Below are 162,320 nucleotides of genomic sequence, written 5' to 3' on the forward strand. Positions count from 1 at the left end.
TGTAAACGTTTGGAAGATGTCGGAACTTCTGCTGTAATGCCTTTGGGCTCGCCAATTGGGAGTAATAAAGGATTAAAAACCATTGACTTTTTAGAGATTATTATTGACCAAAGTAGAGTTCCCGTAATTATTGATGCAGGAATTGGCGCACCATCTGATGCTGCAAAAGCGATGGAACTTGGCGCTGATGCTGTTTTGGTAAACACGGCCATTGCCGTAGCCGGAAATCCCAAACTGATGGCAGAAGCCTTTAGAGAAGCCGTTATTGCAGGCCGAAAAGCATTCGAAGCAAAAATCGCTCAGCAACATAATCGAGCAATAGCTTCAAGTCCGCTGACGGCGTTTTTGTATGAATGATCCTCTCCTCTCCCGAAGCCTCGGGACTCTCCAAAGGAGAGGGAGCCATAGCCGTATAAAAATATGGAGCAAAGTAAAACTAACTCATTATCTAATAAATGAAAACATTTAAATCGGTTTTTGACAATTACGATTGGGATACCATCAAAACCAAAATATACCAAACTACGGCAAAAGATGTAGAACAGGCATTGGCTAAAAACAAACGGAATCTAGACGATTTTTTGGCGTTGATTTCGCCTATTGCACAAGATTATTTGGAAGAAATGGCACAGGAATGTCACGAATTAACCAAAAAACGTTTTGGCAAAACGATTCAGATGTATGCCCCTTTGTACCTGAGTAACGAGTGCCAGAACATTTGCACCTATTGTGGTTTTAGTTTAGATAACAAAATAAAACGAAAAACCCTCACTGGAAACGAAATCACATTAGAAGTTGAAGCCTTAAAAAGTGCTGGTTTCGATCATGTCCTGTTGGTAACGGGTGAGGCAAATTACACCGTAAACATTCATTATTTTCTGAAAGCAATTGATCAAATAAAAAATGATTTTTCTACCATTTCAGTCGAAGTGCAACCGCTTTCTACCGAAGAATATGTCCAATTGCATGAAGCTGGTGTCTATTCGGTTTTGGTATACCAAGAAACCTATCATCAGGAGGTTTATAAACAATATCATACCAAAGGTAAAAAATCAAATTTTGATTTCCGTATGGAAACACCGGACCGAATAGGAACTGCGGGCATTCACAAAATTGGCATGGGCGTTTTATTGGGATTGGAGGATTGGCGCACGGACAGTTTTTTCAATGCGTTACACTTGGATTATTTACAAAAAACCTATTGGCAAACTAAATATGCAGTTTCTTTTCCTCGGTTGCGTCCAGCGGAAGGAGTCATTCAGCCCAACTTCATCATGGATGATAAAGATTTAACGCAACTCATTTGCGCGTATCGATTGTGGAATGAAGATTTAGAGATCTCAATTTCTACGCGGGAGAATGAAAAATTCAGAAACAGTATCATTCCTATTGGCGTCACAAGCATGAGTGCCGGTTCAAAAACCAATCCCGGCGGTTATGTTGTTGATCCGCAATCCTTGGAACAATTTGAAATCAGCGATGAACGTTCGGCTGCCGAGATTGCAAAAATTATTTCGAGTATGGGCTACGAACCCGTTTGGAAGGACTGGGATAAAATATACAGTCAAATGTCATAAAGTCTTAATGTCGAAAGAACTCAACTTACTTTTTTTATCTTCTTTTGACTTTTAACTTTATGACTTTCAACTTTAAGACTAAAAAAAATGAGTATTATTCAAGATTTTTTACGCTACAACCGACAAATGATGTTACCGGAAATTGGTGATTCGGGACAAGAAAAACTCAAAAAAGCTAAAGTTTTAGTGATTGGCGCAGGCGGACTCGGCTGTCCCATTTTACAATATATAGCAACGGCTGGAGTAGGAACTATTGGAATTGTAGATTTTGATACAATAGAATTACACAACCTGCACCGCCAAATTTTATATATGGAGGAACACATTGGTCAATCAAAAGCAATTACGGCAAAATCGGTTTTAGAAACTTTAAATCCGTTGATTCAGATTATTGCTTTGGAAGAAAAATTAACTGTTGAAAATGCCGCACAAATCATCATGGATTTTGATGTGATTGTTGACGGTTGCGATAATTTTGAGACCCGTTATCTGGTAAATGATACTTGTGTAGCGTTAGGAAAATCATTGATTTATGGCAGTATCTTGAAATTTGAAGGGCAAATGGCAGTTTTCAATCATAATGGAAGCAAAAATCTTCGTGACTTGTTCCCAGAACCACCGAATCCAAAAGATGTCCCCAATTGCAATTTGAACGGAGTATTAGGTACGCTTCCGGGAATTATCGGAACGATGATGGCACATGAAACGTTGAAACTGATTATGGATTTACCAACTTTAGAAAATGAATTGGTACTTTTTAATACTTTAGATTGGAGTTTTACAAAATTGAAATTTTAAAACTATTTGCTTTTCAAAATTTCCATAAATTCTTCTCTATTAATTTCCATACAGCCTAAACTTTCAAGATGTGGATTATAAACTTGGCAATCCAACAGTCTGTAGTTGGCTGCCGTTAATTGGCTTACCAAAGCAATAAAAGCCACTTTGGAAGCATTAGAAACTGTAGAAAACATACTTTCACCACAAAAAACATGTCCCAAATCAATTCCGTATAAACCACCAACCAAAACCTCATCCTGCCAGACTTCAACCGATTTGGCGATTCCCAATTCATAGAGTTTACAGTAAGCTTCAATCATGTCATTGGTAATCCAAGTCCCGTTTTGACCGTCTCGTTTTATATTTTGGCAATTCGAAATTACATCCTTAAAATTCTGATTAAAGGTAACTTTGAAAATATTTCGGTTCAGAATGTTTCGCATACTCTTTGAAACAATCAATTCATCCAAAAACAAAACCATTCTGGGATTTGGTGACCACCAAGTTATCGGTTCACCATCTTCAAACCACGGAAAAATTCCGCTTTTATAAGCCAGTTGCAAACGCTCTGGCGATAAGTCTCCACCAATGGCAAGAATTCCATCGCGATTGGCTTGAGAAACGGGCGGAAAAAATAAGGCGGAAGATAAATAATACATTTTTCAATTTCAAAAATCAATGGCAATGACAACGGCAATTTCAAAAAATAAAAAAGTCAGAAATTCAAGTAAAACTCAAACTTCTGACTTCTGACTTCTAACTTTTTTATCTCTTAGAATGGTAAATCGTCAGCTTCTTCTTCGTTTAAATTTGTAGCTGGAGCAAATGCTTCAGCAGCTGGCATTGGAGGCATTTGCGCAGAAGTTGCTTCAGCAGCTACTCTTTCCACTCTCCATCCTTGGATTGCGTTAAAATATTTAGTCACTCCTTGTGGATCAACCCATTCGCGTCCTCTTAAATTGATAGAAACTTTTACTGCTTCACCCACTTTAAAACTATTCAATAAATCACATTTATCTTGTACAAATTCCACTAAAATATGTTGTGGATATTGCTCCTCTGTCGTTACAACTAGTTCTCTCTTTAAGAAACTTCCATTTCCTACATTTTTAGCTTCTCCAAGCATTTTAATTTTTCCTGTAACTTCCATCTTCGTTATTTTTAATGTTATTTATGTTATTTTTTTGCCAAAAGCACTTTCCAAGCAGACAAAACATCATTATTATCCAGATATTTTTTAGCCTCCAAGTGTACTTTTTCCTGATCATCAGCACTTAAAACGCCTTTTACGGCAAAATTCTGTTTTACAAATATACTAACTTCTTCCATTGTAGGCAAGGCTTCTATATTTCCCAACATCCCTAAATCATTTCCATCAAAAACTGGGCTTTCTTTTATAAAATTTGGAATCGCATCTACTCCAATTCCTAATGTGGATAATGGTTTTGGCACTTCAAAAAGACCTTGATTCGATCTGGAATACCAATTGCCTCCTAATCTGGAAACCAAGTCTATTTTATGTTGGTCAATAGCTCCATTTTCGTCTAAAACAGATTCGTCAATATGAATGCGCAACACTTCGCAAAGCACTAAATTTCCGGCTCCTCCTTCTGTTCCCAAAGGAATGATCTGCGTGACTTTACATTCAAATTGAACCGGTGATTCTTTTACTCTAAAAGGTTTCACCACCTCAGAAGGGATTGGTGTCAAGCCTGATTTTATAAACTCATCTACACCATCGGCATACTCTGTACTTGCCAGAGACGTTTGCTGTACAATATTATAATTAACCACATTAATCACTACTTCCCGAGTCGCTTCGGCATTAATTAAAGTGTGTTTTATCGAATTATCGCGAACGCGTCTTGCAGGTGAAAATATCAGAATTGGAGGATTTGCACTGAACACATTAAAGAAACTAAAAGGCGATAAATTCGGATTTCCTTTAGCATCCATAGTACTGGCAAATGCAATGGGTCTTGGCCCAACGGAACTTTGTAAATACCCTTGTAATTTTGCTGTTTCAATACTTTTAGGATCAATAGTAATCATACGTTTTTAATTTATTGCTGAAAGATACAAAAGTAGACAAATGAATTAAGTTTAAGAAGTAGTAACGAAGAATTAGAATGAAATTCAGAGTTGATTTATTCTAAAAAAAAATCTTTGGTAAAAACTAAAATAGTACAGCATTTATTTCGTTATATTTATAATTCAAAATTTAATTTATGCAGTTTTCTGAAAGAAGAAATACAACTCGTTGGGTTATTATTTTTGCCTCCTTTTTAATCATCTCATTAATTCTATGGAACACTTATACGTTTTTTCAAATCTTCAAAAATGAAGAACGATTAAAAATGAACCTTTGGGCAAATGCACAAAAAACCCTCATAAACGCAGGTGAGAATACCGATGTAGAGCTTCCATCCCAAATTTTCAGCAACAATAAAACGATTCCTTTAATTCTTACCGAAAACAATAAGATCATAAATAGCACCAATATTGATGATAATATTGTTAAAGACAAAACCAGATTAGATGCTTTTTTAAGAAGGTTAAAAACGGAAAACGACCCGATAGTTATAGAGTATGTTCCAGGAAAATTTCAATATTTATATTACGGAAATTCTTCATTGCTTAACAAGCTTAAATATTACCCTATAGCTTTATTGCTTATCATAGTATTATTTGGCGCCTTAGTTTACAATTTTTACAGAAGCACCAAAATGGCGACGCAAAACAAGCTTTGGGCAGGAATGGCAAAAGAAACCGCACACCAGATAGGAACACCGCTTTCTTCATTGATTGGCTGGGTCGAACTCTTGAAATCTGAAAATGTGGACGAAAGCACGACTTTCGAAATTGAAAAAGACATTGAGCGTTTGCAAACCATAACCGATCGTTTTTCGAAAATAGGATCTGAACCAAAATTAGAAAACAAAGACATCATAGCAGAAACTTTTCAATCCTACGACTATTTACAATCCCGATTTTCGAAACAAATTGAGTTTTCGTTTAAAGCGCCAAAATCACCTATAATTGTTTCTTTGAATCCTACTTTACACAGTTGGACCATTGAAAATTTAGTGAAAAATGCCATTGATGCCATGAAAGGAAGAGGCAAATTAGCGCTGGAGATTGAACAAGAAGGCGATTATGTAAAAATAAACGTTTCCGATTCCGGAGGCGGGATCCAAAAAAAACAATTCAAAACCATCTTTGAACCCGGATTTACTACTAAAAAACGGGGTTGGGGATTGGGTCTTTCGTTGACCAAAAGAATCGTGGAAGAATACCATAAAGGAACCATCAAAGTACTGGGTTCCGAAATTGGAAAAGGAACAACAATGCAAGTGATTTTAAAAAAAAGCAATTTAGTTTAACGGAACACCAAACCAAGATACTTTAGAAAACATCGTTTTTCTGACTATTTTAGACTTACCCAAATAATTTTTCACAAACAAAGCGTGTTCTTCGGCTTGCGCCAAAGCTGCCCCAATTGATTTTTTAATCGACGCTACATTAGATGCATTTCCACTACCAACAGAACCAACGCTGTAAATATCATTCTGACATTTGGCCAGTTGCTCTCTTGGCGTTTCAATCATACGGCTAATTTCATCATCCGATAAAGTAGGCTTGAACTTATTGTTCCTGTAGTAAATAAAATCATTCAACAGGACGACTGCCTGATTCATTTCATTCACAATAGCATTCAATTTTTCAATATTTGTGTTTTGTCGCAAATAGGTCAACCGTTTCTTTTTCCCTTCGTAACGCTCCAGAATCATAGCGTTTTTCAACCCATTTTTCTCTATCCTTTCTGCCGAAGCAAACAATTGATCGACTTCAGACAAGGCATTGAATTTGGTAATTTCTTTCTCAAAATCGAAGTATTTCTTGGCTTTATTGATTTGAATTTTTCCTTCATAAAACTCACCATTGGTAATAGGATAATTTAAAAATTGCCATAAATAATCAAATGGAATGTGGGAAGCGATTATTTTAGCAGGATCAGCCTTAAAATAATAGTTATTTATCTTTTTAGAAAATCTCCCATTATTGACATAACCAGAACCCCAAGTGGGATCAAATACATACCACTTTTTGTCAATTTTCGCAGCACACCAGGCATGAGACAAGTTTGCCACTTTTCCATATTGCTTTGTATAGCCTTCTATTATGTAAGATTGAATTCCAATTTTATTCGAAATATCATTAAAAACCTCCGCATAATGAATACAAACGCCTTTCTTCGTTTTTAAGGTTCTCGTTATTTGCTCTTGTGGAGTTTCATTGAAGTTAACAGTAAACATGTTGGCAACATCGTAGCTAATATTTGTTGCTGTCCAATAAAAAACAGCACGGATTTTCTCGGTATCTGTTTTAAAATTAGCATTTATATAATTGGCAATGGCCTCAGTAGAATTGCTGGAATTACGCGGTATTATAGAAATTTGTTTATCAATTAATGTATTTGCGTTTTGGGCATGACCAAAATTTATAACCAGAAAAAGTGAAATAAAAAATAAAAAGGGGATTCTCATGTTCTTTAATTTGTTTTATAATCACTTATCTTCTATCTAATTTCGGTTTGCTTAAATATTTCTCCATGTACACTTCTTGCTCTTCGGCAAGCTTTATCATTTCTAGTAAGCCTTTTCGAATAGAATTAATACTTGGCAAACTATTTTCAGGTATTGTCACTAAATCGCTTAATAGTTTTTGCGTTTTAAGTAATTTATTCTTGGGCTCAACAATCATTTTTTTCAATTCTTCGTCTGGAACATTAGGCTTAAATCTATCATATCTAAAATTGACAAATCCATTTAATTCATAAATACCCTCATTATATAAGTTTACGATATAATTGAAGTCGTCATTCATTTTATTCTGTTTATAAAACTCTATTTCTCTTTTTTTATCAAACAATTCACTAAAAATCAAAGCGTTTTTTACCCCGTTTTTTTCAATTCTCACAGATGAACTGATCAGTTTTTCAATAACCAAAAGGGTTCTGTATTTTGAAATTTCACTCTCGTAATCAAAATAGATTTTTGATTTATTCACCCGTGTTTTACTTTCGTAAAACTCTTGATTCGTGATTGGATAATTTAGAAATTGCCACAAATAATCAAAAGGCATATGTGAGGAGATTATTTTTACCGGATCAACTTTAAAATAATCGTCATTTATTTTTTTTACAAATACGCCGTCGCTGATACCTCCTGAACCCCAAGTAGGATCGAAAACACACCATTTTCCATCAATTATTGCACCACACCAAGCATGCGGAATATAATCTACACATCCGCTTTGTCTCGTGTAACCTTCAATGACTACCGATTTTATTCCGACTTTATTTGCAATATCATTAAAAATCTCAGCATAATTTATACAAACACCCTTTTTTGTTTCAAGTCCTTTTTTGATCTTGTTTTCGGAAGTTTCATTGAAAATTATGGCAAACTTATTTTCAATATCATAGCTAATGTTTGAAGCCGTCCAGTAAAAAACAGCCCTGATTTTATCTGTTTCTGTTTTGAAATTAGCATTGATATATGCAGCAATTGCTTCGGTAGAAGTAGCCGAATTAGCTGGAATAGCAGCCATTTTAGCATCAACCAAAGGATATCCGGTATTGACCTGTCCAAAACTCAGAAGTGAGAAAAAGAAAAAAAGTACTAAACAAATGTTTTTCATAGTATATAATGTAGGCTCAAAAAATTAAAAGGGGATAGGTTTTCGCCTATCCCCTTTCTAAACTAAAATCATACCAATTTATTTTATTTGTGCAACTATTATAAATTGGTCTTAATGCTTTCTGCCAAAGCTTCAAATTCATCTTTGGACAATGATACTTTATTTTGAAAACGCATTTCATCCATTTCATTCAAGGGAATCAAATGAACGTGTGCATGGGGAACTTCAAGTCCTACAACAGCCATCCCGATTCTTTTACACGGAACAGTTTTTTCAAGAGCAACCGCTATTTTTTTAGAAAACTGCATCAGTCCGATATACAAATCGTCTTCCATCTCAAAAATCTTATTTATTTCTTGTTTCGGAATACAAAGTGTGTGTCCTTTTGCATTTGGATTTACATCCAAAAAGGCCAGGAAATTTTCATCTTCAGCGATTTTGTAACACGGAATTTCTCCGTTTATGATTTTTATAAATATGCTGCTCATAAGAAATACTTTAAGAAAATAGATTAAAGAAAATAGATTGACATTTTTTTTATAAGTGTCTAAAAAACTGAATTACAACGTGTGATTGCTTCGTTCCTCGCAATGACTTTAATCACGAGATATTTCTAAAATTTCAAATTTCAACACACCATTAGGCACCGTAATTTCAGCAACTTCACCAACAGACTTACCTAATAAACCTTTCCCAATTGGTGAGGTTACAGAGATTTTTCCTGTTTTCAAGTCGGCTTCACTTTCAGCTACCAGCGTGTATTTCATCTCCATTCCATTGGCTTGATTCTTGATTTTCACATTCGACAAAACCAATACTTTAGAAAGATCTAAATGGGATTCATCAATTAATCTGGCGTTAGAATGTACTTCTTCCATTTTAGCAATACGCATTTCCAGCATTCCTTGCGCTTCCTTAGCAGCATCGTATTCGGCATTCTCAGAAAGGTCGCCTTTATCTCTCGCTTCGGCTATATCTGCAGATGCTTTTGGACGCATTACGCTTTTTAAATAATCTAATTCTTCTCTTAATTTCTTTAACCCTTCTGCGGTGTAATACGATACTGTACTCATAACTTCATCATTTATATAAATAGAAAAAATCCCATCAGGACGGGATTTCTTTCCACAAAGATACTATTATTATTTTTTCGTCTATAAATATATGTTAATCATATATAATTCAAAGTTAAATAAATTAAATTTGTTTCACTAATACTTTGACACTATTTTAAAATGAAAAAATACCTGCTGCTTTCCGTTATAATTCCTTTCCTTTTTTCGTGTAGTGATTCAGGTTTTGATAATACAAATCCATTTGTCCCTAATTATACTTTTACGGTAGATATTAATATGAATTTGCCTGCGTATTCAGACCTTAAATATACCAGTAATGCCATTTATTATCCCGGAGTAGGCGCACGTGGTATTATTGTTTTTAATACTGGCAGCGGTTACAATGCTTTTGATGCCGCTTGTCCCAATCAAGCTATAAGTTCCTGTTCTACCATGACTATAAATGGCATCAATGCCGTTTGCGGATGTGACAGTAAAGAATACAGTTTATTTACCGGACAGAGTAGCTTACAATATCCTATGAAGCAATATCGGGTTCAAGTCAACGGAACGTCACTTCGGGTTTATAATTAATTACAACTTATAACTCACCGAAAACAAGAATACTCTTGGTAATACAAAGGTGGTACGCTCGCTAATCAAATAATCTGAAAAAGAATAATCGTTTTTAACTTTATTGTCGAATAGATTATTGATCGACAGTTCGAAACCAAAAGGACTATTTTTCTTTTGATAACGCAACGAAGTATTAGCAATATCATAAAAATTACTTTGATTGTTGTTGTTCGTATTTTTCAAATTCTCATATTCGAATTTATACGTCCAAAACTTTAAAAAAGTCACATCAGCATCAGCCGTTAAAGCATCCGTATGAAAGTTTGATTTTGTCAAACCTGAAAACTGACTGAATCCTTTGGTGTACCCAATACTGAAACTCGGCCATTTTTTATGCGCTGTTTTCAATAAAACTCCAATTTTTTGATTGTTTCTATCATTCGAAGTTGTGGTATTATTCAATGTTTGAAAATAATTAAACCAACCCAAACTCGAATTGATTCGTAAACTAAAACGGTATATTTTCTTGGTTACAGAACCATTCACATTGTAATTCGTCTCTGGATTATCACTCAGAATGGGCGTATTGAATTGATTAATACCATCTAATTGGATTTCGTTCCGAATCGTTTTTACTTTTCTAGTAAAACTAGCCATAGCATTCCATGTAATTCCGCGGTACATATTCATTTTTGAATAACGCAGGTTTGCCGAATGGTACCGCTCGTTTTGCAATAATGCGTTTCCTTTGTAAACCAAATTATAATTTTGCAAGGTAAATTGATCTGCCAATTGACTTACTTGCGGAAAACCATTTTCTAATTTATAGGTAAAATTTAATGTTTCTGATTTATTAAATTCATAATCGCTGTTCCATTGCGGTTGGAAAAGTGTTTTAGACAGTGCCTGCTCACCCGATTTTTGTTCTGTAATTAAATGATACCAATGCAGATACAATCCGGGCTTATTAGTCCATTTTCCTATTCTGAATTTGTATTCGAGACCAATGTAAGTATCGTTTAATTGGTATTTTACATTATTCCCAAAACCCGCAGAAGCAAAATCATTGACTGTTCCATTGGTCAGTATTTGTTTCTCCGAAGTTTCAAAACGGGAAGTGCCATAATTATTCCCCACATTTGTATACAAATGATTGAAATTATCCAATATCCAATAATGCTTGAACAACGCATCCACACTATTGTTCTTTACTTTCTTTATTTGTTCAATGGTATAGGAATCATCGTCCTGCAACGGAATCAATCCTGCCAAAAAAGACTGATCCGTAAACCACTGCGTTTGTGGCGTGTTCTTTTCATAGGCCTGATTGACTACAAATGTGGTGGTGTGATTCAAATTATAATTTTTGTGCCACTCTATATATTGCTTTATCGCTGTATTATCTGCTTTGTTAATGGCTTCGAAAATACTGGAATTAAGATTGGTAATCGAGTTGATGGTATTTGAAATATCATTGGTACTCGATTGATATTGTCCGTTATAATACCATTTTTCTTTAGCGCTGGGCGAATAATCCAGTTTTACGTTCCCAATTCCCAGAACCGAGCGGTTGTCGCCATTTTGTACTTTATTCTCAAAGGCAATGGAACTGTTTTGCAAATATTCATTCGAGCTTTCTGTTTGTGAAGCGGTCAGCACTTTCGAAAAAATAGAAAAACCGGAAATAGAAAGCTTTGAAGAAGCATCATGACTAAAATTGAAAGCGCCAAACTGTGATTTGTTCTGAACCACATCCGTATTGTCATTAGCAAACGCATACAAATTAGTCAATGATTTCCTGCTCGAAAGAAAAGTACTCATTCCGCCGCCAAAACGCATTAAATCATCAAATGTGAAGGTTCTTTTCCCAATGTTGTTCAGGTCACCAATAAAACTGACGTTAGATTTTGGACTGTAATAAAACAAAGCAGCATGAGCGAGATAAAAACCATTATCTTCATTTCCTACTTCGGCACCCGCTTCTACATCTCCAAAAACAAATTTTTTCTTGTCGGCTTTTAGTTTTACATTCATTGCCAGATCATCGCTATCCGAAACTTGTTTCATGAATCCCACTTCGTTGAAGTTGTCAATGACTTCAATTTTGTCCAGCGCATCCGCGGGAATATTCTCGACGGCTAACTTCGAGCCGCCGCCAAAAAACGATTTGCCTTCTACCAACATTTTGGTCACTTTTTTCCCTTGTACCGTTACCCCTCCATTTTTATCGACCTCAACACCTGGCAGTTTTTCGAGGATTTCTTTCATTTTGCGTTCGTTTCCGTTTGCAAAACTTTTTACATCAAATATCAGCGTGTCTTTCTTGATGATAATAGGCTTGAACTCATGTTTGATAACAATTTCCTTGAGTTCTTCGCCAGTAGGTTTGAGTTTAAAATCATACGTTGCAAGAGCCGAATTGGGCTCCAAAAAAAGCATTTCCTCCACAAAACCAATGTAAGAAACCGTGATTTCGTATTTTACTTCTTTATCGAGTTCTAGACGGTAACGTCCTTTATTATCCGCAATAGCAAATTTAAGGCTTGCTTTTTCTTGCAATGGTTTGGCAATAACATTGGCTGATTCCAGCGGTTTATTTATATCATCAGAAACCACACCGGTTATCGTGTGGGTCTGGGAGAAACAAATATTGGTGAAAAATAAAAATAGTAGGATTCTGAGCATTTATTTTAATTTGACATTACTTTTTTTGTATAGTCTTCTTGGGTTATTGTTTTCCCTTTTGGGAAATCTATTTTTACTTCTTTGTCTTTTGAAATAGTTATTGATGTAGCATAAAAGGTAGTGTCACGATCGACCAATTCTAAAATAAGACCAGGTAAACCATTAAAATATTTCGGACCGTACGCGTAAGGCAAACTGGGCGCAAACCATGCAACAATTGGAATACTTGTATTTATCCCTCTCCTATTAACAAATTTCATTAAATATATAGCCTTATAACACAAATAACCATCTATTAATTTACTTTCGGTAGTTATTTCCCATTCTAATTTTTGATGAATTTTCTGAATTAGATTTCCATTATCTTCACGTTTTATTGCAATATTGGTGCGTTTATCAAAAAAATAATCACTTTCGTTGGTTACAATAAAGGCCATCGTTCTGGCCATTCTTCTTAATCCATTATTTTCAGCATCGGAAATTAAATATCTATCCAAAACAGAACTCGATTGCATACTATTAAAATCTAAAGTACAAGTTTGTTTGTTTGCAATCTCAACTGTTGCCTCGTTTAGTTCTTTATATTCTGGGTTTTTGCTATCTGCCCCAAAACCAACTAATTGAATTTTATAAATCACTTTACCAGAAACAGTTTGTCCAAAACAATTAGGCATTATTGAAACGGTTAAGCAAATCAATATAATTTTAAATTTTTTCATAATTTTAATTTTAAAAAGACAAACAAAACTGTAAATAGTTCTATTTGTCTTTTTTTTTAAATTAATTAATTTGCAGAAATAGATTTGGTTTTCGCATCCTCACAACCTTGGTAATAACCTTGATAAGCAGCGTGATTTTGCTCAGGAGTGCGAGTTCCATTAGGGTCATATACGTTATCTATATAATTCATTGCCTTTGTGGTACAATCTTCAGCTACTACTTCCACTTCTTTAACTTCTTTAACTTCATGAGTTCCTGCCATTGCAACTCCGCTAAACGCCACCACTGCCAGAGCGGTAAATAATAATTTTTTCATTTTTAATACTGGTTTAAATTTATAAATAGTTTTTTGGTTAACCATTGTAAATGTCAAAAAAAAATCTAATTTAAAGAATTATCTTATTTAATTAACAAAAATTTAACAAGTTTAATTTTATATATTAATACGTAACTAATTTTTATCATAGCATTTAATTAAAAAATTCCATTTCATTATTACCGTGAATCATAATCCCATCAAAATGAATTCTCTTTTCTGACGAATCTAAAATGCGACTATTTTTCTTATAAAAAACAATTTTAAAATAGATTTGCATCAAAATTCTTGGCAAATAGTACTAATCAAAAAATCCTGACAGTTAAACTATCAGGATTTTTCTCATTATAACTAAAACAATATTCTAAAACTTCAGTGTCAAGCCGGCAAGGAAATTAATTCCCGCTTGCGGGTAATAATACGGATAAACATCATACATGTATCCATTAGAAACATATTTTTTATCTAAAACATTGTTCACCAAACCAGTGATTACAATCGATTTAATCCCGATAGCCATAGGGACCGATTTAGGCTTAATTTCATACGCAACATTCAAATCATTCACAAAATAATCCGCCAACTTTGCTGCCGGCAATTCGATGTTATTCATGTATTGTTCCCCGACAAACTTTTGCAACCATGAAATATGAAGATTCTCTACTGGTGTATAGACCAGAATATTTCCTGCAATAATTGATGGTGAATACGCGATATCAGTAGTGCCGTAATCCTGACCTTCTACCGCTAAATCTATATTTTTATTAGCACTCAAAGTAAAATTAGGACGGATAATCAATTGACTTGTCAACGCTATTGTAGCATCTACTTCCAGTCCTAAACGGTAGCTTTTCTCGCTATTGGAACGTATTGGGGCGCCTACATCATCCAGATTTCCTGTCAAAATCAATTGATCTTTATAAGCCATATAATACACATTCGAATTGAATTGTACTTTCTCCGCAACATATCTCCAACCCAATTCAAAGTCATTTAACTTTTCTGGCTTTACATTTCCACCTTCATAATCAGTTCTGTTTGGTTCTCTGTTTGCTCTTGCATAGGAAAAATATAAGGCATTATTAGCATTGATGTCATAGGTCAATCCTGTCTTTGGATTAAAGAAATCAAACGTGTCATCTACTACATTGGCCTGAACGCCATTGGCTTTATAATTAACCGTACGGTATTGTAAATCTCCAAATAAACTTAATTGCTCTGTGATTTGATAATTGACTTTGGCAAAAACAGTTCCATCGGTTTTAGTGGCAAAATCATCATAATAGCGATCTCCTAATTCGCTCTGTGAAGCAAATCGCGCCCAAATCACTTTCCCGAAGTGGCTGCCTTCGTACTTGTTCCATCCGCCACCAAAAATCACATCCAACTTATCTTTCTTGTAATTCGCAGAAAATGTCGTTCCGTAAAAATCATTATCCAACCATTTTTGCCGAATCAAATCAGTCGTTGTTACTGCACCAACTGGCTGCAATCCATAATCAGAAAAATCCGCATCTTCTTTGTAATTTTCATAGAATCCTTTTCCTTTCGTGTAATGCAAGGCTAAATTGGTGCTCCAGTTTGCTGCTATTTTTTCGTTCCAATGCAATTGAGAGTGATCTTGTTGGTAATTATCGGTTTCATTGTCATAAAAACGATCATTTCCTTGTTCATCCGTAAAAGCTCCCGCTGAATTAAACGTTCTATCTCTGATTAGCGTTTCGCCATCAATTCCGTTCCAAGACTGGTACGTTTTCTCTTTTCCGCCAAAAACCAAGGCTTTGATTAACGTTGTTTTCCCTACATACGTCCCTTGAAGAAAATATGATTTCAAATCAGATGCACCGCGGTCCACATACCCATCCGAATTTAAAGCAGACAAACGTCCCGCGATTTCGAAATGATCGTTCATCAAACCTGTACTGAATTTTACCGTGTGTTTTCTAGTATTGAAACTTCCAAAAGAGTTCGATATTTCCCCCGTGCTTTCTTTGGCAAAATTATCGGTAAGCATATTTAAACTGGCACCGAAAGCCCCTGCTCCATTAGTAGAAGTTCCTACACCGCGCTGCAATTGCAAACTCTCCAGCGATGAGGCAAAATCAGGCATATTTACCCAATACGTTCCATGACTTTCAGAATCATTGTAAGGAATCCCGTTGATGGTTACATTTACACGGGTTGCATCGCTGCCGCGAACCCGAATTCCAGTGTAACCCACTCCATTTCCGGCATCGGAAGTCGTGACAACTGAAGGCAAATAATTCATCAAAATAGGAATATCTTGTCCTAAATTTCGGAATTTGATTTCCTTTTTGTCCAAATTGCTAAAACTGACCGGTGTTTTTGTAGTCACACGTACTGCCGAAACCAAGACTTCATCTAGTTGGTTGACTTTGGTCGTGTCTTTGACTTGCGAAAAGGAATAAAAAGATAATAGAGAAAAGACAATAGACATACAAGGAGTTAGCACCTTGCTTTTAAAAACTTTGCAACTTTGCGACTTTGCAACTTTGCAACTAATAATAGTATTCATCCGTAAAAAGATTACGAATAAAAGGGGGAATTATTCTTTTGTTAAATTAAAATGATTGTTTCCTATGACAAATAGATCGTTTGCACGCTATTTTGTCATTTTTTCCCTTGACAACATTACTTGTCCAGGTTCTTTGGGTATAATCTCAGCTCGTTATTTAGAGCACCCCTTTGAGACAAGGCAAAGGTAAAAAAGTATTAAGATAATAGTATTAAGTATTAAGATTTTTTTTATAGGTTTTTAAGTCTTGACGTTTAGTCTTGATACATAATACTATTATCTTAATACTATAATTCTGGTCTTCTGCGATTTTTTTTAACTTCAGAAACATTCTTTTTGTCCTTTATTCGCTTTCTAATAACCGACTTAGGAATTTTGGTCGCTTTTCGTTCTTTAGGAATTAGCAACGCATTTTTGATGAGTTCCAAAAATCGTTTGGTTACAATTTCTTTATTTCTAAACTGGCTTCGATCTTCATCACAATTTAAGATTAAAACAGCATCAGTGGTCAATCTGGAAGACAATTTGGTTTCAATAAGGAGTTTTTCTTCCTCAGTTAAAGCTTGAGAATGTTGCACATCAAATGTAAGTACCACTTTCGAAGAAACTTTATTTACGTTCTGACCACCGGCTCCACTACTGCGGACGGCTTTAAAACTTAATTCGGATATAATTTTTTCATTTTCCAAAGTTAGGCCGATTGATGTGCAGGTTTTAATAAATCATTTACGGTTTTTACAGGATTGAATGTTATTAAAGGCACTTGAACAAATATGGTAATCCAGTTTGCCATAGCGCCATTCCATAAGCCCGGCAATTCGTATCCTTTCAATTCTTTACCGTTTTTATTTTTCTCCACTATAAAACCACTATTGTAATCTATAAATTGAGTCAAATCAAATTTTTCTTTTTTATAATTTTTAATGCCGCAAACTAAATCCACAGGATTGAAATGAGTAGCTCTAGTAAGTATTTCAGACTGGTTTTTATTCGAAAAATCTACTTGATAACTTTCCACAATTTGCAACGAAACTGCCCCTTTTTCATTTTTTATCCAAAAAGGGCCTCCACCAGGTTCTCCTTCATTTTTTACCATTCCGCATACACGCATTGGTCTGTTTAAATACCCTTTAATTTGTGTGATCTTACTTTCTAAACTACAAGTATAAAAATCATCCTGAATTTTAATATTTAATCTTTCTTCTAAAAAAAGGATTATTTCATCGATATACTTTTGCTCCACTTCATACCTATCGATAGTGTGCAAATATTTAAAAACTTCTCCCTGTACTTCCATTAAAATTCCTGCCAATGCTTTTTTGTACAGGGCAATTTTTTCAATATTGTTTTGAATTACATTGTCAATATTTTTGATAAATATAATATCGGAATCCAGATTATTTAAATTATCAATCAAAGCACCGTGTCCACCCGGTCTGAAAACCAACTCCCCATTTTCATCTCTAAATGGCTTATTTTCCAAATCTACAGCAATAGTGTCTGTACTCTTATTTTGATACGAATAATTAACATGTATTGAAGTGCCGGATTCCTTTTCAATTTTATTTTTAATGCTATCAATAACCCTTTCAAATTGCTCCTGATGCGATTCAGAAACCGTAAAATGCAGATACGAATTGTTATTGGAACTCGCATAATGGGTACATTCATTCAAATGTTCTTCAACAGGAGTTGCAATGTGTGTTTTGTATTTATGAAAAGGCAGAATTGCTTTTGGTTTATTGGCAAAATCAAAATAATCAGAAGCCAAAAGCAATTTTATAAAGTAATAATTTTTATAACTGCTGTCTAAAGAATCGAAATCTGCAAACTCCTCTTTAAGTTGCTTGTCAATTGCCTCAAAAAAAGGAAATTTTTCCATGCCAACTATAAAAATAGATAATTCCGTATCTTTTTTTCTATTAATGTAAGCGTTGATACTTTCGTTTTCAACATCAAACTCATTCAAAAAAGCAATTAAAAACTTAAACATTCTGCTTGCGGCTCCTGAAGCAGGAACAAATTTCTCTAACTTCAGATTTGATTTATTGGCATCAAAAAAAGCTGCCTTTTGCTTAAAATCTGTTTCTGATAATTTTAAAATTCCATTAAACAATGTTGCCGGATCTACCAAATCAATTTTAGAAATTCCGTTTTGAAGAAACTTTAATTGTTTTTGAATATTTTTAATTGGAATTCCGTGTTCCTGAATTTGAATAAAATCAACCGAAGAAAAACCCATTTCATTGGCTTCTGCCAAATCATTGATCATGGCAATTGCCTTTTTAAGTCGTAATTTTTTATCTCCTGAAAGAATTACAAATGGTTTTTTATTATCAATTAAAGACTGTTTGAAAATTGCAAATACGGATTCTCTTTCTTCAGGGCTATCTCTTAAATCATCTTTTTCCCAAGGGACATCAATATCCGTAAGGAAAAACAAATCGTATTCATGTTCTCGAGCCGCTTGATCTAATAATGGATCACAATAATCATAATACACTTCCGAAAAAACTTTGGTCACCAGCAAATTAGTATCGCAAAAAAGATACTTATTGGCAATTAAAGCGCTTTCATTTTCTAATTTGGTTTGACCCAAAGCAATCGGTAACATATCGTCAATAGTGCAAATTTGCTGATGTACATCCCATTTTTCTTGAAGATATTCTCGTGCATATTCAGGAACCCATTCTGTTTTATAGTAATCAGCTAGTTGTTTTGCTAATGTGGTTTTTCCGGTACTTTCGGGACCAAATAAAGCTATTTTAATTATTTTTGTAGCTCCGATTGAGAGTTGTCTGAGATTTTCTTCCATTCTAAATAGCCAAAAATGGCAACAATTGTAAATACTGTGTACTGAAAACTTGTAAAAGTAAACCCTTTTGAAAAATATAGTGGAATTGAAATTACATCTCCAATAATCCAAAATATCCAATTTTCTACTTTCCTTTTGGCCATGAGCCACATTCCCACAAAGAAAATCCCCGTAATGAATGTGTCTACATAAGCATACCAAGTGGTAAATTTATCAAAATACTGATAAACCAAAACCACAAATACAACCGTAAATATAAAAAGAATTATGGCAATTCGTTTTTCAGAGCTTGAAATTTTTGAAATTGGAAATTCAACAGTGTCTCCTTTTTTTCTGGTCCAATGATACCATCCGTAAATACTCATCACAAAATAATACCCATTAATCATCATCTCCCCCCATAAAGTCCATTTCCAAAGCAAATAAACGAATATTAATGTACTTACAATCCCTGTTGGAAATACTAAAATGTTATCTTTTTTAGCATACCAAACACTTGATAAACCAAAAACGACCGCTACAATTTCCAAAATTATATCTAATGTTGGGTAATCTGCATATTGAGAAAAAAAGTATTCTATCATTGAAGTATTTTAGGTTTGTGAATTTACCCCTCGTCCCTCGACTGCGCTCGGGATGACAAATAAAACTAATATCTGTTATTAAAAAAATTCAAATCTTTTTCAAAAGCAGTTCCTATTACAACTAAATCGGCTCCAGCTTGGTAAGCATTTTGAATTCCTTGCAAATCTACAATTCCGCCGCCAACAAGTAATGGAATTTCAATATTCTGAGAAACTAATTCAATCATTTCTAACGGAACAGCTTGTTCTGCGCCACTTCCCGCTTCAAGATAAATCAACTTATTGCCTAACATTTCGCCGGCTTGAGCTGTTGCCAATGCCAAATCCAGATTATTCCTGTCCAAAGGTTTGGTTTTACTAACGCGTTCTACCGCAGTTTCTTTACCGCTTTCTATCAAAATATATCCAGTGGAGATAATTTCGAGTTGGGTTTTCTTTAAAATGGGTGCCGCTTTTACTTGGTGCTCGATTAAATAATCGGGATTTCTTCCTGAGATTAAAGACAGAAACAAAATCGCATCGGCCTTGTTTGATATTTGGGATGGATTTCCCGGGAATAAAACGATAGGTAATGTGCTGTTTTTTTTTATTTCTATAATTAATCTGTCTAGGATGTTATTTTCTACCAGACTTCCGCCAATGAAAATATGTGTTGCTGGCGATTGATTTATTTTTGAGATTAAATTACCAAGATTTTTCCAGACAATTTTATCGGGATCAAGAAGAATAGCGAGTAACTTTTGTCCCGACGCTTCGGGATCTTTTTTCGCTTTTAAAATGTTGTTATAAATATTTGTCATTTTTGGCACGCGGATGACACGGATTTTACAGATTTACACGGATTATTTAACTGATTACTGTAGCTGAACACTAAAAACTGAGCACTGAACACTATTTTTCAAGGGCATAAACTAAAGTGAATTCCTCTATTTCTTCAAAATGAATAGTGAAACCCTTCACTAAACTATCAAAGTGAAGTTCGGCGATAGTTTGGTTATTTTCTAATTCGAAAGCATTTACTTTGATATGGTCTTTGAAACTGATTCCTTTTTCGTTTCTAATTTTGAAAATCGCTTCTTTGGCGCCCCAAATTACGGTCAATTTCCGAATGTATTCTTGTGTTTTTTCAGTTGCGAAGCTTGGCGATAAAAATTGAAACTCCGAGTCACAGAATTTATCGGCGATTCGGATGATTTTGTCTCTTTGTAATTCAATGTCGATTCCCACGGTTTCGTCACTAATGATAATTGCCGAAAAATTATGGGAATGGGTTATAGAAATATGCTTCTCTCCATTAAGATGCGGTTTCCCGAATTCATCATAATACAAATCCAAATCGGTGTGTCCTGTTTCCTGTAATAATTTGCGAACACTCAGGAAGGCACGTTGATGCATCTCGGATTTCATTCCGTCAAGTCGGATACGATTGGTATCGTTTAAAACCACTTGTTCTAATAATTCTTGAAAAGATTCGGTTACTTTCCAAACGAGGATTTGGGTAGCGGAATTGACATGTATCGTTTTATAAAGTGGCATCGTGTTATCTTGATTTTTAGCCCCGGTAGCAGCGGCATCCTTTTTTCACGCTTTTTTGCGTGTAAAAAGATATAGCGAATAACGGGAAATAGCTCCTGAAAAAAAATTATTTAGTTAATGTTCAAAAGATTAGCGAATTAAACAATTCATAAATCTTTTAGAAAACAGTAAAATTCTAAAGTTATTACGTAAATTTGCAAAAAATTTTACACTTACAAATATACTATAAATGAGTACTACAACTATGCCTTTTGTGGCTTTCAAAGTTAAAGACATTTCTCTAGCGGCTTGGGGAAGAAAAGAAATTGAACTAGCAGAAGCTGAAATGCCAGGTTTAATGGCGCTTCGTGCGGAATACAAAAACGAACAACCACTTGCTGGTTCTCGTATTGCAGGATGTTTGCACATGACAATCCAGACTGCGGTTTTGATTGAAACTTTAATCGCTCTTGGTGCTGAAGTGACTTGGAGTTCTTGTAACATTTTCTCTACTCAAGATCAAGCTGCTGCTGCAATTGCTGCTGCAGGGATTCAAGTTTATGCTTGGAAAGGCTTGAACGAAGTAGATTTTGACTGGTGTATTGAGCAAACATTATTCTTTGGTGAAGACAGAAAACCATTGAATATGATTCTTGATGACGGTGGAGATTTGACCAACATGGTTATTGACCGTTACCCAGAATTAGTTGCTGGAATCAAAGGATTATCTGAAGAAACTACAACTGGTGTTCACAGATTGTACGAAAGAGTAAAAGCTGGAACGTTACCAATGCCTGCAATCAATGTTAATGACTCGGTTACTAAATCGAAATTTGACAACAAATACGGTTGTAAAGAATCTGCAGTTGATGCAGTTCGTCGTGCAACTGACTTGATGCTAGCCGGAAAAAGAGTAATCGTTTGTGGTTATGGTGATGTTGGAAAAGGAACTGCAGCTTCTTTTAGAGGTGCTGGTTCTATCGTGACGGTTACCGAAATTGACCCAATTTGTGCGTTGCAAGCTGCAATGGACGGTTTTGAAGTTAAAAAATTAAACACTGTTGTTGGAAATGCGGATATCATTATCACGACAACTGGAAATAAAGACATCGTTTTGGGTTCTCATTTCGAACAAATGAAAGACAAAACGGTTGTTTGTAACATTGGACATTTTGACAACGAAATTGACATGGCTTGGTTGAACACGAACCACGGTGCATCAAAAATTGAAATCAAACCACAAGTTGACAAATATACTATCGCTGGAAAAGACGTTCTTATCTTGGCAGAAGGTCGTTTGGTAAACCTTGGTTGTGCGACAGGTCACCCAAGTTTTGTAATGAGTAACTCATTCACCAACCAAACTTTGGCTCAAATCGAATTGTGGAAAAACAGCGCGGCTTACAACAATGATGTGTATATGTTACCAAAACATTTGGATGAAAAAGTGGCAATGTTGCACTTGGCTAAATTAGGTGTTGAATTAGAAACGTTACGTGTTGATCAAGCTGATTATATTGGTGTTCCAGTTGAAGGTCCGTTCAAACCAGAATATTACAGATACTAAATGATTTAAGATTGTAGATTCTTGATTTACGATTTCAGATTTAGAACCTTTGCAGAAATGCGAGGGTTTTTTGTTTTTGGGCGTGACCTCGTTGCAGGACTTTCATTTATTAGCAGAAATCTAGGTTTGCAACAAGGTCGGGCTATACGTTTCAATCTCCCGAAAAAAACGGGAGGATTTACACTTCCATCCCTCACGCAGAAATATTAGGTTAATCTTATAAGAAATAGTTGCTTTTACAACTTAGTCAATCGTAATTCGATAATTTAGCAAAGTAAAATTTTCTCAATAGAGCAGTAAAAGCTAAATACATAAACGAATTAACTAACATTTTAAAAAATTCAATAAAAATGACAAAAATTCTAATTGATACTTGTGTTTGGTTGGACATTGCTAAGACAGATAAAGGAGAAAAAATTCTAAATCTTTTAGAAGAGTTTATTAAACAAGAAGAAATTACAATTTTATTACCAGACATTGTTATATCTGAATTTAATCGTAATAAAGATAGAATTACTTCCGAAGCCAAAAAAAGCGTTTCAAATCATTTCAAAAAAGTTAGAGAAATGGTTTTCACTCACGGAAATAAAGAAACCAGAAACAATATTCTCACAGAACTCAATAATATCGATCACAAAATTCCAGTTTTAGGAGATATGGCAAGTTATTCCATCGAAAGAATAGAAGAATTATTTTATCAATCAGAAATAATAAATATTACGGACGAGATTAAATTAAGAGCAACACAAAGAGCAATTGATAAAAAAGCTCCTTTCCATCTATCAAAGAATAGTATTGGAGACGCTTTAATTATCGAATCATATTTGGATTATAAAATGAAAAACGAAACACAAGAATTTGGATTAATGTTTATTACACATAACAAGAATGATTTTAGTCTAAAAAATGGAAATCAGAAAGAACCTCACGAAGATTTTAGTCAAATTTTCGACTCTAACAAATCACAATATTTTATAAATTTAACCGAAGCACTGAAAAGTGTTAATTCAGAATTGATTAATGAAATTGAATTTGAAAATGATTGGGAATTAGAACCAAGAGGCATAACTGAAATATGGAAAGCAGAAAAAGAATTTGAAGAAAAAATTTGGTATAATAGACACCAAAATCTAGCATACAAAATATCAATTGAAGAAATAAAAATAATTGAACAGGAAGAATTCAGTACAGAGAATACAAATTCAACCATAATATTACAAATTTGGGAAGGAGCTGAAAAATCAGCTAAAAAACTAGAAGAAAAATATGGTAAAGAAAACCTGATTTGGGATGATTTTGAATGGGGAATGATTAATGGTAAACTATCGGCGCTTAGATGGACAACTGGTGAAGAATGGGATAATTTGGACACATAAAAAATTGACCAATGGCCACTTGTAGAAACTGTTTGGCACGAATTCCTCCCGCTCTTTGAAGTCTCCTGACTTCGTAAGCAATATATGATCTCAATTTCATCACAACTTATTGTTTCAAATTAGTTAAATGAAATATGCGACTGTATCGTGCAATAATTATATAAATTTATTTTAAAATAATATAAAAAGAATACCAAAATTTCTGATTAACTTTATAAGTACTTAAAAATTAAATAATTATGAAAAATTATCTATTTATATTTTTACTCATATTGCCATTCTTTTGTATCGCACAAAGCACGATTAAAATCGATTCACTTGGTGCTCCTACCAAATCATACGGCAATTTTTCTAAAGTAATTGGATGGAAAGACGGTGAAACACCGATAGCACCTCCGGAATTTACGGTGACAAAATATGCGGATGGTTTTAAAAACCCGCGTTGGATGTATGTAACCCCAAACGGGGATGTGCTGGTGGCTCAAAGTAATTCCAATTACAGCCTACTCAAACAAATTGGAGCCACACTGAAAGGCGTATGGAGGTCTAATAATTTAAAACACAGCGCTAATATTATTACCTTACTTCGAGACAGCAATAAAGATGGCATTCCCGATTTAAGGGAAACTTTTCTTACCGAGGGACTCAATCAACCTTTCGGTATGTTAGTGATAGACAATTGGTTTTATGTAGCTAATACCAATGCAATATTGCGCTATCCCTATAAGGCAGGGCAAACAAGAATATCGGGCAAGGGAGAAAAGATTGTCGACCTTCCGGCAGGAAAGCACAACAGACACTGGTCCAGAAATATTATTGCCAATAGTGATAACTCAAAAATTTATATCGCAGTGGGTTCTGGGTCAAATATAGCCGAAGAAGGAATGGCAAACGAGTTACTCCGCGCCAACATATTAGAAGTAAATCCCGACGGTTCTGAATTGCGAGTCTTTGCGGCAGGGCTCCGTAATCCTGTAGGAATGGGTTGGGCGCCAGGAACCAAAACACTCTGGACAGTGGTAAACGAACGCGATGGATTGGGAGACGACCTCGTTCCTGACTACCTGACTTCCGTTAAAGAAAACGGTTTTTATGGCTGGCCATACGCCTATTTTGGACAACATGTAGATGTAAGAGTAAAAGAAATGAAACCCGAATTAGTAAAAAAAACCTTGGTACCCGATTTCCCTTTAGGTGCACATACAGCATCCCTTGGACTTGCATTTTATACTGGAACTTCTTTTCCTGAAAAGTACAGAAATGGTGCCTTTATAGCACAGCATGGCTCTTGGAATCGGAAAATAATATCAGGTTACCGAATGATTTTCGTCCCTTTTAAAGACGGGAAACCATCGGGCAAATCAGAAGACTTCCTTACTGGCTTCATTGTAAATCCGGAAAAGGATATCGTTCGTGGGAGACCAGTTGGTGTAATTGTCATACCCAATGGTGATTTACTACTTACGGACGACAAAACCAACACCATTTGGCGGGTAACCGCCATAAAATAAAAGAATTTAAAAAACAATTTTTCATTATAAATCTCTCCAGTTGTGCAAAGCCTCCGACTTTGACCCGACTGCGCAGAAATGTCTCCAGTTCGATAGCGCGGATTTGCAATCTGTACCCATAAAACAAAAACTACTACAATAGTTGCAGTTTTTTTTTACTTTTGAAAAAAAATTAAAAATGCCAAAGAAACTTCTTGCCCTATGTTTAGTATTTATTTTTACTATAACACTACACAGCCAAAATAAAGAAAAAAAAACAGATAGCCAATGGCTGATAAAAAACACGAACGTTGTTGATGTCCTTTCCGGTAAAATATTAAAAAACAGAAACATTTTAATAGAGAACAACAAAATAATTGCCATAAGTAAGAAAAATAAAAATTATGACAATGTACCCGCTTCTAATCAAATAGACGCTAGTAATAAATACGTAATTCCCGGTCTATGGGACAATCACATCCACATTGAAGGTGAAAATCTTGTGGAAGATAATTTGGCTTTATTTCCGGTATATTTAGCGTATGGCATTACTACTGTTCGAGACTGCGCAAGCGATTTGGGCGAAAAAGTATTGTCTTGGCGTGATGAAATAAATAGCGGCAGCTTACTTGGACCAACCATTTTTACTGCTGGAAGAAAATTAGAAGGGTTAAATTCAATATGGAAAGGTGATTTAGAAATCAGCAATGAATCAGAACTCCATTTAATGCTTGATAAATTAGATAATTACAAGGTAGATTTTGTTAAAATTACCGAGAGCACACTAGAAGCTCCTTTATTCACAAAAAGTGTACTTGCTGCCCACAATAGAGGCTATCTTGTTTCTGGCCATATTCCGTCAAATGTTAGTATTGAAACCGTAATTGACAACGGACTTTCCAGCATCGAACATGCGAGCTATGTTTTACGATTAGGAAGTGATGAAAACGAAATGATTTCAAAACTCAATTCCAAAGAAATCACAAGAGGTCAGGCTGAACAATTGTACAATAAAAATTTCAACCAAGAAAAAGCCATTTCAAATTATAAAAAACTGGCTAAAAAAGGGATGACAGTAACCCCCACATTAATAGGAGGCAAACAATTAGCCTATTTAGACGAAAATAATCATCAAAACGATGCCTATCTTCAATATCTAACCAAGCGCTTTACAGATAATTACCAATGGCGAATTGGCCGAATGGCAGGTGAAACGGCTGAACAAAAGCAACAGAAAAAAGACAAATATAAACGTATAGCACAACAAGTTCCATTGATGCAAAAGGCAGGTGTCACTATATTGGCAGGAAGTGATTCGGCAGCATTAAATACATTTGTTTATCCGGCAGCAGCGTTAACAGAAGAACTTGAATTGTTTCAAAATGCAGGTATGCAACCTAAAGACATTTTGAAAACCGCCACTATTAACGGAGCAAAATTCTTGAAAAAGTCAGATACTATGGGCTCTATAAACGAAGGTAAAATAGCAGATTTGGTAATCCTGGATGAAAACCCTTTGATTGACATCAGAGCTGTAAACCGAATTTATAGTGTTTTTACAAAAGGCCAATATTTTGACAGAGAAAAATTAAACAACATGTTAGAAACGGCGAAAAACAAAAAAATAGAATTGGACGAAAAAAGGAAATAATCATTCCCAACCTATTGAATACAATTCTTTTTCGAAGCGCAATTAGACCAAAAACCCAAGCTCGCGAAAATACCCAGTTTGACGGATTTGCATTTTTTCGGGTAGAGACGCACTGCAGTGCGTCTCTACGGTGACGAACAATCAATAATTGAATCTCTTCACCGATTAAATCATGCAACCCATTCATTTTCCTTTTCGACTCCCTCTCATTTGCTTCGCCAGTTCACTTTCGCTCATGGGGAGAGTCCTGAGGCTTCGGGATGGGGAGAGGAAAAATAAAAAACCCGTTTCTTTCGAAACGGGTTTTTTTAATAATTGAGGAAATCAATTATGCTTCAACTTCAAATGGAAGGATAGAAACATAAGATTTGTTATCTCTTTTCTTTTGGAACTTAACAACTCCATCTACTCTTGCGTGTAGTGTGTGATCTTTACTAATGTAAACGTTTTCACCTGGATTATGTTTTGAACCTCTTTGTCTTACGATGATGTTCCCAGCAATAGCAGCTTGACCACCAAAAATCTTAACACCTAAACGTTTTGATTCTGATTCTCTACCATTCTTAGAACTACCGACACCTTTCTTGTGAGCCATGACGTATTAGTTTTATTTTGTTATTATTCTTGTGTATCTTCTTTTTTAGCTTTAGCTACTTTTTTCTTAGGAACTTCAACTTCTTCTGTAGTTGCTTCAACTGCTGCTTTTTTAGGAGCTGCTTTCTTTGCACCAACACCAGTAATACCTTCAATTACAATTTGAGTAAGATATTGTCTGTGACCGTTTCTCTTTTTGTATCCTTTTCTTCTTTTCTTTTTGAAAACGATAACTTTATCTCCTTTTAAGTGTTGTAACACTTTAGCTTCTACTGAAGCACCTTCTATAGCTGGGGCGCCTAAAGTGATTGTTCCGTTATCATCTAATAAAAGAACTTTGTCAAAAGAAACTTTTGAACCTTCTTCATTAGTCAAACGGTGAACATAAACCTTTAAGTCTTTGCTTACTTTGAACTGTTGCCCTGCTATCTCTACGATTGCATACATACTGAATTGTTTTAATAATTTTTAAGGTTGCAAATATACAATTAAATATTTAACCTGCAATTAGTAAAACAAAAAATATTTACCAACGCTAACTCCCTGATTTATCATACTTTTGAAGCCGATTGAGAAAAAACACAAATGAACAGTTATTAAAGTTTTATTCTGTAGTATTTTTGACGTAACAATACCCTCTTTTTCGTTACTTATAGAAAATAAAAATTTATTAATCCATATGAAAAAATCAATAATGGCCTTAAGTACAGCGCTCATGCTTGGTGGAGTTGCCTCGGCTCAAAAAGTAGTTTTCGAAGAATACAATTTAGACAATGGCATGCATGTCATTTTGCATAACGATCCTTCTGCGCCTGTAGTTGTTACCTCTGTGATGTATCATGTGGGCTCCAAAGACGAGAATCCGGAACGAACTGGTTTTGCCCATTTTTTCGAACATTTGTTATTTGAAGGAACTGAAAACATCAAACGTGGTGAATGGATGAAAATTGTAAGTTCAAATGGAGGAACGAACAATGCAAACACTTCTGATGACAGAACGTATTATTACGAAGTATTTCCTTCTAATAATTTAGAATTAGCACTTTGGATGGAATCCGAAAGATTAATGCACCCTGTAATTAATCAAATTGGTGTTGACACCCAAAATGAAGTCGTAAAAGAAGAGAAAAGAACCAGTTTTGACAATCGCCCCTATGGAAACATTCTTACGGTTGTAAAAGAAAACATGTTCAAGAATCATCCGTATCGCTGGACTACTATTGGTTCAATGAAAGATTTGGATGCTGCAACTTTAGAAGAATTTCAAGCATTTAATAAAAAATTCTATATTCCAAACAACGCTGTTTTAGTTGTTGCCGGTGATTTCGAAAAAAATCAAGCCAAAGAATGGATTCAGAAATATTTTGGGCCAATAAAAAAAGGAACTGCTGTAACGAAACAAACTTTTATTGAAGAACCAATCACTCAAACTATAAAAGCAACGTATCAGGATGCTAACATACAGATCCCAATGTTAGTTGCTTCGTACAGAACACCCTCAATGAAAACAAGAGATGCCAGAGTTTTGGATTTCATTTCTTCTTATTTAAGTGATGGTAAAAGTTCTAAATTATATAAAAAAATTGTTGATGAGAAAAAAATGGCATTACAAATAGGCGCCGTTGGTTTTAGTCAAGAAGATTATGGAATGTATATTTTGTATGGCTTGCCAATGGGAACTAACACTGCTGCTGATGTCCTGAAAGAAATTGATGAAGAAATTGTGAAAATTCAAACCGAATTGATTTCTGAAAAAGACTATCAAAAATTACAAAATAAGTTTGACAATAATTTTGTGAATGCCAATTCAAATGTAGAAGGAATTGCCGAAAACTTAGCAACCTATTATATGCTTTATGGTGATATCAATTTAATCAACACTGAGATAGAACTTTTACATTCTATCACTCGTGAAGAAATTAGAGACGTAGCAAAAAAATATTTGAATCCAAACCAAAGATTGCTTTTGGATTATATCCCTTCCACAGAACAGGCTAAAAACTAAGACATTCTAAATCATGAAAAAAACAAATATATTATTATTCATTTTGTTGGTAACAGGAATTATGCAGGCACAAGATCGTACACAACCTAAACCTGGAGCTTCACCAGTAGTAAACATCAAAAAACCACAAACTTTTGTTATGTCAAATGGTTTGAAGGTAATGATTGTTGAAAATCATAAACTACCAAAAGTTAGCTTCAGTCTTTCGCTGGACAACGCTCCTTATGCCGAAGGCAATAAAAAAGGAGTTGATGACCTGACGAGCAGCATGATAGGAAACGGGAGTAAAAAATTAGCAAAAGATGCTTTCAACGAAGAGATTGATTTTCTAGGAGCTGATCTTAATTTTAATTCGCAAGGAGCTTATGCAAGCACCCTTTCTAAATATTCTAAACGAATACTGGAATTGATGTCTTACGGAGCTTTGCACCCAAATTTTACTCAAGAAGAATTCGAGAAAGAGAAAGCAAAATTACTGGAAGGACTTAAATCTCAAGAAAAGAGTGTTCCTGCTATTGCAAACAGAGTTGTTGACGCACTTGCTTTTGGAAAAAACCACCCTTCTGGAGAATACATGACCGAAGAAACGATTAAAAACGTAACTCTTGCGGATATTCAAGCTAATTATGCCAATTATTTTGTTCCCGAAAACGCTTATCTGGTGATTATTGGTGACATCAAATACAAAGAAGCAAAACCAATTGTAGAGCAACTATTTGGATCTTGGCAAAAAAGAAGCACGCCAAAACTGACCTACGCAGCACCGGAAAATGTACCGTTTACTCAAATCAATTTTGTTGATGTGCCTAATGCAGTACAATCGGAGATTTCACTAGTGAATACTTTGAATTTAAAGATGAGTGATCCTGATTTCTTCCCTGCTGTAATCGCAACGTATATTCTTGGCGGTGATTTCAATAGTTATCTTAATATGAATTTAAGAGAAAAACACGCATGGACTTACGGTGCCAGTTCTATAATAGGAAGCGGAAAATACGTGACTAAACTAAGATCGACTTCGGCGGTAAGAAACGTAGTTACAGATAGCGCAGTCGTTGAATTTATCAAGGAAATAAAAAAAATACGTACTGAGAAAGTAAGCGAGGAATTGCTGAATAACACTAAAGCCGGTTATATTGGACGATTTGTTATGCAGGTAGAAAAACCGCAATCAATTGCCCGATATGCCTTGAATATAGAGACAGAAGATCTTCCAAAAGATTTTTATGAAAATTATATCAAAACTATCAATGCGGTAACTGCCGATGATGTACTTCGTGCAGCTAACAAATATTTTCTTTTAGATAATAAACGAATCATTATTGCCGGAAAAGGATCCGAAGTGATTCCAGCTTTGGAAAAACTAAAAATCCCAATGTTTTATTTTGACAAATACGGTAATCCATTGGAAAAACCAGTTTTCAAAAAAGACATTCCTGCAGGCGTAACTGCCAAAAGCGTTATTGATAATTACATCAAAGCTATTGGTGGAGAAAAAGCAGCTTCTGCCGTAAAAACAATCGCCATGAATGGAACTACAACTATTCCTCAAGCGCCTTCTCCTTTAAGTTTTACTTCTAAAATAGATGCTAAAGGAAAATTAATGGTTGAATTAGCGATGGGAACCATGAGCTTGATGAAGCAAGTTATCAATGAAAAAGGAGCTTACATCATGCAACAAGGGCAACGCAAAAACATTGAAGGCAATGATCTTACTGAAATGAAAGCAAGTGCAACAACTTTCGAAGAGTTATTGCTTTCTAAAAAAGAAGGATTAGTATTGAGCGGTATCGAAACAATCAGTGGAAAAGATGCGTATGCTGTAAAAAATGGAAAAACAACATTCTATTACGATGTAACTTCCGGACTGAAAGTATCCGAATCAAAAACAATGGAACAAGGTGGTCAAACCATCACTCAAACTACAAATTACGGAGATTATAAAGAAGTAAAAGGGGTTAAGATTCCTTTTAACATCATCCAAAATGTAGGATTTGAATTGGATATAAAAATGTCTGATGTAAAAATCAACGAAGGTGTTTCGGATGCTGATTTTCAATAATCAAATCTTGAATTAATAAACAAAGGCTGTCTAAAAAGACAGCCTTTGTTGTTTTATAAAGTTTCTCAATCTATTTTTTAGCCGATAAATACACTCCGATTAAAACGATAAAAGCACCAAAAAACTGAACCGTCGTAAGCATTTCATTGTCTAATAATCCCCAGCAAAATGCAACCACAGGAATCAAATATGTTACCGAGGTAGCAAAAACCGGCGAGGACATTTGGATGAGTTTAAAGAACAGAATATTCGCAATTCCCGTTCCTACAACCCCAAGAACCATAATAAATAAAACCGATTCCTGCACTTTCACATCGTGCATTACTTCGAAGAAACCGGAAAAAAACAAGATGATGAATGCCGGAAAAAACAACATCATAAAATTACCTGTAGTAATACTCAACGGACTCAAATCATGTAAATATTTTTTGATTAAATTTACATTGACTGCATAGCATATTGAAGCTATTAAAACCAAAATAGCATAATAATAATTCTGTTCCGGATGATGGATAGCGCCATTCAAAATCAATAAGGCGCTTCCTATTAAACCGATTAGAATTCCAAAAATCTGATTTCTTTTGAATTGCAACCCAAAAACCAAAGCTCCTAGAATCAATGTATTCAAAGGGGTCAGAGAATTCAAAATAGAACTCACGGAACTGTCAATTTCGGTCTGGGCAATCGCAAAAAGGTAAGCTGGTATAAATGTCCCGAACATAGAAGTTAAGGCAATGTATTTCCATTTATGTGCCGGAATTTTGGATAAACTTTTAAATCCTATCAGCAATAAAAAAACAGCTGCAAAAATAATTCGCAACGATCCCAATTGTAAAGCTGTCAAACCAATTAGTCCTTTTTTTATTAATATAAATGAACTTCCCCAAACCAAGGCAAGAACCATCAAGTACACCCATTTTAACTGCTTCGATTCCATAAAGATAATTTTGCCCCAAAATTGTAATTATTTTATGAATTAGTCCTCCTTTTTTTAATTAATTTTGCAGTTCAGAAACACGCTTTTAATCTTTAAAATTTACATCATAATGAATTTCAAAAAATCAATCGTAACGCTAGTACTTACAAGTGTTTTATTTGTAGGCTGTAAAGAAAAATCAACAGATATAGTTTCAAAAGAAACTGCAACAACAGAAGCTCCAAAAGTTAAAAAAGAAATTGCAGCTGCCAATCTTCAAACAGCGAGTTTCTCAGTAGAAGGAATGACTTGCGCTATAGGTTGTGCCAAAACGATTCAAGAAGATTTGACCGGATTGGACGGCGTTCAAAAAGCAACGGTAGATTTTGACACAAAATTAGCCACCGTAACTTTTGACAAAACGGTTCAAACTCCAGAAAAATTGACTAAAGTTGTCGAAGCCGCAGCAGATGGTAAAATATACAAAGTTTCGAATATGAAGTCGTAATCCAGACTTTCAAATTGTATAAAAAAAAGCATTCTCTTAACGGGAATGCTTTTTTTTGAACCATACAAGAAATTGAAGACCATTCAAGAAAGCTCTGAATCCAATATTTACGGACTTATTTGTACTTAAATGCCTTATATGGCTATAAAAGGATATTGATTGTTTTTTAAAATTTCAGTAAATTTCTATTATTGTTATTTCCACTTCAGGGTTTCCAACAGTCGCTGCATGTCATTTTTGATATAACTCGCCGCTGGCATAATGGAATCATAATTGGGTTTTGCATAAAAATAAACAGAGCCTGTAACAAAATGTTTAGTACTATCTGTAGCGTAAAACTGTGAATTTGTAGCTGCATTTCCTTCTACCTGATAAAACATCCCATAAACTTTTTTGTCTGAATTCAAATACGGTTGCTCCAGAATATCATCCGCTTTTATCACGTGTTCATAAGTCAATTTTTGCGCATCTCGCAACAGTTCATTAATATTTTTCGTGACTGGTTTATAGGTGAGATAAATAGTCGCTTTCATTTTTGGATACGTAATCGTAAAACCACAATCCGTCTCTTTTTTGATAATGGCATCTGAATTCATTTCGAAAGCAAAAGGACATTCATTTTCAAAATTTACATACTTGGCTTCCGGATAATCCAATCGCAAATAACTGGAAGGTTTAGGCAAGACATCATCTTTGCAACTAAAACTCAACAATGATATTATTACTATTGCCGAAAAAGTGATTATTTTTTTAAACATTTGTATTCTAAATTTATTTAATCTTTTATTTTTCAAAAGAAACACATTTCCCAATGACTCCCCTTCCTTCAGAGGGGTTAGGGGGAGGATTTATTCAATCGTTACTTTTATTTGCTTCACCCTTTTTTGATCCACTGCTTCTACTGTAAACAGACAGTTTTCGAATGAAATTTTTTGATTTTTTTTGGGAAAATTTCCCAAAATTTCAAGAATAAAACCAGCCAGCGTTTCGGCTTCTCCTTTTTTGATTTCGAATAATTCTTCATCGACATCAATTATCCTGTAAAAATCCTTGAGGTTTATTTTTCCTTCAAAAAGGTAATTTCTATCGTCAATTTGGGAAAAATTAATATTCTCGTCGTCAAATTCATCGCTGATATCCCCTACAATTTCTTCAATAACATCCTCAAGTGATACCAAACCGGAAGTTCCTCCATATTCATCAACTACAATCGCCAAATGACTTTTCATACTCTGAAAGTCTTTCAGCAAATTATCCAGTTTTTTATTTTCAGGAACAAAGAAAGGCTCTCGCAACAATGATTTCCAGTCAAACTCATTAGTATTAATATGCGGAAGCAAATCTTTGACATACAAAACGCCTTCTATCTGGTCTATATTGTCTCTATAAACCGGAATTCTGGAATATCCTTTTTCTATGATTTTGGGACAAATAACGGAAAAAGATTCGTCTATTTCTAAAGCAAAAATATCGATTCGGGGACTCATCACTTGTCTCGTATCGGTATTTCCAAAACTTACAATTCCTTCTAAAATTTTTTGCTCTTCCGTAGAAGTTTCATCTGAAGCTGTTAATTCTAAAGCTTGAGACAATTGATCGACAGAGAAATTTGTTTTTTGCTTTCCTAATTTATTGTGCAAATAAATCGTTGCAGCACGCATCGGTAAACTTATTGGCGAAAGCAATTTATCCAAAAAAGCAATTGGATATACAATCAGTTTGGCAAACTTTGTATTGTTTCTGCTGGCGTATACTTTTGGTAAGACCTGACCGAATAATAAAATTAAAAAAGTAGCGGTCAGTACTTCCAGAATAAATTTTAAAAGTGGTGTTGTTACTCCCGAAAAGATTGTTTTTCCAACAAACGAAAATAATAATACTATGGAAATATTGATAAAATTATTGGCAACAAGAAGTGTCGCTACCAGTTTTTTTGGTTTTTCTAAAAGTTTAGCAATAATTTTCCCTTTGGAGTTATTTTCCTGTACTGTTTTATCAATATCCTTTTGTGACAACGAAAACAAGGCAACTTCAGCACCTGAAATTAATGCAGAACAAAATAACAAAACAACTATTCCTGTAAAGCCAAACACTACATTAGTATCAATAGCGTAAGCAAAAAATAAACTGGGCTCTGGGTCCAAATTAGTTAAGATTAATTAAACAATCAAAATGGCAAGTCATTAATAGGCAAGACATTATTTTCCGGGTCAAAATTAGTGTTTTTCGCAACATCAGCTGCAGGAATTTGTTTGTTGTTTTCACTGTCTTTTTTTGTTGTAAGAAAAGTGAATTCGGTTACCTGAATTTCAGTAGTGTGTTTCGTGCTTCCATCCTCTGACTGCCATTGACGGGACTTAATGCGTCCTTCCACGTATATTTTATCTCCTTTAGAAAGGTATTTTTCACAAAGTTCAGCCGCTTTATTTCGTACTACCAAATTATGCCACTCCGTAGAAGTGATTTTTTCGTTGGTGGTTTTGTTGATATAGACTTCGTTTGTTGCCAACTGAAATCTTCCAATACAATTGCCTCCGTCGAAATAATGCATTTTGACATCATCACCAAGAAAACCGATAAGCATAACTTTATTTAATGTTCCGTTCATTGTAGGATTTGGTATTTCTATCAAAGATACATTTTTTTAGAAACTCTATAAATCCTTTTCAATAAAATTATGAATCACAATTGGAAAAGGAAAAGTTCTCAAAGTTTCCCCATCAATTCCGTTTTCAATTGTTCCTTTTACAGATACTTTCCAAAACTTGATATGCAAATGCTGGTGTGACAATTTATGAATGATGCTTTTTTCATTGCATTCGGAAACACTCAAAATACTATTGTCTTTGAAAAAATCATTTTGAATTTGCTCCGAAATACAATCAAAATCTTCTTCCTTATCTGTTTCTATCAAAGGGAATTCATATAAATTATGCCAAATTCCTTTGTCCGTTCGTTTCTGAATAATTGTATTTCCCATTTCATCGGCAACAACCAAATAATTAAAGTATCGGTTCCTAACTTTTAGTTTTTTGGACTTTACAGGCAATTGATCGACTTTATTTTTTTGCAAAGCGGCGCAACTTTCGTTGAAAACACAAATGCCGCAATTCGGACTTTTAGGAACGCATTGCAAAGCACCAAACTCCATAATGGCTTGATTGAAAGTTGCCGGATTGTCTTTTGGCATGAGTTCGAAAGCCAGTGCAGCGAATTCTTTTTTGGCGGAAGCCTGAGCAATATCCGTATCCATATCGAAATAACGTGATAAAACCCGAAACACATTTCCATCAACAACGGGAACGGCTTCATTATAGGAGAAAGAAGCAATGGCAGCTGCGGTATATTCCCCTACTCCTTTTAATTTCAATAAGTCATTATAATTCCCCGGAAAGATTCCGGATAAATCAAAAGCGATATGCTGTGCAGTTTTATGTAAGTTTCGAGCTCTGGAATAATATCCTAATCCCTGCCAAAGTTTCAAAACTTGTTCTTCATTGGCTTTCGCCAAATCAAAAACAGTAGGGAAAGCGGTTGTAAAAGATAAAAAATAAGGCATTCCTTGCGCAACACGCGTCTGTTGTAACATGATTTCAGAGAGCCAAATAGGGTACGGATCAGCGGTATTTCTCCAAGGTAAATCGCGTTTATTTTGTAAATACCATTGTACTAGCGAGTTAGAAAAAATCATGTTTTAATTATTTGTTAGCAAAAGTAAAAGTTTATGTGATTAAAATTTAATCAATTAGCTTGAATAATTGTTTTTTAAATTCCTATATTTGCAAACTCAAAAAAATAGTACAACATTATAAATAGGAAAGAAAATGACGAAAGCAGATATCGTAGCAAAAATTTCAGAAAAATTAGGTCTTGAAAAAGGAGATGTACAGGCAACTGTAGAGACTTTTATGAATGAAGTAAAAAATTCATTAGAAACTGGAGACAATGTTTATTTAAGAGGTTTTGGAAGTTTTATAGTGAAAACTAGAGCTGAGAAAACAGGAAGAAATATTTCTAAGAATACAACAATAAAAATTCCTGCACACAATATTCCTGCATTCAAACCTGCAAAAGTTTTTGTAGAAGGAGTGAAAACAAATAACGAAGCAAAATAACAATATTAATTAATCATAAAATCGATAAGATATGCCAAGTGGTAAAAAAAGAAAGAGACATAAGGTAGCGACGCACAAACGTAAAAAAAGAGCGAGAGCTAACCGTCACAAGAAGAAAAAGTAGTTTTAAACTACTTTTTTCTTTTTAAACGTTCATTGAAATTGAGATTTAAGATTGTAGATTACCGATTTAAGATTGCAGATTTTAAAAATCTAAAATCAAGAATCAAAACTCATAAATCTAAAATCTCCCCGGGTTCAATACCTGTTAAAATATTGTTTAATCCATTTGTTCGCCATGGCGAATAGATAAAAAATTTACAGTGTGAATAAAGAATTAATCATTAGATCTAGTTCTGAAGCCGTAGATTTTGCCTTATTAAAAGATGGAAAACTAATTGAATTACACAAAGAAGAAGAAAAAAGCAACTTCCAGGTTGGTGATATTTTTATTGCCAAAATCAGGAAACCAGTTGCCGGATTGAACGCTGCTTTTGTAAATGTTGGCTTCGAAAAAGATGCTTTTTTACATTATCACGATTTAGGTCCTAACTTATCTTCCCAACTGAAATTCATAAAACTTGTAAGCGCAGGTAAATTAAAAGATTTCTCCCTAAAAACCTTTCAGTTTGAAAAAGAAATAGATAAAGATGGTACTATTACTGATGTATTAAGTGCCAATCAATCTGTTTTAGTACAAGTCGTCAAAGAACCTATATCTACAAAAGGACCAAGAATTAGCGCTGAGCTTTCTCTTGCCGGAAGATTTATAGTTTTGGTTCCGTTTTCTGACCGCGTTTCTATTTCACAAAAAATAGAAGACAAAAAAGAAAAAGAACGCTTGAAACGATTAGTACAATCCATCAAACCAAAAGGATTTGGTGTTATTGTTCGCACAGTAGCCGAAGGCAAAAATACAGCCGAATTAGAAAAAGATTTGCAGAACCTGCTTAGCAGATGGACTGCAATGTGTAAAAAATTACCAACTGCTCATCATCCGTCCAAAGTATTAGGAGAACTCAACAGAGCCTCTTCGATATTAAGAGACGTATTTAATGATACCTTTAGTGGTATTCAAATTGATGATGAAGAGTTGTACAACCAAACAAAGGATTATTTGCAAGAAATTGCACCATCCAAACAATCAATTGTTAAGTTTTATCAATCAAAAGACACACCTATTTTTGAGAAATACAACATAGAGAGACAAATCAAAACTTCTTTTGGAAAAACAGTATCCATGAGTAAAGGGGCTTATCTTATTATCGAACACACTGAAGCTTTGCACGTTATAGACGTAAACAGCGGAAACCGTTCTAATAAGGCCACCAACCAGGAAGATACAGCCATGGAAGTGAATATGATTGCAGCTGCCGAAATTGCAAGACAATTACGTCTTCGTGATATGGGTGGTATCATCGTAGTCGATTTTATCGATATGTCAAATCCTGAAAATCGTAAAGTGTTGTTCGATTTCTTGAAAGAAGAAATGAGCGACGATAAAGCTAAACACAAGATCTTACCTCCAAGCAAATTTGGATTAGTCCAGATTACAAGACAAAGAGTAAGACCAGAAGTAAATATTAAAACTAGAGAAGAAGATCCAAACAATGAAAGTGGCGAAATTGAAGCGCCAATTCAAATCATTGACAAAATCGCTTTTGATCTAGAAAGAGTATTAAAAAACCACAAAGATGTTGTACTTAATGTACATCCTTTTGTGGCCGCATACCTTACCAAAGGTTTTCCATCATTACGTTCAAAATGGTTTCTTGAACATAAAAAATGGGTGAAAATTATACCTCGTGATGCTTACACGTACTTAGAATATCATTTCTACGACAAAAAAGAAAATGCTGTCATAGAATAAATTAATAACTCCTCAAGAAATTGGGGAGTTTTTTTTTGCCCTTTTTTTAGGAGCTAATCCAGCTATCCGTTGCAATCTTTTTCAACGCTATCAGGGTTCAAAACCCTGACAGCGTTTAGAAAAAGGATTTTTACTTCTATCTGGGCTAGGGCATTCGAGTATTCAAAAACAAATCTATTCCTTTACAATCTCAATTTTTCTTCGGATTTCATTTCCAAATTCATCGACCACTGTGATGTAATGAAATCCTGTGGTGGCTGAAATAGGCATTTCATGAAAGGTTTTGGTCACGCCTTTGTACACATTATCAACATACCAAAACAGTTTACTTTCTCGTTGGGAATGAGCCACTTTCAGAATCACAGGCTGTACTTCACTATTAAAATTTTTGGTCAGATAGATTTTGCTATTGGTTTTGGGATAAATAAAATCCATTGTTGCAGTTTGCGTTCCCATACAATCGTTTCTAAACGGAGGCAACGGCAAATACTCTATATGTTGACTTTTGTAATACCAAGCCATTACGGGCGGTAATACAAACCAATTTTTAGTCACTATATTTTCTAAATTTTCACAACTGCTATCCACTTGAAATTGCTGTGATCTGTCTAAATGTATGGTTTTGTGATACGGACAAATAGAAGTGTTCTTTCCTTTCTTCGGAACAAGTTGCATAATTTTTGGACAGCCATCTTTGGCCAAATGTCCACTTAAACTACAAACCTCAACTTCCTCTAAATCCTTATACGGAGTATCAAACCATCGTTGTCTTGGCAACAAATTAAAAATATCAAATAAAATGGGTGCAGCGCTGGTAACTCCTGTCAATGTAGGCCTGCCCTCACCTGTAGCATTCCCCACCCACACGCCTACAACATATCTGGCATTGGTTCCTATAGCCCACGCATCGCGGTTTCCAAAACTTGTCCCTGTTTTCCATGCAATTTTGAGCGAACTGTCATAGAACTTCCAAGCCTCATCTCCTTCGGGACGATTAACTTGTTCCATTGCATTATAAGTCTGCCAAATCGAGCCTGCTCCCAAGATGTTCTTTTGCTTTGTATCGTCACCAAAATCAACTTGAAAATCATCATCATAATTTAATTCGGCAAATTCATTGGTTCTGTATTGCCCTTGATTTTTATTGAAATAGTTCAAAGTTGAAGACAAACCTGCATAGGATCTACACAAATCCCATAGATTACTTTCGGCTCCACCCAAAATGAGCGATAAACCATAATGATCCGGTGGTTTAGAAATATCCCGCAATTTGAATCGCTGCAATTCTTCATGAAATTTATTCACTCCAAAATCCTGCAACATCAATACAGCTGGAATATTCAAAGAACGCGATAATGCTTGATGCGCCGGAACTGCCCCGTCAAATGTCAAGTTGAAATTTTGGGGCGTATAACCCGAAATCTGCGTCGGGATATCTGCCACCAGCGTATTAGGCAACAACTCGCCATCGTCGAGCATAGCAGCATATAAAAGCGGTTTAAGAATACTTCCTGTGCTTCTTGGCGCATCAATAATATCCACATCTTTTTGATGGTTGCCATCCGTCGGCGAATTCCCCACATAACTCATTACCTTTCTATTGGACACATCTATAACCAAAATAGCCAAATTATGAACTTCGTTTTGCCTGTATTGATTGTAATAATACTTTGCAATTTGATTGACCCTGTTTTGCAAGCCAATTTCCACCGTCGTTTTTACACGGGTTCCTTCTTGGCTCTTGGCAACTCGTTGCAATAAATGAGGTGCAATTTGTGGCAAATCATACGGCTTTTGTGGCAACGGTTCATCTATGGAAAGTTCATATGTCTGTTGATCAATTACTCCTTCATGATTTAACTTTAACAGAAGTCGGTTGCGTTTATTCAATAATTTAATTTGGTTTTTACCCGGATAAATCAAACTGGGTGCATTTGGTAAAACGGCCAATGTAGCACTCTCCGCCCAAGACAATTGATGGGATTGCACTCCAAAATACCGCCAAGAAGCCATTTCGAGACCCACCACATTCCCCCCAAAAGGGGCATGAGCAGCATATAATCTCAAAATTTCGTTTTTGGAATATCCCAGTTCTAATCGGGTGGCAAGAATGAGTTCGATTATTTTCTCGAAATAAGTTCTTCCTTTCCCATTTCTGGACAACCGAATGACTTGTTGCGTTAACGTACTTCCTCCACGAACGACTTTGCCTGCTTTCCTGTTTTGCCGAAAAGCATTAACCATCGCCACAGGATTAAATCCCGGATGTCTATAGAAATATTCGTCTTCAAAATAGACAATGCATTTTTTGAACTTATCTGGAACGCTGTCTTGCGCCGGAAATCGCCATTGTCCATCAAGAGCAATTTTTGCGCCAAGCAATTCTCCTTCTTTGCTTTCAATCACTGTAGAATAAGGCTCTTGAAATAAAGTTCTCGGCAATGAAAAACAATAAACCATCAATAGTAAAAAGGCTATTGATAATTTAATTTTATTCAGTTTTATCCAATTGATAATGCGTTGTAGGAACGCTATTAGTTTATTTTTCAAAGTTTTTTTGTTTTTCTTCCTAACAGGTTTTTTTCCTAACAGGTTTTTTTTAACCTGTTAGGTATTCTTCCACAATCCTAAAATAAAAATTAGATTAATATTCCCTAAATAAATACCTAATAGGTTTTGGAAACCTGTTAGGATAAGCGAACTTAAATCTTGTAAAATGTAATTCAATCATCCATTTTATCAATAAGATCAATTACACCTTCATAAACTAATTTTCTTTCGTCGTGATAAAACTTAAAATTCTCTAAACCTCCAAATAGTCCTAAAATAAAATCTCTATCAATACTTGTTTCTTTATTTGACATAAAAGAACGATAGGAAGAATGCAGATACGTCTCGGATGATTTCGTAAATTTATGTTTTACAGGATTTAAATGAACATATACTATCAATTGCTTCAAATACTCTTCATTTTCAATTCTGTTCCTTTGTAAATGTTCTTGAAATAAACTTCCTGTTCTGTTATAGGCGGTATTTATGCTTTTGGCATATGAATTAAATAAATTAGAAAAAGGCAAATGAACTTTGTCTTTAAATTTTTCCGGCAACTCCACTTTGTCTTTAATTCTTAAGACAATATGAAAATGATTCTTGAGCAAACAGTAGGCATAAACATCTGCAACTGGCAAAAGATATTTCTTCATTTTCCCTAAAAAATAATTGTAGTTCTTCTCTTCAAGAAAAACATTTTCTTTATTGTTGCCTCTATTGTATATGTGATAATATTGACCTGATTCGAAAATATCTTTTTCCATATTTTTTACTCCTTTTTATTATCCTAACAGGTTTCCAAAACCTGTTAGTATTCTTTCCCATTCCAAAAAAATAATTTAATTCATCCAATTATACCTAACAGGTTTTGAAAACCTGTTAGGACACGCAATCCAATAGAAATCCTACTTCACCACTTGAACCCAGAACCCTTTTGTTCTTGCCAAAAATGTATTATCATACATCGCTTCGCATTGCAGTCCTGGTAAATAATACATTCCTAAATAAGAAGCGTTCAGTAATATTCTAAAAGTTTTGATTTCTCCAGCTTTCAATCCAAAATAGAAATTAGTTCTGTCATCACGAATATCAATATAATCCGCAATATTGTTGGTTGCGTCTCCATAATCAGTGAAACGGGTATTTACAATTTCGAATCCAGAAGGCAAAATTTGTGACAACGCCACATTTTCTACATGCTCATTTTTCTGATTCCTAACGGTTACCTCAGCAACAAACTCCGTTCCTTGATTAATTTTAGATACATTGATAACGCCACCTTTTCTGTTTTTGAAAACAATGGCTGCCGAGACATTATTCTGAACTGCATTTTCTTGCCCAATAGGAAGAATCCCAGTATTCAACACCCTAACAAACAGCCTGTTCTTTCTATTGTTTTTTAAAGTCACACTATTCGAACCCATTTTGACTACCAAACTTCTATCGGCGATTGTTTTCATCGTTTTAATAGTTTGTGCTCTTCCGTCTTTACTAAACTGAACATCGATTCCTTTAGCACCATTACTTACTGAAAACTTAGTCATTGCATACAAACAATAGGCTGTAGTTTGCGTGCTCATCCATTGGTCGCTTGACATATCTTTTGCCAATTTTGTCGCCATTGTAAATGCTTTTTGCTTTTGTCCAAGTAACAACATCGTTTCCAAAGCCATTGCTCGATTCCTGTCGTTAGAGCCATAATAGTAATAGCTGTAATTGGAATCGTCTTCAATTTTACTATTAAGCAATAAAGTCAGACCTGCCGATTTTTGTCCAGCTAATACATAAGCCGCAGCCAAACGCAATTTAGTTTCATTTGAAATACCTTTGGTCTCACGTAATCTATTCATCGAAGATAAATCTGGAGCTCCCGCCAAAGCCAAAGTGTACAAACGATACGATTGCGCCAAATCATTTCCGTAGCTCGGCTCAAATCGCCATTGCTTGGCTTCTTTTTGTTGGTACGAAATCCATTTTGATTTGAAATTAATTGGCAAAAAGTATCCTTTTTTCTCTGCTTCAATCATAAAATGCCCCGCATAGGATGTACCCCAATCATCGGCTGTTGTTCCACCTTGCCAATACGTTATTCCGCCGTTCGATAATTGAAAACCTCCAAGTCGGGTGATTCCAGCGGTAACATTTTTCTGAATTAAATCTTTACGAGTGGCATCCAAATCGGCAATATCATTCAAATACAATTGCGGAAAAACAGACGAAGTCGTTTGCTCTACACAACCGTGAGGATATTGAATTAAATACTGCAATCGTCCATTCAAATTAATCGTTGGCATCGATGAAACCTCCAATTTCGCCTTATTACTTCCTGAAACACCAAATGTTTTCCACGAAATAGTCTTAGAACTGTTGGGTTCCAAAATCACATCGGTAAACGTATTGGTAACTGGATTAGGATTGGTCATATCGATCTCCACATCATATACCGATTTCTCTTTGCCCGAAGTTGCCACAATTTGCACTTTTCCAATTCCTGTAACAGAACCAACGGCTAAATTAAAATAAGCCATTTTTTCATCTGGTTGTGCGAATGATACTTTTTGAGTGGCACTACCAAGGACTCTTAATCCGTTATTCGTTTTAATTTGAACTGTAACGTTTTTGATGTTTTTTTCCATTGCAAAAACAGTAACTGGAATCGTCACTTTCTCAGATGGAGAAATTTTTCTAGGCAATGAAGCCAAGACCATCAAAGGACTGCGAACAGGAGTTGCTTTTTCGACGCTTCCATAAGCACTTGTAGTTGCATCGCCAGCCACAATCATTGTTTTTACGGACCCAATGTATTTCGGTAATTTTATTTGATGCGTTTTTGTTTCTCCTTTTTCCAATTTAAAAGGCCCCATATAAATCACAACCGGTTTAAAACGGTTCGCTTTTTTGGCTTTTCCACCACCCAAATCTTGGTCACCTCCAATACTAAAAATCTGATTCACTTTTCCGCCATATGCCCCAATCACATCATCATAAATATCCCAGGTTTTTACACCCAAAGCTTCACGAACATAAAAACTGTCCCAGGCATTTGGCGCTTTGAAACGGGTTAAATCCAACAATCCTTCATCAACAATAGCGATAGTGTACGTCATTGCTTTTCCAGATTGTTCACTCACTTTTACGGCGAATGACTGTTCAGGTCGCAATACGTCTGGCATCACTAATTTAGGTGTAAGAATCGTGTTTTTATCAATCACTTCTATTGGCACAATTCCATACATTCTTATTGGCAAATCGTTCTTAGTCGAAGCGTGTGGTTGCAACAGCGTAATATTGAAATACACATTCGGCGCCATAGAAGCTGTAATCGGGATAGTCACTTTGGTTTCTCCTTTTTGGGTCTTCGCCCAAAGCGTTTGTACTACTTTCGAGCCATTTTCGACAGAAATAAAAGCTCTGCCTCCTTCACTTGACGGGAAAGAAATCTGAGCATTTTCACCTACAGCATAATTTTCTTTGTCGGTAGAAAAAACCAGCATATTTGCCGTTGAAGCATCCGTATTTTTAGTTTTTCCAGACCACATTGGCCAATCGATATTTACCGTTAAAGCTGTAGCATGTCCGTCTTCTTCATCCGAAACCCGAATCATATAACGTCCCCATTCTTCATCAGTCACCGCAAATCGCACGTTTCCTTTTCCATTCGCATCAGTGTTTATCGTAAAACTTTTATACGAAGTCGTTGCATCATCAGAATTATAATTGGATAAATTGTCACTTGAAGCGTCCCACCACCAACGCCATTCTACTTTATAAACTTTTACTTCCAGATTTCTAACTGACTTTGGTCTGCCGTTTTCATCAACTGTAACAATATCAAACTGGTTCACTTTTCGAGTTTCCAGCATTCCGTATTTGTTAGGTTCTGGCGATTTCACCCCAACATAAGTGTTATAAGGAGAATAGGTAGTTGCCATAACATCGGTGCTAAAATCTCCTCCTTCTTCATATACTTTGGTAATGAACGAAGCCTTCAACATTCCTGGTGCTTCTCCTTGTATTTTTGGATCTATCGTTGTGTTCGCTTTTCCATTAGCATCTAATTTTCCTGAGAAAACAGTAACTTCTTCCGTGCTGAATTTTCGAACCAAATCATCAAAAACATACTTCTCATACTTCTTGAAAGTTGTTGTTTGTTGCGAAAATTTAGCCTGCATTTCTACATTCAAATTTTTAGCCACAGCTCCGTGAAGCCAAGTCACTTCAAGATTACTCGTATTTGGATAAGAAGAGGAAAGTACTGCTCGTTTGAAGCTGTTTTTTATTTTTAAACGATTCGGTTTAATGGTTTCTATTTTTATACTTTTATAAAACTTCGCGCCACCAACACTAACCATTGCTTCCCAATTTCCAGTTGGAGCATCCATTTCTGTAGGTACAGTAAAAGCATAATGATTCCAAACATTCGATTTTTGAACGGTTTGATACGTCACTTTCCCATTAGGATTACTCAATCTGAATTTTATTGGATGTCCCAATGGTATTTTATTCGAAGCATCATTCAAAATAAAGGACAAATACAGATTATCGCCCGGTCGCCAAACGCCACGTTCTCCATATATAAACCCTTTGAGTCCTTTCTGCAAGGTTTCGCCCGACACATTAAAATTACTTACCGATAACGAATTTCCGTCATCGAGCTTTACATAAGTCGATTGCGTTCCGTAAGTCACAATTGCAAAATAAGCAAAAGTGTCCAACTGAAAACTGGCAATTCCTTCACTGCTTGTCGCTCCTGTAGCTAATTTTTGTTGTTGAAAACTGTATAGATCTACTCTGGCATTAGCAATAGGATCAGTAGTAATTATATTGTTTACGGCAAATAAATAAGATTTATTTTCTCCTCTTTTGGCAATTACGCCAACATCTGATGCCAAAATATTAGTTCCAATCTTAGCATTGTAATAATACGAACTGGAACAAGGGTCTTGACTTTCTCTCCATTCATAATCGTCATAATAGTAATCATCATATGCGTTTTCACTATAATTCACATCATTTTCTTCGACTTCATCCTCCTTATTTTCACTATCATCCGTTTCTGAATTTTCGCATTTATACAAAGAATAGGCTTTTTTATACGAGAACTCCACTCTGTAAATAGCTCCCGGTTCGGGCGTTATGATTTTGGATAAATCCAATGCAAAAGTGTTCCATTTGCTAGGATTGACTAAGTTATTTTCATTTAACCTAAGTGTTGATTTCGCAACGGGCTGTCCTACTCTTTTCAGGTTTCGGGTGCCATTCAACTCATTATCTTGTAAAAACTGAAGGATATTATTTTTGTATATTTTATACACTTTTACATCAACGGCACTTAGATTTACGGCTTCAAAATTGAGTTTTAAATTACTGGAACTTGGCAAAATTGTTCCGTTTTTAACGAAACGAACATTAGGTTTTATTTCATCAAACGAAATTTTTTCGGAATAATTCTCATTTAACTTTTTACCATATTCACTTTCTATCCCTTGAAAAACTTCCAACAGTAATTCCCCAGTAAGCTTTTGTGAAGCAACAACAGGTTCGGGTTCAACTACTTCCACAACTTCTTCTGGTTCTTCAGCCGCGGCACTGTCTACAACAACTGCTGTAGAATCAGAAACTACAATTTCAGGAACTGCTTCTGGCACCACTTCAACTGGTTTTTCAACAGCTTTATCACTATTAAAATAAACCCTCAGCACATTTCCTTGAGTTGAAAACTTTAAATTACTGGTGTTTTGAATCGCCACCAAACCTTTAAAATCCTGTCCTTTTTCTAGTGGCTCCGAGAAATTAATAGATAACGATTGATTGTTCCCTTCCTCCATTTCGGTTTTAATGACTTTGAATTCATTCAATGCCGTAATTGGAAAATCAATAGTCCCTTTTTGATCCATATTATAATCGGTTCCATCGTAAGCAATCTCAAGATTACTCTTAGAATCCATCCGTTGAATGCTGTCAATTCTGAATCTAAACTCTTTTCCAACTGCTGTCGATTTCTCGAAAACTAGATGCAAATCATTCCCATTATGCTCGGCTTCCACCAATTTCTTAGCAGTCTCAAAATCGATATTATCTGCTGTTTTCAACACACAATTCAAATATTGATATTCTTTGCTGTAGGATTGAACATCTAGTGTATTTACAACAAAATCCTGTTTGATAGTTTTTACTGTAAAATTAAAATTGGAAAGTTCCTTATTCTTTTCGGATACCTTTGGATTTAACTTATCCAAATGCAAGGTCACTTGATATTCAGTACCCGATTCCAGCTTTTTTTCGGGAATAAAAGCGATAGTATTACTGGAAAGTGCAATCACTTTTCCATCGACATTTGGAGAAATATCGAATAAATCATTATCCAAAACCTGATTGACTTTCCAATTATTAGTATCGAAAGCCAAAACCACACGAATGTCGGATTGTGCTGAGACAATCCCCCCCGTAAAACTGACTATATACTCTTTGAATAATGAAAAATCAGAATTAAAATCGGCGCCTGATTTTCTACCACACGCTTGAAACAAAAAAAACACACAAACCACGTAAATTAATCCTTTTGTTTTCACTTTTATCTAGAGTTAATGGGTTATAAATTAAAATTATAATAACATTTTACAGTCAAAGCCTTAACTGCAAAAGCACTCATTATATTGTAGTAAAAGTATGGTATTTATTTTATTATTTTAAGAAGAAAATTCGTTGACTGAAGATTTTTTTTGAAGGCTTTTTTTAGGAGCTATTTACTTCGTCAGTTCGTTTCACTCGTGTCCAGCTATCCGTTACCGTTACAAACGAAGTTCACTGAACTCCTATAAAAATAAACATTTAAGTGAAGTAATCTTTTATCTTTTTTTAATAAAAAAACAAAAGGATTTTTACTTCTATCTGGGCTAGGGCATTCGAGTATTATATTACTTCCTTCTTTCTACAAAAAATCGCTTCATCAACTCCGAAGCTTCATTCGCCAGAACTCCAGAAACAACAGTAGTTTTAGGATGCAATTGTGTTCCCATTTTTACAAAACCACGATTTTCATCGGTAGCTCCATACACAATTTTCGAAATCTGACTCCAGTACAAAGCGCCGGCACACATCTGGCAAGGTTCCAGCGTGACGTAAAGCGTACAACCAATTAAATATTTCCCGCCAAGATAATTCGCAGCGGCAGTAATAGTTTGCATTTCGGCGTGGGCCGTAACGTCATGGAGTAATTCGGTTAAGTTATGACTTCTGGCAATTACTTTATTATCAATGACAATTAGGGCCCCAACAGGAATTTCGCCTTTTTCAAAAGCCATTTCGGCTTCCTGTAAAGCCTTTTTCATAAAATATTCGTCAGTGAAAGGATTTATCATATAACAAAAATACATTTTTAACGCATTTTTATCTACATTTATCCATAGAATTACACAGTAAACTATGACACGGAATTACAAAATATCACTACCTGAACCTTGTACAGAAGACTGGAACAAGATGGCGCCTAATGAAAGAGGTAGATTTTGTAGTAATTGCTCTAAAACAGTAGTTGATTTCACAGTAATGTCACCAATTGAAATACAAAAGTACTTTCAAGAGAACTCCAACATATGCGGAAGGATAAAAAAATCACAATTAAATACCATTACGATACAATTACCCTATTCAATTTTATATACTCAAACCGATCATCGAACTATTTTTTTATTGGCATTATTTGTTGTAATGGGCACAACCTTATTTAGCTGTTCGGACAAAAATGGTAGCAAACAAACTATTGACAGAATAGAAGTAATTGAAGATTCTAAAACAACAACCAAAATAGAACCTAAAAAAAATCAAGATTCAAAAAATGATACTATCAATAATTTAGCTTCTTTCTCTTCTCCAAAAGCACATAATCATTCTAAATGCAGTATTCTGCAAAAAAAGAATAAAGAAACAAATGTAAAATCAGATTTTACAGAAGAAGACCAAGTCATTTATGAAGACAATGCAGTATACGGTGGAATGGGAATTAGTGTATATCCTGAATTTATTGGAGGAATTGTACCTTTTCAACAATACATCAAACAAAATTTCAAATTTTTAAAAAAAACAAAACAACTAAACGGCACATTATTTGCCACATTTGTAATTGAAAAAGATGGTAAATTAGATTCAATAAATGTATCTAAAGATCTAGGATTCGGCACAAAAGAAGAGTTTATCAGGATCTTAAGCAATTCTAAAAAATGGACTCCTGGTGAAGAGAATGGAAAAAAAAGAAATTGTAAATTTCAATTATCTCTTACGATCAAACCAGAAATTATAAAAAAATCATTCTTTAGAACCAAAACTATACAGAAGATTGACACCATTGAAATTAAACGAATTACCAAGTATGAAAGCGACAAATTTTAACATTAAAACTGTAAATTTGTTTTTTTACATCTAAATGAGAAACAATTTACTTTCAAACCTAAACAATCCAACCGATTTGCGCCTGCTTGACGAAGTCCAACTTCCTCAAGTTGCCCAAGAGTTACGTGATTTTATTATCGATATTGTGGCTGTAAAAGAAGGGCATCTTGGCGCCAGTTTGGGAGTTGTAGAACTCACAATAGCTTTGCATTATGTTTTTGACACACCGAACGATTTGTTAATTTGGGACGTAGGTCATCAAGCCTACGGACATAAAATACTGACCGGAAGAAGAGAAAATTTTCATACCAATCGTCAAATTGGCGGTATTTCCGGTTTTCCAAAAAGAAGTGAGAGTATTTATGATGCTTTTGGCGTAGGCCACTCCTCTACTTCTATTTCGGCAGCTTTAGGAATGGCAATTGCTTCCAATTTGAAAGGCGATTTCAACAAACAGCACATTGCAGTAATTGGAGACGCTTCAATCGCATCAGGAATGGCTTTTGAAGGCTTAAATCACGCCGGAGTTACCGATGCTAATTTATTGGTGATTCTCAACGATAACGCCATCGGGATTGATCCAAGTGTAGGCGCTTTGAAACAATACCTTACTGCCGTAAAAGAAGGGAAAAATCCGAGGCAAAATAATATGATTAAATCTTTGAATTTTAATTATTCAGGCCCCATTGACGGTCACGATATTTTTGCCGTCATCAAAGAACTGAAGCGTTTGCAAAAAATCAAAGGACCTAAATTCCTTCATATCATTACCACCAAAGGAAAAGGACTGCAACAAGCCGAAGAAAATCAGGTAAAATATCATGCACCCGGAAAATTTGATGCTGCAACAGGAGAAATCCACATCAAATCCGAAGAAAATTTACCTCCAAAATATCAGGATGTTTTTGGCTTGACCGTATTGGATTTGGCCAGAAAAAACGAAAAAATCATAGGAATTACACCGGCAATGCCATCCGGAAGTTCCTTAAAGTTTATGATGGAGGCTTTTCCAAAACGTGCTTTTGATGTAGGAATCGCCGAGCAACATGCCGTGACTTTAGCGGCTGGAATGGCAACTCAAGGGATGGTAGTTTTTTGTAATATTTACTCCACTTTTTTACAAAGAGGATACGATCAGGTAATTCATGATGTCGCTTTACAAAATCTTCCGGTGATTTTTTGTTTAGACAGAGCCGGTTTAGTAGGCGAAGACGGCGCAACGCATCACGGTGTTTTCGATTTGGCTTATCTGCGCTGCATTCCCAACATGATTGTATATGCTCCAATGAATGAAATAGCGTTGCAAAATATTCTATATACGGCACAATTGGGATTAGATCACCCCATAGCCATTCGCTATCCGCGTGGTCGTGGTGTTATTGCAGATTGGCAAACTCAACATTTGGGAAACTATCAAAAAATAACAATTGGAAAAAGTATTTGTATTAAAGAAGGTTCGAAAATAGCCGTTTTATCCAATGGAACTATTGGTAATAATGTCACTTTGGCACTAGCCAAAATAAACCATCCAGAAATTATTGCGCATTACGATTTTTCTTTTGTTAAACCATTAGACAAAAACGCATTACATTCCATTTTCATTAAATTTTCTACTATAATTACTATAGAAGACGGTGTTGTAAAAGGCGGTTTCGGAAGTGCAATTCTTGAGTTTGCTTCTGAGAATAATTATATGTCAAAAATAACGGCTCTTGGCATTCCTGATGAGTTCATTGAACATGGAACTGTAGCTGAATTACAACAATATTGCAAAATTGACGTTAAAAGTCTTGAAATACTTTTTTCGAGTTATTAAAAGAATTATTTTGCAACCTCAAACACAACTAATACAAAATGAAATTATTAACCTACACATTCCTTTTACTTACCTTTACAATATCTTTTACTTGTTTCTCTCAAGAAGTAAGAATCACACCGTTATCAGACACACTTAGACCTGAAACAACGCTATCAATAGCAAATAAACCATTGACAGTAGCATTAAAAATACAAACTAAAACACACTACCTTCCATTATCCTATTGGAGTAAAAAAAATAGTTTAGGCTTTGATATCTCTGAAGTAGCCTTTGTCAACTGGAGTGCAGGAGGAACAAGTTCGATTTCAGGATTATTTAAAGGAAAATTTCATAGAAATTATACCGGAAGCAATTACAACTGGTCAAATGAGTTAATCGTTAAATACGGTTTAAACAAACAAGACGGCATTGATATACGAAAAACAGAAGATGCCATACAATTTAACTCCACATTTGGCTACAGAAAAAACCCTCTTTCTAACTGGTTTCATTCCGCTAAATTCAATTTTAATACGCAATTTGCCAATGGTTATGCGTATCCAAATACTGAAAATGCAATCTCAAAACCTTTTGCTCCCGCTTATATTTTTATGGGTGTAGGCGCTGAAAATATCGATAAAGAAAAGAAAAGAACATTTTACATCTCCCCATTTACACTTAAAACAACCCTGGTTTTAGACCAAAGACTGGCGAATCAAGGTGCTTTTGGTGTTGTTAAAGCGACATACGATCTGGACGGGAATTTGCTCACCGAAGGAGAAAAATCAAAAATGGAACTTGGCTTTTTAATAACCAATAAATACAAAAAAGAAGTATTCAAAAATGTCAATCTAGAAAATCGTCTGAGCTTATATTCTGATTACGTGAATCGTTTTGGAAATATAGACGTAGATTGCGACTTACAAGTAGAACTTGTGGTAAATCAATACGTTAAAGCCAATATTGGAGCACACGTTATATATGACGACGATATCAAATCAAAAAGAGAAATCGCCGGAATACAAGTAACCGAAGGTCCAAAAACACAAATAAGACAAGCTATTGGTGTTGGAATCGAATATGTTTTCTAAAAATTAATTCTTCTTTCCACCATTAATAGTTTCGAACAATTCAAGTGCATTTCCATCAGTCAAAAGTGACACATAATGGCAGATATGAAGTAATCTTCCATAAAGGTTTTCTTTTTCCAAATGGTGCTTTTCTGGTAACATTTTCATGATTAAAGCATCATAATTAGAAGCTTCTCCGTTGAATTTATTATTGAAAGCAGTTATGAATTTATCCAACAAGGTTTGTATAATTTGATAACCCACAATTTCTTTCTCGATAACTTCACGGCTTTGGTAAATATTTTTGACACTTATTTTAATAATGTCATCCATTTGGGCTTTGTACTTGCTTTTATCCATGATGGCAAACGGGAATTTACCTTGCATAATTAATGCTTCATTTTCTACAAAAACTTTTACGGCATCGTTTATTAAACTCCCAATGGCCAAAGCGCGCAAATAACTGATTCTGTCTTCTTTGGTTTCTAAAGTCTTATATTTTGACGTATCGATACTGTCTTTTACCAGTTTTATTAAATATTCCAAGGCGAAATCTTCGGACACTAAACCAAGATTTATTCCGTCTTCAAAATCAATAATGGTATAACAAATATCATCTGCCGCTTCGACTAAATACGCCAAAGGATGTCTTTCGAAACCTATATTATCTCCTGATTTATTTGGAATCAAACCCATATCAGAAGCCACATCTTGAAAAAAGGCTTTATCGGTTTGAAAGAAGCCGTATTTTTTATCGGCAATGTCTTTGGTTGGTTTTTTAGGCAAGCTTTCTTTTGGGTATTTCATAAAAGCACCAAGAGTCGCATACGAAATTCGAAGTCCGCCTTCAATTCCGGGACGACTTGCTGTTAACACTGAAAAACCATTGGCATTTCCTTCAAAATCAATTAAATCCTGCCATTCTTTTGCAGTAAGCTGGTCTTTATATTGCTGTCCTTTCCCAATCGAAAAATACTCTCCAATCGCTTTCTCGCCGGAATGTCCAAAAGGTGGATTCCCAATATCATGCGCCAAAGATGCCGCGGCAACAATAGCCCCAAAATCATTCATATGATACCCATGAACTTCTTTCAGATGCGGATATTTTTCGATAATTTTCTTACCAACCAATCGTCCTAAAGAACGTCCCACAACTGAAACTTCTAAACTGTGTGTCAATCTGGTGTGCACAAAATCAGTTTTCGACAATGGAATCACTTGTGTTTTATCCTGCAAACTTCTGAAAGCGGCCGAGAAGATAATACGGTCGTAATCAACTTCAAAACCCAAACGGGTATCGTCTTGTTCTACACGCAATCTTTTGCCTTTGTCGCCTTGTCGTCTTAGTGATAAAAGTTGTTCCCAGTTCATGATTTCTTTTTAAAATTTCTTTCCAAAGATAGCAGAAATAGACACATTATCAAGTGAAACAAAGTCAGGTATGACTTAATTTATATGAAAAACCTAAAGTATCGGCTCCTATTAATACAATATCCTAAAAATAACAAATTTATAAACCTATCGAAAAAAACTTTAAATGATTAGTGCTACTTTTGTACCGAATTTAAGTTCTTAATTTATTTCTTCATCAACCGATAAGGGTTTTACTTAACTGTAGATTAATAGGGAATCGTGTGTAAATCACGAACTGTCGCGCAACTGTAAGTAACACAAAAAGTTTTTATCTGAAATAAGATCCACTGTTAGTCTATGACGAATGGGAAGGATGATAAAAATGTTACAAGTCAGGAGACCTGCCTTTTATCGAATTGACAATGCTTTCGCGATTTGAAGCAATAGTCAGGTATGGTGCGTTCTGAACACAATAAGCGTAACTATTTATGCCTTGTTGTGCGGTTCTCTTTGGTAACGCATTTCCCCTTTCTACTATTTATTTCTAACGAGCATTTGAAATGCATCAAGAGCTTTTAACTGATTTATTCATCATTTAAAAAGCAAAAAAATGCTAACAAACAATCTTGGCTACCCGCGAATTGGTAGCAACAGAGAATTAAAAAAAGCCTGCGAATCGTACTGGGCAGGAAAAATTTCCGCAGACGAACTTTTGGCTACAGGCGCAACTATCCGCAAGCAAAACTGGCAGTTACAAGCCGAAACCGGAATCGATTTAATCCCTTCAAACGATTTTTCGTTTTACGATCAAGTACTGGATTTATCACTTACATTAGGAGTTATCCCAAAACGTTATCAAGAATTAGCCAAAACAAACTCCACTATCGATTTGTATTTTGCCATGGCTAGAGGTTCACAAAAAGAAGGACAAGATGTAGTTGCGATGGAAATGACAAAATGGTTTGACACCAATTACCATTACATCGTACCGGAATTTACCAAAGACCAAGAATTCAAATTATTCTCCGAAAAAATAATCGACGAATTCAAAGAAGCCAATGCTTTAGGAATCGTTACAAAGCCTGTACTTATAGGGCCTGTAACGTATTTACTTCTTGGAAAAGAAAAGGAAGAAGGTTTCCATAGAATTGATCTTATCGATAAGTTACTTCCGGTATATTTTGAAATACTTCAAAAACTGGAAAATGAAAATGTAGAATGGATTCAATTTGACGAACCATTTCTGGCTTTGAATCTAACGGATAAAGAAAGAAGTGCCATCACTTATACATATAACGAAATCAACAAACGTTTCCCTAAAATCAAATTAATTCTTGCTAATTATTTTGATTGTTTTGGAGAAAATCTTGACACCGTTCTTGCCTTACCCGTTCATACGTTGCATCTGGATTTGGTTCGTTGTCATTCGCAATTGGATGATATTTTGGAATCAGGACAATTATCAAGCAATGTGAGTCTTTCGCTAGGTGTTGTTGATGGAAGGAATATTTGGAAAAATGATTTCAAAAATTCATTGGCTATTATTATGAAAGCGACAGATGCACTCGGTGAAAACAGAATATTAATTGCGCCATCGTGTTCGCTGATTCACTCGCCATGTGATTTGGAATTAGAAACGAATAATGCAACGCTAACTCCAGAAATCAAACAATGGCTGGCTTTCGCCAAACAAAAAACAGAAGAAATAGTGCTGCTTAAGTATTTTGCTTCGAATGAAATAGATGTCAGTAATTCTATTCGTTTTCAAGAAAATACTGTTGCCAATGAAAACAGAAAAACATCAACTTTAATACATAATGATGCGGTAAAAAATCGTGTCGCCAGTATTACAACTGGTGATGACCAAAGAGAAAGTCCATTTTCAATTCGTAGAAAAAAGCAAATAGACGTATTAAATCTTCCATTATTCCCGACTACAACTATTGGTTCTTTCCCGCAAACAACGGAAGTACGAAGCTGGAGAGCCAAGTTCAAAAAAGGAGAATTAAGCCAACAACAATACGATGATTTACTTCAAAAGGAAACCGAAGAAACCATCCGCTTTCAAGAAGAAACCGGCATTGACGTTTTGGTTCACGGAGAATTTGAACGCAACGATATGGTGGAATACTTTGGCGAACAATTGGACGGATTTACGTTTACCAAAAATGGTTGGGTGCAAAGTTATGGCAGCCGTTGTGTGAAACCTCCCGTTATTTATGGCGACGTTTCCCGCCCAAATCCTATGACGGTAAAATGGTCAGCTTTTGCACAATCCCTTACTCCAAAATGGGTAAAAGGAATGTTAACCGGTCCCGTGACTATTTTGCAATGGTCGTTCGTGCGTAACGATCAACCGCGCTCAGAAACCTGCACTCAAATTGCATTAGCGATTAGAGATGAAGTAGTCGATTTAGAAAATGCAGGAATTAAGATTATTCAAATTGATGAACCAGCTATTCGAGAAGGATTGCCTTTGCGAAAAGAAGAATGGGCAACCTATTTGGATTGGGCGGTAAAAGCCTTTAGAATTTCGGCAAGTGGCGTAAAAGATGACACCCAGATTCATACGCACATGTGCTACAGCGAATTCAACGATATCATCCAAAATATTGCCGACATGGATGCCGATGTAATCACCATAGAATGTTCCCGTTCTCAAATGGAATTGTTAGATGCTTTCGCCGATTTCAATTATCCAAACGAAATAGGTCCAGGAGTCTATGACATTCACTCACCTCGTGTACCTTCAAGTACTGAAATGGTACGATTATTAGAAAAAGCTTCGGCAGTGATTCCTGTAGATCAACTTTGGGTAAATCCGGATTGTGGTTTAAAAACACGTCATTGGGATGAAACCAAAAAGGCTTTAATCGAAATGGTGGCCGCAGCTCAACAAATGAGAATTGCTGTAGAAAACATTGCAACGGTATAATTCAATTCAAAAAAACCCAGTAGATTTAAAAATTTACTGGGTTTTCTTTTTAAGGGAAACTGTTATTAAACTACAATTTCATCGGATGGATCAAGCAATTTCTTTTTTGCTATAAACTCATGCTTTTTCACCACATACGTAACGGATAATGTATCATGCCATCCACGCGCAGCAATTAAAAAAGAAAAAGGCTCCAAAGGAATTAATCTGGAAACCGTTCGTATAATAATGCTTTTCATATTGGGTTTTGAACCGTCATGCTTTACAACTAGTGTTTTAGTAAAATATTTAGCGAAGGTTCTGGAGAAATACATTTCAGTAAGTCCATAATAAAAAAACAGGATAATAAGTCCAAAAAAGAAGCTTTCAATTGGGCTCAATGTTTTAATCCAATTCGAAGCGGCATAACTGTTGGTCAAGTCTCCAATTATATTTACAGTGGTGCCAATAGTGATTTCAATAACATAAACTATCAATATATCGATAATAAAATTCAGGAGACGCTGACTTTTGGAAGCTAATAAATCATCTGTAACAGTAAATTTTTTATTTTCCATTTTTAACATTTTTGATTCTTACAAAAAGGGCTTTAAGGCTAATAAGTATCTCAAATATAGTGAATTATTTACAAAATTAAACTGTTCGTTCTTTGTATTTTAGCCCTGTTTACTTCACAACACTTTTATTTTAATTGGAGTTCAGTGAATTTCATTTGCAACGGAAAACGAGACACGAGCGAAGCGAACTGACGAAGTAAATCGTTCCAGAAAAACCAAAGCTCCTCAATTACTTTTGTGTTTTTAAAGAAATTTAAATATTTAACACATCGTTACAAACTGCAACTTTTTATCACATCTTGATTTTTTATTACAAATTTGTAATATCTTTGCATAAGAATTATACATCAATAGATGTTTATATATTTGGATTGGGGTGTCCCCGGTCGACAACAAAGACTGATTTTATCAGTCTTTTTGTTTTTTACGGAAATACCTTTAGCCCGTAAAGTTTTCCGTTTTTAGTATAAAATTTATCTTTAATTAACTCGTAAGAAATATTTACCCCTTCTGGAAAAATAATTTTTTTAGCAATTGGATAAGCCAATAAATCTGAAATTTGCAGTCCGTTACTATTTTGTCTTTTATCAAGAAAAGTATGTTTTAGCGCATATTTTTTCATTCGTTCCACATCAACATAAAAGGTACCAACTTGATTTAGTTTGTTTAAATGATTTGCGAGTTTAGCGTCTTCTTTTTTACCGCGTTTTTCAATTATTATTTCTAAGTTTTCACAATCATTATGTTCATCAAGACAAAAAATAGTTCTTTCTAAAATAAACGAAAGAGCAATTTCGTAGACATCATCTTCTAGTTTCCCATACTTTCTGATAAATGAAGTTTTATCAATTGCCGAACTAATTATTTTGTAATTGCTCGAAGTAAGAACGCTATTTATGTCGTTATAAAACTGCTCTTTTATTTTTAAATCGAATAAAATCTTGAATTCATTATTGCATTTTCTAATATCCCGAGAATGCAAAATCACATTTGGATTATCCCAGTATTTTAATTTTGTATTATTTACAATCGAATTAATTTTAGAATACTCATCTTCTGAAATCAAGACACCACATAACAAAAATACCGGAAAACTTGTATCAATATTTTTCAACCCGTGATCTCCACTTTCATCAATAAATAAATAATATTTCAAATTATTAAAGAATTAAGACCCGCACATTTCACATTCGTCCGGACCGGCATTTTTAGACAATTCAATCATTGCTCTGTATTCATCGGCAGTCATCTCAACTGCTTCCGTTACTACAGGAATGGCAACTGGTTGTTCTTGAATTTCAATTGGCTCTGCTTTTTTATCATTGTTTAATGTAAATTTAATCGCATCCACCGCAGCTTTTGTTCTTAAATAGTACATTCCTGTTTTCAATCCGGATTGCCAAGCGTAGAAATGCATCGATGTCAATTTAGAATAATTGGCATTTTGCATGAATAAATTCAACGACTGTGATTGATCGACAAAATAACCCCGTTGGCGTGACATATCGATAATGTCTTTCATTGACATTTCCCAAACGGTTTTGTACAATTCTTTCAAGTCTTGCGGAATGTTTAGGTCTTGAACAGAACCGTTATTACGCATTAATTCTTGTTTCAAGGTTTCGTTCCACAAACCGCGTTCCACTAAATCGTGTAATAAGTGTTTGTTTACCACAATAAATTCTCCCGAAAGTACTCTTCTCGTGTAAATATTAGAAGTATATGGCTCGAATGCTTCGTTGTTACCCAAAATTTGAGAAGTCGAAGCAGTTGGCATTGGAGCAACTAACAATGAGTTTCTCACACCGTGTTCCATCACTTCTTTTCTCAATGAAGCCCAGTCCCAACGACCTGACAATTCTTCATCTTTCAATCCCCAAAGGTTGTATTGGAATTCTCCCTGTGAAATTGGAGAACCTTTAAAAGTGGAATAAGGCCCTTCTTCTTTGGCCATTTCCATCGATGCGGTTACGGCAGCAAAATATAAGGTTTCAAAAATTTCCTGATTCAGTTTTTTAGCTTCATCACTGGTAAAAGGCAAACGCAACATGATGAAAGCATCAGCTAATCCTTGTACTCCAAGACCGATTGGTCTGTGGCGTTTATTAGAATTTTCTCCTTCTATTACCGGATAATAATTCCTGTCGATAACTTTATTCAAGTTTCTCGTCACACGTTTCGTAACGGTAAACAACAAGTCATGATTGAATTTTTTGTTTTCCACAAACATTGGCAATGAAAGTGACGCCAGATTACAAACCGCGATTTCATCTTTCGAAGTATATTCCATAATCTCAGTACATAAATTCGATGAACGAATCGTACCCAGATTTTTTTGGTTTGATTTTCTGTTGGCTGCATCTTTATACAACATGTATGGCGTTCCGGTCTCGATTTGCGATTCCAGAATTTTCTCCCACAACTCATGTGCTTTGATGGTTTTTCTACCTTTTCCGCGTTTCTCGTAATCGATATACATCGCTTCAAACTCTTCGCCATACACATCATACAATCCCGGACATTCGTTAGGACACATCAAGGTCCAATAACTGTCTTCTTGTACTCTTTTCATGAATAAATCAGAAGTCCACATCGCAAAGAATAAATCTCTTGCACGCATTTCTTCTTTACCGGTATTCTTTTTCAAGTCCAGGAATTCAAAGATATCCGCATGCCAGGTTTCGATATAAATCGCAAAACTACCTTTACGTTTTCCACCACCTTGATCTACATAACGCGCCGTGTCATTGAAAACTCTTAACATCGGAACAATTCCGTTTGACGTTCCGTTTGTTCCGCGAATATAAGAACCTGTCGCACGAACATTGTGGATAGAAAGCCCAATTCCACCGGCTGATTGCGAGATTTTTGCCGTTTGTTTCAACGTGTCATAAATCCCGTCAATACTATCGTCTTGCATCGCTAGAAGAAAACAAGAAGACATTTGAGGTTTTGGCGTTCCAGCGTTGAACAATGTTGGAGTCGCATGCGTAAAGAATTTTTTCGACATTAAGTCGTAGGTTTCTATTACTGATGTCAAATCATCTAAGTGAATCCCAACAGACACACGCATCAACATGTGTTGCGGACGCTCTACGATTTTACCGTTTAATTTTAACAAATACGATCTTTCCAAGGTTTTAAAACCAAAATAATCGTAGTTGAAATCTCTATTATAAATGATATGTGAATCTAAAAATTCTGAATTTTCCTGAATCACCTTGAATACTTCATCCGAAAGCAATGGCGCATCCTGTCCATTTCTTGGATTGACGTACAAATACATATCTTTCATCGTTTCTGAGAACGATTTTTTAGTATTCGAATGTAAATTGGAGATTGCGATACGAGCAGCTAATTGAGCGTAATCCGGATGTGCAATAGTCATTGAAGCAGCAGTTTCGGCAGCAAGATTGTCCAATTCTGATGTAGAAACACCATCATACAACCCTTCAATAACACGCATCGCCACTTTTACAGGATCAACTAATTCGTTCAACCCGTAACATAATTTTTTTATTCTATCCGTAATCTTATCAAACATTACCGGCTCCTTGTGGCCATCTCTTTTTATTACATACATACTTTTAGAATTATAAGTTATGAGTTATGAGTTTCAATTCAGAACTCTTTAATCTGTTTTATTTTTTTGGAGCCAATCCCGCTATCCGTTGCAATCTTGTCATTGCGAGCTTGCGAAGCAATCTCTCAATCACAAGGATTTCCACTACTATCGGGGCTAACCTAACTTGGGCATTCTGTTTTTTAATCTAAATTATTTGACTTTGTGCTGAAATCTAAAAATCAGCGTCAAATGATATTTTTTGAGCATCACCATCCGTGTTCATCACTCCTGCTTTTTGATATTCGGCTACTTTCTTTTCAAAGAAGTTTGTTTTTCCTTGTAATGAAATCATATCCATAAAATCAAAAGGATTTGAGGTATTGTATTCTCTGTCGCAACCTAATTCAACCAACAATCTATCGGCAACAAATTCTAAATATTGCGTCATCAACACTGCATTCATCCCGATCAAACTTACCGGAAGCGATTCGGTGATAAACTCTCTTTCAATATTCAAAGCATCTACAATAATGCTTCTAATTCTTTCTTTTGGCACTTTATTCACCAAGTGATGGTTATGCAAATGCACCGCGAAATCACAGTGAACTCCTTCATCACGAGAAATCAATTCGTTAGAAAATGTCAATCCTGGCATTAATCCACGCTTTTTCAACCAATAAATAGAACAAAATGCTCCCGAAAAGAAAATCCCTTCCACAGCTGCAAAAGCGATTAATCGCTCCGCAAACGAATCTGATTCAATCCATTTCAAAGCCCAGTCCGCTTTTTTCTTAATCGCCGGAAAAACTTCCAAAGCATTGAATAAGTCATCTTTCTCCGCTTCATCTTTCACATAGGTATCAATCAATAACGAATAGGTTTCGCTGTGAATGTTTTCCATCATGATTTGAAAACCATAGAAGAATTTTGCTTCCGCATATTGCACTTCATTTACAAAGTTTTCAGCTAGATTTTCATTTACAATTCCATCTGAAGCCGCAAAAAACGCAAGAATATGTTTTACAAAATAACGCTCATCATCAGAAAGCTTATTATTCCAGTCATTTAAATCTTGTGACAAATCTATTTCTTCAGCAGTCCAAAAACTAGCTTCCATCTTTTTATACCATTCCCAAATATCATGATGTTTGATAGGAAAAATTACGAAACGATTTTTATTTTCTTGTAAAATTGGTTCAACTTGCGTCATTATAATTGTTTATTTTTTTGAGATTTTAAAGAAATTTTATGCATTCTGCGGATTACAAAGATTGTGAAATATTGCGGAAATTAAAAGCCAAACTTATTCACAATCGCCCCTAGTTTTTAACAAATGGAAAAAATCAGGATACTTTTCATAAAAATCATAAAAAACTGTACGTCAGTATTTTAAAATTTAAAAAAAAGAGATGAAGTACCGTAAAATATAGGATTTTAAAAACAGGAAACAAGAAAAATTTATTTTTTTTTGGATTTATTTTTTGAGCTCTTGAGCGACTATTTCAAGCTCTGCATACCAGTCCTCTCCGAACTTTCTAACCAAAGCCTCTTTGACAAATTTATACACTGGCACTTCAAGTTCCTGACCTAAAGAACAGGCAGGATCACAAATGTCCCATTTGTCATAATTAACGGCAGCAAACTCCGTAAAATCATTCACACGAATAGGATATAAATGACAAGAAACAGGTTTTTTCCAATCAATTATTCCTTGATTATACGCTTGCTCGATACCGCATAAAGCAGTTTTACCGTCAAAAATCACATAGGCGCAATCTTTATTGTCAATCAACGGTGTTTCAAGATCACCGTCAGTTCCTTTTGTCCAAGTTCCTTGCGCTTCGATAGCAGCAATTCCTTGTTTGCGTAAAAATGGTTTTACTTTAGGATAAATTTCTTCTAATATCTTAGTTTCCTCAACGCTCAAAGGAGCTCCCGCATCACCATCAACACAACAAGCCCCTTTACAGGCGGATAAATTGCAAACAAAATCTTTTTCGAGTATGTCTTCTGAGACGATCGTTTTTCCTAATTGAAACATTATTTTGGGGTACTGAGATTATAAAGTGCAAAGGTAGTTAAAGTAAATTATAATTTTTTAGATAAAAACCAACTTTAACTTTTTTAAAAACCAATGAAATAATTGACTTTTCAAACTAACTAACGAACTAATAGTAAAGAACATACAACCATAAATAACAAAAAATCAATTGAAAATGGGTCTATAAAAAAATGAATCAGAATTGTTGTAATAAAATTTAATTTTAATCAAAAATCTACCTAAAAGTTTAACTTTGCAAACAAAAAAATTATGTTTGAAATCGATTTTAGAGAAATAATTACGGTTGGAATGGTACTTTTTGCTGTAATTGATATCGTGGGAACCATTCCTATTATTGTTGATTTAAGATCAAAACATGGACACATAGAATCCGAAAAAGCTTCAATAGTAGCCGGTATAATCATGATTGTTTTCCTTTTTGTGGGAGAAGAATTACTGAATTTAATAGGAATTGATGTGAACTCATTTGCCGTTGCCGGTTCGTTTGTATTATTCTTTCTGGCATTAGAGATGATTTTAGGCATTCGCATTTATCGTGATGAAGAAGCGAGTTCCGCATCTATAGTCCCTTTGGCGTTTCCCTTGATAGCCGGAGCCGGCACAATGACAACTTTACTCTCTTTACGTTCCCAGTTTTTTACCATAAATATTGTTATCGCAATACTATTGAATATTATTCTGGTATATATCGTTTTGAAATCATCGTCTAAAATCGAAAAAATATTAGGAGAAAATGGACTTGGCGTGATTCGAAAGACTTTTGGCGTAGTACTTCTTGCAATTGCTGTTAAATTATTCGCTGCGAATGTTAAAGGTTTGTTCGTCTAAAATAAATTTTCATAAATTTACCCCCTAAGATAATTTTAAAAGACAATCTGATTTTTGGACAGACCTGTTTCTAAAACAAAAAAATCTATTTCTTTTACATCAAAAACAAAAACGTATTATGAAAATTTTTACTAACATATTGGTGTTTTTAGCATTAGCGCTAATCATATTTAATGTTACTTTGTTGGATTTTAGAAATCCATTTCAAGGAGATAGCGTAATTGCTTTTATTGGAATTGCCGCTTCTTTTTGTGCCGTTTTGATACTTCTAATTTTTAGGATGGCTAAAAAAATAGAAGAAAAATCAAACGACCAACTATAACAATGTTTGATGTTCTCGTAGTTGGTGGTGGCGTTTCCGGAATGTCATGCGCACTCGTTTTGGGTTCTGCAAAAAACAAATCCTTTGCTGCTGACAAAAAAATAGGAATTTTTACCCATCAAAAAACATCTTCTCTTCAAGATGCGCTGTTTAATAATGCATACGGAATAGCTCCAGGGAAATTAGGTACTAAATTATTGGAGGAAAGCACGGAACATCTTTCGAAAGCCTATCCTCATATCACTCAAATTCCAGATGAAAAAGTACTGAAAATTGAAGGACAATTTCCTGAATTTACAGTCCTTACAAACAAGAACTCTTACCAAACTAAAATAATTGTCATAGGCATTGGATCCGCAAATACTTTTGCAATTGAAGGATTGATGCATTATGTAGAATCCCATCAAAAATCCCTTCCCGAAAAACAACGAATCCAACTAAAAAACAGCGATCATAAAGTTGCCGATGGAATTTATGTCATAGGAACTTTAGCTGGATGGAGAAGTCAACTGACCATTGCTGCCGGAAGCGGTGCCGCCGTTGCAACAGACATTCTTACGGTATGGAATGACGGCTTGCAGACTCATGCACACGACAGTATCAGGTAAATAGAATTTCATTCTGAAAAATCTCTAGAAAAATAGTGGTAGGTTTGCATTTTTTATAAATTATTTTTATGTTATCACTATTATTAAGCTTCACAAGACTCATTGCTTTTGTAGTATATGTTTCTTTTTTTTCGATTATTTTTTATGTTGTAAGTTTTTTTTGGGGCAAAGAAACTACTTTACGTAGAGGTATCTTGTTACGCAATTTTTTGATAAGAGGACTGAATGTTATTTTAGGTATACGTACAACCGTTTACGGTGAAGAGCCCGCAGTACAAGGATTAATCGTAGCCAATCACCGTTCTTATTTTGACCCACTTATTATGCTAAGTCAAACACTTGCCTTCCCTGTTGGTAAGAAAGAGGTAGCTTCATGGCCTATCATTGGGTACATATGCAGAATATCAGGTGTACTATTTGTAGACAGAAAAGATCCGAAAAGCAGACAAAAAACAGCCGAAAACATTAGAGAGGCTCTTAGCAAGGGGTATTCTGTTATTAATTTTCCAGAAGGAACAACGCATATTTCGCCAACGACCGTAGATTTTAATTATGGTTCATTTGCAATGGCCACAAAGATCAAAGCAGCTGTTATTCCTGTAGCTATCGATTACAAAGAAAAAACAGATGCCTTTATCGGAGATGATACTTTCATTCCGCATTTTTTAAAATGTTTTGGAAAATGGACTACTGAGATAAAAATAACTTATTTCTCGCCGGTATATTCTGAAGATACAGAATTTTTATTAAACACGTCTAAAAACATGATAGACAAAGAACTCATTCGCTATAGAGAAGATTGGGATAGTGAAAATTAATTGTTTTTAAAACGAATATTTTTCTTCACAATTACTTCTTAGATACCGCCTTAATCATCGCATCTTCTTTCAATACAATCTCATAATAATAGTTTTCCCCATACAATTGTCGGGCAAATTCAGCGGTCAAGTGTCTTTTTACCAATGACTTGCTTTTTCCAAAATTCAGATCCAATCCGTTTCCGAAAATAAATTTTTGAAATAAATTGAAATACAAATCCGTTTGATCCATTTTAATTTTGAATTGTTCGAAAGTAAGTCCTTTAAAAGCGCTTCTGTTTTTATCTAATTGTTCGAAAACAAAATTACCTACGATTCCTGATTGCAATAAATAAGCCGTACTTTCATTTCCATGTTCCACTTCAAGCGGTACAAAAACATCAGGAACAATTCCGCCGCCGCCGTATACAATTTTACCTTTTTTAGTTTTGAATTTTAAAGTATCCGAAACTTTTATACTGTCTTTTTCATACAATTCTCCATTTCCAAAACGAGCTTCCGATTCTTTAAAATACGCTTCATTTCCTTTCGAATAAGGTTTTTGAATCGAGCGACCGGTTGGTGTATAATACCTGGCAATAGTCAATCGAACAGCTGAACCATCTGCAAAATCCATTTCTCTCTGCACCAATCCTTTTCCAAAAGAACGGCGCCCCACAATAGTTCCTCTGTCATTATCCTGAATGGCGCCCGCTAGAATTTCACTGGCTGAAGCACTGTTTTCATTGATTAAAACAAATACGTTTCCGTTTTCAAAACTGCCTTTCTTGGTTGCAAATGTTTTGTCTATATTCCCGTTTTTATTTTTGGTGAAAACGATCAGTTGTTTATCCTGTAATAATTCATCGGCAATAGCAATCGCTTCTTCCATATAACCGCCACCATTATCACGAACATCAATTACGAGTGATTTCGCACCTTGTTGTTTGAGTTTAACTAAACCCGCCATAAACTCTCTATAGGTAGTTTCGGCAAATCTGTTTATTTTAATATAGCCCGTTTTATTACTCAAAAGCAACGCCGCATCGACACTTTTTAGAGGAATTACATCCCGTTTTATTTTTACTTTTAGTTTTTTGCCTTCCGATTTTCTGTAGATAGTCAATTCAATATCAGAACCCACCGTTCCTTTCAATTTAGAATACAAACTGTCACTTGGCAATTTTCGCCCAAATAATTTCGTTTTATCGGCATACAAAATTCGGTCGCCTGCCTTTATTCCAGCTTTTGCCGAAGGGCCATTTTCAACTGGCTTTATAACCGCAACTGAATCGTTGTACATATAAAAATTCACGCCTATTCCCACAAAATTTCCTTTCATGCTTTCTACCACTTCCAGCTGATCGCTTGGCGGAATATATACGGAATGCGGGTCGAGTTGCGCCAGAATATTATCTACGGTAAGGTTTACAATAGAATCCGTATTAATATCATCGACGTATTCATTGTCAATAAAATCAATCAGTTTATTGAGCTTGCTTCTAGAATTGTTCTTGGCAGAAAAATCAGCTGCGTTAGGAAAATTCAACATTCCGCCCAGCACAACACCCAAAGCGAGTGTTGAGAAGATAATAATAGGCAAATATTTTACGTTATATTTCATACGAAGACAATATTTATTCTTCTAATATTGGGATATGTTCTACCTCTACTCCAGCTTTTATAAGGAACTGAATTCCTGAATCGTCACGGTATCCATTCTGATACACCACTCTTTTTATTCCGGATTGATGAATCAATTTGCTGCATTCTTTACAAGGCGAAAGCGTAATATACAAAGTAGCTCCTTCACAGGATTGTGTGGATCGTGCCACTTTCAGAATCGCATTTGCCTCAGCATGTAAAACATCCCAACGCGTCAATCCTTCTTCATCTTCACAACAATTTTCAAAACCAGATGGCGTTCCGTTGTAACCATCAGAGATTATCATTCTATCTCGCACAATAATCGCACCAACTTGTTTGCGTTTACAATATGACAGAAGCCCCCATTCTTTGGCAATTCTAAGATACGCTTTATCGTATTTATTTAATTTTTTTTCGTTCATTTTTATCTAATCCAGATTTCACTTTCAACAATCATTGGTATCACTACTCCTATTATAAATGCCGACATCACTAAAGTCCAATCGCGTTTCGAGAATCTAAAAACGGTTTGAACAATATACGACAAAATCAAAACCACAAAAACTACTACAATCTGGGCCGCTTCAATTCCTAATGCAAATTCTGACAATGGTACTATTTTAGCGATAGCATCACCCCCAAGAATTGATTTGAAATAATTTGAAAAACCCAATCCATGAATAATTCCAAAGAAAAGTGTGATGAAAAACACCAAATTTATACTTTCTTTCTTGCTAGATTTTCCCGCCGTAAAAAGATTAAACAACGCCGTTATCAATATCGTTATTGGAATTAACAATTCGACAACATTCCCTTTAATCGCAACTATACCAAAAACAGAAAGCATTAAAGCCATCGTATGTCCAATGGTAAAAAGCGTCACCAGAAGCACAATTCGCTTCCAATCCTTAAAAGAGAAAGGAATCGCCAATGCTATTAAAAATAAAACATGGTCATACGCATGAATATCTAAAACGTGTTTTAATCCTATTTGAAAGTAAATCCAAAATTCTGACATAGGTAATTTATTAGGTTGATAAAGGGGTTGTAAACTTACGATTAATTTTGAAAATGATTGATTTGATTATTTAAATAAATGCAATTCAAAAGAGATCAGATTCAAAGAAAAAATATAAAAAAATTAAAATCATTAATTTAAAAATAGATTTATCTTTGTAAGATAAAAAAACAATAATTATGTCATTTTCAGATTTATTTGATAGCGAATTCAAACAAAGAAATAAAGGTCATTTTTCAGCTATTGTTCGTGTAGCACTGGCTGACGATAAGTTTGCTCCAGAAGAGAAACTATTTTTAGACAAACTGGCTGTTCGATTAGAAATTTCTCAAGCAGAATATGAAGAAATTTTAGAAAACCCATTAAAATATCCCATAAACCCTCCTTATTTACATGAGCAAAGACTGGAGCGTTTGTTTGATTTATCGAGAATGGTTCATGTGGATCATCAGTTAGGCGACACACAAGAATTATTATTAAGAAAAATTGGAGTAGCACTAGGCTTTAATGCTGAAAATGTAGATTACATTATACATAAAGCACTTAAATTAGTAGATAGAAAAGTCGATATAGATACTTTCCTTTTCGAAATGCAAAACATGAACAAGTAATTGCAAAGTATAAAAAAAGCTCCCAGAAATCTGGGAGCTTTTTTATTAAACTTGAATTTTAGTATTTGCTTAATTTAGCTTTATGCATAAATTCTTCCGCTTTTTCCACCATGTTGTAGCTTCCGCAAAAGAACGGCACCCTTTGATGTAATTCCGTCGGTTCAATTTCCATGATTCTATTAAAACCATCTGAGGCTTTTCCTCCCGCTTGTTCAGCAATAAAAGCTAACGGATTGCATTCATATAACAATCTTAATTTTCCTTTTGGTGCTTTAGAACTCGTAGGATATAAATAAATCCCGCCTTTAATCATATTTCTATGAATATCCGAGACTAAACTCCCTATATATCTTGAAGTATAAGGCCTGTCACCTTCTTCTAACTGACAATATTTTATATAATCTTTTACTCCTTGCGGAAAATGAACATAGTTCCCTTCGTTAATGGAATAAATATGGCCGTCAGTTGGAAATTGCATTTTTGGATGCGATAAATAAAAGGTTCCAATCGCTGGATTCAACGTAAATCCGTTCACTCCGTGTCCTGTTGTATAAACCAACATCGTCGAGGTTCCGTAAATAACATATCCCGCCGCAACCTGATTGATTCCCGGCTGTAAAAAATCTTCAATGGTAACTGGAGTTCCTATTGGAGTAACTCTTCTATAAACCGAAAATATAGTTCCAACCGAAACATTTACATCAATATTTGATGAACCGTCAAGCGGATCCATTAAAACCACATATTTGTTATTATGACTGTTGTCACTTCCTTCTACAGTGATAAAATCATCATTCTCTTCGGAAGCAATACCACATACAATTTCACGATTGATTAAAGTTTGAATAAAAACTTCATTCGCATAAACATCGAGTTTTTGCTGGTCTTCTCCTTGTATGTTTTGTTCTCCGGCAGCACCCACAATATCAACTAATCCAGCTTTGTTTACTTTATAATTGACCACTTTGGCAGCCAGTCGGATGGAGTTAATGATTCGGGATAATTCGCCTGACGAATATTGAAAAGCGTTTTGGTTTTCAATGATAAATTCTCCTAGTGTTTTGTTGCGTTCTTCCATTAAGAAATCGATGTAGTTGTTTTGAAGTCACAAATATCGTTTTTTTTGTGAAAATGATTTGAATAATATTTACTTAGTTTATCAGTATTGTATATTTGCTCATTAAAACACAAAATTAATACGTAAAAATGCAGTTTTATTGCATTTTTGAAGCATTAAAATAAAAATTTATGAAATGAGCAGTATGGGAGTCTGATAAAAACGCCGATACAGTAATGCGAATTCCATATTCAAAATAAATATAAATATAAACTACGTATGAATATTAGAAGAGGAGAACCCCAAGATATGCACGCTGTTTTAGGTCTTATCCAAGAATTAGCCGAATTTGAAAACGAGCCAGATGCTGTTCTTGTAACTGTTGACGATTTAATTCGGGATGGTTTTGGCCCTGTTCCTCTCTTTCATGTTTTTGTAGCTGAAGCTGATGACGAAATCGTTGGTATCGCATTGTACTATTACCGTTATTCGACCTGGAAAGGAAAAACAATTCATTTAGAAGATTTAGTGGTAAAAGACAAAATGCGTGGAACCGGACTTGGATATGCTTTATATTCTGAAATTATAAAACAGGGTAAAAAAGATCAGGTTCGAAGAGTGGAATGGAATGTATTGGACTGGAATACTCCGGCAATAGAATTCTATGAAAAATCAGGTGCAAAAGTGCTACGGGACTGGGATGTTGTACAAATGGATGAAGCAGGGATTGATGCTTTTTTAGAAAAAAATATCAATGGCAATAACAAAAATCAATGTCAAAAAAAATAAACAACAAATTCTAATTATTAAAATTTCAAACTCTAGCTATCAAATTTCACATTGATATTGAAATTGAAATTGAAATTTATTTTTTGAAATTTAAATTAAAAACATGAGAGTATTCAAATTTGGAGGAGCTTCTGTAAAAGATGCCGCAGGAATTAAAAACGTATATGACGTTTTACAAAAAGTGGGTTACGAAGATGTATTGTTGGTGGTTTCTGCAATGGGAAAAACGACGAATGCACTGGAAATTGTCATAAAAAACTATTTCGACAAATCGGCTGAGTTAAATTCATCAGTCCAAGAAGTAAAAAAATACCACAATCAAATTTTGATGGATTTATTTGAAGATGACAAAAACGAAGTTTTTGCCGCTGTAAATACTCAATTTGCTGATTTAGAATATTTCCTGACACATAATAAATCTCCCAACTATAATTTTGTTTACGACCAGATTGTAAGTTATGGTGAATTAATTTCGACAACTATTCTTAGTCATTTCATGAATTTCATGGGAATAAAAACGCAATGGCTGGATGTGCGTAATTTCATAAAAACAGACGCAAATTATAGAGATGCGGAAGTAGACTGGGAATTGACACAGAAAAACATTTCTAAAAACGTAAAACGAAAAATATTAAATATCACACAAGGTTTCTTGGGTTCAGATGAGAATAATTTCACCACCACTTTAGGTCGTGAAGGCTCCGATTATACGGCTGCAATTTTTGCGTATTGCTTAAATGCCGAAAGCGTAACCATCTGGAAAGATGTCCCCGGAGTAATGAATGCAGACCCGAGATATTTTGAAAACGCGAGTTTATTAAATCAGATTTCGTATCGCGAGGCCATTGAATTAGCTTTTTACGGCGCAACGGTTATCCACCCAAAAACGCTGCAACCTTTACAGAAAAAGGAAATTCCTTTGTATGTAAAATCATTTATAAACCCATTATTAAAAGGGACAAGTGTTTCTAAAGGTGTCGATTTAGAACCGTATTTACCTTGTTTTATTGTCAAAAGAAACCAACTTTTGATTTCGCTTTCTTCTATAGATTTCTCTTTCATTATGGAAGAAAACATCAGCGAGATTTTTTCTTTGTTTCACCAATTTAAAATAAAAGTAAACTTAATCCAGAATTCTGCGATTAGTTTTTCTGTATGTGTGGAGGATAAATTTGACAATTTTAAAGCGCTGAACGCCATTTTATCTAAAAAATTTAAAGTGGATTACGACGAGAATGTAACCTTATATACTATCCGACATTTCAACGACAAAGCAGCTCAAACTGTTGAGGAAAACAAAGTAGTTTTATTGAAACAAGTCAGTCGTGAAACCATGCAAGTAATCACTAAAGAAGTTTAAAAACTGTTTCAACAATATTAAAAATGGGAATCGAAATTTAATTTTGATTCCCATTTTTTATTGTTCCAAAGCATATAAATAAAGGCACTAAACCAAAATACATCTATTTATCTATTCCCTGATTTTCTGATTGCCGCATTTTCTAATTATCGGATTATAAGTACTACTTTTGATACTTTCGAGTTATAGTATTTATGTTGAAAAAATTACTTTTTTGGATTGTAATAGGCTGTTTTTCTGGGCTCCATGCTCAGGAAATTAATTCGCTGTACAAAACCAAAAAAATCCTTCCTTCCCGCGACACGATTTACATCGAAAAAGAAAGCATTAATTCCAGTTTTTTCAAATTGCTTGACGCCAATGGAAAACCCATCGACAGCACTTTATTTAAAATAAATTTCAAAAAAGGAACTCTGATTTTAAAGGAAAACAGCGCTTTTAACTCCGATTCGCTTACGATACACTATCTTAAATTTCCTGAAATACTAACCAAAGAATACCGCATTTACGATCCCAGCAGAGTCGTCAGTAATGAAGCTGGGACTGGGAATCTGTATAAAATTGAAGAGAAAAATCTAAAGAAAAATGTTCCTTTTGACGGTTTGAATACTTCCGGAAGCATTACCCGTGGCATTACCATAGGAAACAATCAAAATGCCGTTTTGAACTCTAATTTAGATCTACAAATTACAGGAAAAATTTCCGAAAAAGTAAGTTTAAGAGCCTCCATTCAAGACAGTAATATTCCCTTGCAGGATGGCGGCTATTCTCAAAAACTGGATCAGTTTGACAATGTTTTCATGGAGTTATTCAGTGACCAATGGAACATTCGAGCTGGAGATATTTTTCTGGAAAACAAGAAAACCCAATTCCTCAATTTCAATAAAAAAGTACAGGGACTGGCGACTAATTTCAACTTTGGAACCGAAGAAAACAAAACGAATGTATTTGCATCAGCAGCATTAGTTCGGGGACAATATGCCAAAAGTAATTTTGTGGGACAAGAAGGCAATCAAGGTCCTTACAAATTAAAAGGACAAAATGGAGAATTATATGTACTGGTTGTTTCGGGTTCAGAGCGGGTTTATGTAAATGGTATTTTACTGAAACGAGGCGAAAACAATGATTATACGATAGATTACAATGCCGGTGAAATTGTATTTACGCCACTTTTCACCATAACTTCTGAAATGCGGATTGCCATAGAATATCAATATTCTGATAGGAATTACACCCGTTTTGTAACCTATGCAGGCGCCACACATGAAAATGAAAAATGGAGTTTTGGAGGGTATTTATATTCGGAAAACGACTTGAAAAACCAACCGCTACAACAAAATTTATCGAAAGAACAAGCTCAGATTTTAGTCAATTCAGGAGATAATCCTGATTTAATGACAGCGCCTTCTGTCTATGCTGATTCCTACTCCGAAAACAAAGTGTTGTATCGTAAAACGATAGTTAATGCCGTTGAAATTTTCGAATACTCAAATGATGCCCAACAGGAATTATTCAATGTCCGATTCACTTTGGCAGGAACCAATAATGGGAATTATATCGTAACAAATTCAACTACCATTACCCGAGTTTATGAATATATAGAACCTATAAATGGGATTCCTCAAGGAAATTATGAACCAATAATTCAGCTCATTGCGCCAACAAAAATTCAAGTTGCCACCTTTTTGGGAAAATACAAACCCAATGAAAAAACGGCTGTCGATTTTGAAATTGGCCTTAGCAACAATGATAAAAATTTATTTTCATCCATTGATGACGCCAACAATCAAGGCTTAGCAGGAAAAATCAATGCAAAACAACGGCTTTTTTCAAAAAAATGGCAGGTTGATGCTTTTGCCAATTATCAATTTATACAAAAAGATTTCAGATCCGTGGAACGACTGTACAATATAGAATTCGATAGGGATTGGAATTTAGGAACCGCCGCTATTGGAAATCAAAGTTTATTAGTTTCCGGTTTGCAATTGGACTTAAATCCAGAACCAAAATCTATTACTAAAGGACTACTGTTGTATCAGTTTGAAAAACTGGATTTCTCTGAAAATTTTTCAGGCAGCAGACATCTTTTAAATGGTTTGTTTCGAATAAAAAAATGGACCTTTCAAAACCAAGGCAGTTTTCTAAAAAGCGATGGCAGTGTTTTATCGTCGAAATTTTTAAGAAACCAATCCCAAATGCGTTTTCATTTCGATAAAAATTGGGTTGGTTCCAGCTTGCGTTTAGAGGATAATCAAGAAAAAGATAAAGCAACAAATCAATTTTCGACGTTAAGCCAGAAATTTACGGAATATGGTTTTTTTACCGGTCGTGGCGACAGCACTAAAGTTTTTGTAGAATTGGGATATTTAAGAAGGACTAATGACAGCCTTCAAAATGGCTTGATTCAGCGGGTAAATTCTTCCCAGACTTTTATGCTGAAATCTAAATTAATTCAAACCAATAAAAGTGACTTGTCCCTTTATGTCAATTACAGAATCTTGGATTTTGTAGATGCCGCAAGAAAAAAAGAACCTTCATTAAATTCTAGAATAGTGTACACGGATCGTTTCTTCAATCAATTAATCCAAAGCACAACGGTTTATGAAACGAATTCAGGAACCATTCCGCAACAGGAATTTACCTATCTCGAAGTCTCCGCAGGTCAGGGCGTTTATACTTGGAATGATTATAACGGCAATGGAATTCAGGAATTACAGGAGTTTGAAGTTGCTCCATTTATCGATCAGGCAAAATTTATCAGAGTATTTTTACCCAATCGGATTTATATAAAAACACATCAAAATAAATTCTCACAATCCGTGACATTAAACCCAAATCAATGGCAAAATGAAAAAGGAATAAAAAAATTACTCTCTTATTTCTATAATCAAACCGCATTTATAATTGACAGAAAAACGAGAAGTGACGGAGATAATTTTGAATTAAACCCGTTTGGCGGTTCCAATGAAAATGTACTGGGATTAAATTCCAGCTTGAGGAATAGCTTGTTTTACAATAGAGGAAAGCAAAACCATTCGATTACCTATTCTTATCTTCAAAATAAAACGAAAAACTTGTTGTCGATAGGTTCGCAAGAAGCCACAAACAGTTCGCATCAATTGCAGTATGGACATTTGCACCAAAAAAGTTGGCTGTTTGGTTTTTTTGCTAAAACAATCCAAACAACCATTCAATCAGAGAATTTTCCAGAAAAAAATTATGATATAAACGGATACCAATTGGCTCCAAAAATCAGTTATTTATTCTCTAAAAACACCAGTTGGGATCTCTTTTATGAATTGCAAAGTAAAGAGAATCAAATTGGAATTTTCGAAACACTACTACAATCCCGCTTTGGAACTTCCTTTTCCTATGCCAGTGATAAAAAAATAACGCTGAATGGAGAAGTTTCTTTTTACCAAAATAAATTTGAAGGAAATGAATTTTCTTCGGTTGGATTTCAAATGCTCGAAGGTTTACAAACCGGGCAGAACTTGACTTGGAGATTGCTTTTGCAAAAAAACATCACACAATTTTTAGACATTAATTTCAATTATCAAGGACGAAAAAGTGAAACAAGCCAAGCCATTCATACCGGAAATGTTCAATTGAGAGCTTATTTTTAATGTTGAAATTTGAAACAATTTCATCTAATGACTTTACAAATATGATTATATTTTATTATTTTTATTGTATAAAATTTAAAATCAAACTATTATGAAAAAATTACTGTTGTTATGTTTTGTAATTATTTTGTCAGTAAACTTACAAGCACAAGAAACTGCAGCTGAAAAGAAAGCAGCAAAAGCTAAAACTGAAAAATTGGCTAAAGCCAAAAAAGAAAAAGCCGAAGCAGCGAAAGATAAGGCGGCTATAGCCAAAGAAAAAGCGGAAACTGCAAAAGATAAAGCAGCTACTTCTAAAAAAACAGCTAAAAAGAAATTAGAAACTGCAAAAGAAAAAGCAACTTTAGCTAAAGAAAAAGTGGAAACTGCAAAAGATGAAGCAGCTAAAAAAATAGCGAAAGATAAGGCGGCTATAGCCAAAGAAAAAGCGGAAACTGCAAAAGATAAAGCAGCTACTTCTAAAAAAACAGCTAAAAATAAATCAGAAACTGCAAAAGAAAAAGCAACTTTAGCTAAAGAAAAAGTAGAAACTGCAAAAGAAAAAGTAGCTAAAAAAACAGTTAAAGAGAAAGCCGAAACTATAAAAGATAAAGCAGCTACAACTAAAGAGAAAGCAACTGCGTCTAAGAAAACAGCAAAAGATAAAACAGAAACTGCAAAAGATAAAGCAGCGGCGGCTAAAACAACAGTAAAAGAAAAAGCTGTCAGTACAAAATCAGTAAAAAAAATTAGGGAAACCAATGAAAAAGCACCTAAAGTAGCCGACAAAATAACAGGTGAATACAATGGCAAAAAAGTATATACTGGTCCTCGAGGAGGAAAATATTACATTAACTCAAACGGAAATAAAACCTATATACAAGAATAATTTTTTACAGAAAGTATCTTGAAAGAGGCTGTCTGCAAAAAGGCAGCCTTTCTTTATTTTAGTCCATAAAAAAAGAGAAAAAACAATCTGAAATAGTATTTAATAACTTAATAGTTTAGTAATATTTTGCAAATACAAAAAAGGGCTTAACTTATGTATCTTTCACCTATAAAAAACATTTGATACACTTAGAAATGGATATAAAAACCGCCCCTAAAACTATTTTGATTGCACCTTTAAACTGGGGTTTAGGCCATGCCACCCGTTGCATTCCAATCATTAGAGCTTTACAAGATAACAACTACATCCCAATAATTGCTTCTGATGGCATTGCTCTTGAGTTACTGCGAAAAGAATTTCCCAACATCCAAACACTGGAACTGCCATCCTATCAAATTGAATATGCTAAAAATGGTGCCAATTTTAAATGGAAATTAATAAAAAATGGTCCAAAAATGGTTAGAGCCATTTTGGAAGAAAAAAAAATAATTCAAAATTGGATTGAAAAATATGCAATAGACGGAATTATTTCGGATAATAGATTGGGGGTTTTCAGCAAGAATGTGCCCTCCGTATTTATCACCCATCAATTGAATGTGATGACAGGAAATACCACTTGGATAACCAGTAAAATACATCAATATATTATAAAAAAATACACCGAATGTTGGGTTCCTGATCTTGCGGGAACTCCAAATTTGACAGGCAAACTAGGCCATATTGACAATCCAAATCTCAAGGCAAAATACATTGGCCCTTTAAGCAGGCTCCAAAAGAAATTGCTACCAAAAAAATATGATTTACTGGTGATTCTCTCTGGTCCCGAACCTCAACGTGGCATGTTAGAAAAACATTTAAAAAAAGAAATCCTTAAATACAACGGCAATGTAATTTTCATTGAAGGAAATATAGAAAAGGAACAAAAAACAACTGTAGTTGGTACTATTACTTATTACAACTTCATGAATTCAACCGAACTGGAACAGGCTTTTAATGAAAGTGAAATGGTCCTTTGCCGCTCCGGATATACTACAATCATGGATTTGGTACAACTGCGAAAAAAATCTTTTTTTATTCCAACACCAGGACAATATGAACAAGAATATTTAGCCAAAAAACTGAAGAAAGAAGGCCTGGTTCCTTATGCTACGCAAGATGATTTTAGAATGGAAAATATCCAAGAGATTGAAGAATATAAAGGATTGCCTCGATTAGACACTACATTAGACTGGAAAACAGTATTCCAAGTTTTTGAAAAAAATTAATCGTTATTACAACTGTAATTTGTAAAACACTTCAAATACACAAGCCCTAATTTAGGTTCCTTCCATAATCAAAAAGCACACTAATTACCATACTTTCAAAGTATATAATTAGTGTGTTTTTATAAAAAATCTGAAAAATTAATCCAGATTATCGGAGTCAAATTTTTTGTCACCAAATTTTTCGTGTTTGATAATTTTGGCATTAATCATAAAATAAACACACTCTGCAATATTTGTACAATGCTCCGAAATACGTTCCAAATGTTTTAAAACAATCACAAGATTTGTTCCTGAAACTACCGTTTTAGAATTGATCTTCATTTCATTTATAATATTGTGAATGGCTTCATCACTTTCATTTTTTATGGTATTATTCAATATGAAAATCTCACCAATCGTACTTTCATTACGAGTTAAAAAACATTCATTTGTTTTTATTGTAATAGTCTCCACTTGTCTGGCAATATCAGCAATACTAAACTTAACAATTAAGTCATGTTTATCTTTAATATTTTTAGATTTCTTTATGATGCTTATGGCCAAATCACCTATTCTTTCTATCTCATTGCTAATCTGCATGGCTGACATAATAAAACGTAAATCAGAAGCGACTGGCTGATGCAAGGCAAAAATACTTTGACAAACCTCATCAATCTTAACATCCAGTCTATCAATCTTGTTTTCTGTTTTTTTCACTTCTTTACCTTCTGTGACAGGTTCTGAAAGTAATGCTTTGACAGCCTCAGTCACCTGACTTTCCGCTAAATTTCCTATTTTTATTATTATGCCCTTAAGCTTTCCCAGTTCTGTTTCTATGTGTGACCCCATTTTTTAGAGATTTAAAAGATTTAAAATTAAACGATTCTGAATACAAATCAAAATCAATCTTATCCAAATCTTCCTGTTATATAATCTTCCGTTTGTTTTTGTGACGGTTTTGTAAATATAGTTTTTGTTTTATCATATTCAATCAATTCGCCCATGTAGAAAAAAGCAGTAGTATCACTCACACGTCCTGCTTGCTGCATATTGTGTGTTACGATAACGATTGTATATTTATTTTTTAATTCGTAAATAAGTTCTTCAATTTTGGAGGTAGAAATTGGATCCAAAGCCGAAGTAGGCTCGTCCATTAACAGTATTGAAGGCTGAATTGCTAATGCGCGTGCAATGCACAAACGTTGTTGTTGTCCTCCTGAAAGTTCAAAAGCCGACTTCTTCAATTTGTCTTTCACTTCTCCCCAAAGCGCCACTTGTTCAATAGAGGTAATCACGCGCTCTTCAATTATTTTTTTATCGGTAATTCCGTTTACTTTTAAACCATACGCCACATTTTCAAAAATGGATTTGGGAAACGGATTTGGTTTTTGAAATACCATCCCGACATTTTTACGCAAATCATCTACATTGGTGTTTTTTGCATAAATATCTTGCCCATCGATCAAAATCGTACCCGTTAGATTCGTATTATCAATCAAATCATTCATCCGATTCAGTAAACGCAGATACGTCGATTTCCCACAACCGGAAGGTCCAATTAATGCGGTAACGGTATTTTCTTTCATTGACAGCGAAACGTCATGCAAAGCTTGGGTTTCTCCGTAATAAAAATTGATGTTTTTTGATTCTATTTTGTGCATATTAATTCATTTTTACTTTTTTTCCAAAATATTTACGAAGCGCATTCGCCAATAAATTAGAAATTAATACGATTATAATTAAAATAAGTGCCGTCCCATAAGCCATTGCCCGAGATGCTTCTATATTTGTTCCACTGGTTGAAATCACGTATAAATGATACGGCAACGCCATGGCCTGGTCGAAAATTGAAGTGGGTAATTTTGGCAAAAAATAAGCCGCAACGGTAAATAAAATTGGTGCCGTTTCCCCGGAAACCCTACCTATGGAAAGAATTAGCCCCGTAATGATATTTGGAAACGCAATAGGAAAAACCACTTCACTGGTCGTTTGCCATTTACTGGCTCCCAAACCCAAACTGGCTTGTCTAAAAGTATCATCCACCGACTTTAATGATTCTTCGGTAGTCCTGATTACCACCGGTAAAACCAACAATCCTAAGGTTAAAGACCCCGCCAAAAGGGAATCTCCAAATTCCAGTTTATTAACAAACAACGCCATCCCGAAAAGTCCAAAAACTATCGATGGAACTCCGGCCAGGTTATTGGTCATTTGCTTGATAATTTTTTTTATCCAACCATCTTTTACATATTCATTCATATAAATAGCGGCCAAAACACCCACAGGAAAGGCAAAAATCATACTTCCAAAAACCAAACAAAGTGTTCCTACTATCGCAGGAAAAATCCCTCCCTGAGTCATCCCTTCTTTAGGCATTTCCGTAATAAACTCCCAACTGATAACGCCAATTCCTTTTATTACTATGAAAGCCAATATTACAAATAAAAGACCCACAACGGCATAGCTGGTGAATTGAAATAGTCCAAAAGCAATTTTTTGGTTTCTTCTTTTTTGTTTTGCTAAACGAATTTCTTTATTCATCTTTTAATGTTTTTTATGGGATCCTCTATTGGTAACCAACTCTACCAACATATTTATGCAGAAAGTAATCAGGAATAGAATACATCCTAAGGCAAACAACGATTGATAATGCAATCCGCCATTTGCAGCTTCACCCAATTCGGCCGCAATGGTAGCCGGAATGGTTCTTAACGGAGCTAAAAGTGTATGCGGAATTATGGCCGCATTACCCGTTACCATTAAAACTGCCATGGTTTCACCAATAGCACGTCCAATTCCTAAAATGGCTCCAGCAGTAATCCCAGAAGCCGAATAAGGAATTACTACTTTATATATTGTTTGCCAATGACTCGCTCCCAATGCCAAGCTGGCTTCTTTCATAGCACGCGGAGTCGTACGCATTGCATCTTCCGAAATGGTGATAATCGTTGGCAATGCCATAATAGCCAAAACAATACTTCCCGCCAATCCTGTTTCTCCGACGGGTAATCCGAAAACACTTTGAATTAAGGGCACAATGACCACTAATCCGAAAAAGCCATACACCACCGATGGAATTCCTGCCAATAATTCGATGAGCGGTTTTAAAACATTTCGCGTTCTTTTTCTGGCTATTTCACTCAAATAGATAGCCGCTGCCAAGCCAATTGGCAATGCCAATAGTATTGCTCCAAAACTGACCCATAGCGTACCATAAATCAATGCCTTAACTCCCATTTGCGCAATGGGTTGTGCGGTTGGAAACCATTCTTCTCCGGAAAGAAATTCAAAAATTTTAATTTTGTTGATTTCTAATTCTTTTCCATGAAAATTTTTCGCTTTGTATTTATCCGAAAAAAACGCAATTACGCCAGGCGTTTTTGAAACATACTCATCTATTTTTGTAGGAAAATGTTCGAAGTTTTCGCCCAATTCGGCTTCAGAATAAAATTCCGTAATATCTTCGGTTCTAAACAAAACGATAGGTTCGTTTTTTCCGCCTAACTGTTTCCAATTGGTGATTTTTTGATCAAAAATATCTTTTACCTGCGAAGGCTCTAATTTTTGTATTGGATTAGTCGAATGTACTGCCAACAAAAAACCTTCCTCAATAGGTTTTTTGGTAAAAACTCCCGCGCCTTCAATAAATAGAAAAAAAACAATCAAAACAACAGTAATACTAGTAGCAGCACTACTTAGCATTAATATGGTCTCTATTATTTTCTCTTTTATTTTTTTAAAATCTGTTTTCAAATCTATAGTTTATTTTAACGGCAAAAGTACATGAGCCTTATATTTCGAATGTGTTTTATATATTAACCTTGTGTTAATTTAAAGTTAAGTATAAAAGTACGCAAATCGTTTCCGCTTTCCATAAAAAAAATCCTCGAAAATGAAGTAACAAAAAAGGCTGCCCAAAACGGACAGCCTTTTATAACTTAAAAACAAACCTTATTAATTTAACGGCACATAACCTACTTCAGAAACAATTTTTTGTCCCTCTGGTGACAAAGCAAAATCCACGACCGCTTTTACTTTTGCAGCATTTACTTTATCAAAAATATAGAATAATGGTCTTGAAATTGGGTAGCTTTTGTCTTTTGCAGAAGCTACACTTGGAGCAACAAAGGTCTTCCCTTGGTCATAAGAAACAGAAAGTTGTTTTACTTCTTTAGTCTCATACGCTAATCCAACATACCCGATAGCTCCTTTTGTTTGACTTACTGCCTGAACAATCGCTCCTGTTGCAGGCATACTCAAGATATCAGAAGCGTAATTTTTTTTATCCATTACTTCTTCTTTAAAGAACTCATACGTTCCTGAAGAAGATTCTCTTGAATACGCTACAATTTTTGCGTCTTCACCACCTACTTCTTTCCAGTTTTTGATTTCTCCTGTATAGATTTTTTCCAATTGCTCACGTGTTAACTGACCTACTTTATTAGCCGGATTAACAATAACCGCTAAAGCATCAAAGGCAACAGTCACTTTTTCGATTTCTTTTTTGGCTTCAGAAAATTTTAATTTTTCTTCTGTTTTTAAATCTCTGGAAGCCATTGCGATATCCGTGGTTCCGTCTAAAAGAGCGGTAACACCAACTCCGGTTCCTCCTCCTACTATAGTAACACTAACTTCGGGATTTGTTTTCATCATTTCCTCAGCCTCTTTCTGTGCCAATGGCAAAACGGTATCACTTCCTTTGATTGTAACTGATGTCGTAGCCGTTGCTTTACCTTCAGTTCCTTTATCTTCATTTTTTGCTTTACCGCAACTTAACATTCCAATTAAAGGTAACATTAAGAATAATTTCGTTTTGATAGTCATCTTATGGTTATTTATAAATTTGTACAAAAGTACGTGCACTACATTAACAATATGTTAAGCCAGTATTATACTATCTTTATTATTTAGCTTATTTTAATAATTATTTAATCCATCCAAAATAAATGATAACAATATATTAAAAGTTGAACTGAGCCTGTAATCGCAATAAATTACCTCGTTGTCTGTTATTTGGAAGCGCACTGTCTTCAAACGTTCTATCAGCAATCACCCATTCTGCTACTAGTTCAAATGCTTTAATAGGCTGCCATTCAATTCCAAGTTCATAATCTCTTACAACATAACTTCTGGCGTCTTTCTCAAATTTCTTTCCGCCATCATAATATTGGAATTTGGCAAAAGGATAAATATATTGGTTTTTAGGTAAATCCCATTTGTAATTTAAGGTTACATAACCGCCTTCTAAATCAGAAGCTTCTACCCTATTAGTCACTTTATCATAACGTGGTCCTTTCCCAATATTATATTCTGCCTGTAACCCAAACGGTTTAGGGTAAAGAATAAAAGAAGCCGCAACCCTTTGATCTATTGTATTTTGCCTGTTTGGTGTAGTCACTCCTGTAGAAAGTTCATTATTAGAAAAAGCCCATTTCCCAGTGTAAGCTTGTATGCCCGGCTCTATAATTTGACTCCCAATTTCAAAAGGATAACTTACTCTTGTCACTACGTGCAAGTTTCTATTTCCTTCTGACCTGTTGGCTGTTTGTCCGTTATAGGCACCAAACGCGAATACTCCATAATCTCCGGAACCTTTATATCCATCTTTTACCAGCATCGCAAAACGATCTCTGATTTTACTTGGAGCCCAGTAAAAAAACACCCCTAGATCTCTTTCGTTTGCCACTGCACTATTCAAAGCATCATTACGATCTAAAGTCAATCGGTTTTGGCTTGACTGCAAATTTTCAAATCCAAAAGGCACTTTACTTTGTCCTATTCTGACTCTGTACTCTCTCTTGGCGTCAAATGATAAATCAAAATACGCATCTCTGAGTTGGACAAAATTATTATTATTCACACTAGATGAAGGCGAACTTGCAAAGTCCGGTTGAATATAAAAATATACATTAGGATGAATTTGCCCTGAAAATACGACACGAGCTCTTCTTATAAAAAGACCGTTATTCGATTTTGCATCAATGGCTGTTGATGTTGTTCCCCAAGATCTATCACATTGATCACAGGAAACTTTGTCATTAGAAGAAAACAATCCATTGTATCTTACCTGCACATAACCCCTTATGCTGATTTTATCATACCATTGTTCTTTTTTCTCCTTACTTATTTCTTGGGCATCCTTTACTTTTTTGATGGAGTCCAAAACATGAACTATGGATTTAGTAAGCTCCTCTTTACTTAAAGGAACTGTTTGTGGAGGAATTTCCGTTTTTTTAGAACTTTCCACAACAGGAGTAACTTGTGCAGCTGCTAGATTTACTACAAATATATTTGCAATAATTAATACTATTTTTTTCACGATTAAATGTTGTTTGTTTAGTACCCCAAAGGTGATTGCGTAATGTTAATTAAACATTACGCAATTGTTAATTTAATTAAAAACTAATGTTACTAAATTGTTACGAATAAATATTAATCTATTGCTTATTAACTAGTTACAAATATACCTCTTTTACACCAAACAAAAACCTTCATGTTATATTAAAAATTACCTAACTTTAAAATGACATTTGACTCTACTATTATTTACCGCGTTTATTTGATTTTTCAAGTGTAAAAGAAAATTCGGATCCAATTCCAAATTTACTATTTACATAAATTTTCTCATTGTGCGCTTCGATAATATGCTTTACAATGGATAATCCCAAACCGGAACCACCTTCGGTTCTTGCACCACTTTTGTCTACTCTATAAAAACGTTCGAAAATTCTCGAAATATTTTTTTTATCAATTCCTTCGCCATTATCGGTTATTCGAACGATGACTTTTTCATCAGTCAAATCCTCAATACTTACTTCGGTAGAACCCTTTAGCTTTCCGTATTTGATTGAATTTACAACAAGATTCATGACTACTTGTTGGATTTTTTCCTGATCACCAAGCACCATAACGGGCTTGTTGTATCGCATATCAAACATCAATAGAATATCTTTCTTGGAAGCTTTCATTTCGAGCAAATCAAAGACATTTTGAACTAATTTAACAATGTCAAATTCGGCAATTTCCAAGTTCAAATCTCCAATTTCAAGTTTAGAAATCATGTCTAAATCTTGTACGATATAAATCAGCCTTTCGACCCCTTTTTCGGCACGCTCTAAATATTTTTTTCGAATTGTTTTATCGCTCATGGCTCCGTCGAGCAGGGTTGACAAATACCCCTGAACCATAAAAAGGGGTGTTTTGAGCTCGTGGGAAACATTCCCAAGAAACTCTCTTCTATATTCTTCACGAACTTTTAAAGTTTCTATTTCTAACTTTTTATCGGTAGCAAACTTCTTCACTTCGCGTGTTAGCGTTGCCATATCTGTTGTAATGGGCTGATTCCTGAAAGTGCTTGATTCTAACAAAGAGACATCATCGTATATTTTTTTTACCTTTTTATAGATAAAGCGCTCCACCCGATATTGTATGACAATAAATGAAAAAGTAGCAATCGCAATTGCAAAAATCAAACAAAAACGATACGAAAAGGTGAAAAATAAATAGGTCAGAAAACCAACTAATCCGGTAGAAAAAAGAGTAATGTAAAGCGCTGACTTTACGGCAAAACGATATGTTTTTTTAAAATTTATTGTCATTTATACTTCAAACTTATAGCCAACTCCTTTTATTGTTTTAAACAATTCTTCTCCAATTTTTTCTCGTAATTTTCTGATATGAACATCAATCGTTCTTCCACCAACAACTACTTCATTACCCCAAACTTTGTCCAGGATCTCATCTCGTTTGAATACTTTCCCCGGTTTTGAAGCAAGCAGATAGAACAATTCAAATTCTTTTCGAGGCAATGCGATTTCAATATTATCTTTAACGATTTTGTATTCTTCGCGATTTATTTCGATTCCGCCTACATTAAGTGTTTCGCTGTTCTGCTCCTGTTCTTTTAATCGGCGTAATAATGCTTTTACTTTACTGACTAATAATTTAGGTTTAATTGGCTTTGTGATGTAATCATCCGCACCAGCGTCAAAGCCTGCAACTTGAGAGTAATCTTCGCTTCTGGCCGTCAAAAAAGTAATGATTACATTACTGAGCTCAGGAATCTTCCGGATATTCTCACAAGCCTCCATTCCGTCCATTTCCGGCATCATTACATCCATTATAATAAGGTCTGGCATTTCTTTTTTAGCTTTTGCTATTGCCTCTCTCCCATTTGCTGCAGTAAAGATTTGATATCCCTCTTGAGCCAAGTTATACCCTACAATTTCTAGAATATCTGGTTCGTCGTCTACTAGTAGAATCTTCGTGTTTTTTTTCTTCATAAAGCGCCAAAAATTATTTTTGAATTGTAAATGTAATCATAAATGGGGTATTCAAATGGTGTTAACCATAATTTAATATTGGGGTGATCTTGACACCCAAAACAAAACATAACCATAACAAGTCAGTAACTTACATTTTACATTTCAGGCGTTACTTTGCAAAAAAATTAAAACCAAATGAAATTCAAGTTACTATTTTTCACGTTATTAATAACAGCTATTTCTTTTTCACAGAATAAAGGAACAATTTCTGGGATCTTAACAGACAAAGATGCTAATAATCAGTCATTACCTTTTGCTAACGTTCTTATTAAAGGAACAAATATAGGAACAAATACTGATATTGATGGTAAATACACCATCACAATACTACCTGGAAGCTATACATTACAACTTAGTTTTGTTGGTTATGAATCTGTAGAGATTCCTGTAACAGTAATTGCCAATGAAACCGTAACCGCAAATAAAGCGTTAGGTTCCGGGAGCTACAAACTAGAAGATGTTATCGTAAAAGGTAAAGCTAGTAGAGAAAAAGCAACAGTTTTACTGTTAGAGCAAAAAAATGCTGTTGTAATAAAACAATCGATAGGAGCCCAAGAACTTTCTGCAAAAGGAGTAAGCGATGTAGAAGAAGGTCTAACAAAAGTAACCGGAATCACTAAAGTAGACGGTAGAGGACTGTTTGTTAGAGGTTTAGAAGATCGATATAACAACCTACTTATCAACGACTTAGCTGTACCGTCTAACAATCCTTTTAAAAAAATAATCCCATTAGACTTATTTCCAACAGACATCGTTGGAGTTATTGAAACATATAAAACGTTCAATACCAATTTATATGGAGATTTTGCTGGAGGAACTTTTAACATAGCTACTTCTAAAGGATCAAAGAATTTAACCAAAATTAATTTTGGTGCCGGATATACCACTAACAACAATTTACGCAAATTCTTAACCTCTAAGGACGGGACTTCAACGGGAGATTTCTTTGGATTCTCAGGAAACGAGAGAGATTTTCCAAGTGTATTGGGAAGCGTTCCTAGCAACCGTGTTTTAACAGTAGATGAATCGTTGAAACAATTTGGTTCAGGATATGATGTAGAACAAAGTAAATCACCGTTAAACACAAGTTTTGGAATTTTAAATTCAGAAAAATTCACCTTTGGAAAAAACAATAATTCTTTACAATATTTGATGTCATTTAATTTTGATAATAAATTTCAATACAGAGAAGGAGTAGATCGTTTTTTCAATATTGGTCAAGGAATATATGACAACAATTTGTATAATAAACAATATAAATATATTACAAACTCATCCGCTTTAATTGCATTAAATTATAAAACAGAAAGATTAGACTTAACTTCCAATACATTTTATTTAAAGTCAACTGAAAACATGATCCAAGACCAATTGGGTTATACTAATGCGGCTCCAGTAAATAATAACGCATTTATACGTTTAAATCAACTTACACAGACAGACTTTTTAAACTCACAATTACTAGGAAACTATAAACTTTCTACTGACGATAGAAAAAACATTAAGGCGGGCATTTCGTTCACAAAGACGAGTTTTCAATTACCAGATAGAAAATCATACAAAGGGGTTTTGTTAGATGAAAATACGACCGCAATTAGTTACACTGGAAATAGTTTATACAGACAAACTTTTGATGTAGATGGGAAATTCCACGTTTCAGGTATGCTAGAGTACAACTGGAAGTTTGGTAAATCAGAATCAAAAGACAATCACAAACTTACTGTAGGATATAACTCTTATGTAAATAGCATGGAATCAACTTTCAGATTTTTAGTTTCTGAAAGATTAAATTCTAATGCTGCAACATTTAATACAAATACTCCTGATGGCACCTTAGCAACGGCTTTGTCAAATGGTGATTTTACATACCGCGAAGGAACAAACTCCACTTACAAAGCTAAGTTATTCGAATTTGTAAATGCAGGTTATTCAGACTTGGCATTGAAATTAAGCGAAGCATATGAATTAAATGTAGGAGTTAGAGTAGAACAAAGCAGCAGAGAAACAAAATTTAGAAATCCAGGATCTTTTGACGACCCATTTCAAAAAAAGACAGTTACTGGTCTTGATATACTACCATCTTTAAACATGAAGTACAAATTTAACGATACTTCAAATTTAAGATTTGCTGCTGCAAAAACCATTACTAGACCAGTAATCATGGAAGCGTATCCATTAGAGTTTGTAAACTTAGATGGAACTATTGAAAATGGAAATACCAATATTATAAATAGTGATAATTATAATTTCGATTTGAAATATGAATTGTTTCCTACTGCTAAGGAACTGATTGCTTTTACTACATTTTCAAAATTAATTCAAAACCCAATTGAGAGATTGTTTACACAATCAGCTGGTAGCGGTGGGCAAATTATAACATACGACAACTCTGATAAAGCTGTGCTTTTTGGAGCTGAATTAGAATTTTTGGTTCAACTTGATCGAGTTTCTGAAAAATTCAAAAATTTATCGATGGGCTTTAATACTTCTTTGATGTACTCAAAGGTTACTATAAGCAAAAGAAATTCAGCTGAAACTAATCCAGACAGACAATTGCAAGGTGCCTCACCATGGTTAATTAACGCTGATTTAAAATACGACTTTGAATTTTCAAAGAATTGGAGTAACACAGTGTCTTTAGTTTATAATGTTTACGGAAAAAGAATATTTGCAGTAGGAACTAACGGATTAGATCACTATTATGAACAACCTTTTAGTAAACTAGATTTAGTGTGGAGCAATAAAATAGGAAAGAACTGGGATGCTAAATTTTCTATTGATAACATTCTAAATCCTAAGTACAGTATCAAATTAGGAGAGGACAGTAAAATTCCAATTATTGAACAAGACTTAACTGTAAAAGATTTTAAAAGAGGAACAGGGTTTTCTATGAATGTATCTTATACATTTTAACCTGTAATTCTTAACATTACATTAATGTTTAAATAGCTATTTGATTACTATTTGGTAACAATTTACATAGGTTGCTCTGAGACATATAAAGTATTTTTACAAAACGAAATTAAAATTAGAAAATTAGAAAATTAAAAAAAATTATTATGAAAAAGTTCGCATTAAGCCTAGCTTTTATTGCTTTAATCTTTACTTCTTGTTCAAGTGATGATGATACTGGAGAAACTGTAAAGACTCCAGTAACAGGAGAAATAACAGGTGATTTAACAGTGTCTAAAACGTATGCGTTTGGTAATTATACCCTTAAAGGTTTCGCAAAGGTTGCTTCAGGAGTGACAATTACATTTGAAGCTGGTTCTACGATAACAGCTGATCCAAGTAATGGAGAAGATGCATTCGTAATTTTAAATGGTGGAAAATTAATTGCAATAGGAACGGCTGCAGAGCCAATTGTATTTACAGCAACAACAAAAGCCCCTGGATCATGGGGTGGAATTATTATGTACGGAGATGCTCCAATAGTAAACTCTGCTACAGCTGCTGCGCCTCAAACTGCTACCTCTGAAGATGGTTTAGTTTTACCTTATGGTGGTTCTAATGCAACTCACAACGGTGGGACATTAAAATTCGTAAGAGTAGAATACGCAGGTCAAGTAATCACTCAAAACAATAAAGAACAAAATGGATTCTCTTTTTATTCAGTAGGATCAGGAACTATACTAGAAAATCTAGTTTCGTATAAAGGTAATGATGATGGATTTGAGTTTTACGGTGGAACTGTAAGTTTAAAGAATGCAATATCTTACGGGAATTCTGATGATTCTTTTGACTGGCAAGATGGATGGAGAGGTCAAGAAAGCACTAACTGGTATGCTTACCAAGAAGGCGCGGCAAACTACGGTATGGAAATTGAAGCAAAAGGCGTGAACAACGCATTTTTTCCAAAAGTAACTAATATCACTCTAAAAAGAGCTGCAGGTACTGTAACAGAAGCACAAACTGAAATCCAGTTAGATGCGATACAGTTCAAAGCTGAAGGAAATGGTGACTACAGTAATATCCTTATTGACGGTTACAAAAATCAAACTACCCCTACAGCTAAAAATGGTGGTGTATTGCAAATTAGAGATATAACTACATACAACAATCAAGTAGTTGGTGGTAAAATAAAATTGACAAACGTAACTATCAATAACTCTGATAACACATTTATATCTGGAGCTTCAACATTTACAGTTACTACAGCTAGCTTTTCTCCTGCAGCAAACTGGGGTGTAACAACTACAGCTACAGGTGCAAGCTTAACTGCTGGAAACTGGTCATCTGTAAATGGAGCAACATTAATCAAATAATTTTCTCCCAAAATAAATACTAAATGCCTTTCATTATGAAAGGCATTTTTTTTGGTACGCTTTTTGAATTATTTTTTGTATATTTACTATTCAAACTAATCCAATGGCAAAAAACTACTTTTATATCACCATCTTATTGGTTTTTTTATTCTCTATGAGCGCTAGTGCTCAGGAAACTAAGCAACAACCAAAAACACAAGAAACCGCCGTAATTGAAGGTTTAAGCTTGTACCCGAACCCTGTGAGTAATGGCAAAGTCTACATTACTTCAAAAAATGACTTGGATAAAGAAATCATTATCTTTGATGTTTTAGGAAAAAAAGTGCTCCAAACAATGCTTAGTTCTAGGGAACTTAATGTCTCTAATCTAACTTCAGGTGTCTACATTATAAAGATTAATGAAAAAGAGGCATCTGCCACCAGAAAATTAATTATACGATAATACGTCAACATTTAAATACAAAAGCTCCAATTCCTATTGGGGCTTTTTTTATGCAGAATTCTAATGCAATGGATTCCAAAAAACAGACTATTGCTATTTTGTTAATGGGCTTCCCTTAAAAATTTTGATTACTTTTACAAAAAAATTCTTGATTACATCCTCCGATATATTTGCCATTTCCAGTCAAAAACAGTTTGAGAAAATCGCCTTGAAAGTGTTTCGTTTCCAATACGAAAACAACTTGGTCTATCAAGAATTTTGCAATTTTTTGAAAACAGATCCTCATAAAGTAAAATCATTACAGCAGATTCCATTTTTACCGATTCAGTTCTTTAAGAGTCATGAAGTGGTTTCTAATACCAATCCAATTCAGGAAACCTTTACCAGCAGCGGAACAACCGGAATGATTACCAGCAAACATTTGGTTACTGATGTTACCTTGTATGAAGAAAGTTACCGCAAAGGATTTTCTCAATTTTATGGAAACATTGAAGATTATGTTGTTTTAGCCTTGCTCCCATCCTATCTGGAAAGAGAGGGTTCTTCCTTAATTTACATGGTCAAGGATTTAATTGAATTATCCAATCATCCCGAAAGCGGTTTTTACCTGCACAATCATGACGAACTGATTGCTAAACTCATAGCTTTAGACCAAGCCGGTCAAAATGTCATTCTGATTGGTGTTACTTTTGCTTTATTGGATTTAATCGAGAAACATGAGTTTCAACTGCAACATACCATTATCATGGAAACGGGTGGTATGAAAGGCAAACGTAAAGAAATGATTCGGGAAGAATTACACGAACAATTGTGTAAAGGATTTGGAGTTACAGCCATTCATTCAGAATATGGAATGACCGAATTGCTTTCGCAAGCCTATTCTTTAGGAAACGGTGTATTTGAATGCCCTTCTTGGATACAAATCCTCGTTCGTGACACTGAAGATGCTTTGACTTATATTCAAGACGGAAAAACGGGCGGAATCAACGTCATTGATTTGGCTAACATTAATTCTTGTTCGTTTATTGCTACGCAGGATTTGGGCAAAAAAAATCCCAACAACTCTTTCGAGGTATTGGGACGTTTTGATAATTCTGATATTCGAGGTTGTAACTTGATGGTGATTTGAAAAAGATTATCGGTTAATTGTTTAATCGGTTAACCAAATAAACAGTTAAACAATTCTCACCACAAAATAATTTTTCTTTCCACTTTGCAACAATACAAACTGATTGTTGATTAAATCTTTGGTTAAAAGCACAAAATCTTCGGCAACTTTCTCTTTATTTACTGAAATAGAATTAGCCGTCAAAGCGCGTCTTGCTTCACCATTGGATTTCATAAAACCTGTTTTTTCATTCAAAACAGCAACAATATCAAGTCCGGCTTCGATTTCGTTTCTGCTGATTTCCGCTTGAGGAACACCATCAAAAACATCTAAGAAAGTGGCTTCGTCTAATTGTTTCAAATCATCTGAAGTAGAATTCCCGAACAAAATATTCGACGCTTTTATCGCATTTTCTAAATCGGCTGCAGAATGTACAAAAACAGTTAATTCTTCGGCTAATTTGCGTTGTAACATTCTTAAATGTGGTGCTGTTTTATGCTCTTCAATAAGTTTATCTATTGTTTCTTTGTCTAAAAAAGTAAAAATCTTAATGTATTTTTCCGCATCAACATCGGTAGTATTCAACCAAAACTGGTAAAATTTATATACAGAAGTTTTATCTGCTGTCAACCAAATATTTCCACCTTCGGATTTTCCGAATTTTGAACCGTCTGCTTTTGTAATTAACGGACAAGTCATCGCGTATGCTTTGGCTCCTTCTGAATTCATTCGTCTCACTAATTCCGTTCCGGTTGTAATATTTCCCCATTGGTCAGAACCTCCCATTTGCAATAAACAATTGTATTCTTTATGCAAATGGTAAAAATCATAACCTTGAATTAATTGGTACGTAAACTCGGTAAAAGACATTCCTTCGCCTTCACCAGCCAATCTTTTCTTTACAGAATCTTTGGCCATCATATAATTCACCGTGATTCGTTTACCCACATCACGAGCGAAATTAATGAATGACAAATTCTTCATCCAATCGTAATTATTTACCAGAACTGGCGCATTTATTTCCTTAGAATTAAAATCCAAAAATCGAGATAAAATACTTTTTATTCCCTCTACATTATGATTCAAAGTCGCTTCATCCAAGAGATTTCTCTCATCCGATTTTCCAGATGGATCTCCAATCATTCCTGTTGCTCCACCAACCAATGCAATAGGTTTATGTCCAAAATTTTTCAAATGAACTAAAAGTATTATAGGCACTAAACTCCCAATATGCAAGGAATCTGATGTTGGATCAAATCCTATATAAGTAGTTGTCATTTCTTTTAAAAGTTGCTCTTCAGTTCCAGGCATGATGTCGTGAACTAAGCCACGCCATTGTAATTCGGAAATAATATTTTTCATTTTATAAAAATCAATTTTCACAAAGATAGCTTTAATTGCATAATTTGAAAATCTATCTGTCTAAAAATCCAACAATCTAATTATCTTTACCAAATGATTTTAGTCACAGGAGGAACTGGTTTAGTAGGCGCACATTTATTGCTTCATTTAATTGATAATGAAGAAAAAGTACGTGCTATTTATCGAAGTGTCGCTTCGATTGAAAAGACCAAATCCCTATTCGCTATCTATAAAAAAGAATCCTTGCTCGAGCAAATAGAATGGATTCAAGCAGATATTACTGAAGTTCCCTCTTTGGAAATTGCCTTCCAAAATATTGACACCGTTTACCATTGTGCCGCTTTGATTTCTTTTGATCCAAAAGATGAAGATGCATTGCGAAAAACCAATATTGAAGGCACCGCGAATATTGTGAATTTTTGCATTGCTTATGAAATAAAAAAACTGTGTTTTGTAAGTTCCATTGCCACTTTGGGTGATTTACTGCCTCATGAAAAATTCATCACGGAAGAAACCGAATGGAATCCGGAGAAGCCACATAATGATTATGCCATTTCTAAATATGGAGCCGAAATGGAAATCTGGCGCGGACAACAAGAAGGATTAGATGTAATAATTGTAAATCCAGGCGTTATTCTTGGTCCCGGTTTTAGAGAACAAGGAAGTGGACAACTTTTTACGAAAGTAAAAAACGGATTGAAATTTTACACGCTGGGTTCAACGGGATTTGTTGCCGTTACTGATGTTGTTCGAATTGCACATCAATTAATGCAAAGCGAAATTAAGAATGAACGCTTTACCTTGATTGCAGAAAATAGTGTTTTCCGTGATATTCTGAATACTATGGCCGATTCATTGGGTGTGCAACGACCTGAAATTCATGCAAAACCTTTTTTTATGGAAATGCTTTGGAGATTGGATTGGTTTGTTTCGAATGTTTTTCAACAGAAGAGAAAATTGACTCGAACAACTGCAAAAGCTTCGTATTCGACAACTATATATTCAAACCAAAAGATTAAAGACACCTTGAAAACTGATTTTATAAATATTAACCAGTACATCAAAGAAATCTCTAATCTCTAAGTTCTTTACTTATTCTAATTTTATAGTATCCCTGCCAATTTTAGCTTGCTTGGCTCTTTTTTTAATAATGGGATTCTTTTTCTTTTTTTTCAATTTGACCAAAGAATCTATACTGTTTTTATTAACTTCCAATCGCTTGCTGATTTGTTCAAACATGCTCTTATATTCATTATAATCAGATGCATAATATACATTGCTTTTAGCAAATTGAACACTGTCAATTTTATATTTTTTAAAAATATAATCTCTCGAATTTATTTTAAAGGTATCCAAGGAAGCCGGATTTTGATTTCTTATAGCTTCCAAAATAGATAAATCATACATAATATCAACCATAACATCCTTCTCTATAAGTCGTTCCGGCTTATTCACCACTTCGTCTTTACAGCTTACAAATAGTGTTACAATCGTTAAAAGTGCTATGATTTTTCTCATTTATGAAATTTTATCTTTCGAATAATAAACGTTTTCCTGCACGAATATCTTTTACTTTAAAAGCGGTATAAACCAATTGCCCGTTTACAAAAGTATGGGTAATTCTGGATTTAAAAGTAAAACCTTCAAATGGAGACCAACCACATTTAGCCAAAATATTTTCTTTTTTTACGCTCCAAGGCAAACCTGAATTTACAATTACCAAATCCGCATAATAGCCTTCTTTGATAAAACCACGTTTTTCTATTTTGAAAATTTTAGCTGGGTTGTGACACATCTTCTCCACGATTTTTTCAATGCTTATTTTTCCTTGGTGGTGCGCTTCAAACATAGCCACAACAGCATGTTGCACTAATGGTCCGCCAGAAGGAGCATTCAAATAAGATTGTTTTTTTTCTTCTAATGTATGTGGCGCGTGATCCGTTGCAATCACATCAATTCTGTCATCCAGCAATGCTTCCCAAAGCACTTTTCTGTCATTAGCCGTTTTTACAGCTGGATTCCATTTTATAAGATTGCCTTTAGTAGCATAATCATCATTGGTAAACCATAAATGATGCACACAAACTTCGGCAGTAATTTTCTTGTCTTCCAAAGGAATTTTGTTTGTAAACAAATCCATTTCTTTGGCAGTCGAAAGATGAAAAATATGCAAGCGAGCGCCTGTTTTCTTAGCCAGTGCAACCGCTTTGGAAGACGAAATATAACACGCTTCCTCGCTTCGGATAAGGTGATGAACCGTAACGGGAACATCTTCTCCATACTCTGCTTTGTATTTCTCTAAATTATTTTTGATAGTCGCTTCATCTTCACAATGCACCGCAATAAGCATGGGTGTACTGGAAAATATTTTCTCTAAAGTGGCTTCATTATCCACCAACATATTCCCTGTTGAGGAGCCTAAAAATATTTTTATTCCGGCAACATTTTTTGGATTTGTTTTTAAAACTTCTTCCAAATTATCGTTGGTTGCGCCCATCATAAAAGAATAATTCGCATACGATTTTTGGGCGGCCAACTCGTATTTTTGCTCTAATATTTCTTGGGTAACCGCATTCGGAATCGTGTTGGGCTGTTCGATATAGGAAGTAATTCCACCGGCAACCGCCGCTTTAGATTCTGATTCTATGTCTCCTTTGTGTGTCAGCCCTGGTTCTCTAAAATGCACTTGATCATCAATTGCACCCGGAATCAAATAATTCCCTTCGGCATCAATGATTTTACATTGAGAGGATTTGGCACTAATACTTTCTGAAATCTCAACAATTAAGTCATTTTCAATTAATACATCGCCCTCAAAAATCACTCCTTCATTTACTATTTTGGCATTCTTAATTAAAACCCTGTTCATCCTGTCTTTTTCTTATAATGTGTTGACTAATCTTTTTAATCTCAGTGCAATAACTCCAAAAACGGCTTCAACAATTATTGAGTTACTCATTTTGGATTGCCCTTTTGTTCTATCGGTAAAAATGATGGGAACCTCAGCAATTTGAAATTTTTTACAATAGGTTCTGTATTTCATTTCAATTTGAAAAGCGTATCCAACAAATTTTATTTTATCTAAATTGATATCCTCTAATACGTTTCTTTTGTAACAAACGAAACCTGCTGTGGCATCATGAATCTTCATCCCGGTAATCATTCGTACATAAACCGATGCAAAATAGGACATCAATACACGGCTCAACGGCCAGTTTACAACATTTACTCCGGTAACGTATCGGGATCCAATCGCTAAATCGGCATCGCCAAAATGACATGCATTGTATAATTTCTCTAAATCATTTGGATTATGGGAAAAATCAGCATCCATTTCAAAAATGAAATCATATTTATGCTCTAATGCCCATCTGAATCCATGAACATAAGCCGTTCCCAGACCCGATTTCTTTTCTCTTTTTTCCAAAAATAATCTGCCCTCAAATTCTGACTGAAGTAAAACGACCTTATCAGCTGTGTGATCCGGCGAATTATCATCAATAATAAGAACATGAAAAGATTTATGTTGCGAAAACACCGATCGAATAATGCTTTCTATATTTTCAATTTCGTTATAGGTAGGAATTATAACAATACAATCATTCATATTTTGACTAATTTCACCGCAAAAGTAAACTTTTTATGCCATTTCATCCTTAATAAAATTATAATAAAAAGAATGATATAAAAATTAGTAATTTTGCAGCGTTATGATCGAAAATATACTTCATCCAAGAATAACTGAGAGCAAAGACTGGGCAACCGTGCTTTTTGTTCTGTCATTTGCTATTATTGCTGTTACAAAATCTGTTTTCGAAAACAGATTCGGTGATTTTGCCAATTTAATTTTTTCCAACAAATACAACAAAGTATACAGAGACAGCAGCCACCTCAAAAGCGGTTTCACCATCTCCTTGTTTTTTGTCCAAGTCATTTCGCTTGCTTTCTTCATTCAAATTGCGCTAAGCTATTTTGGTCACGCCTCAAAGACAGATTGGATCCTTTATATTCAAATATTTACTTTCCTAGCGTTCTTTATTTTATCTAAATATTTGATAGAGAAAATAATAGCTACTTCATTCAATATTGAAGAATTTATGGACCAGTTTAACCTCCAAAAGGTGACTTACAGAACCTATATCGGACTATTCATACTGCCGTTCAATATTATTTTGTTTTATTACGACTCTTTTTCAAGAAATATTCTATTGCTAATTATAGTCATAGTATTGATAGTCAACATCTTAACTTATTTGATTTCAATAAAAAATTATCAAAATATAATATTCGGTAAGTTGTTTTATTTTATTTTATATCTTTGCGCTCTTGAAATAGCACCCTATTATTTTATGTATTATTGGTTTACAAAAGGGAGTGCTTAGAAACCGTTAAATATGAAAGTGAAAACAATTTTGGTGTCACAGCCCGAGCCTAAAGTGGAGAATTCCCCTTACTTTGAACTTCAACAAAAGCATAAAGTAAAAATTGATTTCAGACCTTTTATTCATGTAGAAGGAGTTAATGCAAAAGAGATTAGACTTCAAAAAATTGATCTTAATCATTACACCGCTATTATTTTAACGAGTAAAAATGCTGTAGATCACTTTTTCAGAGTGGCTGACGAAATGCGTTATAAAGTTCCGGAAGGATTAAAATATTTCTGCCAATCCGAAGCTATTGCTTTTTACCTGCAAAAATACGTAGTGTATAGAAAGCGTAAAATCTACGTTGGACCAAAAGATTTTGCTGATTTATCTCCGCTGATAAAAAAATACAAAGACGAAAAATTCTTATTACCTGCTTCAGACCAATTGAATGCCGATGCGCCAATAACGCTGAACGCATTAAAAGTAGACTGGACACCAGCGGTTTTTTACCGTACCGTAATGAGTGATTTATCCGATTTAGCCGATGTATATTATGATGTTTTGGCTTTCTTTAGCCCAACTGGAATAAAATCATTGTTTATGAACTTCCCAGATTTCGAGCAAAACAATACTCGAATTGCAGTTTTTGGAAGCACTACTCAAAAAGAAGCGTTGGATCACGGTTTAAGAGTGGATATTCTTGCTCCAACACCAGCAACGCCTTCAATGACAATGGCTTTGGAAAAATACATTATTGAAGCTAATAAAGGGAAATAAAAAATTACTTTTCAGATACAATTACAAAAGCCATTCGCAATCCGAATGGCTTTTTTTATGACGTAAATCACAAAAATGGCATCCTATTCTTTTTACTAATCGTTTTTATCTTAAATTTGATTTCCAATTCAAACTAAATTTTATCTTTTAGTTTAAAATAACAACTCATGAAAATCAATTCCCTAATAGTAGAAATTGACGGTATCGACAAGGAAATTTTACGCGACCTTATGGAAGATGCCCGAAAACCAATTCTTCAAATCGCCAATAAAATAGGAATTTCAGGAGCGGCAATTCATCAACGTTTGCGGAAACTGGAACAATCGGGCGTTATTTCGGGATCAAAATTCACGGTAAACAATAAAATCCTGGGGTATAATACGATGGCTTTTGTTGGAATTTATCTGGACAAAGCCGCCAGAAATCCAGAAGCAGTGCGTGATTTAAAGAAAATTCCTGAAGTATTGGAATGCCATTACACCACAGGAAACTGGTCGATACTGATAAAAATTATTTGTCGCGATAACGAACATTTAATGCAATTGCTCAACACCAAAATCCAAGCGATAGAAGGTGTTTCCAGAACAGAAACCTTCATTTCCTTAGACCAACAAATCGACAGACAGATTCAGCTTTAGCTTTAGTCAGATTTTTAGATAATTGGATTGTTAGATTTCTAAAACAAGGAAACCGTCTCGTTAAGATAACAAGACGGTTTTTTCTATAATTCTCTAAAGATCTAATTTTCTAACAATCTAAAAATCTAGTTCCTTCTTCCTCCCATATAAATCGAAACGTAATACAACAGTGTTGCAATGGATCCCAAAGCAGCCACGACATACGTTCTGGCAGCCCATTTAAGCGAATCTTTTGCTCCCGCTTGTTCTTGTTGTGTCAGCATTCTTTTGTTTTCTAACCAAGCTAATGCACGATGACTCGCGTCATATTCTACTGGCAAAGTAACAATGGAGAACAATGTGGTTGCCGCAAAAATAATAATTCCTACCAATAATAATTGTGGAAAAGTCTTCATCATCAAGATTCCCGCAAGCAAAATCCACTGCATATACGTTGATGCCACATTCACCACTGGTACTAATTTAGAACGCATCGTCAACCATTGGTATCCCACAGCATGTTGCACGGCGTGACCACATTCGTGCGCCGCAACAGCAGCCGCAGCCGCATTTCGTTGGTTGTAAACCGCCTCACTTAGATTCACGGTTTTATCTACTGGATTGTAATGATCCGTCAAACGTCCCGGTGTAGAGATCACTCTTACATCGCGAATTCCGTTATCGGCAAGCATTTTTTCGGCGATTTCAGCGCCAGACATTCCGTTTTGTAATTGTAATTTAGAATAATGTTCAAATTTGCTTTTTAGTCTTGAACTAACTAACCAGCTGAAAAGCATAATTGCTCCGGCAAGAATCAAATAACCCATTCCCATATTTTTGTTTTTTAATTGTATTGTTTAAAGTTATAAAAGAATCATCAAAATCTGAACCAATTTTTTACAATGTCAATTTGGCATTCATAAAATGGAACGCGGATAACGCAGATGAAACGAATTTGCGCGGATTTCATGAATGGGAATAAAAAAATCCAAATTCTAATAAATAGAATTTGGATTCATATATCTGTTGTTGTAGAGAGGCACCCGACGCACCGTAGAGACGCACTGCAGTGCGTCTCTACAACGTTACGTTATTAAAATTTACCCCACCAAATTGATAATTTTTCCCGGAACAATAATCACCTTGTTTGGCGTTCTTCCTTCTAATTGTTTGATGGTTCTTTCGTCTTTCATTACGATTTCCTCGATTTGTTCCTTGGTTAAATCCAAAGGTAAAACCATCGTAAAACGCATTTTTCCATTGAAAGAAACCGGATATTCTTTGCTGCTTTCTACCAAATGTGCTGGCTCGAATATTGGAAAAGCAACTGTTGCAATCGAACCTGTATGTCCTAACAACGACCATAATTCTTCGGCGATGTGTGGCGCATAAGGCGAAATCACAATTGCTAATGGTTCTAAGATTGCACGAGAATGACAGTTTTGAGTTGACAATTCATTCACACAAATCATAAACTGAGAAACCGATGTATTGAAAGAGAAACCTTCAATATCTTCTGCTACTTTTTTGATGGTTTTGTGCAATGATTTTAAGTTGTCTTTGGTTGGTTCGTCATTGGTAACAATCAAACCATTATCATCAAAATACAAACGACACAGTTTTTTCAGGAATCCAAAAACTCCCGAAATACCTGCCGTGTTCCAAGGTTTTGCTTGTTCCAAAGGCCCTAAGAACATTTCATACAAACGCAATGTATCCGCACCGTATTCGTTACAAATATCATCTGGACTAACAACATTTAACCAACTTTTAGACATTTTCCCAATTTCAGTTGTTGCTAATAGTTTCTCATCTGAAATTTTAATTGCGAATGGAAACATCGCATCTTCTCTTACCTTTTCAATATAAACTTCTAAAGAATTAGGATCAATACTTTTATAAGGAATTCTTTTAGGCGTACAATCTGCTGAACGGTTTACTATCTCAAATTTTATATTTTCATCAGGAATTTTTTCATAATTAAATTTTTTCTTAAACAATTTAAGAAATTCTGTTTTAAATAACTCCTTATCAATTATGCTATGAGTTTCAAACTTAAAATTATCGCTCTGATTATTCTCTTCAACTTTAAAAATATTTGAAACAATTTGAAAGCCGTTCACTGGATGAATATTGAAATCAAAATCTTTTATTTTATCAGTATTTATAGAAACATCTACGGTATAATCAAAGTATGGATAATATGCTCCTGTCCCCAAAATCATTCCCTGATTAATCAGTTTTTTGAATGGTTCTTCGGTAGGTGCGAAACCTTTGTCTTTTAAGAATTTGTTCCAAAAACGGGAATACAATAAATGCCCGGTTGCGTGTTCGCTTCCGCCAATGTATAAATCTACGCTTTCCCAGTATGTCAATGCGTCTTTGCTCGCAAATTCGTTTTCGTTGTGCGCATCCATATAACGCATCCAATACCATGAACTTCCCGCCCAACCTGGCATCGTGTTCAATTCAAGTGGATGAATTGTTTTATTGTCGACTAAATCAGTATTAACTACTCCATTGGTTTCCGTATTCCAAGCCCAAACCAAAGCGTTTCCTAACGGTGGTAAACCTTCTTCAGTTGGTAAATATTTCTCTACTTCTGGTAAAATGATTGGCAAATGTTTCGCATCAATCATTTGCGGCAATCCATTCACATAATATACGGGAAACGGTTCTCCCCAATAACGCTGGCGAGAGAAAACGGCATCACGCAAACGGTAATTCGTTTTTCCTTTTCCTTGATTTAATTTTTCTAATTCCTCAATTACTTTTTGAGTTCCTTTTTTATAATCTAATCCATTTAGGAAATCAGAATCTACTAATTGAAAACCTTCTTTAGCTCCAAAAGCAGCTTCAGATATATCTTTATCAAAAATATTTTTGATTTCAGCCATTCCGTTTTGACCTTTGAAGAAATTTGCAAAAGCATAATCTCTTTCGTCGCCACAAGGAACCGCCATAACCGCACCTGTTCCGTAGCCAGCCAAAACATAATCCCCAATCCAAACAGGAATTGGTTCTTTCGTGAAAGGATGTTCCGCATACGCTCCGGTGAATACTCCCGAAATGGTTTTCACATCGGCCATACGCTCTCTTTCGGAACGTTTTGACGTTTTTTCTATGTAGGTTTCCACTTCTGCTTTTTGTTCCGGAGTGGTTATTTGTGAAACCAATTCGTGTTCTGGCGCCAATGTCATAAACGTAACTCCAAAAATAGTATCAGGTCTTGTAGTAAACACATCGATATATTGCTGCTCACTTTCGACGTTAGACTTTTGACTTTCGACTTTAAAAGAAACTGTCGCTCCAACGGATTTTCCAATCCAGTTTCTTTGACTTTCCTTGATGCTTTCGCTCCAATCAATATCGTTCAAGCCTTGCAATAAACGTTCTGCATAAGCCGAAATTCGCATGCTCCATTGGGTCATTTTCTTGCGCACTACTGTAAAACCGCCACGCTCTGAAACACCATTTACAATTTCGTCATTCGCCAAAACCGTCCCTAATCCCGGACACCAATTCACTTCGGTCTCGGCTAAATAGGTCAATCTATATTGCAACAAAATTTTCTCCTGCTGTTCTTTTGCGAAAGCGTTCCATTCATTTGCTGAAAACGCTTCAATATTTTCATCGCAAACCCCATTAACATTTGTATTTCCTTCTGTTGAAAAAACGGAAACCAAAGTCGAAATATCTTCTGCTTTATCGCTGTTTTTATTGTACCAAGAATTGAATAATTGGATAAAAATCCATTGCGTATGCTTGTAATAATCTGGATTTGAAGTGCGGACTTCTCTACTCCAATCGAAAGAGAATCCAATTTTATCCAATTGCTTTCTGTATCCGGCAATTTTATTTCCTTCTTTATCCGTTCCTCCGTCAATATTTACCGAAGTCGTATCTTCAGGACGTTGCCCCGTTTGAATAGCATATTGTTCCGCAGGCAATCCAAAACTATCGTATCCCATTGGATGCAAAACGTTAAAACCTTGGTGTCTTTTGTATCTGGAATACACATCAGAAGCGATATATCCCAGCGGATGTCCTACGTGCAATCCCGCTCCAGATGGATAAGGAAACATGTCAAGTACGTAATATTTAGGTTTTTCTGAGTTGTTTTTGGCTTTAAACGTTTCGTTTTCTAACCAATATTTCTGCCATTTGGCCTCTATTTCGTTCGGATTGTATTTCATTCTACTTTCTTAATTGTTCTTTTAATGGAGTCATGCTTTCGCACACTCAAGTCATTTAGCTATTTATTTTAACCCATTCAGGGTTTTGAACCCTGAATGGGTTGCGAAATTTCAGCTCGCAAATTTACGTTTATTGTACGAAAGTTAAAACTTTGAGCGTTATTAACTTTAAATAAAGAAATTCTTTATTATTTTTACCCAATAATTTCAATAAACTATGAGCTCTTCCTTTGATAAATTTCAAAAACGCAGATTAATTTCCTCTTATTTTTCAGTAGTGCTAAGTGTATTCTTGGTTTTATTTCTATTGGGTGTGTTGGGTCTTTTTATTATAAATTCTAAAAAATTAGCTGACGATTTCAAGGAAAATATTGCCATGACCGTTTTTTTCAAAAAAGAAGCGAATGACAGTATTCTGAAGGCTTTTGGAACTGAATTAAAATCGAGTCGTTTTGCAAAATCATACGACTATGTCACTAAAGAAGCTGCCGCAAAACAACATACGGATATTATTGGAGAAGATTTTATGGAATTTCTTGGTGAAAACCCTTTGCAAAACTCCTACGATATTCACCTAAAAGCCGATTATGTAATCAAAGACAGTATTGCAAAAATAGAAACCCGCTTACGCAAAAACGCCATGGTTTCGGATATTGTGTATGACAAACAATTAGTGAATCTAGTCAATGACAACATCAAAAAAGTAAGTATGTGGATTCTGGTAATCAGTGGATTCTTAGCCATGATCGCCGTATTACTGATTAATAGTTCGTTACGTTTATCAATACACTCCAACCGATTTATCATTAAAACCATGCAAATGGTAGGTGCAACCAAGGCCTTTATCAGAAAACCATTTGTGGTAAGAAGTATAAAACTGGGAATGATTGGCGCAGGACTTGCCATTATTGCATTAATTGGCGTCTTGATTTACGTTCAAACTAATTTTCCAAATCTTGGCATACTTGACGACAAAGCTTTAATTGGACTGGTATTATTGACCGTTTTAGGAATTGGAATATTGATTACCTGGTTAAGCACGTATTTTGCAACACAACGTTTCTTGAATTTAAGAACGGACGACCTTTATTAATTTTAGTCCCGAAGTTTCGGGAGCAGATTAACGATTTTTGACCCGAGCGATAGCGAACGGGCGAAGCATTTCAGAATTTAAAAAAACAGTATGAAAGATAACGAACAGAAACCAGAATTTCTTTTTGACAAAATAAATTATAAAATTCTATTAATTGGGATTGGAGTAATTGCCTTAGGATTTATTTTAATGGCTGGCGGAGGAAGTGATGACCCAAATGTTTTCAATGAAGATATCTTTAATTTCAGAAGAATTCGATTGGCACCAACTACCGTTTTAATCGGCTTTGGAATTACCATTTATGCCATTCTTAAGAATCCCAAAAAAGCATAAATGAATACATTGCAAGCATTTTTAATTGCTGTTATCGAAGGATTAACAGAATATCTCCCTGTTTCTTCAACAGCTCACATGGTTTTTCTAAGTTCTTATTTCGGAATTCAAGAGGATGATTTTGTAAAACTATTTCAGGTTTCCATTCAATTTGGAGCCATTCTCGCTGTTGTCGCTTTGTATTGGAAGAAATTTTTCGATTTCTCTTCAAAAAGTGTCGCAATCAACTTTTACATTAAACTTATTTGCGCCGTAATTCCAGCTTTGGTTTTAGGGAAATTATTCGATGATAAGATTGAAGCAGTTCTTGGAGATCCTATTCCCATTGCGATTGTATTAATTTTAGGCGGAATCATTTTATTATTTATTGACAGTCGTTTTCAAAGTCCAACGATTATTCAAGAAGAAGACATCACCATTAAAAAAGCAGTAACCATCGGTTTTTGGCAATGTTTAGCGATGATGCCCGGAACAAGTCGTTCTGCCGCTTCGATAATTGGGGGCATGCAACAAGGATTAACGCGTCACGCTGCAGCGGAATTCTCTTTCTTTTTAGCGGTTCCAACGATGATGGCAGTAACGTGCTACTCCGTATTCTTGAAAACCTACGAAACGTCACAGATGAAAGGCTACGAATTGATTTTAAAATCAACCGAAAACATACAATTGTTCTTGATAGGAAATGTTGTTGCTTTTATCGTTGCCATTATCGCTATTAAATTCTTCATTGAAATCATCAAAAAATACGGTTTCAAACCTTGGGGTTGGTACCGAATAATAGTAGGCGTGTTTTTATTGATCTACTTTTCATTCTTAAAATAATTCCCATTGAAAACAGCCGAAGATTACCAAAACGGACAAATTTTACTCATTGACAAACCCTTGAATTGGACTTCTTTTCAAGCGGTAAATAAAATGAAATGGGCTTTAATCAGCAAAATTAATCTTCCAAAAAAATTTAAGATTGGTCATGCCGGAACTTTAGATCCTTTGGCAACCGGATTATTATTAGTTTGTACCGGAAAATTTACCAAAAGAATTACCGAACTTCAAGGTCAAGCCAAAGAATATACCGGAACTTTCTATATTGGAGCCACAACGCCTTCGTATGATTTAGAAACTGAAATCGACCAAACTTTCCCGACGGAACATATTGACGAAGCTTTAATTCAGGAAACTGTCAAACAGTTTTTAGGGGAAATAGACCAAAAACCTCCCATTTTTTCGGCCATAAAAAAAGATGGTGTTCGCTTGTACGAACATGCACGCGCTGGAGAAACAATCGAAATCGCGAGTAGAAAAACAACCATTCATGAATTTGAAATTACCCGAATCGCGCTTCCGGAAATAGATTTCAGAGTCGTTTGCAGCAAAGGAACTTACATTCGCTCCCTGGCTTTTGATTTTGGGAAAGCGATGAATTCCGGTTCCCATTTAACCGTTTTACGCAGAACAAAAATTGGAGATTATGATGTGACTGATGCAATGGATGTGACTTTATTCGAACAAAGTCTTACCACCGTATTGTAATCAAAAAGCAAAAACACATGACAAATCCAAAATTAAAATTGAATTTGCGATGTGTCTTTTCAAAAGTTAAAGTAGTTTTAATCCATACTCTTTTTGTCTACTTGGCTTCGCCGTTGGTTTAATAATGAGTTGCGTTTTTACCTCCAAATAGTAAATTCGACAAATAATCATAAAACCTTTCAAATAGCTTTTTCATGACGATGTTTTTTTTGATTGTGAAACAATATTTAAACACCAATAAAAAAAGTAAATCAAACAATAGACCTGGTTGGCAGTCACCAATTTACGATTTTTTTTTCGATACACAAAAAAAAATGATAAAAAAAATAAACCTAATTATTTGATATAAACAAACTTACAACCTCATATACTTTTTACATTATAGATTTTACATTTAGGTACTAATTTCTTGTTCTGTACTAAAGCTTTTTGGGCATTTATGAGACACAAAAGTTATGAATGTTTGTGATTTTTAAAATTCTATTGTTCCAAATCAAGAATAATTTACATAAATCACACTCATTTTCAATACTTTTCACTAATTTTACTATTATGAAAACGAAAAAAGATAACTCTAACAATCTTGCTATTCCGGGCAAACCAATGTCCCAAAAGAAATTTGCTTCTCTAATTAAAGAAGCGGAGGAGGGAACTTTCTATACTCTAGAGGAATCGAAAAAACATTTTGAAGAATGGAGAAAGAAAATCTCAAAGTAGTAACATCTAAACTTTTTGATTTTGTTGACATCCCTTCTATCCACGAATACGGTAAGGAAACTTTCGGTCTAAAACTAGCCGATTATTTCATTGAAGAAATTTACGCATGTTTAGATGAATTATCAAAAAGCTATTTCCTTCATCCCGAATGTCGTCATCTTGAAACCAAAACTAAAAAATACCGTAACATTATTCTTGGCTCTTACCTTATCATTTACAGAATTACACCAAACAGAATAGAGGTCTTAAGAGCACTTCATGGGAGCCGCTCCCCAAAAACCATTAAGAGGACAAGAACTATTACAATCGGTTAACTTTCCAAATCAAGCATCAAGTTAATCAATTCATTTTGGGTGCTTATTCCTTTATCATGCAAATACCACAATTGCAAGTTGGTTTTTGCTGTTTCGTCAATAACTCCAAACTCCTTTTTATAATCCGTAATTAAATCGGTTGCACCTTTGGGTCTTGGACCCCATTTTCCAAGAACACTTCCTGTTTCTTTATCTACTATAATCACTATTGGAATTGATTTATTTTTATTGGTCAAAAACAACTTCATCAATTCGTCATTTTCATCACGCAGAACAATTTTCAATTCTATTTTACCGGAATCAATCGCCATTTTATTAATAACTGGCAAGAGTTGGGCTGCATCACCGCACCATCCTTCGGAAATAACTAACCAAATGTATTCACTATTTAAGTTCTTTAATTTCAGACTATTTTCCTCGGTAATTTTCATCGTTTTATCCAAACGATTCATTCGGGTTTCATTTAACTCACTGTACTGTTTTAAATCTTCAGATTGTTCATTACCGGTTGACTTTCCTTCCAGTAATAAATCTGAAACTAGTTTTCTATACTCCGGATAAGAATGACTATTAAACAATGCTTTAGCTACTGGAATTTTCATAATGAATTATTTGTTTTCACAAAGTTACCATAAAATTGGAGCATAAATATGATATATGTCACTTTCAATTCCACAAAAAGAGTAATTTTATCACAAATAAAAAAGATGGATTTAAAAACAAAATCGATAGGATTGGTACTTTCCGGCGGAGGTTCTAAGGGTATAGCGCATGCTGGTGTGATTAAATTTTTAGAAGAAAAAAACATCCGTCCGTCTCAAATAGCAGGAACAAGCGCAGGTTCAATTGTTGGTGCAATGTATGCTTGGGGAAAAACTCCCGAAGAAATTCTGGAATTTTTCAAATCGATATACCTTTTTCACTGGAAGCATTTAACGTTCAAAAAAGCAGGTTTAATTGATTCTGAATCCTTCAAAACTTATTTTCACACTATTTTTAAAGATGCTACATTAGGTGATTTAAAAATTCCGATTCAAATTACGGCAACCGATATGGTTCGCGGAAAATTAAAAATATTTGACCAGGAAACAAAAATCATCGATGCTATTTTAGCTTCCTCAGCATTTCCAGGAATCTTGTCTCCGTATGAAATTAAAGGAAAAATATACAGTGACGGCGGTATATTGAATCATTTTCCCACTGATATTTTACAAGGACAATGTGACACACTAATAGGTGTTTATGTGAGTCCGATTCAAAAAATAGAAGCTAAAGATTTAAATTCCATCAAAGCGGTGACCACTCGGGCTTTTGATATTCTTTCGGCAAATTCAAACATGCATAAATTCAATATTTGTGACTGGGTTATTGAACCAAAGGATTTATGCCTTTACAGCACCTTTGAAACCAACAAAGTGAAGATGGATGCCGTTTTCAACATTGGCTATGAAGCCGCAAAAAAATCGTACGAAAAACTTAATTTATAAAATTTAAGCAACATTATTTTAAAAAAAAAGAATATTCTATATTTGCACCAATCAACTCAACACACACATGAAATACAAAAGAATTCTTCTAAAACTAAGTGGAGAAGCTTTAATGGGCGACTTGCAATACGGAATTGACCCAAAAAGATTAGCTGAATATGCTGATGAGATCAAGCAAATTCATGAAAAAGGAGTAGAAATAGCCATTGTAATAGGTGGTGGAAATATTTTTAGAGGAGTTGCCGGAGCAAGCGCAGGGATGGACAGAGTGCAAGGCGATTATATGGGAATGCTGGCTACAATTATCAACGGAATGGCTTTACAAGGCGCACTGGAAGATAAAGGAATGCTTACCCGTTTACAAACTGCGTTGAAAATTGAAGCGATTGCTGAGCCATATATTAAGAGAAGAGCGGTGCGTCACCTTGAAAAAGGAAGAATTGTGATTTTTGGTGCAGGAACCGGAAACCCGTATTTTACAACAGATACTGCAGCCGTTTTACGTGGTGTGGAAATCAATGCCGATGTAATCCTGAAAGGAACCCGTGTTGATGGCATCTATGATTGTGATCCGGAGAAAAATGCTTCTGCCGTGAAATTTGACCATATCTCTTTTGAAGATGTCCTTAAAAAAGGATTGAATGTAATGGACACCACTGCATTTACATTAAGCCAAGAAAATAAATTACCAATCGTAGTTTTCGACATGAACAAAGTAGGAAACCTATTGAAAATCTGCGATGGAGAAAATATAGGAACCGTAGTAAATTTATAAATAGACAAATTAGATTGTTAGACTTTTAGATTGTCAGACAGTCTAAAGATCTAAAAATCTAATAATCCAAAGATCTAAATTATGACTGAAGAAATTGAATTTATATTAGATAGTACTAAAGAATCTATGACAGGTTCTATTGCGCATTTAGAAAAAGAATTTTTGAATATTCGTGCCGGAAAAGCATCTCCAGCAATGCTTGGAAGCGTTTTTGTAGATTATTACGGATCTGCGACACCACTTTCTCAAGTATCAAAAATTAGTGTTCCTGATGCCAGAACAATTACGTTACAACCTTTTGAAAAAAATATGCTACAAGTAATTGAAAAAGCAATTATGGTGGCAAACATTGGTTTTAACCCAATGAATAACGGTGATGTAATTATCATAAGCGTTCCCGCATTAACTGAGGAAAGAAGACGCGATCTTGCCAAACAAGCCAAAGTAGAAGCAGAAGATGCTAAAGTGGGTATCCGAAATGCCAGAAAAGATGCTAATACTGAAATCAAGAAATTAGAAAAAGAAGGAACATCAGAAGACATTTGTAAAAGTGCCGAAGAAGAAGTTCAAAACTTAACGAATAGTTATATCAGGAAAATAGATGAACTTTTAGCTGTGAAAGAAGCTGAAATCATGAAGGTGTAATTCCCTTTCAAACTATATTAAAAATCCGTTCGTTTAGGGGAACGGATTTTTTTATTGTTATTTTTGTGATACCAAAATGAGATTATACCCGTTTTGCACTAAACCCTATTTATGAAGCAATTGTGTTTGTTATTCTTTTTTTTAACGCTTTCGCTGCAGGCGCAATTCCAGGTAAATGGAATTGTAAAAGAATCCACAACCAACAAACCGTTGCCGTTTGCCACGATTACCACAAACAATGGCCTAAATACCATCTCTGATGTCGATGGAAAGTTTAGTATTGTAACTGCAACTCCCATTACAGCTTTTGATATTTCTTATATTGGTTTCACCAAAGTTAGGATTGCCATCGAAAAAAATAAAAATTATTATGTTGTCGTTCTTTCCCAAAAAACGGATGATTTGAATGAAGTGAGGATTTCAAATGAAAACCCGGCTTTGGCAATTATCAGAAAGGCAATCGAAAACAAAGACAATAATAATCCCCAGAAAAAACTCCGCAGTTTTGAGTTTAAATCCTATAACAAACTCATTGTAACTGCAAATCCTGACTCCATTGACGGAAGAATCGATTCTGTTTTTGTCCAAAAATATATTGGGAAACGATTCTCAAAAATTGACTCCTCCGATTATAAATTCAAAGAAGTCATCAGTAAACAGCATCTTTTTCAAACCGAAAAAGTGTCACAATATCAATTTGCAAATGCCAGATTAAAAGAAACAATATTAGGCACCAAAATGGCTGGTTTCAAGCAACCTGTTTATGAAATCATTGCTTTTAATTTGCAATCTTTCTCTATTTACGATTCCAGTTACGAGCTTTTTGAAACCAAATACAACAGCCCCATTGCCAATGATGCGCTAAACGATTACAACTATAAGCTCTTGGATTCACTCATCATTGATGGCCGAAATACCTTCATGATTTACTTTAAAAACAAGAAAAAAAGAAGAGCATCAGGACTGGAAGGTGTACTTTATATTGACCAAAATAATTTTGCTGTCGCCAAAGCGGTAATGCGTATAAAAGGCGTTCTTGACATTAGCGGAATTCATGATTTTAAGTACATTCCCAATGAAAAATTATGGTTTCCAACGAAGAAAACCTTTAAAATTGTAAAGGGCAAAAATGATGACGATATAAAAATCCTTGGCGGAACCATTCAATTTGATGGCGATGTAGAACGAGATTTTAAAGAAAGAAAAAAAGTTGCCTCGGATTTCACCTATTTGCTTTCGCACACAAACAATTTTGAAATTCAGTATAACATTCCGATACAAATTAAAAAATCGGCTATTTATATCGAAATCAAAGACGATGCGATTAACAAACCGGAACGTTTTTGGAACGCCTACCGAAAAGACAGTTTAGACAGCCGAAGCCAAAAAACGTATTTGGCACTGGACAGTATTTCAGTTAAAAAACGAATTGAAAGCCGCATCCGTTTTGGACGAAAAATCATCAATGGATATTTACCCATTGGAAAATTCGATTTAGACTTACGCAAATTATTCAGCTATAATAATTACGAAGGATTTAGATTGGGAATTGGCGGAGTCACCAATGAACAGTTTTCAAGAAAATACAGAATCGAAGGCTACACCGCTTATGGAACAAAGGATGGCAATTTCAAATATAATTTAGGAATGGCGGCTCGGGTAGGCAAATTTTCTAATTCCTGGATTGGAGTTTCCTATACTGATGACATTCGAGAAATTGCAAGTACCGTGTTTACAATTGACAAAAGAGCGTTTAAAATCTATAACCCAAGACCAATAAACATCAGTACATTTTACAATTATGTGAGCTGGAAAACATTTATAGAAACGAAAATTATCCCAAAAACAGAAAGCTTATGGGAACTTTCCCGTGCCACAATAGAACCTAAATTCAATTATATATACAACCTAAACGAGAAATTATATACAAGTTACATAATGACAACCGCAATGGTTTCTTTGCGCTGGAATCCGTTTAGCGATTACATGCAAACGCCTACGGGACGAATTGAAGTAGAAAAACGTTTCCCGAAATTTACTTTTCAATACACACAATCCTTACCTAATGTTTTGCAAAATGATTTTGAATTCAGCAAATTAGATTTCAAAACAGAATATGAAAAAAAATATTTAAACGGTCAAAAAACAAATTTACTTTTCGAAGCCGGTTATGCTTTTGGCGACGTGCCGCTGACGCATTTGTACAATACCTCTCCCAATAATATTACCAAGGAAACCATCCTGCAGAGAATGACTTTTGCAGGAAAAAACAGTTTTGAAACCATGTTTTTCAATGAGTTTTTCTCCAGTGAATACGCCTATTTTCAATTCAAACATGGCTTTAGCCGCATAACATTATTCAAAAAAGTAAAACCTTCTTTAGTTCTCGTTTCAAGAATGGCTTGGGGAAATTTACAAAAACCGAAACAACATGTTGGATTGGATTATAAAACCCTCAACAAAGGTTATTTCGAATCTGGAATAGAACTCAACCAAATTTACAACGGCTTGGGATTAGGCGGATTTTACCGCTATGGCCCGAATCAGCTGAGTAAATTTCAAGATAATATAGCTGTCAAAATAAGTTTCGTTCTTAATCTGGGGCTTTAATGACTCGAAACGAATTTCAACCCAATAATAGAACTGATTAAAGTGGTGATGAAGAAAATTCGCCAGAAATCAGCAGGTTCTTTAAACACAAAAATCCCAACCAGAACCGTTCCCACCGCTCCAATTCCTGTCCAAACGGCATAAGCTGTTCCAATAGGCAGGGTTTGTGTGGCTTTGTAAAGCAATACCATACTTATTGCCAAGCAAATTAAGAATCCGCCCAACCATAATGTTGCTGTCATTCCGGAACTTTCTTTGGCTTTGCCCAAACAAGTTGCAAAACCTACTTCAAAAATCCCACCTATAATTAATAAAATCCAGTTCATATTATTGTTTTAAAATTAATACCGAAGGAACGCCGCTCAACCAGTCACTTCTGGAGTCTACTAATTCTTTCCAACTTTCAAGACTAATTAACATTAAATCCTGTTGGTCTAAAAATTCTTTTTTAATTATTTTATCCGTTATCAAACCAATATTCTTCGGATATTTTTGTTCCAAAGAATCAATAGCGCTCTTGATTACAAAATTAGTATTGACATGCCCATTGACATCCAAAATAACAATTTTAGAATTGTTGTTGTAAATTAATTTTTGGATATAATCAATCACAAATGAATCTTCGGGGCTAAAAATTGGAATAAAAACATGATTTACGTGCTGTAAATCTTTATCGATCAAAATCCCTATTGGCATTTTGGTTTTAGAAATAATCTGTCTGGTTCTTTCGTCAAAAGGGGAGTTTTCGAACAAACCTTCTTTCCCGATAAACTTATCGATTAAACGGTCTGGGTTGATTATTCTTGTTGTAAAACCGATTACTTTTCCAAGAATTGTCCCTTCAAATATTGATTTTCCCAAACCTACCAACAACAAATCATAATCCCCTTGATTGGCAACATCAGCGATTTCGGTTTCAATATCCATGGTTGCTTTAAAAATAGTGGTAATGTCCTGATTTAACAGTTGGGATTCTTCAACAATAGGATAAAAACTATTTTTCTCTTTGTCATCCATATTAAAAGTATGCATCTCATCGCTTAAGGACAAATGCATCACCGTAATACTGGCAGAATCTTTTTGTTTTTTTATCAAGCTATTCCCCAATCGCAACAAGGATTTGCCTTTTTCATTGTTCCCAAACGAAATTAAAATTCGGTATTTATTATGGTTTGTTTGCTCTAAAATTTCAACACCATCTTTAGTTTTAAAGATATAATTGATTATATCCAAGGCTGGTCCAGTCATAAAAGTGGTCACTAATGCCATGATTACCATCATCGTAAACACTTCGGGAGTCAAAACTTTAAGCTCTAATCCAATATTTAAAACGATCAATTCCATTAAACCACGCGTATTCATCAAGGCACCAATGGTCAAACTGTCTCGCCAACTCTGCCCTACAAATTTCGCTGCCAAAGCACTTCCTAAAAATTTCCCCACTACGGCCACCAAAATAATAAAACCGGTCACTTTCCATAAATAAGGATCATTGATAAGGCCAATTTCGGTTTTCAAACCTGTGAACACAAAGAACAAAGGCAGTAAAAGTATCAACGCAACATCCTCAACTTTCTCTATGAATATGGTTCTGAATTTTGGGACATCCGGCATAATAGCTCCCGCCATAAACGCTCCAAATAATGCATGAATCCCAATCACTTCAGTAGCATACGATGAAAGAATCAATACCAGAAAAAAGATAGCCACAACCGGTTTGATTATAGTGTCTTTTGAACCATACAAATCCCCAATTCTTTTCAAAAATGGCTTTACAATAAAAATCATGGCAACAACATAAAGTACTGCCAGCATAATAATGTATAATGAACTGACGAAAGTTCCCGCTTTTACAATTGCAATTACCACAGCCAGAATACACCAAGCGGTAATATCATCGGCAGCAGCGCACGTAATAACAATTGCCCCTAATTTCGTTTTATGAATTCCTCTTTCCTGAACGATTCTTGCCAGAACTGGAAAAGCAGTAATACTCAGGGCAATTCCCATAAACAAACTGAAAGCAAGGAATTTCACGCCTTCGGGAGCAAATCGATTGTAAACAAAATAAGCTAGCCCAATCCCGAGAGCAAATGGAATAACGATACTGGCGTGACTGATCACCACCGCTTCATTGGCTTTGTTTTTCAGCACTTTCAAATCGAGTTCCATTCCTATGACAAACATAAAAAGTATCAATCCTATCTGGCTCAAAAATTTTAAATTCCCTAAGGATTCAACAGGAAATAAAGCACTTGAAAATTCCGGGAAATACAATCCCAATAAGGACGGTCCAAGAACAATCCCCGCTATAATCTCCCCTATTACTGATGGTTGACCAATTTTCTTGAAAATCCAACCAAAAACGCGGGCCACAAGTATTATCGTTATAATTTGTGCCAAAAGGATGGCCAAAGGATCCTGAAAATTGTGTTGCATAGAAGCTAGGAAATCATTCCAAGAACCATTGCCACTTTCTGGTGACACTATAGTTTCAGTTGCTTCTAAGTTTTTTCCTTTGCTTATAATCCAATACATTAATGCAATAAAACCGCCAGTAACACTCAAATAAAATATTGTGTTTTTATAATTCTTCATATTTGTTTTTATATTGACTTTCCCAACTTTAAAGAAACAAAGATGAGAAATTCAAATGTATAATTTATATCCCACAAAATTATTTAATTGTAAAATAAAAAACTGGCATAATTAGTCATAAAGTTTTAGTTAAAATAAATGATTTATAGCGGTTTTGACTACCTTTACCGCCGTTAAATATGAATTATGATTAAGTGGTTTAGTTTAGGATTTTGGGAATTAATAGCCCGAATTGTCCTTAGAAATAGAATTTTGATGTTATCCATTATTGTAGCGATAACAGCTCTTTTAGCAATGCAATGGAAGAATATCCACTTCACTTTTACCGAAGCCAATTTATTACCGGATGACAATATTGTAAATATTCAGTACAATGCCTTTTTGGATAAATTTGGCGAAGAAGGAAATCTAGTCATCATAGGTGTAAAAGACAACGCCATATTTACCCCGAAAGCCTATGCTTCCTGGAGTAAACTGATGAACACTCTTAAAGAAGACAAAGCGGTAGATTTAGTAATTTCGTTAAATGACTTAAAGAAATTACAAAAAAATGATTCGCTGGCAACCTTCGAATTGGTGCCTTTTGTTGACCAAAGCAAAACGGTTAACAAAGCCTATCTTCAAAAAATAAAAAAGGAACTTTTCAATGATTTACCTTTTTACGAAGGATTACTTTTCAACAAAAGATCGGGAAGCATTCGCTCTGCCGTTTACATGGATAAAAAAATTGTAAACACGGCGGCCCGAAAAGATTTTATCCTTGAAAAACTCGTTCCCGCAGTAGAAATATTTGAAAAAGAAACTGGAATCGATCTGCGTGTTTCGGGAATGCCTTACATCCGAACGCTGAATGCAAAAACCATTACAGACGAAATAAGTATCTTCATCGGCGCCTCATTATTAGTCACCTCATTGCTTTTCTTCTTCTTTTTCAGAAGCTTTAGAGCCACCCTAATATCAATGATTATTGTAATTATTGGCGTGATGTGGTCTTTTGGGTTTTTAGGATTATTGAATTACGAAATCACGGTTTTAACGGCTTTAGTTCCTTCTTTAATCATCGTTATCGGGATTCCGAATTGTATTTTCCTGACCAATAAATACCATCAGGAATACAAAGTCCATCGAAATAAAGCCAAAGCATTACAGCGTGTCACCACCAAAGTGGGAATGGCAACGCTAATGACGAACCTTACCACAGCGATTGGTTTTGCTACGTTTGTTGCTTCTAACAATCAATTATTATTGGAATTTGGGGTGGTGACTTCTATCAATATCATGGCACTTTTCTTTTTGTGTATAATTGTCATCCCCATTTTTCACAGTTATATTCCACCACCAAAAGACCGTCACATCGAGCATTTAGACCGAAATTATGTTACCGTTTTTATGGATTGGATCCTGAGAAACGTAAAATCCAATCGATTTTCGATTTACGTTGTTGCCATTCTTCTTTTGGTTGTTAGTATCGTAGGTATTTACAAAATGCGTATTTCGGGCAGCTTGATTGAAGACATGCCTAAAAAAGAAGCCTTTTTTGAAGATATTGTTTTCTTCGAAAAAGAATTTGATGGCGTTATGCCGCTGGAAATCATGATTGACACCAAGCGTAAAAAAGGAGTCATGAGATTATCTACGCTGAGGCGAATGGAAGAACTCGAGGAAACTATTGACGAAATCCCGGAATTGTCAAAACCCATTTCTATTGTCAATTTGGTTAAATATTCTAAGCAGGCCTATTACAACGGAAACCCGGAATATTACGAATTACCAACATCACAGGAACAGTCGTTTATTTTGTCGTATGCTAAAAATGCCACGAAAAACTCGAAAGACAATCTGATGAAAAGTTATGTAGATTCGACAGGACAATTTGCCCGAATCACGACTTTTATGCGCGATGAAAATGGCGATAATATTGCCAAAATTGAAGCCGAAATTCGTAAAAAAGCCGATAAACTTTTCCCGCCAAATCAATACAATGTCAGCATTACCGGAAAAGCATTGGTTTTCCAAAAAGGAACCGGTTACCTGCTGGACAATTTGCTTTCTTCTTTGGTTTTTGCCTTTTTCCTGACCTCACTTTTGGTGGCTTTTATGTTCCGTTCGTTCAAAATGGTACTGGTTTCCATTATCCCAAATCTATTGCCGTTGTTGCTAACTGCAGGAATTATGGGTTATTTGGATATTCCGTTGAAACCATCGACGATTTTGGTTTTCGGAATCGCGTTTGGACTTTCGGTAGATGATACCATTCGATTTTTAGCGCAATACCGCGAGGAATTAAAGAAAAATAACTGGAAAATACGCAAGTCGGTTTACGCTACATTTACAGATGCCGGTTTGAGCATGTTTTATACTTCTATCGTGTTATTCTTTGGATTTTCGGTGTTTATGTTGTCCAGTTTTGGAGGAACAATCGCTCTTGGCGGATTGATTTCGTTGACATTATTGTTCGGAATGCTGTCGAATTTAATGTTATTGCCGGCTTTGGTATTGACGTTGAATAAAACATTAGCCAACGAACAGGAATTCATCGAACCAAAAATTGACATCATCGAGCATAGCGATGAAGAAATTGATGCTTTGGAGAAAGAGTAAGTTGTTTAATCTAATTTAGGGTACATTCTTTATACTAAAATTCAAAATCCCGTCTAGTGAGACGGGATTTTTTATGTTTAAAAACAAAATATTACAAATTCCTTCAAAATGTTCTATCTGCTAAATCTTCTATTAATTACGATTACTACATCATTCAACCAATTACTTTTATTATGTTTTATTTCATCCTCTTCTATTAAAAATTCTGAAAGATTATTTTTTCTATATTGTAGAATAGAATTGAGTTCCAAAGAAGTAATATGAGGCGATATATATTTCAAAGAAACAATAAAAATATAAAAACCTAAAACACGAAAAAAAATTGACACTTTTGAAAAGATTCTAATTGTTTGATGTTTTTTGTTTTCTTTAATTGCTTTTCGGACAAAATAAAACAGTTGAATTATAAACAACATTATAAGAACATTAGATGCGAATTTTGTATTGTGGCTTTCTTCAGAGCTTAACGAAAAGAAAACTACAGCTAATAAAGCTACTACAATTGAAACTATTACATTAACTATAACAAAATAGCTCGCCCATTTTAAATCTATTTCAAATTTTTCCAAAGTCAGTTTTATTTTAAATATTAGCAAATATAGCTAAAAACTCACATGAATAATATTGGGGAATATCTTCAATATTATCTATTTAATTTTTGTACCTAATAGGTAAAAAAACGGTGCAGGATATTCCGAAAAAATATTCATAAAACTCCAAATATCTCCATTCGTTTAGCCCAGATAGCAGCGGCATCCTTTTACTTTTTCCTTTAAAAAGTAAAAGATATAGCGAATAGCGGGTCCCGATAGCTATCGGGATAGCTCCAAACTAAGTTTATCATTCAATTACATTCTTATTACCCTATTTCTCACAATGACAATTAGAAACAAATGATTTATATTTGCAGTTCGATAAAAACACAATTTTTCAATATCAATTATATTTAAAATGAGACATACAAAAGTTAAAGACTTACTAAACAGCACCACAACGCTTCATGAGGTAAATGCAAAAGGATGGGTGAGAACTTTTAGAAACAATCAATTTATCGCGTTGAATGATGGTTCGACCATTGATAATATACAATGTGTTGTCGATTTTGAGAACACGCCAGACGAAACTTTGAAGAGAATCACCACTGGAGCAGCAATATCTGTGACAGGAACTTTGGTGGAAAGTAAAGGGGCAGGACAGAAATTTGAAATTCAGGTGGCTAAACTGGAAATCCTTGGAGATTCAGATGCGGAGAAATTCCCGATACAACCTAAAAACAAACCGAGCTTGGATTTCTTGCGTGAAAATGCGCATTTAAGAGTTCGTACCAATATGTTTGGGGCGATAATGAGAGTGCGCTCAGTATTATCGTATGCGGTTCACAGTTATTTTCAGGAGAAAGGTTTTGTATATGTGAATACGCCAATCATCACGGGATCGGATGCGGAAGGTGCCGGTGAAATGTTCAAAGTTACCGCTTTGCCTTTTGACGGAACGCCAAGAACCGAAGACGGGAAAGTGAATTACAAAGAAGATTTCTTCGGGAAAGAAACGAACCTAACGGTTTCGGGACAACTGGAAGGAGAAACTTTTGCGATGGCTTTGGGTCAGATTTATACTTTTGGACCAACCTTTAGAGCGGAAAACTCAAATACTTCGCGTCACCTTGCGGAATTTTGGATGATTGAGCCGGAAGTGGCGTTCAATGATTTGAATGACAATATGGATTTAGCCGAAGATTTTATTCAATACGTAATCAAATATACCATGGACAAATGTCCGGAGGATTTGAAATTCCTTGAAGGACGTTTATTGGATGAAGAGAAATCAAAACCGGTTGCAGAGAGAAGTGAAATGGCTTTACTTGACAAATTAAACTTTGTTTTGGAAAACAATTTCAAACGTGTTTCCTACACCGAAGCAATTGATATTTTAAGAGATTGTACGCCAAATAAAAAGAAAAAATTCAATTACATCATCAACGAATGGGGTGCTGATTTACAATCGGAACACGAGCGTTACTTGGTAGAGAAACACTTTAAATGTCCGGTAATCTTGTTTGATTACCCGGCAAATATCAAGGCATTTTACATGCGTTTGAACGAAGACGGAAAAACTGTTCGTGCGATGGATATCCTTTTCCCAGGAATTGGAGAAATCGTGGGAGGTTCTCAAAGAGAAGAGCGTTTTGATGTTTTGGTTGAAAAAATGAAAGCCTTAGGAATTGACGAAGAAGAATTGTGGTGGTATCTTGATACACGAAGATTCGGTTCAGCAGTTCACTCTGGTTTCGGACTTGGATTCGAAAGATTGGTATTGTTTGTAACGGGAATGACAAACATTCGTGACGTAATTCCTTTTCCAAGAACGCCAATGAATGCAGAATTTTAAAAAACCGTTATGAGCTAGGAGTTATGAGTTAGGCGTCAGAATCTAACTTATAACGAATAACACTTAACGTATAACCTACAATAAAAAAATGCTAAAGCAATTCTTAAATTTAAAATTATCACAGAAATTATCTCCTCAACAAATCCAGTTGATGAAGTTAATTCAATTGCCTACGCAAGCTTTCGAACAACGTTTATTGGAAGAAATGAACGAAAATCCAGCTTTGGAAGCCGGAAAAGAAGAAGATGAGTATGAAAAGGACGAGTTCGAAAACGAAGATTATGACGATTATGATGATTCGGAATCGGATAGAATTGAAGCCGAAGACATCAACATTGACGAGTATTTAAGCAACGACGAAACTCCGGATTATAAAACACAGGCGAACAATTACAGTGACGACGATGAAGATCGCGAAACGCCTTTTGCAGCGCCGGTGAGTTTTCATCAGGATTTAATCAATCAGTTGAATACGTTCATCCTGAATGATGAAGAGCGTGAAATTGCTGAATTTCTGGTGGGAAGTATTGATGACATGGGTTATATCCGTCGCAGCGTTCCTGATATGGTGGATGATATGGCGTTTACACAAGGTATTTACACCGATGAAAAAATGGTGGAAAAAATGTTGCAGGTCATTCATGAACTAGAACCATCCGGTGTAGGAGCACGTGATTTACAGGAATGTTTACTGTTGCAATTGAAGCACAAAACACCAACGGAATCCGTGGAATTAGCCACTGATATTATCGAAAATCAGTTTGATGCGTTTACCAAAAAACATTACGATAAATTAATTCAAAAATACAATGTTTCGAATGAGCAACTTAAAAAAGCCATTCATGAAATAGAAAAACTCAATCCAAAACCAGGCGGATCTTTTACCGGAAACAACAAAGTAACGGAAAATGTAGTTCCTGATTTTGCCATCAGAATTGTGGACGGCGAACTGGAATTGACCTTAAACGGACGAAATGCTCCTTCGTTGCACGTTTCCAAAGATTATCAAGAAATGATGCAAACGTATAAGGATTCCCGTGATAAATCAGCGCAGCAAAAAGATGCGGTGCAGTTTATCAAACAAAAATTGGATTCGGCTAAATGGTTTATCGATGCGATCCGTCAACGTCAGGAAACGCTTTTTGTAACCATGAATGCGATTATGCATTATCAGGAAGAATATTTTTTGGATGGTGATGAAACCAAGTTGAAACCGATGATTCTGAAAGACATTGCTGATATGGTTGGTCTTGATATTTCGACGATTTCACGTGTGGCAAACAGCAAATATGTGGAAACGCCTTACGGTACCAAACTGATTAAAGAATTCTTCTCGGAAGCGATGAAAAATGACCAAGGGGAAGACGTTTCGACATTGGAAATCAAGAAAATCCTTCAAAACACGATTGAGGAAGAAGACAAGAAAAAACCACTTCCGGACGATCAACTGGCCGAAATTCTTAAAGAAAAAGGCTATCCAATCGCGAGAAGAACCATTGCAAAATACAGAGAACAACTCGATATTCCGGTAGCGAGAATGAGGAAGAAAATGTAAACTGGAATTAAAATACTAAAAAGGGGAAACTTGTCTTTAAACAAGTTTCCCCTTTTTTATAAAAATATAATTTTCTTTATTTTTTCTCTTGATCTTTCCGCATCGCGTGATAATAAGCGGCACGGCTCAACGGTTCGTATTCTTCGGTTTCGCCCAGCATGACGAGTTTGTCATTGTCGGTTTTTCGGAAACTGTAATTCGCCAGATTTCCGGTGCGGGTACAAACTGCGTGAACTTTGGTCACATATTCGGCTGTGGCCATTAATGCGGGCATAGGACCAAAAGGATTTCCCTTAAAATCCATATCCAATCCGGCTACAATTACCCGGATTCCCTGATTGGCCAAATCGTTACAAATTTTGACAATTTCGTCATCAAAAAACTGCGCTTCGTCAATACCCACTACATCACAACCTTGCGCCAAAATTGCAATATTTGCGGCAGCAGGAACGGGCGTAGAACGGATTTCGTTGGCATCATGTGACACCACCATATCATCATGATAGCGCGTATCAATTTCAGGTTTGAAAATTTCTACTTTTTGCTTGGCAAACTGCGCTCTTTTCAAACGACGGATCAATTCCTCGGTTTTACCCGAAAACATGGAGCCACAAATGACTTCGATCCAACCAAATTGTTCTTTATGATTTACTGTATTTTCGAGAAACATTTTGTATTTTTCTGACTTAAAAAATGAATAGTTTTTATTACTTTGTAATGAATAAAACCGACTTAAAAATTTTATACTTTTACGTCGTTTCAAAAGTATAACATTTTTATTAAATCGGAGATTCGCGAGCTCTTATTTAAAAAATAAAATCACGCGAGCAAAGGTTCCTTCTTCCTTATGCTAAATAAAAATCAGGAAGATATTTATTAAAAAGACCCGCCTAACACACTATAATTTCAAAAGTTATGAAAAAAAAATTGGAAGCCGATTTAATCAGCATTGCACACAGAGTATTACAACTAAAAAATAAATCTGATATCAATCAATTATATCTGGAAACGCAGAAATTATATGAAAAACTTTCTGTCTTACGATTTGTAGAGGAACACTTTAGTGAGGCAAAACCAACTATTGGCGCTGCTGAAGTAGAGCAAAAAATTGAATCTATTTTTGACAAAACGGATTCGATTCAACCTGAAACTAAAGCAGTAATCGAAGAAACTGTTGCCGAAGAAATCGCTGAAACGCCTTTGGAAGAAACAATAGAAACTGCTGATACAACTGAGTCAGAAACGAGTATTGTGGAAGAAGAAACTGTTGAAGTTCCATTGGAAGAAACAATTGAAACTGCTGATACAACTGAGTCAGAAACGAGTATTGTGGAAGACGAATCTGTTGAAACTCCTTTGGAAGAAACAATTTCTAATGAAGAAATAACCGCGGAAGAAGAAAAAGAAGAAGAACCTATTGAAGAACCTATTATTGAGGAAGAAATAGTTGCTGAGGAAAAAGAAACTTCAGAACCTGAAACCGCTGCATTCACACCGGCTTTTGAATTGTCTCAAGAAGAGGAAGTAGAAACGGAACTGGAAGTGCCAAAGAAAATGGAACCGGTACAAATTTCTTTCGAAGATTTATTGGGCGGAAATTACCATGACACCCAGTTTGTAAAAGTGCAACAGATTGAAAATATTCCCACTGCAGTAGTAATCGAAACTCCAAAAGAAATAGTTACTGAGGAAGAAAAAGTGTTACCTGTGAAAGAAGCTGTTGAACCTAAAACAGTTTCGCTGAACGAAAAATTAGCCAAAGGAATCAATATCGATTTGAATGACCGCATTGCTTTTATAAAACATCTTTTTGGCAACAGCAGCGAAGATTACAACCGCGTTTTAAATCAATTAATCACGTTTGATACGTTCTACGAAACCAGAGATTTTGTTCAGGAAATGGTAAAACCGGACTACAATAACTGGGAAGGAAAACAAGAGTATGAGGAACGTTTTATGGATGTTATAGAGAAAAAATTCTTGTAAACTTCCCTGAATTTTTCTAAATATACATTTGAACAAATACAGATTTTCTATAAAGTTTGTATTTAATTATTTTATCTATGTCAAAATTATACATCGTTCCTACGCCTATTGGCAATCTCGAAGACATGACTTTTCGAGCGATTCGGATTCTTAAGGAAGTCGATTTGATTCTCGCCGAAGATACGCGTACGAGCGGAAAATTGTTAAAGCACTTCGAAATTGGCACACACATGTACAGCCATCACATGCACAACGAACACAAAACCATCGAGAATTTAATTTCGAGGTTGAAAGCCGGAGAAAATATCGCTTTGATATCAGATGCGGGAACGCCCGCAATCTCGGATCCCGGTTTTTTATTGACCCGCGCTTGTGTTGAAAATGGTGTTGAAGTAGAGTGTTTACCCGGCGCAACGGCTTTCGTTCCGGCATTAGTCAACAGCGGTTTGCCCAATGACAAGTTTGTTTTCGAAGGATTTTTGCCTGACAAAAAAGGACGTCAAACCCGATATTTAGCATTGGCGGAAGAAACAAGAACGATGATTTTATATGTTTCTCCCCATAAATTAGTGAAGACTTTAGCAGAATTCATCACCTATTTTGGCGAAGACCGTCAAATATCGGTTTCCAGGGAATTATCCAAACTGCACGAAGAAAATGTTCGCGGAACCGTAAAAGAAGTAGTCGCTCATTTTGATAAAATAGCGCCAAGAGGAGAAATTGTCGTCGTGGTCAGTGGAAAAGCAATCACCAAAGAACCTAAAAAAAGTAAATTTTCGGAAGAAGAATAACCTACAAAAACACCATGAATTTAGAATCCTTTTTAGAAAAATTAAAGCGGACACCAGAATCTATCGCTTTTGCAGAAACCATTGCTACAGTTGAAGAAAACTACGACTTTACTCCAACGGCATTTGAGAACGGTTTGCAACACAATGCCGCAGGAGAAAATTCAGGATCTTGCAAGTTATTTGCTTTCGCCGAAATTCATAACTTATCAGAAGCAGCTACATTAGCCTGTTTTGGAGCATATTATTACGAAGATGTTTTAAAAAATCCAAACGGGACTGATCATCAAAACATTCGCAATTTCATGAAAACCGGTTGGGATGGTATTGCATTTTACGGAAGTGCTTTAGTATTGAAATAAAACAGTTAAAACGCTAATTCGTAAATTAAATCGACAGACATAATTAGCGAATTAGCGGTTATTCCTTTTTCGAATTCCTAAAATCCTAATTTCTAAATTTTATAATCCCAAATCACTATGCGTTGGACACTAAAACCAAAACCTTCCAAAGATACCGTTCAACATTTGGCGAAAGCTTTGAATGTGGAAGATTTTGTGGCCACTTTATTAGTACAACGCGGCATTGAAACTTTTGAGGATGCCAAACGGTTTTTTCGTCCGAGTTTAGATGATTTGCATGATCCGTACTTGATGAAAGATATGGAAAAAGCAGTCGCTCGAATTGAAAAAGCGATTGAAAATGAGGAAAATATTCTTGTTTTTGGCGATTATGATGTCGATGGCACCACCGCAGTTTCACTCGTTTCTTCCTATTTGAAAACCTATTATCCAAACGTAGCGACCTATATTCCGGATCGTTATGACGAAGGTTACGGAATTTCATTTAAAGGAATTGACTTTGCTGATGACAATGGATTTTCGCTAATCATCGCTTTGGATTGTGGTATAAAATCCATCGATCATGTGGCTTACGCCAAAGTACGAAACATCGATTTCATCATTTGTGACCACCACAGACCGGGTGAATTTTTACCCGAAGCCATTGCCGTTCTCGACCCAAAACGAGACGATTGTAATTATCCTTATGATGAATTGTGTGGTTGCGGAATAGGTTTCAAATTAATTCAGGCCTTAGGTTTCAACCGAAACCAGACAATCGATGATTTGATTCCGTATCTGGATTTAGTTTCGAGTGCTATTGCTGCTGATATCGTCCCGATGACCGGAGAAAATCGAGTGTTGGCTTATTTTGGACTCCAAGTCATCAACACCGACCCAAGACCGGGAATCAAAGCCATTATTCACCAAATAAAAAAACAAACTTTAGATATTACCGATGTTGTTTTCATCATCGCACCCAGAATAAACGCTGCCGGACGCATCAAACACGGGAATCATGCGGTGGAATTATTAACCGAATTTGATTTTGAGCAAGCCCAACAATTTGCTTCCGAAATTGAAGCATATAATTCGGAACGAAAGGATTTAGATAAATTAATTACGAAAGAAGCGTTACAACAAATTGAGGAAAACAATGAAAAAGAACGTTTTACTTCCGTAGTTTTTCAACAAGATTGGCACAAAGGTGTCATTGGAATTGTCGCTTCCCGATTGATCGAAACCTATTATCGTCCGACACTTGTTTTTACCAAAAGCGGTGATAAATATGCCGCTTCGGCACGTTCCGTAAAAGGATTTGATGTCTATAATGCACTCGAAGCGTGTACCGAACATTTGGAACAATTTGGCGGTCACATGTATGCTGCGGGAATGACTTTAGCGGCAGAAAAGTATCAAATCTTCAAAGATGCTTTCGAAAAAGAAGTCGAAAAAACCATTCATCCGGATATGTTGACACCAGAAATTGCAGTTGATGCCGAGATTGATTTTGCGGATATTACGCCAAAATTAATCCGGATTCTGAAACAATTTGAACCGTACGGACCACAAAATATGACTCCAATTTTCCTGACCAAAAACATCAAAGACACCGGTTATGGAAAACCTCTAGGACAAGAAGACGAACATTTAAAACTTTTTGTCAAACAAAATAACTCCGAAGGCCTTGCTGCAATTGGTTTTAATTTGGGAAACAAAATCGAATTGACTACCCATCAAAAACCTTTTCAAGCCGTGTATTGCATCGATGAAAACGAATGGAAAGGCAAATTAAGTTTGCAATTGCGATTGCGAGATATCAAACAATGATTTGGATGCTATGAAAAAAAAAGACCCTTACTCTGCGCTGCGTTATAAAGAATTCAATATTTTTTTGTTATTGCGTTTTGCCATGGTTTTTGGCTGGTCGATGCAGTTTATCGTCATTGAATGGGAAGTCTATAGTCTGACCAAAAATCCGTTGTCGTTAGGAATCATCGGATTAATGGAAGTCATTCCGGCAATTTCGATGGCTTTATTTGCCGGACACATCGTTGATCAAAAGGAGAAAAAAGGATTGCTTTTCAAATGTATTTTAGGGTTTTCAATCATCAGTTTGGGTTTGTTTTTATTTACGTGGCCTCCTTTTATAAAAGATTTTTCTACCCAAACTATTTTATATTCCATTTACTTTTTCGTGTTTTTAGGAGGATTGGTTCGTGCTTTTCTTGGCCCGACGATATTTTCTCTTTTGGCATTGATTGTTCCTAAAAAAATATATCCAAATGCTGCCACCTGGAGCAGTTCGGTTTGGCAAATAAGTTCCGTTTTAGGTCCTGCGGTAGCTGGTTTTTCAATCAATTGGATTGGGGTTCACTGGTCAATGTCCATTGTTTTGGGCTGTTCGCTTTTGGCGCTAATCGCTTTAACCCAAATAGCAACGAAGCCTATTTTGAATCCAAAAATTGGCGAACCCATTATGGAAAGTTTGAAAGAAGGCGTGAAATTTGTTTTCAATAATAAGACTATTTTAGGCGCTTTATCACTGGATATGATTGCCGTTCTTTTTGGTGGAGCCGTTGCGCTATTACCCATTTTTGCACAGGATATTTTGAAAGTGGGACCGCAGGGATTTGGTGTTTTGAGAGCCGCTCCGGCTGTTGGCGCTTTTTTAATGCTGATTATTTCCGCGTATATTCCTTTTACTAAAAATGCGGGCATGAAACTGTTGTTGGCAATTTTTGCGTTTGGGATTTGTATTATCATTTTCGGACTTTCGTCTATTTTTTGGCTGTCTGTTGCCGCTTTATTTTTAAGCGGTGTTTTCGACGGGATTTCGGTGGTGATACGCCAGACTATTTTGCAATTGAAAACACCGGATCACATGCGAGGCCGAGTTGCAGCCGTGAATTCTATTTTTGTAGGTTCCTCTAATGAATTGGGGGCTTTTGAAAGCGGATTAACCGCAAAACTGATGGGAACTGTTAGCGCAGTCGTCTTTGGCGGAAGCATGACGCTGATTACCGTATTTCTTACCGGAGCCGTATCACCTACCTTTAGAAAACTGGACTTGCAAAAAGATATTGAGGAACATGAAAAGAGCGAATAATAAATAGATTTTTAAAAAAAATACTTCCTATAACCATCCGGTAAAATAATCTCAAGATTCCTTACCGACTTTTTTATGCCTTTTTTATGTTTTATTATTTAGAACAAATATAAATAATACTTATATTTGTTTCAAACTGATGACACATGCAAGAAATAAAACAAATATATCATAACAATTTAGGCACGGCTTTCTACTGGAGAAAGGATAATGGCATTGTACTGGACAAAGTCCAACTGGTTTTTAGAGAAATGGGTTTTTATTTTACCCAACAGGAACTACAGCTATTTAAGCGCTGTATTGAGGACAGCTACATCCAAAATAAATGCTGCGACGATTGTGAACTAAAAAACAAATGCCACAAATTTTTACTAAAAACGCCTTGTTCCCAAATTGATTTGGCTGTTTCGATGGAAGAATTAGATGCCGTAAAAGACTTAGTAGAAGGCACTTTGTTTAAAATAAATTTGGATGATTATTTGTATGGTGTTGGGATGAATTAGGGTTGTTGTTGTTGTTTTGACTGTTTATAAACTTGAGCGAGAACTTTTTCTTTTACCATAGTTGTAAATATTCATCATTATGGACACGGAAAAAAAATTTGTGCTATCGAATCGCTAATCAAGTCCTAGCTATATGGCTATTATTTTCCTTTTAAAAAGTCAATTGATATTTGGCTAATTATTTCAGGTTTGTCTCCAAACACTTCGTGCGAACAATTTGGAATTACACAAAATTGACTGTCTTTTATAGCATTATGAATCTCAATACCGTGTTCTAAAGTATACATATCATTGTCACCATAAACAACTAAAGTTGGTATTTTTATTGCTTCCAAATCAGTTTTTGGAAAATATTGTTCTTGAAACCACATTTGTCTAGCCTCTGTGACATATCTTTTCCAATCTTTTGATGATAATTTTTCATAATGTTTTATCCAATGTGGCCAATTTTTTTCAATCCAATTTGTATCTGTCCAGTTTTTAGCTTCTTCTACATTTTTAAATCCCTCCATTTTATAATTCGCTCCTGAAATTATTAACTTTTTCACTTTATCAGGTCTGTTTTTTGCGAGAATCAAACCAGTAATAGCACCATCACTCCAGCCAATGACATAAAGACTATCTAGTTTTAATTTATCAATGATTTCCGAGTTGTACTCTGCCAATAATTTATAACTTAACGGAGTGTCTGAATATTCTGAGCGACCGAGTCCAGGTGCATCAGAAATAATAACTTTATATTTTTTTGAAAGAATTGGAATAACATTTTCAAAGTCGATAATACTTCCAAATCCTCCGTGTATTAACAATAGAGGAATTCCTTCTCCGTACTCTTCATAATAAATTTTTGTTCCTTTAATTGTTAAATATTTTCCATTATTTGAGCCGTATTTTATTTGGGCAATTCCACTTAAAGAGAAAACTAATGTAAAAAGTAATATTTTAAATCTCATATTTTATACGTTTCATTTTAAAAAAAAACTGGGACACCAACTCATTTATAACTCTAACACATAGCTTTGATATAAATATATACAAAAAGAAGACACCAAAGAAGAACAATTAGCATATTTGTAAGTTTTTCACGCAACCTAAAAAGTATAAAGTCAAGTAGAAAAACCTTGAAAAATTTATTAATACTTTTTGATTTCGAAATTCTCGCCATCAAAAACACCATAGGTAAAATACGTTATCCAGTCACCCAGATTCACATATTCGGCATTTTCACCCACCGTTACTTTCATAGGCAAATGACGGTGTCCAAAAACGAGATAATTGTAATGTTTGGTTTCCAGTTTTCTTTTGGAATAGAGAATCAGCCATTCGTTGTCTTCGCCAAGAAAGGTCACATCTTCATCGCCAGAAATCAGTTTGTTTTTTACCGAAAGGTATTGCGCCAGTTTCACCCCAACATCCGGATGAAGCCATCTAAAAAGCCATTTGAAAAACGGATTTGTAAATATCTTTTTCATGCGTTTGTATCCTAAATCGCCAGGACCTTTTCCGTCACCGTGGCCAATAAGGAATGTTTTGTCTCCAAAAGTGTATTCTTGATTGTCATGAAACACGGGAATATTCAGTTCTTTCTGGAAATAATCTTCCATCCATAAATCATGGTTTCCCACGAAGAAATAAATAGGGATTCCGCTGTCACGGATTTCGGCGAGTTTGCCTAAAACACGAATAAACCCTTTTGGGACTACGGTTTTGTATTCGAACCAAAAATCAAATAAATCGCCCAATAGAAAAATAGCTTCGGCATCGCCTTTTACTTCGTCGAGCCAAGCCACAAATTTTTGTTCTCTCGGAAAACTCAATTCGGGTGTTGGTGCTCCAAAATGCTGATCGGAGGCGAAATATATTTTTTTGTTATTGGGTAATTGCATGAAGTTACAGTATGGATTTCACATTATCACTGGCAAACCATTCTGCAAAAGAAGATTCGGTTTCTTGTAGTTTTAAGGAAAAAAGAGTGATTCCTTCTGGTAATCGGCTGATGATTCTTTGAGAAAAATCTACTACCATGTTTTCGCTTGTTGGTTGGTAATCTACCAAAATAACATGGTGTCCGCGGCTCATTAATTCGTTTGCCAATTCGATATGCGGCGTTGTTCCGTTAAAAACAGTCGCATGGTCAAACTGATCTACAATTTCTTCTTTTACAATTTTCTTTAAATCCGTAAAGTCAATCACCATTCCAAATTTCACATTGGAACGATCTGTAATTGGAGTTCCAATTACCGTTACTGACAATTTATAACTATGTCCGTGGACATTTTTACATTTCCCGTCATAGCCATATAAGGCGTGTCCGGTTTCGAAACTAAATTGTTTTGTAATTCTGATATTGCTCATCGGAGTTTAATTTTGATGCAAATTTAGCAAATTGATATGAGAAATGAGATGTAAATCTTGGTATTTGGATTCCACTGAGACCTAGCCCTGATAGGAGTGAAAATCCTTTTATTACCCTGTCAGGTTTCGAACCCTGACAGGGTATAAAAGATTGTAACGGATAGCAGGAAATAGCTCCTGAAAAAATTACTTTTTGAACTGAGACAACGCTTTTCTGGTAAAATCAGACAACACCAATTTACCCGAAATCGCGGCGCGCTCCAACAACAATGTATCCCAATGTTGCGTTCCTTCCCACAAAACCTTTTTCATTTCCAGTAAAGCTTCGGGATTATAACTGGATAATTTAGCGCTGAAATCAGCTATTGCGGCATCGAGCGCTTCGATGGTTTCAAAAGTATTGGCGTACAATCCTTTGGCTGCGGCCCAATCAGCGGTTTTCCATTCGTGGGCTGCGAGCGTCATTTCGGCCATTGCCGTCTTACCGATTTTCTTAGAAACTACGGGTTCTATCACAAAGGGACCTATTCCAATTGCCAATTCCGATAGTTTTATTGATGCGTTTTTTGTCGCCAATGTATAATCACAAGCGGAAGCAATTCCTACGCCGCCGCCAACTGCTTTTCCGTGAACGCGACCAACAATAAGCTTGGAACACGAACGCATCGCATTGATTAAATGCGCAAATCCGGAGAAAAATTGGGTTCCTGCTGCTTCATCAGAAACAGCCAAAAGTTCATCAAAAGAAGCGCCTGCACAAAAAGCTCCCGAGCCTTCGCTTTGAATAACAATCACCGAAACGGCTGGATTCGTACTCAAAATGTTGAACTCATTCGTTAAACGATCCAACAATTCTCTTGGAAAAGAATTGCTCGAAGGATGACCAAATGCAACGGTTGCGATTCTATTTTCGATTGTTGTGAAGAGCGAACCTGTTGGGTTTTCTGATACCATAGTGGGGATTTTGATGTAAAGTTAAAAAAAGTAAAGGAGGATTTGACTTTTTTTCAAATAGAATAGATTTGTATTCTGAAATTTGCTTTTTGGGAAATTTATATGTTATATTTGCGATCTAGTTTGGGGGATTAGCTCATTTGGCTAGAGCGCTTGCCTGGCAGGCAAGAGGTGATCGGTTCGAATCCGATATTCTCCACAACATAAAACCGTAAAATCTTTTAATTAAGAGTTTACGGTTTTTTATTTTTAGAAATTGTTCGATTGTGTTTTAAGACTATAGAAAACTATTTTTTAATATTCAATTTTTCCCACTTGTCGCATCACGCGAACAATTTTAGCTTTTCGTCTGTTGATATATGAGGAAGAACTGGTCGCCGAATATTTTCTTGGATTGGGTAATATTGCGGCTATTCCTGCTGCCTGCATCGGCGTGAGACTGGAAGCTCCTTTTCGATACCAATGTTCTGCGGCTGCTTGCGCTCCATACACACCATTTCCCATTTCGATACTGTTCAAATACACTTCCATGATGCGTTCTTTACCCCAAATGATTTCGATTAAAACCGTAAAATACGCTTCGAGTCCTTTTCTCAAATAACTTCGGCCTTGCCAAAGAAATACATTCTTGGCCGTTTGTTGCGATATGGTGCTTCCACCTTTTATTCTTCGGCCTCTTTCATTGCTTTTATACGCTTTTTGCATTGCGACAAAATCAAAACCATTGTGTTTCAGAAACGTTCCATCTTCACTGGCGATTACCGCTTTTTGAAGATTCATCGAGATGTTTTCAATAGGTTCCCAGTCGTGGCTGAAAAAAACTTCTTTTCCCGCTGTTTTGTTTTCAATCCCCCGAATGACCATTAAAGGCGTAAACGGAACCGGGACAAATTTAAAAAGTACCACAAAAAACAAAGAGAGTCCGAGGAACCATAAAAATACTTTGAATAAAAAACGAGTTAGTTTGCTCATAAAAGAGGCCGGTTCTTTTTTAACGGGTTGTCTTGATTTTCTTGGTGTTATTTTCGTTGCCATTATACTAAATCTGCTAATTCTGTTCCAATTAAACTTCCTATTGCCACTCCCATTCCGCCCAATCGTACGCCACAATAGACATTATCGGACAGTTGTGAAACGATTGGATTCTTGCTGTTGCCAATACCCATGATCCCGCTCCAACGGTGTGCAATTTGGAAATCCTGATGAGGCAAAATTACTTCTTTTAATAATTGTTCCAATTTTTTTTGGACGATTTCTGTTTGTCCAAATTCTATTGTGTTCTCTGTCTCAAAATCCAGGTTTCTCCCTCCTCCTAATAATATTCTGTCGCCAATATTCCTGAAATAATAATACCCTCTATCCAAGTGAAAAGTTCCTTTTATATCTAAGTTTTTAATAGGCTCCGTAATTAAAACCTGAGCTCTGGCTGGCTTAACGGCTCCACTTGTCAATGCATTGGCAAAACCGTTCGTCGCAAACAGTATTTTTTGGGTACTGAAACTGAAATCACCAAGTGCTACTTCCACTCCATTTCCTTTGTCGAAATAGGAAGTAACGGTTTGTTGGTTTAGAATTAAAATATTTTTAGAAACTGCTTCTTTCAACAACGCCTGCATCATATTTCCGGTATCAATCTGTGCTTCAAACGGATTGAAAACCAAATATTCCTGTATGCCGCTGAATCCAAAACGGTCTACTTCCTTGGCAAAAACATCTGCTTTAAATAGTGGTCTTAAAATTTCATTGATGAAGGGCAATTTTCCAACACACTCACTGTAACAACTTTCATCGTCCTTTAAAAACAACTCATATCCGCCGTAAGGTTTAAAGTCTATCGTGTCGTCACCGAGTCTTTTTCGCAGCAACTGCAAGCCTTTCCATCGTTTTTGAACAAGATGTATCACTTCTTCTTCCGAGTGGGATTTTAAATCATCTATGATTTCTGAAAGGCTTCCAAAACAGGCAAAACCGGCATTTTTAGTACTCGCGCCTTGCGGTAACATTCCTTTTTCCAATACTAGAATTTTGCTTTCAGGGAATCTTTCGCGCAAGCGTAATGCAGCATGCAAGCCCACAATACCGCTTCCTACGATGGTATAATCGACATCTGTAAACCAGTTTTTTAATTCCCAATAGCTCAAATCCATGTCCAAATTTTTTCATAAAAATAATAATTTTTTGGATTTATTCTGAATTTATTTCAGAAGCTAATCCCGCTATCCGTTCTAAATAAATTCACTGAACTCCAATTAAAATAAAAGTAGTGTGAAGTAATCTTTTATTTTTTTAAAGAAAAAAATAAAAGGATTTCCACTGCTATCGGGGCTAAAAAGCAATCGTGAAAGCTACAAACATCGAAGTAAATTGGCTATTTTTATAATCCGAAAAAAATCAATAATTAAAATGAAAAAAGTACTGCTTATACCCTTATTAATGATGAGTTTAAATGCTATGGCACAAAATGTAATGACTCCAGAACTGCTTTGGAAATTAGGAAGAGTAACTCCTTTAGGCATTTCCAAAGATGGAAAAAATATAGTCTATAAAGTAACCACTCCTTCTGTTCAAGAAAATAAATCGGACACAAAATTCTACACTTTGCCCGTAAATGGTGGGAATCCAACCGAAGTAAAAGATACCAAAGACCTGTTAAAAGATAAAAACGTTTCTCACGACGGGAAATATATTGTTTACAATGAAGAAGTAAAAATTGAAAAAGTGCACGGTAAAGATTTTTATCCGGAACTGGAAAAATCGGACGTTCAAATCTACGATGGATTGAATTATCGCCATTGGGACACTTGGAACGAAGGCAAATACAACCATGTTTTTTACAAAGAAAACAAAGAAGGTGCAGTTGGAATTGACATTCTGAAGGGAGAAAATTTCGATAGCCCGCAAAAACCTTTTGGTGGTGATGAAGATTACATTTGGTCGCCAGACAGCAAAAGCATTCTTTACGTAAGCAAGAAAAAAGCAGGAACCGAATATGCTGTTTCTACCAACACCAATATCTTCGAATACAATCTGGAAACTGGAAAAACCATCAATAGAACCGAAGAAAATCTAGGATATGACACTGCTCCACAATTTTCTCCAACAGGAAATTTGACTTGGTTACAAATGAAACGAGACGGTTATGAAGCCGATAAAAACGACCTGATTGTTAGTTTCAAAGGAATGAAAATGAACCTGACGGCGAATTGGGATGGAACCGTGGATCATTTTATCTGGAGTACTGACGGAAAAAAAATCTATTTTGTGGCACCAATAGACGGAACTAAACAGTTATTTGAAGTTAATTTTCCGGGGCTGACCAATCCCGAAGCTTCGGGAGCAATCAACGTGCACCAAATCACTACTGGAGAATTTGACGTCAATGATTTAGTTGGTTTTTACGGTGATAACATCATCGTAACGAGAACTGATATGAATCATGCGGCGGAAATTTTTTCTTATAATTTAAAGAAAAACACTTGGAAACAAGTATCGAATGTCAATACAGCAACCTATAAATCTTTGGCGTTAAGCAAAACCGAAAGAAGATATGTAACGACTACGGATGGCAAAAAAATGTTAGTTTGGGTGGTTCTTCCGCCTAATTTTGATGCCTCAAAAAAATATCCAACCCTTTTGTATTGTCAAGGTGGGCCACAATCTCCATTGACACAATTTTATTCTTACCGATGGAATTTACAATTGATGGCGGCTAATGGTTATATTGTTGTTGCACCAAACCGTCGCGGCATGCAAGGTCATGGTGTAGCATGGAATGAACAAATCAGCAAAGACTGGGGCGGACAAGTAATTGATGATTACCTATCGGCGATTGATGATGTGGCGAAGGAAAAATATGTTGATGCGACTCGTTTAGGGTGTGTTGGCGCCAGTTATGGCGGGTATTCTGTTTTCTATTTAGCCGGAATTCACAACAACCGATTCAAAACGTTTATTGCCCATGACGGTATTTTTAATACCCAAAGTATGTTTGGGACTACCGAAGAAGTTTTCTTTACCAACTGGGATTTTGGTGGTGCTTATTGGGAAAAAGACAATGCCGTTGCGCAAAAATCCTATACCATTTTCAATCCTATGACCATGGTAGAAAAATGGAACAAACCAATTTTAATTATTCAAGGCGGAAAAGATTTTCGTGTACCGCAAGGACAAGGTCAAGAAGCTTTCCAAGCGGCGCAATTACGCGGGATAAAAAGTAGATTCTTGTATTTCCCGGAAGAAAACCATTGGGTATTAAAACCGCAGAATGCTCAAATTTGGCAAGGTGAATTTTTCAAATGGTTGAAAGAAACCTTGTAAATTAAATAATAAACAAAAAAACCTTGCATCGCTGCAAGGTTTTTTACTTAAATAAAGTATTTTTTATTCCGGATCGTTCATTTTGAAGGTATCCATAAATGCGGTAGTGTACTCTCCGGCAATATAACGAGGATCGTCCATTAATTGTCTATGAAACGGAATGGTAGTTTTTATTCCTTCGATTACAAATTCATCCAAGGCTCTTCTCATTTTACTAATCGCTTCCTCACGAGATTGGGCTGTAGTAATAAGTTTTGCAATCATTGAATCGTAATTTGGAGGAATAGTATACCCTGAATATACGTGAGTATCTAAACGAACTCCATGTCCACCCGGCATATGTAATGTTGTTATTTTTCCTGGAGACGGACGGAAATCATTATAAGGATCTTCTGCATTAATTCTGCATTCGATCGCATGTAATTGTGGTAAGTAATTTTTACCCGAAATAGGTATTCCAGCGGCAACCATAATTTGCTCACGTATTAAGTCATAATCAATAACCTGCTCCGTAATTGGGTGTTCTACTTGAATACGGGTATTCATTTCCATAAAGTAGAAATTACGGTGCTTATCAACCAGAAATTCTACCGTTCCAGCACCTTCATATTTAATGTATTCGGCTGCTTTTACAGCTGCTTCACCCATTTTTGCACGTAACTCATCTGTCATAAATGGAGACGGAGTCTCTTCAGTTAATTTTTGATGACGTCTTTGAACTGAACAATCTCTTTCTGAAAGGTGACAGGCTTTTCCGTAAGAATCTCCTACTACTTGAATCTCAATATGGCGTGGCTCTTCGATTAATTTCTCCAGATACATTCCATCATTTCCAAAAGCTGCTGCAGATTCCTGACGCGCATCTTCCCAAGCTTTCAGTAATTCATCTTCTTTCCAAACGGCTCTCATTCCTTTTCCACCACCACCAGCAGTTGCTTTAAGCATTACTGGATAACCAAAATCTCTTGATAACTGCAAGGCTTGCTCATACGATTCTAAAATTCCCACTGAACCTGGAACACAAGGAACACCCGCTTCAATCATAGTCGCTTTTGCGGAAGCTTTATCCCCCATTCTATCAATCATCTCTGGAGAAGCTCCAATGAATTTGATACCATGTTCTTGACAAATTTTAGAAAATTTAGAATTTTCAGAAAGGAATCCGTATCCCGGATGTATTGCATCTGCATTTGTAATTTCGGCAGCGGCAATAATATTTGACATTTTTAAATAGGACAAGTTGCTTGGAGGTGGCCCAATACAAACCGCTTCGTCAGCAAACTTTACATGCAGACTTTCGGCATCAGCAGTAGAATAAACAGCTACCGTTTTTATACCCATTTCCTTGCATGTTCTAATTACGCGTAACGCAATTTCCCCTCTATTGGCAATCAATATTTTTTTAAACATCTTATTTTATGTTTTAAATTCAAAATTCCAATAGTCAAATCCAAATTGGAATTTGTATTTAAACTATTGGAATTTCAAAAATATTATGATGGATCTACTAAGAATAACGGTTGGTCAAATTCTACTGGCGACATATCGTCAACCAATATTTTTACAATTTTACCAGAAACTTCAGATTCAATTTCATTAAATAATTTCATGGCTTCAATCACACAAAGTACGTCTCCTTTAGAAATTGTTTTACCTACTTCAACAAACATTGGTTTGTCTGGAGATGGTTTTCTATAAAAAGTTCCAATGATTGGAGATTTTATGGTGATATAGTGCGCATTTTCTACTACTGGAACTTCTGGAGCCGCTGCAACCGGAGCAATTTGTTGCGGAGCTACTGCTTGTTGAAGTGCAGCTTGAGCAGGCATTTGTTGAACATACGTGGTTTCTGTTACATTTCCTTCTAAAGTTGTTCTGATGGTAATTTTCACATCATCCATCTCTAACTTAACTTCTGCAACTCCTGAATTTGCTACAAACTTGATTAGATTTTGAATTTCTTTTAAATCCATAATTATTTGTTTTTAGTTTAAATTTATTTTTTATCGTATGCCCATTTTAGATATATAGATCCCCAAGTGAATCCACCTCCAAAAGCGGCCAAAATTATCGTGTCTCCTTTTTTGAATAAATGTTCAAAATCATTAAGAACTAATGGTAAAGTCGCAGAAGTTGTGTTTCCGTATTTTTCAATATTCATCAGCACTTTAGAATCTTCTAAATTCATTCTATTTGCCGTTGCATCGATAATACGTTTGTTGGCTTGATGAGGAACTAACCAATCTACATCTTCATTTGTCAAATTATTTCTTTTCAGAATTAATTCACTTGAATCAGCCATGTTGGTTACAGCATATTTAAATACCGTTTTCCCGTCTTGAATAATATTGTGTTTGTTATCTCTTACCGTTTCGTAAGAGGTAGGAAGTAGAGAACCACCAGCATCAATTTTTAAAAAATCTCTTCCGATTCCGTCACTGCGCAAATATTCGTCTTGCAATCCTAATCCTTCATAATTAGGTTCAAACAATACTGCTCCAGCTCCATCTCCAAAAATGATACAGGTTGATCTGTCTTTATAATCTACGATAGAAGACATTTTATCAGCACCAATTAAGAGTACTTTCTTGTATCTTCCGGACTCTATGTAAGCTGCTGCCGTTGACATCCCAAATAAGAAACTGGAACATGCTGCTTGCAAATCATATGCAAAAGCATTTAAGGCTCCTATTTCGGTTGCTACATATACACCTGTTGAAGCAACTGGCATATCTGGCGTTGCAGTTGCCATTATCAACAAGTCTATTTCTAGAGGATCAATATTGGCTTTAGCTAATAAATCTTGTGCAGCTTTTATGGCTAGAAAAGAAGTTCCTTTACCCTCTTCTTTGAGGATTCTTCTTTCTTTTATTCCTGTACGAGAGGTTATCCACTCGTCATTGGTGTCGACCATGGCCTCAAGAGCTTTGTTAGTTAAAACAAAGTCTGGAACATAGGCTCCAACAGCGGTTATTGCGGCTGTAATTGTATTCATTGTATGCGATTATTTTTTGTCAAATGTTGCCATTTGAAAAATTTTTAAAAGACTTGAAAATTACAAAAAAAATTCCATTTTCATTGATTTGGAACTTCTTATTTAATGAAAATTATAAACAACAAAAAAACTCTCACGATGTGAGAGTTCGAATATCATTTACCAAAACGTATTAAGCAACAGCTACAGATTTATCTATAACAACTTGCCCTCTGTAATACATTTTACCTTCATGCCAGTAAGCTCTATGGTATAAATGCGCTTCTCCTGTGATAGGACAAGTAGCAATCTGTGCTACAGTAGCTTTGTAATGTGTTCTTCTTTTATCTCTTCTTGTTTTGGAGATTTTTCTCTTAGGATGCGCCATTTTACTATATTATTTATCCGTTAATAGTTGCTTTAATTTGTCCCAACGCGGGTCAATATTTTCTTCTTGTTTATTCTCTTTTTTTTCTTCTTTTACTATCAGTTCATTAAGTTTAGTCAAAGCTTCGGTTTTTAAACTTCCATCTTTAACTCCTGGATGAACTCGTCTTAGAGGCACTGACAACACTATCATTTCATAGATATATTGTGCAATATCAATTTCAAACTCCCCATGGGGTAAAATCAACAATTCTTCATTGTCATTATTATATTCCTCGCCAAAACGAACAATTAAGTTCATTTTGCCTTTAACTGGCAAGTCAAAATCTTCGCTTGTCAAATCACAAGGTACATTTACCGTCCCTTTATGCTTAAAACTCAACTCTAACAGCGTACTTTTTTTCTCTAAAACTACATTTACTTTGATATTTGAATCTTGATATTCATTATAATCAAAGATTTCAAAGAACGAATTATTTATTTGATACTCAAAATGATGTTTTCCTAGCTTTAATCCTATAAAAGGTATTAAAAATTCTTTTGTCTTCTTCATTTCAACAACAATTTGACCCTAAACTTCGGGAGTGCAAAGATATAAAATTATTGCAAATCTAATAATGTTATTCACTTTTTTTTGTTTACAACTGTTTTTCTTTTGTTTTCAAAGGTTTTACACTGATTTCAGCATATTGATTTCTTGAATGATAAATATCAATTGCAAGATAGACAGCCTCTTTGAAGGAATTAAAATCAGCCACTCCTTTTCCTGCTATATCATAAGCCGTACCATGATCCGGCGACGTTCTTATTTTATTCAAACCTGCAGTATAATTCACTCCATTACCAAAAGACAATGTTTTAAAAGGAATCAACCCCTGATCGTGATACGCCGCAATAATAGCATCATACTTCTCATATTGACTACTTCCAAAAAAACCATCAGCTGCAAAAGGACCAAAGACCAAGGTTCCTTTATCAAATATTTTTTTCAATGTTGGCTTTATGATTAAATCATCTTCGGTACCGATAACTCCACCATCTCCACAATGAGGATTTAACCCCAAAACAGCTATTTTAGGCTTATTAATACTAAAATCCTGTATCAATGATTGCTTAACCGTTTCAATTTTTCTTTTAATCAATTCCTCCGTAAGATGAGAAGCCACTTCACTTAACGGAATATGATCCGTCAAGAGCCCTACTCTTAAATTATCCTGAACCATCAGCATAAGTGCATTTCCCTCAAGTTCCTGATCTAAATAATCCGTATGTCCCGGAAATTTAAAATCCTCTGATTGAACATTATACTTATTTATAGGCGCTGTAACCAATACATCCACAAGACCATCTTTCAAAGCTTTGGTAGCCGCAACAAATGATTTTATAGCATATTCACCTGCCTTAGGATCATTTACTCCAAGATTCAAATCAACCCCTTCTCTCCAAACATTTAAAACATTAATCTTTCCCGGTATAATTTGATCCAGTTTATCAATTCCGTGCAACAAAGAAGCAGATTGAAAACTTTTCTTTACAAAAGACAACAACTTAACATTAGCAAAGATAACAGGAGTACACAACTCCAACATACGAGAATCCTCGAATGTTTTTAAAACAACTTCGCTTCCAATACCGTTTAAATCTCCTATAGAAATTCCGACGATTATATTTTCTGCTTTTTTCATCATGACCTAACGTTATTTATTGCTAATTTTGAAGTGCAAATTTAGTAAAATAAAACAAGAAATGTTTACAGGAATCATAGAAACCCTTGGCACCATCCAAGAAATAAAAAAAGAGAACAGCAATGTCCACATAACGATGAGTTCATCGATTACCGGCGAACTACAAATTGACCAAAGTGTCGCTCATAACGGAATTTGCCTTACTGTTGTTGCAATCAATGATACTTTTTACACTGTAACCGCGATAGACGAAACGATAAAAAAAACAAATTTAGCCGGTTGGAAAGTTGGAGACAGCGTTAACTTAGAAAGAGCAATGAAACTTGGAGACAGACTTGACGGACACATCGTACAAGGACACATAGACCAAACCGGAACCTGCATCGCTGCCGAACAAACCGACGGAAGCTGGTTTTACACCTTTGAATATGATGAAAAACTAAACAATTTAACCATCGAAAAAGGTTCAATTACCGTAAATGGCGTAAGTTTGACTGTGGTGAATTCTAAAAAAAATGAATTTAGCGTAGCCATAATCCCTTATACACATGAGCACACTAATTTCAAAACCATTGAAGTTGGCACAAAAATAAATCTTGAATTTGATGTAATTGGCAAATACGTTTCCAGATTATACGCTAACAAATAACCCCCTTTTAACCCTATAAAAACAAAAACCACAATTTAAATTGTGGTTTTTGTTTTTATATAATGACGGTAAATGATATAAATTCCAAATAGCAATGCAATTATCAACAATACAAAAATATTTTCATCAATAGGCAGTCCAGGCGGCGGCGGCGGCTTCCTCCTTCCAAAAGGATTTGGAACTGGAGGCCCAGCAAAAACATTCATAATCCCAAAAAGGAAAATGATTAAAACATAAAATTTGTTTGATTCAATTTTCATGGGCCTCTAAAATAGTAAATTTAATGAAATAAAAAAATCTATTAAACCATAAATAAAGCATACTCACCCTTAACACAACAAAGATACGTTTTTTAGATTGGATTGGTTTTTAAATACAACAAACAAAACCCCTCAAAATAGATAATTTTGAGGGGTTTTTCGTGGTCCCACCTGGGCTCGAACCAGGGACCACCTGATTATGAGTCAGGTGCTCTAACCAGCTGAGCTATAGGACCGGTTAAGAGTTTGCAATATTACCACTATTTTTCATTTGCTCCAAATATTTTTGACTTAGATTTTCAAATAGTTCAATTATTGACTCCTTTCAAATAGAAACCAACTGAATATTAGAACGCTACCGTTCCCTCCTAAAATTAAATTATTTTATTTCCTGACACAATTCAATCAGAACACCATTCGTGCTTTTTGGATGCAGAAATGCAACTAGCTTGTTATCAGCTCCTTTTTTCGGAATTTCATTCAAGACTACAAACCCTTCGTTTTTCAAACGCACTATTTCCGATACAATATCTTCAACATCAAAAGCGATGTGATGAATCCCTTCTCCCTTTTTTTCTATAAACTTGGCAATAGGACTTTCCGGGTTGGTTGCCGCCAAAAGCTCAATTTTATTGGGTCCATTCATAAAAAAAGAAGTAGTTACTCCTTCCGTTTCTACATCTTCAAATTTGTAAGCAGGAGCGCCAAAGAGTTTCTCGAAAATTAAATTTGACGCTTCTAAATCTTTGACCGCAATTCCTATATGTTCTATTTTTCTCATTATCTATAATATCAATTCAACGTTAGTTTTAAATTCAAACAATAAGCTAACCATAAATACATCCCGTAGCGCAACTTATTTGATGTAAAATTAAACATTAAAAACAAAAAAAGAGAAGCATTCTAAAAGTAAGCTGAATTATATCGCTCATAATAATTCTATAAAAAATTTCGATTGCATGAATTATAATTGTTATTTTGTAGATTCTAATTATGATTTGATATGTTGAAAAACAATTTAAAATACACCTTCTTTCTATTGCTTTTAATTATAGTTGGATGCGCCAAAAGAGGCTCTATCACTGGCGGTTTAAAAGACACCATTGCACCTGTTTTAAAAGTAAGCTTCCCTGAAAATTTTAGCACAAACTTTAAAGGAAACGAGATTAAGTTAGTATTTGACGAAAACATCAAGCTAAAAAACCTGAACAAGCAATTGATTATTTCACCACCAATGAAATACGAACCATCAGTTCTACCTACTACTCCAAGTAAAACGATTTCAATAAAAATCAAAGACACACTGCAACCTAACACCACCTACAGCTTTAATTTTGGACAAAGCATCGCTGACAATAACGAAGGAAATCCTTTTAATCAATTCAAATATGTATTTTCTACTGGTGACTATATTGACTCTTTAAGCCTTGGCGGAACTGTAAAAAACGCTTATGACAAAGAAGTAGAATCATTCGTTTCAGTCATGCTTTATGAAGTCAATGACGCCTTTAAAGATTCAGTCGTATTCAATGAAACCCCTAGATATGTAACAAATACACTGGACAGTCTGAAAACGTTTCGTTTAGAGAATTTAAAAGCCGGAAAATATCTTCTTGTAGCGATGAAAGACTACAACAGCAACAACAAATACAATCCAAAAACGGATAAAATTGGATTTAGCAAAGACTTTATCACTATTCCAAACGACACCGTTTATGAATTAGAATTATTCAAGGAAAAACTCCCTTTCAAGACTTTCAAACCAAGCCAAGCATCCGGAAACAGATTAATCCTAGGATATGAAGGGAAAGTAAATGCTGCTAAGGACAGCCCTAAAATAATCTTGAAAAATAATAATGAGGTTCTATCCAATATCATTACTAAATTCCCGAAAAAAGATTCTCTTCAAATCTGGTACAAACCCATCAAGACAGATTCGTTAAATTTGGCTGTAGCCAAAGACAAATACGAAGCGAACTTCAGGTTTAAAATAAAAGACCAGAAAAAAGATACCTTATCCATTACACCTGTACAAAGTGGCTCTTTAAATTTTAGAGATAAATTTACTTTAGAATCTTCGACTCCTTTGACACATTTTGATAATTCCAAAATAAAATTAATCAACAAAGACTCTGTTTCTGTAGCTTTTACCACTGAATACGACGAATTTAATCAAAAATTATTTTTTGACTTTAAAAAAGAACCTTCCGAAAAATACACTTTTACAATTTTACCAGGGTCATTGACTGACTTCTTCGAAAAATCGAATGATACGCTGACCTATAAATTAAATACCAGAAGCTATTCTGAAATGGCAAATCTAAGGGTGTTATTACAAAACGTAAAACAATTTCCCATCATCGTGGAACTCACTAACTCCAAAGGCGATATTTTAGCCTCTGAATATTCGGAAAACGGCACTACAGTCGATTTCAACTTACTGGAACCTTCTGTATTTTCGCTTCGGGTAATTTATGACACCAATAAAAACAAGGAATGGGATTCCGGTAATTATTTAGAAAAGCGTCAGGCTGAGGAAGTAATCTATTCTTCTAAAGAAATATCTCTTCATGCTAATTTTGACTGGGAAGAGATATTTGACTTGAGCTTACCCTATAGCCCGGAACCTAAAAAGAAAACAGACAAGAAGAATTAGAATTTACACCCTCTTAGTATAAAATTTACTGGATTAAGTTGTTGTGATTTTTATTTCAGTAAAAAGAAAGATGAAATGATATTATATATTTTTTATTTCAAAAGAATCTCTGTCGTTCAAAAAACCTAATTTTTGTCTGGTTTCTAACATTTTTTCTTTGTCTAATACTACTGTAAAAATGCCTTCAGATTCTTCCGGTTCCAAGACATAATTTCCAAGAAAATCGACCGCTTGCGAATGACCAATGTATTCGTAACCATTCGCATCGATTCCTGTTCTATTGACACCAATCGCATAACTCATGTTTTCAATTGCCCTTGCTTTCAATAAAGTATCCCAAGCATTGGTTCTGATTTTTGGCCAACTAGCCACATAAATCAACAAGTCATAATCCTCTGAATTTCTGGAAAAAGCAGGAAATCGTAAATCATAACAAATCAACGGACAAATTTTCCATCCTAAATAATCCACAACTATTTTTTGACCTCCACTTGTATAGACTTTGTCTTCTCCGGCAAGAGTAAACAAATGCCTTTTATCATAAAACTGAATTGCTCCGGAAGGAAATACAAATACTAATCTATTATAGAAATTACCATTTTCCTCTATAACTAAACTTCCCGTAATGGCACAGTTTCTGGCTTTCGCCAACACTTTAAGCCAAGTTACCGTTTCGCCTTGCATTGTTTCAGCGACATTCTCAGGACTCATTGTAAAACCGCTCGTAAACATTTCCGGCAATACAATTAAATCAACCGCCGAAGCAATTTCATTTATTCTGGCCTCGAAATAATCACGATTTAACTTTGGATTCTCCCAAATTAAAGGAGCTTGGATCAGGATGACTTGCATTGTTTTATTTTTCATAAAAATAAGAAATATCACAACACCATAAGTTCATTATATTAGCAAAAAAACAACTTTATGAAAAAGATGCTAGTCGTAAGTATGATGCTATTCTCCGTTTTGATTTTTGGACAAGAAAAATCAGGGGCTAAACAATTTTGGGAAAATTTACAAAAACAATGTGGTAAATCATTTGAAGGAGAAGTAAAAGAAGGTGCTGCCAATGATACTTTTCGAGATAAAAATTAGTGATGCACGTTCGCAATTGCGATGAAAAAACGATTCGAATTCCTTTTTTTGTAGGAGATGACAAATCGAGAACTTGGGTATTAACATCCAAAAATGACCGCATCCAATTGAAACACGACCACCGTCACGAAGATGGCTCTGAAGACAAGGTTACACAATATGGCGGAACAACGTCTAATTCTGGTTCATCGACGCTTCAGTTTTTTCCGGCAGATCAAGAAACATGTAACTTGATTCCAAATGCTTCCGCAAATGTCTGGTGGATTACTTTAGACGAAACTTCTTTTACGTACAATTTAAGACGCATCGGTTCAGACCGGTTGTTTACCGTGAAATTTGACATTACAAAAGTAGTCCCGACACCTTCCGCACCTTGGGGATGGAAAGACTAAACAAATGCTGAAATCTAAAGTTTTATTTATAAAAAAACGCATTCAACTCTGACATTGAATGCGTTTATTAATTTAACTTATTAGGTTTTTATCCTTTCAAACTTGCAGATAAATATTCTCTATTCATTCTAGCAATGTTTTCAAGAGAAATTCCTTTTGGACATTCTACTTCACAAGCTCCAGTATTGGTACAGTTACCAAAACCTTCATCATCCATTTGGCTAACCATATTTAAAACTCTATCAGTAGCTTCAATTCTTCCTTGCGGCAATAAAGCATATTGAGATACTTTTGCAGCGACAAATAACATTGCCGATGAGTTTTTACAACTCGCAACGCAAGCACCACAACCAATACAAGCAGCAGCATCAAATGCATCATCAGCATCTTTCTTGTTAATTGGAATTGTATTTGCATCAATAGTATTTCCTGATGTATTTACAGATATAAATCCTCCAGCATGTTGAATTCTGTCAAAAGAACTTCTGTCAACAACTAAATCTTTAATTACGGGAAACGCTTTTGCTCTAAATGGCTCAATAAAAATCGTGTCGCCATCCTTGAACATTCTCATGTGTAATTGACATGTCGTAATGCCTTTGTCTGGCCCGTGAGCTTCTCCATTGATATACAAGGAACACATTCCACAAATTCCTTCGCGACAATCGTGATCAAATGCAACTGGCTCATCCCCTTTCATGATTAATTCGTCATTCAAAATGTCAAGCATTTCAAGGAATGACATATCTGGTTCAATATGATCTATGGGATATTCAACTATTTTTCCTTCTGTAGCGGCATTTTTCTGACGCCATATTTTTAATGTAAGTTTCATACTTTTTAATGTTATGGGTTATCCGTTATGGGTTAAGTGTTCTTGGCTTTAGTCAAATAATTAATATATCCGTTTAATATTGATTTCGTTCTTTCAAACCTTTCTCTGAATTCTTTCACAAGTTCACTATCAATATAATTTTCGTCATTTGCAGTTATAACCTGATTTAGTGATTCACATAATGAACCTCTTCCGATTCTACAAAACTGAATATTTTCCTGAAAATGAAATCTTCCGTATCCTTCAGCAATATTATCCCCTATTGATCGAGAGGAACGTCTTAATTGACTAGTTAAAGCATATTTTTCTTCAATTGGAAATTTCGGAATAATACTTTGAGCCACAAACAATCTTAATTCTCTAGCCGCTTTCCAGCATTCTAAATCTTCAAAAGATTGGATTGAACTCATAACACTTAACTTTTAACTTTTTATTTATAACTTCTTTGAACTAGTTTCACGTTATCAAAAACCAATGCTTCTTTATGTAAAACAGCTTCACTTGGCTTTCCTGTGTATTCCCAAGCAGCTACGTAAGCGAAATTCTCATCATCACGTTCTGCTTCACCTTCTTCTGTTTGGTATTCTTCACGGAAATGTCCTCCACAAGATTCATTACGATGTAAAGCATCTTTGGCAAACAATTCTCCCAATTCAAGGAAATCGGCAACACGAGTCGCTTTTTCCAATTCTTGGTTGAAACCATTAGCATCACCAGGAACTTTTACATCTTTGTAGAACTCTTCGCGTAAAGCGGCAATCTCAACAATTGCTTCATTTAATCCTTTAGCATTACGAGCCATACCAACTTTATCCCACATGATTTTTCCTAATTTCTTATGAAAATAGTCAACAGAATGTGATCCGTTATTGTTGATGAATTTTTCGATTTGATCTTTAACCGCTTTTTCGGCAGCAATAAATTCAGGCAAATCCGTAGGTATGGTACCCATTTTAATATCTGGTGATAAATAATCTCCGATAGTATATGGCAATACAAAATATCCGTCTGCTAAACCTTGCATCAATGCAGAAGCTCCAAGCCTGTTCGCTCCGTGATCCGAAAAGTTAGATTCTCCAATAGAGAAACAACCTGGAATTGTAGTTTGTAAGTTATAATCAACCCAAGTTCCGCCCATCGTATAATGCACCGCAGGGTAAATCATCATTGGAGTCGAATATGGATTCTCATCTACGATTTTTTCATACATCTGGAATAAGTTACCATATTTATTAGCAACAACTTCTGTCCCTAATTTGATGATTAACTGAGTATCATTTACATCTAAACCTTTAATATATACTTGTTCTTTTCCGTAACGTTGTATTGCTGCAGCAAAATCAAGGTATACGGCTTCACCCGTTTTATTGATACCAAAACCAGCATCACAACGCTCTTTAGCAGCACGTGAAGCAACATCACGAGGAACAAGATTTCCAAAAGCCGGGTATCTTCTTTCCAAATAATAATCTCTTTCTGCTTCAGACAAATCCGTTGGTTTCTTTTTACCTTCACGAATCGCTTTGGCATCCTCTAATTTTGCAGGAACCCAAATACGTCCGTCATTACGCAATGATTCTGACATCAATGTCAATTTCGATTGGTGATCTCCTGAAACTGGAATACAGGTTGGGTGAATTTGAGTGTAACAAGGATTTGCGAAAAACGCTCCTTTTTTGTGGATTTTCCAAGCTGCGGTAGCGTTACTTCCCATTGCATTTGTGGAAAGGAAAAATACATTTCCGTAACCTCCGGAAGCAATAACTACTGCATGTGCTGAATGTCTTTCGATTTCTCCTGTAACCAGGTTACGGGCGATAATCCCTCTTGCCTTTCCGTTTACGATTACCAAATCCAGCATTTCGTGACGGTTGTGCATTTTTATTTTTCCACGACCTATTTGACGGTTCATGGCCGAATATGCTCCTAATAATAATTGTTGGCCTGTTTGTCCTTTTGCATAAAAAGTTCTGGAAACTAATGTTCCTCCAAAAGAACGATTATCCAATAATCCTCCATATTCACGAGCCAATGGAACACCTTGTGCCACACATTGGTCAATAATATTTCCTGAAACTTCTGCTAAACGGTGTACGTTTGCTTCACGAGCACGATAATCGCCCCCTTTTACAGTATCATAAAACAAACGGAAAGTGGAATCTCCATCTCCTTGATAATTTTTTGCAGCGTTAATTCCTCCTTGTGCGGCAATTGAGTGCGCGCGACGTGGTGAATCTTGGAAACAAAATGCCTTTACGTTATACCCTAATTCTGCTAATGTTGCAGCAGCAGAACCTCCAGCAAGACCTGTACCAACTATAATTACATCTAAATTACGTTTGTTAGCAGGGTTTACTAAATTAATATGATCTTTATAATTTGTCCATTTGTCCGAAATCGAACCTTCTGGTATTTTTGAGTCTAATGCCATTATAATTGAATATTAATGATTGAAATGATGAAATAATGCAATGAAAATAAATCCAAAAGGAACTATAATTGCAAAAGCGTAACCGAGTTTTTGAGTTCCCAAAGAAACTCTTCTTGCTCCAACAGATTGAAAAGAAGAACTGAATCCGTGCCACAAGTGCAATGCCAATAATACAAATGACAAACAGTATAAACCGGTACGAACCGGGCTTTCAAATTTAGCTGTCATTTCATGAAAATATCTGGTTTCGTCCAGAGCACTTACATCAACATATTTATAAATCATTTCCGGAAACCAAAAATCGTAAAAATGCAATCCAAGGAATGCAAAAATAACTGCCCCAGTAACAATCATGTTTCTTGAAGCCCAAGAAGAATTTGCAGCTCCATTGTTTTTTGCATAAGCAATTGGTCTTGCTGCACGGTTTTTAAAATCCAAAACAATACCCATGATGAAGTGAAAAACTACCCCAGCAATTAAAACGGGTTGAATTACGAACTGAACTAATGGATTATTTCCCATAAAATGAGAAATCGAGTTGAAAGTGTTTTCACTAAACACCGATGTCATATTGATAAAAAAATGCTGTGCTAGAAACAACATCAAAAAAAGTCCTGAAAGTGCCATAGCTACTTTTTTTGCTATTGACGATTTCAATAATGCAGATTTTGCCATAAGATTTATATAATTTGTTTTAAAAAATTCTACAAAAATAAGGCAATTAGTAACGAACTACAACCTTTTCGCCCTTATTTATAATGAATTTAAAGTGCCGTCCTTAAAAGGGTTTACCCCTAGTTAAATCAAGGGTTTATTCAAAAATAATTACCGTAATAAACTATGATTTAAATCATGATTTAAACTATTTTTTGACTTTTATTTGAACCACAAAGAATTTAGAAAAGAAAAACAAATCTGCTTTTATTTACGCCAAAAACCGGACTTAATCCTCAAAGCCTACAACAGATAAATTCAGAACGCTCCCTGCTATCGTCAATTAAACAGAACTCCTTTAGCCTATTTCTCACTGTCTATTCAAAAAATAACACCCGAAAAACGGTCATGAAAATTAATTACAACATCAAATAAAATCAACTAAATTTTGTCATGTATTGCTGTACGATCAAATCCGTGTTTTCGTTGCGCATTTTTTGCTCTAATTGTATTGGAGGCGAAGCTCTTTCCAAACAATTTTTAACCGCACAGGTTTCGCAGGTAACCCCGACAATCTGCTTTTTAACCGAATTATTTTCGATAAACTTGAACTTTTTCTTAACCGCCGGAGTGATTAAAATCCCAACCGAAATACTGCGGATACAACCTACTCTAAACGGATCCGGTGTTGCCGATGAAAAAACAAGATACTCGTTTTTACTGTTATCATAGCTGGAAATTTGCGCATCAAAAAAGTGGCTTTTCTTTTGCTTCAAAGACTCCTCAATCGTGCGTATAGAAACCCATCTCCGGCAGTAATGCTCATTCATCTCATTCGCGTGTGGCTCTTGCTGATTGGTAATGTGCAATTCTTTTTTTATCTGATAGGTGTCCGCTCCTATTTGATGAGACAATCGAAGAAAAAAGAGATTTTTCAACTGAAAATCTTTTGGCAAAATGTTAGTCAGCCTTTGGTAGAACGATTCCGGAGAAACATTAAATCCGCTCATCAAAGCAATCATTTCCTGAGGTTTTGGGTCTGTTTTTGACAAAAACAAATTCAGTTCGTCAATCAGTTGTTGTCTTGGAATAAGCAAGGCTCCCGCAAAATAAGACGCATAAAAATTATTTAGAACCTGATCAAAATTATCAAATTTAATCCAACTAAAAGTGTACAACCTTTCGGTGATTTCAAGGTAATTATAGGCGATTTCTTTGGCCAGAATAAACGCTTTTTGAGGCTCGTCAATATCTAACGAAAGGAGTAACGTTTTGCTTTTTGGCACAAATATCGATCTCAAATCCCCCAATTGTTCTTGTTCAGAAAAAACGAGTTCTTTGATCGTATAACCATATTCTTCAATTAATATTGCCGTTAGCTCTTCAATTGAAATGTTGGTGTCAATATTCACATGAAACGCTTTGGAGAACTGTAGCACTTTAAGTTCTAAATCTTCAAAATAGTTATTATGCGCTTCTTGATACGAACGCAAAGCCGCCAAGAAAAAACTTTCTCTTGTCAAATTATAATGTTGCGCAATCTCAATAATCGTACTTATAAACGCATTGACTTTTGCAGGGGCATTGGCAATAATATCGATAAGGTCATTTTCCTGGATCCCAAAAATCTCCAGAGGAATTTCTTTTAAAATCCCCGATTTAAGAATTTCTCCAATAGGCGCCAGATTATTATCGAGCTTCAAAGAAACCATATTGTCATAGGAAACATCTAATTTTTCAGACAGCAGAATAATTTTATCCGTTTTAGGATACTTTTTCCCTTTTTCAATTTCGTTCAAATACGATTTCGAAAGATCCGTGATTTTAGCTAAACCAAATAAAGACAAATTCTTATTAGTGCGAGCCTGCTTCAGTTTTAATCCAAAAATTAACTTGATATAATCCTTTTCTATGTTCATATTTCAAAGATACGCTAAAAAATATTTGTGCCAAAAAAAATATTTTTCATTTTTAGCGTACGTTCGCTTGTTTTGTAAAAAACTTTTCGTAACATTGTCATGTAAAACATTTTAACCATGAAAGATAATATTGAAACAACCGAAAAATTGTTACAGTTTTCAACTGAAACGAAAGGGCATTATCCAGAAATATTGACGGATGAAGCGATTGATTTAGTAACAGAATTACACCAAAGATTCAATGACAAAAGACTTTTGTTATTAGAGGAAAGAAAAAAACAACAGCATTTATTTGATGCAGGCGCCTTACCAACTTTTCCTTCTGAAACAAAAAGCATCAGAGAAAGTAATTGGGAAGCTTCTAAAACACCAGAGGATTTATTAGACCGAAGAGTCGAAATAACAGGTCCGGTCGATCGAAAAATGGTCATCAATGCATTGAATTCGGGGGCAAAAACTTTCATGGCTGATTTTGAAGACAGCACTTCTCCTACTTGGAGCAACTTAATGACGGGCCAACAAAACCTGAAAGATGCGGTAAATAAAACCATCACTCTTGAAGATACTAAAAAAAATAAAAAATACAGTCTGAACGACAAAACTTCCGTACTGATTGTTCGACCAAGAGGATTGCATTTGCCGGAGAAAAATATTCTGATTGACGGAGAACAAACTTCGGGATCACTAATTGATTTTGGATTGTATGCTTTTCACAATCACAAACAACTTATTGAGAATGGAACGGCACCGTATTTTTACATTCCAAAACTGGAACATTACTTGGAAGCGAGATGGTGGAATGAAGTTTTCGAATTCACACAGGAATATTTAGGCGTGAAAAACGGAACATTCAAAGCCACGGTTTTAATCGAAACGATAACTGCCAGTTTTCAATTGGACGAAATCATTTTTGAATTGAAAGATCATATCGTAGGTCTTAACTGCGGACGATGGGATTACATTTTTTCGTACATCAAAAAACTAAGAAAAAATCCAACTTTCCTAGTTCCAAACAGAGATCAGGTGACTATGACTGCGCCATTTATGAGTGCGTATTCACAATTGGTTATTCAAAGATGTCACAAACGAAATATTCACGCAATTGGCGGAATGGCAGCACAGATTCCGATAAAAAATAACGAAGAAGCCAATACAATAGCTTTCGACAAAGTAATTGCCGATAAAGAACGTGAAGTAAAAAATGGTCATGACGGCACTTGGGTCGCACATCCGGATTTGGTTTCGCTTGCCATGACGGTATTCGACAAATACATGCCAACTAAAAACCAAATTCATGTAAAAAGAGAAGACGTACACGTTACTGAAAGTGATTTGCTGGAAACTCCAAAAGGAACCATTACCGAAGAAGGCGTTAGAAAAAACATCAGTATTTCGGTTTTATATATCGCTTCATGGCTCAACGGACAAGGCGCCGCAGCCTTACATAATTTAATGGAAGATGCCGCTACTGCTGAGATTTCGAGATCACAATTGTGGCAATGGCTACAAAACGGAGTGGTTTTGGACAATCAAAAAGTCCTGACTGAAAAATACTATCACCGATTGGCCATGGAAGAATTTGAAAAAATCAGAGAACTCGTTGGAAATGAAAATCATGAAAAACAAAAATACAGACTGGCGGAACAATTACTAGACATTCTGGTCGTGAACGACAGTTTTATCGAATTTTTGACCATTCCAGGATACAAATACATCTAAAATCCCAACATCAATTGCAATAAAATCAATAGCAATAAAAAAACTATTAAACACCATTAAACCTTTATAGACACTATGAAAACAACCGAAACAAGAATTCAAGAATTAGTTACCGACTGGATTACGAACCCAAGATGGAATGGCATCGAGCGACCTTACACCGCTGAGGAAGTGGTGAAATTGCAAGGTTCTTACCAAATAGAGCATAGTGTTGCCAGAATTGGAGCGAATACTTTATGGAATAAACTAAATTCTCAGGATTTTGTAGCCGGACTTGGCGCACTTACCGGAAATCAAGCCATTCAAGAAGTTGAAGCGGGTTTAGACGCTATTTATTTGAGCGGATGGCAAGTTGCTGCTGATGCAAATGTAGCCGGTGAAATGTACCCTGACCAATCTTTATATCCTGCCAACAGCGTACCGTTGGTAGTAAAACGAATCAATAATGCCCTTTTGAGAGCAGATCAAATACAAGTCGTTAACGGAACTGCAGACAAAAAAGAATATCTTGTTCCTATCGTTGCTGATGCTGAAGCTGGTTTTGGTGGAAATCTTAATGCTTTTGAATTAATGAAATCGATGATTGAAGCAGGAGCTGCCGGAGTTCACTTTGAAGACCAATTGAGTTCTGCAAAAAAATGTGGACACTTAGGCGGAAAAGTATTGGTTCCAACACAAGAAGCCATAAACAAATTGATTGCAGCAAGACTAGCAGCTGATGTTATGGGGACGCCAACAATTGTTGTTGCCCGTACAGATGCTGATGCAGCCAACTTATTAACTAGCGATATTGACCCTAGAGACGCTAAATTTATCACGGGTGAAAAAACCGGAGAAGGTTTTTTCTATGTAAATTGTGGTGTGGAGCAAGGAATTGACAGAGGGTTGAGTTACGCGCCTTATGCTGATTTAATTTGGATGGAAACCAGCAATCCGGATCTTGATTACGCAAGACAATTTGCTGAAGGAATTCACGCAAAATTCCCAGGAAAAATGTTAGCTTACAACTGCTCACCATCTTTCAACTGGGCTGCTAAATTATCAGTTGCTGAAATGGAAACATTCAGAGAAGATCTTGCGGCAATGGGATACAAATTCCAGTTCATCACATTAGCCGGATTTCACGCACTAAACACCAGCATGTTCGAATTGTCTAAAGCCTACAAAGAAAGAGGAATGGCCGGCTATTCTGAATTGCAAGAAAGAGAATTTGCTTTGCAAAAGCATGGTTTCAAAGCGGTAAAACACCAAGGTTTCGTAGGGACTTCTTATTTTGATGCGGTGCAAAATACCGTGACAATTGGAAAATCTTCTACAACTGCAATGAAAGATTCTACAGAAGTAGCACAGTTTTAGAAAAGTAGCAACCATAAAAAAACACGATTTCATCTGAAATCGTGTTTTTTGTTTTAAAAGCAGAATGACTGTTTATTTTGATTCGATAATCTCAAGATCAGTAACGACTTTCTCGCTTCCTTTTTGAATGCTAATTTTATTCACTGAAATTGGAAGGTAATATGTGCCGTTTTTAGCTTGTTCCAATTTTAGTTTTTTGTCTTTATTTTTCAATCTATCCGAAGCTTCTTTGGTCAAAGAAAGATCATAAACGTGTTTGTTCAGTCCTTTTATAGCTTTTACCTTTTGAGAAAAAACAACTTCTTTTAAGCTGTTTTCAATCTGCAGCAGCACTTCTGCAGCAGCATTTGAATAAAACCAAATCTCCGCTTCTGGCTCTGGAGCCTTAGCCCAAGAACTCCAACTGTTACCCCAATTTTTGGATTTTTCTATTTTTTTAAGTTCAAAAACATGAAGATTTTCCGCTACAACTTTATCATTCAATTCTTGCACTTGCTCCAAATTGACTTTATACACCGAACGACCGTGGGTTCCTACCACTAAATCTTTTGCTTTCTTTTGAATCACTACATCGTGAACGGCTACATTAGGAATCCCATTAGAAAAATCATCCCAGCTCATTCCTTTATTTAACGAAACATACAATCCGTTGTCCGTTCCCAAATACAAAATATTTTCATTGATATCATCCTCCACAATTACGTTGACTGGACTTGCAGGTAAATTATTCGCTATATTTTTCCAGGTTTGTCCAAAATCATCTGACACATACACATAACCGGTAAAATCATCATTACGGTATCCGTTTAAAGTCGCATACACTCTTTCTTTCTTGTGTGCCGAAGCCACTACTCTTGAAATCCATCGGTTTTGAGGTAAATTTTCTGAAATTTTGTTCCAAGTCGCACCGCCATCTTTCGATACATTCAGCAATCCGTCATCGCTACCCGTGTAGAGTAAACCAAACTGTAATGGGCTTTCGCTGATAGCCGCGATTGTTCCAAAAGCGACATTTCCTTCTTTCACTCCTTGCGTCAAATCAGGCGAAATAGCCGTCCAAGTTTCCCCTTGGTTCATAGAACGGTGCAAGAAATTAGACCCCATGTACAAGATATCCTGATTGTGCGAAGACAACAAAATAGGCGTTTGCCAATTGAATCGGAAAGGTTTCTCGTCTTTTTTTGGTTTTGGAGAAATATAATCACGCTTGTTATTCGCACGATCAATTCTGTAATAATTCCCAAATTGAAACCCTGTAAAAACAATATTTGGATTCCTTTTGTCGATTTGAGTTTGCATACCGTCGCCACCTATCAAATTTTCGTACGGATATTTTCCGGTTTGGTACCATTCTGATGAATATTTGTACGTACTTGACCCGACCCAAACACCGTTATCCTGCATTCCGCCATAAATATTATACGGTTCTTGCTCATCTACATTCACTGAATAAAACTGGCTCACACTGTGTGAATTGCTTTTCACCCAATGCGCTCCATCATCATACGAAATATTCAAACCACCATCATTTCCATTAATTAAATGTCCTGATTTATTTGGGTTCACCCAAACTACGTGATGATCCGAGTGAACATTATCTTCGCTTATCGATGTAAATGTTTTCCCGCCATCATTTGATTTTATAATGGGTACGCCCGATAAATAAATTTTATTTACATCATTCGGATCAACAGAAATAGCACTGAAATAATACCCGTACGAATAAAAGAAATCATCAATAAAATCTTGATGGGTTTTAGTCCAATTTTTTCCTCCGTTATCTGATTTGTATACTTCGGCACCTATAACTTCTGTCTCGGCCAAACTGTTTATCGCATCCAGAACTACTTTGGCGGCTTCATCAGGTTGCAAATACCCGTTTTGAACCCAGTGTTTGATGTTTTCAGCTCTATATTTTTCGGTTAATCCATAATTCTTTAAAATAGAATTCAAACTTTTATTCGGCAATTTCAAGAATTCGTCTCCCGGCATAGAAAATGCAATCGGTAACGAATTGCTTTTTTTGGACTGCAACGGTCTTTTGAATTGGTTATCCAAAATGGCATAAACGTTATCATCATCATAGACCGCTAAACCGATTCGACCAACACCTTCCCCTACAGGAAATCCGCTTTCACCAGTTGTGAAAAGCTTCCATGTCAATCCCGCATCTTCACTTTTATAAATTCCCGAAGTGGCTCCGCTTCCTATAAAATCCCATGCTTTTCTGTCTTTACTCCAAGAAGCCGCAAATTGAACCTTGAAATTTTTTGGCGAAACAGCCACATCTATAATCCCGGTTTCATCGTCTATATAAAGGGTTTTACTCCACGTTTTCCCGCCATTAGTCGTTTTATAAATCCCTCGTTCTTCATTTTTCGAATACAAATGACCCGCTGCACCCACAACAACTTCATCGGGATTTGATGGATTAATCAGGATTCTGCTGATATGATGACTGTCGTGCAATCCCATGTTTTGCCAAGTCTTTCCTTTATCTTCAGATTTCAAAATTCCAATTCCGGCATAAGACGATCGGGACGAATTTACTTCGCCAGTTCCTACCCAGATGGTCCCTCGTTTCCAATCTATCGCAATATCACCCACATTTTGCGTAGGCGCCGCATCCATAACAGGCGAAAAACTCATTCCATTATTATTCGTGTACCAGAGTCCGCCTGAAGCATATCCTACATAAAACTCGGTTGGATTTTCCGGATTTACATCCACATCCACCACTCTGCCGCTCATCACCGTTGGACCCACATTTTCGAAAGTAACATTTTGAAAAAGCGATTGATTTTCCATTTGTTTTTTGGCTTCCAATGATTGCTGAATCGCTGCGGTGGAAACTTGTCCCCAAGACACACTTTGTACAATGAGAGCAGAAAAGAGTACTATTTTTTTCATGTAAAACTGATTTGAAGTGGAAAATTAATCATAAAAATAGTTATCTGAAAATTTTATAGTGTAATTAACATCCGTTTCTCTCAAAGTTAGTATTTTTGAATATTCAATGTATAAAAACGAATTGTTATGAAATGAGCATGGAGAGAAATGGCATAATTACCAATACTAGCGCTATGCGAATTACATTTGACACATAAAAAACAATAAAAATTAACAAATGAAATATCATCAAATTGACCGAGATTTATTTATAAAAAATAGAGGGAAATTCATGGCTCAAATGAAGCCAAAAAGCGTTGCCATTTTCAATTCTAATGACATTTATCCTGTTTCAGCCGATAGTACTTTGCCATTTGCACAACACCGCGACATCTTTTATTTAAGCGGAGTCGATCAGGAAGAAAGTATTTTATTGCTTTTCCCGGATGCGCCTTACGAGCATCAAAGAGAAATGGTATTCTTGAAAGAAACCAGCGAACACATTGCGATTTGGGAAGGCGAAAAACTGACTAAAGAGCGTGCTTTTGAAGTAACAGGAATTAGAACCGTGTATTGGTTGCAGGAATTTGAGAAAGTCTTATTCGAAATGATGACGCACGCTGACACGATTTACATCAATACAAACGAGCATTACCGTGCCACCGTAGAAACAGAAACGCGTGAAGCCCGTTTTGTAAAATGGTGGAAAGAAAAATATCCGGCACATGCTGTCGCAAAAAGCAACCCGATACTGCAACGCCTTCGTTCTGTAAAAGAAACCGAAGAATTGGATTTAATCCAAAAAGCCTGTAATATTACCGAACTCGGTTTTAGAAGATTATTGCCTTTCGTGAAACCAAACGTGACTGAATACGAAATCGAGGCCGAGTTGATTCACGAATTCATTCGCAACCGTTCCCGTGGTTTCGCTTACACGCCAATTATCGCTTCCGGAAATAATGCCAATGTGTTGCACTACATTGAAAATAACCAACAATGCAAAGCCGGTGATTTGATTTTACTGGATGTTGCAGCTGAATATGCGAATTATTCCAGTGACATGACGCGTACCATTCCGGTTTCAGGAAAGTACACCAAAAGACAAAAAGAAGTGTACAACGCTGTTTTACGTGTAAAAAACGAAGCGACCAAAATGCTGACAACAGGAACACTTTGGAAACAATACCATATCGAAGTTGGGAAATTAATGACTTCAGAATTGCTAGGTTTAGGTCTTATTGACAAAGCCGACGTACAAAATGAAAAACCGGAATGGCCCGCTTACAAAAAATATTTCATGCACGGAACATCACACCACATGGGATTGGACACGCACGATTACGGAATCCTGACAGAGCCCATGCAAGCCAATATGGTGTTCACCGTAGAGCCGGGAATTTACATTCCTGCCGAAGGTTTCGGAATCCGTCTGGAGGACAACATCATCGTTCAGGAAAGCGGCGAACCATTCAACATGATGCGCAACATCCCAATTGAAGTAGACGAAATCGAAGAATTAATGAACCGTTAATTCCATAAATACAGACAACCAAATCGGTTTACAGCAATGTGAACCGATTTTTTTTTTGGGCGCAACCCAGAAAATCTATAATTCCATCTTAAATCTGTAACTTTATAATCGAGCTTCCGACTTATTTAAAAAACTTAAAGAACAGAAATCATGCAAGCACACGAAATAGACTACCACATATATGGCGAGGAAATGCAATATGTGGAAATAGAATTAGACCCACAGGAAATTGTAATTGCCGAAGCGGGAAGTTTTATGATGATGGACAATAATATCCAAATGGAAACTATTTTTGGAGATGGTTCCGGACAAGAAAGCGGATTGTTTGGCAAGCTTTTAAGTGCCGGAAAAAGAGTCCTGACCGGTGAAAGTCTTTTTATGACGGCGTTTATCAATCAAAATAATACCAAAAGCAAAGTTTCATTCGCCTCACCGTATCCCGGAAAAATTATCCCGATTGACTTAACGCAATTTGGAGGCAAATTCATTTGCCAGAAAGATTCTTTTCTCTGCGCTGCCAAAGGCGTTTCTGTTGGAATCGAATTCTCTAAAAAACTGGGTCGTGGATTGTTTGGCGGAGAAGGTTTCATCATGCAAAAAATAGAAGGCGACGGTCTGGCGTTTGTGCATACCGGCGGAACATTGGCCAAAAAAGAATTAGCAGCAGGCGAAATCCTAAAAGTCGACACGGGTTGCATCGTAGGTTTTACCAAAGATGTCGATTATGACATTGAGTTTATTGGCGGCATCAAGAATTCCATTTTTGGTGGCGAAGGATTATTTTACGCCACACTTCGTGGTCCGGGAACTGTTTATGTACAATCCTTGCCTTTCAGCCGACTTGCCGACAGAATCATCGCATCAGCACCAAAAGCTGGCGGAAACAGTCGCGACGAAGGCAGTTTATTGGGTGGTATAGGAAGTTTGCTCGATGGCGACAGACGATTTTAGTATGTAATCTAAACTTTCCATTTGTCATTTCGACGAAGGAGAAATCTCGTCCCTATGCTTTATGTGATTTCTCCTTCGTCGAAATAACAAAATAATATCGGTTTTCAGAAATGAGAGCCTTTTTTTTAAACCATATAAGAAATATAAGGACATCGTAGTAATTCTTAAATGAACTTAAATTCCTTATATGGTTAAAAAACACATTTTGTTTAATTATTCTCTTTAACGATTTTTCAATTTTTACTTCGTGTTTTTTCGTGTAATTCACGGCAACCCTTTTAAACGGCTATTATAATGGAAAATCATAAAAAAATAAAATGGTATTTTTGTACACTAAATTTCCATTTTGAAACAAATTCTCTTTAAAAACACCAACATCTCCTACTCCGATTCCGGGAAAGGAACCGCTATTGTCTTGCTTCATGGTTTCTTGGAAAACAAAGGCATGTGGGATTTTTATATTCCGGATTTTGCTAAAAAAAACCGCGTCATCACGATTGATTTATTGGGACATGGCGAGACGGAATGTTTGAGTTACGTGCAAACGATGGAGGATAATGCTGATGCAGTTCACGCTGTTTTATTGGAATTGCGCATCAGAAAAGCCATTTTTGTCGGGCATTCTATGGGCGGTTATGTGGCATTGGCTTTCGCCGAATTGTATCCTGACACTATAAAAGGATTGGTTTTATTAAACTCGACCGCACGAGCCGACAGCGAGGAACGAAAAACAAATCGGGATCGAGCTATCAAAGCGGTAAAACAATCTTTTATCAATTTTGTTTCACTTTCTATCGCAAACTTATTCAGCGAATCCAACAGAGAACGGCTTTCATCAGAAATTGAAAGCGTAAAAAAAGAAGCTTTGAAAACACCGCTTCAAGGAATCGTTGCGTCACTGGAAGGAATGAAAATAAGACAAGATCGGGAAGTGTTATTGCATCTTACACCTTATCCAAAATTATTAATTCTGGGCGAAAAAGATCCTGTTTTAAATTACGAAGAAACTAAAGAACAGATAGAAAACACGGCTATGAAACTGGTGACTTTTCCGGACGGACACATGAGTCATATTGAGAACCAAGACCAATTATTGACCGTATTATTAGCTTTTTTCAAAAGCATCTAGATCATTCCTGATTTCAAATACCCTTTTTCCACCAATTCGCTTTTGTCTTTTAAGTGGTGCATTTTCCCTTCTTTCATCAACGTCAGTTTTGTGGAAACTTTAATCACATTTTCATAATTATGGTCCGTGATAATAATGCCTTTTACACTAGACCTTGCGGTAATTATACCAAACGAAAATATAATATAGACCAATTTTGATAATTGGTTTTTTTATGGTAAATTTGGACTATATTATAACAGTAATTATGGCACATGCAAAAATTTTGGTGATTAAGGAAAC

143 protein-coding genes, 2 tRNA genes and 1 riboswitch (1 of these 146 cut by a window edge) are annotated in these 162,320 nt (G+C 35.4%); of the genes, 66 read left to right on the forward strand and 79 right to left on the reverse strand.

Translation table 11 applies throughout. The features are described from left to right. The 3 genes from ACNQGX_RS03455 to ACNQGX_RS03465 form a co-directional block, all read left to right on the forward strand. On the forward strand, positions 1 to 357 hold the final stretch of the coding sequence (locus ACNQGX_RS03455; protein WP_417974040.1) for a thiazole synthase. 414 nt of this gene lie to the left of the window's left edge; only the last 357 of its 771 coding nucleotides appear in the window; its start codon lies beyond the left edge, outside the window; it ends in the stop codon at positions 355 to 357. 98 nt (positions 358 to 455) lie between these two features. Next, positions 456 to 1,577: a 2-iminoacetate synthase ThiH gene (thiH, locus tag ACNQGX_RS03460; protein WP_417974041.1), complete on the forward strand. Its 1,122-nt coding sequence runs from the start codon at positions 456 to 458 to the stop codon at positions 1,575 to 1,577. 87 nt (positions 1,578 to 1,664) lie between these two features. Further along, complete coding sequence (locus ACNQGX_RS03465) at positions 1,665 to 2,375, forward strand: HesA/MoeB/ThiF family protein (protein WP_417974043.1); 711 nt, start codon at positions 1,665 to 1,667, stop codon at positions 2,373 to 2,375. 2 nt (positions 2,376 to 2,377) lie between these two features. Here ACNQGX_RS03465 and aat read toward each other — a convergent pair whose 3' ends face one another. The 3 genes from aat to ACNQGX_RS03480 all read right to left on the reverse strand — a co-directional run bounded on the left by aat (position 2,378) and on the right by ACNQGX_RS03480 (position 4,409). Next, positions 2,378 to 3,016, reverse strand: coding sequence for a leucyl/phenylalanyl-tRNA--protein transferase (gene aat / locus ACNQGX_RS03470; RefSeq protein WP_417974045.1), 639 nt, complete (start codon positions 3,014 to 3,016; stop codon positions 2,378 to 2,380). A gap of 113 nt (positions 3,017 to 3,129) precedes the next feature. Continuing rightward, positions 3,130 to 3,507, reverse strand: coding sequence for a DUF3127 domain-containing protein (locus ACNQGX_RS03475; RefSeq protein WP_131914931.1), 378 nt, complete (start codon positions 3,505 to 3,507; stop codon positions 3,130 to 3,132). 26 nt (positions 3,508 to 3,533) lie between these two features. Continuing rightward, positions 3,534 to 4,409, reverse strand: coding sequence for a flavin reductase family protein (locus tag ACNQGX_RS03480; protein ID WP_417974048.1), 876 nt, complete (start codon positions 4,407 to 4,409; stop codon positions 3,534 to 3,536). Between the two features lie 176 nt (positions 4,410 to 4,585). On the opposite strand from ACNQGX_RS03480, the gene ACNQGX_RS03485 reads away from it, so the two are divergent. After that, positions 4,586 to 5,740: a sensor histidine kinase gene (locus tag ACNQGX_RS03485; RefSeq protein ID WP_417974050.1), complete on the forward strand. Its 1,155-nt coding sequence runs from the start codon at positions 4,586 to 4,588 to the stop codon at positions 5,738 to 5,740. Here ACNQGX_RS03485 and ACNQGX_RS03490 read toward each other — a convergent pair. From ACNQGX_RS03490 to greA, 4 genes are all read right to left on the reverse strand, one after another. Then, positions 5,732 to 6,904, reverse strand: coding sequence for a transglutaminase domain-containing protein (locus tag ACNQGX_RS03490; protein ID WP_417974052.1), 1,173 nt, complete (start codon positions 6,902 to 6,904; stop codon positions 5,732 to 5,734). The two genes, ACNQGX_RS03485 and ACNQGX_RS03490, sit on opposite strands and share 9 nt — an antisense overlap. 25 nt (positions 6,905 to 6,929) lie before the next feature. Continuing rightward, a complete protein-coding gene (locus tag ACNQGX_RS03495; protein ID WP_417974054.1) occupies positions 6,930 to 8,060 on the reverse strand; it encodes a transglutaminase domain-containing protein in 1,131 nt (376 codons plus the stop codon). 98 nt (positions 8,061 to 8,158) lie between these two features. After that, entirely contained in the window at positions 8,159 to 8,548 is a 390-nt protein-coding gene (locus ACNQGX_RS03500) for an HIT family protein (RefSeq protein ID WP_417974057.1), read from the reverse strand. Positions 8,549 to 8,656: 108 nt separating this feature from the next. Further along, positions 8,657 to 9,133 (reverse strand): transcription elongation factor GreA, encoded by a 477-nt coding sequence (gene greA / locus ACNQGX_RS03505; protein ID WP_131914926.1) that lies wholly within the window; start codon positions 9,131 to 9,133, stop codon positions 8,657 to 8,659. A 162-nt stretch (positions 9,134 to 9,295) separates the two neighbouring features. Here greA and ACNQGX_RS03510 point away from each other — a divergent pair, with 162 nt between their 5' ends. Beyond that, entirely contained in the window at positions 9,296 to 9,709 is a 414-nt protein-coding gene (locus ACNQGX_RS03510; RefSeq protein ID WP_417974059.1) for a Rieske (2Fe-2S) protein, read from the forward strand. Here the strand turns inward: ACNQGX_RS03510 and ACNQGX_RS03515 are convergent, their stop codons facing one another. From ACNQGX_RS03515 to ACNQGX_RS03555, 9 genes are all read right to left on the reverse strand, one after another. Next, on the reverse strand, positions 9,710 to 12,376 hold the full coding sequence (locus tag ACNQGX_RS03515) for a carboxypeptidase regulatory-like domain-containing protein (protein WP_417974061.1): 2,667 nt from the start codon (positions 12,374 to 12,376) through the stop codon (positions 9,710 to 9,712). Positions 12,377 to 12,381: 5 nt separating this feature from the next. Continuing rightward, positions 12,382 to 13,095: a GLPGLI family protein gene (locus ACNQGX_RS03520; RefSeq protein WP_417974063.1), complete on the reverse strand. Its 714-nt coding sequence runs from the start codon at positions 13,093 to 13,095 to the stop codon at positions 12,382 to 12,384. 65 nt (positions 13,096 to 13,160) lie between these two features. Further along, the gene (locus ACNQGX_RS03525) at positions 13,161 to 13,412 is read right to left on the reverse strand and encodes a hypothetical protein (RefSeq protein ID WP_417974065.1); all 252 of its coding nucleotides are present in this window, start codon (positions 13,410 to 13,412) and stop codon (positions 13,161 to 13,163) included. Between the two features lie 364 nt (positions 13,413 to 13,776). Next, complete coding sequence (locus ACNQGX_RS03530) at positions 13,777 to 15,870, reverse strand: TonB-dependent receptor (RefSeq protein WP_417974067.1); 2,094 nt, start codon at positions 15,868 to 15,870, stop codon at positions 13,777 to 13,779. A 365-nt stretch (positions 15,871 to 16,235) separates the two neighbouring features. Continuing rightward, complete coding sequence (gene arfB, locus ACNQGX_RS03535; protein WP_417974069.1) at positions 16,236 to 16,637, reverse strand: alternative ribosome rescue aminoacyl-tRNA hydrolase ArfB; 402 nt, start codon at positions 16,635 to 16,637, stop codon at positions 16,236 to 16,238. A 2-nt stretch (positions 16,638 to 16,639) separates the two neighbouring features. After that, the gene (locus ACNQGX_RS03540) at positions 16,640 to 18,763 is read right to left on the reverse strand and encodes a DUF4301 family protein (RefSeq protein ID WP_417974071.1); all 2,124 of its coding nucleotides are present in this window, start codon (positions 18,761 to 18,763) and stop codon (positions 16,640 to 16,642) included. Then, positions 18,718 to 19,347, reverse strand: a complete 630-nt coding sequence (gene pnuC, locus ACNQGX_RS03545; protein WP_417974073.1) for a nicotinamide riboside transporter PnuC — start codon at positions 19,345 to 19,347, stop codon at positions 18,718 to 18,720. The genes ACNQGX_RS03540 and pnuC overlap by 46 nt, the downstream gene beginning before the upstream one ends. Positions 19,348 to 19,412: 65 nt before the next feature. Further along, positions 19,413 to 20,147 carry a phosphoglycerol geranylgeranyltransferase gene (locus ACNQGX_RS03550; protein ID WP_417974075.1) on the reverse strand — a complete coding sequence of 245 codons (735 nt, stop codon included), beginning with the start codon at positions 20,145 to 20,147 and terminating at the stop codon, positions 19,413 to 19,415. A gap of 91 nt (positions 20,148 to 20,238) precedes the next feature. Then, complete coding sequence (locus tag ACNQGX_RS03555) at positions 20,239 to 20,883, reverse strand: 4'-phosphopantetheinyl transferase family protein (protein WP_417974077.1); 645 nt, start codon at positions 20,881 to 20,883, stop codon at positions 20,239 to 20,241. Positions 20,884 to 21,112: 229 nt separating this feature from the next. Between ACNQGX_RS03555 and ahcY the strand changes: the two genes are divergently transcribed. The 4 genes from ahcY (at position 21,113) to ACNQGX_RS03575 (ending at position 26,946) form a co-directional block, all read left to right on the forward strand. Continuing rightward, the gene (gene ahcY, locus ACNQGX_RS03560; protein ID WP_417974079.1) at positions 21,113 to 22,429 is read left to right on the forward strand and encodes an adenosylhomocysteinase; all 1,317 of its coding nucleotides are present in this window, start codon (positions 21,113 to 21,115) and stop codon (positions 22,427 to 22,429) included. Between the two features lie 350 nt (positions 22,430 to 22,779). Then, a complete protein-coding gene (locus ACNQGX_RS03565; RefSeq protein ID WP_417974081.1) occupies positions 22,780 to 23,805 on the forward strand; it encodes a PIN domain-containing protein in 1,026 nt (341 codons plus the stop codon). A gap of 239 nt (positions 23,806 to 24,044) precedes the next feature. Next, on the forward strand, positions 24,045 to 25,316 hold the full coding sequence (locus ACNQGX_RS03570) for a PQQ-dependent sugar dehydrogenase (RefSeq protein ID WP_417974083.1): 1,272 nt from the start codon (positions 24,045 to 24,047) through the stop codon (positions 25,314 to 25,316). Between the two features lie 178 nt (positions 25,317 to 25,494). Then, positions 25,495 to 26,946: an amidohydrolase family protein gene (locus tag ACNQGX_RS03575; RefSeq protein ID WP_417974085.1), complete on the forward strand. Its 1,452-nt coding sequence runs from the start codon at positions 25,495 to 25,497 to the stop codon at positions 26,944 to 26,946. Between the two features lie 328 nt (positions 26,947 to 27,274). Here ACNQGX_RS03575 and rpmA read toward each other — a convergent pair whose 3' ends face one another. Continuing rightward, on the reverse strand, positions 27,275 to 27,541 hold the full coding sequence (rpmA, locus tag ACNQGX_RS03580; protein ID WP_026709571.1) for a 50S ribosomal protein L27: 267 nt from the start codon (positions 27,539 to 27,541) through the stop codon (positions 27,275 to 27,277). A 23-nt stretch (positions 27,542 to 27,564) separates the two neighbouring features. Further along, complete coding sequence (gene rplU, locus ACNQGX_RS03585; protein WP_417974087.1) at positions 27,565 to 27,987, reverse strand: 50S ribosomal protein L21; 423 nt, start codon at positions 27,985 to 27,987, stop codon at positions 27,565 to 27,567. Between the two features lie 232 nt (positions 27,988 to 28,219). Here rplU and ACNQGX_RS03590 point away from each other — a divergent pair, with 232 nt between their 5' ends. Further along, the gene (locus ACNQGX_RS03590; protein ID WP_417974089.1) at positions 28,220 to 29,545 is read left to right on the forward strand and encodes a M16 family metallopeptidase; all 1,326 of its coding nucleotides are present in this window, start codon (positions 28,220 to 28,222) and stop codon (positions 29,543 to 29,545) included. Positions 29,546 to 29,558: 13 nt separating this feature from the next. Beyond that, positions 29,559 to 31,607, forward strand: coding sequence for a M16 family metallopeptidase (locus tag ACNQGX_RS03595; protein ID WP_417974091.1), 2,049 nt, complete (start codon positions 29,559 to 29,561; stop codon positions 31,605 to 31,607). A gap of 70 nt (positions 31,608 to 31,677) precedes the next feature. Here the strand turns inward: ACNQGX_RS03595 and ACNQGX_RS03600 are convergent, their stop codons facing one another. Continuing rightward, the gene (locus ACNQGX_RS03600) at positions 31,678 to 32,544 is read right to left on the reverse strand and encodes a DMT family transporter (protein WP_417974093.1); all 867 of its coding nucleotides are present in this window, start codon (positions 32,542 to 32,544) and stop codon (positions 31,678 to 31,680) included. Positions 32,545 to 32,653: 109 nt separating this feature from the next. On the opposite strand from ACNQGX_RS03600, the gene ACNQGX_RS03605 reads away from it, so the two are divergent. Beyond that, positions 32,654 to 33,031, forward strand: a complete 378-nt coding sequence (locus ACNQGX_RS03605) for a heavy-metal-associated domain-containing protein (protein ID WP_417974095.1) — start codon at positions 32,654 to 32,656, stop codon at positions 33,029 to 33,031. Positions 33,032 to 33,225: 194 nt separating this feature from the next. Here ACNQGX_RS03605 and gldD read toward each other — a convergent pair whose 3' ends face one another. From gldD to mutY, 4 genes are all read right to left on the reverse strand, one after another. Further along, positions 33,226 to 33,789 carry a gliding motility lipoprotein GldD gene (gldD, locus tag ACNQGX_RS03610; RefSeq protein WP_417974097.1) on the reverse strand — a complete coding sequence of 188 codons (564 nt, stop codon included), beginning with the start codon at positions 33,787 to 33,789 and terminating at the stop codon, positions 33,226 to 33,228. Positions 33,790 to 33,879: 90 nt separating this feature from the next. Next, entirely contained in the window at positions 33,880 to 35,175 is a 1,296-nt protein-coding gene (locus tag ACNQGX_RS03615) for a gliding motility-associated protein GldE (RefSeq protein ID WP_417974099.1), read from the reverse strand. 23 nt (positions 35,176 to 35,198) lie between these two features. Then, complete coding sequence (locus ACNQGX_RS03620) at positions 35,199 to 35,639, reverse strand: single-stranded DNA-binding protein (RefSeq protein ID WP_417974293.1); 441 nt, start codon at positions 35,637 to 35,639, stop codon at positions 35,199 to 35,201. A gap of 45 nt (positions 35,640 to 35,684) precedes the next feature. Then, complete coding sequence (gene mutY, locus ACNQGX_RS03625) at positions 35,685 to 36,722, reverse strand: A/G-specific adenine glycosylase (RefSeq protein WP_417974101.1); 1,038 nt, start codon at positions 36,720 to 36,722, stop codon at positions 35,685 to 35,687. 133 nt (positions 36,723 to 36,855) lie between these two features. Between mutY and ACNQGX_RS03630 the strand changes: the two genes are divergently transcribed. After that, the gene (locus ACNQGX_RS03630) at positions 36,856 to 37,146 is read left to right on the forward strand and encodes an HU family DNA-binding protein (protein WP_066080765.1); all 291 of its coding nucleotides are present in this window, start codon (positions 36,856 to 36,858) and stop codon (positions 37,144 to 37,146) included. A 325-nt stretch (positions 37,147 to 37,471) separates the two neighbouring features. Then, positions 37,472 to 39,016, forward strand: a complete 1,545-nt coding sequence (locus ACNQGX_RS03635) for an Rne/Rng family ribonuclease (RefSeq protein WP_131914904.1) — start codon at positions 37,472 to 37,474, stop codon at positions 39,014 to 39,016. Positions 39,017 to 39,190: 174 nt separating this feature from the next. Here ACNQGX_RS03635 and pbpC read toward each other — a convergent pair whose 3' ends face one another. The 4 genes from pbpC to ACNQGX_RS03655 all read right to left on the reverse strand — a co-directional run bounded on the left by pbpC (position 39,191) and on the right by ACNQGX_RS03655 (position 48,927). Next, entirely contained in the window at positions 39,191 to 41,566 is a 2,376-nt protein-coding gene (gene pbpC, locus ACNQGX_RS03640; protein ID WP_417974103.1) for a penicillin-binding protein 1C, read from the reverse strand. A 173-nt stretch (positions 41,567 to 41,739) separates the two neighbouring features. Next, complete coding sequence (locus ACNQGX_RS03645; protein ID WP_417974105.1) at positions 41,740 to 42,330, reverse strand: transposase; 591 nt, start codon at positions 42,328 to 42,330, stop codon at positions 41,740 to 41,742. A gap of 141 nt (positions 42,331 to 42,471) precedes the next feature. Continuing rightward, positions 42,472 to 48,138 carry an alpha-2-macroglobulin family protein gene (locus ACNQGX_RS03650; RefSeq protein ID WP_417974107.1) on the reverse strand — a complete coding sequence of 1,889 codons (5,667 nt, stop codon included), beginning with the start codon at positions 48,136 to 48,138 and terminating at the stop codon, positions 42,472 to 42,474. 345 nt (positions 48,139 to 48,483) lie between these two features. Continuing rightward, positions 48,484 to 48,927, reverse strand: coding sequence for a nucleoside deaminase (locus ACNQGX_RS03655; RefSeq protein ID WP_417974109.1), 444 nt, complete (start codon positions 48,925 to 48,927; stop codon positions 48,484 to 48,486). 64 nt (positions 48,928 to 48,991) lie between these two features. Between ACNQGX_RS03655 and ACNQGX_RS03660 the strand changes: the two genes are divergently transcribed. The 3 genes from ACNQGX_RS03660 to ACNQGX_RS03670 are packed head-to-tail and all read left to right on the forward strand — an operon-like array spanning position 48,992 to position 52,843. After that, the gene (locus tag ACNQGX_RS03660; protein ID WP_417974111.1) at positions 48,992 to 49,954 is read left to right on the forward strand and encodes an energy transducer TonB; all 963 of its coding nucleotides are present in this window, start codon (positions 48,992 to 48,994) and stop codon (positions 49,952 to 49,954) included. Positions 49,955 to 49,988: 34 nt separating this feature from the next. Further along, complete coding sequence (locus ACNQGX_RS03665) at positions 49,989 to 51,770, forward strand: 1-deoxy-D-xylulose-5-phosphate synthase (RefSeq protein WP_417974113.1); 1,782 nt, start codon at positions 49,989 to 49,991, stop codon at positions 51,768 to 51,770. A gap of 38 nt (positions 51,771 to 51,808) precedes the next feature. Next, positions 51,809 to 52,843, forward strand: coding sequence for a DUF3078 domain-containing protein (locus tag ACNQGX_RS03670; RefSeq protein WP_417974115.1), 1,035 nt, complete (start codon positions 51,809 to 51,811; stop codon positions 52,841 to 52,843). Positions 52,844 to 52,846: 3 nt separating this feature from the next. On the opposite strand, the gene ACNQGX_RS03675 is transcribed toward ACNQGX_RS03670, so the two are convergent. Next, positions 52,847 to 54,193, reverse strand: a complete 1,347-nt coding sequence (locus ACNQGX_RS03675) for a deoxyguanosinetriphosphate triphosphohydrolase (protein WP_417974117.1) — start codon at positions 54,191 to 54,193, stop codon at positions 52,847 to 52,849. A 211-nt stretch (positions 54,194 to 54,404) separates the two neighbouring features. After that, a riboswitch (cobalamin riboswitch) is annotated at positions 54,405 to 54,598 on the forward strand. 187 nt (positions 54,599 to 54,785) lie between these two features. On the opposite strand from ACNQGX_RS03675, the gene metE reads away from it, so the two are divergent. Further along, entirely contained in the window at positions 54,786 to 57,110 is a 2,325-nt protein-coding gene (metE, locus tag ACNQGX_RS03680; protein ID WP_417974119.1) for a 5-methyltetrahydropteroyltriglutamate--homocysteine S-methyltransferase, read from the forward strand. A gap of 65 nt (positions 57,111 to 57,175) precedes the next feature. On the opposite strand, the gene ACNQGX_RS03685 is transcribed toward metE, so the two are convergent. The 5 genes from ACNQGX_RS03685 to ACNQGX_RS03705 form a co-directional block, all read right to left on the reverse strand. Beyond that, on the reverse strand, positions 57,176 to 57,667 hold the full coding sequence (locus ACNQGX_RS03685) for an RDD family protein (RefSeq protein ID WP_417974121.1): 492 nt from the start codon (positions 57,665 to 57,667) through the stop codon (positions 57,176 to 57,178). A gap of 424 nt (positions 57,668 to 58,091) precedes the next feature. Then, entirely contained in the window at positions 58,092 to 58,823 is a 732-nt protein-coding gene (locus ACNQGX_RS03690) for a DUF3800 domain-containing protein (RefSeq protein WP_417974123.1), read from the reverse strand. A gap of 12 nt (positions 58,824 to 58,835) precedes the next feature. Next, the gene (locus ACNQGX_RS03695; protein ID WP_417974125.1) at positions 58,836 to 61,250 is read right to left on the reverse strand and encodes a ribonucleoside-diphosphate reductase subunit alpha; all 2,415 of its coding nucleotides are present in this window, start codon (positions 61,248 to 61,250) and stop codon (positions 58,836 to 58,838) included. 214 nt (positions 61,251 to 61,464) lie between these two features. Next, positions 61,465 to 62,442, reverse strand: a complete 978-nt coding sequence (locus tag ACNQGX_RS03700; protein WP_417974127.1) for a ribonucleotide-diphosphate reductase subunit beta — start codon at positions 62,440 to 62,442, stop codon at positions 61,465 to 61,467. A 264-nt stretch (positions 62,443 to 62,706) separates the two neighbouring features. Next, a complete protein-coding gene (locus ACNQGX_RS03705; RefSeq protein ID WP_417974129.1) occupies positions 62,707 to 63,273 on the reverse strand; it encodes a DUF3109 family protein in 567 nt (188 codons plus the stop codon). 270 nt (positions 63,274 to 63,543) lie between these two features. Here ACNQGX_RS03705 and ACNQGX_RS03710 point away from each other — a divergent pair, with 270 nt between their 5' ends. The 4 genes from ACNQGX_RS03710 (at position 63,544) to ACNQGX_RS03725 (ending at position 65,870) form a co-directional block, all read left to right on the forward strand. Next, the gene (locus ACNQGX_RS03710) at positions 63,544 to 64,122 is read left to right on the forward strand and encodes a MarC family protein (protein WP_417974131.1); all 579 of its coding nucleotides are present in this window, start codon (positions 63,544 to 63,546) and stop codon (positions 64,120 to 64,122) included. A 118-nt stretch (positions 64,123 to 64,240) separates the two neighbouring features. Next, entirely contained in the window at positions 64,241 to 64,444 is a 204-nt protein-coding gene (locus ACNQGX_RS03715; RefSeq protein ID WP_417974133.1) for a hypothetical protein, read from the forward strand. Between the two features lie 2 nt (positions 64,445 to 64,446). Next, positions 64,447 to 65,052 (forward strand): FAD-dependent oxidoreductase, encoded by a 606-nt coding sequence (locus tag ACNQGX_RS03720; RefSeq protein WP_417974135.1) that lies wholly within the window; start codon positions 64,447 to 64,449, stop codon positions 65,050 to 65,052. 68 nt (positions 65,053 to 65,120) lie between these two features. Then, positions 65,121 to 65,870 (forward strand): lysophospholipid acyltransferase family protein, encoded by a 750-nt coding sequence (locus tag ACNQGX_RS03725; protein ID WP_417974137.1) that lies wholly within the window; start codon positions 65,121 to 65,123, stop codon positions 65,868 to 65,870. Positions 65,871 to 65,901: 31 nt separating this feature from the next. Here ACNQGX_RS03725 and ACNQGX_RS03730 read toward each other — a convergent pair whose 3' ends face one another. Genes ACNQGX_RS03730 through ACNQGX_RS03740 form a run of 3 tightly spaced genes read right to left on the reverse strand, consistent with a single transcriptional unit; the run spans position 65,902 to position 68,514 of the window. Further along, positions 65,902 to 67,473, reverse strand: a complete 1,572-nt coding sequence (locus ACNQGX_RS03730) for a S41 family peptidase (RefSeq protein WP_417974139.1) — start codon at positions 67,471 to 67,473, stop codon at positions 65,902 to 65,904. 13 nt (positions 67,474 to 67,486) lie between these two features. Further along, positions 67,487 to 67,918 (reverse strand): deoxycytidylate deaminase, encoded by a 432-nt coding sequence (locus ACNQGX_RS03735; protein ID WP_131914888.1) that lies wholly within the window; start codon positions 67,916 to 67,918, stop codon positions 67,487 to 67,489. Positions 67,919 to 67,920: 2 nt separating this feature from the next. After that, entirely contained in the window at positions 67,921 to 68,514 is a 594-nt protein-coding gene (locus ACNQGX_RS03740; protein WP_417974141.1) for a HupE/UreJ family protein, read from the reverse strand. 179 nt (positions 68,515 to 68,693) lie between these two features. Here ACNQGX_RS03740 and ACNQGX_RS03745 point away from each other — a divergent pair, with 179 nt between their 5' ends. Further along, the gene (locus tag ACNQGX_RS03745; protein ID WP_417974143.1) at positions 68,694 to 69,125 is read left to right on the forward strand and encodes a TerB family tellurite resistance protein; all 432 of its coding nucleotides are present in this window, start codon (positions 68,694 to 68,696) and stop codon (positions 69,123 to 69,125) included. 58 nt (positions 69,126 to 69,183) lie between these two features. On the opposite strand, the gene fbp is transcribed toward ACNQGX_RS03745, so the two are convergent. Then, entirely contained in the window at positions 69,184 to 70,203 is a 1,020-nt protein-coding gene (gene fbp, locus ACNQGX_RS03750) for a class 1 fructose-bisphosphatase (protein WP_131914885.1), read from the reverse strand. A gap of 258 nt (positions 70,204 to 70,461) precedes the next feature. Between fbp and ACNQGX_RS03755 the strand changes: the two genes are divergently transcribed. The 5 genes from ACNQGX_RS03755 (at position 70,462) to ACNQGX_RS03775 (ending at position 78,090) form a co-directional block, all read left to right on the forward strand. Then, positions 70,462 to 70,971 carry a GNAT family N-acetyltransferase gene (locus tag ACNQGX_RS03755; protein ID WP_417974145.1) on the forward strand — a complete coding sequence of 170 codons (510 nt, stop codon included), beginning with the start codon at positions 70,462 to 70,464 and terminating at the stop codon, positions 70,969 to 70,971. Positions 70,972 to 71,074: 103 nt separating this feature from the next. Next, positions 71,075 to 72,331, forward strand: a complete 1,257-nt coding sequence (locus ACNQGX_RS03760) for an aspartate kinase (RefSeq protein WP_417974147.1) — start codon at positions 71,075 to 71,077, stop codon at positions 72,329 to 72,331. Between the two features lie 194 nt (positions 72,332 to 72,525). Continuing rightward, positions 72,526 to 75,957: a hypothetical protein gene (locus ACNQGX_RS03765; RefSeq protein WP_417974149.1), complete on the forward strand. Its 3,432-nt coding sequence runs from the start codon at positions 72,526 to 72,528 to the stop codon at positions 75,955 to 75,957. Positions 75,958 to 76,048: 91 nt separating this feature from the next. Further along, positions 76,049 to 76,825 carry a hypothetical protein gene (locus tag ACNQGX_RS03770; RefSeq protein WP_417974151.1) on the forward strand — a complete coding sequence of 259 codons (777 nt, stop codon included), beginning with the start codon at positions 76,049 to 76,051 and terminating at the stop codon, positions 76,823 to 76,825. 194 nt (positions 76,826 to 77,019) lie between these two features. Continuing rightward, positions 77,020 to 78,090 (forward strand): glycosyltransferase, encoded by a 1,071-nt coding sequence (locus ACNQGX_RS03775; protein WP_417974153.1) that lies wholly within the window; start codon positions 77,020 to 77,022, stop codon positions 78,088 to 78,090. A gap of 138 nt (positions 78,091 to 78,228) precedes the next feature. Here ACNQGX_RS03775 and phoU read toward each other — a convergent pair whose 3' ends face one another. The 8 genes from phoU to ACNQGX_RS03815 all read right to left on the reverse strand — a co-directional run bounded on the left by phoU (position 78,229) and on the right by ACNQGX_RS03815 (position 86,351). After that, complete coding sequence (gene phoU / locus ACNQGX_RS03780; protein ID WP_417974155.1) at positions 78,229 to 78,918, reverse strand: phosphate signaling complex protein PhoU; 690 nt, start codon at positions 78,916 to 78,918, stop codon at positions 78,229 to 78,231. Positions 78,919 to 78,977: 59 nt separating this feature from the next. After that, entirely contained in the window at positions 78,978 to 79,730 is a 753-nt protein-coding gene (pstB, locus tag ACNQGX_RS03785) for a phosphate ABC transporter ATP-binding protein PstB (protein WP_131990367.1), read from the reverse strand. A gap of 1 nt (position 79,731) precedes the next feature. Then, positions 79,732 to 80,610, reverse strand: a complete 879-nt coding sequence (gene pstA, locus ACNQGX_RS03790) for a phosphate ABC transporter permease PstA (protein ID WP_417974157.1) — start codon at positions 80,608 to 80,610, stop codon at positions 79,732 to 79,734. Between the two features lie 3 nt (positions 80,611 to 80,613). Continuing rightward, positions 80,614 to 81,822, reverse strand: coding sequence for a phosphate ABC transporter permease subunit PstC (pstC, locus tag ACNQGX_RS03795; RefSeq protein ID WP_417974159.1), 1,209 nt, complete (start codon positions 81,820 to 81,822; stop codon positions 80,614 to 80,616). 201 nt (positions 81,823 to 82,023) lie between these two features. Then, the gene (locus ACNQGX_RS03800; RefSeq protein ID WP_417974161.1) at positions 82,024 to 82,893 is read right to left on the reverse strand and encodes a phosphate ABC transporter substrate-binding protein; all 870 of its coding nucleotides are present in this window, start codon (positions 82,891 to 82,893) and stop codon (positions 82,024 to 82,026) included. A 136-nt stretch (positions 82,894 to 83,029) separates the two neighbouring features. Next, the gene (locus ACNQGX_RS03805; protein WP_417974295.1) at positions 83,030 to 84,292 is read right to left on the reverse strand and encodes a porin; all 1,263 of its coding nucleotides are present in this window, start codon (positions 84,290 to 84,292) and stop codon (positions 83,030 to 83,032) included. A gap of 319 nt (positions 84,293 to 84,611) precedes the next feature. After that, on the reverse strand, positions 84,612 to 85,667 hold the full coding sequence (locus ACNQGX_RS03810; RefSeq protein ID WP_417974163.1) for a sensor histidine kinase: 1,056 nt from the start codon (positions 85,665 to 85,667) through the stop codon (positions 84,612 to 84,614). Then, the gene (locus ACNQGX_RS03815) at positions 85,668 to 86,351 is read right to left on the reverse strand and encodes a response regulator transcription factor (protein ID WP_417974165.1); all 684 of its coding nucleotides are present in this window, start codon (positions 86,349 to 86,351) and stop codon (positions 85,668 to 85,670) included. Positions 86,352 to 86,528: 177 nt separating this feature from the next. On the opposite strand from ACNQGX_RS03815, the gene ACNQGX_RS03820 reads away from it, so the two are divergent. The 4 genes from ACNQGX_RS03820 to ACNQGX_RS03835 all read left to right on the forward strand — a co-directional run bounded on the left by ACNQGX_RS03820 (position 86,529) and on the right by ACNQGX_RS03835 (position 92,229). Next, entirely contained in the window at positions 86,529 to 89,306 is a 2,778-nt protein-coding gene (locus ACNQGX_RS03820; RefSeq protein ID WP_417974167.1) for a TonB-dependent receptor, read from the forward strand. Between the two features lie 146 nt (positions 89,307 to 89,452). Next, on the forward strand, positions 89,453 to 90,658 hold the full coding sequence (locus ACNQGX_RS03825) for a hypothetical protein (RefSeq protein WP_417974169.1): 1,206 nt from the start codon (positions 89,453 to 89,455) through the stop codon (positions 90,656 to 90,658). Between the two features lie 103 nt (positions 90,659 to 90,761). Continuing rightward, positions 90,762 to 91,100, forward strand: a complete 339-nt coding sequence (locus ACNQGX_RS03830) for a T9SS type A sorting domain-containing protein (protein ID WP_417974171.1) — start codon at positions 90,762 to 90,764, stop codon at positions 91,098 to 91,100. A gap of 148 nt (positions 91,101 to 91,248) precedes the next feature. Next, positions 91,249 to 92,229: a LuxE/PaaK family acyltransferase gene (locus tag ACNQGX_RS03835; RefSeq protein ID WP_417974173.1), complete on the forward strand. Its 981-nt coding sequence runs from the start codon at positions 91,249 to 91,251 to the stop codon at positions 92,227 to 92,229. A 45-nt stretch (positions 92,230 to 92,274) separates the two neighbouring features. Here the strand turns inward: ACNQGX_RS03835 and tyrS are convergent, their stop codons facing one another. Next, on the reverse strand, positions 92,275 to 93,570 hold the full coding sequence (gene tyrS, locus ACNQGX_RS03840) for a tyrosine--tRNA ligase (protein ID WP_417974175.1): 1,296 nt from the start codon (positions 93,568 to 93,570) through the stop codon (positions 92,275 to 92,277). Positions 93,571 to 93,663: 93 nt separating this feature from the next. Here tyrS and ACNQGX_RS03845 point away from each other — a divergent pair, with 93 nt between their 5' ends. Continuing rightward, positions 93,664 to 94,653, forward strand: coding sequence for an NAD-dependent epimerase/dehydratase family protein (locus ACNQGX_RS03845; RefSeq protein WP_417974177.1), 990 nt, complete (start codon positions 93,664 to 93,666; stop codon positions 94,651 to 94,653). Positions 94,654 to 94,662: 9 nt separating this feature from the next. Here ACNQGX_RS03845 and ACNQGX_RS03850 read toward each other — a convergent pair whose 3' ends face one another. The 3 genes from ACNQGX_RS03850 to ACNQGX_RS03860 are packed head-to-tail and all read right to left on the reverse strand — an operon-like array spanning position 94,663 to position 97,177. Beyond that, complete coding sequence (locus ACNQGX_RS03850) at positions 94,663 to 95,088, reverse strand: DUF4296 domain-containing protein (RefSeq protein ID WP_417974179.1); 426 nt, start codon at positions 95,086 to 95,088, stop codon at positions 94,663 to 94,665. A 10-nt stretch (positions 95,089 to 95,098) separates the two neighbouring features. Next, positions 95,099 to 96,439, reverse strand: a complete 1,341-nt coding sequence (locus ACNQGX_RS03855; RefSeq protein ID WP_417974181.1) for a dihydroorotase — start codon at positions 96,437 to 96,439, stop codon at positions 95,099 to 95,101. A 12-nt stretch (positions 96,440 to 96,451) separates the two neighbouring features. Beyond that, on the reverse strand, positions 96,452 to 97,177 hold the full coding sequence (locus tag ACNQGX_RS03860) for a polyprenol monophosphomannose synthase (RefSeq protein ID WP_417974183.1): 726 nt from the start codon (positions 97,175 to 97,177) through the stop codon (positions 96,452 to 96,454). 103 nt (positions 97,178 to 97,280) lie between these two features. Here ACNQGX_RS03860 and ACNQGX_RS03865 point away from each other — a divergent pair, with 103 nt between their 5' ends. From ACNQGX_RS03865 to ACNQGX_RS03875, 3 genes are all read left to right on the forward strand, one after another. Then, positions 97,281 to 97,952: a DUF4271 domain-containing protein gene (locus ACNQGX_RS03865; protein WP_417974185.1), complete on the forward strand. Its 672-nt coding sequence runs from the start codon at positions 97,281 to 97,283 to the stop codon at positions 97,950 to 97,952. A gap of 12 nt (positions 97,953 to 97,964) precedes the next feature. After that, a complete protein-coding gene (locus ACNQGX_RS03870; RefSeq protein ID WP_099714209.1) occupies positions 97,965 to 98,714 on the forward strand; it encodes a uroporphyrinogen-III synthase in 750 nt (249 codons plus the stop codon). A 167-nt stretch (positions 98,715 to 98,881) separates the two neighbouring features. Further along, entirely contained in the window at positions 98,882 to 99,352 is a 471-nt protein-coding gene (locus tag ACNQGX_RS03875) for an Lrp/AsnC ligand binding domain-containing protein (RefSeq protein ID WP_073352582.1), read from the forward strand. 125 nt (positions 99,353 to 99,477) lie between these two features. Here the strand turns inward: ACNQGX_RS03875 and ACNQGX_RS03880 are convergent, their stop codons facing one another. Further along, on the reverse strand, positions 99,478 to 100,164 hold the full coding sequence (locus ACNQGX_RS03880; RefSeq protein WP_417974187.1) for a zinc metallopeptidase: 687 nt from the start codon (positions 100,162 to 100,164) through the stop codon (positions 99,478 to 99,480). 267 nt (positions 100,165 to 100,431) lie between these two features. After that, positions 100,432 to 103,527: a leucine--tRNA ligase gene (locus tag ACNQGX_RS03885; RefSeq protein ID WP_417974189.1), complete on the reverse strand. Its 3,096-nt coding sequence runs from the start codon at positions 103,525 to 103,527 to the stop codon at positions 100,432 to 100,434. 217 nt (positions 103,528 to 103,744) lie between these two features. On the opposite strand from ACNQGX_RS03885, the gene ACNQGX_RS03890 reads away from it, so the two are divergent. The 6 genes from ACNQGX_RS03890 to ACNQGX_RS03915 all read left to right on the forward strand — a co-directional run bounded on the left by ACNQGX_RS03890 (position 103,745) and on the right by ACNQGX_RS03915 (position 107,514). After that, positions 103,745 to 104,620 carry a cell division protein FtsX gene (locus tag ACNQGX_RS03890; RefSeq protein ID WP_417974191.1) on the forward strand — a complete coding sequence of 292 codons (876 nt, stop codon included), beginning with the start codon at positions 103,745 to 103,747 and terminating at the stop codon, positions 104,618 to 104,620. A 90-nt stretch (positions 104,621 to 104,710) separates the two neighbouring features. Beyond that, positions 104,711 to 104,953, forward strand: coding sequence for a DUF3098 domain-containing protein (locus ACNQGX_RS03895; protein WP_417974193.1), 243 nt, complete (start codon positions 104,711 to 104,713; stop codon positions 104,951 to 104,953). Continuing rightward, positions 104,954 to 105,775 (forward strand): undecaprenyl-diphosphate phosphatase, encoded by an 822-nt coding sequence (locus tag ACNQGX_RS03900; protein WP_417974195.1) that lies wholly within the window; start codon positions 104,954 to 104,956, stop codon positions 105,773 to 105,775. Between the two features lie 6 nt (positions 105,776 to 105,781). Beyond that, positions 105,782 to 106,483 carry a tRNA pseudouridine(55) synthase TruB gene (gene truB, locus ACNQGX_RS03905; RefSeq protein WP_417974197.1) on the forward strand — a complete coding sequence of 234 codons (702 nt, stop codon included), beginning with the start codon at positions 105,782 to 105,784 and terminating at the stop codon, positions 106,481 to 106,483. 552 nt (positions 106,484 to 107,035) lie between these two features. After that, positions 107,036 to 107,200: a hypothetical protein gene (locus ACNQGX_RS03910; protein ID WP_417974199.1), complete on the forward strand. Its 165-nt coding sequence runs from the start codon at positions 107,036 to 107,038 to the stop codon at positions 107,198 to 107,200. Continuing rightward, the gene (locus tag ACNQGX_RS03915; protein ID WP_417974201.1) at positions 107,176 to 107,514 is read left to right on the forward strand and encodes a type II toxin-antitoxin system RelE/ParE family toxin; all 339 of its coding nucleotides are present in this window, start codon (positions 107,176 to 107,178) and stop codon (positions 107,512 to 107,514) included. The genes ACNQGX_RS03910 and ACNQGX_RS03915 overlap by 25 nt, the downstream gene beginning before the upstream one ends. On the opposite strand, the gene ACNQGX_RS03920 is transcribed toward ACNQGX_RS03915, so the two are convergent. Further along, on the reverse strand, positions 107,511 to 108,116 hold the full coding sequence (locus ACNQGX_RS03920; RefSeq protein WP_417974203.1) for a thioredoxin family protein: 606 nt from the start codon (positions 108,114 to 108,116) through the stop codon (positions 107,511 to 107,513). The genes ACNQGX_RS03915 and ACNQGX_RS03920 overlap by 4 nt on opposite strands. A gap of 105 nt (positions 108,117 to 108,221) precedes the next feature. Between ACNQGX_RS03920 and ACNQGX_RS03925 the strand changes: the two genes are divergently transcribed. From ACNQGX_RS03925 to ACNQGX_RS03940, 4 genes are all read left to right on the forward strand, one after another. Beyond that, the gene (locus tag ACNQGX_RS03925; RefSeq protein WP_131914856.1) at positions 108,222 to 109,001 is read left to right on the forward strand and encodes a patatin-like phospholipase family protein; all 780 of its coding nucleotides are present in this window, start codon (positions 108,222 to 108,224) and stop codon (positions 108,999 to 109,001) included. A gap of 67 nt (positions 109,002 to 109,068) precedes the next feature. After that, positions 109,069 to 109,776, forward strand: coding sequence for a UMP kinase (pyrH, locus tag ACNQGX_RS03930; RefSeq protein ID WP_417974205.1), 708 nt, complete (start codon positions 109,069 to 109,071; stop codon positions 109,774 to 109,776). 81 nt (positions 109,777 to 109,857) lie between these two features. Further along, complete coding sequence (gene frr, locus ACNQGX_RS03935) at positions 109,858 to 110,421, forward strand: ribosome recycling factor (protein ID WP_417974208.1); 564 nt, start codon at positions 109,858 to 109,860, stop codon at positions 110,419 to 110,421. A gap of 111 nt (positions 110,422 to 110,532) precedes the next feature. Beyond that, positions 110,533 to 113,031: a DUF5686 family protein gene (locus ACNQGX_RS03940; RefSeq protein ID WP_417974210.1), complete on the forward strand. Its 2,499-nt coding sequence runs from the start codon at positions 110,533 to 110,535 to the stop codon at positions 113,029 to 113,031. On the opposite strand, the gene ACNQGX_RS03945 is transcribed toward ACNQGX_RS03940, so the two are convergent. Next, a complete protein-coding gene (locus ACNQGX_RS03945; RefSeq protein WP_131914852.1) occupies positions 113,028 to 113,357 on the reverse strand; it encodes a DMT family transporter in 330 nt (109 codons plus the stop codon). The genes ACNQGX_RS03940 and ACNQGX_RS03945 overlap by 4 nt on opposite strands. Position 113,358: 1 nt before the next feature. Next, positions 113,359 to 115,629 (reverse strand): cation:proton antiporter, encoded by a 2,271-nt coding sequence (locus ACNQGX_RS03950; RefSeq protein ID WP_417974212.1) that lies wholly within the window; start codon positions 115,627 to 115,629, stop codon positions 113,359 to 113,361. A 186-nt stretch (positions 115,630 to 115,815) separates the two neighbouring features. Between ACNQGX_RS03950 and ACNQGX_RS03955 the strand changes: the two genes are divergently transcribed. Continuing rightward, positions 115,816 to 118,230 carry an efflux RND transporter permease subunit gene (locus tag ACNQGX_RS03955; protein WP_417974214.1) on the forward strand — a complete coding sequence of 805 codons (2,415 nt, stop codon included), beginning with the start codon at positions 115,816 to 115,818 and terminating at the stop codon, positions 118,228 to 118,230. 113 nt (positions 118,231 to 118,343) lie between these two features. Here the strand turns inward: ACNQGX_RS03955 and ACNQGX_RS03960 are convergent, their stop codons facing one another. After that, positions 118,344 to 118,799, reverse strand: coding sequence for a hypothetical protein (locus ACNQGX_RS03960; RefSeq protein WP_417974216.1), 456 nt, complete (start codon positions 118,797 to 118,799; stop codon positions 118,344 to 118,346). A 382-nt stretch (positions 118,800 to 119,181) separates the two neighbouring features. Between ACNQGX_RS03960 and asnS the strand changes: the two genes are divergently transcribed. Together asnS and rpoN are read left to right on the forward strand one after the other, a co-directional pair. Continuing rightward, positions 119,182 to 120,618, forward strand: coding sequence for an asparagine--tRNA ligase (gene asnS, locus ACNQGX_RS03965; RefSeq protein WP_131914848.1), 1,437 nt, complete (start codon positions 119,182 to 119,184; stop codon positions 120,616 to 120,618). An 88-nt stretch (positions 120,619 to 120,706) separates the two neighbouring features. After that, positions 120,707 to 122,173 (forward strand): RNA polymerase factor sigma-54, encoded by a 1,467-nt coding sequence (rpoN, locus tag ACNQGX_RS03970; RefSeq protein ID WP_417974218.1) that lies wholly within the window; start codon positions 120,707 to 120,709, stop codon positions 122,171 to 122,173. Between the two features lie 76 nt (positions 122,174 to 122,249). Here rpoN and ACNQGX_RS03975 read toward each other — a convergent pair whose 3' ends face one another. After that, positions 122,250 to 122,843: a thymidine kinase gene (locus tag ACNQGX_RS03975; RefSeq protein ID WP_131914846.1), complete on the reverse strand. Its 594-nt coding sequence runs from the start codon at positions 122,841 to 122,843 to the stop codon at positions 122,250 to 122,252. A gap of 245 nt (positions 122,844 to 123,088) precedes the next feature. On the opposite strand from ACNQGX_RS03975, the gene ACNQGX_RS03980 reads away from it, so the two are divergent. The 6 genes from ACNQGX_RS03980 (at position 123,089) to ACNQGX_RS04005 (ending at position 128,900) form a co-directional block, all read left to right on the forward strand. After that, entirely contained in the window at positions 123,089 to 124,159 is a 1,071-nt protein-coding gene (locus ACNQGX_RS03980) for a hypothetical protein (protein WP_417974220.1), read from the forward strand. A 77-nt stretch (positions 124,160 to 124,236) separates the two neighbouring features. Further along, positions 124,237 to 124,950, forward strand: a complete 714-nt coding sequence (gene rsmI / locus ACNQGX_RS03985; RefSeq protein WP_131914844.1) for a 16S rRNA (cytidine(1402)-2'-O)-methyltransferase — start codon at positions 124,237 to 124,239, stop codon at positions 124,948 to 124,950. Positions 124,951 to 124,964: 14 nt separating this feature from the next. Continuing rightward, the gene (locus ACNQGX_RS03990; RefSeq protein WP_417974223.1) at positions 124,965 to 125,309 is read left to right on the forward strand and encodes a HopJ type III effector protein; all 345 of its coding nucleotides are present in this window, start codon (positions 124,965 to 124,967) and stop codon (positions 125,307 to 125,309) included. A gap of 117 nt (positions 125,310 to 125,426) precedes the next feature. Beyond that, positions 125,427 to 127,118 (forward strand): single-stranded-DNA-specific exonuclease RecJ, encoded by a 1,692-nt coding sequence (recJ, locus tag ACNQGX_RS03995; RefSeq protein ID WP_417974225.1) that lies wholly within the window; start codon positions 125,427 to 125,429, stop codon positions 127,116 to 127,118. 10 nt (positions 127,119 to 127,128) lie between these two features. Further along, a complete protein-coding gene (locus tag ACNQGX_RS04000; protein ID WP_417974227.1) occupies positions 127,129 to 128,397 on the forward strand; it encodes an MFS transporter in 1,269 nt (422 codons plus the stop codon). A 146-nt stretch (positions 128,398 to 128,543) separates the two neighbouring features. Further along, complete coding sequence (locus ACNQGX_RS04005) at positions 128,544 to 128,900, forward strand: hypothetical protein (protein WP_417974229.1); 357 nt, start codon at positions 128,544 to 128,546, stop codon at positions 128,898 to 128,900. Between the two features lie 140 nt (positions 128,901 to 129,040). Here ACNQGX_RS04005 and ACNQGX_RS04010 read toward each other — a convergent pair whose 3' ends face one another. The 4 genes from ACNQGX_RS04010 to ACNQGX_RS04025 form a co-directional block, all read right to left on the reverse strand. After that, the gene (locus ACNQGX_RS04010; RefSeq protein ID WP_417974231.1) at positions 129,041 to 129,853 is read right to left on the reverse strand and encodes an alpha/beta fold hydrolase; all 813 of its coding nucleotides are present in this window, start codon (positions 129,851 to 129,853) and stop codon (positions 129,041 to 129,043) included. Between the two features lie 180 nt (positions 129,854 to 130,033). Continuing rightward, the gene (locus ACNQGX_RS04015; RefSeq protein ID WP_417974233.1) at positions 130,034 to 130,786 is read right to left on the reverse strand and encodes a UDP-2,3-diacylglucosamine diphosphatase; all 753 of its coding nucleotides are present in this window, start codon (positions 130,784 to 130,786) and stop codon (positions 130,034 to 130,036) included. 4 nt (positions 130,787 to 130,790) lie between these two features. Further along, the gene (locus tag ACNQGX_RS04020) at positions 130,791 to 131,255 is read right to left on the reverse strand and encodes a 6-pyruvoyl trahydropterin synthase family protein (protein ID WP_417974235.1); all 465 of its coding nucleotides are present in this window, start codon (positions 131,253 to 131,255) and stop codon (positions 130,791 to 130,793) included. A gap of 186 nt (positions 131,256 to 131,441) precedes the next feature. Beyond that, a complete protein-coding gene (locus tag ACNQGX_RS04025; protein ID WP_417974237.1) occupies positions 131,442 to 132,209 on the reverse strand; it encodes an enoyl-CoA hydratase/isomerase family protein in 768 nt (255 codons plus the stop codon). A 125-nt stretch (positions 132,210 to 132,334) separates the two neighbouring features. Here ACNQGX_RS04025 and ACNQGX_RS04030 point away from each other — a divergent pair. Continuing rightward, positions 132,335 to 132,408 (forward strand) — tRNA-Ala (locus ACNQGX_RS04030). Positions 132,409 to 132,503: 95 nt separating this feature from the next. Here the strand turns inward: ACNQGX_RS04030 and mtgA are convergent. Together mtgA and ACNQGX_RS04040 are read right to left on the reverse strand one after the other, a co-directional pair. Then, positions 132,504 to 133,244 carry a monofunctional biosynthetic peptidoglycan transglycosylase gene (gene mtgA, locus ACNQGX_RS04035; RefSeq protein ID WP_417974239.1) on the reverse strand — a complete coding sequence of 247 codons (741 nt, stop codon included), beginning with the start codon at positions 133,242 to 133,244 and terminating at the stop codon, positions 132,504 to 132,506. Continuing rightward, a complete protein-coding gene (locus ACNQGX_RS04040; protein WP_417974241.1) occupies positions 133,244 to 134,356 on the reverse strand; it encodes an NAD(P)/FAD-dependent oxidoreductase in 1,113 nt (370 codons plus the stop codon). The genes mtgA and ACNQGX_RS04040 overlap by 1 nt, the downstream gene beginning before the upstream one ends. A gap of 256 nt (positions 134,357 to 134,612) precedes the next feature. Between ACNQGX_RS04040 and ACNQGX_RS04045 the strand changes: the two genes are divergently transcribed. Continuing rightward, on the forward strand, positions 134,613 to 136,526 hold the full coding sequence (locus tag ACNQGX_RS04045) for a S9 family peptidase (RefSeq protein WP_417974243.1): 1,914 nt from the start codon (positions 134,613 to 134,615) through the stop codon (positions 136,524 to 136,526). 63 nt (positions 136,527 to 136,589) lie between these two features. On the opposite strand, the gene accC is transcribed toward ACNQGX_RS04045, so the two are convergent. From accC to pdxA, 6 genes are all read right to left on the reverse strand, one after another. Further along, a complete protein-coding gene (accC, locus tag ACNQGX_RS04050; RefSeq protein WP_417974245.1) occupies positions 136,590 to 137,936 on the reverse strand; it encodes an acetyl-CoA carboxylase biotin carboxylase subunit in 1,347 nt (448 codons plus the stop codon). A gap of 83 nt (positions 137,937 to 138,019) precedes the next feature. Then, positions 138,020 to 138,499: an acetyl-CoA carboxylase biotin carboxyl carrier protein gene (accB, locus tag ACNQGX_RS04055; protein ID WP_417974247.1), complete on the reverse strand. Its 480-nt coding sequence runs from the start codon at positions 138,497 to 138,499 to the stop codon at positions 138,020 to 138,022. Positions 138,500 to 138,522: 23 nt separating this feature from the next. Continuing rightward, positions 138,523 to 139,521, reverse strand: a complete 999-nt coding sequence (locus ACNQGX_RS04060) for a beta-ketoacyl-ACP synthase III (protein WP_417974249.1) — start codon at positions 139,519 to 139,521, stop codon at positions 138,523 to 138,525. Between the two features lie 172 nt (positions 139,522 to 139,693). Then, a complete protein-coding gene (gene rpmF / locus ACNQGX_RS04065) occupies positions 139,694 to 139,888 on the reverse strand; it encodes a 50S ribosomal protein L32 (protein ID WP_007137315.1) in 195 nt (64 codons plus the stop codon). A 9-nt stretch (positions 139,889 to 139,897) separates the two neighbouring features. Continuing rightward, positions 139,898 to 140,440, reverse strand: a complete 543-nt coding sequence (locus ACNQGX_RS04070; protein ID WP_417974251.1) for a YceD family protein — start codon at positions 140,438 to 140,440, stop codon at positions 139,898 to 139,900. A gap of 85 nt (positions 140,441 to 140,525) precedes the next feature. Continuing rightward, positions 140,526 to 141,575 (reverse strand): 4-hydroxythreonine-4-phosphate dehydrogenase PdxA, encoded by a 1,050-nt coding sequence (gene pdxA, locus ACNQGX_RS04075; protein ID WP_417974253.1) that lies wholly within the window; start codon positions 141,573 to 141,575, stop codon positions 140,526 to 140,528. 58 nt (positions 141,576 to 141,633) lie between these two features. On the opposite strand from pdxA, the gene ACNQGX_RS04080 reads away from it, so the two are divergent. Continuing rightward, complete coding sequence (locus ACNQGX_RS04080; RefSeq protein ID WP_417974255.1) at positions 141,634 to 142,221, forward strand: riboflavin synthase; 588 nt, start codon at positions 141,634 to 141,636, stop codon at positions 142,219 to 142,221. Positions 142,222 to 142,256: 35 nt separating this feature from the next. On the opposite strand, the gene ACNQGX_RS04085 is transcribed toward ACNQGX_RS04080, so the two are convergent. The 3 genes from ACNQGX_RS04085 to mce all read right to left on the reverse strand — a co-directional run bounded on the left by ACNQGX_RS04085 (position 142,257) and on the right by mce (position 143,262). Continuing rightward, a complete protein-coding gene (locus ACNQGX_RS04085; RefSeq protein WP_417974257.1) occupies positions 142,257 to 142,481 on the reverse strand; it encodes a hypothetical protein in 225 nt (74 codons plus the stop codon). Between the two features lie 162 nt (positions 142,482 to 142,643). Next, positions 142,644 to 142,717, reverse strand: a tRNA-Ile gene (locus ACNQGX_RS04090). 143 nt (positions 142,718 to 142,860) lie between these two features. Next, positions 142,861 to 143,262 (reverse strand): methylmalonyl-CoA epimerase, encoded by a 402-nt coding sequence (mce, locus tag ACNQGX_RS04095; RefSeq protein WP_417974259.1) that lies wholly within the window; start codon positions 143,260 to 143,262, stop codon positions 142,861 to 142,863. A 222-nt stretch (positions 143,263 to 143,484) separates the two neighbouring features. On the opposite strand from mce, the gene ACNQGX_RS04100 reads away from it, so the two are divergent. Beyond that, positions 143,485 to 145,137: an Ig-like domain-containing domain gene (locus ACNQGX_RS04100; protein ID WP_417974261.1), complete on the forward strand. Its 1,653-nt coding sequence runs from the start codon at positions 143,485 to 143,487 to the stop codon at positions 145,135 to 145,137. 81 nt (positions 145,138 to 145,218) lie between these two features. Here the strand turns inward: ACNQGX_RS04100 and ACNQGX_RS04105 are convergent, their stop codons facing one another. Further along, positions 145,219 to 145,989, reverse strand: coding sequence for a nitrilase family protein (locus ACNQGX_RS04105; RefSeq protein WP_417974263.1), 771 nt, complete (start codon positions 145,987 to 145,989; stop codon positions 145,219 to 145,221). 72 nt (positions 145,990 to 146,061) lie between these two features. Here ACNQGX_RS04105 and ACNQGX_RS04110 point away from each other — a divergent pair, with 72 nt between their 5' ends. Both ACNQGX_RS04110 and ACNQGX_RS04115 read left to right on the forward strand, forming a co-directional pair. Next, the gene (locus ACNQGX_RS04110) at positions 146,062 to 146,232 is read left to right on the forward strand and encodes a hypothetical protein (protein ID WP_417974265.1); all 171 of its coding nucleotides are present in this window, start codon (positions 146,062 to 146,064) and stop codon (positions 146,230 to 146,232) included. A gap of 2 nt (positions 146,233 to 146,234) precedes the next feature. Then, entirely contained in the window at positions 146,235 to 146,624 is a 390-nt protein-coding gene (locus ACNQGX_RS04115; protein ID WP_417974267.1) for a hypothetical protein, read from the forward strand. A gap of 88 nt (positions 146,625 to 146,712) precedes the next feature. Here ACNQGX_RS04115 and ACNQGX_RS04120 read toward each other — a convergent pair whose 3' ends face one another. The 5 genes from ACNQGX_RS04120 to ACNQGX_RS04140 form a co-directional block, all read right to left on the reverse strand. Then, a complete protein-coding gene (locus ACNQGX_RS04120) occupies positions 146,713 to 147,459 on the reverse strand; it encodes a succinate dehydrogenase/fumarate reductase iron-sulfur subunit (protein ID WP_417974269.1) in 747 nt (248 codons plus the stop codon). 32 nt (positions 147,460 to 147,491) lie between these two features. Further along, on the reverse strand, positions 147,492 to 147,869 hold the full coding sequence (locus ACNQGX_RS04125; protein WP_131914800.1) for a four helix bundle protein: 378 nt from the start codon (positions 147,867 to 147,869) through the stop codon (positions 147,492 to 147,494). A gap of 20 nt (positions 147,870 to 147,889) precedes the next feature. Continuing rightward, positions 147,890 to 149,890 (reverse strand): fumarate reductase/succinate dehydrogenase flavoprotein subunit, encoded by a 2,001-nt coding sequence (locus ACNQGX_RS04130; RefSeq protein ID WP_417974271.1) that lies wholly within the window; start codon positions 149,888 to 149,890, stop codon positions 147,890 to 147,892. A 12-nt stretch (positions 149,891 to 149,902) separates the two neighbouring features. Next, positions 149,903 to 150,565 (reverse strand): succinate dehydrogenase cytochrome b subunit, encoded by a 663-nt coding sequence (locus ACNQGX_RS04135; protein ID WP_131914798.1) that lies wholly within the window; start codon positions 150,563 to 150,565, stop codon positions 149,903 to 149,905. A 416-nt stretch (positions 150,566 to 150,981) separates the two neighbouring features. Beyond that, positions 150,982 to 152,463: a helix-turn-helix domain-containing protein gene (locus tag ACNQGX_RS04140; RefSeq protein WP_417974273.1), complete on the reverse strand. Its 1,482-nt coding sequence runs from the start codon at positions 152,461 to 152,463 to the stop codon at positions 150,982 to 150,984. A 117-nt stretch (positions 152,464 to 152,580) separates the two neighbouring features. Here ACNQGX_RS04140 and aceB point away from each other — a divergent pair, with 117 nt between their 5' ends. Together aceB and aceA are read left to right on the forward strand one after the other, a co-directional pair. Continuing rightward, positions 152,581 to 154,182, forward strand: a complete 1,602-nt coding sequence (gene aceB, locus ACNQGX_RS04145) for a malate synthase A (protein ID WP_417974275.1) — start codon at positions 152,581 to 152,583, stop codon at positions 154,180 to 154,182. Between the two features lie 75 nt (positions 154,183 to 154,257). Beyond that, positions 154,258 to 155,538, forward strand: coding sequence for an isocitrate lyase (gene aceA, locus ACNQGX_RS04150; RefSeq protein WP_131990435.1), 1,281 nt, complete (start codon positions 154,258 to 154,260; stop codon positions 155,536 to 155,538). 72 nt (positions 155,539 to 155,610) lie between these two features. Here the strand turns inward: aceA and ACNQGX_RS04155 are convergent, their stop codons facing one another. After that, a complete protein-coding gene (locus ACNQGX_RS04155) occupies positions 155,611 to 158,448 on the reverse strand; it encodes a WD40/YVTN/BNR-like repeat-containing protein (RefSeq protein ID WP_417974277.1) in 2,838 nt (945 codons plus the stop codon). Positions 158,449 to 158,665: 217 nt separating this feature from the next. On the opposite strand from ACNQGX_RS04155, the gene ACNQGX_RS04160 reads away from it, so the two are divergent. The 3 genes from ACNQGX_RS04160 to ACNQGX_RS04170 all read left to right on the forward strand — a co-directional run bounded on the left by ACNQGX_RS04160 (position 158,666) and on the right by ACNQGX_RS04170 (position 162,038). Further along, positions 158,666 to 159,958 carry an aminopeptidase P family protein gene (locus tag ACNQGX_RS04160; RefSeq protein WP_417974279.1) on the forward strand — a complete coding sequence of 431 codons (1,293 nt, stop codon included), beginning with the start codon at positions 158,666 to 158,668 and terminating at the stop codon, positions 159,956 to 159,958. Positions 159,959 to 160,108: 150 nt separating this feature from the next. Beyond that, complete coding sequence (locus ACNQGX_RS04165) at positions 160,109 to 160,909, forward strand: TIGR00266 family protein (protein WP_417974281.1); 801 nt, start codon at positions 160,109 to 160,111, stop codon at positions 160,907 to 160,909. A gap of 346 nt (positions 160,910 to 161,255) precedes the next feature. After that, positions 161,256 to 162,038, forward strand: a complete 783-nt coding sequence (locus tag ACNQGX_RS04170; protein WP_417974283.1) for an alpha/beta fold hydrolase — start codon at positions 161,256 to 161,258, stop codon at positions 162,036 to 162,038. On the opposite strand, the gene ACNQGX_RS04175 is transcribed toward ACNQGX_RS04170, so the two are convergent. Next, positions 162,035 to 162,232: a hypothetical protein gene (locus ACNQGX_RS04175; RefSeq protein ID WP_417974285.1), complete on the reverse strand. Its 198-nt coding sequence runs from the start codon at positions 162,230 to 162,232 to the stop codon at positions 162,035 to 162,037. The two genes, ACNQGX_RS04170 and ACNQGX_RS04175, sit on opposite strands and share 4 nt — an antisense overlap. Positions 162,233 to 162,320 lie beyond the last annotated feature (88 nt).

Origin of the sequence: Flavobacterium glycogeni, assembly GCF_048286775.1 — a bacterium.
GTDB lineage: Bacteria > Bacteroidota > Bacteroidia > Flavobacteriales > Flavobacteriaceae > Flavobacterium.

Excerpts from the sequence above, each read along its gene's own strand:
- thiH (WP_417974041.1), top strand. The coding sequence starts at position 456 with ATGAAAACATTTAAATCGGTTTTTGACAATTACGATTGGGATACCATC.
- ACNQGX_RS03465 (WP_417974043.1), top strand. The coding sequence starts at position 1,665 with ATGAGTATTATTCAAGATTTTTTACGCTACAACCGACAAATGATGTTA.
- aat (WP_417974045.1), bottom strand. The coding sequence starts at position 3,016 with ATGTATTATTTATCTTCCGCCTTATTTTTTCCGCCCGTTTCTCAAGCC.
- ACNQGX_RS03475 (WP_131914931.1), bottom strand. The coding sequence starts at position 3,507 with ATGGAAGTTACAGGAAAAATTAAAATGCTTGGAGAAGCTAAAAATGTA.
- ACNQGX_RS03480 (WP_417974048.1), bottom strand. The coding sequence starts at position 4,409 with ATGATTACTATTGATCCTAAAAGTATTGAAACAGCAAAATTACAAGGG.
- ACNQGX_RS03485 (WP_417974050.1), top strand. The coding sequence starts at position 4,586 with ATGCAGTTTTCTGAAAGAAGAAATACAACTCGTTGGGTTATTATTTTT.
- ACNQGX_RS03490 (WP_417974052.1), bottom strand. The coding sequence starts at position 6,904 with ATGAGAATCCCCTTTTTATTTTTTATTTCACTTTTTCTGGTTATAAAT.
- ACNQGX_RS03495 (WP_417974054.1), bottom strand. The coding sequence starts at position 8,060 with ATGAAAAACATTTGTTTAGTACTTTTTTTCTTTTTCTCACTTCTGAGT.
- ACNQGX_RS03500 (WP_417974057.1), bottom strand. The coding sequence starts at position 8,548 with ATGAGCAGCATATTTATAAAAATCATAAACGGAGAAATTCCGTGTTAC.
- greA (WP_131914926.1), bottom strand. The coding sequence starts at position 9,133 with ATGAGTACAGTATCGTATTACACCGCAGAAGGGTTAAAGAAATTAAGA.
- ACNQGX_RS03510 (WP_417974059.1), top strand. The coding sequence starts at position 9,296 with ATGAAAAAATACCTGCTGCTTTCCGTTATAATTCCTTTCCTTTTTTCG.
- ACNQGX_RS03515 (WP_417974061.1), bottom strand. The coding sequence starts at position 12,376 with ATGCTCAGAATCCTACTATTTTTATTTTTCACCAATATTTGTTTCTCC.
- ACNQGX_RS03520 (WP_417974063.1), bottom strand. The coding sequence starts at position 13,095 with ATGAAAAAATTTAAAATTATATTGATTTGCTTAACCGTTTCAATAATG.
- ACNQGX_RS03525 (WP_417974065.1), bottom strand. The coding sequence starts at position 13,412 with ATGAAAAAATTATTATTTACCGCTCTGGCAGTGGTGGCGTTTAGCGGA.
- ACNQGX_RS03530 (WP_417974067.1), bottom strand. The coding sequence starts at position 15,870 with ATGTCTATTGTCTTTTCTCTATTATCTTTTTATTCCTTTTCGCAAGTC.
- ACNQGX_RS03540 (WP_417974071.1), bottom strand. The coding sequence starts at position 18,763 with ATGGAAGAAAATCTCAGACAACTCTCAATCGGAGCTACAAAAATAATT.
- pnuC (WP_417974073.1), bottom strand. The coding sequence starts at position 19,347 with ATGATAGAATACTTTTTTTCTCAATATGCAGATTACCCAACATTAGAT.
- ACNQGX_RS03550 (WP_417974075.1), bottom strand. The coding sequence starts at position 20,147 with ATGACAAATATTTATAACAACATTTTAAAAGCGAAAAAAGATCCCGAA.
- ACNQGX_RS03555 (WP_417974077.1), bottom strand. The coding sequence starts at position 20,883 with ATGCCACTTTATAAAACGATACATGTCAATTCCGCTACCCAAATCCTC.
- ahcY (WP_417974079.1), top strand. The coding sequence starts at position 21,113 with ATGAGTACTACAACTATGCCTTTTGTGGCTTTCAAAGTTAAAGACATT.
- ACNQGX_RS03565 (WP_417974081.1), top strand. The coding sequence starts at position 22,780 with ATGACAAAAATTCTAATTGATACTTGTGTTTGGTTGGACATTGCTAAG.
- ACNQGX_RS03570 (WP_417974083.1), top strand. The coding sequence starts at position 24,045 with ATGAAAAATTATCTATTTATATTTTTACTCATATTGCCATTCTTTTGT.
- ACNQGX_RS03575 (WP_417974085.1), top strand. The coding sequence starts at position 25,495 with ATGCCAAAGAAACTTCTTGCCCTATGTTTAGTATTTATTTTTACTATA.
- rpmA (WP_026709571.1), bottom strand. The coding sequence starts at position 27,541 with ATGGCTCACAAGAAAGGTGTCGGTAGTTCTAAGAATGGTAGAGAATCA.
- rplU (WP_417974087.1), bottom strand. The coding sequence starts at position 27,987 with ATGTATGCAATCGTAGAGATAGCAGGGCAACAGTTCAAAGTAAGCAAA.
- ACNQGX_RS03590 (WP_417974089.1), top strand. The coding sequence starts at position 28,220 with ATGAAAAAATCAATAATGGCCTTAAGTACAGCGCTCATGCTTGGTGGA.
- ACNQGX_RS03595 (WP_417974091.1), top strand. The coding sequence starts at position 29,559 with ATGAAAAAAACAAATATATTATTATTCATTTTGTTGGTAACAGGAATT.
- ACNQGX_RS03600 (WP_417974093.1), bottom strand. The coding sequence starts at position 32,544 with ATGGAATCGAAGCAGTTAAAATGGGTGTACTTGATGGTTCTTGCCTTG.
- ACNQGX_RS03605 (WP_417974095.1), top strand. The coding sequence starts at position 32,654 with ATGAATTTCAAAAAATCAATCGTAACGCTAGTACTTACAAGTGTTTTA.
- gldD (WP_417974097.1), bottom strand. The coding sequence starts at position 33,789 with ATGTTTAAAAAAATAATCACTTTTTCGGCAATAGTAATAATATCATTG.
- ACNQGX_RS03620 (WP_417974293.1), bottom strand. The coding sequence starts at position 35,639 with ATGAACGGAACATTAAATAAAGTTATGCTTATCGGTTTTCTTGGTGAT.
- mutY (WP_417974101.1), bottom strand. The coding sequence starts at position 36,722 with ATGATTTTTTCTAACTCGCTAGTACAATGGTATTTACAAAATAAACGC.
- ACNQGX_RS03630 (WP_066080765.1), top strand. The coding sequence starts at position 36,856 with ATGACGAAAGCAGATATCGTAGCAAAAATTTCAGAAAAATTAGGTCTT.
- ACNQGX_RS03645 (WP_417974105.1), bottom strand. The coding sequence starts at position 42,330 with ATGGAAAAAGATATTTTCGAATCAGGTCAATATTATCACATATACAAT.
- ACNQGX_RS03655 (WP_417974109.1), bottom strand. The coding sequence starts at position 48,927 with ATGATAAATCCTTTCACTGACGAATATTTTATGAAAAAGGCTTTACAG.
- ACNQGX_RS03660 (WP_417974111.1), top strand. The coding sequence starts at position 48,992 with ATGACACGGAATTACAAAATATCACTACCTGAACCTTGTACAGAAGAC.
- ACNQGX_RS03665 (WP_417974113.1), top strand. The coding sequence starts at position 49,989 with ATGAGAAACAATTTACTTTCAAACCTAAACAATCCAACCGATTTGCGC.
- ACNQGX_RS03670 (WP_417974115.1), top strand. The coding sequence starts at position 51,809 with ATGAAATTATTAACCTACACATTCCTTTTACTTACCTTTACAATATCT.
- ACNQGX_RS03675 (WP_417974117.1), bottom strand. The coding sequence starts at position 54,193 with ATGAACTGGGAACAACTTTTATCACTAAGACGACAAGGCGACAAAGGC.
- metE (WP_417974119.1), top strand. The coding sequence starts at position 54,786 with ATGCTAACAAACAATCTTGGCTACCCGCGAATTGGTAGCAACAGAGAA.
- ACNQGX_RS03685 (WP_417974121.1), bottom strand. The coding sequence starts at position 57,667 with ATGGAAAATAAAAAATTTACTGTTACAGATGATTTATTAGCTTCCAAA.
- ACNQGX_RS03695 (WP_417974125.1), bottom strand. The coding sequence starts at position 61,250 with ATGTATGTAATAAAAAGAGATGGCCACAAGGAGCCGGTAATGTTTGAT.
- ACNQGX_RS03700 (WP_417974127.1), bottom strand. The coding sequence starts at position 62,442 with ATGACGCAAGTTGAACCAATTTTACAAGAAAATAAAAATCGTTTCGTA.
- ACNQGX_RS03705 (WP_417974129.1), bottom strand. The coding sequence starts at position 63,273 with ATGTTTCAATTAGGAAAAACGATCGTCTCAGAAGACATACTCGAAAAA.
- ACNQGX_RS03710 (WP_417974131.1), top strand. The coding sequence starts at position 63,544 with ATGTTTGAAATCGATTTTAGAGAAATAATTACGGTTGGAATGGTACTT.
- ACNQGX_RS03715 (WP_417974133.1), top strand. The coding sequence starts at position 64,241 with ATGAAAATTTTTACTAACATATTGGTGTTTTTAGCATTAGCGCTAATC.
- ACNQGX_RS03720 (WP_417974135.1), top strand. The coding sequence starts at position 64,447 with ATGTTTGATGTTCTCGTAGTTGGTGGTGGCGTTTCCGGAATGTCATGC.
- ACNQGX_RS03725 (WP_417974137.1), top strand. The coding sequence starts at position 65,121 with ATGTTATCACTATTATTAAGCTTCACAAGACTCATTGCTTTTGTAGTA.
- ACNQGX_RS03730 (WP_417974139.1), bottom strand. The coding sequence starts at position 67,473 with ATGAAATATAACGTAAAATATTTGCCTATTATTATCTTCTCAACACTC.
- ACNQGX_RS03735 (WP_131914888.1), bottom strand. The coding sequence starts at position 67,918 with ATGAACGAAAAAAAATTAAATAAATACGATAAAGCGTATCTTAGAATT.
- ACNQGX_RS03740 (WP_417974141.1), bottom strand. The coding sequence starts at position 68,514 with ATGTCAGAATTTTGGATTTACTTTCAAATAGGATTAAAACACGTTTTA.
- ACNQGX_RS03745 (WP_417974143.1), top strand. The coding sequence starts at position 68,694 with ATGTCATTTTCAGATTTATTTGATAGCGAATTCAAACAAAGAAATAAA.
- fbp (WP_131914885.1), bottom strand. The coding sequence starts at position 70,203 with ATGGAAGAACGCAACAAAACACTAGGAGAATTTATCATTGAAAACCAA.
- ACNQGX_RS03755 (WP_417974145.1), top strand. The coding sequence starts at position 70,462 with ATGAATATTAGAAGAGGAGAACCCCAAGATATGCACGCTGTTTTAGGT.
- ACNQGX_RS03760 (WP_417974147.1), top strand. The coding sequence starts at position 71,075 with ATGAGAGTATTCAAATTTGGAGGAGCTTCTGTAAAAGATGCCGCAGGA.
- ACNQGX_RS03765 (WP_417974149.1), top strand. The coding sequence starts at position 72,526 with ATGTTGAAAAAATTACTTTTTTGGATTGTAATAGGCTGTTTTTCTGGG.
- ACNQGX_RS03770 (WP_417974151.1), top strand. The coding sequence starts at position 76,049 with ATGAAAAAATTACTGTTGTTATGTTTTGTAATTATTTTGTCAGTAAAC.
- ACNQGX_RS03775 (WP_417974153.1), top strand. The coding sequence starts at position 77,020 with ATGGATATAAAAACCGCCCCTAAAACTATTTTGATTGCACCTTTAAAC.
- phoU (WP_417974155.1), bottom strand. The coding sequence starts at position 78,918 with ATGGGGTCACACATAGAAACAGAACTGGGAAAGCTTAAGGGCATAATA.
- pstB (WP_131990367.1), bottom strand. The coding sequence starts at position 79,730 with ATGCACAAAATAGAATCAAAAAACATCAATTTTTATTACGGAGAAACC.
- pstA (WP_417974157.1), bottom strand. The coding sequence starts at position 80,610 with ATGAATAAAGAAATTCGTTTAGCAAAACAAAAAAGAAGAAACCAAAAA.
- ACNQGX_RS03800 (WP_417974161.1), bottom strand. The coding sequence starts at position 82,893 with ATGACTATCAAAACGAAATTATTCTTAATGTTACCTTTAATTGGAATG.
- ACNQGX_RS03810 (WP_417974163.1), bottom strand. The coding sequence starts at position 85,667 with ATGACAATAAATTTTAAAAAAACATATCGTTTTGCCGTAAAGTCAGCG.
- ACNQGX_RS03815 (WP_417974165.1), bottom strand. The coding sequence starts at position 86,351 with ATGAAGAAAAAAAACACGAAGATTCTACTAGTAGACGACGAACCAGAT.
- ACNQGX_RS03820 (WP_417974167.1), top strand. The coding sequence starts at position 86,529 with ATGAAATTCAAGTTACTATTTTTCACGTTATTAATAACAGCTATTTCT.
- ACNQGX_RS03825 (WP_417974169.1), top strand. The coding sequence starts at position 89,453 with ATGAAAAAGTTCGCATTAAGCCTAGCTTTTATTGCTTTAATCTTTACT.
- ACNQGX_RS03830 (WP_417974171.1), top strand. The coding sequence starts at position 90,762 with ATGGCAAAAAACTACTTTTATATCACCATCTTATTGGTTTTTTTATTC.
- tyrS (WP_417974175.1), bottom strand. The coding sequence starts at position 93,570 with ATGAAAAATATTATTTCCGAATTACAATGGCGTGGCTTAGTTCACGAC.
- ACNQGX_RS03845 (WP_417974177.1), top strand. The coding sequence starts at position 93,664 with ATGATTTTAGTCACAGGAGGAACTGGTTTAGTAGGCGCACATTTATTG.
- ACNQGX_RS03850 (WP_417974179.1), bottom strand. The coding sequence starts at position 95,088 with ATGAGAAAAATCATAGCACTTTTAACGATTGTAACACTATTTGTAAGC.
- ACNQGX_RS03855 (WP_417974181.1), bottom strand. The coding sequence starts at position 96,439 with ATGAACAGGGTTTTAATTAAGAATGCCAAAATAGTAAATGAAGGAGTG.
- ACNQGX_RS03860 (WP_417974183.1), bottom strand. The coding sequence starts at position 97,177 with ATGAATGATTGTATTGTTATAATTCCTACCTATAACGAAATTGAAAAT.
- ACNQGX_RS03865 (WP_417974185.1), top strand. The coding sequence starts at position 97,281 with ATGATCGAAAATATACTTCATCCAAGAATAACTGAGAGCAAAGACTGG.
- ACNQGX_RS03870 (WP_099714209.1), top strand. The coding sequence starts at position 97,965 with ATGAAAGTGAAAACAATTTTGGTGTCACAGCCCGAGCCTAAAGTGGAG.
- ACNQGX_RS03875 (WP_073352582.1), top strand. The coding sequence starts at position 98,882 with ATGAAAATCAATTCCCTAATAGTAGAAATTGACGGTATCGACAAGGAA.
- ACNQGX_RS03880 (WP_417974187.1), bottom strand. The coding sequence starts at position 100,164 with ATGGGAATGGGTTATTTGATTCTTGCCGGAGCAATTATGCTTTTCAGC.
- ACNQGX_RS03885 (WP_417974189.1), bottom strand. The coding sequence starts at position 103,527 with ATGAAATACAATCCGAACGAAATAGAGGCCAAATGGCAGAAATATTGG.
- ACNQGX_RS03890 (WP_417974191.1), top strand. The coding sequence starts at position 103,745 with ATGAGCTCTTCCTTTGATAAATTTCAAAAACGCAGATTAATTTCCTCT.
- ACNQGX_RS03895 (WP_417974193.1), top strand. The coding sequence starts at position 104,711 with ATGAAAGATAACGAACAGAAACCAGAATTTCTTTTTGACAAAATAAAT.
- ACNQGX_RS03900 (WP_417974195.1), top strand. The coding sequence starts at position 104,954 with ATGAATACATTGCAAGCATTTTTAATTGCTGTTATCGAAGGATTAACA.
- ACNQGX_RS03910 (WP_417974199.1), top strand. The coding sequence starts at position 107,036 with ATGAAAACGAAAAAAGATAACTCTAACAATCTTGCTATTCCGGGCAAA.
- ACNQGX_RS03915 (WP_417974201.1), top strand. The coding sequence starts at position 107,176 with ATGGAGAAAGAAAATCTCAAAGTAGTAACATCTAAACTTTTTGATTTT.
- ACNQGX_RS03920 (WP_417974203.1), bottom strand. The coding sequence starts at position 108,116 with ATGAAAATTCCAGTAGCTAAAGCATTGTTTAATAGTCATTCTTATCCG.
- ACNQGX_RS03925 (WP_131914856.1), top strand. The coding sequence starts at position 108,222 with ATGGATTTAAAAACAAAATCGATAGGATTGGTACTTTCCGGCGGAGGT.
- pyrH (WP_417974205.1), top strand. The coding sequence starts at position 109,069 with ATGAAATACAAAAGAATTCTTCTAAAACTAAGTGGAGAAGCTTTAATG.
- frr (WP_417974208.1), top strand. The coding sequence starts at position 109,858 with ATGACTGAAGAAATTGAATTTATATTAGATAGTACTAAAGAATCTATG.
- ACNQGX_RS03940 (WP_417974210.1), top strand. The coding sequence starts at position 110,533 with ATGAAGCAATTGTGTTTGTTATTCTTTTTTTTAACGCTTTCGCTGCAG.
- ACNQGX_RS03945 (WP_131914852.1), bottom strand. The coding sequence starts at position 113,357 with ATGAACTGGATTTTATTAATTATAGGTGGGATTTTTGAAGTAGGTTTT.
- ACNQGX_RS03950 (WP_417974212.1), bottom strand. The coding sequence starts at position 115,629 with ATGAAGAATTATAAAAACACAATATTTTATTTGAGTGTTACTGGCGGT.
- ACNQGX_RS03955 (WP_417974214.1), top strand. The coding sequence starts at position 115,816 with ATGATTAAGTGGTTTAGTTTAGGATTTTGGGAATTAATAGCCCGAATT.
- asnS (WP_131914848.1), top strand. The coding sequence starts at position 119,182 with ATGAGACATACAAAAGTTAAAGACTTACTAAACAGCACCACAACGCTT.
- rpoN (WP_417974218.1), top strand. The coding sequence starts at position 120,707 with ATGCTAAAGCAATTCTTAAATTTAAAATTATCACAGAAATTATCTCCT.
- ACNQGX_RS03975 (WP_131914846.1), bottom strand. The coding sequence starts at position 122,843 with ATGTTTCTCGAAAATACAGTAAATCATAAAGAACAATTTGGTTGGATC.
- ACNQGX_RS03980 (WP_417974220.1), top strand. The coding sequence starts at position 123,089 with ATGAAAAAAAAATTGGAAGCCGATTTAATCAGCATTGCACACAGAGTA.
- rsmI (WP_131914844.1), top strand. The coding sequence starts at position 124,237 with ATGTCAAAATTATACATCGTTCCTACGCCTATTGGCAATCTCGAAGAC.
- ACNQGX_RS03990 (WP_417974223.1), top strand. The coding sequence starts at position 124,965 with ATGAATTTAGAATCCTTTTTAGAAAAATTAAAGCGGACACCAGAATCT.
- recJ (WP_417974225.1), top strand. The coding sequence starts at position 125,427 with ATGCGTTGGACACTAAAACCAAAACCTTCCAAAGATACCGTTCAACAT.
- ACNQGX_RS04000 (WP_417974227.1), top strand. The coding sequence starts at position 127,129 with ATGAAAAAAAAAGACCCTTACTCTGCGCTGCGTTATAAAGAATTCAAT.
- ACNQGX_RS04005 (WP_417974229.1), top strand. The coding sequence starts at position 128,544 with ATGCAAGAAATAAAACAAATATATCATAACAATTTAGGCACGGCTTTC.
- ACNQGX_RS04010 (WP_417974231.1), bottom strand. The coding sequence starts at position 129,853 with ATGAGATTTAAAATATTACTTTTTACATTAGTTTTCTCTTTAAGTGGA.
- ACNQGX_RS04015 (WP_417974233.1), bottom strand. The coding sequence starts at position 130,786 with ATGCAATTACCCAATAACAAAAAAATATATTTCGCCTCCGATCAGCAT.
- ACNQGX_RS04020 (WP_417974235.1), bottom strand. The coding sequence starts at position 131,255 with ATGAGCAATATCAGAATTACAAAACAATTTAGTTTCGAAACCGGACAC.
- ACNQGX_RS04025 (WP_417974237.1), bottom strand. The coding sequence starts at position 132,209 with ATGGTATCAGAAAACCCAACAGGTTCGCTCTTCACAACAATCGAAAAT.
- mtgA (WP_417974239.1), bottom strand. The coding sequence starts at position 133,244 with ATGGCAACGAAAATAACACCAAGAAAATCAAGACAACCCGTTAAAAAA.
- ACNQGX_RS04040 (WP_417974241.1), bottom strand. The coding sequence starts at position 134,356 with ATGGATTTGAGCTATTGGGAATTAAAAAACTGGTTTACAGATGTCGAT.
- ACNQGX_RS04045 (WP_417974243.1), top strand. The coding sequence starts at position 134,613 with ATGAAAAAAGTACTGCTTATACCCTTATTAATGATGAGTTTAAATGCT.
- accC (WP_417974245.1), bottom strand. The coding sequence starts at position 137,936 with ATGTTTAAAAAAATATTGATTGCCAATAGAGGGGAAATTGCGTTACGC.
- accB (WP_417974247.1), bottom strand. The coding sequence starts at position 138,499 with ATGGATTTAAAAGAAATTCAAAATCTAATCAAGTTTGTAGCAAATTCA.
- ACNQGX_RS04060 (WP_417974249.1), bottom strand. The coding sequence starts at position 139,521 with ATGAATACAATTACAGCCGCAATAACCGCTGTTGGAGCCTATGTTCCA.
- rpmF (WP_007137315.1), bottom strand. The coding sequence starts at position 139,888 with ATGGCGCATCCTAAGAGAAAAATCTCCAAAACAAGAAGAGATAAAAGA.
- ACNQGX_RS04070 (WP_417974251.1), bottom strand. The coding sequence starts at position 140,440 with ATGAAGAAGACAAAAGAATTTTTAATACCTTTTATAGGATTAAAGCTA.
- pdxA (WP_417974253.1), bottom strand. The coding sequence starts at position 141,575 with ATGATGAAAAAAGCAGAAAATATAATCGTCGGAATTTCTATAGGAGAT.
- ACNQGX_RS04080 (WP_417974255.1), top strand. The coding sequence starts at position 141,634 with ATGTTTACAGGAATCATAGAAACCCTTGGCACCATCCAAGAAATAAAA.
- ACNQGX_RS04085 (WP_417974257.1), bottom strand. The coding sequence starts at position 142,481 with ATGAAAATTGAATCAAACAAATTTTATGTTTTAATCATTTTCCTTTTT.
- mce (WP_417974259.1), bottom strand. The coding sequence starts at position 143,262 with ATGAGAAAAATAGAACATATAGGAATTGCGGTCAAAGATTTAGAAGCG.
- ACNQGX_RS04100 (WP_417974261.1), top strand. The coding sequence starts at position 143,485 with ATGTTGAAAAACAATTTAAAATACACCTTCTTTCTATTGCTTTTAATT.
- ACNQGX_RS04105 (WP_417974263.1), bottom strand. The coding sequence starts at position 145,989 with ATGCAAGTCATCCTGATCCAAGCTCCTTTAATTTGGGAGAATCCAAAG.
- ACNQGX_RS04110 (WP_417974265.1), top strand. The coding sequence starts at position 146,062 with ATGAAAAAGATGCTAGTCGTAAGTATGATGCTATTCTCCGTTTTGATT.
- ACNQGX_RS04115 (WP_417974267.1), top strand. The coding sequence starts at position 146,235 with ATGCACGTTCGCAATTGCGATGAAAAAACGATTCGAATTCCTTTTTTT.
- ACNQGX_RS04120 (WP_417974269.1), bottom strand. The coding sequence starts at position 147,459 with ATGAAACTTACATTAAAAATATGGCGTCAGAAAAATGCCGCTACAGAA.
- ACNQGX_RS04125 (WP_131914800.1), bottom strand. The coding sequence starts at position 147,869 with ATGAGTTCAATCCAATCTTTTGAAGATTTAGAATGCTGGAAAGCGGCT.
- ACNQGX_RS04130 (WP_417974271.1), bottom strand. The coding sequence starts at position 149,890 with ATGGCATTAGACTCAAAAATACCAGAAGGTTCGATTTCGGACAAATGG.
- ACNQGX_RS04135 (WP_131914798.1), bottom strand. The coding sequence starts at position 150,565 with ATGGCAAAATCTGCATTATTGAAATCGTCAATAGCAAAAAAAGTAGCT.
- ACNQGX_RS04140 (WP_417974273.1), bottom strand. The coding sequence starts at position 152,463 with ATGAACATAGAAAAGGATTATATCAAGTTAATTTTTGGATTAAAACTG.
- aceB (WP_417974275.1), top strand. The coding sequence starts at position 152,581 with ATGAAAGATAATATTGAAACAACCGAAAAATTGTTACAGTTTTCAACT.
- aceA (WP_131990435.1), top strand. The coding sequence starts at position 154,258 with ATGAAAACAACCGAAACAAGAATTCAAGAATTAGTTACCGACTGGATT.
- ACNQGX_RS04155 (WP_417974277.1), bottom strand. The coding sequence starts at position 158,448 with ATGAAAAAAATAGTACTCTTTTCTGCTCTCATTGTACAAAGTGTGTCT.
- ACNQGX_RS04160 (WP_417974279.1), top strand. The coding sequence starts at position 158,666 with ATGAAATATCATCAAATTGACCGAGATTTATTTATAAAAAATAGAGGG.
- ACNQGX_RS04165 (WP_417974281.1), top strand. The coding sequence starts at position 160,109 with ATGCAAGCACACGAAATAGACTACCACATATATGGCGAGGAAATGCAA.